The sequence below is a fragment of the Mycobacterium senriense genome (genome assembly GCF_019668465.1).
Classification (GTDB): domain Bacteria; phylum Actinomycetota; class Actinomycetes; order Mycobacteriales; family Mycobacteriaceae; genus Mycobacterium; species Mycobacterium senriense.
This window is the reverse complement of sequence record NZ_AP024828.1, coordinates 2,570,000-2,793,065: the sequence shown is the minus strand read 5'-3', so window position 1 is coordinate 2,793,065 and position 223,066 is coordinate 2,570,000. Positions and strand designations below refer to the sequence as shown.

Genomic DNA, 223,066 nt, shown 5'->3' with positions numbered 1-223,066 from the left:
CCGGATCGAACGTGGCTGGGTCCTCGAACCGGCGCGGATCACGGTTGGCGGCGGCCTGCAGGATCATCACCGTGGTGCCGGCGGGCAGGTCGACGCCGCCGACATTGACCGGCACCCGGTTCATCCGGAAGTCGCCCTTCACCGGGCTCTCGTGGCGCAGCGACTCTTCGATGAAGTTCGGGATCAGACTGCGATCCTTGCGCAACTGCGCCTGGATGTCGGGGCGCTCCCCCAGCGTCTGCAAAGACGCGCCCAGCAGCCGCACGGTGGTCTCCTGGCCCGCGGAGAAGACATTGCTGGCGACGCGGGCCACGTCCTCGACGTCGGGAACCGAGCCGTCGGGATACGTCGCGGTCGCGAGCCCGGTCAGGACGTCGTCGCGGGGTTCTCGGCGGCGGTCGCGGACGTAGTCGGAAAACAGCCCGTAGAGGAATTCCAGCGGGCTGTGAGCCAGGGATCCCTTGGTGCCGCCGACGCCGCCACCGGCGTGCTCAGCGATGCCCTTGACGAACTTGTCGCGGTCCTCAATCGGCACGCCCAGCAGGTCGGCGATGACGAGCAGCGTGAATGGCCCGGCGAAGCCCTTGATCCACTCGCCGCGTCCGGGCGCGAGAAAGTCGTCGAGCGCCTGGTCGGCGAGCGCCCACATGGCGTCCTCGTTCTCCTTGAGGCGCTTGGGGGTGATCAGCCGCATCATGAGGGAGCGGTGGTTGGTATGGGTCGGCGGATCGAGCGTGGGCAGCTGGTCGCTGAACGGCAGCTCGTCGCGATGTTGCTCGATCAGCTCGGTGATGTCGTCACCCTCGATAGGCACCGGGAAACCCGGGAAGGGGCCGGTGACCGAGATGCACGACGACCACGTCTCGGCGTCGTTGAGCACCGCGCACGCCTCTTCCCAACCGGTGATCATGGTGACCTCGTGATGGCTCTCCCGCGTGACGGGGCACCGCTCGCGCAGCGCCTCGTAGTAGGGGTACGGGTTCTCGATGAGCTCGCTGCCGCGGAAGAAGTCCAACTCGGAGAATTCGCTCGCCATCTCCTGCTCCTTGAATCTCGGCTAGTGAGAACGTGCCTCTCGCGGATGAGTATTACATTTTCACACGGCGTGGTGGTCGTCAACGACGGGACCCCCGCTCCGGCGTCAAAATGCGCGCGCATCGCTCGGGCCGGGTGGCTGCGCGGTTCCGGGCCGGGCCGGCTAGCGGGAGGGGACCAGATCGGCGGCGACCGAGGGCCACGCCAGCAGCCCGCTGCGGAAGGTCTCCACCTGACGGATCGGGGCGTGCGGTGCGGCCGCGGCCGCCAGCGCCTGGGCCTTGAACGTCTGGGCGGCCATGCTCAGCTCGTGTTGCACCAGGCCGACGCTCTCGTCGAGCTCGGAAGGCCAGTTCTCCCCCCACAACGTGACCTCGGTGACGCCGTGATCGAGGGCCTGCAGCACACCCCGGCGCACCCGCGCGTCGCAGCCGAACAGGTCCGCCGCGGCGGCCAGGGCCTGCGGACGGGGCCGCGATTGCACCGACGCCAGCGCCTCTTCAAGATCGAGCACCTGGGCGCCGATGATGTGTAGCGGCCGATCGTCCGGATGATCGGCGACCAGCACGGTCACGTCCCAGCCCGCCATCGAGCGGTCGAAGATCCAGCCGCCGGCGAATCTCACCACGTCGAGGACGGTGGTGGCGACGACGTCCAGCCGGTACCTCATGCCGTCTCGGGCTTCCTCGGGGGCGCGAAATCCCGCGCCAATGTCTCGGCGTACTGCTTGAACGCGTCGGCTAGCGGTATCGAAGGATCGAGTAACCATGTCGTTTCCATTCCGTGGACGAAGGCGAGGATTTCTACTGCCTTGACGGCGGGGTCCATGTCGTCGCGGTACCGACCCTCGGCCTGACCGCGACGGATGAGATCGGCGACGATGTCGGTCGCGGCCCGGTACCGAGACAGCATCCGGTCGTGCAGCGGCGCCTCGGGAAGGATGTTCTCGACCAGTAGCACCGTGAACGTGCCCACCAGTTCGGGCGCCCGGTGAATACGGTCCGCGACCGCGGCGATCTGGTCGAACAGGTCGCCGGTCCGGTCCGCGTGGGTGTCGTCATCGAGGTCGCGGGCATCGAGCACCGCGTGCAGCAGCTGCTCCTTCGATTCGAAGTGATGCAGCAGCCCCGCGGGAGTGACCCCGGCCTCCCCGGCGATCTGGGCGAGCGTCGTGCTGCGCCAGCCGTTGCGGGTGAGCAGGCGTTGCGCGACGTCGAGAATCCGCTGTTTGCGGTCTTCGCCCTTGGCGAGGAGCGTGTCGTATCGCCGTGCGACGGGCACCAGAACCCCCTCAACCCGCGTGGTAACGACGTCGGAAAACCAACCTAGTGAACACACAGTAGGTTAGTTTGGCCGCTGTGACAAGGGTCACGTGTGCATGGTTTTTCCCGCGGCGTCAGGCCGCCGCCGTCAGCTCACCAGCTCCACCAGCGTGGCGTTGGCGGTCCCACCGCCCTCGCACATGGTCTGCAGGCCGTAACGAATCCCGTTGTCGCGCATGTGATGCGCCATCCGTGTCATCAGCACCGCGCCGGATGCGCCAAGCGGATGCCCCAGCGCGATGGCGCCCCCCAGCGGATTCATCCGGGCCGGGTCCGCCCCGGTCTCCGCCAGCCACGCCAGCGGCACCGGCGCGAAGGCCTCGTTGACCTCGAAGACGCCGACGTCGGACAACGCGACGCCGGCCTTGGTCAGCACCTTCTCGGTGGCCGGGATGGGGCCGGTGAGCATCAGCACCGGGTCCGCCCCGGTCACCGCACCCGCCAGGTACCGCACGATCGGGGTCAGGCCCAGCTCGACCGCCATCTCGGCGGTGGTCACCAGCAGTGCCGCGGCGCCGTCGGAAATCTGGGAGGAGTTGCCCGCATGGATCACGCCATCTTCGGCGAAGGCCGGTTTGAGCGTGCCGAGCTTCTCGACGGTGCTGCCGCGCCGCACGCCTTCGTCGGCGGTGAAGACGTTGTTGTCGGCCCCGTCGACGAAGACCGGCACGATCTGGTCAGTGAATGCACCGCCATCCAGCGCCGCGGCGGCCCGCTCGTGGGATTCGACGGAGAATTCGTCGAGCCGGGTGCGCGAGAATCCCCACTTCTTGGCGATCATCTCCGCCGACAGGCCCTGGTTGAAGGAGAAATCGTCGTAGCGGGCAAGGACTTTCGGGCCATACGGCATACCGGTGGCCCGGGCCGAACCGAGCGGAACACGGCTCATGACCTCGACCCCACCGGCCACGACGACGTCCTGCTGGCCGGACATCACCGCCTGCACGGCGAAGTCCAGCGCCTGCTGGCTGGAACCGCAGGCGCGGTTGACGGTGGTGCCGGGGATGGTCTCGGGCCAACCGGCGGCCAGGATCGCGTAACGGCCGATGTTGCTGGACTGGTCGCCCACCTGGGACACGCAGCCCCAGATCACGTCGTCGATGATGTCGGGGCCGATGCCGGTGCGTTCGATGAGTTCGGTCAGGACGACCGCGGAGAGGTCGGCGGCATGCATGCCGGACAGCGCGCCGTTGCGTTTCCCTACCGGGGTACGCACGGCCTCGACGATGACTGTTTCACGCATAATCTCTACTCCGATTGCTTCTCGCCCGAACTGTTCCACATCAGATTCTGATAGGGCTCACCGACCAGTAAACGATGGCTCCCGCCGCTGCGCGAAAGCGGCATAGGCCGCGGCGGTAGCTGTCATTGCGAAATTGAAATCAGTAGCTTCTCGGCAACTTCAGGACGTTGGCTCCCAGGAAGTTCAGAATCATCTCCTGGCTGACCGGCGCGATCTTCATCAGCCGGGCCTCGCGGAAGTACCGCGTGATGTGGTACTCCTCGGCGTACCCCATGCCGCCGTGGGTTTGCAGCGCCCGGTCCGCGGCGGCGAAGCCGGCATCGGCGCACAGATACTTGGCCGTATTGGCCTCGCGCCCACAGGGTTTGCCGTTGTCGTAGAGCCAGGTGGCCTTGCGCAGCATCAGCTCGGCGGCATCGAGGCGGGCCAGTGAATCGGCGAGCGGGAACTGCAATCCCTGGTTCATCCCGATGGGTCGGCCGAAGACCTCGCGCTCGTTGCCGTATTTCACCGCCTTTTCCAGCGCCACCCGCCCGATGCCGAGAGCCTCGGCCGCGATCAGCATCCGCTCCGGGTTGAGGCCGTCGAGGATGTATTTAAAGCCCTTGCCCTCCTCACCGATTCGGTCCTCGACCGGCACCTCGAGGTTGTCGATGAACAATTCGTTGGAGCTGACGGCGTTGCGGCCCATCTTGCGGATCGGGCGGATGTCAATCCGGCTGCGGTCGAGATCGGTGAGGAACAGCGTCATCCCGTCGGTCTTCTTGGTGACCTCGTCATAGCTCTGCGTCCGGGTGAGCAACAGGATCTTGTCGGATTCCATCGCTTTGGAGATCCAGACCTTGCGACCGTTGACGATGTAGCGATCGCCGTCCCGCTTCGCGAACGTGGTGATACGCGAAGTGTCAAGCCCGGCACCGGGTTCGGTGACGCCGAAGCAGACGTGCACCTCACCGGTCGCGACGGCGGGCAACGTCCTGGCCTTGAGCTCATCGGAGCCGTGCACCACCACCGGCTGCATGCCGAAGATGGAAAGGTGAATCGAGCTGGCGGCGTTCATGGCGCCGCCGGACTTGGCGACTTCCTCGAGCAGGATCGTCGCCTCGGTGATGCCCAGTCCGTGACCGCCGTATTCGGTGGGGATGGTCATTCCGAGCCAGCCGCCATCGGCGATGGCGCGGTAGAACTCGGCCGGGAATTCGTGCGCCTGGTCTTTTTCCATCCAGTACTGGTCGTCGAACTTGCGCGCCAGCTCCGCGACGGACCGGCGTATCAGTTCCTGGTCATCGGTCAGCTCAAAGTTCATTCCAGCGCCGGGCACTGCTCATTCTCCTTCGATCGAAATGCAGCAGCTTTCGGTGCCGGCCCGCTGCGCCCGGCTCGCCGCACTTGCGACCGCCACCGGCGCACTTGCATTCCGGCGACCTGCTGTCTAGTCCTTATTGCCGCTCAGGGCTTTGGCGTTGGCCGCGAAATCCGCGAAGGACGAGCCGCCTCGGCTGTCCTTTTCGTGGCCCTTGGCCTTAATGGACACGTCGTGACCCTCGGCGGATTTGCGCAGCGCACCGACGGTCGCTTGTTCGCGCGAAATGTGCGTGAACGGGTCGAACGAGTACCAGCGCATGGCGTTCTCGTAGGTCATCTTGTTGATTTCGTCGTCGGGAACGTTGTTGATGGACAAGACATCCCAGAGCTCTTCCGGCGCGCCCGGCCACATCGAATCGCTGTGCGGGTAGTCGGCTTCCCAGCAGATGTTGTCGATGCCGATCTCGTTGCGCAGTGCCACGCCGACCTTGTCGCTGATGAAGCACGTCAGGAAGTGGTCGCGGAAAACCTCGCTGGGCAGCTTGCCCTTGAAGTCTTGGTGCGTCCAGGCGGAGTGCATCTCGAAGGTACGGTCGGCGCGCTCCAGGAAGTAGGGGATCCAGCCGGTTCCGCCCTCGGACAGCGCGATCTTGAGGTCCGGGTACTCCTTGATCGGCTTGGACCACAACAGGTCGGCGGCCGCCTGCACGATGTTCATCGGCTGCAACGTGATCATCACGTCCATCGGTGCATCCGGCGCGGTGATGGCCAGCCGTCCCGAGGAACCGATGTGCACGTTCATCACGGTGTTGGTGTCGCACAACGCCTTCCACAGTGGGGCCCAATAGTCGTCGTGGAAACTGGGGTAACCCATCGCGGCCGGGTTCTCGGTGAACGTCAGGGCATGCACGCCCTTCTTGGCGACCCGTCGCACCTCTGCCGCGCACGCCTCGGCGTCCCAGATCACCGGGATCGCCATCGGGATGAATCGCGCCGGGTAGGCGCCGCACCATTCGTCGATGTGCCAGTCGTTGTAAGCCTGCACCAGTGCGATCGAGAAGTCGTGGTCGTCGGTTGCGAAGAGGCGGCCCGCGAAACCCGGGAAGGAAGGGAAGCAGATCGAGGCCAGGATGCCGCCGGCGTTCATGTCTTTGACGCGCTCGTCCACGTTGTAACAACCCGGCCGGATCTCGTCGAGCCCCGTGGGCTCGATGCCGTACTCCTCTTTGGGCCGTCCGGCCACCGCGTTGAGCGCCACGTTGGGGATGACGGTGTCGCGGAACTTCCACATGTCCGAACCGTCGGCGTTGTGCACCAGCCGGGGAGCGTCGTCCTGATACTTCTTCGAGAGGTGGTTCTTGAACATCTCGGGCGGCTCGACGGTGTGGTCGTCGACGCTGATCAGGATCATGTCTTCTTTGTTCATGGCCGTCCCTTTCATCGGATCCACCGGATCGATTGCAGCCTCGGCGAATCACTCTCCCGTGCCAAGATCACTAAAATGAAAACTATCTTCTCGTCAGGCGAGAATCAACATCCATACTTTGCCGAGATGGTCCGTACCCGCCTGACCAGCGCCCGAACGCGGAGACGAATTACGAGGTCCCGGCGCGCCAATGCCGTGAGGTTAGGACCCGACTGGGCACATCGGCATGACGGCGCCGCCACATTTATGCGTACGACAGCTATCCCGGCGAGGTGAGCCAGGCCGTGACCGGACGCGTGCCGTCCGGCCACACGTCGGCATTGACCGGGCGCGCGTTTCGTGCCAGTCTGTTAGTTGCAAATGAGAATATGATTCTCTTTCACCGAGAGGACACTGCCAATGCGTTTGCAGCCGCTGCCCGCTGACCAGTGGGACGAGGCGACCCGGCAGGCACTCTCGGCCATGCGTGGCGCGGAGACCAACAACGCGCTGTCGACCTTCGCCCACCATCCGGCGCTGGCCAAGGCGTTTCTCCGATTCAACGTCCACCTTCTGATGTCGTCCACGCTGCCGCCACGCATCCGCGAGCTGGCCATCCTGCGGGTGGCACATCGCCGGCAGTGCGCCTACGAGTGGTCGCACCACGTGAGGATGGCCAAGGACGAAGGGATCACCGACGACCAGATCGCGGCCCTGCAACGAGGTGAGGCCGCCGATACGTTCGACCAAGCCGTGATCACCGGGGTCGACGAGCTCGACGAGAAATCGGAGCTGTCCGATCAAACCTGGGTGGCACTCGGCGAGCGCCTCGACGATCAGCAACGCATGGATTTCGTTTTCACGGTCGGCTGCTACGCGCTGCTGGCCATGGCCTTCAACACTTTTGGCATCCAGCTCGAACACGCCGAACAGCACTGATTAGAGGAGTAAGAACGTTGCCGCACTTCCCCAAGCCAGCCGCCGGCAGCTGGACAGAAAACTACCCGGACCTGGGCACCGAGCCGGTCGACTACACCGACTCCATCGATCCGGCGTTCTTCGAGGCCGAGCGCGAAGCCGTCTTCAAGAAGACCTGGCTCAACGTCGGCCGGGTCGAACGACTCCCCCGCACCGGCAGCTACTTCACCAGGGAACTGCCGTCGGCCGGCAAGGGCACGTCGGTGATCATCACCAAGACTAAGGACGGGACCGTCAAGGCGTACCACAACGTCTGCCGGCACCGCGGAAACAAGTTGGTGTGGAACGACTTTCCCCACGAGGAGACCTCCGGCACCTGCCGGCAGTTCACCTGCAAGTACCACGCGTGGCGCTACAACCTCGACGGTGACCTGACCTTCATCCAGCAGCCGGAGGAGTTCTTCAACGTCGACAAGAGCGACTACGGCCTGGCAGCCGTCCGCTGCGAGGTGTGGGAAGGCTTTATCTTCATCAACTTCGACGACAACGCCGCACCGCTCATCGACTACCTCGGGCCGCTGGCCAAGAGCATCGAGGGCTACCCCTTCGGTGAGATGACGGAGACCTACTCCTACCGGGCCGAAGTGGGCAGCAACTGGAAGCTGTTCATCGACGCGTTCGTCGAGTTCTACCACGCGCCGATCCTGCACCAGGGGCAGTACACCAAGGAAGAAGCAGCCAAGATCCAGAAGTTCGGCTACGAGGCGCTGCACTACGAGCTGGCCGGCCCGCACAACCTGCAGTCGACCTGGGGTGGTCAGGCGCCGCCTCCGGACATGTCCATGGTGAAGCCGATGGACCAGGTGCTGCGCAGCGGTCTGTTCGGCCCGTGGGACAAGCCGGAGATCATTGAGAACCTGGAGTTGCCGCCGGGTGTCAACGTGAAGCGGGTGCCGCAGTGGGGCATCGACTCGTGGCTGTTCTACCCGAACTTCATGCTGCTGATCTGGGAGCCGGGCTGGTATCTGACCTACCACTACTGGCCGACCGCGGTGGACAAGCACATCTTCGAGTCGTCGCTGTACTTCGTGCCGCCACGCAATGCGCGGGAACGCCTGGCCCAGGAGCTGGCCGCGGTGACGTTCAAGGAGTACGCGCTGCAGGACGCCAACACCCTGGAAGCGACCCAGACCATGATCGGCACCCGGGCCGTCAAGGAATTCCTGCTGTGCGACCAGGAAGTCTTGATCCGTCATCTGCACAAGACGACCGCTGACTACGTGAAGGAGCACCAGCGCAATGCCGTTACCGTCTGAATTCGCGGCCCTGGAGCCCTTTTTGGATTGGGATCTGGCCACCGAGCCCGAACGCTACGCCAAGCGTCTGGCCTCGACGATGCCCGAGATGCAGGCGTTCTATGACGTCGCGTTCCCGAAGCTGAACGACGCCATCGCGTACTGCGACAAGTTTCCGCTGGACGACCTGCCCGACGACGCGAAGACGCTCATGCACATCATGCAATCCTTGGTCATGGTGTCGTTCCCGATCGAGGCGTGGAAACAACCGCGCGTCCCGGACAGCGGCGCGGCGTGGGTCGAAGTGATCCGGGAACCGGTGATCTGACACGTGCTGACGCTCAAGGCCGCGGGGCTGCTCGACGTTGATGGCGGCGAGATCATTCGGCCCGGCATCCTGAAGGTCGAGGACGACCGGATCGTCGGCGTCGGGGGCTCGGGCCCGACGGGCCCAGAAGATAACGTCATCGACCTCGGCGACCAGATCTTGTTGCCGGGCCTGATGGACATGGAGGTCAACCTCCTGATGGGCGGACGCGGCGAGACGCCCGGGCTGTCCCAGGTTCAGGACGACCCGCCGACGCGAGTGCTGCGCGCGGTCGGCAATGCCCGACGCACGCTGCGCGCCGGATTCACCACGGTGCGCAACCTCGGGCTGTTCGTCAAGACGGGCGGCTACCTACTGGATGTCGCGCTGGGCAAGGCAATTGACGCCGGCTGGATCGACGGGCCACGAATCGTTCCCGCCGGCCACGCCATCACCCCCACCGGCGGGCACCTGGACCCGACGATGTTCGCCGCATTCATGCCAGGCGCACTCGAGCTCACGGTAGAAGAGGGCATCGCCAACGGAGTCGACGAGATCCGCAAGGCCGTGCGATACCAGATCAAGCACGGCGCCCAATTGATCAAGGTGTGCGTTTCCGGCGGCGTGATGTCGTTGACCGGCGAGGCTGGTGCACAACACTATTCGGACGAGGAACTGCGCGCGATCGTCGACGAGGCACACCGGCGCGGGCTGCGCGTCGCCGCGCACACGCACGGAGCGGAAGCGGTCAAGCACGCGGTCGCATGCGGCATCGACTGCATCGAACACGGATTCCTGATGGACGACGAGGCCATCCAGATGCTGGTCGACAACGACAGGTTCCTGGTGACCACCCGCAGGCTTGCCCAGGCAATGGATGTGTCTCGCGCCCCGAAAGCATTGCAGGACAAGGCGGCCGAGATGTTCCCTAAGGCCGAAACATCGATCAAGGCCGCCTACGAGGCGGGGGTGAAGATCGCCGTCGGCACCGATGCCCCGGCCATACCGCACGGCAAGAACGCCGACGAGCTCGTCACGCTGGTGGAATGGGGCATGCCGCCGCTGGCGGTGCTGCGGGCCGCCACCACGACCGCGGCCGAGCTGATCGACGTCACCGACAGGGGGCGCCTGGCGACGGGCCAGCTCGCCGACATCATTGCGGTGCCCGGAAACCCGTTGCAAGACATCACCGTTACCCGAGACGTCAGCTTCGTGATGAAAGGCGGCAAGGTCTATGTCGACAAATCAGCCAACCAGAACTGACGACCTGGTCGAGATTCAGCAGCTGCTCGGCCGCTACGCGGTCACCATCACCCAGGGGGACATCGAGGGTCTCGTCGCCGTGTTCACTCCCGACGGCACCTACAGCGCTTTCGGTGAAACCTACAGCCTGAGCCGATTCCCGGAATTGGTGGCCGCGGCCCCAAAGGGCTTGTTCCTCACCGGAACCGCAGTGGTCGACCTGGACGGGGACGCGGCCGGCGGCACCCAACCGCTGTGCTTCATCGATCACGCCACTCACGACATGCGCATCGGCTACTACCGCGACACCTATCTGCGCACCGCCGACGGGTGGCGGCTGAAGACCCGCGCCATGACCTTCATCCGTCGCAGCGGCGTGCACGATTCCGGACGCCCGCACGCCATCGGGCGTCCCGCCGGTGACTCCGCGGCCCAGGCAACGACTTAAGGAGCCGACTAATCGAAGTGAATGTCGAGCAGTTTCGGGCCGACCTGCACGCATGGCTCGACGACAACGATCTGACCCCCGAGCCCGACCACTCGCTGCAGGGACACATGCGGCAGTTCGCCCGGGTCAGCCGTGCGCTCTACGACGCCGATTGGATGCGGTTCGGCTGGCCGGTCGAGGTCGGCGGATTGGGCGGTCCCGCGGTGCTGCGCGCGATCGTCGGCGAAGAGGTGGTGGGCCGTCGGCTGGCCGAACCCGGCCCCTACTCGATGCTCGAGGTGCTCGCACCCACGATGATCGACTACGCACCGGCGGAGCTCGCCAAGGAAATGGTGCCACGCCTGCTGCGCGGCGAAGAGCAATGGTGCCAAGGCTTTTCCGAGCCGGGGTCGGGCAGCGACCTGGCATCTCTGACGACCCGGGCGGTCCAGGACGGCGACAACTGGATCGTCAACGGCCAAAAGGTCTGGACCAGCTTCGCGCAGTTCTCCACCCGGTGCGTCCTGCTCACCCGTACCGCCCCCGGGCACGACGGAATCACCGCGTTCTTCGTAGACCTCGATACGCCGGGCATCACCGTCCGCCCGTTGCGGACGATGCACGGTGTCGACGAATTCTGCGAGGTGTACTACGACGACGTGGTGATCCCGGCCAGCAGGATGCTGGGCAAGCCCGGCGACGGCTGGCGACTGGCCATGGACCTGCTGCCCTATGAGCGTTCCGCCTGTTTCTGGCAGCGAATCGCCTACCTCTATTCGCGTTTCGACGACCTGATCACCGCGGCGTCCGGAACCGGCGAGCCCGACGAATCCGCGCTGGGCGGAGCCTATCTGGCGCTGCACACATTGCGCTGCCGGTCGCGTGCCACCCAGCACCGGATGCGCGACGGGGCCCGACTGGGACCCGACACCTCCATCGACAAGGTGCTGTTGGCCTCCGCCGAGCAGCGGCTCTACGACACCGTCCGCGAGGTGTTGCCGGGGACGCTCGAGCTCGAAGACACGCCGTGGCGTTCGGAATACCTGTACTCGCGCGCGGCAACGATCTACGGCGGTACCGCGGAGATCCAGCGCAATATCATCGCCCGCCGGCTGCTCGACCTCGGGAAGGAGTGAACCGTGGCCCCTTCGGCAGACACCGAGTCAGACCCCGAATCGCTGCGCCTGCTGGCGGACTCGTTGCGGACGACGATGAGCGCCGCCTCGGGAGCCAAGCTTGACGCGGCGCTGACCGACCTCGGCTGGCGCGACATGCTCGACGAAATGCCGGACATCGCAATCCCTCTGGTGTTCAAGCTGCTCGGCGAGACCGGCGCGCACGCCCCCGCACTCAACGATGTGGTGCTGTGCGCGGCGGGTGACGCGCCGGGGGGCACGCTGCCGCTGCCGTTCGCCGGCGGCTCCTGGGTGCTGTGGGAGCGCGGCGACCACCCCGGCTCGGCGATCGACGAGCTGCTGCCGATACGCCCTGTGCCGCAAGAGGGTCCCTTGCCGTCGGCCGCACTGCAAGCGGGTTGGCGCGCCCTGGGTTGGTGGCTGGTGGGGACCAGCCACGCGATGCTGTCACTGGCCCGTCAGCACGCCGTGGACCGCGTTCAGTTCGGCCGGCACATCAGCTCGTTCCAGGCGATCCGGCACCGGCTGGCCGAAACACTCGTCGCGATCGAAGGTGCCGAGGCCACACTGCAGGCTGCCACGGAGTGCGACGACCCGCAGGGACTGGCTTCCCTGTTGGCGAAGGCCGCGGCCGGCCGGGCCGCGCTGACCGCCGCACGCCACTGCCAGCAGGTGCTGGGCGGTATCGGCTTCACCGCCGAGCATCCGCTGCACCACCACATCAAGCGGTCGCTGATTCTCGACGGACTACTGGGCAGCTCTCGCGAACTGACGCGTGCCGCCGGAAAAGCGGTGGTGGCGGCCGGATCTGCGCCACGGCTCGCGCAGCTGTAACGGGACGCCCCCGGAGGCCGCGCGTCGGCCGTCAGGCCGCGGTACACCCCATTTCTTGTCCCGCGGGCGCAGCTCGGAGCAGACTGGGCGCGGCGGCCAATTGGCGCCGGCCGTCAGCCCGAGGAGGTTGGGACGTAATGAGTCACCCCGACGCACCACAAAACCAGGTAGGCGTCGCCTCGGTGCTGCTGGGCCTGGTGGGACTCCTCACCTGCTGGTTGCTGCTCGGCGTGCCCTTCGGCATCGCGGCGGTGGTGACGGGCGACATCGCCCGCCGACGGGTTGGCCGCGGGGAGGCGAACAACCCCCGAACTGCCTTGGCCGGCATGGTTTTAGGGGCGATCGCGATAGTGGCGGGTCTGGTCGCCATCGGCTACTACGCCCAGCTTGACGCCCGAAATCACTGACGCGCAGCTCAATTGCGCGGCAGCCCGAGTACGCGTTCGGCGATGATGTTGCGCTGAATTTCCGACGTACCGCCGGCGATGGTCGCGGCGAAGGTGCGGGTGTACCGGTCGAACCAGCTGCCGTAGTGGCTGTCCAGGTTGAGCGGCGCGAACGGGGCCGTGACCGCGCGCAGTGGCAGTCCGTCGCCGTCTTTGGCGTTGAGGGCGTCCTCGCTGGCGCGTTGCATCGCCTCCGAACCGAGCAGCTTGAGCACCGACTGGGCGGGCACGTCCTCCTCGCCGCGCGCGGCTTTGGCCAGCGTCGCCGACCCCAGCAGCCGCATCGCGTAGAAATCCATCACCAGCGTCGCGTAGTGATCCCGCTGCACGGGCCCTGCGGGGCTGGACTCGACGGTCAACGCGCGCAACATGTCTGCGTAATCCAGCCACAGCATCGCGCGTTCGTGGCCGAGCGAACCGGTCGCGACGCGCCAGCCGGCGTTGAGCTCCCCCACCAAGTTCTCGGCCGGCACCCGCGCGTCGGTGAAGAAGACCTCGTTGAAGTCGACGTCTTCGATGTCGCCCACCGAAGCGAAGGGGCGACGCACTACGCCGGGGGTGTCGGTCGGAATCAGTAAAGCGCTGATGCCCTTGTGTTTTGGCGCGTCCGGGTCGGTGCGCACGAATGTCAGCAACACATCGGCTTGATGGGCGCCCGAGGTCCACACTTTCTGCCCATTGACGACGAAGTGGTCACCATCGCGCACCGCGCGCGTCTTCAGCGACGCGAGATCCGAGCCTGCACCGGGTTCGCTCATCCCCAGCGACGCGGTGATCTCCGCGCGCAAAATCGGCACCGCCCAACGCTGTTTCTGCTCGGGTGTGCCGAACGACAGCAATGACGCCGCGATGATGCCCACGCCCTGCGGATTGAAACTCTGATAGATGCGCCGGCGGGACAGCTCCTCCTGGTACACGTATTGCTGCAACAGCGTGGCGTTGCGCCCGCCGAACTCGGGCGGGTTGCCGGGCTGTAGCCATCCGCTGTCGAACAGCAGGCGTTGCCAGCGGCGGGCCCACTGCGGGATGTCCGAACTGGACCGCGGCCGCACCAGCGCCTCGGCTTCGGGAGGCAGATGCGCGTCGAGAAATGCCACGAATTCGGCTCGGAACGCCTCCACGTCGGCGTCAAACGTCAGCTGCACGACACTTCCCGGGATGAGTCTGAGCGCACCGAGCCGTCGGTAGATTCGGGTTTCCGCCGACGAAGGGGTTCACTCTTGCGATTACGCTTCCATACACACGTCTAAGAGAATAGTATTCTCGTGGTAAGAAAGTTACAATCTCCGACACGTGATCCGTGAGGGGGTCGAGCGCAGCGATGTCACGGCGTTCTCCGGTAGAGTCCAACCATGTTCTCCCCTCGCGGCAATCACCTGAGCCAGCCGTGACCAACCCCAGCGAAGAGCCGGCCTGGAAGCAGCGTGCCGTCGAGCGGTCCATCAAGACTGCGAAACTGCGCGCGGCGCAACGTGTTCAGCGCTTCCTCGACGCGGCCCAGGCCATCATCATCGAAAAGGGCAGCACGGACTTTACCGTGCAGGAGGTCGTGGACCGCTCCCGCCAATCGTTGCGCAGCTTCTACCTGCAATTCGACGGCAAGCACGAGTTGCTGCTGGCGCTCTTCGAGGACGCCCTGAGCCGATCGGCCGACCAGATCCGCGCCGCCACCGAGAGCCAAACCGATCCGCTGGAGCGGCTGCAGGTCGCCGTCCAACTCCTCTACGAGGCGTCCCGCCCGGACCCCACGGCCAAGCGTCCGCTGTTCACCGACTTTGCTCCAAGGTTGCTGGTGACGCATCCTGCGGAGGTCAAAGTCGCCCATGCGCCGCTCCTCGCGTTGCTGACGGAGCTGATGGACGCGGCCCACGACGCCGGAAAGCTGCGTACCACCATCAATCCCAAGCGGGTGGCCGCCATGACCATGCAGACCGTCATGTTCATCGCGCAATCCAGCGGCGGGCCCGACGACGCGACGATGCACCCCATCACCGCCGAAGAGGTATGGGACTTCTGCTCACGCGGATTCGTCGCGTAGTACACCCCGAGCACGCCGCACCCCCCTCGTCTCTCGATGAGCAAATAGCGCACGCCGTTTGCCGGTGAGAATGAGATTCTCTAATATCTAGAACCAGAAATAGCCGAAACGGATCCGTCATTGACACCCGTGATGGCCGAATGACAGAGTTCAAGGGCGGCAAGACCCGCGGTCCTGTAGAACGCGTTTGTTCCCCGCTGAGGCGTGCCGATCAGATCAAGTCAGGAGTTGAGGTAGCCATGACCGGACGTGTTGAGGGCAAAGTCGCTTTCGTCACCGGAGCGGCACGCGGTCAGGGCCGCAGCCATGCGGTGCGGTTGGCCCAGGAGGGTGCCGACATCATCGCCGTCGACATCTGTAAGCCCATCCGCGAGGGCGTGCTGGACACCGCGATCCCGGCGTCGACGCCCGAAGACCTCGCCGAGACCGCCGACCTGGTCAAGGGGCACAACCGCAGGATCTTCACGGCCGAGGTCGATGTCCGCAACTTCGACGCACTCAAGGCGGCGGTGGACAACGGCGTCGAGCAGCTCGGCCGGCTCGACATCATCGTGGCCAACGCCGGAATCGGCAACGGCGGCGAGACTTTGGACAAGACCAGTGAAGAAGACTGGACCGAGATGATCGACATCAACCTGGCCGGCGTGTGGAAGACGGTGAAAGCCGGTGTGCCGCACCTGATCGCGGGTGGCAACGGCGGTTCGATCATCCTGACCAGCTCGGTGGGCGGGCTCAAGGCCTACCCCCACACCGGCCACTACGTCGCGGCCAAGCACGGCGTCGTCGGGCTGATGCGCGCCTTCGGAGTTGAGCTGGGACAGCACATGATTCGCGTCAACTCCGTGCACCCGACCCACGTCAAGACGCCGATGCTGCACAATGACGGCACCTTCAAGATGTTCCGCCCGGACCTGGAAAACCCGGGTCCGGACGACATGGCGCCGATCTGCCAGCTTTTCCACACGCTGCCGATCCCCTGGGTTGAGCCGATCGATATCAGCAACGCGGTGCTGTTCTTCGCCTCCGATGAAGCTCGCTACATCACCGGTGTGACGCTGCCCGTCGACGCGGGCAGCTGCCTGAAGTAGCCGCTAGAAGGGGCTGCTGTTGGACTGCCATTCGGCCGATTCGGGTCGCGGCCCGTAGCGGGCGATGTAGTCCTCGTGCATCCGCGCCTGTTTCCGGCGGGCGACCACGTCGACCAGGTTCGGGTCCAGTCCATGGACCGCCAGCCGGTGGCGGCGCCAGACCTTGTTCAGGGCAAGCGTTATCAGCAGCGACCAGATGTAGAGCGGCGCGGTCATCTCCGTGTGCACGTAGAGCGAGGCCGGCAACAGCCAGAACGGAGCAAGCACCAGCAGGGGCGGGATCGCCCACCTGATCATGTGCCGGCGAACGGCTCCCTCCCCGGCCAGATCGCGGGCCACCCAGGTGCGCATCGAGTCGGGCAGTCGCCGGCCGTAGGAATAGCCGATCCGCTGCCACAGATTGGGTTTCGCGTCGGTCATGATGGCTCCTCGGGTTTCAGGATTGCAGTGCGCCGGCCGCGACGGCGGCGGCGTTGATACGGGTGAGGACCCGATGTAGGTTCTCGAGTTCGGCCAGCTCGACACCCAGACGCGCCACCACGGCGGGCGGAATCTCAAGTGCTCGCTCCCGCAAGGCGATTCCGCGCTGCGTCAGCATCACATCGGTGGTGCGCTCGTCGGCCGCGTTCTTGGCGCGGGTGATCAGCCCCTGCGCCTCCAGGCGCTTGAGCATCGGCGAAAGTGTGGCGGAATCCATCTGCAACGCGGCGGCAATCTGCTTGACCGACAACGGGAACTGGTCCGCCGCGGGAGCCTTGCGGTGATCCCACAGCGCCAGCATCACCAGGTATTGCGGATGCGTCAGGCCGAGCGGCTCCAACAGGGGCCGATACACCGCCAGGACCGCCCGGTTGGTCGTCGCCAGCGCGAAGCACACCTGGTGTTCGAGCGCCAGCGGATCGATGTCGCGCGCAGTCGGAGCGGCCATAGTTACATGGTGCCCTAATAGTTAGGGCCCAATCTACATGATGTCTCTCACACCGTTTCCCGGGCGAGTAATACGCTCGGAATCCATGGACGGTTTCGAGGGACGCGGGGCGGTCATCACCGGCGGTGCGAGTGGCATCGGTTTGGCCACCGCCACCGAATTCGCCCGACGCGGGGCCCGCCTGGTGCTGGCCGACGTCGACGGCTCCGCGCTGGAACGAGCCGTGGCGCAATTGAAGGCCGAGGGGTTCGACGCGCACGGGGTGACGTGCGATGTGCGGCATCTGGATCAAATGACTCACCTCGCGGACGAATCCTTTCGTCTGCTGGGTCAGGTCGATGTCGTGTTCAGCAATGCGGGCATAGTCGTCGCCGGTCCGCTCGCCGCGATGACGCACGAGGACTGGCGCTGGGTCATCGATATCGACTTGTGGGGTTCGATCCACGCCGTCGAGGCATTCGTGCCGAAGTTGATCGAGCAGGGCAGGGGTGGCCACATCGCATTCACCGCTTCCTTTGCCGGGCTGGTGCCCAACGCCGGCCTCGGGGCATACGGCGTTGCCAAGTACGGCGTCGTCGGGCTGGCCGAGACGCTGGCCCGCGAGGTCAGGGACAACGGCATCGGCGTCTCGGTGCTTTGCCCGATGGTCATCGAGACGGGGTTGGTCGCGAACTCGGAACGAATTCGCGGCGCGGATGACGGGCTCGCATCAGCGCCGGACCTGACGAGCGGCTTCGGACAGCTCCCGCCGACGCAGGATGACACGGTGTCGGTCGATGGCGTGGCACGGCTGACGGCCGACGCAATTCTGGCCAACCGCTTGTACATCCTGCCGCACGAGGCGGCCCGTGCGTCGGTCAAGCGCAGGTTCGAACGCATTGACCGCACCTTCGACGAACAGGCCGCCGAGGGCTGGACGCACTAGCTCGTCGGCCCCAACCGGTAGTCGCCGGTCCGCGGGTCGTGATACCAACCGCCGGAGGCCTGGGTGCCGCCGTCGACGTGGAGCGTCTGGCCGGTCAGGTAGCCCGACATGTCGGAGGCTAGAAACACCGCGGCACCGGCGATTTCGTCGACATGGCCGGGACGTCCCAGCGGCACGATGTTTCCCATGGCGGCGATCGCGGCACCGCCGCCAAGGTTCGCCAGCCCTTCGGTGAGCGTGATATCCGGCGCTATCGCGTTGACCCGGATGTTGTGCGGGGCCAGTTCCAGCGCCGCGGTTTTGGTGTAGTTGATGACACCGGCCTTGGCGGCGGCGTATGCCGCGTAGCCCGGTGCGGCCCGTACGCCCTCGATCGAGGTGAGCGAGATGATGCAGCCGGGCAGGCTCGCGGACACCATCTGCCGGGCGATCCGTTGGCTGCACAGCAGCACGTGGCGCAGGTTGGCACGATACAAGGCGTCCCAGCCGTTTTCGCTGGTTTCCAGCAACGGTGAGGAGAACACCCCGCCGGCGTTGTTGACCAGGATCGTGGGCGTGCCGAGTTCGGCGCTGGTGCGCTCAAGTGCGGCGTCCACCTGCTCACTGTCTCGGACATCGGCGACGATTCCCAGGGCACCAATGGATTCGGCTGCCTGCGCACAGGTTTCCGGGTCGCGTTCCCAGATCGCCACCCGGGCACCGAATGCCGCCATCCCGGCCGCGATGCCGCGCCCGATGCCGGCTCCCCCACCGGTCACCACCGCTACCCGACCGGTGAGCAGAATGTTCGACGGATCGATCGCCATGGTCGATCAGCTCCTCGCGCGCATGGCCGGCGCGCTGCCGATCACGCCGTCGGTTTCCAGGGCGGCGATCTCCGAACCGGACAGGCCCAGGCCGGACAGCAGTTCGTGGTTGTGCTGCCCCAACAGCGGCGCATGCTCGGTGTGGAACTTGTGGGGTCCGGCCGAGAACCTCATCGGCACGCTGCTGAGCCTAGCCGGGCCGTTGACCGGATGGTCGACCTCTTCGAAGAAATCCCGGAACGCCAACTGTTCCAGCTCGGGTTGGCGGTGCGGTTGCATGACTTTGGCGACGGGCACGCCGGCGTCCCACAGGGTTGCGACGATTTCGTCGCAGCTGCGGTACCGGCACCAGGCCGCGAGTTGCTCGTCGATGGCATTGTGGTGTGTGCGTCGGCCGGATTCGGTGGAGAGCCTGGGATCGGTTGCCCAGGGGGGTGATCCGAGCGCCCGGCACAGGCTGTCCCACTGATCGCCGGTGGCCACTGCGATGGCGACCCAGCTGTCGAGCCGGCCGAATTCGTCGATGTCGGCGCTGAGGTAGAGGTTCTGCGGTGCGGCGGTCGGTCCCCTGTTGCCGGCCCGCTCGAGCAGCGCCCCGTATGCCGTGTACTCGATGACCTGCTCGGCGGCGATGCTCAGGGCGGCATCGACCATCGCCGCCTCCACGAACACGCCCTCGCCGGTGCGGCGCCGGTGCTCGAGCGCGAGCAGTATCGCGTTGAGCGCGTGCACACCCGCGTTGGGGTCACCGATCGAATACGGGTCGTACGGCGTTCGATCCGGATAGCCGGTAAGCCAGCTCACGCCGGAGGCGGATTCGATGACGTAGGCGAAAGCGGGATTGTCCCGCCACGGGCCTTCGAGGCCGAAGCCGGGCATCCGCACCATCACGGTGTCCGGCCGAATCGATTGCACCGCGGCGAAATCCAGCCCGATCTGGTCCAGCACCCGCGGGGTGAAATTCTCCACCACGACGTCGCACGTGGCGATGAACTCACGCAGTAGCTCGCGCCCCCGCGGACTCTGCAGGTCCAGAGTCAGGCCCTTCTTGTTGGTGTTGAGGGCCTCGAAGATCGGTGACTTCTCCCACCACTGGTCCTCGGTGATCGGTATACCGGCGATCATCCGTGTGCCATCGGGACGGCTGGTCGACTCGATATGGATGACCTCGGCCCCGAGCAATGCCAGCGAATGGGTGCAGCATGGACCCGCCCAGAACGTCGTCATGTCCAACACCCGAATACCTTGCAGCGGCAGCGCTTTCGCCGCTCCGGTCGGCGCCGGCCGCGCCGGGAGAGCTGCTGCACGATAGCGCTCGGTGTGCTCGCCCAGCCGCGGCGCCGGCTGCGGGGCGCGCAATTGCGCAGGCCACATGCGATACGGGTGGCTCGGCTGCTGGAAGCCATCGCGCGGATTGCGCGCGAATGACTCGCGCTCCACGAACTGATCGAAGGAAGTGACGTTGGCGCCGTTCGCCACGCGCGCGTTGGGAATACGGAACGCCGAGGCCAGTTCCCGGATTTCGTCAACCGGGGTCTCCGCCAGCCAGGAAAAGAGCTCCTCGGCGTGGATGTTGGCCTGCTCGGTGATCGACAGCGGCGATTCCTCATCGATCCACTCCGGGTGGCCTACCATCGCGCACAGGTCGAACCACTGCTGCGCGGTCCCGCAGCCGAGATCCACCAGCCCGTCCTTAGCCTGGGCCACCCCAGGGATGGTCGGCCGTCGCATGTCTCGCCACGGCCGTCCGAGCACTTCGAAGTAGGACACCGGGTAATAGGTGAGGCACAGAATCTGTGTCTCGAGCATCGACAGGTCCAGCACTTCGCCTGCTCCGCCGTCGATTCGGCGCCAGCGCGACGTCAGGGTGGCCACGCTGGCGTAGACGCCGGCCAGGTACTCACCGACTTGACCACCGACGAAGACGGGCGCACGCTCCTGCTCGCCGCGGCCGAGCCCGACGATCCCGCCCGACCACGCCTGCAGGGTGAACTCGGTCGCGGCACGGTCTCGCCAGGGGCCTTCCAGCCCGAACGGTGTGATCGAGGTGACGGTGAGATGCGGGTGGCGGCGGTGGATGGCGTCCGGCGTAAAGTCCGGGTGCTCGGCCACTTTCGAGCCGGCCGACCACACCGCCGCGTCCGCGGACGCGAGCAGCCGGTTCACCAGCTCGGCGTCGGCGTCGTCGGCGAGATCGGCAACGACACCGTGTTTCGCCCCGGCCAGGAAGCTGAACAGGGCGCCGTCCCCGCCGGCCGGGATGGTGGCGTCCGATGCCGACCACCGGCGCAGCGAATCACCCTCGGGTGACTCGATTTTCACGACGTCGGCACCGCCGTCGGCGAGCAGCTTGGTGCAGTAGGCGCCGGCTATACCGGTGGACAGGTCGATCACCGTATAGCCGGCCAGCGGCGGTCCGACGCGGTGTGGCGTCACTGTTTCTTTCTTTTCGCTTTGGCGCCCTTGTCGGCACGCGCCTTCTTGCGCGCCTTCTTGCTCAGCCGCCATTCGGCGGGGAACTTGTCATCGTTGTCCTTGACCGCGTCGCCCAGACCCCGCTTCATCGCGTCGTCGAGCATCAGCTCGTCGCCGCCATCCGGGCGCACGCCGGCGCCCATCGACTCGAAGACGCCGCTGAGCATGCTGCCGAGGTATTCGCCCTGGAACTGCTTCATGATCTCGAAGAAGACCTTCTGCATGAACACCGTGTCGGTTGGGCGGTTACTCGCGCAGGCCAACGCGTATCTCTCCACCTCGGCCTCGAGTTCGTCCCGCGGTACCACACTGTTGAGGAAGTTGCAGTCATACATCTCGGCGGCGGTGAATGCCCTTCCGGTGAACACCATTTCCTGGAACTTGCGAATGCCCATGGTCTGCGCCCACCACCACATCCGGGGACCCCAGCCGTAATACCGGAACGACGGATGCCCGAACAGCGCATCGTCGCTGGAGATGACCAGATCGGCGTCGGCGGCCTGGTAGAAGTGCCAGCCGTAGCAGTAGCCCTTTGCCTCCAGGATGGAGATCTTCTTGAAGTCCTGCAGGCCGCGGATGCCCGAATTCGGGTTGGCGTACCACTGGCCCAGGGTGGCACCGTTGCGGAACGAACCCTGCGGCGGATACCGGATTTCGTCGGCGCCGATCCGGTATTCGGCAAGCCGCGGGCTCTGGTCCGCCGCATCACGCATCCGCATCACCTCGGTCAGGTCCGCGCCCGAACCAAGGTCGTCGCCGGCTCCGCGGACCACCAGAACCTTGACGTCGTCGTCAATGCTGGCCCGGTGCAACAAGTCCGCGTAGCGCAGGCGTGCGGCGACCGTCGGTGCGTTGAGATAGTCCGGTCGGTCGAACGTGATCGTGGCGATCCGCGTCACGGCGTCTTTGTGGTACCGGATGATCTCTTCGGCCTCCGGCTCCGGGGGCTCGGGCATGACTAGGGCTGCCAGAACGGGCTCGCGGTAAGCACTTCGGGGCCGTCGGCGGTGATCAGGACCGCTTCCCGCCCGAATACCGCGCCGACTCCTTCTTCCCACACGTAGCCCGTCACGGCCAGCACCATCCCGGGCTCCAGATGTTCGTCGGCCGCGGTGGTAGGCAGGTGCTTGGAGACGACGGGTGGGTCGAACCCCATGCCCAGGCCGCGGGCCACCGGCATCGGCGGCTCGGGCTCGTCCGCGGCCCGGTAGGCTTCGAGCAGTTCGCTCGCGCCCGCGCCGGGCCGACAGGCGGTAAACAGCTTGTTCCACAGTCGTTCCCACCGCCCATGTAGGGCGGCGGCGCCGCCGGGCGCGTGCCGGTTGTCGGCGGGCCAGGTCCGGCCGACTTCGCCGATGTAGCCTCCCGCCAGCACTCCGGCGGAGAACGCCACCAGGTCGCCGTCCTGAATGCGACCGTCGCCGTGGGCGCGCCGCCAGGGGTGCGTGCGCGATGTCACCCATGCGACATCTTGATTCGACGGCGTGCTCACACCGCCGGCCGAGGAGGCCTCGAGCAAGACACCGGCCAGCGCCTGTTCGGTTACGCCCGGCCGCAACTCCGAGACCGCGGCCGCCAGCGCAGACTCGGCCACCGCGACGGACTCGCGCAGCGCGGCGATTTCCTCGTCCGTCTTGATGCGGCGTGCCGCCCGCATGGCGAGCTCGCCGTCGACCAGCTGCGCGTTCGGAAACGCGGTCGGCAGGAGCTGCGCGAAAACCGGTGATAGCGCGTCGGTTCCGACGCGCCTGGCGGTTGCCGCACCGTCGATGCGTTGCAGGGCGGACATCGTGTTCATCGGGTTCCACGAGATGCCGTAGAGGTTCTCATGGGGGATGTCCTCGGGAACACCCTCGTCCCAGGTGCTCAGGAGGTGCACGGCACCGGTCTCACGCACCAGCACGCAGGTCGGCCCGAACGGCCGGGTGCCGGCGACCCACAGCTGCGGCGCCCCGGTGACGTAACGGACGTTGGCCTGCCGGCCGAGGACCAGGACGTCGAGATCGTGTGCCGCCATCTGAGCCAGCGCCCGCTGGCGGCGTCCCGAGCGCAGTGTGCGCTCGTCGGGCAGGACTTCAGTTGCCATAGGGGTCATAGGGGTAGTTGGTCAAACGGATCCAGCCTTCCTCGGTTATCACCAGGACCTCTTCGCTGCGGTAGCCGCCGGTGCCGTCTTCCCACACCACGGGCTCCAGCACCAGCACCATCCCGGCCTGCAGGACGAAGTTCTCGTCGAATTCCTGCCCGAGATCGGTTCCTATCATCGGCATTTCGGCGGCGTTGACCCCGATGCCGTGGCCCAGGTAGAAGTGCGGCAGCCACGGTTTGGTGCCGCCGTTCGCCTTGATAGCGGCCCGGCCCAGGTCCGCCGCGGTGGCGCCGGCCTTGGCGACGCCGAGAACCGAGCTCATGATCTCGAACCATTTGTCGAACTGCGCCCGCTGACGCGGCGACGGATCCCGCCCGACGATCCAGGTGCGCCCGAAGTCGGAGCAGTAGCCCTGATAGGTGATGCTGACGTCGGTCCACAGCACATCACCTTCGGCCAGCTCGCGTTCGGTGGTCAGTAGCGGCAGCGCCAAATCGCCGTGCGTGGTCCAGACTCCCTCGGCCTTACTCGGCGGCATCACCTGCCAGATCGGTTCGAGCATGCTGGCCGTTGCACCCAGCGCGAAGGCACGGCGCAAAAAGCTTGCCGACAAATCGATCTGACGGATACCGGGGGCCAGGCTCTTCTGGACCTCGACCATCGCCTCGTCGGTGATCCGGATCGCGGTGCGCATGCAGGACAATTCGTCCGGTGTCTTTACCGACTTGGCGGCGCTGACGATGGCCGCGGCGTCAACCGGTGCACCGCCGGGGAACAGTAGCTTCCCGGCGCGCGACATGGCGCCGGTGAACTCGTCGACCGCGACTACCGCTTTGGTCGGGATGAGGTCGGCCAGCTGACGCGCGAAATGCTGTACGCCCTCGTCGAATTCGAGGTAAACGGGCCCGTGCAAGTGGTCGGCGGGCAAGTCCGACTCCTGCGACGCCCCTTCGCGGAAGGGCAGGAACAGGTGCGGCCATTGGTCGTCGGTGAGCACCACGGCCACCGGCCGTTCAACGTAGGACAATCCGGCATCGCCGAGTGGCCAGCTGGCACCGGTGGCGTAAACCACCGCGTTGTTGCCCAGCAGGATCATCGCGTCGACCCCGCGCTCGGCCATCGCCGAACGCAGCCGGGCTCCCGTCTCGCGGCGCAGGCGAGCCAGGTCGGCTGTTTCCGGGATCACCAGTCCGTTGCCGGTGTTGGTATCCAGTTGCGCGAACGTCGTCACTACAGACCCAGGAACTTCGTGACGTTGCCGCTGACGATCTTCACCGCGTTGTCCGGACCCACCGCGTCCACAACGGATTTCAGAGATTTCTCCGAATAGCCGTAGGTGCTCTCGTTGTGCGGATAGTCGCTGGACCACATCACCTTGTCCACCCCGATCTGGTCGATCAGCTGCAGGCCCAGCGGGTCGACCATGAACGACGCGCTCATGTGGGTGTCCCAGTAGTAGCGTGGTTCGTGCTCGAGGGTCCGGTTGAACATGTGCTGGTATGACCCCATCAGGTGGTCGGCGTCCTGCAACGCCCAAGGCACCCAAGCGATCCCACCTTCGAACCAGCCGATTCGCAGCCCGGGATGATCATCGAGAATTCCGGTGAACAGGTATTTGGCGAACTGCTCGCGGAAGCCGTCAATGTTGATCATCATGCCGACCACCACGCTGTTGAACTGGCACGGGGTTTTCGGCGGCGTCTCTCCGATGTGGTGGGCCACCGGAAGACCGGCGGCCTCGATCTCGTCCCAGACCGGCTTCATTGCGGTGCTGCCGTAGTCGATGATGTTGCCGTCGTCGTCCTTGCCGGGGTTAAGCGGCAACAGGAAGGTCTTGATTCCCAATGACTTCAGCTCGGCCAGCGTCTTGCGGGCACCCTCCGGATCCCACCAGTTGATCAGCCCGGCGCCGTAGAAGTGACCGTTCGAGCGCTCCTGCAGCTCTGCGATGTATTCGTTGTAGATGCGGAAGGCGAGTTCGCGAAGCTGCTTGTCCGGGTAGTGAAACAGCGCCAGCACCGCGTTGGGGAACGCCAGTTCCTTTTCGACGCCGTCGTCGTGCAGCTCCTGGATCCGGGCCTCGATGTTGGTGCTCGCGGCCCCGGGCAGGTCGTCGTACTGCATCAGCACGGCGCTGAAGTCGCCCGGCAGAAACGACTGTCCTTTGCGGCCGACCTGGTAGGCGCCGTCCTCGTACCAGATTCGCGGTGCCTTATCCTTCAGGTCGTCCGGGAAGCGTTGGTAGAAGATGTCATCCGCCAGCGAGATGTGGTTGTCGGCCGAGAAGACCACGGTCCCCTGCGGCAGGCCGATGTCGCTGCCGGCGGCGTGGCCACGCCGATCCTTCGGAGCGCCATGACCTCCGGGCGGGTAGAGCGTGCTTGTTTGAGTCGTCATCGTTGACCCTCCATTCGGATCCGCAGTTTTGATGAGTAGCGAGCTGGGCTACCAGCTCACCGGCAGTTCGTAGACGCCGTAGGCGAGTCGGTCATCCTTGAACGGAACCTCCTCGATCGGAACGGCAAGTTGCAGCGTGGGAATGCGCCGGGCCAGCGTGTGGAACACGATCTGCAGCTCGGCGCGGGCAAGCTGTTGCCCCACGCACTGGTGCCGGCCGTAGCCGAAAGCGACGTTGCGGTCGGCACCCGAGCGATGCAGGTACAGCCGGTCCGGTTCGGCGAACGCGTCCGCGTCCCAGTTGGCCGGGGCCAAATCGATGATGATGCCCTCGCCGGCACGGATCGTCTCCCCGGCGATGTGGATGTCTTCGAGCGCGACGCGGCGCTGACCGTTCTGAATGATGCTGAGGTAGCGCAGGAGTTCTTCCACCGCGCTGGCGATGACCTTCGGATCTTCGGCATCGCGGATGACGGCCAGCTGGTCGGGATTTTCCAGCAAGGCGAGCACGCCGAGCCCGATCATGTTGGAGGTGGTTTCGTGCCCGGCGATCAGCAGGCCGGTGCCCAACTGGGCGGCCTCTTTCACGCTGAGCTCGCCGGCCGTGACCCGCTCGGCGAGGTCGGACACCGCGTCCTCGGCCGGATTCTCCATCTTGGCCTCGACCAGCTGGGCGAGGTACTTGTTCAGGCTCATCGCGCCTTTGACGGTGTCTTCACCGGTGGCGTAGCGCGCGAGGCCGACGTTGGCGTGGTGCTGGAACATGTCGGCGTCTTCGTAGGGAACGCCCAGCAACTGGCTGATCACCAGCGACGGCACCGGCAGCGCCAGCGCGGTGACGATGTCGGCGGGCTGGGGTCCGGCGAGGATCGCGTCGATGTGGTCGTCGGTGATCTGCTGGATGGTCGGGCGCAGGTTTTCGACCCGCTTGAACGTGAAGGGTTTCGACAGCATGCGCCGGAATCGGGTGTGCTCCTCACCGTCGGCGGTGAACACCGACCGCGGGCGCTTGTGCACCGTGGACAGCATGCCTTCGTTCCAGTGCGGAAATCCGGGCTGGCGGTCGTCGACGCTGACTCGTGAGTCCGAAAACAGTTCGCGCACTTGCTCGTAGCCCGTAATGAGCCAGGGTGTGCTGCCGTCCCAGATCCGGACCCGGGACAGCGGGCGGACTTCGGCGAGTGCCATGACGTCCGGTGGTGGCGCGAACGGGCAGCGCGGCTCCCTGGCCATCGGGTAATCCGGGATATCGGAGGTCTGCTCCGTAGCGGTACTCGTCAGTGTGTCTGACATGTCATTCCTCGATGTGGATGGCAAGCGCGGGGCAGGCCGCGGCCGCCCGCCGCGCGCCTTCGGCCTGTTCGGGCGTCGGATTGGGATTGAGCAGTTCGACGACACCGTCGTCGTCACGCTGGTCGAACACTTCGGGCGCATTCATCACGCAGTTCCCCGAAGAAGCGCAAACATTTTGGTCAACAGTCACTTTCATCTGCACGTCCTTACTCGTACGCCGTCACGGGCGCCAGCCACAGGCCCACGATCGCGTCGATGAGACCAGACGCCGCGGCCCGCCATGAACGATGAGACGTCACCGCGCCCGCGGCAAGCGCGCGTTCACGATCAGCACAGCTGTGCATCAACAGGTTTCGGGCCATGATGTTGCGTTCGAAGTGCACCTCGGCCGGCAGTTCGGGCAGGCAGCGGTTGATGCCCTCGACGACCTGGACCAGCGACCGGGAGCTGAGCGCGCCCTTGACGATGATGTTGTAGTAGGCCGGGTCGGTCATTGCCTGGGCCGCGAAACGCGCGTACCAGGTCGGGTTGCCCAACTCGTCCAGGTGATCGGTGAGCGGGCGTACCAAACACGCCACCCAGTTGCGCATTTCGGTCGAACCGCCCGTGTCGAGCAGTTCGGTCACCATCTGTTCGCGTAGCTGCTCGACGGGCCCGCGGTGCTTCTGCTCGATCGCCCGCACCAGGTCGGCCTTGGTGCCGAAGTGGTAACCGACGGCAGCGTTGTTGCCCTGGCCCGCGGCCTCGCTGACCTGCCGGTTGGACACCGCGAACATGCCATGCTCGGCGTACAGGCGCTCGGCCGCCGCCAGGATCGCCTCCTGGGTGGAACTGGCCCGTTCCGTGCGAACGGTCCGGCCGGCGGTGGTCATTTGCTCAGTCAACCCCGTGGCAGAGTTTAAGTCAAGTGATTGATTTAAGCTGACCGCTGCATGGCCGCGGGCCCCCAGTTTGGACGTGCGGATCGCGGGTACTGCAGCTTGGCACTGTTCTTCAGACCGCAGGAACGGTTCTGGTTCTCGATTGACGGGACAGTGCCGCCAGGTTGCGCGGCTGCCCCACTGTTTTAGGAAGAGGGCGAGTTGTTGCGCGTCGCTTCGGTGCCGGCGTCACACGTCTATGTTCGCCACCTCAGTGATTCGGACGTGGATTGTGTTGTGCGTCTGGATGATCCGGTTCCCGCGGACGGCCGTACCGTGCCGGGAGGCTGGTGGCCGCCGCTGATGCTGGAGCCGGGCTGGGTCAGCGACAATCACTCACGATTCGACGTGTTCCACATCCACTTCGGATTCGACGCCGTGGGTCCCGAGGTTTTGGCCGGAGTCGTCCAGGAGCTCAAGATGAACGACAAGCCCCTTGTCTACACGGTGCACGACTTGCGTAATCCGCACCACCCGGAGCCCGAAGCCCACACCGCGCAACAGGACGTCCTGATTTCCGCCGCCGATGAACTCATAACGCTGACACCGGGTGCCGCACAGCTGATTTGGGACAATTGGGGACGGCGGGCCAGGGTACTACCGCATCCTCATGTGCTCGAAAAGGAATGGATCGAGAAGGCGCGCAGCCGTAGCGAGCGATTCGTCGTCGGCCTCCACGCCAAGAGCCTGCGCGCCAACATGGACCCGTTGCCCATCGTCCACGCACTGACGGCGATCTTGGAGTCGCTGCCCGGCGCGATCCTGCAGGTCGATGTCCACGACGAGATCTTCGATCCCGATAATCACTGGTTCGCACCGGAGGCCGGCGCGGCGCTGCTGGCCTACGACTCACACGAGCACGTCCACGTCCGAGTGCACCCGTATTTCTCGGACGCCGAACTGTGGGAATACCTCGCGTCGCTGACGGTGTCTGTGCTGCCCTACCGGTTCGGCACCCATTCCGGATGGCTGGAAGCCAGCTACGATCTCGGAACCGCCGTAGTCGCGCCCAGCTGCGGCTTCTATCACCAGCAACGTCCCTGCGGTGTCTTCGGCTTCGGCGAGGAGGGCTTCGACGAAGCGTCGCTTTGCCGTGCGATCCACCAGGCATATGCCCGCTGGGCTACCGGCCGCCCCGCGCCGAGGGCCGGGTGGGCGGCGCGGCTCGCCGAACGACGAAAGCTGGCGTCCACGCATCGCACCATCTATCGCAGCATCTTGAGATGACTGGACGACCGCGCGTGGCGCTGATCGCCTCGACTCGCTACCCGATTCGGCAACCGTTCGCCGGGGGGCTCGAGGCACATGTCTGCCACCTGACCCGCGCGCTGGCATCTCGCGGTCATCGGGTTTCGCTGTTCGCGGCAGCCGGTTCGGATCCCGGCTTGAAATGTCGGAAGCTCGACGTGCGTCCGCTGGATTTGTCCGAGGCGGCGCGCCGCGACGTATCAATGCCCGCAGCGGCCTTCATGGCCGATCATCACGCGTACCTGTCGTTGATGTTGTGGCTCGCCGGGCCCGGCAGCCAAGAGTTCGACGTCATTCACAACCACAGCCTCCATTACCTGCCGGTGGCGATGGCGTCGGCCCTGTCCACCCCGATGCTGACCACGGTGCACACCCCGCCAACCCCGTGGCTCGAGTCGGCGATCGGCGCCTGCACTGGACAAGGCACCCGGTTTGCGGCCGTTTCCCAACACACCGCGGCGGCGTGGGAAAACCTCACCGGCGATATCACGGTGATTCCCAACGGCATCCACACTGGCCAGTGGCCCCTCGGCCCTGGCGGGGCTTCCCTGGTGTGGTTTGGCCGGATCACCCCGGAAAAGGCACCCCATCTGGCAATCGAAGCGGCCCGACGGGCTTGCAGGCCTTTGGTACTCGCCGGCCCGATCTCCGATCGCAAGTACTTCCTCGGCCATATCCAGCCTCATTTGCACGGTTGTGTTCGATATGCCGGCCATCTGGACCATGAGCGTCTGGCCCACTTGGTCGGTCATGCCGCCGCGGCGCTTGTCACCCCGACCTGGGACGAGCCTTACGGCCTTGTCGTCGCCGAAGCGATGTCGTGCGGCACCCCCGTTGTGGCGTTTGCCCTCGGGGGTATACCCGAGCTCATCAGCACCTCGTCGGGACGGCTCGTCGCTGCCGGTGACGTCACCGCGATGGCGGACGCCATTCCCGCCGCGATAACGCTGTCACGAAAGAAGGTGCGCGAACACGCTATTCGGCACTGCTCGGCGGACTCGATGGTGACCGCCTACACCGACATGTACCGACAAATGATGGACGACTTCGCGGGCAGGCAAGATGATCGGGTATTACATTCACCACCAGGGTTTCGGACATCTGGCGCGGGCCATCAGCATCTGCGGCCGGATGCGCCGCCCGGTGACAGCCCTCACGTCACTGGATGTTCCCGAGCCACACCCGTTTTCGATGGTCGTGAGGCTGCCGCGCGATGACGCGGGACCGCAGCGCGAGACGACCGCACACGGCGCGCTGCATTGGGCGCCCCATCACGACGCCGGGTTCAGTGCGCGGATGAATGAGATCGCCAGGTGGGTATCCGATGCGCGGCCCGAAGCCGTCGTGGTTGATGTCTCGGTGGAGGTGGCGGTATTCATTCGGCTGCTCGGCGTGCCGGTGATCGTCATGGCGTTGCCCGGCAACCGGGTGGATGCCCCGCACGTGCTGGTGCACCGGCTCGCCGATCACATCGTGGCGGCCTGGCCGCGAGCATTGTGTGTCCCGTCATGGCTGCGGCAATGGGACGAGAAAACGAGTTACGTCGGTGGGATCAGCCGTTTCGAGGGCCGCGACGGCTGTGACGCCGGATCCGGATCGTCGATACCAGCCAAGCCGTTGAAGGAGACCCGGGTACTCGTGTTGAGCGGAGCCAGCGACACGTTCGGCGCATCGCTACAAGACTGCGCCGCAGCACATTCGGTCCATTCATGGACGACGCTCGGCGGTAGCGGCGGATCATGGAAGCATGATCCGTGGCGCGAAATCCGCGAGGCGGATGTAGTGGTAACCCACGGGGGTCAGAGTTGTATTGCCGATGTCGCCGCCGCGAGACGGCCCGCAACAGTCTTCCCGCAACCCCGTCCCTTCGATGAGCAGCGGGCCACGGCCCGGGTGCTCAAGCGCCACCGGCTTACGGTGGTCGTCGAAGGCATACCTGATCCACGTGCGTGGCCCGCGTTGCTGACTGCCGCGACCGCGACCGATCCCCAGCGGTGGCGGCGCTGGGAAGTGGATGGGGCCGCCAACCGCGCCGCCGAAGCGATCGAGTCGACGGCCCGTCGTTGCAGGCCAGGCACATAGTGCGGACCGCCGTCATCACGGTTGTTCACCGCCGAGGCACCCACCTGCGCCGGCAGCTCGAAGGCCTGGCCTCCGGCACGCTGCGGCCGGACATGCACATTGTGGTCGCGCTCGATGACTCCACCGTCGCGGCCACCGTCGCTGAGCTTGGCGCGTCGGCGACGGTGGTTGACTACCCGGCCTCCCACCCGTTGCCGTTGGCGATGGGGCGCAACGTGGGCGCGACCACGGCGGTACGAAATGCCGCAGAGCTCTTGGTGTTTCTCGACGTCGACTGCATCCCCGGCACGGAGTTACTCGACCGCTACCACCGCGTCGCAGGCGAATCCGAGCACGAAGACGCGATCCTGAACGGGCCTGTCACCTATTTGCCACCCCCCGGCCCGGGCGGCTACGTGATCTCGAAGGTGCGGTCGAAACCCCGACCGCATCGCGCCCGGCCCGCGCCGCAAGACGGCGCCGTCGTTTCCACGACGGACTACGCACTGTTCTGGTCGCTGTCGTTCGCGGTGAAAGCCGCCACCTGGCAGCGAATCGGCGGATTCTGTGAGCTGTACCGCGGCTACGGCGCGGAGGACACCGACTTCGGGCAATGCGCGGCGGCGCGACGAGTTCCGATGCGGTGGGTTGGTGGGGCACACGCATTCCACCAGTACCACGCGGTCACCGACCCCCCCGTAGACCACCTGGACGACATATTGCGCAACGCCGCGATCTTCCATCGACGTTGGGGATGGTGGCCGATGGATGGCTGGCTGTCCGCCTTCGCGGACAAGGGCCTCATCAGCCGCAACGCCGACGGACGTCCGGTCCGCGCAGCGGCTCGAACGTGACCGCAGTGCCACTATCGAGCAGTTCGGTCATCCGTCGCGCTTCTTGGATCGAATCGGCTTGCCCGCCACGGTCCCACCGTCGACCGGCAGCACGGTGCCGGTGACATAGCGCGAGCGGTCGGTGGCGAAATACAGGGCCGCCTCGGCGACGTCGTCGGGCGTGCCCTCACGCTTGAGCGGCCGATCCTCCCGCATCGTCTCGCGGATCCGCGCCTCGAACTGCTTCAGTTGCTCGGGGTCCATGCCGGCCCCCGACTTCCCCAGGATCGGGGTGGGGATGTTGCCGGGGGCGATGGCGTTGACCCGAATCTCGTGTTGCGCCAACTCAATTGCGGCGGCCTTGGTGAATTGAATGACGGCCGCTTTGGATGCGCGGTAGATCATCACACCACCGCCGGCCTGAATGCCGCCGATCGAGGTGATGTTGATGATCGACCCGCCGCCGTGTTCGACCATGTGCCGCGCGGCATCTCGGGTACCCGCCATCACGCCCAGCACGTTGACTCCCATCACGCGGTGAAAATCGCTGAGGTCGTCGTCAAGCAGCATGCGCAGCGGGCTCGAGATGCCGGCGTTGTTTACCATGACGTGCAGACCGCCGAACTTCTCGACCGCACCGCCCACCAGGGCTGCCACCTGTTCGGGATCCGAGACGTCGGTCTGGCGGAAGACGGCGTTGACACCGAGCGATTTTGCCAGAGTCTCCCCTCGGTCGGTCTCGACGTCGGCGATGACCACCTTCGCGCCCTCGGCCACAAACCGCTCCGCAAGGCCGCGACCGAGGCCCGAGGACCCGCCGGTGACGATGGCGACCTTGCCATCCAATTCATTAACCACACGACGAGTTAATCGGCGCATGGCGCGTTAAGTCAAGCAACTGATTTAATGCGGCGGCAGACGGGTGTCCCGTATGCGGCATGACCGCGGATCTTCCGGGGTTCCCGCCCGCCGAGGTCTGCGCCATGCTTGGGAAGGCCAGTTCGTCGGGAAACGGGAAAGGCGTGATCATGAAGGTGTTGGTAATAGGTGGCAGCGGGCTGATCGGGTCACAGGTCGTCGCCAGGCTCACCGAGCTGGGACACGAGGCGGTCCCGGCGTCGCCGAGCACGGGCGTCAATGCCGTGACCGGTGAAGGTGTCGCCGACGCCGTCGCGGGAGTCCACACGGTCGTCGACGTGTCCAACTCGCCGTCCTGGGCCGACGACGATGTCCTGAACTTCTTCACCACGTCTTCCCGCAACCTGCTGGACGCGGAGCGGGCCGCGGGCGTACAGCATCACGTCGCCCTGTCGATCGTGGGCGCCGACCGGGCAGCTGAGAGTGGCTACATGCGAGCCAAGGTTGCACAGGAAAAAGTGATCGTGGAATCGGGACAGCCGTATTCGATCGTGCGGGCAACCCAGTTCTTCGAATTCGTTGACGGCATTGCTGATTCGTTCGCCCAGGGCGACACCGTCCGCGCCCCGCACGGGGCGTTCCAGCCGATCGCCGCTGCGGATGTTGCCCTGGCGGTCACCCGCGCGGCGACAAGCGATCCGGTCAACGCGGTGATCAACATCGCCGGTCCCGAAAAGCATGGGATGGACGACTTCATCCGCACGCGGTTTGCGGCCACCGGTGATGCGCGCACCGTGGTGACAGATAACGATGCCCGCTATTACGGTGCGGTGCTCGACGACCGCAGCATCGTTCCCACCGACGACGAAGAAGTGGCCGTCTACCCCACCACGTTCAGCGACTGGATGGCCGCGCAGGCAGCGAGCGGCGCCCAGTAGGTCCACAAGTGCGCGAGTGGCACCATCGAGTATCGCTCGCTGTCCCCAGATACGTTTACGCGGAATCACATTGAAGTGATTGCGTACTGTCACCGTCCCCGGGGGTATGCCTTCGCGCGATCATCGGAGGGTCTAGCGCTCGCGGTTGCGCTCCGCCTAGCATCCAAGCACGAGAACGTCAGCGTGAGCCAAAGACGAGGAGCACCGATCGCCCGTGCAGCCCATAAGCGGTGTCCCTGTCGACAGAACTCGGCTCACCAGACGCGGTTTCATGGCCGCAGGCATCGCCGGTGGATTGGCGCTGACGGCGTGCAGCCAATCCAAACCGGAGCCGACGGGCAATGCACGGTTGACCGCCGCCATCGCCGAAACCGAGGCCGCCCGTCCGCATAGCGGCCGCACCGTCACCGCCATGCTCACCCCCCAGCAAGTCGAGGTCGACCTGGGTGGGCCGGTCGTGCGCACGCTGGCCTACGGCAACAGCATCCCGGGCCCGGCGATCCGGGCCCGCATCGGTGACGAGGTCGAGGTGACTGTGGCGAACCGGCTCGATCATCCGACGTCGGTGCATTGGCACGGCATCGCGCTGCGCAACGATATGGACGGCGCCGAGCCCGCCACACCCAACATCGCGGCCGGCCACGACTTCACCTACCGGTTCTCCGTGCCGAATTCGGGCACCTACTGGGCGCACCCGCACACCGGCCTGGACGAGGACACCGGTCTCTATCTGCCGGTCATCGTCGACGACCCGACCGAGGGCAACTACGACGCCGAATGGATCGTCGTCCTTGACGATTGGACCGACGGCGTCGGGAAGAGCCCGCAGCAGCTCTACAGCGAACTGAGCAACCCGAACAAGCCTCCGCAGACCACGCCCGAAACGACGACCGAGACGACGTCGACAACCGAGACATCGTCCGAAACGACGTCGACCAGCCCGACCACCTCGACAAGCCCACCGCCGCCCGCGGCGGCTCGTGTCGGCACCAGCGACCTGCTCGGTGGCGACGCCGGAGATATCGCCTACCCGTACTATCTGATCAACGGGCGAATCCCCGCTTCCCCCACGACGTTTAATGCCAATCCGGGTCAACGCATCCGGATCCGCTTCATCAACACCGCCTCCGACACCGCCTTCCGGGTCGCACTCGGCGGCCACGCGATGACGGTGACTCACACCGACGGCTACCCCGTGGTGCCCACGCAAGTCGACGCGCTGCTCATCGGAATGGCCGAACGCTACGACGTCAGCGTGACCGCCTCGGACGGTGTCTTCCCACTGGTCGCCGTCGCCGAAGGCAAGAACGGCCTGGCCCGCGCATTGTTGTCGACGGCTTCGGGCAGCGCCCCCGACCCGCAATTCCAGCCGGGCGAACTCACCAAGCGGGTGGGCACCGTCGAGATGTTCACGGCCACAACGCCGGTCAACCTTGGACGCCCCGATCCCAGCCTCAATCTCCCCGTGGTCCTGGGCGGCAACATGATGCAATACAACTGGACGATCAACGGTGAGCCCTACGGCAAGACGAATCCGCTGCACGTCCAGCAGGGCCAACGGCCCACCATCACGTTCGACAACGCCACCATGATGTATCACCCAATTCACCTGCATGGTCACACTTTCCAGGTGATCAGGGCCGACGGAAGCCCGGGTCCTCGTAAGGACACCGTGGTGGTGCTGCCCAGGCAAAGGCTTCTCGCCGTCCTCGTTGCCGATAACCCCGGAACCTGGGTGATGCACTGCCACAACACCTATCACCAGGCGGCCGGAATGATGACCCGCCTGGATTACGTCTTCTGACGTTCAGAGTGCGCCCAAAAAATCCAGCAGCAAGTCGTTGACCACCGACGACTGCTCGATCTGGGGGCAGTGCCCAGCCCTGTCGACTACAACGGAGCGAGCCCCATCGATCTGCTTGGCGATCTCGGCGGCCCAGTCGGTCGGAAGGAGCTTATCCCCCGCCCCTTCGACGACAAGCGTTGGCACGCCGATGCGTTCGTAGGCTCGGCTGGTTGGAGGGGTTGCGGACGGTGTGGCGCCGGGGCGGCGGAACCTGGCCGCGGCGACGGCTTCCCATGCTCCCGGTGCGGTGCTCGACTCGTATCGGCGGCGCACATAGTCGTCGTCGGCGGGATAGCCGGAGTCGAAGAACAGCGCTTTGACGATGCGGCGCATCGCGGGCAACGTCGCGTCGTAGTTCTGCAGCGCCTCGAAATGCTCGTTCTGCTGGATCTCGCCACCGCCGCAGATGATCGCCAAGCTGCGCACCGGGAGTAGCGGTGTGTCCGACGTGGCGTCGGTCAGCAGATTGATGGCGCCCATCGAATTGCCCACGAAGTGCGCCGAGTCGACGCCGAGCAGTTCGCAAAAGCGCGCCACATGCCGGATCCGCATCCCGCGGCCGTCGACGAAGTCGATGACCTTGGCGGACTCCCCGAAGCCCAACTGGTCGGGCGCCAGGACTCGATACCGCCCGGCGAGCGCGGCGATGTTGCGTTCCCAGCCGAGTTCGGCGCCGGCGCCGAACTCACCCCCGTGCAGCAATACCACGGGTTGGCCGTCGCCGGCTTCCAGATAACTCGTCGCCAGGCCGTCAACCGACAGGGTTTTGCGCTGCATCATTTGATCGCGATCGGGTTCACCGGTGAGCCCACTGCCCCAACGAATCTCAGCGGTGGTGCGATGAGTTGAAACTCGTAGACGCCGTCGGCGGCGCAGTCGGCCGCCAGTGCGGTCAGATCCCAGTACTCACCCAGCATGAGCCCCATATCGCGCAAGCACAGCAGGTGCATGGGCAAAAATGCGCCCTCGACATCGATCACCAGGTCCTCGACCTGGAGATTGTCGGAGGCGACCGCCGCGACGTCATGGTCGTGCAGCCACGAGGCACAACGCCAGTGCAGACCGGAGAATGGCTCCGTCTTGTTGCCCGTCTGCAGGAACCTTGTCCACCAGCCGGTGCGGATCAGCACGATGTCGCCGCTCTCGATCGTCACGTCCTGCGCGCGCACGACGTCATCGAGTTCCTGCGGGGTGATCGGTTTACCCTGTTCGAGGAAGACTTCCGCGTTACGGTGGCGGACGAGGTCCAGCAGCACGCCTCGCGAAGTGATGCCTTTGACATCAACCTTGTCGATGCTGCAGTGGTAGGCGCCCATACTCGTCACGGAATTCGACGGGAAGCCGTTATAGAGTTTGCCTTCGTAGTAGACGTGCGACAGCGCATCCCACTGGGTGGCCGCCTGTAGCGGCATGATGATCATGTCCTCGTTGAACCGAAACAGGTTGTCGACGAAGTAGTTACCCAGCTGCGTTGCCGTCGGGTTCTGCGTCCACCCGGGACCGTACTGGGGAAGCGAGCTCGCATCCCCGCCGTCCACGGTCATAAGAAGCATGGGGTTGTGCCGAAAACCGAAGGCGCCCTGTGGCCCCGACGAACCGAAGTCCACTCCGAGCGGAAACACTTTGCCATGCCGGACCAGACTCGCGGCCTGACTGACCTTTTCCTCGGTGATGAAGTTCAGCGTGCCCAGTTCGTCGTCATCACCCCACCGGCCCCAGTTGCTGACTTCGCGAGCGACCCGGCGGAAGTCGGTCACAGTGGCCACGGAGCACGCCCTTCCTCGAGTTCGCGAGCGATCGCTGCGCCCACGTTTCCGCCGTCGACCCACAGAATCTGGCCCGAAATATAGCTGGCGGCATTGCTATTCAGGAAGAGCAGCACCGCGGCCTGCTCGGCGGGACCGGAGACGCGGCCCAGCGGCTTGGGAATGTCGTCGAGGAAGCCCTGTCCGTACGCCGTGCGCAGCTGGTCCAGGATCGGCGTCTCGGTGACCCCGGGTCCGGTGCAGTTGATGCGGATTCCGCGCGCGCCCAGCGGCGTTGCGCTGCGCATGGTGTACAGGATGATCGCTTCCTTGGACAGTTGGTAGCCGGTGCCCAGCGCATCGGGATGGCTTTCGCACCAATCGATGCCGTCCCGCATGCCGGCGGTGTCGAGCAACGGCGCCACCTGTTGCAGGTGCTCGCGGTACGCGGCCGCCGCAAGCGAGGACACGCTCACGATGGACGATCCCGCGGCCATCTGGGGGATGAGCGCTTCGGTGATGTGGCGCATGCCCAGGAAGTTGATGGTCACGACGAGTGGCGGATCGCCGATCCCGGACGATACGCCCGCAACGTTGAACAGTGCATCGACCTGACCCGTCACCGCGCCGACCGCCGACTCGATCGACGTTTGGTCGGCCAGGTCGACCTCATGGAACTCGTCCATCGCGAAGTCCGGTCGCCGTTTGTCCAACCCGATGACCTCGGCACCAAGCTCAATGAGCTGGCGCACCACGTGTTCGCCGATGCCGGAAGCACATCCGGTCACCACCGCCCGGCGGCCGTCGTAGCGCCACAGCTCGTCGATGTCTCCCAAGGCTCGCCTCGAAATTCTCCCGACTCAGATGCCGTCCGGCGCTACTTCTGCTGGTCCTTTGCGCGCTGCGCCGCCTGCACGCGACCCTCGTTGATCTCCGCCATGGCTTCGGGGATCTCGCTGGCGGTGAACTTACCGCCGCGACCGGTCGGGAGTCCACCAAACGAGTAATTCTCGTCGAATTGTGGTGCAGTCGATTTCGGGCGGCGCGCCTCCACCTTTTCGATGACAGGCTCCAGCCGTTTCGCCTTTTCCGTCACGGCCTTTGCGTCCCGCTCGATGAATTCGGGAAGCACCTCTTTGCCCATCAGCTCGATGGATTCCATGGTGCCCTCGTGACTGCGTGGGTTGAGCAGCAAGATGATTTCGTCGACGCCGCTTTCTTCGTAGCCGCGCAGGAACTCGCGCACCGTGGCCGGAGAGCCGATGGCACCCTGGCCGGGCCCGTACGCCAGCGTCGGATCCTTCTCCACCTCTTCCAGATAGCGCTTCCAGACTCCGGTGCGCCCCGGCGTGTGTACCCCGGTCATGTAGTAGTGCATGATGCCGAACGAGAAGAAGCCGCCACCCTGCCCGAGCCGCTGCAACGCCTGCTCGTCGGTCTTGGCCACCATCATGGACAGGTCCCCGCCGATGGCCAGGATGTTCGGGTTGATCCGGGGAGTGACCGGCACGCCGTTCTCCTCGAACTCCTTGTAGTAACCGTTGACCCGCTCGGTGAGGGGTCCTGGGCCGGTGTAGGCAAAACTCAATGCGCCGATCGCCTTTTGGGCGGCCATCTGCACGCTGGCCGGCCGCGTGCAGGCGACCCAGACCGGAGGGTGCGGCTTCTGCAGCGGCTTGGGAACGACGTTGCGGGCGGGCATCTGGACGTGTTCGCCGTTGAACCCGGTGAACGGCTCTTCGATCATGCAGCGGATCGAGACCTCGAGGGCTTCTTCCCACTGCGCGCGCTTGTCGGCGGGGTCGATGTTGAATCCGCCGAGTTCACCGACCGACGACGACTCGCCGGTACCGAATTCGACGCGGCCGTTGGACAGCAGGTCGAGGGTGGCGATGCGCTCGGCCACCCGGGCGGGGTGGTTGACCACCGGCGGCAGGTGCATGATGCCGAATCCCAGGCGAATGTTCTTGGTGCGCTGGCTGGCCGCGGCCAAGAAGATCTCCGGTGCCGTCGAGTGGCAGTACTCCTCGAGGAAGTGGTGCTCGGTCAGCCACACGGTGGAGAAGCCTGCCTTGTCGGCGGCCTCGACCTCGTTGAGACAGTCCTGCAGCATCACGTGTTCGTCGTCGGGCGCCCAGGGCCGCGGCAGTGCGAATTCGTAGAACAGCGAGATCTTCATCGTTACCTCCTATGAGTATTAATGGCTCGGTTGGCTGCTTGCGCCGCAACGTGTTTCGCCGCGACGTAGCCGAAGGTCATGGCTGGGCCGATGGTCGCTCCGGCACCGGCGTAGCTGCGGCCCATCACCGGGGCGGACGTGTTACCCACCGCGTACAGGCCGGGCACCGCGCTGCCGTCGGCCCGTAGCACGCGGGCGTGTTCGTCGGTCAGCAGACCGCCCGAGGTGCCGAGGTCCCCGAGAACGATCCGGAAGGCGTAGTACGGCGGATCACCAAGCGGATACAGGTTCGGGTTGGGCAGGGTGTGGTCGCCGTAGTAGTTGTCGTACACGCTGTCGCCGCGGTTGAAATCGTCGTCGTGGCCCTTGCGGGCGAGTTCGTTGAACCGGCGGGCGGTTTCGGCGAGCTGGTCCGCGGGCACGCCGATCTTGGCCGCCATTTCGTCCCAGGTCGTGGCCGCTTTGACGACGCCCGATTCCAGCCAGGCCGGCGGGATCTTGCGGCCGGTGGGCACCGGCGCCCCCGGGATCCTGGGTATCGGCAGGTGTCCCCCGACGACGTAGCGGTTGAACGATCGGTGGTCGGTGATCAGCCAGCACGGGATGTGCGTGACGCCGGATCGCTGGCCCTCGATCATGGCGTGACCGAGGTCCATGTAGGGAGCCGCCTCATTGATGAATCGCTTGCCGGCGCCGTTGACGATGAACTGCGCCGGCATCATCCGTTCGTTGAGCATGAATTGCATACGGCCGTCCGGCCACTGGATCGCCGGAAACCACCAGGCCTCGTCAAGCAGATCCGTTGCAGCGCCCACCTTTTGGCCGGCGCGGATGCCGTCACCCATCGCCGCGGGATTGCCGAAGCTCCAGTCCTGGTCCACCTCGGGCAGAAGCTCTTTGCGCCAGGCCAGGTCGTGGTCGAATCCGCCGGACGCCAGGATGACGCCCAGCCGCGCACCGATCCGCTGCTCCTTGCCCTCGCGCTCCACCACCGCGCCGGTGACCGACCCGTCGACGTCGGTGAGCAGCTGCACCATCGGCGAGTCCAGCCAGAGCGGGATGCCGCGTTCCCGCAATGCCAGCCGGAGCCGGGCCGCCAGTGACTGTCCGATCGCGGCCATCCGCTCCCCGAACACCCTCGCCCGGACCATTCGCGCAATCAACTTGAGCAGCACGCCCTTGCCCGCCCACGACTGCCTGATCCGATAGAACGTGCGCAGGTCCTTTGGTCCCAACCAGATTCCCTTCGGCGCCAGAGCCAGGGGCGCGAGCAGCTTCTGCTCGTCGGGACCCAACTTCCGCAAATCGATCGCGGGCACGTTGATCGTGCTGCCGAGCTCGGAGCCGCCGGGCAGTTCGGGGTAGTAGTCGGCGTAGCCGGGCTTCCAGACGAATTCGAACCATCCGGACAGCTGCTCCAAGAACTGCAGCATTTGCGGCGCGCTCTCGACGTATTGCCGCAGCCGGGCTTCGCTGACCAATCCGTCCGTGATCAGCTTGAGGTAGCCCACAACGGCTTCGGGCGAGGGCACATAGCCCTCCCGCCGCTGCGCGGGAGCCCCGGGCACCCAGATGCCGCCACCGGACAAAGCGGTGGAACCGCCGAAGTGGGACGACTTTTCGATCACCAGTGCGTCAAGCCCGGCGGCCTGCGCCGTCAGCGCGGCCGTCATGCCGCCACCGCCGGACCCGACGATGAGCACGTCGACAACGTGATCGAAACCGTCCAGTGCCGCCGTCATTTCGGAAGTGCCGTTCTGATGGCGAAACCGGCAATCAGTTCGGGTGCGGGCTTGTAGTAGCGCTCGATGGTCTCGTAGGGCCCGGCCGCTTCCAGCGCCCCGAATGCCGCCACCCAGGTGCGGATCTCCTGCGCGGAGCTGCCGCCCTCATGGGCGACAAAAGAATTCGACCACCCGTCCAATTCGCTCAGCCATCCTCCGTCGATGATCTCCAGGAATCGGTGGTCCCACGTCGGGTTGAGCGCCTGCAGCGCGCTGTCGCCGGCGGCGAAACTCTTGGCCGCGTCGATGACGGCGGCTTGCCGGGCCTGCCGCTGCTCGGACGTCATCGGCCGGCCCTGCACGATGCGCTCCAGCACCGACGCGGGCGCGGTCGCCAGGGTCGGCACCGGCGGGCTGTGCGAAAGCCCACCCGATCCCAGGATCAGAACTCGCTTGTCCAGGGTGGCCAGATAGCCGCCGACGGCCCTGCCGAGCGCACGGCAGCGATGCATCGGGCCCAGCGGAACGCCGATGGCGTTGACGAAGATCGGTATCACGGGACGGGCGGTGGCGTCACCGAAGAGCTTTTCCAGCGGCTGGACCGTGCCGTGGTCCACGTCCATGCTGGCCGACACCGCGACGTCGACGCCCGCGTCGAGGACCGCCTTCGCACATTCGGTCGCAAGCGTTTCCGGCACGTTCAGCGGGCCGGCATGGGTGCCGTAGTCGCCGACTCCGCAGGCGCTGGTGCCGATGCAGAAGGGTGGCATCACCTTGTAGAAGAAGCCGTTGTAATGATCCGGCGAGAAACTGACCACCAGTTCGGGGTCATACTTCTCGACGAAGCCGCGTGCTGCCGCGATCGCGCCTTCGATGTCGTCAAGCAGGTCCTGCGACGGCCCCGGAAGATTCAGGAGAGGGCTGTGCGACATACAGCACAGAGCCAGTGCCACTTTGCAAATCACCCCCTCGCGGCGTGAGTGTGAGTGCGTCGAGGAGTGCGGCGCTCAGGTCGGGTGCGCGCTGAGCGATGCAGGCACCAGCGATGCACCGGTCCGGGCGCAGGAACAGCACCGAGTCGGCGTGGGTGTCGAACCAGGATTTGAGGCCGCCGTGCCGGTCACCCACGACCACGACATCGGGGTCGTCGTGTCCGGTCCAGTGCAGTTGGGTCGCCGGCCGGAGTGCAAAGAACCGGGCGCCCACGGCTTTCCAGTTCGCGAACGCCACATCGCCGAGAATCTTGCGTGGGTTGTTGTTCCAGCACAGCACGGCGAACCAGGAACCGAGTACGTCGTCGAGCAACACGTTCTGCTGGTCCCGGGTGTCGACGCGGGGCTGGATGAACAGAGTTCCCACCGGCGAATCGGTGCTGCCCGGCGAGGCGTGTACGACGGCGCCGTGTTCATAGCGCGGCATCGGCTTGAACCGCATCTCCAGCACATATCGCTTGAGCGACGGGACAATTGACGCCGAGCGGACCAACAGATCACGCGCGGTCGCCACGCGGCGGTTGGTCGGCGAGATCACCCGGCCCACCATGGTGGACAGGTCGATCATCGCGCGAGCGTGCTTGCGGCGTTCCACGTCATAGGTGTCCAGCAGCTTGTCGTCGGCCCGCCCAGTCACCACCGCGGCGAGCTTCCAGCCCAGGTTCGCCGCGTCGCGGATCCCGCTGTTGTATCCCTGGCCCTGCCACACCGGCATCAGGTGGGCGGCATCGCCGGCCAGCAGCAGCCGGCCCTGGCGGAACGCCCCGGCGATCCGCGAGTGGTGGGTGTACACCCGGCGCCGGATCACGTCGACTCGCTCGGGGTGGGGCACCATCCGGGCCAGCATCTGCGTCAGGAACGCGGGATCTTCGGCCTGCTCATCGGTTTCGTCGGCGTGAATCATGAATTCGAAGCGGCGGATTCCATGGGCGATCGAGATCGAGGCATATGGGCGTTCGGGGTCGGCGCCCACCTCACTGTTCGGGTGCCCGAGCGGGTCGTTCGCGATGTCGACCACCAGCCACCGGGTCGGCGACGTGGTTCCGTCGAACGACACACCCATCACCCGGCGGGTCATGCTGCGGCCGCCGTCGCACCCGATCACGTAGCGGGCCCGCACGCGTGAGGTGTCACCGTCGTTGTCGGCGCCACCGAGTTCGACGCTCACCCCGTCGGCGCTTTCCTGGCATGCCGTCATCGGGCGTCCCCACCGCACCTGGACGTGTTCGAATCGCCCCAGCCCGGCCAGCAATTCGGCGTCCACGAGCGGTTGCACGAAGCCATTTCGCTTCGGCCACCCGAAACGTGCGTCCGGCGGCGCCATTTCGGCGAGCACGCGACGCTTGGCGTCGACGAACCGAAGAATCTGGTTGGGCACGGTGTGCGGCAGCACCCGCTCGGCCAGCCCGATCGACTGGAAGGTCCGCAGCGCCTCGTCATCCAGGCCGACTCCGCGGGGGTAGTCGATGAGGCTGTCCCGCTCGTCGACCACCATCGTCCGGATGCCCTGCAGGCCAAGGATGTTGGCGAGCGTCAAGCCGACCGGTCCCGCGCCCACCACGAGCACGTCGGTCTCGATGTCAGGTACCTCCTGCCCCGGGGCGACCATCACCGGCCCAACAGGAAGTCGAGATGCAACTGATTAAACGTCTTGGGGTCCTCGTACTGCGGCCAGTGGCCGCAACCGGGCATCACCTCGAAGCGCGCGCCCGGAATCATCGACGCCATGCGACGTCCCTCCGTCACGTCGGCGGTGGGGTCGTCACTGGTCCACAGCACCAGCGTCGGGGCGATGATCGACCCGTATTCGTCCGGTCCGAGGATGTTGCGCGCGCGGATCTCCGGATCCTGCAACGCCATGATGTCGCTCATCGCGGAGACGAATCCCGGTTGGCGATAAACCCGTTGGCGGCTGGCCACCAGGTCGTCGTAGTCCTTCGCCTTGTCGGCCATCAACCATTTGATGCGCGCTTGCACCGTCTCCCAGGTCGGGTTCTCGGCGGCGGCCATGGACAGCGTGATGATCCGTTGCATCACCACGGGATCGGCCTGTGAACCGCCGGCGGTGTTAAGCACCAACCGCTCAACCACATCGGGATGGTCGACCGCGGTACGGGCGGCCACCCAGCCCCCGAGCGACTCGCCGCTGATGCAGGCGCGGTCCACGCCCATGGTGCGCAGCACCGCCATCAGGTGCTCGACATAGTGCGCGACTTCCAGCGGATGACCCGGCTTGTCGGTGTATCCGTGGCCCAGCATGTCGATCGACCAGGTCCAGAAATGCTCGGCGTGCGCGCCCAAATTGCGGACGTAGGCCTCGGCGTGGCCACCGGACCCGTGCAGCAGCATCAGCACCGGCTTGCCCGGATCACCGGCACGCAGGTAGCGGGTCCGTATTCCTCCGGCGTCGAGGTAGCCCTGCTCAAACGCGACGCCCTGGAGATCGCTCCAGATGCTCTCGAACTCCGCCACGGTGCTGTCCGGCCTCCAGATCGGGGAAATCTCGTTCTCGTTTTCGGCTTACCTTGTGTGCTAATATCGCACACTAATGTGCGTTATATATAGAGCTTCGCTCTCGTGGGAAGGTCTGTCAAGGCTGTGACGGGGTCCGGTACCGGTTCGCAGACCCTGGCCAGGGGACTGAGCGCGCTGCAGATGGTGGCGGACTCCCCCGGCGGACTCACGGTGCAACAGCTCGCCGATCAGGTGGGGGTGCACCGCACTATCGCCTATCGGCTACTGACGACGTTGGCCGAGTTCCGGCTGGTGGCCAAGGGTGAGGACGGCCGCTACCGGCCGGCCGCGGGCCTGGCCGTGCTCGGTGCTTCGTTCGACCGCAACGTGCGGCAAGTGAGTCTGCCGACGCTGCGCGCGCTGGCCGATGAGCTCGGCACCACCGTGTCCCTGCTCATCGCCGAAGGCGACCAGCAGGTGGCGATCGCGGTCATCGTGCCCAGCCACGTCGCCTACCAGCTTTCCTTCCACGAAGGCAGCCGCTACCCGCTGGACCGCGGCGCCGCCGGGATCGCCCTGCTCGCTTGCATGCCTCCACGCCCGGGGGAACGAGAGCTGGTTTCCCGTGCGCGCGAACGTGGTTGGGTGACGACCTACGGTGAGATCGAACCTAATACCTACGGCCTGGCCGTGGGGGTGCGCCGGCCGGTGCCGTCCCCCCCAACGTGCATCAACCTCATCTCGCACCGGGAAGACGTCGTGATGCGCGGGAAAGATGCGGTCGTCAAGGCCGCCAAGCAGTTGTCGGAGCTACTGAGCTGAAGGGATTGCAGTCCATGTCATGGGACCACGAAGTCGACGTCGTCGTGCTCGGCAGTGGCGGCGCCGGCCTCACCGCCGCACTGACCGCGGCCGTCACGGGCGCCTCCGTTGAGGTCTACGAGAAGGCCCCAACGGTCGGCGGCACCACCGCCGTGTCCGGCGGCATCGTGTGGATCCCCGCCCATAACCGTTCTCCCGACGGCGAATTGACGCCCGCCGACGCGCTGCGGTACCTGCGTGCCCAGTCGCTCGGATCGATGGACGACGAGCTGGTGGAGACGTTCGTGCGCACCGGGCCGGCGATGCTCGATTTCATCGAGGCACACAGCGGTCTTCAGTTCGAGATCGCGACCGGATTCCCCGACTACCGTCCCGAATTGCCGGGAGGGCAGCCGGGCGGCGGCAGGTCGCTCAGCGCGGCCCCCTTCGACCTGGCCCAACTTGGCGAATGGTCAACGCAGATAACGTCTTTCCCAGCCGACTGGTCCAACGTCGGCTTCGACGCCGAGACCAGGGCGCGTTTGCACGCGGCGATCGACGAACGAACCAGCCATCTGTGCGTCGCCGGCACCGCGCTGATCGCGGGCCTGCTCAAGGGCCTGCTGGATGCCGGGGTGACCCCACACACCAACGCCCGGGCCGAAGGCCTCATCGCCGAAGACGGCGAAATCACCGGGGTGCGCGTGGCCTTGCCGGATCAGACGATCAGTGTTCGCGCCCGGCACGGGGTCATCCTGGGCACCGGCGGCTTCGAGTGGGATCCCGCTCTGACACAAGCCTTTCTGCGCGGCCCCATGCACGGCGCGGTCTCGCCGCCCAACAACACCGGCGACGGCTTGCGCATGGCGATGGAGCACGGGGCCGACCTGGCCAACATGGGCGAGGCCTGGTGGGTGCCGATCGTGCAAATCCCGGGCGACACAATCGAGGGCAAGCCGCGCAGCCGCAGCGTGCGGCTGGAGCGAACACGGCCGCGCAGCATCATCGTCAACTCGGCGGGCCGGCGCTTCGTCAACGAGGCATGCGATTACAACTCAATGGCCGGCGCCTTCCATTACCTCGATCCTCGCGGCGGCTACGTCAACGATCGCGGATGGATGGTGTTCGACTCGATTCATCTGCAGCGGTACGGGTTTCTTGGCATCGAACCGGGACAACCCGTCCCGGACTGGTTCTGCGAATCGGCGAGCCTCACCGAGTTGGCCGCCAAGACCGGTATCGAGGCCGACGGCCTGACCCGCACGGTCGAGAGCTGGAACCGTCACGTGGCCGTCGGCGCGGACCCCGACTTCGGCCGCGGGGCCAGCGCCTACGACGGCTACTGGGGCGATGACAGCGCGACCACACCGGCCGGTAAGACACTGGGCCCGATCGATACCGCCCCGTTCTACGCGGTGCCGGTGAGCATCGGTGCGATGGGCACCAAGGGCGGCCCGCGCACTGATCACGATGCCCGCGTTCTGCATGTCAGTGGCGAGCCGATACCGGGCCTGTTCGCCGCGGGCAATGCGATGGGTGGGGTGACCGGGCGGGCCTACGGGGGCGCTGGTGGAACGCTGGGCCCGGCAATGGTATTCGGTTACCGAGCGGGCCATGCGGCCGCCACCGGGAAGTCGGTCGACCTGACGTAGCCCGGTACGTACTGGCGCGACCGCACCCGACTGCGTCATCCTGAGTCGATGGTCGCCTACGACCGGATCGGCGCCACGTATCGCAGTACCCGCCGACCAGACCCGCGGATCGCCTCCCAGGTGCACGCCGCACTCACCGCGATGGACACCGTCGTCAACGTCGGGGCCGGCACGGGCTCCTATGAACCGGCCCAGACCGTCGCCGCAATCGAGCCGAGCATGGTGATGATCGCCCAGCGTTCATCGCAAGCTGCCCCGTGTGTCCAGGCCGTGGCGGAGGCATTGCCGCTGCGCGACAAGTGCGTTGACGCCGCCATGGCCTTGCTGACCGTCCATCACTGGAGCGATCTCCCCGCCGGGATCGGCGAGCTGCGCCGCGTCGCGCGGCGCCGAATCGTGGTTTTCACCTGGGATCAAGCGGTGATCGACGACTTCTGGTTGCTGCGTGAATATCTGCCCGACGCCGCTCAGATCAATAAGGCGCTGTACGTACCGATTGAACGACTTGTGGAGTTGCTGGGAGGAGCGCACGTGCAGACCGTGCCCGTACCGCATGACTGCACGGACGGATTCGGCGCCGCCTTTTGGCGCCGGCCCGAGGCATACCTTGACGCAACCGTCCGCGCCGGTATCTCCATGTTGGCCTATGCCGATGAAGGCGCCCTAGCCGAGGGACTGGGCCGCCTCGCGGGCGACCTGCGCTCCGGACGATGGCAACAGCGGCACGCGGAACTACTCGACCAACCGGCGTTCGACGCCGGCTACCGCCTACTCGTCAGCGATTGCGAGTAAGACGCTCGGCTTGGGTAGCCGTCAAGCCGGCTGTGTGCCCGACCAATAGGTGAGTCTCATATGTGATAGCGCCTGTGATAGCGCAAACCAAACTCACTTCATACCAGCCAAACTGGTACCTGCGTGACCCGTGTGACCACCAAAGGTCGACGATCGCGGAGCCGTCAGTCCTTGAGCGGCATTTCGACGCAAACGTGGGTGCCCACCGCAACGTCGAGAAACAACAGGGCTCCCCCGGCGGCCTCCACCCGGGCGCGATGCGACGCCAGACCGATGTGACCCTCCCCCAGGCGGCGCGCCACCGTCTCCTGGCCGAAACCCACGCCGTCGTCGACCACATGCAAAACGCAAGTCTGCTCGGTGATCCCGAGCATGACCGTCGCACTGCGGGCAGCAGCATGTTGCACGACGTTGGACAACAACTCGCGCACCACGCCGAACATGACGGGATCGATGTCACTGCGCGTCGAATACTCGATGTCGGTGGTGATGTCGATGCCGGACCGCTGTGCGGTGAACTCCGCGAGCTGCTGCACCGCGGCGCCCAGCCCGACCTGCTCGAGTACCGCCGGATGCAGCTCGAAAGTGGCCTGCCGCAACCGGTCCGACGCCATCTGCAGACCGGCCAGCGCCCGGGCGACACGCTCATCGCCGTCGAACGCCGCATCCAATTCGACGAGCTCTTGGCGCACGGCCAGGATGTCTTGCAGGGGTCCGTCGTGGATGAACTCCGAGATCTGGCGCGCCGCCTCGTCCGACGCGTTCATCGTCTGGGCGAGTAATTCCTCTCGCAGGGCGCTCAATCCGGCCACCGAGTGGGTATGACGCTCCTCGATGCGCACCACCAAGAAGGCCGCGCAACACAGGAATGCGTAGAGCAGGAACCGAAAACCCGCCTCCGGCAACTTGACTCCGCTCAACATCACCGGATCTTGCAGCACGGCAATGGCGAATCCGAGCATCGAGAAGATCAGCACCACCGCCGCCCGGCGCGAGGAGACGTCAAGCCCCAACAGGACCGGCAACATCGCCATGATCAGCAGCGGATAGACCCCGTTGGTGGACAACAGCTGGAAGACGGTAAGCGCGACGATGTCGATGACGGTGAAGACAAACGGCTCGAACCGGCCGATCGCAACCAGTCGGCCCATTCCGATCCATCGACGGAACGGAGCGAAAGCCAATCCCAGCGCGCTCAGCGCGACGAGCGCGTACACGACGATCAGCACGGTTTCCTGCGGCCACTCCGATCGGCTGGTGCCGATGATCATGGCCGCGACCATGAGGCCGACCACACCGATTCGCAGCACCGAGCCGATGCGGTACGAGCGCAACTGGTGAACCGTGCGCACCCGTTCCAGTTCCACGTCACCGGCGACCGCCACCCGATCACCGTACTCATCCGCGTCTGGCACACCGAAGCAAACCGGAAAATGACTCATCGTGCCGCCCAGAAAATGCGAACGCCGCTGTGGGGCAAACGGCTACACTCGTCGCCATGGTCGGCGCTGCTACCCCCGAAACTGTGCGGGTGGTTGTCGGAGACGATCACCCTCTTTTTCGCGAGGGCGTGGTGCGCGCGCTTTCGTCGAGCAGTTCGGTGAACGTCGTGGGTGAGGCGGAAGACGGTTCCGCGGCACTGGAATTGATCAAGTCGCACCTGCCCGACGTCGCGCTGCTCGACTACCGGATGCCCGGCATGGACGGCGCCCAGGTGGCGGCGGCGGTGCGAACGCAGGGATTGGCCACCCGGGTATTGCTGATCTCGGCGCACGACGAGTCGGCGATCGTGTACCAGGCGCTGCAGCAGGGCGCGGCCGGGTTCGTGCTGAAGGACTCGACGCGCAGCGAGATCGTCAAGGCCGTACTCGACTGCGCACAGGGGCACGACGTGGTGGCGCCCACGCTCGTCGGCGGCCTTGCCGCGGAGATCCGGCAGCGTGCGGAACCGTCGGCACCGGTGTTGAGTGCCCGCGAACGCGAGGTGCTCAACAGGATCGCCCGCGGTCAAAGCATTCCTGCGATGGCGGGTGAGCTCTTTGTGGCCCCGTCGACGGTGAAAACGCACGTGCAACGCCTCTACGAGAAGCTCGGCGTCAGCGATCGTGCCGCCGCGGTCGCCGAGGCCATGCGGCAGGGTCTGCTCAGCTAGCGGCCGACCAGGGCTTCGAATCTGGCACCGGCGGAATCAGCCGCGCCCGCACCAATGCTCTCGCCGACGCCATGGCCTCGGCCACCAGGTGGCGCGCCCCGCGTTCCACCTCGCAGAGGTGTTTGGGGTTGCCGCCGGCGGCGATCAGCTGCCGACTGGCGAAGACCAGCGGGTCGACGGCCGCGGGGTGATTCGTTTGGTAGGTGATCGCCTCGACCAGTGCGGGGCCGTCGCCGATGCTCGCCCGGCGCACCGCCTCGGCGACCGAGTCGGCCACCGCCACAACGTCCCTGCCGTCGACCGGAAACATGGGCATCGCGTCGGTTTCGTAGGCGCGTCGACGGGCGTTGGATCCACCGCGGACGTTCTCCACTATGAACACCACCGGTAGCCGCCAATGCACGGCGATCTTTGCAGCGGTGCTGAACTCGACGGAGTGCGTGTCGCGGCCACCGATGACACACAAACTGACCTCGCCCTCGCCGGTCAGACGCTGAGTGTTGGCGTCGCCCACCGCGAACAGGGTCGATTGGCCCAGAGCCGTCTCGTTAGCCAGTGAGCGTTTCCAGTCGGCGGCCCCGCCGCCGGCGCGGCGCTTGGGGCCGATCATTTCGGCGATGGCCGGTCCCAGCGGGAGGGCCAGGCCGACCTGCTGAGCGTGCCGGAACTGCGGGGTGCTGGCGTTGACCAGGTCGCCCGGCCTAAGCGCCGCAACCGTCCCGATGGCCACGGCCTCCTGCCCGAATTCCACTCGCGGGGCGTCGTCGATCAGGCCGTCGACGCGCAGGTCCTCCAGAGCCATGTCGAGCAGTCGCAGCACCCACATTCGGCGGTACAGCTCCAGCCGGTCGTCGCGGATCAGGGCCGCCGAAGTCTGGGGTGTGTGAGTCATGCCGGATCTCCTAACTCGCTGGCCGACGTGGCCGCCGAATTGAACACGCTCAACGTAGGGCGCTTGCGTGCGCCGCTACCTCCGCCAATCGGTCCGAAAAGGTGATGAATGCGCGTGTCCCCCGATCGGGGGACAGCGGGCCGTCAGTCCGATCCGGGCGACCCAGGTGAGAGCAGCTGATCAGCGGCCGTGTACGGGTCCTGATCGCCATCGACGACCGCCTGGGCCAACCGGTCCAGATCGGGCTGGGTCCGCAGCCGGGTTTGCGCCAGCGACAGGATCTGCGCTCGGGCGCGGGCCAGTCGGCGGGCGCGACTGTCGGTTCGGCGGTGGTCCTCGATGGCGGTCATCAGGTCTTCGATGCCCTCACCCCGGGCAGCGATCAGCGAAACGATGGGCGCGCTGGTTTCGGCCCGAAGATCCCGAACCGTCTGTTCGGCGCCGTCCCGGTCCGCCTTGTTGACCGCCACGATGTCGGCGACTTCCAGCACACCCGCCTTGGCGGCCTGAACCGCGTCGCCCGCACCGGGATTGAGGATGACGACGGTCGGATCGGCGACGGCGGCAATTTCGATCTCGGATTGCCCCACCCCCACCGTCTCCAGCAGGACCACGTCATAACCGATCGCGCCCAGCAGCCGGATGGCCGCCGGCACCGCGGCGGCCAGGCCGCCCAGGTGCCCACGGGTGGCCACCGAACGGATGAGTACGTCGGAGTCGTTGATATGCGCGGCCATTCGAATTCGGTCGCCCAGCAGGGCTCCGCCACTGAACGGGGACGACGGGTCCACCGCCAGCACTGCCACCCGGTTGCCGCGCTCGCGGTAGGCGGCGACCAGTGCGGCTACCGTCGTCGATTTTCCCGCGCCCGGCGGCCCGGTGATGCCGACGACCGGCCCCATGCTCTGCGGTGCGGGACCGATATTCTCCAGAACCTCGTCGCGCTGGTCGCCCTCGACCAGGCTGAGCAGCCGACCGGCCGCCCGGGGAGATCCATTGCGCGCGCGGGCAACCAGGTCGGCGATGATCATGTACGCATTATGGAGCCGGGACCTCGATCACGGTCGCCGAGCCCATTCCACCGCCCGCGCACATCGCCGCGACGCCGATGCCACCGCCGCGGCGGCGCAATTCGTGCACCAGGGTGACCAGCATCCGGGCTCCGGTCGCCGCGACGGGGTGCCCCAGCGAGCAGCCACTGCCGCTGACGTTGACCTTGTCGGGGTCGAGCTCGAGCAGTTTGACGGTGGCCACACACATCGCGGCGAAGGCTTCGTTGATCTCGAAGAGATCGACGTCGGAGGTCGAAAGTCCGGCCCGCTCAAGGGCTTTCGGTATCGCCTCCACCGGCGCCAGACCGGTGATCGCCGGGTCGACGCCGACGGATGCCCAGGACCGGATGGTGGCCAGCGCAGGCATGCCGAGCCGGTCGCTGGCGATGACGAGCGCAGCAGCACCGTCGTTGGCGCCGCACGCGTTGCCGGCGGTGATCGAAAAGCCCTCGATTTCGGGGTGCAGCGGCTTGAGTGCGGCCAGCTTCTCCATGGTGGTGTCGCGGCGCGGGTGCTCGTCGACCGAGAACAGGCCGTGCGGCGTCTCGATCGCGACGATCTCCTCCTTGAAGCGGCCCTCGTCGATGGCGGCGATGGCATTGCGGTGTGACCGCAGCGCCCAGGCGTCCATCTCCTCGCGACTCACGCCGGCCTTGACCGCGGCGTTCCAGCCCACGGTGATCGACATGTCCATGTTGGGCGCGTCGGGCCGGTCCGGGTGGGTCGGCGGGAACCAGTCGATCCACTCGCCGTCCACCTCGATGCGCGAACGCGGCGACGTCGACGCCGCATTGACGCCACCGGCGATGATCAGTTCGTCCATCCCGGCGCGCACGCTTGCCGCCGCGCTCTGCACCGCCGCCTGCCCCGCCGCACAATGCCGGTTGTTGGCCAAGCCGGGCACGTGGGACAGCCCGGCGGTGATGGCCGCGTGGCGAGCGATCACGCCGCCGCCGTAGAGGCCCTCACCCAGGATCACATCGTCGACCTGCGCGGGGTCGAGATCTCTGGCCGCTTCGGTCACCACGTGCTGCGCCAGATCGAACGCGCTGGTATCGCGCAGTGTGCCCTTTCGGGCGGTCCCGATGGGGGTGCGCAGGGCGGACACGATGACGGCTTCAGGCACGGTCTTCTCCAGTTCAACCAGCAGGTGCGGCGCTTGCGAGAGCCATCCGCACATTCATGAGAATCCTATTCTCACATTACGAGAGTGTCAGTCGCAACAAGCTTCAGGAATGCGGAGCGCGACGCAGCGGCAGGTCCACTAGCTGGTGCGGTTCGACCATCCCGGCGGGAGATGTTCGGGGCCGGTGTCGATGACGGTCTCGTCGTCAGTTCCGACGTATTCGAACAAGGTGATGCAGGCGAATTCCGGGACTTCGTAGATGGGGTAGGTCGGTCCCCGATCACGGTAGGCCCGCATCTCATCCAGGTGGTCGTTCTGGAAGCAGACAGTGCGTTCACCGTGCATGCGGATCCACTGTGGAAAGAAGATGACGCCGTGGATGCGGCGTTTGGCGGGCAGGACGTTGACAGCCACGCAGGTGCCGGTGGGTTCGGTCCAGGAAATTTTGAAACTGTCGTCGTCGAGTTGGACGAGGTTGACCTCCTGGCCTTTGACCCAGCGGCCTCCGACATGTCCGGAGTGGATGCGGTAGTCGATGGTGGCGGCGTTCTTGACGTACATTTCGTACTGCCACCCGTTGGCGTAGGTATAAATGAAGCGATATCCGACAATTCCCGAAAGATCTTGCGGCGGGATCGGATTCGTGACTGTGGTCATTGCCATTCCTCCCATTTGGACCGCAGCTTCGGCACCAAAGAAATTCTGCCAGGAACGCGACACTGCTGCGGCAGCCGCACCCCGCAACGTAGACCTTTCCTGCACAGTCCATGGACGATATCGGCCATGATGGTATGTCGGTACACGGATATGTGAGACTGACTCCGATGAGCCACCTGGACGAGGCCGCACGCCGCTCTCTGCTGCGGCGCGGATTTGCCCTGGAATACGCCACCCTGTCTTGGAACGTGGTCGGCATCGTTATCCTCGCGTCGGCCGCCATCGAGGCCGAATCGGTGGCGCTGGCCGGGTTTGGTTTGGACTCGCTGATCGAGATCGGCGCCTCGTTGGTGGTGATCTGGGAGCTCTCCGGAACCGGAGCAGCCCGTCGACGAAAAGCGTTGCTGCTCATCGGCGCCGCCTTCGGAGCGCTAGGTGTGTACCTGATGGTGCAATCAACGATGGTCCTCGTTGCCGGCTTTCATCCCGAGCCCTCGCCGATTGGCATCGCGTGGACGACGGTCACCGCGGCGACGATGTTCGCTCTTGCAGCCGGCAAGGCGCGAACCGGTGCCGCCCTGAGCAACCCCGTGCTCACCACTGAAGGCCGCGTCACCCTCATCGACGGCCTGCTGGCCGCCGCCGTGCTACTCGGCCTGCTGCTGAACAGCATCGCCGGCTGGTGGTGGGCGGACCCGCTGGCCGGCTACGTGCTCGTGTTCTACGCTCTGCGTGAGGTCAAAGAAATCTTCTTCACCGATAGTGAGTGAATGACTCAGGGAATGGTCGCGGTCCCGGGCGGCAACGTGTGGTTCAAGCGGACCGGTGGCGGCGCGGGTCGTCCGCTGCTCGTCATTCACGGCGGGCCGGGTCTGCCGCACAACTACTTGCGCGCACTGGGGCGGTTGGGCACGGAGCGCGAGGTCATCTTCTGGGATCAGCTCGGTTGCGGAAACTCCAAATGCCCACCCAACCGCGAGCTTTGGACGATGGAGCGCTCGGTGGCCGAGGTGGACGCCGTGGTGCGAGCCCTGGGTCTGGACCGCTTCCACCTGTTCGGCAACTCCTGGGGCGGGATGTTGGCCCAGCAGTATGTGCTCGACGCGGCGCCCGCCGGCGCCGCGAGCCTGACCATTTCCAACAGCATCGCGTCCATTCCGGAGTTCGCGAAGATGGTGGCGCGCTTGAAGTCCGAGCTGGACCCCGCCACCCATGCTGCCATCGATCGGCATGAGGCCGCCGGCAGCACACACGCGCCCGAGTATCAGGCCGCCATCCGGACCTGGAATGAGACCTACCTCTGCCGGGTACGCCCGTGGCCGCAAGAGCTCGAGGATGCGTTCCGGAACATTGGCGCCGAAGTCTTCGAGACCATGTTCGGCCCCAGCGACTTTCACATCGTGGGGACGATCCGGGACTGGGACGTGCTCGACCGGCTCAGCGAAATCGCGGTTCCGACACTGGTACTCGCGGGCCGATACGACGAATGCGTGCCCGAACACATGCGGGAAATGCACCAGCGGATACCGGGCTCACGGTTCGAGCTGTTCGAAGCCAGCGCGCACATGCCCTTCATCGAAGAGCCGGACAAGTTCGATACGGTGATGCGCGGCTTCCTGCGCCGGCATGATGCCTGAGGCCGCCGTGCGGCTACAACCTCAGTTCTTCTTGGCCGCGTTGAATTTCGCGACGTTGGCCCGGAAGTCCTCGGTCACGAACGACTGGCTCTCGGCCGACAGCGCATAGTCCAGACTGGCGAGCACGGCCCGCTCCAGATGAATGTTGAGCACCCGCTTGGTGCTCTCCACCGCCTGCTGCGGCAGCTCCAAGATCTTTTTGGCGCTGGAGATCGCCTCCGCAACCGGGTCCTCTGCAATGTGATTGGCCAAGCCGAGCTCGACGGCCCGCTGTGCGCTGATCCGGGTGCCGGTGAGGGCGAATTCCTTGGCCAGCAGCAGACTGATGTGCAGCGGCCAGGTCAGCGGTCCACCGTCGGCGGCTACCAGCCCCACCTGCACGTGCGGGTCGGCCAGATAGGCGCTTTCGGCGATGTAGACGATGTCGCTGAGCGCCACAAGGCTGCAGCCCAGCCCGACGGCGGGGCCGTTGACTGCCGCCACCACCGGAATTCGGCAGCGGGCCATGCCCAGCACGATCTCGCGCCCGTCCCGGATGGTTTTGGCGCGCAGCTCAGCATCGTTCGCCAGCTCCTCCAGGTACGTGAAATCGCCACCGGCCGAGAACGCCCGGCCGGCACCGGTGATCACCGCGGCGCGGGCGGTGGGGTCGTCGGTGAGTCGCTGCCAGAGCCGCGCGAGCCCGACGTGCAGGTTGTCGTTGACGGAGTTGAGCGAATCCGGGCGGTTGAGCGTGATGATGCGCAGGGCACCGTCGGCCTGAACGTCGATTTCGGTAGGCATGTCGTACACGTCAGACTCCCAATCCCAAGATTCGTGAAGCGATGATGTTCTTTTGAATTTGCGACGTCCCGCCCATGACGCTCTGCGCCCGGCTGTACAGGTAGGCGCTCAGCAGATCGGGATCGCGGGTGCCCGCGACGGCAAGGGCCGCATGCCCTACGGATTGTTCGACCCAGGTCATCAGCAGCTTGTCCAGCGAGCCTTCCGAGCCGTGCGATACCCCGTCGAGCTGTTCGGAGAGCCGCCGCCGGACGTGATGGGTCAGCATGTCCGACTGAACCGCCGCCCACGCCAGCTCCTCAGGAACCTCACCGTCGTTGCGCGACAACAACTCTCGGACGAGCTTGCCGTAGCGCGCCGCATAGCCGAGCGTGGACGGCTCGCGTTCGTGCCCGACGACCGTCATGGCCACGGCCCAGCCGTCACCGGGAGCGCCGACCATCCGGTCCGCCGGCACCGTCGCATCGTCGAAGAACACCTGACCGAATTCATTGGTGACCCCGTTGATCATCTGCAGCGGGCGCTGTTGCACGCCAGGCTGTTTCATGTCCAGAACGAAAGCGGACAGGCCGCGGTGGCGCTTGGCATCGGGGTCGGTGCGCGCCAGCAACAAACACCGGTCCGCCACATCGGAATAGCTGGTCCAGATCTTGTGCCCGTTCACCACATAGTTGTCGCCCTCGAGGCGAGCGGTGGTGGTCAGCGACGCCAGGTCCGAGCCGGCACCCGGTTCACTGAAGCCCTGGCACCAGCGCTCGGTGCCGTTGATGATGCCGGGCAGGAAGCGCTTTCGGAGTTCGTCGCTGGCGTGGGCGCCGATGCCGTACACCAGATAGCCGACGCTGGGGCGCGGCGGCGCACCGGCACGCACCAGTTCCTCGTCGACGATGACGTCGTAGACCGGCGCGAGGTCCTGGCCGCCCCAGTCGCGGGGCCAGGACAGGCCGAAAAAGCCGTTCTCGTACAAGGCACGGTGCCAGTCGGCCATGCGCACCCAGTATTCGTCGCCCGAGCCCGAGAACTCCTTGGCGTGTGCGGCAAGCCACGTGCGCAACCGCTCCCGGAAGGCGGCTTCATCGGGTGAGTCACGAAAGTCCAAGATTGATCTCCTTCAACGCGACCGGCCACAGCTCGGCCGATGTGAGAGCGCGGCGCAGGTAGACGTGCGCGACGCATTCCCAGGTGTTGCCGATACCGCCGTGCACTTGGATGGCCGTCTCGCAGACGGTGCGGGTGGCGCGCGCGCAGTAGACCTTTGCGATCTGGGCGGCCCGAATGGCCTCGGCGGGGGCCAGCTCGTCGACGCCCCACGCGGCATGCCGCAGGACGCTCACCGAACCCTCAATCAGCGCAAGGCTTTCGGCCAGCAAGTGCGCGATGGCCTGATACGACCCGATCTGCATGCCGTACTGTTCACGGATTTTCGCGTAGTCAGTCGCGACCGCGTGGGCGCCGCGGGCGATGCCCACCAGGTCCGCCGTCGTGGCGACCAGCGCGAGCGCCCGCCATTGTTCGGCGACCTCGGGTGACACCTCGCCCAACGTCTCCGCTGATCCCGCGACAGTGCCGTCGGCCCGCGTGAGGTCGACGCTCCGCGGAAAAACCTGCACATCGACGGCGCGGACCGTGCCGCCCGACAGCGACAGGGCGCGCCGGGCGCCGCGGGCATCGATCACTCGATCGTCGACCGCCACCGTCGCCGCCGATACGTCAGCGCCGACGTGGCGGCCCAGGTCGTCGGCGAGCACGGGACCCAGGAACGGTGTGTCGACCAGCTTGCGACCGAATTCCTCGGCCACGATGGCCACCTCCACACCGGAGGCACCGTCGGACCGCAGCGACCGCCAGCCGGTGTTCTCGATCTGCTTGTCCAGACGGGTGATTCGGCTCTGGTCGTCGAGATCGTGCACCGTCGGCGGCCCGAGATCGTCGGCGAGCTTGGCGGCGGCATCGCGCAATTGCTGTTGTTCAGCTGTCAGACGTACATCCATAACGCTCCTTCAGCACTCGGCGCAGCACCTTGCCGGAAGGCAGGCGAGGAATGTCGGGGACGAACACGACCCGGCTCAGATGTTTGTATGAAGCCAGTCTTTCGTCCACCCGGGCGGTCAATTCGGTGGCCACCGCCGCGGTGTCAACGGTTTCGGATGCGGCGATCGCGGCCACCACGGCTTCGCCGTTGAGTCCGTCCGGAATCCCGAACACCGCGCAGTCTTTGACGGCCGGATGACCGTGCAACACCGTCTCGATTTCGGCGGGGGCGACCTGGAAACCGCGCACTTTGATCATCTCTTTGAGGCGGTCGGTGATTCGCAGCCAACCGCCGGTGTCGAGCCAGCCGACATCCCCGGTGCGGTACCACCCGTCGCGGACCGCCTCGGAAGTCGCCTCGCCCGGGAGGTAGCCGGCCATGAGCGATGCCGACCGGGCCTGGATCTCACCGACCTCGCCCGCGCCGACCGGCTCACCGGTCTCCAGCGAAACGACCCGCACGTCGACGCCGGGCACCGCCCGCCCAACGGTGTCCAGGCGAGGGCCATCGATCGGATTGCACGCCACGACAGGCAATTCCGTGGTTCCGTAGGCCGGAAGCCACCCGACTCCGCTGCGCCGGGTCACCGTCTGCGCGACGTGGACGTTGACCGGGGTGGCACCCCACATGATGTAGCGCAGCGACGACAGGTCATAGGACTCTAGGTCGGGATGCGACGCGATGGCCAGTGCGATGGGGGCGACCGCCATTTCCACTGTGATGCGGTCACTTTCGATGTGGCGCAGCACCCGCTCGATGTCGAACCGGGGGTGCAGCCGCACGCAGGCGCCGGCCTTCAGGGCGGTCAGCAGGTTCAACAGCCCGAGGATGTGTGACGGCGGCGTCGCAACCTGGATCCGGTCGCGGTGGGTCAGTTGCAGCGCTTGGCGCCAGTGCCGCACCGCCTCATCCAGCGAGGCGTGGGTGTGCCGGACGGCCTTCGGCAGGCCGGTGGTGCCGGAACTGAACACCAGCGCCGCGTCGCTCGCAGGCGGCGGTGCACCGGCTGTCGGCTCCGCGGGCGCGACCGGCTCGTCCATGTGCAGCATCGGCATCAGACCGGCCAGCACCGGTTGGTCGCCGACGGCGTGCTCGGGGTTGGTAAGGGACAGCGCATGGTCCACCTCGTCACGCTTCCACGCGGGGCTGATGAGCACCGCCGTGGCGGCCAGTCGCCAGATCGCCAGCACGGCGGCGAGGAACTCGGGCCGGTTGGAGGCCATGACGGCGACGCGTTGACCTGCCGTGACCCCGTCTTTTGCCAGAGTCGCGGCCCATCCGTCGGCCAACGCGTCGAGTTCGGGCGCGCTAAATCGCCGTTCCTCGAACACGAGCGCCGCCGGCTCGGTCACGTCCCGTCCTTCCCTGACAGACCGGGCTGACCCGACATCCATACAGTCTTGAGAAGATGCTATCGCTTCGTGAGAATAGTATTCTCTATACTGAAGAATGCAAGTACGGGAGGGGGCGGTCTCAGTGACGGTCACCCGGATCATCGAGGAGACCCGACGGGTGGCAGATCCGGCGACAAACGGCGCCAGCGCCGGCACGGTGACGATTCATCTCGACCGCAAGAAGGTCTCGGTGCCCAAAGTGCCGGGCGAGACTTTGCTGGAGACCGCGCGGCGGGCCGGGCTGGAACCTCCGTTCAGCTGCGAGGCCGGCAACTGCGGTACCTGCATGGCCAAGCTCGAAGAGGGCCGTGCCACCATGCGGGTCAACGACGCTCTCGAAGAGGATGAGGTCGCCGAGGGTTACATTCTGACGTGCCAGGGCGTTCCGGATACGGACTCGGTCACGGTGCGCTACGAGTAGCAGTCAGAGAGAGGTGGCGACGATGGCCAAGGGCATCATCCTCGTGGAGAGTCGGCCCAGTTCGCCCGAGCGCGAACAGGAGTACAACACCTGGTACGACGAGGTGCACCTCGGTGAGCTCGTAGCGCTGGACGGATTCGTGTCGGCGCGCCGGCTGCGGCCCGTCGCCGCCGACGGACCCTACGTCGCCATCTACGAGATCGAGGGCGACGACCTGCAGGCGATTCTGGACAACATGATCGCCAACGCGGGGCAGCTGCACATGTCGGACGCCCTCCAACTGGACCCGGCGCCGATTCCACGACTGCTCGAAACCACCACGGAGTGCGGCGGCTGACCGAGTTCGGCTCGAGTCGCGGCGCGGGAGAGGACTGTTTGATGAAGGTCGATGACCTGATTTTGGTGAGCATTGACGACCACGTGGTCGAGCCGCCGGACATGTTCCTGCGGCACGTGCCCGCCAAGTACAGGGACGAGGCACCCGTCGTCGTCACCGACGACAAGGGCGTGGACCAGTGGATGTACCAGGGCAGGCCGCAGGGCGTCAGCGGACTCAACGCGGTGGTGTCGTGGCCGGCCGAGGAGTGGGGGCGCGATCCCGCCGGCTTCGCGGAGATGCGTCCCGGCGTCTACGACGTCCACGAACGCGTCCGCGACATGAACCGCAACGGCATCCTCGCGTCGATGTGCTTCCCGACGTTCACCGGCTTTTCCGCCCGGCACCTCAACATGACGCGCGAGGACGTCACCCTGGTGATGGTGTCGGCCTACAACGACTGGCACATCGACGAATGGGCCGGGTCCTACCCGGACCGCTTCATCCCGATCGCGATCCTGCCGACCTGGACACCCGAGGGCATGTGCGCCGAGATCCGCCGCGTCGCCGCGAAGGGTTGCCGGGCGGTCACCATGCCGGAATTGCCGCACCTGGAAGGACTTCCGAGCTACCACGACGAGGACTACTGGGGCCCGGTGTTCCGCACACTGTCCGAGCAGAACGTGGTGATGTGCCTGCACATCGGCACCGGCTTCGGGGCGATCAGCATGGCGCCCGAGGCGCCGATCGACAACATGATCATTCTGGCCACCCAGGTGTCGGCGATGTGCGCCCAGGACCTGCTGTGGGGCCCCGCGATGCGCAACTATCCCGACCTGAAATTCGCCTTCTCCGAAGGCGGTATCGGCTGGATTCCGTTCTACCTGGACCGCAGCGACCGCCACTACACCAACCAGAAGTGGCTGCGCCGCGACTTCGGCGACAAGCTGCCCAGTGATGTCTTTCGTGAGCATTCGCTGGCCTGCTACGTCACCGACAAGACGTCGTTGAAGCTGCGCCACGAGATCGGCATCGACATTATCGCCTGGGAGTGCGACTACCCGCACTCGGACTGCTTCTGGCCGGATGCCCCCGAACAGGTGCTCGCCGAGTTGAACGCCGCCGGCGCCGACGATTCCGACATCAACAAGATCACTTGGGAGAACTCGTGCAAGTTCTTCGGCTGGGACCCGTTCGCCCGGACATCTCGCGAGCAAGCGACCGTTAAAGCCCTGCGCACCAAGGCGACTGACGTGGACGTGGCTATCCGGTCACGCGCCGAGTGGGCACGGCTCTACCAGGAAAAGCAGTTGGCGTAGCTGACGTAGCGCGGCGGGTCAGGTCGGTCAGGTCGGCGTAATCCCCGCGAGTGTGCGGCCAGCCGCACCCCGAAGCCCGAACGTGCGGCTGGCCGCACACTCGGGCGACGACTAGGCCTGTGGCAGTTCCGGCGGTGGCCGGTACTCGGGCTGATACCCAGAGATATGGATCGGGCTTCCCACCAACCGGAAATCGCCTGCTGTCACGACCACTCCCGGGGTCGCCTCAAGCGCCTCGGGTAAGGCCCTGACGGCCGCCGCCGGCACCCCGAGCGGGCGCAGTCGTTGTTCCCATCCGGCGGCGCTGTCGGTGGCCAGCATCGCGGTGACGACGGTCAGCACTTCGTCGCGCCGGGCGACTCGCTCGGCCATTGTTTCGAACCCTCCGATGCCCGCTTCGGCGGCAAACGACTTCCAGAAGCCGTCATGCGTGATGAACAGCGCCAGATACCCGTCGGCGGTAGGAAAGAGCTGCGCCGGAACGTAATAGGAATGGGCGCCGTAAGGGCGGCGCTGCGGTTCGACGCCACTGTTGAGGTACGCCGACGCGTGGTAGTTCAGCTGGGAGAGCATGACGTCGCGCAGCGACACATCCACCTGGCCGCCGGTTCCGGAAATGATCTTGGCCAACAAGCCCAGGGCCGCGGTCATTCCGGTGGAGTTGTCCGCCGAGGAGTAGCCGGGCAGCGTCGGCGGCCCGTCCGGGTCACCGGTCAGGGCGGCGGTGCCGACGCCCGCCTGGACCACATAGTCGAAGGCGGGATCGTCGCCGCCATACAGGCCGAAGCCGGTGATCGCCACGCAGACGATCTTCTCGTTGTGCCGGCGCAACTCGTCGTAGGTCAGGCCCAGCCGGCGGATGGCGGATGGCTTCAGGTTCACCAGCAGCGCGTGCGAATCGGCGACCAGCTCGCCCAATCGCTGCTGTCCCGCATCGGAATTCAGGTCCAGCGTGATGCTGGATTTGTTGCGGTTGAGGCTGGCGAAGTAGGTGGCGCCGACGCTGCGGGAGATCTCGCCGCCGAGCGGTTCGATCTTGGTGACCTCGGCGCCGAGATCGGCGAGCAGCATGGTCGCGTACGGACCCGCCAGCATGGTGCCGACCTCGAGGATGCGTATCCCGGCCAGCGGTCCGGTGTTGTTTGCGCTCAACGCAATTCCGCGGCGAGTGAGGCGATCATTTCGCGGGTGCGCCGCTTTGACGCGACCAGCTCGTCGCGGTTGTCACCAATCGGCAGCAGCCGCACCGAAAGATCCGTCACACCGGCGTCGGCGAATCGGCGCATCCGGGCCAGGATCGCCTCCTCGTCACCGGCCGCACACAGATCACCGACATCGCGGGCGTCGCCGCGGTCGAGCAGGCGCTGGTAGTTGGGCGACACCTCGGCCTCGCCCAGGATGCGGTTGGCCCGCTCCTTGGCCTCATCGACTTGCCCAGGCCCACACAGGCATACCGGGATTCCCGCGACGATCCGCGGTGCGGGCCGCCCGGCGTCCGCGGCGGCCTTGGTGATCTTCGGCGCGATGTGATCGCCGATCGCGCGCTCGTCGGCCATCCACAGCACGGTACCGTCGGCGAGTTCACCGGCGATCTGCAGCATCACCGGTCCCAGCGCGGCGACGAGCACCGGCATCGGTGTATCGGCCCCGATCGCCAACGGATTGTGCACGGTAAACGAATTGTTTTCGACATCAACCGATCCCGGCCCGGCAACGGCGGCATTGAGCACCTGCAGGTAATCGCGGGTGTAGGCGGCCGGCTTCTCGTAGGGCAGGCCGAGCATGTCCCGGATGATCCAGTGGTGCGACGGCCCAACGCCAAGCGCCAGCCGTCCACCGGCCACCGCATGCGTCGAGAGCGCCTGGCGGGCAAGGGCGATCGGGTGCTGGGCCTGCAGCGGCACCACGGCGGTGCCCAACTCGATGCGCGAGCTGTGGGCGGCCATCAGCGACACCATGGTCAGGCAGTCGAAGTCGTTGGGCACCTGCGGCATCCACGCCGTGTCCAGGCCCGCGGATTCGGCCCATTCGATATCGGAGGCCAGTTTGTCCACCTTGCGGGCCATGTCGCCACGCTCGGCGCCGATCATTACTCCGACGCGCATGGTTCCTCCGTGACTGGATCGGGAGTCCCGGTCAGCGCGCGGATGTCGCGCACCAGGTCGTCCAACGGTGTCCCGGTGGGGAATACCGCGGCGGCGCCGGCGGAGAGCAGCTTGGGGACGTCGGCGTGCGGGATGGTGCCCCCGACGACGACGGCGATGTCGGCGGCATCGGCGGCGCGCAAGGCCTGCACGGTGCGCGCGGTGAGGGCCAGGTGGGCACCCGACAGGATGCTCAACCCCACCACCGCCACGTCCTCCTGGACGGCGATGGACGCAATGTCCTCGATGCGCTGGCGGATGCCGGTGTAGATGACCTCGAACCCGGCGTCACGCAGGGTGCGGGCGACGATCTTCGCGCCGCGGTCATGCCCGTCCAGGCCGGGTTTGGCAACGAGAACGCGGACGGCCATCTAGAACACCACCGGTTGCTGGAACTCGCCCCATACCGCCTTGAGCGCGGAGACCATTTCCCCGACCGTGCAGTACGCGTTGGCGCAGTCGATCAGCTTGTGCATCAGATTGTCGTCTCCCTCGGCTGACCGCGACAGCGCAGACAACGTGGATTTCACTGCGGTCGTATCCCTTTCGGCTTTTACCTTGGCCAGGCGCTTGAGCTGCAGATCACGTCCTTCGGCGTCGAGTTCGTAGGTGACGACATCGTGCGCCAGTTCCTCCGTCACAAACCGGTTGACCCCGACGACGGGCCGGGTGCCTGCTTCGACCTCTTGATGCATGTTGAAGGCTTCGTCGGCGATCAGGCCCTGCAGGTAACCGTCCTCGATGGCCTGCACCATTCCGCCGTGCCGCTCGAGGTCGGACATGATCTCGACGATGCGCTCCTCGGTCGCATCGGTCAGCGCCTCCACGAAGTAGGAGCCGCCGAGCGGGTCGGCGACGCTGGCGACGCCGGTTTCGTGCGCCAGGATCTGCTGTGTGCGCAGCGCCAGTGTGGTGGTTTCCTCGGTCGGCAGGGCGAACGGCTCGTCCCAGGCCGCCGTGAACATCGACTGCACACCGCCGAGCACCGCGGCCATCGCCTCGTAGGCCACCCTGACGATGTTGTTGTGGGCCTGCGGTGCGTACAGCGACGCGCCACCACAGACGCAACCGAAGCGGAACATCGCCGCCTTCGCCGTTCTCGCCCCGTAGCGCTCGTGCACGATGGTCGCCCAACGCCGGCGTCCCGCACGGTATTTGGCGATCTCCTCGAAGAAATCCCCGTGCGTGTAGAAAAAGAACGAGATCTGCGGCGCGAACTGGTCGATCGTCATGCGACCGCGTTCGACCACGGTGTCGCAGTAGGTCACCCCGTCGGCCAGGGTGAACGCCATCTCCTGCACCGCGTTGGCCCCCGCATCGCGGAAGTGCGCGCCGGCCACCGAAATCGCGTTGAACCGCGGAACCTCGGCCGCGCAGAATTCGATGGTGTCGGCGATCAGTCGCAGCGACGGCTCGGGCGGCCAGATCCAGGTACCGCGCGAGGCGTACTCCTTGAGGATGTCGTTCTGGATGGTCCCGGTGAGCTTGGCCCGCGGGATGCCCTTTTTCTCGGCGGCGGCGACGTAGAACGCCAGCAGGATCGCCGCCGTCCCGTTGATCGTCATGCTCGTGCTGAGCTTGTCCAACGGGATGCCGTCGAACAGGATCTCGAAGTCGGCCAGGGTGTCCACCGCGACGCCGACCCGGCCCACCTCCTCACCGAACTCGGGGTCGTCGGAGTCGTATCCGCACTGGGTGGGCAGGTCGAGCGCCACCGACAGCCCCGTCCCGCCCTGCTCCAGCAGGTAGCGATAACGGCGGTTGGATTCCTCGGCGGTGCCGAATCCCGAGTACTGGCGGAAGGTCCAGAGCTTGCCGCGATAGCCGGACGCGAAGTTACCCCGGGTGAAGGGGAACTCTCCCGGCTGCGGAGGCTCCGCGCTTACATCCGCCGGCCCGTAGACGGGCTGCAGCGGGATACCAGACGGAGTGTGGGCCATATTATCCATCGGTGAATAACGTACTTGCAAAAAAAGAGAATGCCAATACCACCTGCTTGACCAGGTAAAAGGAGGCTCCGTCCAACGGTTCGCTCGTCGATCGCACCGTCGTCATCCCGGTGGCGGCCGCGGAATCGGGCTCGCGATTCGGAATCGGTGCGGCCGGGCAGGGCGACAACGTGGTGCTCCCGGCCAAGACCGACACTTCGTCGGAGCCAAAAAACCTGTCCCGGTGCCGCGGCGGCGACCAACCGACTCCGGGCCTGTTTCTCGACTGAGGTCTATGCGCGACAGATGATTTCGCCGTGCGGGACCGCGATCCAGCCGTCCGGCGCGGCGGCCCATTCCCGCCACGCGGCGGAGACCTCCTCGAGTTGTGCGGTGGTCGCCAGATCGAGACTCACCAGGTCGCGCGCCACGGTGGAGTGCAGAATTCGGTCGGCCCACATTCCGCCCCACCAATCGCGCGTCGCGGGCGTGGCGTAGCACCACAGGCTGCCCGTGGGCGTGACGTCGCCGAATCCCGCCTGCTGCGCCCACGACAGCAGTCGCCGGCCCGCATCCGGCTCGCCGCGGTTGGCGCGCGCGACGCGCTGGTAAAGGTCTCGCCATAAGTCGAGCGCCGGCATTTCGGGGTACCAGACGAACCCCGAGTAGTCGGCGTCGCGGGCCGCCACAATGCCGCCCGGCGCGCACACTCGCCGCATCTCCCGCAAGGCCGCGACCGGATCGGCGACGTGCTGCAGCACCTGATGCGCATGGACGACATCAAAAGTGTCGTCAGGAAACTCGAGGTTCTGCACGTCGGCGGTCGCGAACGAGACGTTGGACAGATTGCGTCGCTCGATTTCGGCGCGGGCAACGCCGAGAACGTCGGCGACCTGGTCGACGGCGGTGACCGATCCGGGCGCAACAAGGGCGGCCAGGTCGGCAGTGATGGTGCCGGGTCCACACCCGACGTCAAGCACGGACAGCCCCGGCTTCAGATGCGGCAGCAGATAGGCCGCGGAGTCCTCGGCGGTGCGCCGCTGATGCGAGCGCAACACCGACTCGTGGTGTCCGTGCGTGTAGGTCGCTCGATGTTCGTCGCTCACTGTGGCCCCTTGCCTGCCCCGTCTCGTCTGGCAGCTTACGCGGTCAGGTCACATTATGAAATTCACGTCTCATACAATGAGACATCTAGTCGACGGGCACGTCGAGAATCGGTTGGTCGATACCGGCTCCCGGGCCGTCGAAATGCCACCACTCCCCCGAATACGCCTTCAGCCCGCCGTAGTTCATGGCGTTCCGCAGCGCTGCCCGGTTCGCCACGGCGTCAGCACTGATGCCCTGGGTGTTGAAAGCGGTTGCCCGAGAGGTGAAGTCGTCGAAGTCGGTGCCCATGTCGGCCAGGCAAAGTCCGCCCGCATGCAGCCCGGACGAGCAGGGCTGCTGCGCCGTGGTGAAGGTCACGTCGACCGAGCGCCCCGACTCGTGGCTGTGCGCATACGGGCCCGGGCGTGCCACCCATGCGGGATTGGGGACCAGGTTGAACATCTTGACCTGGACGTCGTGCGGCCGATAGCAGTCCCAGAACACCAGCAGGTGGCCCTGCGGGCGCAATGCCCCGGCCGCGGCTGCCAGCCCGGGGGCCATCGATTGGTGCACAAGGCATCTGGCGTCGGACGGATACAGCTGCGTGTGGGTGAAGTTGTTCGTGGTCGCGTAGCGCAGATCGAGCACGGCGTCGGGAACGACGGTGCGGATGTCCACGAAGCCGGCGGCACGCGCGGCGTCGCCGACCGGCGGCACGTCGGGGCCCGCCGAGGCCCACGGCATCCCGCTCACCGAGACCAGCGCCACCACGGCCGCCAGCCGCAGCACCCACGCGAGACGCATGGGGTCATTATCCCGGCCACTCGGTCCGGATCGGATGAAGCGCCGGGCGATGTCGCAGCCGACGTTGCCGCCCGAACTAGACTGCGCCGTCGGCGAGCCGAATCACCGAGTCATCGGCGTCAGGACCGAAAACACCAGTGGGCCGGTGCGAAGCAATCCGCACCAGCCCACCCTGAGGTATGTGAATTTATTAGACGGCCGTGACTCCTACTGCCTGGGGTCCTTTGGCTCCTTGCTCAACCTCGAACTGAACACGCTGGTTCTCCTCGAGCGAGCGATAGCCGTTTCCCTGGATCTCCGAGTAGTGGACGAAGAGGTCCTTCGCGCCGTCGTCAGGGGTGATGAAGCCGAAGCCCTTTTCACCGTTGAACCATTTCACAGTTCCCTGTGCCATTTACTTACTTCTCTCATTCAAATGCGGATGTACCAACACACCCATTGCGGGGTTAGAGTAGCACGAGTCTGTCACGACTTGAAAACGGTTGTCGCGCTGGCCAACTCCTTGCCCATTGTGGCGAATACGGTGGCCGTTCCGGCGGCCCGCGAAACCCGGGAGCCCAGGCTGCCCACGAAGCCGCGTCCCCGGTGCCCGAAGCGCGGCGGGCACCAGCTCACCGGTTACCGCATGCACCGCGTGAACTGCCTGTACAGTGGAGGATGAACCACGTTTCAGTGGTGATCGCCAATCGTGAACGCATCACGAATTAGATCTCCGTGCGATTCGATCGTCGTCCGACTACAGGCAATCGTGCGTAACGGCCGAACTCTTCATTCGGAAGGACAACCCATGGACCAATCCAACCTATTTTCCCACACCGAGGCACCAAAACAGGTCGTCTCGGACGAAACCTCCGGCAAACCGGTCGAGTACCCGACGTTTTCGGATCGGCCCGACGCCGACCCCCACAATTCCCCGACGCAACGGCGCTGATCGGCGTCGTCGTTTTCGGAGGTCAGGACGATTTGGCGTACCTGCGGACCAATTCGTCTTCTCCGAACGTACTGGTTCGCTGCTGGCCGTGATCGTCTCGGCTGAAGAAAGTCCACTGCCGCGGACCGCTCTGCGGACCACTGATCATCCTGACGGTCAGGCGCAATTCGGTGGGACGCCGCGTGCCGATGATGTCACCGACCCGGATCTGCGACGGATGGATCTCAACCGCGTCGCACCAGTTCTCCATTGCCATGTAATCCGTCCTCGCGTTGCCACCACCCTACCCGCAATCCCGGCTCACGGTGGCAGATGGTCGACATCGCCGCCTTATCCGTTGCAGTGCAAGGGAATTAGTGCATCACCCAACGCGGTGGGGCATGCACGTGCCGCGTTTACGCGCTTTCGCTGGTTACCCAACCGTCCGAGTGGCCGAGTGGTGGCGTAGCGTCAGCCGAGAGCCGTTCGTTGTCAGCGGTGGTCCACCGCGCGGCCGGCGCGGATGGCACCCCCGGGCAATGTGATTCTTCCGTTGGTCCCGCACCCGCGGGCCCGACGACGCCGAGCGCGAAGGAACCGCCCATGAGTTGCGCAAACCCGGCCATCACCGAATACCGGAAGACTCGGACAAATTCTGCGGATAACCGCACCTTCGTGAATAGGTGCGCGAATTGCCGACTGTGGTACCTCCGATGAGCTATGCGGTCAGGACCCGGCGCCAGGCCACTCCCATCCGGCTGTCCGTTGCTCGCCGCCTCGGCCGCGATATCGACGGCGCGTGGTGGCCGCGTGCAGATCGCATCACCAATGAATTACCCGAGCTCGTTGCGGTCCTGACTCCGTTGCTCGGGGATGTCACTTCCATAAACGTGAACTGGTCATCGCTGCAGCGACCACCCGATTTCAACTGGCCGGGGTGGGAAGGCAAACGCCAGCACGTCATGACGGTGAGCGGCGCGCATGGTTGCGCGAACCTGCTGATCGTCTCCTACGCGACCCACAGTGCGTTGGCCCTGATGGTGCTGCGCTGCGCGGCAGACCTGCCCGTCGAGGGTGCCGACCGCGCCAAGCCCGCATTCCTTGCCGCGGAGGCGATCCTGCGGGCCGCACAACAACAATGTGAACGGTCTTCCGGCTACTAGCCGACGAAAACGCTTTATTCCACGGTGCCGTTCCTGGCATCCGACGAATCGCGTTACATCACAGGCCTTCCGGTCACCGTCGACGCCGGGAGCATGCTGAAATAGCGGCAGGCGCCTGTTGCCGGCCCGCTCCAACACCGTGTTGCTCCGGAGCGCAACCCGGCGGCCACGGACAGTTCATAGCCGCGACATCTCCCGTCAGGTTCAGGCCTCATCAGTTCCGCTATTACGATCAGCCAATGCGCGCGGTCGAACGCGAGCTGGCCAGAGAACGCGAGGACAGGTCGATGACGACGAGCGAAGAACCCAAGGCCGCAACCGAGTCGCCCGAGGGCGAGCGGCCAAGCGCGCCCGAAGAAGACGATAAACCCAGACACCGCAGCGTCATCCAGGCTTTCACCGCACTCTGTGTCCGGTATGTCGAACGGCTGATGCCCGACCCCTACCTGTTCGCGGTCATCCTCACCGTCATCGTCGCCGTGCTGGTTGCGCTCTTGGTACGCGGCGCCTCGGCGGGCGGAATGCTCAAGGCGTGGTACGGGGGCGTGTGGGGATCGCAGAATATCTTCACTTTCGCGTTCCAGATGGTCTTGATCCTCGTGACCGGTTACACGCTCGCCGAGGCGCCGGTTCTCAAGCGGGCCATCGTCTACATCGCGGGCAAGCCGAGGAACCAGGTGCAGGGAGCCCTGCTCTGTTTCGGCTTGAGCTCCGCGCTCTCCCTGCTGAACTGGGGCCTCGGGTTGGTCGCAGGTGCGCTGATCGCGCGCCAGGTCGCGAAGCGCTTCACCGACGCACATTTCGGCTACCTCATCGCGGCTGCATTCATGGGCTTCATCGTTTGGACGCAGGGACTCTCGTCGTCGATCGCGCTGGCGAATACGGACGACGGCAGCCCAATCAATGTGATCCACAAGATGACTGGCGCCACGGTGCCGCTCAAGCTGACGATCTTTGAGCCCTACAGCTGGCTGTCGGTGATCGTCGTGCTGGCGCTGCTCGCGCTTGCGATCTGGCGCATGCAGCCGACGCAAGGCCTTCCGCCCGATCCCGCCGTGTTCGAGGACGAGGACCGTTCCGAGGCCAAGGCCGAGGGCAAGCGATCGTTCGCCGAATGGCTGGAAAATCAATGGATTCTCAACGTTCTCGTGTTCGCCGCGGGCATTGCCTACTTCTGCCTCAGCGGTTTCGCGCTGAACATCGCGTCGATGATCATGTTGTTCACGATCACGAGCGCGCTGCTGCACGGCACGCCGATCCGGTTCATCCGGGCATTTACCGGTGCCGCGAAGGTGTCTGGTCCGCTGCTGCTGCAGTACCCGCTCTACGGCGGTCTGGTTGCCCTGCTCGGCTATGCGCCCCCGCACGCCGGCGGCAAGGCCGTGCCCCTGCAGACGCTGGTGGCCCACGGGCTGGTGAGCGGCGCGACGCAGTACACGCTGCCGTTCCTGACCTTCATCGGCTCGTTGATCATCAGCTTGTTCGTGCCGTCCGGCGGCGGGCACTGGGCCGTGCAGGGCCCGATCGCGGTCGACTCGGCGCGCGCGGTCGGCCAGACCTCGCCGGCCTACCTCGGGTTGATGTCCATGACGGTCGCCGTCGGCGAAGGAGTCGCGAACATGATCCAGCCCTTCTGGCTGCTGCCCCTGCTTGCGATCGCGAAACTCAATGTCCGTCAGGTGATGGGCTTCACGATCGTGGCGTTCCTGATCGGGTTGGTGGTGTTGGGTGCCACCACTCTGATTGCGCCCTACATGGTTTGACCGGCGGGTTACACGAGACTCGCAGATCCTTGGTGGCCAGGGGCGGGATCGAACCGCCGACCTTCCGCTTTTCAGGCGGACGCTCGTACCGACTGAGCTACCTGGCCGGAGGGCAGCGATTGTCTCGCCGCGCTTGGCGACCCTGACGGGACTCGAACCCGCGACCTCCGCCGTGACAGGGCGGCGCGCTAACCAACTGCGCCACAGGGCCTTGCTGCTGCTCCGCGTCACCGCGTCGCGTACCCCCAACGGGATTCGAACCCGTGCTACCGCCGTGAAAGGGCGGCGTCCTAGGCCACTAGACGATGGGGGCCAGAACCGAATCACTCCGGGGTACTCGCAACGTGGTTTCGTTGGGAGCCACGTCAGCTTAGGTCACGGTGTGCCCAATCCTCAAACGAGCCTCGTTTTGCGTCCAAGTATCCTGAATCTCCGCGGCCCCTATAGCTCAGTTGGTAGAGCAGCTGTTATCTGCCCAAATCGAGCTGAGAGGGGGTGGACCTGCGCAAATGTCCGCGTGAACATGTTCACGCCGAGTGAGAAGGAGGGTGAGCGACCGCAGCAGATTGTTGGGTAGACTCCTTCGACAAGGGCCTTTAGCTCAATTGGCAGAGCAGCGGACTTCAATAGGAGCGCCACGGGGGAAACCCCATGGATGACACCACTCAAATTCGGGGAACCCTTCCTGGCTTCGGTCAGATGGCAATCCCGAGCCAAGCCGAGGTTAATCCTCGGAAGGTGTAGAGACCGGACGGGTGGCACCCTCGACGACAGTCAGGGTGAAGGGACGGTCCAGACCACGAACGCTATTCGTAGCGGCGGCGAAAGCCGAAGTGGCAAGTTAATCCGCGGGTTGTGGGTTCGATTCCCACAGGGCCCACTTCATCACTACAGCCGTGGAGGACATCCATATCTGTAGGTGTGTACTTGGCGGTCGCCAGTCCGGCTCATCCATCGGTTCTTGCGTCAGGTCTATTTCAGGGCTCTGCGATGCTGGCTGGCTCCCCGAGGATTCGCGCGATGACTGCTTTCTGCTGTGGTGTGAGCATGTCGGTGGTGTACCCGTCGACCGTGATCGCCCACCACACGGTCCGATTGACTGCGCAGTTGGAGCAGGTGCGTGGGCCGATGACGCCGAATACGCCCATTCGTGGTGGGTAGTCCCACCCCGCGTGATAGGCGGCCTCGGCGGTCAGAATTTCCTCGGTGCCGCAGACCTCGCAGATATGGCGCAAGCGCATGGCCTCACGGTAATGGCATGGGTGGCGGGTAGTTCGGTGCGTGAAGCGAGCGAGTCTTGTGCGATTGCCGGTCATTGGTGGTCACACGCCCGGTGTCATCCGCCGGCTGAGTTCGCCGGTAAGCCGTTCAATAGTCGCCTGTTGTTGGGCGATAACGCGTTTGTTCTCCTTAAGTGCGTCCAGCGCGTTGGCAAGTCGCCTTCGCAGGCTTGCTTCGGTGGACGTGGTTGATTGAGCGCGGATCAATCGGTCAGATTGTTCGGCGACGGCGGTCTGGATCTCCCGGAGGAGGTCGGGTTGGCCGTAGACGAAGTTGCGCGAAACTTGTGCGCGACTGGCTACCGCGCTCACTGTCATCCGGCTTCTTTCGCTTCGGAGGGACTTGAGGGCTGTCTCGACGGCCTGACGTTTTCTGTTGTGGCGCACAAGGTTTGCAGCGGCGAGTGTCTCGATTCTGGCTTCAAGACTCGACATTGCTGGCGCCCTCCACTGTTCGGATGATTCGGTTCAGGTTTTCCATGGGCCGCCGGTTGATTTCGGCGATCCGCAGGTGTCCTTCGAGTTCAGCTTTGCTGACAAAACGTGCGTGGGTGTCGCGTTGTTCGACCAGCACGGGAAGGAAGTCCTTGGTGGTCATGAAGTGATCGCAGTCGTCAAGACAGGCGTTGGCGTGTGGACAGGTCTGCTGAATTGGCAGCCCGCAGTAACCGTTCGGCAGCGGCTGGATGGCCCGACCGATGCGGTGAAGTAGCCATTCGGCGTCGGCTTCTGGGCCGGTTGGCAGGGCGATGACGTCTCCACGGACGTTGACAATCTGGGACTTTTCCCACTCTTGGCGGAGTCGCTTATCGGTGACCGTGGCATAGATCTGCGTGCTCGTGAGGTTTCGATGACCGAGCAGTTGGGAGACCACGTCGATAGGGACGCCTTTGTCGAGCATCTCGGTTGCGAAGGTGTGTCGAAACCGGTGCGGTGTCACCTTGACCGGTGATCCGTCAGATTCTTTGAGATTGAGTTCGGCCACCCAGCGGTTGATGGTGATGTTCAACTTCTCGGGTGCGAGTTGGTTGGTCTTATATGCCTTCGGGTTGTGGAAGAGCAGTTCTGGAGGGTGAGCGAGACGTTTGAGCTGCGCGGTCTGGAAGGTCTGAATTGCGGTAGCAACGGTGGGTGCAGCGGGCAGCATCATGTTGCGTTTGGACTTTGTGTCAATGAAGTTGAGCGCCCATTTGTCGGTGCTGTCACCGCTGTTGAGGTCGCGGAGGCAGTCGAACGGGAGGGCGCATGTATGGCCGGCGCGAAGACCGACATTCATCATGATCGTGATCGCTAATCGGTGGGCGGGGTCCTTGATGCGCTCCAGGTTCTGGGGCCGCCGGAGCGTCTCGATGACATGAGGTTCCAGGAACCGCGGCTGGGGAATGTCGCGTGTTGGCCTTTCGCCGCTGAGGTATCGCGCGTTGGCCGGCACCCGTTGGTCGAATTCGGTGCGAGTGACCTCGATGAACTGTTCCACCGTGGTGACGAACTTCGCCCGGTAGCTTGCGCTGATCGGCGATTCGGTCTTGTCGTTAGTGAGGATTCGGACATGGCCCAGCCAGTCGACGAGGAGGCTTCTTGTGAAGTCTGCGGGCGACGAAATGGGCTTGGCTGCACACCAGCTCGCGAATTGGACGAGCATCGCTTCTTGCTGTCCGATGTGTTGGGCTGACGCCGCCTCGGTGTTGAGTCGAAATTGGACCCATCGGGCCACCAGGTCCCGCAGCCAGGGCTGGGCGATCTCCTGGTGCCGCGAGAATCGTGACGAGCCGCCCCGGCGGGAACCGAGACGGAACCGCACATCGTTGTCGCCCCGGGCGATGCGGATCTCGCGAACAGTTTGATTCAGCAGTGACCGAGCTGACGTCCATCGCCCACCGCACGATGCTCTGACGCTATCTTGCTGCTCGTCGGTCAAGTCGAGGACGCTTTCGGCCGCCACGTTGTTCAATGCCGCCACAAGCTTGTTGAAGGCTTCCGGGAGTGCGGGCCCGCACGCGGTGTCAGGGACCGCCCGCCTGCTGAGCCCGTATGCGAGTTCAGCTCTAACGGTTGCGTTGGCTACCGAGCCGAAATCGAAGATGCCACAAACGGAAACGCCGGACCTGGATCTGTTCCTACCGAGGCTGCTGTCGCTGGATGTGCGGCGGAGGAAGGTGTCTAGGTCGGCGCCCGACTCGGTCAGCCCGGCGGCATGGACGCGGCACAGGCTCACGCTGAGGCTCTTCGCCATACGTGGGCACTGCCGTACGCGGCACGGCGGAAACGAGTAGATACCATGCGGATCTGGCCCAACTCGGTCAAGCAAAAACTTTTCGGGCACCAACCTGATGAGCCATCGCCGGTACGCTTGCGTGTCGTCGTCGCTTCTTCGTATCGGGACAACAGCAGTGCTCACGCGACGGTCTCCCAAGCGCCGGCACGGATGAGCTCGTTACGGAGATCTTCCACCGATAGGTGGCTGTAAATATCGACGGTGGTTTGCAGGTTGGCGTGCGTGACTAGGTTGCTGATCACGTCGATAGGAACACCGGCGCGGCGTTGCAGCGTGACGTAGGTATGCCGGAGGGTATGCGGGGTCCAGCCCTCGAGCCCCGTACGACGCTTGATGCTATCGACAGCGCTGTAGATCGTGCTGGCTGTCAGAGCCTCGCCAAGGTGCTTGCCGGACAATGAGACAAATACATAATCGCTGTCGATGTAGCCGTACTCCTCATGCATATAGGTCGTGTGGAGGCGTGCAACTTCACGGGTAATGGGCAATTGGTGGGGTCTCCGGGTCTTGGCTCGTGCACCGTTCTCATTGTCGTCACGTGGAACGATTTCCACGGTTCGCCGACGGGTGTCGATGTCAGAGTGGCGCAGGCCGAGGATTTGTCCGATGCGCATGCCGGTGGTGAACGCTAGCGTGAAGAAAAACCGGTACTGGTAGGTCGGGCATGCTTCCAAGATGCGGTGCACCTGCTGAACGCTGAGGATTGTCAGCTTCCCCTCGCTGGGCGCCAATCGAGGTCCGAGTCGTTGTCGCTCGCGGTGTTGGCGTGCATTGCCGACGTTGTCGAGAAGACCCATGTCGGCTCTCCGGAAGATCGAAGCAGAATCGCGGAGGCGTTGATATCCCCGATACCCCATAGCGTCCGGCTCGCCCGTTCCCAGATATCGGTAGAAGCTTGAGATGGCACACAATGCACGATTAGTCGTCGACCGAGCGCGAGCTGCGGACACATCGGATACAGCGACAACGTTGGCTTCCGGCGCGCGTAGCCAGCGGATGAACTGTCCCAGAACCTCGTTCGTCACGTCATCCAGCGAGAGCTGTCGGACATCGAGGAACGTCAGATAGGCCGCGAGGTCGTAGGCGTACGCACGTCGCGTCGTCGGAGGTGCTTCCACATTCGTGAGGTGGTTGAGGTAGCCAGCAGCCATCGGGTCGGGGAGCCCTTCGGCGTTGACGACGGTCCACTCATTCGGAACGCCGCGCGGCGTCCTGCCGATCACCTGTGCCCGCAAACGGCGCCTCCCATGTCGGAAATGACAACCAGCCGTCCTGATGTTCACACGGAACGTCGATCCGCTTACACAGACACGCCGACAACGCAAATGACAGCCAGATAGCCACACAGATAACTACGGACTTTTAATCCGCAGGTCCTAGGTTCGAGTCCTAGTGGGGGCACCACAACGCGCACGGCCCGGCGATGCGCGCCGCAACGACGGCTTATCGCCCGAGCACCGCGCTGCTGTAGGTGACATCGGCGAAGGCCGCCGCGACGTCGTCGTCGGCGTAGACAAACCCGTTGGCCGCATGCAGCTCCGCAATGGTCTGGGAGCTGGTCTGCCAGCCGCGCCGGTTCAGATGGTCGACGATGTGGCTGCGCTGGCCGTGGTAGACGAGATCGTTGAAGTCGATCTCGAACCCGAGTTCGCTCATCCGGTCGTGGTGCGCACGCCACCGCGGGTCCGCGAAAACGGCAGTGTCAGGCACGAATTCGAAGGCGAGACGGCTGCCGGGGGCACTCAGGGTCGTGATGTTGTCGAACAGCGCATCTTGAGCTTCGTCGGGCAGGTACACCACCAGGCCTTCGGCGCTCCACGCCGACGGGGCCTGCGGATCGAATCCGGCCGCCTGCAGGGCCGAGGCCCAATCGTCGCGCAGGTCGATGGCGACGGTGCGGCGCTCGGCGGTCGGCTCGGCTCCCAGGTCGCCCAGCGTCAGCGTCTTGAATTCGATCACTTCTGGCATGTCGACCTCGTAGACGACCGTCCCGGCCGGCCAGGGCAGTCTGTAGGCGCGGGAGTCGAGGCCCGAGGCGAGAATCACCACCTGGCCGATGCCGTTGCGGGTCGCGTCCAGAAAGAATTGGTCGTAGAACCGGGTTCGGCAGGCCATCCCCTGCGCCATCCGCTGCGGGTCGAACTCTGTGTTCCCGTCGGCCGCGATTTCGCCGTTGACCAGCCGGACGTAGACGTCGATCCCGACCGCGCGCACCAGCGGTGCGGCGTACGGGTCGTCGATCAACTTCGCGTCGGATGACAGCGCCCGCTGAGCGGCCACCATCGTCGCCGTTGCCCCGACACTCGTCGCCAGGTCCCAACGATCACGTTCGGCGCGCGCCATGGTGCCCCCTTAATCGGGTCAGAAAAAACATAGACGATCTAGTTAGTATCACAAGGTCGCAGCCCGGCCGGCGGGACTACTCTCCGAGTCATCTGCTCCCGTTCTACGCCGGAGGACCCATGACCGATTTCGCCCCGCGGACGATCGACCTGGCTCGCCGAAACGTGACCGAGGGTGGCCGCCCGTTCGCGACCGTCATCGTCCAGGACGGCGCGGTGCTGGCCGAGAGCCCCAACAAGGTGGCCCAGACGAACGATCCCACCGCCCACGCGGAAATCCTCGCGATCCGCGAGGCCTGCGTGAAGCTGAACACCGAGCACCTCGTCGACGCCACCATCTACGTGCTGGCCCATCCATGCCCGATGTGTCTGGGCTCGCTGTACTACTGCTCGCCCAAGGAGGTCGTCTTCCTGACCACCCGGGAAAGCTACGAGCCGTACTACCTGGATGACCGCAAGTACTTCGAGTTGTCCACGTTCTACGAAGAATTCGCGAAGGAATGGGACCAGCGACGCCTGCCCATGCGCTACGAGGCCAAAGACGACGCCGTGGAGGTCTACCGACTCTGGAACGAGCGCAACGGCGGCCGCCAGTCGACGGTGGTCCCGTCGGCGTGATCCGCGCCCTTGGCAGCGGGACCGGTTTTCGCTAATATCTGCGTATGCATGCAGGTAATGGCAAAGGCCGGTTGCCGGACGACCAGGCCAGCCTGGTGGTCGAGGTGTTCCGGATGCTGGCCGATGCCACTCGCGTGCAGGTGCTCTGGTCGTTGACCGACCACGAAATGTCGGTCAACGAACTCGCCGAGCACGTGGGCAAGCCGGCGCCGTCGGTTTCCCAGCACCTCGCGAAGTTGCGGATGGCACGCCTGGTCCGCACCCGCCGGGAGGGCACGACGATTTTCTACAGCCTGGAAAACGAGCACGTCCGTCAGCTCGTCATCGACGCCGTCTTCAACGCCGAGCACGCCGGGCCCGGGGTGCCCGGTCACCACCGCCGCGACAGCGGACTCAAGGCCGTCGCCGAGTCGTCCCGCCCGCCGAGCCGACAGCGCAGCGCCGGCTCCTGAGCAACCAATTGCCACAACGCAATTCACAAAGGAGAGATCAGCAATGAGCGAACAGCACACCCACGACGAGCCACACGCGCACGAGCACCAGCACGGCGATGTGACGCACGACCACGCGCACACGACCCACGAGCACGACCACGTCGAGCACGAACACTCGCACGCGCATGCGGACGGAACCGAACACACCCATCAGCACCTGCATCAGGCGGGCCTGGAAGAAGTTCACGGTCACACCCACCCATAGCGCGACCGGGGCCCGGCCGACTCAGGAAACCATCGGGCAGTAATGCTTGGGGTCGCCGCGCTCGTCTTCGGGCGGCAGGTTGCGCGCCGGTGTTTGCACCAGGGGCGTGTCGAGCGGGATACGGCCACTGGCGCGGTCCAAGCCGGCCCGGGCCCGCGGGTGCTTGCGGAATCTGGGCGGTACCAGGGCGAACACGGCGCGGACGAGGTCGCCGAAGCGGCGATGCAGCCACTCGTCACGGCGTGACCAGCGGTAGCCCATCAGCTTCCGCACCGGTGGGTCGTACAGGCCGACCGTCAGCCAGACGAAGAACGGCGCCAACAGTTTGCGTTGCGCGGCCCATAATGGGTCCGGAATCCATTGCGCGAACGGGGGTTTCGGCAGCTCGGTCAGATCGAGCACGGCCCGGGCCGCCCAGTTGTTCTCCAGCACGTTGCGACACATGTGGTCCCAGTAGACCTGGAATTCCTCCCAGGAAGCCGGCACCGGCCGCATGCTCATGCCGTACATCCGGTACCACTCCACGTGTTCGTCGAACAGCTGACGCTTCTGCTCCTCGGTGATCCCGCCGCAGAATCGCTCCGCCACATGGATGGTGCCCATAAAGAAGGTGGAGTGCGCCCAGTAGAAGACGTCGGGATTCAACGCGTGGTAGCGCCGGCCCTGTTCGTCGACGCCCTTGATGTCGGTGTGGTAGTCGCGGACCTCCGCACCCGTGCCCGGGGCGCGGTCCCCGTCGAACACGACTCCCCCGATGGGATACAACGAACGCAGTAGGCGTGGCCAGCGCTCGCGGAAGAAGGTGGAGTGATCGATGACGGCCGCCCCCAGCTGCGGGTGCATGTTCTGCATCGAACCCGCCCACGGACCCTGCAGCATGCCCCGCCAGTCCCCGAAGTATCGCCAGGTCAGCGAGTCGGGTCCCAGCGGTGCCGGCGGCGCGTCGTACCCCGCCGGCGACACCGGGCAGCCAGCCGCGACGCCGTCGGACGCGTCGGCCGGACCGGCCGAAACCGACTGCTCAGCGGCGCCGACGAGGTCCCCACGTGCTACGTCGCTGGTCAGAGGGCGCGATGCGGACGTATCTTGAGTCACTATTGGATCCCTATAGGTATCGTGAATTTTTGACTACAACCGTTGTCAATCTAGAGCTTAGGAGCGATGTGCAGACGGGTCAACGACGGGGACGCTGGACGGGCGTCCCCTTGGAGAGTCGCCTCGCGCTTCGTCGTGACAACCTCATCAGCGCCGGCGTGCAGCTACTCGGCAGTCCCGGCGGGCCGGCGCTGACCGTGCGCGCGGTCTGCCGTGAGGCCGCGCTGACCGAACGCTACTTCTACGAAAGCTTCGCCGACCGTGACGAATTCGTGCGCGCGGTCTACGACGACGTCTGCACGCGCGCGATGAACACCCTGACGTCGGCCGCGACCCCACGCGAGGCCGTCGAGCGGTTCGTCGAGCTGATGGTCGACGACCCGGTCCGCGGACGGGTCCTGTTGCTGGCGCCGGCGGTGGAGCCGGTGCTGACCCGCTCCGGCGCGGAGTGGATGCCCAATTTCATCGATCTCTTGCAGCGCAAGCTGTCGCGGATCGGCGACGCCGTACTGCAGAAGATGATCGCCACCAGCCTGATAGGCGGGCTCTCCAGCCTTTTCACCGCCTACCTGCACGGGCAGCTGGGCGCCACCCGCAAGCAGTTCATCGATTACTGCATCAACATGCTGTACATCACGGCCGCCCCGTACGTCCCGGCCGCCGAGCTCGGCAAGTCGCAGTAGCGCGCGTTTTCTTTTCCGCCGCATCGGCAAGCCGTACAACTGAACCTAAAACGCTTCGGTGGGCAACCGGCATCAAAACGTCACCTGGCGCGCCGGACGAGAAACTTGATGCTACTGAAGTTCACAGATATATTGACTGCTACCCATCGACACAGATAACTGGAGGCCGTATGTCAGCCAGGCTGACCGACTTACAGCTGCTGCACGAGCTCGAGCCGTTCGTCGAGACGTACCTGAATCGGCACGAGAGCATGCACAAGAACTGGAACCCGCACGACTACATCCCGTGGTCGGACGGCAAGAACTACTACGCACTCGGTGGGCAGGACTGGGAGCCCGGTCAGTCCCAGCTGTCTGACGTCGCCCAGGTGGCGATGGTGCAGAACCTGATGACCGAAGACAACTTGCCCTCATATCACCGCGAGATCGCGATGAACTTCGGCATGGACGGCGCCTGGGGCCAGTGGGTCAACCGCTGGACCGCCGAGGAGAACCGGCACGGTATCGCGCTGCGCGATTACCTGGTGGTGACCCGCGCGGTCGACCCGGTCGAGCTGGAGAAGCTGCGCATCGAGGTGGTGAACCGGGGCTTCAGCCCGGGCCAGAACCAGCAGATTCGGGCCGATCTGTTCGCCGAGAGCCTGTTCGACTCCGTCATCTATGTCACGTTCCAGGAGCTGGCGACCCGGATTTCGCACCGCAACACCGGTAAGGCCTGCAACGAGCCGATCGCCGACCAGCTGCTGGCCAAGATCTCCGCCGACGAGAACCTGCACATGATCTTCTACCGCGACGTCAGCGACGCCGGTTTCGCGGCCGCGCCCAATCAGGCGATGAGGTCGCTGCACAAGGTGCTGCGCAACTTCCAGATGCCGGGCTACCAGGTGCCCGAGTTCCGCCGCAAGGCCGTCGTCATCGCCGTGGGCGGCGTGTACGACCCGCGCATCCACCTCGACGACGTGGTCATGCCGGTGCTGAAGAAATGGCGCATCTTCGAGCGCGAGGACTTCACCGGTGAGGCGGCCGCGATGCGCGACGACCTTGCCCTGCTGATCAAAGAGCTCGAGCAGACCTGCGACAAGTTCGAGCTGTCCAAGCAGCGCCAACTCGACCGCGAAGCCCGCACGGGTAAGCGGACCACCGCGGCCGAACTGCACCAGACCGCGGGCACGCTGACCATGAGCCGGCGGTAACCAAGCGGTGCGCATCGGTTCCATCGCGCTCGCCAGCCCAGTGGTTCTGGCACCGATGGCGGGCGTGACAAACGTCGCATTCCGGACGTTGTGCCGCGAGCTCGAGTTAGCCAAGGTCGGCACCGTCAGCGGGCTCTACGTCTGCGAGATGGTAACGGCGCGTGCGCTTGTCGAGCGTCATCCGGCGACCATGCACATGACCACGTTCGCCGCCGACGAGTCGCCGCGCTCGCTGCAGCTCTACACCGTCGACCCGGCGACCACCTACGCGGCCGCCAAGATGATCGCCGACGAAGGCCTGGCCGATCACATCGACATGAATTTCGGCTGCCCGGTGCCCAAGGTGACCAAGCGCGGGGGCGGGTCGGCGCTGCCGTACAAGCGGCGGCTGTTCGGCCAGATCGTCGCCGCGGCGGTGCGCGGCACCGAGGGCACCCAGATACCGGTGACCGTCAAGTTCCGCATCGGCATCGACGACGAACACCACACGCACCTCGACGCCGGCCGCATCGCCGAATCCGAAGGGGCCGCCGCGGTCGCGCTCCATGCCCGCACGGCGGCGCAGCGCTACTCCGGCACCGCCGACTGGGAGGAGATCGCCCGGCTCAAGCAGCAGGTGCGGACGATCCCGGTGCTCGGCAACGGCGACATCTACGACGCCAGTGACGCGCTGACCATGATGGCCACCACGGGCTGCGACGGCGTCGTCATCGGCCGCGGCTGCCTGGGTCGGCCCTGGCTTTTCGCCGAGCTGTCGGCCGCGTTCACCGGCAGCCCCCCGCCCACACCGCCGACGCTGGGCGAGGTCGCCGACATCGTGCGACGGCACGGGCGGCTGCTTACCGCGCACTTCGGCGAGGACAAGGGCATGCGCGACATCCGCAAGCACATCGGCTGGTACCTGCACGGCTTTCCGGCCGGCTCCGAGCTGCGCCGGGCCCTGGCGATGGTCAAGACGCTCGACGAGCTGGACGCTCTGCTCGACCGGCTGGACGGCACCATGCCGTTTCCCGACGAGGCGACGGGCCCGCGCGGCCGGCAGGGTTCACCGGCCCGGGTCGTGCTGCCGGAGGGATGGCTGACCGATCCGGACGACTGCACCGTGCCGGCCGGGGCCGACGTCATGCACTCCGGCGGCTGAACCGACAACTCGAAATCGCGTCTGGACCAATAACTCAGTACGATGTGGGCTTTGTTGCATACGTCTGGGTGGCGGATGTGTTCCGGCCGCCGCACCAGGGCAACAAAAGTGGTTGGCACCAGCGGCAGCGCTCGCGCAATGCGAGGCCGCGCTAGACATTAGGCACGGACACGCTGACGCCTGCAGCAGAGCTTCGGAGGCCGGTACGACATGAGTGACGCCGAGAGCGACGCCACTCGCAATGGTCGGCGCGGCCCGGGCGGGGCACACGCCCACCCGATCGCGGCGAACCCGGCGCCGTTGGGCGCCGCTCCCTGGGAGCGATTCTTCGAGCCCCCCGCCGACGACAACCTGCACCGCTGGCAGCCCGAGTCCCCGCCCGAGCCCGTCGCACCGCGCCAGGAGGAACCCGAACAGGGCGGATCCCACACCGGCGGTGGTGTCAGCGTCGCCGATCTGATCGCCAAAATCGGTGCCCCCGCCCGGCCGGTCCATCATCGTGCCGCTCCGGAGGATCCGGAGGTCGAGCCGTTCGGCGCCCAGCCGGGCCTGCCGATCGAGCTGCAGAAAACGCAGGTGATCGACGACCTGGCCTATTCCATGGACGCCGTCGCCGAGCTCCGCGCCCTTGAAGCCGCCGAGTATCCGATCGACGACGACCCCGAGGATCCGGCCCAAGACACCAGCGCCGAGGAACCTAAACGCCGGCGCCGTCCGCTGCTGGTGGCCGCGCGGTCGACGGCCGCGCTGGCTGCGGTGCTGGCCCTGGCCATGACCGGCGGGGCGTGGCAGTGGAGTTCGTCGAAAAACGCCCGGCTGAACACGATCAGCGCGCTGGACCAGAACTCCAGCGACATCCGCGACCCGGGCGGACAGTACGGCGACGAGGACTTCTTGATCGTGGGCCTCGACTCGCGTTCGGGCGACAACGCCAACATGGGCGCCGGTACCACCGACGACGCCGACGGGGAACGCTCGGACACGGTCATGCTGGTCAACATTCCGGCCAACCGTAAGCGCGTGGTGGCGGTGTCGTTCCCCCGCGACCTGGCGATCACCCCGATGCAGTGCGAAGCGTGGAACCCCGAAACCGGCAAGTACGGGCCCCTCTACGACCCGAAGACCAAGACCTACGGCCCGAAGATGGTCTACACCGAGACCAAACTGAACTCGGCGTTCGCGTTCGGCGGCCCGAAATGCCTGGTGAAGGAAATCCAGAAGCTGTCCGGCTTGAACATCAACCGCTTCATCGCCGTCGACTTCTCCGGCTTCGCGAAGATGGTCGACGCGCTCGGCGGCGTCGAGGTCTGTTCGAGCACGCCGCTGCACGACTACGAGTTGGGCACGGTCCTCGAACACGGTGGGCGCCAGGTCCTCGACGGCTCCACCGCCTTGAACTACGTGCGGGCACGCCAGGTCACCACCGAGGTCAACGGCGATTACGGCCGGATCAAGCGCCAGCAGCTGTTCTTGTCGTCGTTGCTGCGGTCGTTGATCTCCGAAGACACGCTGCTGGACCCCAACAAGCTCAACAACGTCGTCAACATGTTCATCAGCGACACCGTCGTCGACAACGTGCGGTCGAAGGACCTGATCCAGCTCGGTCAGTCGTTGCAGGGCATGGCGGCCGGGCACGTGACGTTCGTCACCGTGCCGACCGGTGTGACCGACCAGAACGGCGACGAGCCGCCCCGGATGGCCGACATGCGGGCACTGTTCGATGCCGTCATCAACGACGATCCGCTGCCCGAGGAGAACGACCAGAACGCGCAGAATCTGAGTACGTCTCCGACCAAGGGCCCATCGAGGGCGCCGACCACCAAGAAAACTCCGGCACCGGCGCCGGAGGCGCAACACGAGCAGGTGACCACGACCTCGCCGAGCGGCGTTACGGTGCGGGTTTCCAACGCGACCACGCAAACCGGCCTGGCGGCCACCGCGACCACCCAGCTCAAGCAGGACGGGTTCAACGTGATGTCGCCCGACGACTATCCGAGCTCGGTGAACGCGACTACCGTGCTGTTCTCGCCCGGCAACGAAGAGGCCGCCGCCACCGTCGCATCCTCGTTCGCCAACGCGAAAGTGCAGCGGGTTTCGGGCTACGGGCAGGTCGTGCAGGTGGTCCTGGGCCCCGACTTCAAGTCGGTCGCCAGCCCGCAGCCCAGCGGATCGTCGATGAGCCTGCAGATCGAACGCGGTTCGAGCAACGCGCCGGCCAAGCTGCCCGAGGACCTGACCGTCACCAACGCGGCCGATACCACCTGCGAGTAACCGCTTTTGACGGCGTTCCGCTGCCCGTTTCGGCGGCGAGACCGTACGCTTGGTGCTATGCGGACCGCTTACCACGAGCAACTTTCGGGGTTGTCCGAGCGCCTCGGCGAGATGTGCGGCTTGGCAGGAATCGCCATGGAGCGGGCCACCCAGGCCCTGCTGCAGGCCGACTTGGTGCTGGCCGAGCAAGTCATCTCAGATCATGAAGCCATCGCCGCGCTGAGTGCGCAGGCCGAAGAAAGCGCCTTCGTACTACTGGCTTTGCAGGCACCGGTGGCCGGCGATCTGCGGGCCATCGTGAGTGCCATCCAGATGGTGGCCGACATCGACCGGATGGGCGCGCTGGCACTGCACGTCGCCAAGATCGCCCGTCGACGCCATCCCCAGCACGCGTTGCCCGAAGAGGTCAACGGCTACTTCGCCGAAATGGGTAGCATCGCAGTCGAATTGGGCAACAGCGCACAAGAGGTGGTGTTGTCGCGCGACCCGGAGAAGGCCGCCCGGATTCGCGAAGAAGACGACGCCATGGACGATCTGCACCGGCATCTGTTCTCGGTGCTGATGGACCGGGAATGGAAGCACGGCGTCGCGGCGGCCGTCGACGTGACGTTGCTGGGCCGGTTCTACGAGCGTTTCGCCGACCACGCCGTGGAGGTGGCCCGGCGGGTCATCTTCCAGGCGACCGGCAGACTTCCCGAGGAAGAAGCGAAATCCGCCTCGCAGTAAGCGACGCCCGGCTAGCCGAACCGGCCGGAGATGTAGTCCTCGGTGGCCTTCTGACTCGGGTTGGAGAAGATCTTCTCGGTGTCGTCGACTTCGATCAGCCGCCCCGGTTTTCCGACGGCCTCCAGGTTGAAGAACGCCGTGTAGTCGCTGACCCGGGCCGCCTGCTGCATGTTGTGCGTGACGATGACGATGGTGTAGTCCTGCTTCAGTTCGCTGATCAGCTCCTCGATCGCCATCGTCGAGATCGGGTCCAGGGCCGAACACGGCTCGTCCATCAGCAGCACATCGGGTTGCACGGCGATGGCCCGCGCGATGCACAGGCGCTGCTGCTGCCCGCCGGACAGTCCGCCGCCGGGCCGGTCCAACCGGCTCTTGACCTCGTCCCACAGGTTCGCCCCGCGCAGCGAATACTCGGCCGTCTCGTCGAGCAGCTTGCGGTTGCGCACACCCTGCAGCTTGAGGCCGGCGACGACGTTGTCACGAATTGACATGGCGGGGAATGGGTTCGGTCGCTGGAACACCATCCCGATGGCCCGGCGCACGCCAACCGGGTCGACGCCGGCGCCGTAGATGTCTTCGTCGTCGAGTAGCACGCTGCCCTCGACCCGCCCACCGGGCACCACCTCGTGCATCCGGTTCAGCGTGCGCAACACCGTCGTCTTGCCGCAACCCGACGGACCGATGAACGCCGTCACGCTGCGGGGCAGAACCGATAGCGTCACATCCGAGACCGCGTGAAACGATCCGTAATAGATGTTGACGGCCTTGAGGTCCAACCGTTTGGCCACTTAGTGCTCCTGCCTATGACTTTCTTGCGCCAAGGTATCGCGCTATCACTCGGGCCGCGACGTTGATGGTGGCGATCACCAGGATGAGGGTTAATGCGGCACCCCACAACCGATCCGTGGGGATGGGGTTGAGGCTCGCGCCGGCCGTCGTCTGGTTGAACATCATGCCGGGCAGCGTTCCCATGAACCCACTGAAGATATCGAAGTTCATCGCTTGTGCGTAACCGACGAGGATCAGCAGCGGCGCCGTCTCCCCCATCACCCGGGCCATGGCCAGCAGTATCCCGGTGACGATGCCGGACAGTCCGGTGGGGATGACCACCCGGGCAATGGTTTTCCATTTGGTGATGCCCAGCGCGTAACTGGCCTCGCGAAGGTCCATCGGGACGATCCGCAGCATCTCCTCCGTGGCGCGCACGATCACCGGCAGCATCAGCAGGACCAGCGCCAGCGATACCGCGAACTCGGACCGGGGAAGTCCCAGCGTTGCCACGCACAACGCATAGATGAACAGTGCCGCAACGATTGACGGCACACCGGTGAGAATGTCCACCATGAACGAGGCCAATCTGCCCAGCGCGGTGCCGCCGCCGTACTCGACCAGATAGATCGCGACCATCAGGCCGAGCGGGACGGAGATGACGGCGCATACCAATCCCTGCAGCACGGTGCCGACCAGCGCGTGGTAGGCGCCACCGCCGGTCACGAATGCCGTCATACCCGCTTGCGAGTGCGACCACCATGTGGTTGACGCCACCGCCTTGAAGCCCTTGGCGACCACCGACCAGAGCACCATCACCAGCGGGGTCACGGCGACCAGCAGCGAGAGCGAAACCAGCAGGGTCGCAACGTAATTCGTGATACGCCGGCGCCAGCCGACCGTCGAGAACGTCCGCGGCTTGAGTGGGCGGTCCAGCATCGAGGTCATCGGGCGCCCTTCCGCCCCGCTCCGGCGACGGCGCCCCGCGCCAGGGCGTCGACCAGGAAGGTGAGCACGAACAAGGTCAGCCCGGCGGCGATGTACGCGCCGGCCTTGTACCGGTCGTCGAATTCGGCCGCGGCGCCGGCGATCTTGGTCGCGAAGGTGGAACCGCCGTCGAACAGCGACCAGCCGAACGCCGACTGGGTGCCCCGCAGGATGATCAGCAGCGCCACGGTCTCGCCCAGGGCGCGGCCCAGCCCCAGCATCGAGCCGCTGACGTAGCCCGATCGCCCGAACGGAAGCGTGACCGTCTTGACCACTTCCCACCGCGTGGCACCGAGCGCCAGCATGGCCTCGATCTGGTCCTGCGGTGTCTGGACGAATACCTCGCGCGTGACCGCGGTGATGATCGGCAGGATCATCACCGCCAGGACGATGCCGCCGGTGAAGATGGTGCCCCCACCGGCCGGCGACGCGTTGCCGCTGGCGAACAGAAAACACCAGCCCAGCGAGCGGTTGAGCCAAACGGCGACGGGCCGCAGCAGCGGCGCCAGCACGTACAGGCCCCACGCTCCGTAGATGATCGAGGGCACCGCGGCCAGTAGGTCGACCGAGTAGGCCAGTGGTGTGGCGACCCGCCGCGGCGCGTACTGCGTGATGAAGATCGCCACGCCCAGCGCGACCGGCATGGCCAGGCTCAACGCGAACAGCGACACGAACACGGTGACCGGCACCAGGCTGGCGATGCCGAAGTGCATCGCGGAGGGGTTCGTGGTGACCCACACGCCGCCGTAGCTGAAGAAGTTCTCCCTGTTGCGGTGCAGCGCCGGTATCGCGCGTCCGAGCAGAAAGGCGGCGATCGCGGCGATGACAACGATGATGACCACGCCCGACGACTGCGCGAGCCGGCGGAAGATCCGGTCCGCCACATGCGGCCGCCCCTCTCCCCAGGGGCTGGTGGGAGTGACCTGCTTATCCGGATACGGCGCGGCCACAACCGCACCCGAACCCGCGTCGATGGGATTAGGCGTTGTCACTGTGATCCCGCCACAGTTCTGCTGTCGCTCCTTGAAACCCGGTTCACTTGGTTACTGCATCGCATTGATGGCGACGATCAGTCGCTCCCTGACCTTATCGGGCAGCGGGACGTAGCCGGCCTTGGCGAGTTCGCCCTGCGCGCTCGTGGCGGATACGGAGAGAAACGATTTGACGGCCGCGGCGGTCTGCGCGTCGTAGCCAGTTGAGCACACGATCTCGTAGGTGACCAGCAGCAACGGGTAGACGCCCGGTTCCTCCGAGCCGTACATGGCATTGAGGTCGAGCACCAGGTCATCGCCCTCGGCCAGGAATCGGGCCGCGTTGACGGCGTTCCCGGCCGTCTCGTTGGTCAGCGGAATCACGCCGCCGCGGGTGGCAATCTTGGCGTAGGGCACACCGGCCTGGTCGGCGAAGCCCTTCTCGACGTATCCGATGGCGCCCGGGGTGGCCCGCACCGCCTGGATGACGCCGGCAGACTTCGCGGCGCCTTCGCCGACGCCGCCCTGAAATTCCGTGCCAACCCCTTTGGACCAGCTCTGCGGCGCGGCCGCGGTCAGATACTTCTGGACGTTGTCGGTGGTTCCGGACGAGTCGGTCCGGTAGATCGGTGTGATCTTGGCGTCGGGCAGCGCCGTGCCCGGATTCAGGGCGGCCAGAATCGGGTCGTTCCAGCTGGTGATCCTTCCGGTGAAGATCTTGGCCAGCGCGTCGCTGTTGATCACCAGGGCCGGATCTCCGGGCAGGTTGTAGACGATCCCGATGGGGCCGAAGACCAGAGGCAGGTCCCACGCCGGGTTCCCGTCGCAGCGTTTGGCCGCGGGCCCGATCTGGTCGGCAACCAAGGGAGAGTCCGCACCCGCGAAATCGACATGTCCGGCGATGAATTGCTCGCGTCCGGCGCCCGATCCGGTCGGGTTGTAGGCCAGGCCCTTGCCCGGGCAGAACTGACCCCACACCTGGTTGAACACCGTGATCGCGTTTTCCTGAGCGGTCGAGCCCTCCGCCGTCAGCTTGTCCTTGCCGCCGCACCCCGCCGTTCCGGTGACGCCGGAGCTGGGCGCACTGGCCCCGCGGGGGTTCTCGTCGCTGCCGCAGGCGGTGAGCGTTCCGGCCCCGAGCGCCGCCGCCAACGCCACGGCGGCCAGCGCCCTGCCCTGCCTGTCGAGCCTCACCGATCTCGCTTTCCTGACGCGTTCCGGACGCATGTGGGCGCCGCTGGCCATCTGCCATGTGAGGTTGCCAAGCGCCGACGAAAATATGCGCCGACTTGGTCCACAGCAACGTCTCGGTGGCCAGGACCAGATTAACGATCTGGGTAGATGCGGCTCGTACCCGCGTCAGCCGGCCGCGGGTACGACCGCGTACGCGGTGTCGACGCTGTAGGCGCTGAAGCCCAGGCGCTGGTAGGTGCGCACCGCGGCGACGTTGTCCGACTCCACGTAGAGCATCACGGTGGGGTCCGGCGCGTCGGCCAGGACCCGGCCCAACCAGTCGATGCCGACGGCGGTCAACGCCTGCCCCAGACCGCGGCCCTGCGCCGACGGGTCGACGCCCACCACGTACACCTCGCCCAGCCCGGGCCGGTCGGGGTGCACCTTCGTCCAGTGAAAACCCAGCAGCGTGCCGGTCTGCTCGCTGCCCGAGTCGGCGAACGCGAGGAACAGGCCCGCCGGGTCGAACCACGGTTCGTTGCGGCGCTCCGCCAGCTCGGCATCCGTCCAGCCGCCCTGTTCGGGATGGTGGGCAAACGCGGCATTGTTCACCCGCAGCAGCTCGGCGTCGTCGGCGGTGCCCGCATAGGTGCGGATCTTGACCCCGGGCACCGACGGCACGGTCTCGGGCAGATCGCGCAGCGAGCGTCGCATCTGCATCAGTTCCCGCACGGGCGTCAGGCCCAGCGCCGCTGCTGTCGCGCGGGCCGGCTCGAGCGTGCCGTGCGCCCAGAACCGGTTTCCCGCACCGGTTTTGGCCAGCGCCGCGCGTGCCAGTGTGGACCCGATACCGCGGCGGCGCGCCTGCGGGTGCACCACGAGTTCGGCCATCCCGGTCTCGCCGTCGCGAGGCGGGCTGAGGTTGAGGTAACCGACGATCGCGTCGCCGGCCGCGACGGGATTCGTGATCAGCAGATGCTCGGTGCGGTCGTGGCCGAGCTCGCGCAGCACCTGCTCGCCAACCGGCGCGACGCCATCGGATTCGGTTGCCGCACTGACAAGTTCACGTACGCCCCGCTGCTCTTCGACCGTCAGCGTCCGGCGCCAGTCGGGCGCCGTCACTGCGTGTGTAACGGATCGACCAACGGATCTTGGACGTCCTGTGATTCGGATTCGGCCTCGGCCTCGTCGGCCTCGTCGGGCTCGGCGACCGGCGTGCGGCCCCGCGCCGGGCGGACGGCCTTGTAACCGACGTTGCGGACGGTGCCGATCAGCGCCTCGTACTCGGGACCGAGTTTGGCTCGCAACCGGCGCACGTGCACGTCCACGGTGCGGGTGCCGCCGAAGAAGTCGTATCCCCACACCTCGTGCAGCAGCTGTGCGCGGGTGAACACCCGCCCGGCATGCTGAGCAAGGTACTTGAGCAGCTCGAATTCTTTGTAGGTGAGATCCAGCGGGCGGCCCCGCAGCCGGGCGGTGTAGGTGCCTTCGTCGATCACCAACTCGCCCAGGCTGACCTTGCCGGCGCTCTCCTGGTCCGCGAGCCCGCCGCGACGGCCGATCACCAGCCGGAGCCGCGCGTCGACCTCGGCGGGCCCGGTGGTGGGCAGCAGGATCTCGTCCAGGCCCCAGTCCGAGCTGACGGCCACCAGACCGCCCTCGCTCACCACGGCCAGCACCGGGACCGATCGGCCGGCGGTGCTCAACAGGCGGCACAGTCCGCGCGCCGACGACAGGTCGGTGCGCGCGTCGACGATCACCGCATCCGCGGTCCCGGCCTCGAGCAACGACGAGGGTTCTGGCGGCGCCGTCCGGACGGCATGTGGAAGCAGGGACAGCGACGGCAGGACCGGGTCGGGATGAAGCTCCGAGGTCAGCAGTAGTAGCTCCAACTAGCCCCTCCAGCTCGGGGGAACGGCATCTCCCATTTTCACAACGCCATCAAACGTTAGTTACCAGGTCATCTAACGATAACGTGTCACCTGGCTTTTTCGCGTGGCAGACGAGCCGGTGTGAGCCCCGCCACGACCGATCCGGCGGCGACCGGCTCTCGGGTGTTACGCCACAATATGCGGGTGCGCAAGGTGCTGATCGCTGTGACCGCGACCGCGATCCTGGTTGCGGTGCTCGCCCTGGGCGCGACCGGCGTCGACTACGGGACCAGCATCTATGCCGAATACCGGCTGTCGTCCAGCGTCCGTAAAGCGGCCAGGCTGGGCACCGACCCCTTCGTGGCCATCGTGGCGTTTCCCTTCATTCCGCAGGCCATGCGTGGCAACTACAGCCAGGTGGAGATCAAGGCCAACGCCGTGGACCACGCGATGACCGGCAGGGCCACCCTGGAGGCCACGATGTACTCGGTGGACCTCGCCCAGGCGTCGTGGCTGATCGGCCCGGCCGCGAAGCTCGCGGTGGGCAAGCTGGAGAGCCGCATCATCGTCGACTCGACGCACCTGGGCCGGTTCATGGGCATCAGCGACCTGATGGTCGAGGCGCCGCCTAAGGAAACCAACACCTCCACCGGCGGCGTGACCGCATCGGGCATCTCGGACAGCCACGGGCTGGTGTTCACCGGCACACCCAAATCGGCGGGATTCGATCGCCGGGTCAGTGTCTCGGTCGACCTGTCCATCGCCCCCGATGACCCGGCGACGCTGGTGTTCACCCCGACCGGCGTGCTCACCGGATCGGACACCGCCAACCAGACCGTGCCGGCGGACAAACAGGCCGCCGTGCTGCACGCCTTCAGCGGAAGGCTGCCCAACCAGCGCCTGCCCTTCGGTGTCGCACCGACCACCGAGGGCGCTCGGGGATCCGACGTCATCATCGAGGGCATCGCCCATGGAGTAACCGTGACCCTCGACGGGTTTAAGCAGTCATGACCGTCATCGTCGTGGCCGTCGCGGTGCTCGCCGCGGCAACCCTGGCCGGGTGGTTGCTGACCCGGCGATCCGGACGCATCCGGGAAGTCGACACCAAGCCGGATCGGGATACCGACGCCGACATCGCGGCGCTGGGGCTGTCCCGCAGCGGGCCCACGGTGGTGCATTTCAGTGCACCGTGGTGCGGGCCGTGTGATCGGGTCCGCCGGGTCGTCGAGCAGGTCTGCGACGACCTGGGCGACGTGGCACACGTCGAGGTCGACCTGGACGCCGATCCGGAGACCGCACGCCGGTATTCGGTCCTGTCCCTGCCCACCACGTTGATCTTCGACGTCGACGGCAGGCAGCGATACCGCACGTCCGGAGTGCCCAGCAGTGCCGACCTGCGGTCCGCCCTGAAACCGCTGTTGGCTTGACCACCGTGTCATTGGGTAAGCTGACCGACGTGTCAGCCCGCCTCGAGCCCATGCTCACCCAGCGTCGCGCAGTTGAACTGTGCCGCACTGCGGGCTGTTGTTGTTGCTGTTGCTGCTGAGTAGCCGCGCTTCCGCGTAGCACTCGGAGCGGCCCGGGTTCCAGACCGTGGCACGTCTCCATTCGTCGTTTCCGTCAGCAACAGAGGTATCGAGGAGTAGTACCTTGCCAAGCAGCAACACCACCACGCAGCCCGACCTGGTCGACGTGCGTGGACCCCGATTCGCCGCTTGGGTCACCACCGCAGTCTTGCTGCTCGCGCTCGTCGTGTCCGCGGCAAGTCCGCAGGCCGCCGCTGTGATCCTGGCCGGCCAGGCCGTCATCTTCGCCATCGGCGCGGCCGGTGGGCCGCGCAAGCACCCGTACGGCCGGATCTTCGCCACCGTCGTCGCGCCGCGGCTGGGCCCGGTGCAGGATCGCGAGCCGACCCCACCGCTGAAGTTCGCCCAACTCGTCGGCTTGATCTTCGCGGTGCTCGGAACCGCCGGATTCGCCACCGGCGCCGTCCTGTTCGGCGTCATCGCCACCGCGGCCGCCCTCGCGGCCGCGTTTCTCAACGCGGCCTTCGGCATTTGCCTGGGCTGCCAGCTCTACCCGCTGGTGGCCCGTTTCCGACGTCCCGCGCGTCCCACCTGACCTGCTGTAACAAAAGCGATTGAAAGGATCCACCCCATGGCACGCTCCGACGTCCTGGTCTCCACCGACTGGGCTGAGAGCAATCTCGACGCCTCAGGCGTCGTCTTCGTCGAAGTCGACGAAGACACCAGCGCTTACGACGCCGGCCACATCCCCGGCGCGATCAAGCTGGACTGGCGCTCCGACTTGCAGGACCCGGTCAAACGCGACTTCGTCGACGCCCAGCAGTTCTCCAAACTGCTCAGCGAGCGGGGTATTTCCAACGACGACACCGTGATCCTGTACGGCGGCAACAACAACTGGTTCGCCGCCTACGCCTACTGGTACTTCAAGCTGTACGGCCACGAGAAGGTCAAGCTGCTCGACGGCGGCCGCAAGAAGTGGGAGCTCGACGGCCGGGCGCTGTCCAGCGACCCCGTCAGCCGGTCGGCGACCTCGTACACCGCCGCCGCGCCGGACAACAGCATCCGGGCGTTCCGCGACGACGTCATCGCCGCCATCAACGTCAAGAACCTGGTCGACGTGCGCTCCCCCGACGAGTTCTCCGGCAAGATCCTGGCGCCCGCGCACCTGCCGCAGGAGCAAAGCCAGCGGCCCGGCCACATCCCCGGCGCCATCAACGTGCCATGGAGCAGGGCCGCGAACGAGGACGGCACCTTCAAGTCCGACGAAGAGCTGGCCAAGCTCTACGCCGCCGCCGGCCTCGACGGCGAGAAGGAGACGATCGCCTACTGCCGCATCGGCGAGCGGTCGTCGCACACCTGGTTCGTTCTTTATGAATTGCTCGGGCATCGGAATGTGAAGAACTACGACGGCAGTTGGACGGAATACGGCTCCCTGGTGGGTGCCCCGATCGAGTTGGGAAGCTGATATGTGCTCTGCACCGAAACAAGGAATGACGTTGCCCGCCAGCGTCGACCTGGAGAAGGAAACGGTGATCACCGGTCGCGTCGTGGACGGCGAGGGCCAGGCAGTGGGGGGCGCGTTCGTCCGCTTGCTGGACTCCTCGGACGAGTTCACGGCCGAGGTGGTGGCGTCGGCCACCGGTGACTTCCGGTTCTTCGCCGCACCGGGTTCCTGGACCCTGCGTGCCCTGTCCAAGGCCGGCAACGGCGACGCCGTGGTGGCGCCGTCCGGTGCGGGCATCCACGAGGTCGACGTCAAGATCGCCTGACCCGCCAGCCGCCCCCGACGGGGACGCCGCGGGACGAATAGACTTGTCCCCGTGGTGCTGTTCTTCGAGATCATGCTGGTTGTGGCGGTCGTGGTGATTTCATGGTTCGCCCTGTACACCCTCTATCGGCTCATCACTGACGAGTCGTGAGTCCCGACGAACCGCTGAGTTCCGCCGGCTCTGCGGACCGGGCGGTGGCCGCCGCCGCTGAGCGCGCCAAGGTGACCGCCGGCCGCAACATCCCGTCCTACGATGACCTGCCCCTGCCCGCCGACACCGCGAACCTGCGCGAAGGCGCCAACCTGAGCGATGACCTGCTGGCGCTGCTGCCACTGGTGGGTGTCTGGCGTGGCGAAGGCGAAGGCCGTGGGCACGACGGCGACTACCGGTTCGGCCAGCAGATCGTGGTCTCGCACGACGGCGGCGACTATCTGAACTGGGAAGCCCGATCGTGGCGGCTCAGCGAGACGGGCGACTACGAAGAACGCGGCTTACGCGAGACCGGTTTCTGGCGCTTTGTCCCCGATCCCGACGACCCCGGCGAGTCTCACGCGATCGAACTGCTGCTGGCCCATTCGGCGGGCTACGTCGAACTGTTCTACGGCCGCCCGCTGACCCAGTCGTCGTGGGAGCTGGTCACCGATGCGCTGGCCCGCAGCAGGTCGGGCCTGCTGGTCGGCGGCGCCAAACGCCTCTACGGCATCGTCGAGGGTGGCGACCTCGCCTACGTCGAGGAGCGGGTGGACGCCGACGGCGGTCTGGTGCCGCATCTCTCGGCGCGGCTGTCCCGCTTCGCCGGCTGACGGCCGGGCCGCAGCGGGCAGCGACGACCGTCGCGGAAGGGCCTGCGGCACACCACCAGTGGTCGGTCCGTCAACCAAGGCCGGCAAGGTCGCCGCGAAGGTGAGCCGGTAACGGCCTGCAGACATGGAGCGGCCCCCGAGCCGCGTTCCTGGTTGGACAAAACCGGAAGCTCGGGGGCCGGGTGACTGCGGGGAATTCACTAGCGCACTCGTGACGCCAGCTCTTCCGAGCAGGTGCTGCTAGCGCGCAGCCACCTCACATGTCCATGAAGCTATCAATTTCGCGGACCACCTCCTTCCTTGTGTACGACCGACCGTACCGGCGGATCGGCCAGCCGACAACAGAATTCAGCGCTCAGCGATCACTGACGATGGCGGCGTCGATCAGTTCGGCGAAGTCTGCCGCCATCGGTGACGGCTGCAGTGGACGGCCATCGAGGGTGTGCACGCGTGCGGCCAAGGTCATGCTGGAGATCAACCAAACGCCTTGGGCGGCATGCAGATCCGCGACGCGCAGAGCCCGGTAGTCGCAGTCATAACCCTTGTCCCTGGCCACCTCGAACAAGGCCTGCTGGGTGGTGCCGCGCAGGATCGGATACCACGGCGGCGGTGTCAACAGGCACGGCGTCTCGGAGGCGGTGGCGATCACCACCGTCGAGCGTGGGCCTTCCAGGATGTAACCGTCCGTGCTGACGAAGATCACATCACCGGCGTCCTGACGGGCCGCATGGCGCAAGGCCGCCATATTGACCGCGTAGGACAGGGTCTTGGCGCCGGCCAGCAGCCACGGCATCGCATCGACACCGGTGGCGGGCAGTCCGCGATCGAGCGTGATCGCCGCCAGCCCACCCCGCCGGACCGCCGTCACCCGTTCGGGAACGGCGTTGACCATGACGAAGGCCGTCGGCACCGAACCGCCCTCGCGCCCGCGGCTGTAGATCAACCGCATCGCGCCCTCGTCGGCGCCGCCCGCGCACCACTGCCGGGTGGCTACTTCGATCGCGCTTCGCCACCGCGGCCGGTCCGGCTCGGGCAGATCGGTCAGCGCGGCCGACTGGGTCAGCCGCTGCAGATGCGACTCGATCAGACAGGCCCTGCCGTCGCGGACCAACAGCGTCTCGAAGACACCGTCGCCGCGGAGCGCGGCCAGGTCGTCCGCGTGCAGCAAGGGTGCGTCGGGCGAATGCATCTCGCCGTCCAGCGTGACGATCACACCCGGTGGGCCGGCCATGGTGCAGAAGCCTATCCAATGCCCCCCAGCCCGCGACCGCAAGCGCGGCGACGCCGGGCCGCAAGGCGCCGGCCGGTCCGTAGAGTTGACTCGTGACCCGCGCTGTTCCCGCACCCGAGACCGGACCCGACGCCGGTGCCGTCTGGCATTACGGCGACCCGCTCGGCGAGCAGCGTGCGGCCGACACCGAGGCGATACTGGTCGACCGCTCGCACCGCGGCGTGCTCACCCTGGCCGGAAACGACCGGCAGACCTGGTTGCACAGCATTTCGACGCAATTCGTCAGCGACCTCCCCGACGGCGCCAGCACGCAGAACCTCAGCCTCGACGGCCAGGGCCGCGTCGAGGATCACTGGATTCAGACGGAGCTGTCCGGCACCACCTACCTCGACACCGAGCCGTGGCGGGCCGAGCCGCTGCTGCAATACCTGCGCAAGATGGTGTTCTGGTCGGAGGTCACCCCGGCCGGCGCCGACCTGGCGGTGCTGTCGTTGCTCGGCCCGAAGCTGGCTGATCAGCCAGTTCTCGACGCGCTCGGGGTGGACGCGCTGCCCGCCGAGCTGACCGCGGTTGCCGTCGGCGACGGCTTCGTGCGGCGGATGCCGGGCACGCCGGGCGGCCAGATCGAGCTGGATCTGCTGGTTCCGCGCGCCGCGGTCGGCGACTGGCGAAATCGCCTGACACAGGTCGGGGTACGGCCCAGCGGGGTGTGGGCCTACGAAGCCCACCGCGTGGCGGCGGTGCGGCCCCGTCTCGGCGTCGACACCGATGAGCGCACGATCCCGCACGAGGTGGGATGGATCGGTGGCCCCGGCGCCGGGGCCGTCCATCTGGACAAGGGCTGTTACCGCGGGCAGGAGACCGTCGCGCGGGTGCACAACCTGGGCAGGCCGCCGCGCATGCTGGTGCTGCTGCACCTCGACGGTTCGGGGGACCGGCCGTCGACCGCGGATCCGGTGCTGGCCGGCGGCCGCACGGTCGGCCGCCTCGGCACCGTCGTCGACCACGTGGATCTCGGCCCCGTAGCGCTGGCACTGCTGAAGCGCGGGCTGCCCGCCGACACGGAATTGGCCACCGGAGCGGAGGCCTCGGTGGCTGCGGTGATCGATGCCGATTCCCTGCCGGAAACCGAACAGATCGGCGCCGGGCGGTTAGCTGTTGAGCGGTTGCGGGGCGGTGCGGGATAATGAACGGTAACGTCCGCCACAGCAAGCAGGGGGCGCCAACGCCCGGTGGCGGGGCACGGTAAACTGTCGGCAGGACAATACGACACACCAGGAGATCGGAGCCGCCTACTCGTTAGGCCGCTCCGTTATTGCGCGAGGGGGTTCCCCCATGGGCCGCGGCCGGGCTAAGGCAAAGCAGACCAAGGTTGCTCGAGAACTCAAATACAGTTCTCCGCAGACCGACTTCCAGCGGCTTCAGCAAGAGCTGTCCGGAACGGGTTCGGGCGAGTCCAACGAACTGGACAGCGACGGATCCGACGAATCCTGGGACGACCAGGACAGCTGGCGGCGGTAGAGCCAACAACCCGGCGCCGATGCGTAGTGCACCGGCGCCGCCTCAGTCGTACCGAAGTCCGAGCTCCTAGAATCGCGGGTGCTGACCGACCATCTTGGCCCGCGGACCCTCTTTCCCGCCTTTGCCGACGGTGCCCAGTACCCAGCAGTCCAAGTGCCGGGCGGTCAGGATGGCCAGAGCGCGGTCGGTGTCTTCGGGAGCCACCATGGCGATCATGCCGACGCCCATGTTGAACGTCTTCTCCATCTCCTCGCGCGTCACGCGGCCGCGCTGGGCGATCATGGCGAACACCGGCGCGGGCGTCCAGGTGCCGCGGTCCATCTCGGCGACCAGCCCGTGCGGGATGACGCGTTGCAGGTTGCCGGCCAGTCCGCCGCCGGTGACGTGGCAGAAGGTGCGGACGTGGGTTTCGGCCGCGAGCGCCAGGCAGTCCTTGGCGTAGATGCGGGTGGGTTCGAGCAGCTCTTCACCAAGGGTGCGGCCGAACTCCTCCACGTAGCCCTCGAGGTTCATCCGGTCGATCTCGAGCAGCACCGTGCGCGCCAGCGAATACCCGTTGGAGTGCAGGCCGGACGAGCCCATCGCGATGATGACGTCACCGGGTTTGACCCGGTCGGGCCCCAGCACGTCGTCGGCCTCGACGACACCGATGCCGGTGGCCGAGATGTCGTAGTGGTCCGGTTCCATCAGACCGGGGTGCTCGGCCGTCTCGCCGCCCAGCAGCGCGCAGCCGGCCCGCACACATCCCTCGGCGATGCCACTGACGATGGCACTCAGCCGTTCCGGCACCGTGCGGCCCACCGCGATGTAGTCCTGCAGGAACAGTGGTTCGGCGCCGCACACCACCAGGTCATCGACCACCATCGCGACCAGATCCAGCCCGACGGTGTCGTGCTTGTCCATCGCCTGGGCGACCGCCAGCTTGGTGCCGACGCCATCGGTGGACGCCGCGAGCAGCGGCTCGCGGTAGTCGCCGCGGAGCGCGAACAGGCCGGCGAATCCGCCCAGGCCGCCCCGAACCTCGGGTCGCGTGGCTTTCGTGGCCAGCGGCTTGAACAGTTCGACGGCGCGGTCGCCGGCTTCAATGTCCACCCCGGCCGACGCGTAGGTGATGCCTTGACTGCCGTGGTGGCGTCCGGGGCTCTTTCCGGGATCCGTCATCGCGATAAAGGCTACCGGGCGCCGCTGGTGGCCGGTATCAAACCTCGGTGAAGGTGTGCAACCGAGTTCCCTCAGTGCACGACGGGCACTTCGTCGGCCGCGAGATCGTCGAGGCCGGCGCCGCGCGCGGCATTGGCGAGCATGTGCTCGATGACGTTCTTGCCCAACGCGCTTTCCCCGGGCAGTTCGATCGGATACTGGCCGTCGAAGCACGCGGTGCACAGCCGCGAGGCCGGCTGCTCGGAGGCCGCGACCAGGCCGCGCAGCGAGATGTAGCCCAGCGAGTCGGCGCCGATGGCGTGCCGCACCGCCTCGAGCATCTCCTTTTTGTCTTCGACCGCGTTGGCGATCAGTTCGGCCGGTGACGGGAAGTCGATGCCGTAGAAGCAGGGCCATTTGACCGGGGGCGAGGCGATCCGCACGTGCACTTCGACGGCGCCGGCCTCGCGCAGCATCCGCAGCAGGGCGCGCTGGGTGTTGCCGCGCACGATCGAGTCGTCGACGACGATCAGTCGCTTACCCCGGATCACCTCACGAAGGGGGTTGAGCTTCAGCCGGATACCGAGCTGGCGGATGGTCTGCGACGGCTGGATGAAAGTGCGCCCGACGTAGGCGTTCTTCATCAACCCCTGGCCGTAGGGAATGCCCGACTCCTGGGCGTATCCGACCGCGGCGGGCGTGCCCGACTCGGGGACGCCGATCACCAGGTCGGCCTCGACGGGACGCTCCCGGGCCAATCGGCGACCGATCTCCACCCGCGTCGCATGGACGGACCGGCCGGCGATCGTGCTGTCCGGTCGCGCCAGGTAGACGTACTCGAAGATGCAGCCCTTGGGCGTGGGGTTGGCGAAACGCGTGGAGCGGACGCCGTCGGCGTCGATAGCCAGCAGTTCGCCCGGCTCGATGTCGCGCACGAACGAGGCGCCGACGATGTCGAGGGCCGCCGTCTCCGAGGCCACCACCCAGCCGCGGTCCAGCCGTCCCAGCGAAAGTGGCCGCACCCCATGCGGATCGCGGCACGCATACAGGGTGTTCTCGTCCATGAAGGTCAGGCAGAACGCGCCGCGCACGGTCGGCAGCAGGTCCAGCGCCGCCTGCTCCAGGGTGGCGTCCGCCGCGCCGTGGGCCAGCAGCGCCCCCAGGATGTCCGAATCCGTTGTCGCCGGCGCGGGGGCGCGTTTGGCGATCAGCCCCTCGTCGCGGGCGCGGGCGGCGAGCTCGGCGGTGTTGACCAGGTTCCCGTTGTGTCCCAACGCGACCCCGGTGCCGGCCGCGGTGTTGCGGAACACCGGCTGGGCGTTCTCCCAGGTCGTGTCGCCGGTGGTCGAGTAGCGGCAGTGCCCGATGGCGACGTGGCCCGGCATGGCCCCCAGCGTCTGCTCGTCGAACACCTGACTGACCAGGCCGAGGTCCTTGAAGACCAGCACCTGGGATCCATCGGCGACGGCGATGCCGGCGGCTTCCTGGCCGCGATGCTGCAACGCGTACAAGCCGTAATAGGTGAGTTTGGCGACGTCCTCGCCCGGGGCCCAGACCCCGAATACACCGCATTCTTCACGGGGTGCGCTGAAATCCTCTTCGGGCTCTTGGACGGTCACGATTAGGCAGCTCCCCGGGGAACGGTTGGTGACGTAACGGAGTCTACGGGCACAAAAGCCGCGCCGACGAATCCCCCGGGCGTGTTGAGCGACGAATTGCCGGCGAATATGCCTAAACCTGCAGTTCAGGGTTATATTCAGCCCACATCGAACAAGGGCAGGCAGTGTCCAATCTCACCGGCACGCGAGCCGAAAAGCCGCAGCGCACCGGTGCTCTGGGCCTCGGCGAACGACGACTTTCCGGTGGCCAGCAGCAGCCAGGTGCGCGGGTCGGTTTCCACCACATTGGGCGGTGTGCCCCGGGTGTGGGTGGGCCCGGCGATGCACTGCACGGCGACGAACGGCGGGATGCGCAGCTCGACGCTTCGCCCGGGCGCCACGGCGGCCAGGGTGCGGGCGGTCAGCCGCACGGCCGTCGCCAACTCCTGGCGGCCGGGCGCCGGATGAGATTCGTCGCGTAGCCAGTCCGCGACGGCCAACACGGCCTGCCGGGTCTGCGCCGGATCGGCTTTGTCGCGGGGGGCCATACTTTAGGGTCTCAAAATCATGGAGCCCCGGCGCTCGAGGGCGCGGCCGCCGTACAAGACCGCCGGCCTGGTGACGATCGCGGTCATCGGGCTGATCGGGTCGCTCCTGTACCTGCAATTTCGGGGTGCCCTCACGCCGAGCACAAAGCTGACGATGGTCGCCGCGCGAGCGGGATTGGTGATGGATCCCGGCTCCAAGGTCACCTACAACGGGGTGCAGATCGGCCGGGTGTCCAGCATCTCGGAAACCATGCATGATGGCAGGCCGGCCGCCAAGATAATCCTGGACATCAGCCCGAAATACGTCAAGCAGATCCCGGCCAACGTCGCGGCCGCGGTCAAGGCGACCACCGTGTTCGGCAACAAATATGTCGCCTTGAGCTCACCGAAACAGCCTGCGGTGCAATCGATCAGGCCGTCGATGGTGATCGATGCGACGTCGGTGACGACCGAGTTCAACACCCTTTTCGAGACGCTGACCTCGATCGCGGAGAAAGTCGATCCGGTCAAGGTGAATCTCACGCTCAGCGCCGCCGCCCAGGCGCTGGCCGGGCTGGGCGAGAGGTTCGGCGTCTCGTTGGTCAACGGCAACGCCGTCCTCGACGACCTGAACCCCCGGATCCCGGCCCTGCGCAACGACATTCGGCGGCTGGCGGCCCTAGGCGATACCTATGCGAACGCCTCACCCGACCTGTGGGACGCGCTCGACCACGCGGTGACGACCGCGCGCACACTCGATTCGCGGCAACGCGACCTCGATGCCGCACTGTTGGCGGCCGCCGGGCTGGGCAACACCGGCGCCGACGTCTTGGGCCGCAGCGGGCCATTCTTCGTCCGCGGCGCAGCCGACCTGGTTCCGAGTAGCCAGCTGCTCGACGAATACAGTCCCGAAATCTATTGCACGATCCACAATTTCGATGAAGTCGCCCCGAGAATCCACAACGCGTTGGGCGATAACGGCTACTCGTTGGGCGCCCACGCCTCGGGCGCCATCGCGGGCGCGCCCAATCCCTACATCTGGCCGGAGAACCTGCCGCGCACCAACGCCAGGGGCGGCCCGGGCGGACGGGCGGGCTGTTGGCAGAAGATCACCCGGGAACTGTGGCCCGCGCCGTTCCTGGTGATGGACACCGGCGCGAGCATGGCTCCCTACAACCACTTCGAAGTCGGCTCGCCGCTCGCGGTCGATTTCGTGTGGGGCCGCCAACTCGGCGACTACACCATCAACCCCTGACGATCAGCGGTTCGCCGACTGCACAGCCAGCACGGCGACCGCCCCGGCTTCATTGATGGCCAGGTGCGCCAGCATGGGCGCGGCCAGGCTGCCCGACCGGTCGGCCAGCCAACCGAAGAGCCAGCCCGCGATTCCGGTGACGAGCACGGTCCCGATCACCGGCTCACCCGTCGCGCGCGCATCGGCGATGTGCGAGAGGCCAAAAGCGCCGGCCTGCAACAACCGTCCGCCGCGGGCACCGAAAGCAGCCGAGCCGGCGGTGGCCAGTGCCCCGCGAAAGGCGGATTCCTCCGACCACACGGTGCCCACCGGTATCCGCAACAGCAGCCAGTCCGGCGCGGTCGCCGGCGGGTCGCGGTCGGCCATCGATCGGCGCACCGGCGGCAGCAGAGTGGTCGCGGCGACCCCGCTCGCCGTCGAGAAGGCGGCCAGTGAACCCAGCCGCAGCCCGGCCCATAGCCGGGGCGGGCCCAGACCCAGCGGCGCCCGCGTCAGCAACACGAGCAGGCCACCCGCACCCGCCTGCAACGCTGTCCGCCACGCTACCGGCAACCGAGGACTGACGAAGCTCCAGCCGACCAGGGCGGCGGCCAGAGACAATGCGCCAGCCCGACGGAAACACTTGTCAGACATCAGGTTTCGCTGCGGGAACTCAGCCGAACAGCCGCGGCAGCACCGCCTCGGAGGTCTCGCGCAGCTCGGCCAGCGAGACCGTGAACAGTCCCTGCACCTCCACCGCGTCGGACGCCTGGTCGACCACGCCGATGCGCACCGCCGGCAGCCCCCGAGCCTCACACATCGAACGGAACCGGCTCTCCTCGGTGCGCGGCACCGCCACCAACACACGGCCCGCCGACTCGGAGAACAACGTCACGAACGGATCGGCACCCTCGGAAAGCACGATGCGACAACCCGTTTCACCGGCCAGGGCGGCTTCGACGACGGCCTGCGCGAGGCCGCCTTCGGACAGGTCGTGCGCCGCGGACACCAGGCCGTCGCGCGACGCCGAACGCAGTACCTCGCCCAGCAGCTTCTCGCGGGCCAGGTCCACCTTGGGCGGCAGCCCGCCGAGATGGTCGGCGGTCACCTGCGCCCAGACCGAACCGTCGAACTCGTCGCGCGTATCCCCGAGCAGCATCAGGGTTTCCCCGGGCTCTGTGCCCAGCCCGGTGGGGATGCGCCGCGCGACATTGTCGATGACGCCGAGCACCCCTACCACCGGGGTGGGCAGGATCGCCGACGACCCCGTCTGGTTGTAGAAGCTGACGTTGCCGCCCGTCACCGGAATACCCAGGGCCACACAGCCGTCGGCCAGGCCGCGCACCGCCTGCGAGAACTGCCACATCACTCCGGGGTCTTCGGGCGAACCGAAATTCAGGCAGTTGGTCACCGCGACCGGGGCCGCCCCGGTGACCGCGACGTTGCGGTAGGCCTCGGCGAGGGCGAGCTGGGCGCCGGCATAGGGATCCAGCTTCGTGTAACGGCCCGACGCGTCGGTCGATAAGGCGATGCCGCGGCCGGTGGATTCGTCGACGCGCAGCACGCCGCCGTCGGCGTGCTCGGCCAGCACGGTATTGCCGCGCACGTAGCGGTCGTACTGCTCGGTGATGAACGCGCGGCTGCACAGATGCGGACTGCCCAGCAGCGCAAGCAAAGTCGCGCGCAGCTCGTCACCCGTGGCCGGCCGTGGCAGCCGTGTCGAGCTGTCGGCGTTCAGCGCGTCCTGCGTGTCGGGGCGGGCGACCGGACGCTGGTAGACCGGGCCTTCGTGGGCGACGGTGCGCGGCGGCACGTCGACCACCGTCTGGCCCTGCCAGGTGATTCGCAACCGGTCGCCGTCGGTGACCTCGCCGATCACCGTGGCCAGCACGTCCCACTTGCGGCACACCGCCATGAAGGCGTCGACGTTTTCCGGGGTGACGACCGCGCACATCCGCTCCTGGGACTCGCTACACAGGATCTCCGCGGGCGTCATCTGGTTGGTCCGCAGCGGCACGGTCTCGAGCCGGACCGCCATCCCGCCGTCGCCGGCCGAGGCCAATTCCGAAGTGGCGCATGACAATCCGGCGCCGCCCAGGTCCTGGATGCCGACCACCAGGTGACCGGCGTACAGCTCGAGGCAGCACTCGATGAGCACCTTCTCCATGAACGGGTCACCGACCTGAACCGAAGGCAGCTTCTTGCGGGAACCCTCGCTGTCGAAGGTGTCCGACGCCAGCACCGACACCCCGCCGATGCCGTCAAGCCCGGTGCGGGCACCGAACAGGATGATCTTGTTGCCGGTGCCGGAGGCGAAGGCCAGATGCAGGTCCTCCTGACGCAGCACACCGACGCACATGGCGTTCACCAACGGGTTGCCGGCGTAGCACGCATCGAAGATGGTCTCGCCGCCGATGTTGGGCAGGCCCAACGAGTTGCCGTAGCCGCCGATGCCGCGGACCACGCCGTCGACCACGCGGCGGGTATCCGGCGCATCCGCGGCGCCGAACCGAAGCTGATCCATCACCGCGACCGGTCGCGCGCCCATCGCCATGATGTCGCGGACGATCCCGCCGACTCCGGTGGCCGCACCCTGATAAGGCTCGACGTAGGACGGGTGGTTGTGCGACTCGACTTTGAAGGTGACCGCCCAGCCGTCGCCGATGTCGACGACGCCGGCGTTCTCGCCGATGCCGGCCAGCATGCCGGCCCGCATTTCGTCGGTCGTGGTCTCCCCGAAGTAGCGCAGGTGCACCTTGGACGACTTGTACGAGCAGTGCTCGCTCCACATCACCGAGTACATCGCCAGCTCGGTGTCGGTCGGGCGACGGCCGAGGATCTCGCGGATGCGCTGGTATTCGTCGTCTTTGAGACCCAGTTCGGCGAAGGGCTGCGGTTCGTCGGGAGTGGAGGCGGCGTGCTCGACGGTGTCGATGGCCTGAGTGCGCGCACTCGTCCCGGAGACAGTCACGCCAGACAGTCTAGGGCTGGACGCCCCCCGGTACCGACATGGCTGAGCCGCCGCCCGCCAACCGGGTCCGGCTACCCGACTGCGCAGGACCTATCCGCAGCGGAGCAGGTCCTCGCTTTCGGCGTCGGCGGGATAGAACAATTCGACGGCCAGTTCGGCGAGGGTCACGTCGAGGGGGGTGCCGAAGGTGGTCAGCGTCGTGAACATCGACAACCGCCGGCCCTCGCCGGCGTCGAGGACGAACGGAATGAGCAGTGACGCGCTGTCCGGGAGTGCGCCCCGCGCCTTGGCCGCCGCGACCCCCGGATAGCCGCGCACCTCCTCCTCGAGCGCCGCCAGCCCCGGGTCGCCGGTGAGCGCGGCCGTGCGCTTCAGCTGGTGCAGCAGGTAGCCCGCCCAGTCTGGGAAATTCAGGGTTCGCCCGGCCAGACCGTCTGGATGCAGGCACAACCGGTAGACATTGGCCGGCGGGCCCACCAGCTCCTCGGGCAGGCCGGCGGTCAGCGCGGAGGCTGCGGCGTTGGCCCCCACGATGTTCCAGCAGCGGTCGATGACGATGCCCGGGTAGGGGTCATGCGCATCGAGCAGGCGCTGCACCGCATCCCGGGCCGGTGAGAGTGCGGCATCCTCGAGCGGTCGCGATTGGTAGCGCGGCGCGAACCCGGCGGCCAGGAGCAGCGTGTTGCGTTCTCGCAGCGGTATATCGAGGCCGTCGGCGAGGGTAAGCACCATCTCGGGACTGGGGCGGGAGCGTCCCGTCTCGATGAAGCTCAGATGCCGCGCCGACACGCCGACACTGAGCGACAGGTCGAGCTGACTCACGCGTCGGCGCGTCCGCCACTCGCGCAACAAGGTGCCAACTGCAGCGTGACTCACCAACCAACGGTAACCACGCCGGTGCGTCGGCGGCGATGACCTCGGAGGTAATTGTGCCGCCGCACGGTATCCGCAGAGGCTGGATACGACGCGCTCGACCGGAGCGCGCGAGTCAAGGAGGAACGATGACCGACGTCCAATCCGCCCCGAAATTCAGCGCCGAGGTGTTCGCCGCGTATTGGGCGGCGCCCACCATGTCGCGCGGTTTCGACATCCTGGCCGACGACATCGTCGGCTACTGGCCGGGCGACCCCGAGCCGGTCCGAGGCATCGAGCCATACACGGCGAAGATAGCCGAATTGCTGGACGCTGCACCGGATTTGCGGCTCGAGGTGGTGGACAGCGCGACGGTTCCCGGCGCCGCCGAGAACGAGGAGCTGGTGTTCTTGCACTATGTGGGTCACGGCACCGGCCCGGACGGACCTTTCCAGATCCGGGGCCTGGACCGGGTTCGCACCCGTGACGGGATCGTCGTGGAGAACGTCATCCGCTACGACCCGGTCTTTGTGGGCCGGGACTGAGCAGCGGCCGCGAGCTACTGACGCACGACGCAGAACACGTTGCCCTCGGGGTCGGCCAGCACCACCCAGCGGAAGCTTTCGCCGAACTGGTGCCGGCCGATCTCGGTCGCTCCGCCCGCCGTCAGCCGCGACACCTCGGCGTCGACGTCGGCCGCACTCAAGTCGAGGTGCACGCGGTTCTTGCCGGGCGTGGGATCGGGCACCTTCTGGAATCCGAGCCGCAGCCCGTCGCCGAAGGTCACCGCGGTGAACTCGTCGGCGAGCACCTCGTGCGTCGTCCCGCCGAACTGCTCGGCCCACCAGCCGGCCAGCTTCGCGGGGTTGTCGCAGTCGAAGGTCAACATCTCCACGCTGAGCGCCATACCGGCAGACCCTATGCCGCTAGTCGGCGGAAAGGAACGCCTGCATCGCGGCCGAGTAGGCGGCAACGTCGTGCACGCCCATCAACTCGCGCGCGGAATGCATCGCCAGTTGAGCGGCGCCGACGTCGACGGTGGGGATGCCCGTGCGCGCGGAGGTCAGCGGCCCGATCGTCGACCCACACGGCAGGTCGGCCCGGTGTTCGTAGCGCTGCAGCTGCACCCCGGCCTGCCGACAGGCCAGCGCGAACGCCGCGGCGGTGCGGCTATCGGTGGCGTAACGCAGATTCGGGTGCACCTTGAGCACCGGCCCGGCGTTGACCGCGATCGGGTGACTGGGCTCGTGTCGCTCCGGGTAGTTGGGATGGGTGGCGTGCGCCATGTCCGCCGAGGCCAGCAGCGAGGCCGGCAGCCGGCGCAGGTAGTCCTCGCGGCTACCGCCGGCCGCCAGCACGATCCGCTCCAGCACGGTGCCCAGCAGGTCGGATTGCGCGCCGTGATCCGACGACGATCCGACCTCCTCGTGATCGAAGATCACCAACACGGGCAGCTGGGGCCCGGCCCGTTCCACGGCCAGCAGCGCCTCCAGCCCCGCGTAGCAACTGGCCTGATTGTCCAGCCGGGGCGCGCTCAGCAAGCTGGCGTCGGCCCCGATCACCGTGGCGGGAGTCAGGTCGTGAGTCATCAGGTCGGCGGCCAGCACGTCGGACGCCGCCAGGCCGGCGCGCTGGGCGACGTAATCGACGAATGACCGCGGCGTCTCCCCGACACCCCACACCGCGTTGACGTGTCGCTGCGGGTCCAGCGTCAGCGACTTGCGGTCCTCGGCCAGATGGATGGCCAGCTGTGGCACCCGAAGGATCGGCTCGTCGATACGCACCAGCCGGTGCGCGATCCCGCCGTCTTCACCGTCCGCCCGCACCGACAGGCGCCCACTGATGCCCAGATCGCGGTCCAGCCACGAGTTGAGCCACACGCCCCCATAGGGTTCCAGCGCCACCACCCGCCAGCCGGCGACCACCCGGTCGGGATGCTGCTTGACCCTGAGGTTAGGACTGTCGGTGTGCGCTCCCACGATTCGGAACGGCCCGTGGGCGCCCACCGAATTCCAGGCGACCAGCGAGCCCGCCCGCACGGTGAAGTAGCGCCCCGGCTCCGACGGCCAGTGTTTAGCCTCGCTCAGTTCGGTGTATCCGGCAGCGATCAGCCGGGCGGCCACCGTGGCGCACACGTGAAACGGCGACGGAGAGGCGTCGATGAAATCGCAGAGTCCTTGCGCACTCGCTGAGGACTTCGCCTGGTTTCGAGGCCCGCCGGACATGTTGAACATCATGGCTGTCCGCGCTCATGGAGTTTTCGCTGGGTTCGATTGCGCGCTCCTTACTCGCGCCGCTTCCGGCGCTCGCCGTCGCCACGCTAGGGTCCTCAGAGTGCCCCCCGTCCAGCCGCAGCCCATCCTCGCGCCGCTGACCCCCGCGGCGATCTTCCTGGTGGTGACCATCGACGACGGCGGCGAGGCGGCGGTGCACGACGCGCTGCCCGACATTCCCGGGCTGGTCCGCGCGATCGGCTTCCGCGAACCGCAGAAACGGTTGTCGGCGATCGCCTCGATCGGCTCCGACGCGTGGGATCGCCTGTTCTCCGGACCGCGGCCCGCCGAACTGCATCGTTTCCCCGAGTTGAAAGGACCGCGGCACAGCGCCCCCGCCACACCCGGCGATCTGTTGTTCCACATCCGGGCGGAGAGCTTGGACGTCTGCTTCGAGCTGGCCGACCGGATCCTCAAATCGATGGGCGGCGCGGTCACCGTGGTCGACGAGGTGCACGGTTTCCGCTACTTCGACAACCGCGACTTACTCGGATTCGTTGACGGCACCGAGAACCCGGACGGCGCGCTGGCCACCAGCGCCACCTCCGTCGGCGACGAGGACCCCGACTTCGCCGGCTCTTGCTATGTGCACGTGCAGAAGTACCTGCACGACATGTCGTCGTGGAGTTCGATCCCGGTCACCGAGCAGGAGCGCGTGATCGGTCGCACCAAGCTCGATGACATCGAGCTCGACGACGACGTCAAGCCGGGCAACGCCCACATCGCCCTCAACGTGATCACCGACGACGACGGCACCGAACTGAAGATCGTGCGGCACAACATGCCGTTCGGCGAGCTCGGCAAGAGCGAATACGGCACGTACTTCATCGGCTATTCGCGCACGCCGCAAGTCACCGAACGGATGCTGCGCAACATGTTCCTCGGCGACCCGCCCGGCAACACCGACCGCATCCTGGACTTCTCCACGGCCGTCACCGGCGGGTTGTTCTTCTCCCCCACCCTCGACTTTCTCGACGATCCACCACCGCTGCCAGCAGCGCCGGCGGCGGAAACGCCTGTTGCACAGAACGGCTCACTTTCGATCGGCAGCCTGAAAGGAACCACTTCATGAACAACCTCTATCGCGACCTGGCACCGGTCACCGAAGCCGCTTGGGAAGAAATCGAATTGGAGGCGACCCGCACCTTCAAACGCCACATCGCCGGGCGCCGGGTGGTCGACGTGAGCGAGCCCGGCGGCCCGGTCACCGCCGCGGTGAGCACCGGTCGGCTCGCGAACGTGGCGTCCCCCACCGACGGCGTGGAGGCCCACCTGCGGGAAAGCAAACCCCTTGTCCGACTGCGGGTTCCATTCACCCTGTCGCGCTATGAGATCGACAACGTCGAGCGCGGAGCCAACGACTCCGACTGGGACCCGGTCAAGGATGCCGCCAAGAAGCTGGCTTTCGTGGAAGACCGGGCCATCTTCGAGGGCTACGCCGCGGCAGCCATCGAAGGCATCCGTTCGGCCAGCTCGAACAAGTCGCTGACCCTGCCGGCGGATCCGCGCGAGATTCCCGACGTCGTCACCCAGGCGATCTCCGAACTCCGGCTGGCCGGTGTCGACGGCCCCTACTCGGTGCTGCTGTCCGCCGACGTCTACACGCGGGTCAGCGAGACGACCGAACACGGCTATCCGATTCTCGAACACATCGACCGGCTGGTCCCCGGAGACATCATCTGGGCGCCGGCCATCGACGGCGCCTTCGTGCTGACCACCCGCGGCGGCGACTTCGACCTGCAGCTCGGGACGGACGTGTCGATCGGGTACACCAGCCATGACGCCGACACCGTGCAGCTTTATCTCCAGGAGACAATGACCTTCCTGTGCTACACCGCGGAGGCCTCCGTCCCGCTCAGCCCGTAGGAATAATTGCCGGCAAGCCACTGCTTACCGTGAGAGAAAACGAACTTCTCTCCTGGAGGCAGGGTTTCGATGGCAACAACTTTGGCAGGGTCGACCGCATTGGTGACGGGCGCGACATCGGGGATCGGGCGGGAAATCGCACTGCAGCTCGCGAGTCGCGGCGCCGAAATCGTGGTGCAGGGCCGCAATGCCGAGCGGGGCGCAAAAACCGTTCGTGACATTGAAAATGCCGGCGGCAAGGCGCGTTTCGTCGCCGCCGGCCTCAACGTCGCCGATGATGTCCGGCGGTTGGCGGCCGAGGCGGGACCGGTGGACATCCTGATCAACAATGCCGGAATCTACGAATTCGGCCCCACGGCGGACGCCGACGACGCGACCTTCGACGAACACGTCAACGTGAACCTGCGCGCGCCGTACATCCTGGTGCAGCAGTTGGTGCCGGGCATGGCCGCTCGGGGCGCCGGCGCGGTGGTCAACGTGAGCACCCTGGCCGCATCGGTAGCAACACGCGGCGCGGGGATCTACGGGGCCACCAAAGCCGGCTTGGAGCAGTTGACCCGCGTGTGGGCCGATGAGTTCGGCGAGTCGGGTGTACGGGTGAACGCGGTCGCCGCGGGACCGACCGAAACGCCTGGGGCCGCCGCCCTTCCGGGTGTCCTCGACACGATCGCAACGATCACCACACTGCAGCGAGTCGCCGATTCCAGCGAAATCGCCAGCGCCGTGGTCTTTCTCGCCTCTCCGGACGCCAGCTATGTCAACGGCGCCATACTGCATGCGACCGGAGGCCAGCGAGCGATTGCCGCGTAAGCATTTTCGCTAGAGGTCCAGCACCACATCGGTTTCCGGGACCGCCGAGCAGATCAGGACCGACCCGTCAGCGGGCGGCTCCAACGGCTGCTGGACGTAAGTGGCCGAACCCGCGACCATCCCGGTGACGCACATGTGACATACCCCGCTTCGGCAGGAAAAACGGGTTGGCACGTCGCAGGCTTCGGCGAGATCGAGGATGCTTCGGTAACCGGGTGACCAGTTGACCGTTAATCCGCTGCGCGCGAACGTAATCGCCGGTCCGGTTCCCCGCTGTCCGATCGGCGGGTGCGGGGGCTTGCGCTCCCCGGTCTCGACAACACCCGGATTGATGGCGGGCAGCGCGCCGAACAGCTCGCTGCGAATGCGGGCGGGGTCGAATCCCATCCCCACTAGATCGTCGCGCATATCCGTCATGAATTGTGTAGGCCCGCAGAGGTAGACGGAGGCATCGGTGGGCAGTCCCAATGCGGCGATCGATTCTCGGCTCAAACGGCCCTGCTTTTCGGTGTAAAAGACCAGCTGCCTGGCGTGTGGCAACGACGCGATGAGTGCCGTGACTTCGGCTGCGAAGGACTGCGTTTCGCGATTGCGGGTGGTGTGCAACCACCAGATGTCGCGTTGACTCCCGGCCGCGGACAGCGCATGCAGCATCGCGAGGACCGGCGTCGCCCCGATACCGGCAGACAACAGGATGACCGGACCGCCGTCCTCGGCGAGGAAGAAGTCGCCGCGTGGGGCGGCCGCCGCTATCACCGACCCCGGCTGGATGTGGGCGTGCAGCCACCGGCTCACCACACCGTGGTCCTCGCGCTTGACGCTGATGCGGTAATGGCCGGCGGCGGAATCGTCCGACAGCGAGTAGCTGCGCAATGGTGCGGGCTCGCCGGCACCGGTGATCTTGACTGTCAGGTATTGACCCGGAAGCGCGGGCGGTAGCGGACCGTGGTCGTCGGCCTGGAGCCGGATCGACAGTACTTGCGGGCTCTCCCGGCATGTTTGGGTCACCCGCAAACTGCGAAAGCCCTTCCATCCCGGTTCAACTCCGATGGGCGGTGCCGCAGCGTCCGCGCCGTCGCGCGCTGCCAGCATGTCATGAAAAGACTGTTGCCACCCGGGACTGAGCGCCGTGACGTCGGTCGCCTCGCGCAGCCGTTCGAAGTTGCGGTCCGGCAGGTAGAGCAACGCGTCCACCTCAGCGACGCTGAGCTCGTGGCGGCCGCGGTGGATCCGCACGATGTCGTCGCCGGCGCGCACCCGGCCTTCGGTGATGACGCGGAAGTAGAAGCCGGGGCGATGTTGGGAGACGAGCAAATTGGGCATGTCGGGCTCGTTCAACCGCAGACCCACCCGAAAGCACGTGACACGCGGCTGAGTGACCTCGAATTCCGCGTCGCCGATGCGGTAGCGGTCACCGATGCAGACGTCGTCGTCGGCGAGCCCGGTGACGGTGAAGTTCTCGCCGAAGTGGCCTGGTCGCAGGTCGTCGCGATCCAGGTATGTTCTCCAAAAGTCGTAGGACTCACTCTGGTAGACCATGACGGCGCGTTGTTCCCCACCGTGGCCGGCGAGGTCGCCTTGTCCGTCGCCGTCAATGTTCAGCCGGCGCACCATCACCGGTCCCTCAACCGGAACCTTCCATATACCGGTGTAGACCGTTTTGTCCCGCCATTGGACGTTCTTAGGCATGCCCACGTTCACCGAAACAAGCCTGCCCACTGTGTCACCTCGAAGTAGCTCGCCATCGCACGAGTCGCCCAACTGGGATGGTTCGCCCAGAATATGGCAGCCAAATGCGCTCGGCAAGATATCCGGTTCACGCACTGTTGCGCGGTGCCGGTTTGATGCATAATGGGTTGCATAACCCAGAACGCCAGGACTGTGGTTTCAGATATCTGCCGTGGGTGCCCAGGTGGCGCTCGATGGCGAAATGCGTTGGGTCAGGAGGAACCTCATGCCTGCCGTTCATCATCGATACGCCGTCATCGACGGCCATCGGCTCTTCTACCGCGATGCCGGCGATCCGGCCGCTCCGGCGGTGATTCTGCTGCACGGGTTTCCCACCAGCTCGTACATGTTCCGCTACCTGATCCCGGCCCTCGCGGACCGCTACCACGTCATCGCGCCAGATCACCTGGGTTTCGGGCTGTCCGACGCCCCACCGGTCGAAAAGTTCGACTACACCTTCGATGCGCTGACCGACCTCACGGTGCGTCTGCTGCAGCACCTGGGCATCGACCGGTACGCCATGTACGTCCAGGATTACGGCGCGCCGATCGGCTGGCGGCTCGCGCTGCGAAACCCGGCCGCGATCACCGCGATCATCAGCCAGAACGGCAATGGCTATGACGCGGGATTCGTCGAGAGCTTCTGGAAGGTCGTGCAGGCGTACCAACGGGAACAGACGACAGACACCGAGGCGCCGGTGCGCCAGTTCCTCACGCTCGACGCCACCCGTTGGCAGTACCTGACCGGGGTGAGCGACGAGACGCTGGTCGATCCCGGGTCCTGGTACCACGACTTCGCGCTGCTCTCCCGGCCCGGCAACGACCTGGTACAGCTCAAACTATTTCGGGACTACGCCACCAATGCGCCCCTGTATCCACGCCTGCACGAGTACTTCCGCGCCAGCCGGGTGCCGCTCCTTGCGGTATGGGGTCGTGGCGACGAGATCTTCGGCCCGGCCGGTGCCGAAGCGTTCGCCGACGACCTGCCCGACGCCGAGATCCACCTGCTCGATGGCGGGCACTTCTTGTTGGAGTCGGCCGGCGACGAGGTCGCCCAGCTGACCCGGAGCTTCCTCGCCAAGCACCTCGCGGCCTGATCCCGTGTATGGGCTGGAGATCCCATAAATAGAGGCCCTGCCGGGTTAGCCTGACGCGATGGCCCATCCCGATGTTCACGACGAACAACGGTTGACCGCCAAGGGGCGCGCCACCCGCGACCGGATCGTGCAGGCCGCCGCCCAGCTGATCGTCACCGAGGGCCTGTCCGCGTCCAATCTGGAGAACGTGCGCCGCGCGGCCTCGGTCAGCGGCTCGCAGCTCGCCCACTATTTCGCCGATAAGGCGGCGCTGATTCGCGCGGTCATCCGGCGCCAGATCGGCGTGGTGCTGGACTTTCACCGCCAGCCCTCGCTTCGGGGCCTGGGTTCTTTTGAGGACTTCGAGCGATGGATCGACCTCAACATGCGCTACCTGCGGCGCATCGGCTATTTCGGCACCCCCACCTATCACGCGCTGACCGCCCAGCTGGCGAAGTCGGACGACACCACGCGCGACGCCCTGGCGTCGGGCTACCGGCAGTGGATCGAGTTGTTAGAGCAGGCAATTCAGCGAATGAAGGATGGCGGGCTGCTGGTTCGCGACGCCGACCCGCGGCGGCTGGCGTTGGTGATCATCGCCGCCCACCAGGGAGGTGGCGTGCTGACCTTCACCTATCAGGAGGAATGGCCGCACGCCGACGCGATTCGTTTCGCGGTGAACTACCTGCGCCTGTTCGCCACCGACAGCGCCGAACGAGTGCCCCGTCCACCGCGCCGGTCGCGCACGCGCCGGCCGGCGCGACGAGCAAGCTGAGGCTGTCCGAGGTGACGACGTGACTGAAGGACCCCCATCGCGGTTCACCCGCAAGGGACTGGCAACGCGTTCGCGGATCATCGAGGTCGCTGCCCGGCTGATGTTCGAGCGGGGCGTCGCCAACACGAGCGTCGACCAGGTGCGGCGCACCGCCGGGGTGGGCGGGTCCCAGATCTCGCACTACTTCACCGACAAGCGCGACCTGACCCGGCACGTCGTCGGGGCGCGCAGTAATGACGTGCGGGCCTTCCACACTCGGCCGCAATTCGCCGAACTCGACAGCTTCGACGCCCTGCAGGGATGGGCCGATGCCTGCGTGTCCGACATCGACGCCGTATACCTGGTCGGGGGTTGTGTGTATGGGTCCTTGGCAGGCGAACTGATCGAGGCCGACCGCGAACTACACGACGACCTCGCCGCGGGATACGACCAATGGATTGAGCTGTTTCGGGCCGGCCTCGAGTCGATGCGCGACCGCGGCGACCTGCGCCCCGACGCGGATCCGCGGCATCTGGCCGTCTCCCTGGTCACCGCCCATCAGGGCGGCGCGATGCTCACCCACGTCACCGGCGATCCGCAACCGTTGCAGGCCGCCGTCAACGCCGCCGTCGACTACGTGCGCTCCTTCGCAGCCCAAGGCCCGCCGAGTAAGGGTCGGTCCGCGTCGTCTCGCGGTCAGCGCAAACCGTGAGTAGCGACCTTTCGCTGGACATGGTCGATCTGGTCGGCGCATAATACTGGGTCAGTTGGCCCATTCTTATGCGGCCGCGCCAGCCGGCGTCGTCGCCCGCCAACGGTTATGAAAGAGGCGTCGATGTCCACAATCGAGTCACCTCAGTTGCCGACCGCCCCGGCGGTCGTACGCGAGCAATCCGGTGGGCCGACCATGCGGGCGATCGTCTTGGAAAAGTTCGGCGGTCTTGACAGCCTGGTCTACACCGACATCCCCAAGCCGCTGCCCAAAGACGGCGAAGTCGTAATTGCGGTAAAGGGTTTCGGCATCAATCACGCCGAAATCCACATGCGTCGCGGGGAATGGGCGGAGGCGGCGGAGGTCAGCGGGATCGAATGTGTGGGCGTCGTCGACTCGTGCCCAGGCGGCGAGTTCCCGGTCGGGGCCAAGGTCGCGGCGCTGATGGGTGGTCTTGGGCGCACCATCAACGGGAGCTACGCCGAATACACCCGCGTCCGCGCGGCCAATGTCGCGCCCATCGAATCCGACCTGCCGTGGTCGCAGCTGGCGGCGCTGCCGGAAACCTATGCGACGGCGTGGACGTGCCTGTACCGCAACCTGAATCTGACCGCGGGACAGACATTGGTGATCCGTGGGGCCACTTCGGCATTGGGGCAGGCCGCACTGAAGATGGCCGTGATTACCGGCGCCAAGGTCATTGCCACCACACGCAGCCGTGAACGCTACGGCATCCTGGAAGAAATGGGCGCGACCCGCGTCGAGGTGGAGCGCGGTGACCTTGCCGCCCACATCGCGGACGCCAAACGTATCGACGCCGTCCTCGACCTCGTCGGTAACAGCACCATCCTCGACTCACTGGACATGTTGCGCCGCGGCGGTACCGCCTGCCTCGCCGGATGGCTGGGTGGTCTGGCACCCATCCGCGATTTCAATCCACTCGCGCGAATGGCCAGCGGCGTGAGCTTCAGTTTCTTCGCCAGCCCCGTGTTTGGGAGTCCGGGCTTCCCGGTATCGGATGTGCCCTTCGGTGAAATCGCCCAGCAGATAGCCGACGGCAAGCTCGACGCGGCACCGGCGCGGATTTTCTCCTTCGACGAAGTCCGCGAAGCGCACCGTGTCGCTGAGGCGGGTGAAGCCGCGGGAAAGCTTGTCGTCGTGATGGAGTGATTCGGATCCGCTAGAACCAACACTGCGCGAACGGTTTTCAGGAGAGGACGGCCTTCACATGGGTCTGGCATGGCAGCAAGGTCCGCTCGCGGCGGGATCGCTTGGACACTTCCTCACCGGACAGCCGATGCCACCGCGGCTACTGTTCGCCGAGCCGTTGCGTCGCCGGATGCGGGTCCGCTTCGCGGACCGGTGGATCGCCGACAGCGAGGACGTGATCCTCTTACACGAACCGGGCCGCTATCCGGTCGCCTACTTCCCCCGCGGTGACATTGAAGAGAAGACGTTGCTCGCCGAGGATCGGGTGACGCAGCACCGCGACCTCGGGGCCACACAGTGGTACACCGTCAAGGCACCAGAACGCGAGACCAACCATGGCGCCTGGGAACACACCGGACTGCCCGCCCATGCGACCGTGCTTGATGGCAGGGTGGCGTTTGCCTGGCGTGCCATGGACGCCTTCTACGAAGAAGAGGAACGGATCGTCGGGCACGCCGCGGACGCTTATCATCGCATCGACATACGTTCTACTGCACGCCATCTCGCAGTCCGAGACGGCGAGCGGGTGATTGCCGATACACATCGCCCACTGGCGCTGTACGAATCCGGCTTTGCGCCCAGATGGTATGTGCCGCGTGAGGATATCGACGAGTCGGCTCTCAAACCCGTTGATATCCAGACGTTTTGCCCCTACAAAGGAATATGCTCCTACTACGACATCGGCGGCCACCAACACGCGGCGTGGTCCTACGTCGACGCTTGGACGGAAGTCGCACGGGTGCGCAATCTGGTGTCCTTCGAGCCGGACAAAATCGACGTGCACCTCGACGGCAAGCAGCTTCAACTCGAGCCCGGCCAGACCGTCATTCCACACGGCGTGGATCGCGGGCTCGACACAGAGGAGGTCTTAGGGAAGAGCCGGCCGGGAGCGCACCATGAGGATGTCCTTGGAAGTCGTGATCCTGCCCGTCGCGGATCCCGATCGGTCGTTGCGGTTCTATCGTGACCAGGTTGGCTTCAACCTCGAAGTCGATTACGCGCCCACACCCGGGTTCCGGGTCATCCAATTGACGCCCGAGGGATCAGGAACCTCAATACAATTCGGTGTGGGCCTGACCGATGCACCGATTGGCTCCGTGCGTGGCTTGTATCTTGTGGTCTCCGACATCGAGGCCTGCCGCGCCGAACTGACCGGTCGCGGCGTAAGCGTCAGCGAAATACGCCACAAGGACACCGATGGCGGCTGGAGCGGCACCTTCCTCGCGGGTACCGATCCGGATCGCGGTGACTATGCGAGCTTCGCCGACTTCCGCGATCCCGATGACAATGCTTGGGTGGTGCAGGAGCGGAACCATCAGCCTGCCTGAAAGCGGCTCAGGCGCATTGCGGAAGATCGGAAGGTAGCGGTGGCGGAACGAGACACCACGCCCGAGCGGGTGCGCGGGTTCTCCGACGGCGTCTTCGCGGTGCTCATCACCATCCTGGTGCTCGAGCTCAGGCCGCCCGGCGACCACGGATTCAGGGCCCTGCTCCCGCTATGGCCCACCGGACTGAGCTATGTGGTCAGCTACCTGTTCATCGCGATCGTCTGGGTCAACCATCATCACTTGTTCAACTACGCCCAGGTCGCCACGCCGCGACTGGTCTGGTCGAACTTCGCGCACCTGTTCTCGGTGTCGCTGATCCCGTTCACCACCGAGTGGATCGCCGACAGCAGGCTGGCCGCGGCACCGGTTGCCTTGTACGCCGCGGTCTTCGTCCTGGTCAACGTCACCTACCTCGCGCTGTGCTGGGAAGCGGTGGATCGACCCACCCATCAAGATGTTTCAACGCGAATGCGCAGGCTGCTGAGGATGAGGTCGTTCATCACGCTCGGGGTGTTCGTGACGGCGGCGCTGGTCGCCCTGCGGTGGCCCGCGGCGGCGATGGTGCTGATCGTGTTGTGTCTCGTGGGGTATCTACGACCGGACATACCTCCAAGGAAGAAGGTCGAGCACTAGCCATGGCTATACCGTCCGTCCTCGTTTTCGACGTCAACGAAACGTTGCTCGATATCGAGTCCCTCGCACCGCTTTTCGGCGAGCTGTTCGGTGACGAACTAATGCTGCGGGAATGGTTCGCTCAACTGGTTATGTACTCGATGACCATCACCCTGGCCGACAACTACGTGCCCTTCCCGGTGCTCGGCCAGGGGGTCCTGCGCATGCTGGGCGACATCTACCGGGTCGATGTCACCGACCGCGATACGGACCGCCTGAAGACCGCGCTGCTCACCATGCCGGCACACCCCGACGCCGCCGAAGGCCTTGCCGCGCTGCGTGACAACGGTTTTCGGCTGGTTACCCTGACCAACTCCCCGCCCAACCCGGATGGCCCGACGGCACTGCAAAACTCCGGGCTGGCCGGTTTTTTCGAACACCAGCTGAGCGTCGACGCTCGCCGCGTCTTCAAGCCGTCGCCCACCGTCTATCGGTATGCGTGCGAAACGCTCGGGGTGGCCCCCGCGGACTGCATGATGGTTGCCGCGCACGTGTGGGACACCATCGGTGCACAGCGCGTCGGCTTCAGCGGCGCTCTCATCACCCGGCGCGGCAATGCACCGCTGCGCGTCGACGGCATGCCGCAGCCGAACATCGTCGTCAGCGATGTCCGCCAGCTCGCCGCGCAACTCATCAACGGATCCGCTGAGCACTGAGTCATCGCCACCAAGCGAAAGGACCGTCGACCATGACATCAGCCAGCGAACGAGAGCCCGATGTCGTGGTGCTCGGCGCCGGGCCGATCGGCCAAAATGCCGCCGAACGCGCCCGCGCCGCAGGACTGCGCGTCGCTATGGTCGAGCGCGAACTCGTGGGCGGCGAATGCTCGTACTGGGCGTGCGTGCCGAGTAAAGCATTGCTACGCCCCGTCATTGCGCTTTCCGATGCCCGCCGGGTCGACGGCGCGCGGGAGGCCGTCACCGGCTCCATCAACGCCGACGGTGTCTTCGGTCGCCGCAACCGCTACGTCACCGACTGGGACGATAGCGGCCAGGCTGACTGGGTGGACGGCATCGGCGCCACCCTGATCCGCGGGCATGGACGATTGGACGGTCCGCGCCGAGTCATCGTCACCAACAGCGACGGCGAACAGGTGACGCTGACCGCGCGGCACGCCGTGGTCATCTGCACCGGAAGCCGCTCAGCCTTACCCGAGCTGCCCGGCATGGCCGAGGCGAGGCCATGGACCAATCGGCAAGCCACCGATAGCAGTGCGGTCCCGGAGCGGCTGGCGGTCGTGGGCGCCGGGGGCGTCGGCGTCGAAATGGCCACGGCCTGGCAGGGATTGGGCTCGCAAGTGACGCTGCTGGCGCGCGGATCGGGACTGCTGCCCCGAATGGAGCCCTTTGTGGGTGAATTGATCAGGCGCGGGCTCATCGCCGCCGGCGTCGACGTGCGGACCGGGGTATCGGTTCGCGCGCTGCACCGCCCGGACGATTCCACAGTTGTCCTGGACCTGGACGACGGCACCGAGTTGTCGGTCAGCCAAGTGCTTTTCGCCACCGGCCGTGCACCGCTGACCGACGACATCGGGCTGGAAACAGTCGGATTGACGCCGGGCAGCTGGCTCGAGGTGGACGACACCTGCCGTGTTCAGGGTGTCGAGGACGGCTGGCTCTACGCCGCGGGCGACGTCAATCACCGGGCGCTGCTTACCCACCAGGGCAAGTATCAGGGCCGCATCGCGGGTGCGGCGATCGGAGCCCGCGCGGCGGGCAAGCCGTTGGATACCGAACCGTGGGGCGCGCATGCGACGACCGCCGACCACCACGCGGTGCCGCAAGCCTTCTTCACCGACCCCGAAGCCGCCGCCGTCGGCCTGACGGCTCAACAAGCCGAGGACGCCGGACATCGGTTCCGCACAGTCGATATCGAAATCGGTGACGTGGTGATGGGAGCCAAGCTGTACGCGGACGGCTACACCGGCCGCGCGCGGATGGTGGTCGATGTGGACGGCGGCCACCTGCTCGGCGTCACGATGGTCGGTCCGGGCGTGACCGAACTGCTGCACTCGGCCACCATCGCCGTCGCCGGCCAGGTGCCGATTGACCGGTTGTGGCACGCCGTGCCGTGCTTCCCGACCATCAGCGAGCTGTGGCTTCGCCTGCTCGAGGCGTACCGGGATCAGTCGGACGATAATTGACCCATGGCCACCACAGACGGATTCCATCCAGACTTCGACGACACGGCGGCGCCCGCCGCGCGCAACCGGGTACACCACATCAAGGCATCGGAAATCAGCTCCGACACAGCACAATCGGAGGGGCTACGGCGCTTCGCCGCCCTGTCCGGCAGCTCGGTCGGCGCGGAGAAGCTCTGGATGGGCGAGACGCACGCGTCCCCGCAATCGGCTTCGGACAACCACCATCACGGTGACTCGGAGACCGCCATCTATGTACGAAGCGGGAACCCGGAATTCGTCTTTCATGACGGCACCGGAGAGGTTCGCATCGCCGCCGCGCCCGGCGATTACGTCTTCATCCCGCCGTACCTGCCGCACCGTGAGGAGAACCCCGACCCCGACACCGCCGCCGAGGTGGTGATCGCGCGCAGCAGCCAGGAGGCCATCGTGATCAATCTTCCGGCCCTGTATCCGCTGGCCGACCCTCAGTAGACGGCGATCTCGATCAGGTTGCCGTCGATGTCACGGCAGTAGTGCGAGGTCATCTCGCCCAGCGCCCCTGTCTTGGTGACCGGGCCGGAGATCACGTCCACGCCACATGCGGCGAGGTGGGCGCGAACGTCATCCGGGCTGGTGTGGGTGATGAAGCACAGGTCTTCGGAACCGGCGGCCTCGACCGCCCCGGTGAACCAGTCGGCATCGTCGGATAAGGCGCCGACCGGTCGCAGGTTGATCTTCTGATCCCCGAAGCACAGCGCCGTTCGCCGCGACGGCCCGAACGTCTCGCGCCGCATGCCCAGCACCCGCTCATACCACGCGGCGGTGGCCTCGACGTCGCGGCAATTCAGGACAATGTGGTCGAACCGTTCCACGGTGAGCGCCACCTTCGGTCCTCCTGACCCGCGCAAAGCTTCACCCGACTGTTCGCCGGGCTGCCAACGCGCGAAAAGCATTCGTTGCCAGAGTAATCCGGTCGTCTGTGCCGCCGGCACCGGGACGCATTGCTTTACGTCCCGCGCATAGAACGTTTTAATACATCTCGTGGCTTCCGATCAGCTGGACCTCGACGTTGCCGACCTCCGGATATCTCGTGGCAGCGTGCCGGCCAGCACCCAGCTCGCCGAAGCCCTCAAGGCGGCCATCGTCAAGCAGCGTCTGCCCCGTGGCGCGCGACTTCCGACCGAGCGAGAGCTCATCGATCGCACCCGCGTGAGCCGGGTGACCGTGCGCGCGGCGGTCGGGCTTCTCGAGCGTCAGGGGTGGCTGGTCCGAAAGCAGGGCCTGGGCACGTTCGTGGCCAACCCGGTCAAACAAGAACTCGGGCCCGGCGTGCGCACCATCACCGAGGTACTGGCCGGCTCCGGGATCACACCCAACGTCGACGTCCTGTCGCATCGCGTTGAAGACGCTCCGCAACGGGTTGCCGAAATACTGGGACTGCCCAAAGTCCTGTGTGTGCACCGGCGTTTTCGCGATGGCGACCAGCCGCTCGCCCTGATGATCGCCTACCTGCCACCGGGATTGGGCACGGCCGTGGAACCACTGCTGAAGAGCGCGACCGACGAGCAGACCGCGCAGGCGATGGAAAGCACCTACACGATGTGGGAGCGTCGGCTGGAAGTCCCGATCTCCCGAGCCTCCTATGAGATTCATGCGGCCGGGGCATCGCTGGAAGTCGCGGGCGCTCTGAACCTGCCGCTGGGGTCTCCCGTGCTGGTGCTCGAACGCACCAGCTACAGCCATGGCGACAAGCCCCTCGAGGTCGTGGAATTCCACTACCGCCCCGAGAGGTATAGGTTTTCGGTCACGCTGCCGCGCACCGTGCCCAGCCCGGGCGCCGGCATCGTGGAGCGGCGCGAGCGCAGCTGAGCGCGGGCTAAAACTCCTGCGAGCCGGCGCCCACTCAGCCAATTCTCAACAGATTCTTCGGTGCCGCTTCGCTCGGCTCCAAGCATTCCCAAAGCCGCGGGCCGCACCATCGAACTCATGATGAATGAGCAGCTGTGCGCGGGCCTGGTCGAACGTTACCTGCGCACCCGCGGGCGGCGATATTTTCGCGGCCACCACGACGGCGAATACTTCTTCGTCACCAACGCGCCGCGGCGCCTGCACGTTCACTTCGAGATCTCTCCCGCGCACGACGACGTGTTGATCATCCGCGTCACTCCAGGATGCTATTTCCCGGCGGCCGACCGCCCGTGGCTGACGTACTTCTGCGACCGGTGGAACCGCCTCGACCGCGAGGCCACCGCGATCGTGCACGGCTCGTCGGACCCGCAGCGCATCGGCGTGACCGCCCGCAAGTCGCAGTGGATCCGAAACGACGTCTCCTTCAACGATTTCGCGTCGTTCGTCGACCGGACCGTCGCGGACGCCACCGAGCTCTTCGATGAGCTGAGCCCCACCGTCGAATTGCCGTCCACGGAACGCCCGCAGCTGCGCGACGCCGGCTGACGTCTGGACCGCCTCCCTAGTTGGACGGAGCATCCGGGCGCGGTTCGCCCAGCCCGGCCCGGATCGCGCCCCACGGATCGGCGTAGCGTCCGGGCGTATTTCGGTAGGCCGCACGGCTTTTGAGGAACCGTCGGGCCAGCGGCGAGATCAACCGCATCGGGTAGCGCCGCCACCCGGCGGCCGCCCGCATCTCGGTGAGCATGTCCGGCCACGAGTGGCGCTGGAATTGCAGGACCTGCTGGGACCGAGCCGTATCCATCCAGTCTGTGACGAACCAGTCGTCGTCGCTGTCCGGATCGCCCGGCCGGCCACCGGGCAGGACGTCGACCAGACCGCGCGCGGCGGCCAGCGCCTTGCCGACCTCCCCCTGCCGAAGCAGGTGCGACTGGTCGCCGGCGATCAGCAGCGTCTCACCGGCGACATCGGCGGTGACCGCGGCGGCGAACGCGCGCGCGACATCGCGGACGTCGACGGTGTGAATGCGGCCATCGGCCGGCAGAGCGCTCTCGAAGAACAACGCGTCGAGGCTGAACGGCATGGCGTCCGGTTCGACGCTGATCACCCCGGCCAGGCGCAGGATGACCCACTCGAGATCCGACGCCCGCAGCTGCTGTTCCGCTTCGGCCTTGTGCGAGCCGTAGAGGTCGGCCGGGTTCATCGGGCTGTCCGGGCGCAACAGCTCGTGGTGCCGGTGCGGGTTGCGCGCGCCGTACACGGCGTTGCTCGACGCCTGGATGAACCGCACCGGGTGCGGGCTCGACTGGGCCGCGCGCAGCAGCGTGACGGTCGCGTCGACGTTGACGCGGCGCCCCAGCGTGGGCTGGCGATAGATCAGCGGCGGGATCACCGCGGCCAGGTGGACGATGGCGGCCGGCGACGTCTCGGCGAGCAGCCGATCAACCTGACCGGGGTCGGTCAGATCCGCCCAGTGCGCCTCGGCCCCGGCCGGCAGCGCCGCCGCGGCTTTGCGCTGGGCGGCGGTGCCCAGGTCGGTCGCGACGACGCGGTGGCCGTCGGCAACCAGCCGGCGCACCGTTTGCGAGCCGACGAGACCGAAACCCCCAGTGACCAGAACCTTTTCGGACATACACCCCCACCGTGCGCTCGCCCCCAGCAAACGGATATGACATTCTCTTAAATGGAGAGTAGCATATTCTGACCGGGAGCTCAGGTTTGAGACCGGCGTCACACCGGCAACAAATAGCAAAGAGCAGAACGGACGGCGGGGAGCCATGAAGGGCAACGGTGTGGACGCGGCACAGAACCACGAAACCGCGAAATGGGATCCGGCTTTCACCGAACAGGTGACGAAGGTGCTCGGACCGGCCATCAAGCGGTACTACCGGGCCGAGGTGCGAAACATCGACAACGTCCCGTCGTCGGGCGGAGCCCTGGTGGTCTCCAACCACTCGGGCGGCATGCTGACCCCGGACGTGCTGATCTTCTCCCCCGCCTTCTACAACAGGTTCGGCTACGACCGCCCGGTCTACACGCTGGCCCACTACGGGCTGTTCATCGGGCCGTTGGACGGCTGGCTGCGCCGCCTCGGGGTCATCGAGGCCAGCCGTGAAAACGCCGCCACCGCCCTGCATTCCGGCGCGGTGGTGCTGGTGTTCCCGGGCGGCGACTACGACTCCTACCGGCCCACCTTCAGCGCAAACACCATCGACTTCAACGGCCGCACGGGCTACGTGCGAACCGCCATCGAAGCCGGGGTGCCCATCGTCCCGACCGTGTCCATCGGCGCCCAGGAGACACAGTTGTTCCTGACCCGGGGCAACTGGCTGGCCCGCAAGCTCGGGCTAACCAAGGCACGGATGGACATCCTGCCGATCAGCATCGGATTCCCCTTCGGGCTGAGCGTCATCTTCCCGCCCAACGTGCCCCTGCCGGCAAAGGTCGTCACCGAGGTTCTCGAGCCGATCGACATCACCGCTCAGTTCGGTGCCGACCCCGACGTCGACGAGGTCGACGCCCACGTCCGCGCCGTCATGGAAGCCGCGCTGCAGCGGCTCGCCGGCCAGCGCCGGTTCCCGATCCTGGGCTGACGACGCCCGGGGCCGGTGGAGGTGGCGTGTGAAAAGACTCAACGGCATGGACGCGATGCTGCTCTACAGCGAGACGCCCAACCTGCACACGCACACGCTGAAGGTGGCCATCATCGACCCCGCCGACTTCGACGGGGAATTCGGTTTCGAGGTGTTCTGTCGCCACGTGCGTCGCCGGCTCCACCTACTAGAACCGTTGCGCTACAAGCTCGTTGACATTCCCTGGCGATTGCATCACCCCATGTGGCAGGAGAACTGCGACGTCGACCTGGACTATCACTTGCGGCGGGTGCAGGTGCCCGCGCCGGGTGGCCGGCGCGAGCTCGATCAGGTGATCGGCGAAGTGGCGTCCACTCCGCTGGACCGCAGTCGCCCGCTGTGGGAGTTCCATTTCGCCGAGGGGCTGGCCGGTGGCCGATTCGCCTTGATCGGCAAGGTTCACCATGCGCTGGCCGACGGTGTCGCATCGGTCAACCTGCTGGCCCGAGCGATGGATCTGCGCGACGGGCACGCCGACGAGCGCGACAACGACGGGGCCGGCGTCACCGCGTCCAATGCCGACCTGTTGCGCGCGGCGGCGCGCGACCACGTCCGGCAGATCGAGGAACTGCCCAGGCTGCTCAAGGATGCGGCCGTCGGCATGGCGCGGGTGCGCCGCCGCTCCAGAGAGCGCGGGTCCCACCCCGACCTGGCCGACGCGTTCGACGCGCCGCCGACGTTCCTCAACCATCTCGTCTCGCCGCGGCGCCGGTTCGCCAGCACCTCGTTGTCACTGCCGGAGGTCAAAGCGACCGCAAAGGCGTTGGGCATCACGGTGAACGATGTGGTGCTGGCCATGGCGACCGGCGGGCTGCGGACATTGTTGCTGGCTTATGACGGCGCGTCCGAGCGCCCGATCATCGCCTCGGTGCCGACGGCCACCGACAAATCGGACCGGATCACCGGCAATGAGATCAGCGGGCTGATGATCTCGCTGCCGGTCCATGTCGCCGACCCCAAGGAGCGGGCCCGGCTGGTCGCCCTGGCCACCAAGATCGCCAAGGAAGACCACGAGGTCCTCGGCCCGGAGCTCTACGGGAAAATGATGGCCTACCTTCCGGCCGCCTTCGCGCCCGCCGCATTTCGGTGGCTGGGCCTGCGCGACGCGCCGAACAAGCTGATGAACGTCGCGGTGTCCAGCGTGGTGGGCCCGCGCGAGCGCGGCCACTTCGGCGGCGCGGCCGTCAGCGAGATCTACTCCACCGGCGTGCTGTCGCCCGGCGCCCCGGTCAACATCACCGTGTGGAGTTACGTGGACCGGCTCGGCGTCGCGGTGCTCACCGACGACCAGACGTTCAACGACCCGCACGAGGCGACGGACGCCACCGCCGCGTCATTCGCCGAATTGCGCGATGCCGCAGGCGTTTCCGCTCAGCCGGCGAGCACGCCGTCCAGCACCGAATAGAACAGGCCCAGGCCGTCGTCGGAAGGCCCGGTCAGTGCCTCGATGGCGTGCTCGGGATGCGGCATCAACCCCACTACACGGCCGTTGGCGGAACTGACCCCGGCGATGTCGTGCAGCGACCCGTTGGCGTTCTCGTGGTACCGGAACACCACCCGACCCTCGCCCTCGAGCTCCTCGATCACCTCGGCCGGCGCCACGTAGCGCCCCTCGCCGGACTTCAGCGGGACCAGCAGATCGGCGTCGGGCTCGAATCGCGACGTCCACGCCGTCGAGGTCGAGGCCACCCGCAGCCACACGTCGCGGCAGATGAAGTGCAGGCCCACGTTGCGGGTCAGCGCCCCGGGCAGCAGGCCGGCCTCGCAGAGCACCTGAAAACCGTTGCAAATGCCCAACACTGGCATGCCGCGCCGGGCGGCCTCCACCACCTCGGTCATCACCGGGGCGAACCTGGCGATCGCACCGGCTCGCAGGTAGTCGCCGTAGGAGAAGCCGCCGGGCACCACCACAGCGTCCACACTCCGCAGATCGGCGTCGGCATGCCACAGGTTGACCGCCTCGGCACCGACCCGCCGCGCCGCGCGGGCGGCGTCCACGTCGTCGAGTGTGCCGGGGAAGGTGATGATCCCGATGCGTGCCGTCACTGCGTCTCCCGGCTGATCGTCCAGTCTTCGATCACGGTGTTCGCCAACAGTGATTCCGCGATCTCGGCGAGCGCCGAATCGTCGACACTGTCGTCCACTTCGAGCTCAAAGCGCTTGCCTTGCCGAACTTCTGAGATCCCCGGATGTCCGAGGCGACCCAGCGCGCCCACAATCGCTTGACCTTGCGGGTCGAGAATCTCCGCTTTGGGCATCACGCTCACGATCACCCGGGCCACCGGCGCTCCTCCTCAGTTGACGTTTTCGGCGCCAACTCTACCGGCGAACGCGCAGCTCGGGGTTACGGGCACGAGGCAATGTAGGCCTCGCACAGCGGTGCGCTCATGGCATTGAGCACCGGATCATCCACCATCGCCGGCCAGGCCGTCTGCGGCGGGGCCGTCGACCAGAGCGTGACCTCGCTGATCGTGCTGCTGGCCGGGTGGGCGAACAGATAGGTGTGCATCACCACCGGGCCGCTGATCACGGCGGCCATCCGCGTTGAGTCGTCGGTGGTCAGCGACGGTGACTCCTGCGGTGCACGCTGCTGGCATGCCCGCAGCGCGGCGACGGCGTTACTGAACGCCGTGGTCGCGATCGCGCCGCCGTGGGAGGTGTCACCGCGCCAGTGCAGGACCTGGGCCTGCAGTTGCCATTGCCCGTCGGGATGCTGCACCGTCACGTGGGCCGCCACGGCCGAGTCGCGGGGATCCTGGGGTATAGCCGCCGCGGCGCACAGTTCCTCGAACCGGAACCGCGGTCCTGGTGCCGAACCGGTCGTCTGGACGGCCTGGCCGGCCAGCGCGGGCCAGTGATACACGGCGTCCAGGGGGACCGCGTGCTGATCGATCCATGCGGTGTTCGGGATCCGGTCGCACAGCCCCGGGCAAGTCTCCGGGTCGGCGTGCGCAGGAACGACGACGATCAGAGCAACTGCGAAACCGCCGGCGACCAGCATCGTGGCCAGGATCACCCGCATCGGCAGCTTGTCCATCAAGGCACAATCGTAGATATGCAACTGACGCATTTCGGCCATTCGTGCCTACTTGCCGAGTTCGACCACACCCGCCTGCTCTTCGACCCCGGTACCTTCGCGCACGGATTCGAGGGAATCACCGGCTTGACGGCCATCTTGATCACCCATCAGCATCCCGACCATGTCGACGCCAAACGGCTGCCGGCATTGCTTGAGGGTAACCCGGATGCGGCGCTTTACGCCGATCCGCAGACCACCGCCCAACTTGGCGCGCCCTGTCGCGAAGTCCACGTCGGCGACCAGCTGCACATCGGTGAACTGACGGTTCGCGCGGTCGGCGGCAAACACGCGGTCATCCACCCGGAAATCCCTGTGATAGAGAACATTTCGTTTCTAGTGGGCGACGCCGACCATCGCGCCCGGCTGATGCATCCCGGTGACGCGCTCTTCGTGCCCGACGAGCCGGTGGACGTGTTGGCCACCCCCGCGGCCGCGCCGTGGATGAAGGTGTCCGAAGCGGTCGATTACCTGCGTGCCGTGGCTCCCCAGCGCGCCGTCCCCATCCACCAGGGGATCATCGCGCCGGATGCGCGGGGCATCTACTACGGACGCCTGACCGAGATGACCAGCACCGACTTCCAGGTGCTGCCCGAGGAAGACGCCGTCACGTTCTAGCGACCGGTTGGCCCCGCGCGACTAGGTGATGTCGTCGGCGGCGCCGCGTCCGGCGGCCCGGCCGGAGAAGATGCAGCCGCCCAGAAAGGTGCCCTCCAGGGCGCGGTAGCCGTGCACGCCACCGCCGCCGAACCCGGCCACCTCGCCGGCGGCGTACAGACCGCTCAGCGGCGTGCCGTCGGCCTTCAACACCCGTGAGGCAAGGTCGGTTTCGATCCCGCCCAACGTTTTTCTGGTCAGGATGTGCAGCTTCACCGCGATCATCGGCCCCGCCTTCGGATCGGTCAGCCGGTGCGGCGCCACCACCCGGCCCAGTCGGTCGCCCAGGTACCTGCGCGCGGCGTGGATCGCCGTGATCTGCCCGTCCTTGCTGAACTTGTTGGCCACCTCCCGATCCCGGGCGGTGACTTCGGCCTCCACCGTGGCGTAGTCCAGCGGCTGCACGTCGGGCAGCTTGTTCATCGCCGTCACCAGGTCGCGCAACGAGTTCGCACTGACGAAGTCCACACCCCGGTCGACGAACGCCTGCACCGGCCCCGGCGGCCCGGAACGCGCCCGGTTTCGCAGCAGCTCGCGAACACTCTGTCCGGTCAGGTCGGGATTCTGCTCCTGCCCGGACAGCGCGAACTCCTTCTCAATGATCTTGGCGTTCAACACAAACCACGTGTAGTCGAACCCGGATTTGGTGATGTGTTCCAAGGTGCCCAGCGTGTCGAAACCGGGGTAGAGCGGGACCGGCAGCCGCCTGCCGCTGGCATCCAGCCACAGCGACGACGGACCCGGAATGATCCGGATCCCGTGCAGCGGCCAGATCGGGTCGTAGTTGGTGATGCCCTCGGTGTAGTGCCACATCCGGTCGGGGTTGATCACCCGCCCGCCGGCCCGCTGCGAGATGGCGATCATCCGGCCGTCGACGTGGGCCGGCACCCCGCTCAGCAGCTGCTCGGGAACGCGGCCCATGCGCTTCGGCCAATTCTTGCGCACCAGTTCATGATTGGCGCCGATGCCGCCGCTCGTCACGATCACCGCATCCGCGCGAAATTCAAACTGCCCTAGCGATTTTCGCGATGAAGCGACTCCCCTGGGCGTAGCCGAGGGCTCCAGCACCGTCCCTCGGACGCCGGTCACCGCCTCGCCCTCGACGATCAGCTCGTCGACCTGGTGGCGGTGCGCAAACCGCACCGATGAGCGGTCGCGCAGTTGACGGGCGAAAATCTCGACCAGCGCGGGCCCGGTGCCCCAGGTGATGTGGAAGCGGGGAACCGAATTGCCGTGTCCCTGTGCGTCATAGCCACCACGCTCGGCCCAGCCCACCAGCGGGAAGAGCTTGAGCCCCCGCGACCGCAGCCAGCTGCGTTTCTCCCCGGCGGCGAAATCGACGTAGGCGTGCGCCCATTGGCGTGGCCAATAGTCCTCGGGACGGTCGAAGGCCGCGGTGCCGAGCCAGTCCTGCAGCGCGAGTTCATGGCTGTCGCGGATACCCAACCGGCGCTGCTCGGGGCTGTCGACGAAGAACAGGCCGCCGAAGGACCAGAAGGCCTGCCCGCCCAGGTTGGCGCTGTTCTCCTGATCGACGATGAGCACCCGTAAGCCGCGATCCACCAGTTCGCAGGCGGCGACCAGGCCGGCCAGGCCCGCCCCGACGACGATGGCATCAGCGTCGAACCCCGCAACCGAAGAATCGCTCATGTCGGACCAGGGTAGTGCCCCGACGAGCAGGCCAGACAGTCGCTGGGTCAGGCGGCGTCAAGCACCGCTTTGGCCGACTCCCAGCGATACACGGAGGGTGTGCAGGCGTGCATCAGGGCCAGGTCGACCGCGTCCACCATGGCCTGCAGCGGCCCGGGCTTGCGCAGGTGACGAGCCGCGACCGCAACCCGCACGACGCCGCCGCGGCGAGCGATCCGCTCGGCCGACAGCACCACCATTCGGCACCACCACGGCTCGGTGAGGAAGCCTTCACCGATTCCGAGGACGCGTGCGCGGACGGTGTTGTGGCGGACCAGGTCGGTGATCCCATGCAGATCGGCCAGCAAGCGGAATCCGTTGTCCGGCAATGCTTTGACAACGCCGGGTGACACCACCCAGCCGGGCGCGGCGAACAACCGGGTACGCAGCCCGAGGTGCTCGAGCACGCGGTCGGCGGCCATCAATCGCAGGTTGGCCTCGTGCGCCCGCAGGATCGCGAATTCGCCGCGGCGCTTCTTGGTGGCGGCGTCGTCGTAGCCGTGCAGCACGATCGCGTCGCCCCCGGCGCGGCGGGTGGTCAGCCATTCGACGGTTTGCGGGTCGTGGTCGAGCCGGTAGTCACCGGACAGGCGGGGAGCCACGAGCAATGACACCGGTACCTTGCGGGCATCCATTTTCGCGCAGAACGCCTCGACGTCGGGAAGGGTCCGTTCACCGATCCCCGAGACCGAGACGATCAATTTTCCAGACACACCAGCATTTTGCCGATCGCAAGTGTCGGAACGGTGAAGGACACGCAGACAGCAGGCGTATATGCACGCGCCCTAGCGCGATAACTGATTTCGGCGGCTGTCAGACTGGCCGGCCACAACCGCCGCGAGCGTCGGCCGATGTGATCAGTTCGATATGCTAAGCAACGCCATGGACGAGGCCTCGTACGCAGCGGCCAAAACGCCGCTGCCCCACGCCCCCACCGGGCAGCCGGGCGTCGAGGAACGGGATTATCCCGACAAGCTCGATGCCGCGCTGTTGCGGATCTCCGGTGTGTGCATTTTGGCCACCGTGATGGCGATCCTGGACGTCACGGTCGTCAGCGTCGCGCAGCGCACCTTCATCGACCAATTCGCGTCCTCACAGGCCGTCGTGGCCTGGACGATGACCGGCTACACCCTCGCACTTGCGACCGTGATCCCGATAACCGGGTGGGCGGCCGACCGGTTCGGCACCAAACGGCTCTTCATGGGTTCCGTGGTGGCGTTCATATTGGGATCGCTGCTGTGCGCGATCGCCGCAAACATCGTGCAGCTCATTGCTTTTCGCGTGGTGCAGGGAATCGGCGGTGGCATGCTGCTGCCGTTGGGATTCATGATCTTGACCCGCGAAGCGGGCCCGGGACGGCTCGGGCGCCTGATGTCGATCCTGAGCATCCCGATGCTGCTCGCCCCGATCGGCGGGCCGATCCTGGGCGGCTGGCTGATCGACACCTCGAGCTGGCGGTGGATCTTTCTGATCAACGTGCCGATCGGGTTTCTCACCATCGCGCTGGCCGCCATCATTTTCCCGCGGGATCACCCGGCCCGATCGGAGACCTTCGACGCCGTCGGCGTGCTGCTGCTCTCGCCCGGCCTGGCGATGTTTTTGTTCGCGGTGTCCTCCATCCCGGGCCGCGGCACCGTGGCCGACCGCCACGTGGTGATACCGGCGGTGATCGGGCTGGCCTTGATCGCAGGCTTCATCGCGCACGCGTGGCATCACGCCGACCATCCGCTGATAGACCTGCGGCTTTTCCGCAACCCCGTGCTCACACACGCCAACGTGACGATGCTGGTGTTCGCCGGCGCATTTTTCGGCGCAGGCCTGCTGCTCCCGAGCTATTTCCAGCAGGTGCTGCACCAAACGCCGATGCAGGCGGGCGTGCACATGATCCCCCAGGGGCTGGGCGCCATGCTGACCATGCGGCTCACCGGACCGCTGGTGGACAGGCAGGGCCCGGGCAAGATCGTGCTGGTCGGGATCGCGCTGATCACCGCCGGCCTGAGCGCCTTCGCCTTCGGGGTGGCCAGCCAGGCCCACTACCTGCCCATCCTGCTGGTCGGGCTGGCGATCATGGGCCTGGGCATGGGCTGCACGATGATGCCACTGTCGGTCGCCGCCGTGCAGGCGCTGGCACCCCATCAGATCGCCCGCGGAACGACGCTGATGAGCGTCAGCCACCAGGTGGGCGGCTCGATGGGAACCGCGGTGATGTCGATGATCCTGACGAACCAGTTCAATCGGAGCCCCAACATCGTCGCAGCAAACAAGCTCGCCGCCCTGCATCAGAAGGCGGCCGCCGACGGAGTGCCGGTCGATCCGTCGGCGATACCCCGGCAGTCGCTTGCCCCCGAATTTGCGAGCAATGTGGTGCACGATCTTTCGCACGCCTATACCGCGGTATTTGTGATTGCCGTCATACTGGTCGTGTGCACCTTCATTCCGGCGGCATTTTTGCCGAAAAGGCCGGCAAGCGAAACGGCCGGCGAATAACATAATCGCCCGATAACCGCGCGAGCAGGCCATTTGTCGGTTAAGCGACGGTGGCAAGACACAATCTCCGCGGTGCGAATTACACACCTGCGAATAAGCGAAAGAGTAAAAACCCTTCTGCCGGGGCAACCCGGTGGATATGCTCAGCGGCGCCATGCAGAAGACCCGCTCCGCAGCTTTCAGCGTCCCGTTGGCCACCGCCGGGGGATCGTCGCTGCGCTCCGACGAATACCCCGAGAAGCTGGACGCGGCGCTGTTCAGGATCGCCGGGGTGTGCGGCCTGGCCTGCATCATGGCGGTGCTGGACAGCACCGTCGTCGCCGTCGCACAGCGCACCTTCATCGCGCAGTTCGGGTCCACCCAGGCCGTCGTCTCGTGGACGATCGCCGGCTACATGCTCGCGTTCGCCACCGTGATCCCGATCACCGGATGGGCGGCGGATCGGTTCGGCACCAAACGCCTGTTCATGGGTTCGGTGCTGATCTTCACGCTGGGATCGCTGCTGTGCGCGATCGCGCCAAACATATTGCTGCTCATCCTGTTTCGGATAGTCCAGGGCATCGGCGGCGGCATGCTGTTGCCGCTGAGTTTCGTGATACTGACGCGCGAGGCGGGACCGAAGCGGGTCGGCCGCCTGATGGCGGTGGGCGGAATCCCGATTCTGCTGGGTCCCATCGGCGGCCCCATCCTCGGGGGCTGGCTGATCGGCGCCTACGGCTGGAAGTGGATCTTCCTGATCAACCTGCCGATCGGTCTGACCGCCTTCGCCCTCGCGGCGATCATGTTCCCCAAGGATCGTTCGGCCCCGTCGCAGGCGCTCGACATAACCGGCGCGCTGCTCCTGTCGCCTGGGGTGGCGATCTTTTTATGCGGGGTGTGTTCCATTCCGGGGCGGCACACGATCGCCGACCGCTACGTGTTGGTCCCGGCCCTGCTCGGCCTGGGCCTGATCGCCGCGTTCATCCTGCATGCCTGGTATCGCACCGACCACCCCCTGATCGACCTGCAATTGTTCCGGAATCCGGTGGTCACCCAGGTCAATGTGACCCTGCTGGTGTTCGGTGCCGCCTCGGTCGGCACCGGACTGCTGGTGCCTAGTTTCTTCCAGATCGTCGGCCACGAGACGCCGATGCAATCCGGTCTGCACATGCTGCCGATCGGGATCGGCGCGGTGCTGACCATGCCGCTCGGCGGAGCCTTCATGGACAAGCGCGGGCCCGGCAACGTCGTGCTGGTCGGACTGCCGCTCATGGCGGTGGGCTTGGGTGTCTTCACCTACGGTGTCGCCAGCCTAGCCGCGTATTCACCGGTTTTGGTGACCGGGCTGGCGATCATGGGCCTGGGGATCGGCCTCACCACCACGCCGCTCTCCGCGGCGCTCATGCAGGCGCTGGCCCCGCATCAGGTTGCCCGCGGGACGACGCTGATCAGCGTGAACCAGCAGGTTGGCGGGTCGGTTGGAGCCGCGCTCATGGCGGTGATCCTGACCAATCAGTTCAACCGCAACGAGGCCCTGATGGCGGCGAACGAAACGGGCGGGGTGCGCCCGGGCGCCGGCAAGCACAGCGTGGCGGCCGATCCGTCCGCCGTTCCGCGACAGCCGCTTGCCCCCGATCTGGCCAGCCACGTGTCGCACCACCTGGCGCACGCCTATACCGCGGTGTTCGTGCTTGCCGTCGTGCTGGTGGCGTTCACCATCATCCCGGCATCGTTTTTGCCGAAGAAGCCGCCGGCTCAGCCCGCCGGCGAATAGCGGTCGCCGTCGGCGGCCGCTAACAGCCACGCGTATTGGAAGGCGGCTTCCTCCCAGCCCTTGTAGCGACCACTGACGCCGCCGTGCCCGGCGTTCATCTGGGTCTTCAACAGGACCGGACTGCCGTCCCCGTTGGCGTGGCGCAGCGCCGCGACCCATTTGGCCGGCTCCACGTAGTAAACCCTCGTATCATTCAGCGACGTCATCGCCAAAATCGCCGGATACCGCTTGGGCTCGACATTCTCGTAGGGCGAATAGGACTTCATGTAGCAGTAGACATCCTTGTCCGCTAAGGGATTTCCCCATTCGTCCCACTCGGTGACGGTCAGCGGCAAGGAGGGATCCAAAATGGTGGTCAGCGGGTCGACGAACGGGACCTGCGCGAGGATTCCGGCGAAGAGCTCCGGCGCCAGGTTGGCCACCGCCCCCATCAGCAATCCGCCGGCACTGCCGCCCAGCGCCACCAGCTGACGCGGCCGGGTGACGCCGGAATCCACCAAATGCCGTGCCACCGCGACGAAGTCGGTAAACGTGTTCTTCTTCTCCAGCAGCTTGCCGTGCTCGTACCACAGCCGGCCCATCTCACCGCCGCCGCGCACGTGGGCGATGGCGAACACCATGCCGCGGTCCAGCAGCGACAATCGGGCGATGGAAAAGCTCGGGTCGGTGCACAGCTCGTAGGCGCCGTAGCCGTAAAGCAATGCGGGCGCCGGAAATTCGATGCCGGCGCGGTGCACGATGGACACCGGGATCCGGGTGCCGTCGTCGGCGATCGCCCAGTCACGCCGTTCCACATAGTCCTCGGGCCGATAGTCGCCGAGTACGGGCTGCTCGCGCAGCAAGGTGCGTTCGCCGGTGGCCAGGTCGATGTCGTAGACCCGGGCCGGAACGACCAGCGATCCCGCCCTGATCCGCAGCTTGGGCGCCTCCCAGTTGGGGTTGCCCGCCGGGCCGGCCGTCATCAGCTCGGAGTCGAACGAAATCTCTTCGGGCTGACCATAGCTGCCGTCGAGGTTGATGGGCCACAGCTGCATCCGTGGCAGCGCTTCGCGCCGGTAGCTGACGACCAGGAGACCGGCGAAAGCGTCGACCGCATCGAGCCGGACGTCGTCACGGTGCGCAATCAGGGTGCGCTGCTGTGCCGGATCGCTGACCGGCGCCTCGGTGAGGGTGAAGTTGACGGCGCCGTCGTTGTGCAGGATCAAGAACCGGTCCTGCCCGCCGATGACCGCGTGCTCGACCGCGTACTCGACACCCTCGCGGCGCGGCAGCACGACGGTGAACCGTGCCTGCGGGTCGGCGGCGTCGGCGTAGCGATACTCGGAGGTGATCGAGGATCCCGAGGCGATGAAGACGTAGGCCTGGCTGCGGGTGAGTCCCACACCGAGCCAATACTTTTCGTCCTCTTCGTGATAGACCAGCTCAGCCTCTTCGCCGGAGCCCACCCGATACCGCCACACTTTGTCGGGGCGGTGCGCGTCGTCCAGGGTCAGGTAGTACACGGTGCGGTTGTCGGCGGCCCACGTCGCACCCGCGCCGATATCGGCGATCTCGTCGGGAAACAGTTGGCCGGTGCGTAAGTCCTTGAACCGCAATGTGTAACGCTCGTCGCCGAGGGTGTCGACGGAGTACGCCAGCAGGTTCCCATCGAGGCTCACCGTCGCGGCACCCAGGGAGAAGAACTCGTGACCCTCGGCTTCGGCATTGGAATCGAGCAGGATCTGCTCACCGGGGATCTCGGTGTTCTCGTCCAGCTTCGGCGGGTCCCAGTCGTCGGGCCCGCTTATCGGACAACGGCATTGGACACGGTATTGTTTGCCCTCGTAGGTGCGCGCGTAGTACCACCACTCGCCCTGTCGGGTGGGCACCGAAAGATCCGTCTCCTTGGTGCGCGCCTTGATCTCGTCGAAAATCTGCTGTCGCAGCGGTTCGAGGTGGGCGGTCATCTGATCGACGTAGGCGTTCTCCGCCTCGAGGTAGGCGATGACCTCGGGGTTGGTCTTTTCGCGCAGCCACTCGTACGGGTCGACGAAGACGTCGCCGTGGTGCTCACGCCGGCTCTCCACCCGCTTGGCGACCGGGGGCACCGAGCCGTCCAGGTGCGTTTCGGTCATGCGCTGGGACCGATCCAGTCGTTGAAGCTGAGGCCGGAAATGCGTTCGTACGCATCGATGTAGCGGTCGCGGGTGGCGTCGATGATGTGCTCCGGCAGTGGCGGTGGAGGTTGTGAGCCGTGGCGGTCCCATCCGGAATCGGGCCCGGTCAACCAGTTGCGGACGAACTGCTTGTCGAAACTGTTCTGGACGACGCCAACCTGGTACTCGTCGGCCGGCCAGTACCGCGACGAATCCGGCGTGAAGATTTCGTCGGCGAGCAGCAGGTTGCCGGCGCGGTCGGTGCCGAACTCGAATTTGGTGTCCGCGATGATGATTCCCTTTCGTAGCGCGTGATCGGCGGCCTGCACGTAGGTCTGTAGGGTCCGGTCGCGCAGTTGGTTGGCGGGCACGGCACCGACCATCTCGATGACTCGGGCGAAGGGAATGTTCTCGTCGTGGTCACCCAGTGCGGCTTTCGTCGCGGGGGTGAACAGCGGCTCGGCGAACCTGCTGGCTTCGACCAGTCCCGGTGGCAGCGGGATGCCGCAGACCTTTCCGGTCGCCTGGTAGTCCAGCAACCCCGAGCCGGTCAGGTAGCCGCGCGCCACGCATTCCACCGGAAGCATCTGCAGCCGGCGCACCACCAGCGCGCGGCCCAGCACCTCGTCGGGAATGCGTGGGTCGTCGGGTGGCCCGGCCAGATGGTTTGGGGCGTCGACGAGGCCGAAGAAGAACACGCTCATCGCCGTGAGGATGCGGCCCTTGTCCGGGATGGTGCTGTCCAGGACGAAGTCGTACGCCGAGATCCGGTCGGTGGCGACGAGCAGCAGGTGTTCGTCGTCGACGCGATACAGCTCGCGGACCTTGCCGCTGGCCAGATGCTGGTAGTCGGACAGTGCAGGCATCCGGTCAGCCTATCGGGCACCTGCAAACGCGGTTTGTGCTGGGATCGGGGCTATGACACTGCGGTTTCTGCCCTACTCCACCAGGCCCGGCCGGCTGGCCGTCCAGCTGTTCAGCGACTTGGCCGTCGTCATCTGGACAGTGCTCTGGCTGCTCGTCGGGCTGGCCGTCTACGACGCCATCGCCACCATCGCCGACGCGGGTCGGCAGGTGGAGAGCGGCGCGAAGGGAATCGCCGGCAACCTCGAGTCCGCCGGCCACGGCGCCCAGCACATCCCGGTGGTGGGTGACACGGTCAGCAAGCCGCTCAACTCCGCCAGCCACGCCGCGCTGGACATCGCCGGCGCGGGCCACGATCTGGACAGCGCGGCAAGCTGGCTCGCGGTGCTGCTGGCGATGGCCGTCGTTGCGGTCCCGATCCTCATCGCGGCGCTGCCCTGGTTTTTTCTGCGACTGCGATTCTTTCGGCGCAAGTTGACGGTGACCGCACTGGCTGCGACCCCGGGTGGTGCGCAATTGCTTGCGCTACGCGCGCTGACGAACCGCCCGCCCCGGAAGTTGATCGCCGTCAGCGCGGATCCGGTCGGTGGGTGGCGCCGTGAGGATCCGGCCACCATCTGGGCACTGGTCGCGCTCGAACTACGGTCGGCCGGAATCGCGCTGCGCGGGAGCTAGCAGCAGCGCCCGCGCCACCAGCAGCAGGCCTGCGACGACCACAATGAGCCAGGCGGCCAACGCATCCCAGAAGAAGACCAGCGAAACGGTGAGCAGCGGATGCCGGCCGAGCTCGACCGCCATGGCGAAGCTGGCCGCGGAGTACATGCCCAGCGGAAACACGAACGCCCACCACACACCGGTGAATTGCAGCATGTTCGGATGACGCCTGATGCGGTGCAGCGCAAAGTAGATCAGCGGCGGTATCCACAGGGTGGCCGTCACCCAGGTCACGATGCTGAGCGCGCGCACCGGACCGGCCAGCCAGGCGGGAGCCACGGCGTGGATGTTGTCGCCGGCCAGCGTCGCAATCGCCATGCCGCCCATCAGGATCCCGGTGTCGGGTTCGAAGCCGTCGCGGTCCTGGCGTTCGTTGACGACACGCCAGAGGGTCAGCCACGTCATCAGGCCGTAGATGCACAGCGCCGCCACCCACCCGGCCACGGCCACCGCCAACCACCAGTGATGGCCGGTCTGTCGTGCCGCCCGGGCGATCACAATCGCCAAGCCGGAGGTGCCCACGCTGCCCAACTGCCAGGGGCCGTGGGCACGGTCGCGCAGCTCTGTCCAACGGTGCGCCAACATGTTTCGCGCGCTGAACAGGATCAGCACCAACCAGGACGCCAGGCCCACCGCACCGAGCACCCGCGCCACCCACACGTTGGATGACAAGCGGGTGTCGATTACCGCGCAGGCGGCGACGAAAGTGATCAGGCGCAGGGTGACGTCGGGATCGTTCAGATCCCACCCCAACTTCTGGCCGGGGATGGCGAGCTTCGCGACGACCAGGGCAGCCAGAAACAGAAGCCCGACAGTGGCGATGACACCCATCGTGTCGCTGATCATCCGGTACCCGTGATCGTGCGCGCCGATCGACAAGATTCCCGTCGCCATCACCGCGGCGAACACATCGGGTGAGGGCTCGACATCGGCGAACCTGATCGTCACGGTTGTTCGTGTAGCTCCACGACGAGGTGCCGAATGCCGGTGTGCCGATTGCTGCGGGCCCATTCGACCGGCCGGACGACTTGGACCCCGCCGAACCGGGACAGCAGCTCTTCGGACAAGACCCGTAGCTCCAGCCGGGCCAGGTTGGCGCCCAGGCAATAATGCACACCCTGGCCGAAGCCCAGATGCGGGTTGGGCTTTCGGACGATATCGAACTCGTCGGCGTTCTCGAACACGCCGGGGTCGCGATTCGCCGAGCCTTCCCAAATCTGTATCTTCTGTCCGGCCTCGATCGGCTGCCCGCCCAGCGTGGCGTCGCGGGTGGCGGTGCGGCGTTTGGATGGCGACGGCGACGTCCACCGCACCATCTCCTCGACGGCCGTGGGCAGCTCCTCGAGATCGCCACGCAGTGACCGCAATTGGTGCGGATGGTCGGCCAGCGCCAGCAGGCCGCCCGCGACGGCGTTGCGGGTGGTCTCCGCGCCCGCGCTGAACAACAGGCTGAAGAACAGGTACAGCTCGAGGTCGGACAGGGTCGATCCGTCGTCGCCACCAGAGCCGTCCAGCATCGCGTTCGCCACGACCGACAACATGTCGTCGGTCGGGTTCTCCCGCTTGGCCGCGATCAGCTGCTGACCGTACTCATACATCCGCGACCCGGCCTCTTCGACAGAGAGCTGCGACAGGGCCGCCTTGCGCGAGCCGCCGAAATCGAACTGCGGCTCGATCGCCTCGAACAGCCAATGCCGTTCGGATTCAGGAACTCCCAGCAGGATGCAGATCATCTGCATCGGCAATTCGGCCGCGATGTCGACCAGGAAGTCGAACGGCTCGCCCGGCACCACCGCGTCCAGCAGCCGGCGTGCCCTGGCCCGCAGGTCGTCCTCGACCAGCCGGATCATCCGCGGCGTCAGCCCGGAGCTGACCAGCCGCCGGATCTGCGAATGCCGCGGATCGTCCATCATGTTGAGCACCTGGCCCGCGATCGCCAGGTCCTGCAACAGCGTGCCGCCATACGGACGGGGGCCACCGGTCACCGATGAGTACGTCACCGGATCCTTGAGCACCTCAAGGGTTTCCGCGTAGGTGGCCACCGACCAGAACCCTTCGCCGTCCGGGGTGTTGTCGGTCGGTGCATGCCAGTAGACCGGCGCCTCACGGCGATGGATCGCGAACAGATCGTGCGGAAATCCGTTGGCGAAGTTGTCCAGATCGGTGAAGTCGATCTCCGCGAGTGCGCCGGCCAGCGTCACAGGATCGCACCCGGGGCGTACTTGGCCGCGTCCGGATAGCGGTTCACCAGCGCGTCCACCTGCGCCGCCACCTCGTCCACCTGGTCACCGGCGGCGCCGGTGAACGCCTTCTTGTCGGCGAGCGCGGCGTCCAGCGCCGCCCGGTCCAGCGGCAACCGCTCGTCGGCCGCCAGCCGCTCCAGCAGGTCGGGCTCGGCGCCGTGTTCGCGCATGGCCAGCGCGGTGGCCACCGCGTGTTCGCGAATCACGTGGTGCGCGGCCTCGCGCCCGACGCCGGCGCGCACCGCGGCGATCAACACCTTGGTGGTGGCCAGGAACGGCAGGTAGCGGTCCAGCTCGCGACCGATCACCGCCGGATAGGCGCCGAACTCGTCGAGCACCGTCAGGAACGTCTCGATCTGCCCGTCGATGGCAAAGAAGCTGTCGGGCAACGCGACTCGGCGCACCACCGAACAGAACACGTCGCCCTCGTTCCACTGCGCTCCCGCCAGTTCGGCGGCCATCGAGGCGTAACCGCGCAGCACAACCTGCAACCCGTTGACCCGTTCGCAGCTGCGCGTGTTCATCTTGTGCGGCATGGCAGAGGAGCCCACCTGTCCGGGCGCGAATCCCTCGGTGACCAGTTCATGCCCGGCCATCAGCCGGATGGTGTGTGCCAGCGACGACGGCCCGGCGCCCAGTTGCACCAGCGCCGAAAGCACGTCGTGGTCCAGCGAGCGCGGATACACCTGCCCGACGCTGGTCAATACCGTTGCGAATCCCAGGAATTCGGCGACGCGCCGCTCGAGATCGGCGAGCTTGGCCGCGTCACCGTCCAGCAGGTCGAGCATGTCCTGCGAGGTGCCCATCGGGCCTTTGATGCCGCGCAGCGGGTAGCGGTCGATCAGCTCCCGCAGCCTGGTCAACGCGATCAGCGTTTCCTGGGCCGCCGAGGCGAACCTCTTGCCCAAGGTGGTGGCCTGCGCGGCGACGTTGTGGCTGCGTCCGGCCATCACCAGGTCGCGGTAGGACACGGCCCGCTCGGCGAGTCGCGCGGCGACCGCGACACCGTGACCGAAGACCAGTTCGAGCGAGCGCCGGATCTGCAGTTGCTCGACGTTCTCGGTCAGGTCGCGACTGGTCATGCCCTTGTGCACGTGTTCGTGACCGGCCAGCGCGTTGAATTCCTCGATGCGGGCCTTGACGTCGTGGCGCAGCACCCGTTCGCGGTCCGCGATCGACGCCAGGTCGACGTCCTCGATCACCCGCTCGTAGTCGGCGATGGCTTCGGAAGGCACCGGTACGCCCAGTTCCGCCTGCGCGCGCAGCACCGCCAGCCACAGCCGCCGCTCGGCGACGACCTTGGCCTCCGGCGACCAGATCGCGACCATCTCGGGGCTGGCGTACCGGGTGGCCAGCACATTCGGAATGCTCACTTGGTCCTCACGAACACACAGCTTACGGTCGCGGTCATAGCCTGTGCGGATGTACTTCGCCGGCGTCGACCTCGCCTGGGCGGGCCGTAACCCGACCGGTGTCGCCGTCATCGACTCGGGTGGCGCTCTGGTGAGCACGTGCGCGGTCCGCGACGACGACGAGATCCTGGGCGCGTTGCGCCCCTATGTGCGGGGCGACTGCCTGGTCGCCTTCGATGCGCCCCTGGTGGTGACCAACCCGACCGGCCAGCGTCCCGCCGAGACCGCGCTCAACCGTGATTTCCGCAGGTACGAGGCGGGTGCCCACCCCTGCAACACCGGAAAGCCCGAGTTCGCCGAGGGCCCGCGGGCGGGTCGGCTGGCCGCGGCGCTGGGCCTGGATCTGGATCCGCGATCGCAGGCCGTCCGGCGCGCCATCGAGGTCTACCCGCACGCGGCGACCGTCGCGCTGTTCCGCCTGGAGCGGACCCTGAAATATAAGGCGAAGCCCGGGCGCACCGTGGACGGGCTCAAATCCGAGCTGTTGCTGCTGATGGACGGGGTCGAGCGGCTGGCGCAGGCCCCGGTGCCGCTTCGGGTAGCCGGGCACGCCGGCTGGGTCGCGCTGCGCCGGGCCGTCGCGGCCGCGCAGCGCAAAAGCGAGCTGCGCCGGGCGGAGGATCCGGTCGACGCCGTGGTCTGCGCTTATGTGGCGTTGTACGCGCAGCGCAGCCCCGCGAACGTGACGATCTACGGCGACCTGGACACCGGGTACATCGTGACGCCGTCACTTCCGGCGGAACCGGTCCGCGCGTAGCGGTCGGTCAGATCTGCACGGGCCGCTTGTCGATGGGGGCGAGCACCTCGATGAGGTCGACCACCGCACCTTGCGCCGCCGCGCGCGGATCCCGGCCCTCCACCAGGGCCGACACCACCGAACCGTCGACCGCGCAGATCAACGTGCACACCAGTTCGATGTGCACCGAGCGGCCCGAGCGCTCGATGGCCTCGGCGATCGCCTCGGCGCGCTGGCGCAGGCTGCGACGCATGGTCTCGCGCAGCGCGGGCAACCTGGTGCACGCGATGTGCCGCTCGTATCGCGAGATCAGCTGGTCGGTGCGGCCCGGGCCGGCCACGTCGCCCACGAGCAGATCGGCCAGCACCTCGGCGATGGTCTCCGGTCCCCGGCGCCGCCGCGACAAGCCGCTGACCCGCGACCGCAACTGCGCCACCTCGATCATCGCGATGTGTTCGACGGCGCGTGCGATCAGATCGTCCAGGGAGGAAAAGTAATAAGTGGTGGACGCCAGCGGCAATCCGGCCCGCCGGGCAACCGCCCGGTGCCGCACCGCTTCGAAGCCACCCTCGGACAGCAGCTCGGCGGCGGCGCTGACGAGCGCGTACCGTCGACGTTCTCCTTTTGGAGTAACCGCTGCCGTCACGAGTAGCCATCGTGCCAGCCAAAGTGGTACTGCATTGCCATTTCGGCCAAACGGCCAGGGCATAATGGCCCGCATGCCCGACTTGAGCCGACGCGCCCTGCTCGGCCTCGGCGCCAGCGCGGCCGTGGGGGCGGTGGGCGCCTACGGGCTCGACATCCTGTTAGAGCCCCGCACATCTCACGCGATGCCGGCATCGCCGGCCGCCACCCAGATGCCGTTGGCGCCGCCGCCCAGCCCACCTCGCGACCCGGCTCCCCCGGCGGCGGCCGCGCCGACGATGGTGACCGGTTCCTTCGTCTCCGCCGCGCGCGGCGGGGCGAACACGAACTGGGCCATCGCGCGTCCGCCGGGCCAGACGAAGCCGCTGCGACCCGTGATCGCGCTGCACGGCAAGGGCAGTGACGCGTCCACCGTGATGGCGGGCGGTGTCGAACAGGGTCTGGCGCAGGCCGTCGATGCCGGGCTGCCGCCGTTCGCGGTGGTCGCCGTCGACGGTGGCGGCGGCTATTGGCACAAGCGGGCGTCCGGTGAGGACAGCGGCGCCATGGTGCTCGACGAGCTCCTCCCGATGCTGGGCAACCAGAACCTGGACACCGCACGGGTGGCGTTCCTGGGCTGGTCGATGGGCGGCTACGGCGCATTGCTGCTGGGCGGCCGGCTGGGGCCGGCCCGCACCGCGGCGATCTGCGCGGTGAGCCCGGCACTGTGGACGTCCTCGGGTGCGGCCGCACCGGGAGCCTTCGACGGGCCGGACGACTTCGCGGCCAACTCGGTGTTCGGCATGGCCGCCCTGGCCTCGATCCCCATCCGGATCGATTGCGGCGACAGCGATCCGTTTTACGCCGCGACAAAGCAGTTCATCGCGCAACTGCCCAATCCACCGGCCGGTGGCTTCTCGCCCGGTGGGCACGACGGGGCATTTTGGAGCTCGCAGTTGCCCGCCGAGCTCACCTGGATGGCACCGCTGCTGACGGCCTGACGAGTTACGCTCGCGGAGGTGACCGCACCTTTCGACTGGAACCTCCCCTACGCCTGGCCACGCAAGCCCATCCTGGCGGAAAACGTTGTGTGCACATCGCAACCGCTCGCCGCCCAGGCGGGCCTGCGGATGCTCGCACAGGGCGGCAGCGCGGCGGACGCGGCCGTCGCCACCGCCATCACCCTGACGATCGTGGAGCCCGTGTCCAATGGCATCGGTTCGGACGCCTTCGCCATCGTGTGGGATGGCAAGCAACTGCACGGCCTGAACGCCTCGGGCCGCTCGCCCGCGGCGTGGACCCCGGAATACTTCGGCGGCAAGGGTGTTCCGGTCCTGGGCTGGAATTCGGTGACCGTGCCCGGCGCGGTATCGGCGTGGACCGAACTGCATGCCAAATTCGGCAAGCTGCCGTTCGATCGGCTCTTCGAACCCGCAATATCCTACGGCCGCAACGGCTTTCCGGTCTCGCCGACCGTCGCGGAGCAATGGTCGGCGCAGGTGCCGCTCTTTGAAAGCCAGCCCGGTTTCGCCCCGGCGTTCCTACCCGGCGGGCGGGCGCCGAAACCGGGTGAGCGTTTCAGCTTGCCGGATCATGCCGCGACGCTCGAGACGATAGCCGCGACCAACGGCGAGGCGTTCTACCGTGGGGAACTGGCGGCCAGGCTCGAGGCGCACGCGCTGGACAACGACGGCGCCATGCGGGCCAGCGACCTGGCGGCCCATCGTGCCGACTGGGTGGGCACGGTCGACGGCGGCTACCGCGGATACACGGTGCACGAGATCCCGCCCAACGGGCAGGGCATCGTCGCGCTGATCGCCCTGGGCATACTGCAGCAGTTCGACATGGCATCGCTGCCAGCGGATTCCGCTGACAGCGTGCATCTACAGATCGAAGCGGTGAAGCTGGCGTTCGCCGACGCCCGGGCCTATGTCGGGGACATCGAACACATGGCGCTGGGGCCGGAACGCCTGTTGGACAACGAATACCTGAAGCAGCGTGCGGGACTGATCGACCGCGGACGGGCCAAGCCCGCATCCGCCGGCGCCCCGGCGGGCGGAACCGTCTACCTCACCGCGGCCGACGCCGCGGGGATGATGGTGTCGATGATCCAGTCGAACTACATGGGGTTCGGTTCGGGCGTGGTGGTCCCGGGCACCGGGGTCTCCCTGCATAACCGGGGAGCGAATTTCGTTGCCAATCCTGGACATCCGAACACCGTGGCCCCGAACAAGCGTCCCTACCACACCATCATCCCGGGTTTTGTGACCAAAGACGGCGCATCGGTCATGAGCTTCGGGGTGATGGGCGGAATGATGCAGCCCCAGGGTCACGTGCAGCTGATGGTGCGCATCGCCGACCACCGGCAGAATCCGCAGGCGGCATGTGACGGCCCGCGGTTCCGGTGGGTCGAGGGTATGCAAGTCAGCTGCGAAAAGGGCTTCCCGGATTCGACGCTGGACGAATTGCGCCGCCGCGGACACGATCTGGTTGCCGTCGACGACTACAACCAATTCGGCAGCTGCCAGGCGATCTGGCGTCTCGAGGACGGCTACTTCGCGGCCAGCGATCCGCGCCGGGACGGTCAGGCCGCCGCCTTCTAGACGCGGATCTTCCCGTCGGCCGCCAGTTGCGCGATGTCGCTGCGGAAATGGCTGCCCGGCAGGCGAATTGAACGCACGACCTGATAGGCCCGGGCCCGGGCGGCCGTCAGGTCGGCGCCCATGCCCACCACCGACAGCACCCGCCCACCCGACGAGACGATCTCGCCGTCATCGCGCCGCGCCGTTCCGGCGTGCAGCACCCCGTCGGCTTCCGAGCCGACGATGACGTCTCCCACGCGCGGGCGTCCGGGGTAGCTCTCCGCCGCCAGCACCACCGTCACGGCCGCGCCGTCGTGCCAGCGCAGCTCGCCGAAGTCCGCCAACGTGCCGCTGGCCGCCGCGTACAACAGCTGGCCCAGCGGCGATTCCAGCAGCGCCAGCACCGCCTGCGTCTCGGGATCGCCGAAGCGGCAATTGAATTCGACCACCGCGGGCCCGTTCGCGGTGATCGCGAGTCCGGCATACAGCAGTCCACTGAACGAGCTGTCCCGCGCAACCATCTCGGCCGCAACGGGTTCGACGATGTTGCTGACCACGTCGCGATACACCTCGTCGGGAAGCCACGGGACCGGCGCGTAGGCGCCCATGCCGCCGGTGTTGGGCCCGCTGTCGCCGTCGCCGACGCGCTTGAAGTCCTGTGCCGGCAGCAGCGGCACCACGGTTGCGCCGTCGACGACGCAGAACAGCGACACCTCCGGGCCGTCCAGGTAGGACTCCAACAACACCGGGTGCCCCGCCTCGAGCAGCCCGGCGGCGTGCGCGCGTGCGACAGCGCGATCCGCGGTCACCACGACGCCCTTACCGGCGGCCAGGCGGTCGTCCTTCACCACCCAGGCCGCATTCCCCGCCGGCGGGCCGAACCGGTCCAGGGCGGCGTCTAAATGTGCGGGGCTATCGACGATTTCAGTGGTCGCGGTGCGCACGCCGGCCGCGGCCATGACCTCTTTGGCGAAAGCCTTGGAGCCTTCGATGCGGGCGGCGTCCTTGCTGGGCCCGAAGCAGGCGATGCCCGCGGCCCGCACCCCGTCGGCCACCCCGAGGACCAGCGGGACCTCGGGACCGATGACCACCAGGTCGGCGCGAACCTCGCGCGCCAGGGCGACGACGTCGTCGGTCGAGGTGACATCGACGTCGTGCTGGTCGGCCAGCCGCGCGGTGCCGGCGTTGCCGGGAGCGATCGCCAGCCCCGTGACCTCGGGGTCTTTGCGAAGCGCCAGCAGCAACGCATGTTCACGGGCACCGGAACCGATCACCAGGACGCGCACGACACGTCAGACTAGCCCGGTCAAACGGCCCACGCCCACCGTCCCCGGATTCAGACGATTTTCTCCAGCAGCGCCGTGAGGTCGTTGCGCTGCGCGACGGTGAGGCGGCCGAGGCGCTTGTCGAACTCGTCGGAGAGCAGGGTCAGGCCCTTCCTGGCGGCCTGGCGTCCGGCCGCGGTGAGCAGCAGCCGGTGCCGCCGCAGATCGCACGGGTCGATCTCGCGGCGCACGAACCCCGCGGCCTCGAGCCGCTTCAGGTACAGCGTCACCGTCGCTTTGGGCATGCTCAGCGTCGCGGCCAGTTCGGCCGGATAGGGATGCTCGTCGATCTCGGCGAGCAGAAACAGTTCCTTGGACTCGAGGCCCAGCGCGCAGATATCGGCCTCGGCGCACGCGATGACCGAGAGCAGCACCCGGTAGTTCAGTGACCAGATCTTGGCCGCGTCGACTGCAGACATTCGACTTGCCAGATCGTTCAGCTATGAACTAGTTTTGTTATGAACAAACTCATAGCCGAACAATCTACCAGGGAGTGGGCCTCATGCCGCTGGATCAATACGTGACACTCGGGCGATCCGGTCTGCGGGTCAGCCCCCTGTGCCTGGGCGCGATGACGTTCGGCGAAGACCTCGGCTGGGGCACCAGCGTGGAAGAGTCCCAGCAGATCATCGATCGATACCTCGAGCTCGGCGGTAACTTCATCGACACCGCCAACTTCTACACCCGGAGCCATTCCGAGAAGATCATCGGCGACCACATCGGGCGCCACCCCGCGCGCCGCGATCGCCTGGCGATCGCGACCAAGTTCAGCGGCAACCTGTATCCGGGTGATCCCAACGGCGGCGGGTCGGGCCGCAAGTCACTGATCAATGCCTGCGAAAACTCGTTGCGGCGCTTGCAAACCGACTACATCGACCTGTACTGGCTGCACATCTGGGACTCCAACACCCCCATCGAGGAGACCATGGCCGCGCTCGAGGACCTGGTGCGGGCCGGCAAGGTGCGCTACGTCGGCGTTTCGGACACCCCGGCGTGGAAGATCGCCCAGGCCAACCTCATCGCCGACTTCCGCGGCTGGTCGTCGTTCGTCGGGCTGCAGGTCGAGTACTCGCTGCTGGAACGCGCCATCGAACAGGACCTCGTGCCGATGGCCGCCGAATTCGGGCTCGGCATCACACCCTGGTCACCGTTGAAGAGCGGCGTCCTCAGCGGCAAGTACACCCGCTCCAACAGCGGCCGGCACACCGCCGACCGCGGCGCCATGGTCGATGCCTTCCTCAACGAGGAGACCTACGCCGTCATCGACGAACTCGAGGCCATCGCCAAGGCGCACGAAACCAACGTCGCCAGCGTGGCGCTGGCCTGGGTGCGCGCGCAGCGCGCCGTCTCGTCCGTCATCATCGGGGCGCGCCGGCTCTCCCAGCTCGAGGACAACGTACGGGCCGTCGACGTGAATCTGAGCGCCGACGAGCTGGCCCGGCTCGACGCGCTGACCAAACCGAAGTTCGGATTCCCGCATAACATGCTGGAACTGGCGCCCGGCATCATCAACGGCGGAACGACGATCAATGGGATCACCGGGCCGATCTCCGAGTACGTGATGCCCGAAGGCGTTCAGCCGTACTGAGATTGGTGGGTTATTCGCCCGAGTGCATCTTCAAAGCGGCGTCCACGTTGGCCTTCTTGTCCTCAGCGGAACCCTTTGCCGCGGCCTTCTTGCGCTTGGCGACGACGGCATCGACCGCGCCGTTGAGCGCCGAACCCAGCGGGAAGCCCAGGTAGTGGGTGAGGAAGACGGCCATCTCCTTCAGCTCGGTCTCGGTGAGCTCGCCGTTGAGAAGTGCGGCGTTGATTTGGATTTCGGCCAGGTCGCGGTTTCCGATCGCGGTCACCGCCGTCAGCGTCATGATGCGCTTGTCGCGCATCGATAATCCCGGTCGCGTCCAGATGCTGCCGAACAGGTGGTCGACGGTGAGGTCGAAGTACGCGTCGCCTTCGATGTTGGGCATCTCCCAGCCGTAGACCTCGTTCATCTTCGCGAGACCCTTGCTGCGCAGCTCGTCCATCACGCCTCTTTCTCTGTGTGCGGAACCCCGAGGCCGGCGGCCAACTTCTGGTAGGCCAGCTGGGCGAGCGGCAGGTCGACCGACACCGCGTCGCCGAGGGCCAGCGCCAGGCTCAAGTCCTTCTCCCCCAGGCCGCGGGCGTGCACGAAGGACTCGTACAAAAAGTTGTCCGGTTCAATGTCTTTCATGTTGTCTCGGACCATGATCGCCCCCGGGCCGCTGGTGAGCGCGTCGGTGTGGCGGACCACCCGGCCCAGGGTCTGCAGATCCAGCCCGGCCGCCTCGGCCAGCTTCATCGCCTCGCACGCCGCGGCGTACGAGGTGAACGTCAACATGTTGCGCGCCAGCTTCATCCGGGTACCCGCGCCCGGCTCGCCCGCGTGGACGACCATCGCCGCCCAGTGTTTGAACGCCGGCTTGATCTTCTCGTAGACCGCTCGCTCGGCACCCACCATGGTGGCGAGCTCGCCCTTCGCCGCCGCGGCGGCCCCGCCGCTGACGGGCGCGTCGACGATGTGGATGCCGCGCGGTTTGTGTTCGGCCGCGAGCTCGACCGCCGTGGTGTCGCTGATGGTCGAGTGGATCGCGATGACGGTGCCGGGCTTCGCGTGGGCCGCCAGCTCGCCGACAACTTCACGCACCTGGGCGTCGTTGAGCACGGTGATGTGGATGATATCGGCGGCGGCGACGTCGGCGACGCTGTCGGCCAGGCTGGCGCCTTTTTCGACCAGCGGGGTCATCGCCTCGGTGCGGATATCGTAAACCGTTACTCCGCCGGGCCATTCGGTCATCTTCGTGGCCATCGGCGCGCCCATGTTGCCCAGCCCGATGTAGCCGAGCTTCAGATCGTCAGTCATGATCGGATTATCTGCCCGCCGTCAACGTTGAAGATCTGTCCGGTGATCCACGACGCCTCGTCGGAGAGCAGGAACAAGCACATGCCGACCAGATCCGCAGGCGTTCCCATCCGCGACAGCGGCAGACCCTTGACGATGTCGTCGACCATCTCTTTGGGGGTGGTGGTCCGGTTGGCCTCGGTGTCGATGGGTCCGGGGGCGATCGCATTGATCCGGATATTCTGGCCACCCAGTTCGCGGGAGAGTTGTTGCGTCAGGCCGTTGAGCCCGACCTTGGCCAGGCCGTAGTAGTTCGCGTAAAGCCATGCGGCGGTGGATGACTGGTTGACGATCGCTCCGCCGCCACGCTTGGCCATCTTCTTGTACACCGCACGGGTGCACCACAGCGCGCCATCCAGGTTCACGCTCATGAACCTGCGGTAGTACTCCGGGTCGATGGTAAGCAGGAAGTCGAGCTTCATGCCGCCGAAGATTGCCGCGTTGTTGACCAGGTAGTCGATGCCCCCGAACTCGGCCAGCGTGCGGTCGGCCATCTCCTTGGCCGACGCAGGGTCGGACACGTCGACCGGGATGCTGATGGCGGTGCCGCCGTCGGCGACGATCTGCTTGGCGACCGCGTCGGCGGCCTCGGCGTTGATGTCGGCGACCACCACCGCCGCGCCCTCGCGGGCCAGCGCCTCGGCGTAGGCCTGCCCGATGCCGCCACCGGATCCGGTGACGATGCCGACTTTATCCTCGAATCGCATGGCTTCCTCTCGGTGGCCTAATTGGCGCGGTCACTGCACAGCCGTGGCGATGGTTTTGATTTCCAGGTACTCCTCGAAGCCGGCCACGCCCATTTCGCGCCCGTTGCCGGATTGCTTGTATCCGCCGAACGGCGCGTCGGCGGAGTACCAGACACCGCCGTTGACGTTGACGGTGCCCACCCGCATCCGCGCGGCGAAGTTGGCCGCACGCTCGGGGTCGGCACTGAACACGGTGCCCGACAACCCATATGGCGAGTCGTTGGCGATGCGCAGCGCGTCGCCTTCGCCGTCGTAGGCGATCACGGTGAGCACCGGCCCGAAGATCTCCTCACGGGCGGGCCGCGCGTCGTTCGTCAGGCCCGCGATGACGGTGGGCTCGATGAAGAAGCCGCGGTCTTTGTCCGCCGGGCGGCCGCCGCCACAGGCGAACGTCCCGCCCTCGGTGATCGCCAGATCGAGGTAGCTCTGCACCCGCTCCCGTTGCCGGGCGGAAATCACTGGCCCGCACACGGTTCCGGAGTCATTGGGGTCACCGGGCTTGATCGAGCCCATGGTGCCCGCAGCGATGGCGACGGCCTCGTCGTAGCGAGCCCGCGGCACCAGCAGCCGGGTCGTGATGGCGCAGCCCTGGCCGGCGTGCATGGCCGCGGTGAACGCCGACATCGAGCACGCGCCGCCCAGGTCGGCATCGTCGAGAACGACGAACGCCGACTTTCCGCCCAGCTCCAGGAACACCCGCTTGATGGTCGCGGCGGCATCGCCCATCACGCTGCGGCCGGTCGCGGTCGACCCGGTGAATGAAACCATGTCCACCCGAGGGTCTTTCGAGAGCAGCGCCCCCACCCGGTGGTCGTTCGACGTGATGATGTTGATCACGCCGGGCGGGAAATCGGTGTGTTCGGCAAGGATTTCGCCGAGCACCGCGGCGCACCAGGGGGTGTCCGGTGCCGGCTTGAGCACCACGGTGTTGCCGGCGGCCAGCGCGGGCCCCAGTTTGGCGAGGTTGATCTGATGCGGGAAGTTCCACGGGGTAATGGCGCCGACGACACCGACGGCTTCCCGCGCGATCGTGCGCCGGGTCGGGATGCCCATCGGCGATGCCTGACCGAGGTCGGAGTTCCACTCGTAGGACTCGGCGGTGTCGGCCGCGAAGCTCAGGTCGCCGACCGGTCCCTCCAACTGGGCGGCCGAGGTGAGCATCCGGGGGGCGCCGACCTCGGCGATGGTGATGTCGCGCAGTTCTTCGATGTGCTCGCGCATCGCGTCGCGCAGCTGTCGTATGCAGCGCACCCGCAATTCGGTGTTGCGGGACCAGTCCGTCTGGTCGAAAGCGCGCCGCGCGGCGTCGATGGCGCGGTCCATGTCGGTGGCGTCGGCGTTGGCGGCGACGCCCAGCACCTCCTCGGTCGCCGGGTTCACCGTGGGGAAGTTGCCGGCGCTGCCGGCCGACAGCTTGCCGTCGATGAAGAGTTCACTCACGCCGTCGGCCAACAAGGCCATCTCCCGCTCCCGTCCGCGCGCGGCCCACCCGGCACGCCAATCTGGTGGACAGTTGTCCGATATTGTCCGATCGAACCATAGTCGCCCGTTCGCCGACGGTGCAAGAGCCGATCTCGAACGTGGCCCAAAACGTCCCGCCAAATGGCTTTTAAACAGCACGTTTGTGCCGCGGGCTTGCTTCACGACGATTCAATCCACTAGCTTGGACATGTGTCCAGCGACGCACTGGTGACGACCACATCCGACAGCGACCGCCAGACCGGTCAGCCGGCGCGCAACCGTCGCCAGGAGGAGACCTTCCGCAAGGTGCTGGTGGCCGGCATCGAGACCTTGCGGGAGAAGTCGTACGCCGACCTGACCGTGCGCGCGGTCGCCGCCCGCGCCAGAGTCGCCCCGGCCACCGCGTACACCTACTTCTCGTCGAAGAACCACCTGATCGCCGAGGTCTACCTGGATTTGGTGCGGCAGGTGCCGTTCTTCACCGACGTAAACGACCCGATGCCGGTCCGAGTGGACAAGGTGTTGCGTCACCTGGCGCTGGTGGTCGCCGACGAGCCGGAGGTTGGCGCCGCGTGCACGACGGCATTGCTCGGCGGCGGCACCGATCCGGCGGTGGGTGCCGTGCGCGACCGCATCGGGGCGGAGATCCACCGGCGCATCGCGACGGCGATCGGGCCCGGCGCCGACCCGGACACGGTGGCCGCGCTCGAGATGATGTTCTTCGGCGCATTGGTGCAGGCCGCCAGTGGCCAGTTCACCTATCACCAGATCGCCGACCAATTGGCATATGTAGTGAATTTGATCCTGCCCGGCCCCGGGAACACAAGCCAGGAGACAAGAACTTAATGACCGTCCATGTGGGCGACCACGAACTGGTCCTCGATCCCTACGACTACGACTTCCACGAAGATCCGTACCCCTACTACCAGCGGCTCCGCGACGAGGCCCCGCTGTATCGCAACGACGAACTGAAGTTCTGGGCGCTGTCGCGGCACCAGGACGTGCTGCAGGGATTCCGCAACAGCACAACGCTTTCCAACAAGTTCGGTGTCTCGCTGGACCCGGCGTCCCGAGGCCCGCACGCCAGCAAGACGATGTCGTTCCTGGCGATGGACGATCCCGCGCACCTGCGGCTGCGGACGCTCGTCTCGAAAGGCTTCACCCCGCGCCGCATTCGCGAACTCGAGCCCCGCGTCACCGAGATCGCGACCCAGCATCTCGACGCGATGCTGGCCAAGGCCAAGGACGGTGCCGTCGACTACGTCGACGAATTCGCCGGCAAGCTGCCCATGGACGTCATCTCCGAGTTGATGGGCGTCCCCGAGCCGGATCGGGATCAAGTGCGGGCCTGGGCCGACGGGGTGATGCACCGCGAGGAGGGTGTCACCGACGTGCCGCCGGAGGCGGTGGAGGCTTCCCTCAACCTGATCGTCTACTACCAGGGCATGGTGGCCGAGCGGCGCGAGAAGCTGACCGACGATCTGACCTCGGCGTTGCTGGAGGCCGAGATCGACGGTGACCGGCTCACCGACGACGAGGTGCTCGGCTTCATGTTCCTGATGGTGATCGCCGGCAACGAGACCACCACCAAACTGCTTGCCAATGCCGCGTTTTGGGGTCACAGAAACCCGGATCAGCTGACGCCGGTCTACGAGGACCTGTCGCGGGTGCCGCTGTGGGTCGAGGAGACACTGCGCTACGACACCTCCAGCCAGATCCTGGCTCGCACCGTGGCCGGCGAGCTCACCCTCTACGACACAACCATTCCCGAGGGCGATGTCCTGCTGCTGTTGCCCGGGTCCGGCCATCGCGACGAGCGGGTCTTCGACAACCCCGACGACTACCTGATCGGGCGCGAAATCGGGCCCAAACTATTGAGTTTCGGTAGCGGCGCACACTTCTGCCTGGGCGCGCATCTGGCGCGGATGGAGGCCCGGGTTGCGCTCACCGAGTTGTTCAAGCGAATCCGCGGCTACGAGGTGGACGAGGCCAACGCCGTCCGCGTCCACTCGAGCAATGTCCGCGGATTCGCTCACCTACCAATGAGCGTGGAGGTCCGCTGAATGCCCCGGTTTGAACCCTTGCCCGAACGCCGGCCCGCCATCGTGGCCGGTGCGTCCTCCGGCATCGGAGAGGCAACCGCCATCGAACTCGCGGCGCACGGTTTCCCGGTCGCCCTGGGTGCCCGCCGGGTCGAGAAGCTCGACGACATCGTCGGCAAGATCAACGCCGACGGCGGCGAGGCGGTTGGATTCCACCTGGACGTCACCGACCCGAACTCGGTGAAATCGTTTGTCACACAGTCGACCGAGGCGCTCGGTGACATCGAGGTGCTGGTGGCCGGCGCGGGCGACACCTACTTCGGCAAGCTCGCCGAGATCACCACCGACGAGTTCGAGTCGCAGCTGCAGATCCATCTGGTCGGCGCCAACCGGCTGGCCGCCGCGGTGCTGCCCGGCATGCTCGACCGGCAACGCGGCGACCTGATCTTCGTGGGTTCGGATGTGGCCCTGCGCCAGCGCCCACACATGGGTGCCTACGGCGCGGCCAAGGCCGCGCTCGTCGCGATGGTCACCAACTTCCAGATGGAACTCGAGGGCACCGGCGTGCGGGCCTCGATCGTGCATCCCGGCCCGACGAAGACGTCGATGGGCTGGAGTCTGCCGGCCGAGAAGATCGGACCCGCACTGGCGGACTGGGCGAAGTGGGGCCAGGCCCGGCACGACTACTTCCTGCGCGCGGCGGATTTGGGACGCGCCATCACGTTCGTCGCCGAGACCCCGCGGGGTGGCTTCATCGCGAACATGGAGCTTCAGCCCGAAGCCCCGCTGGCCGACAACAAAGACCGCCAGAAACTCGCACTCGGCGAAGAGGGGATGCCAGGACAATGACGACCGCCATTGTGCCCCGGGTTTCCGGCGGCGAAGAGGAGCACGGCCACCTCGAGGAATTCCGTACCGACCCAATCGGTTTGATGAAGCGCGTCCGCGACGAATGCGGCGACGTCGGCTGGTTCCAGCTGGTCGACAAGCACGTCATCCTGCTGTCCGGCGCGGGTGCCAACGAGTTCTTCTTCCGGTCCGCCGACGAAGCTCTCGACCAGGCTGCGGCGTACCCGTTCATGGCGCCGATCTTCGGCAAGGGTGTGGTGTTCGACGCCAGCCCGGAGCGGCGCAAGGAGATGCTGCACAACTCGGCGCTGCGCGGCGAGCAGATGAAGGGCCACGCCGCGACCATCGAGGCGCAAGTGAAGGGGATGATCGCCGACTGGGGCGACGAGGGCGAGATCGAACTGCTCGACTTCTTCTCCGAGTTGACCATCTACACTTCGACCGCCTGCCTGATCGGCGTCAAGTTCCGCAACCAGCTCGACCACCGGTTCGCGGAGTACTACCACGAGCTGGAACGCGGCACCGACCCGCTGTGCTACGTCGACCCCTACCTGCCGATCGAGAGCTTCCGGCGCCGCGACGAGGCCCGCGTCAAACTCGTTGCGCTGGTGCAGGAAATCATGAACCAACGGCTGGCCGATCCGCCGAAGGACAAGGCCGACCGCGACATGCTCGACGTGCTCGTGTCGATCAAGGACGAGGACGGAAAGCCCCGCTTCTCGGCCGACGAGGTCACCGGGATGTTCATCTCGTTGATGTTCGCGGGCCACCACACCAGCTCGGGAACCTCGGCGTGGACCCTGATCGAGTTGATCCGGCATCCCGATGTGTACGCGGAGGTGCTGGCCGAGCTCGAGGAGCTCTACGCCGACGGCCAGGAGGTGAGTTTCCATGCGCTACGGTCGATTCCGAAGCTGGACAACGTGGTCAAGGAAACCCTGCGCCTACACCCGCCGCTGATCATCCTGATGCGGGTCGCCCAGGGCGAGTTCGAGGTCGAGGGCTTTCCGATTCACGACGGCGACTACGTCGCGGCGTCCCCCGCGATCTCGAACCGGATTCCCGAGGACTTTCCCGACCCGGATGCGTTCAAGCCGGACCGCTACAACAAGCCCGAGCAGGCCGACATCGTCAACCGGTGGACCTGGATTCCGTTCGGCGCGGGCCGGCACCGCTGCGTCGGCGCCGCATTCGCCCAGATGCAGATCAAGGCGATCTTCTCGGTCCTGTTGCGCGAGTATGACTTCGAGATGGCGCAGCCGGCGGACAGCTATCACAACGACCACTCCAAGATGGTCGTACAGCTTGCCCGGCCGGCCAAGGTCCGCTACCGCAAACGCAGTGTGTAAGGAGCAAGTCCGATGGGCGGATTCAGAATCGAAGCGGATCTGGATTTGTGTCAGGGCCACGCCATGTGCGAATTGGAGGCACCCGACTACTTCCGGGTGCCCAGGCGGGGCAAGGTCGAGATCCTCGACCCCGAACCACCCGAAGACGCCCGCGACGAAATCGAGCGCGCGGTCGATATGTGCCCAACGCAAGCACTTTTCATCAAAGAGAAAGAAGACTGACAATGGCGTCACACCCCCGTGAGCAACTCGAGGCATGGGTCGACCGCTGGCTGCAGGCCAACAAGGACTGCGAGAAGGCCGGTGACTGGCGACCGTTGGCGGACTTTTACACCCAAGACGCCACCTACGGCTGGAACATCGGCCCCAAGGAAGACGTGATGTGCGTGGGTGTCGACGAAATCCGCGACGTCGCCCTTGGCCTGGAGATGGAGGGCCTGGAGAACTGGGTGTACGAGTACCAGAAGGTGCTCATCGACGAAAAGCAGGGCGAGATCGTCGGCTTCTGGAAGCAGATCGTCAACAAGAACGACGGCACCCAGGACGAGATCTACGGCATCGGCGGCAGCTGGTTCCGGCTCAACGGCGACCAGCAGATCGAGTGGCAGCGCGACTTCTTCGACTTCGGTCACGTCGCGTACATGTTCGGCAAACTCATCGAGTCCGGCGACCTGAGCCAGGGCATGCAGAAGCGGATCGAGCGCAGCATCGCCGGCGAAAAGCTGCCCGGTTACTACCCGCTTGGCGAGGCCCCCGTCCCCATCTGGTGACAGCGGGCCAACCAAGCATTTGATTTGTTGCACGCGCTATGCTGACGCGACAAGGGTGCCTGTGGTACCCGTCACCTAGCTGCCCGGCATGAAGGGGCCGGTCAGCGCTGATCAATTCAAAGGCGAAATGGGGTCAGGACCATCGTGAAGACAAAAGGCGCACTGATCTGGGAGTTCAACCAGCCCTGGTCTATCGAGGAAATCGAGATCGGCGACCCGCAAGCGCATGAGGTCAAGATCCAGATGGAAGCGGCGGGCATGTGCCACTCCGACCATCACCTGGTCACCGGGGGCATCCCGATGGCCGGATTCCCGGTGCTGGGCGGCCACGAGGGCGCGGGCATCGTCACCGAGGTTGGTCCGGGCGTCGAAGACATCGCCCCGGGTGACCATGTCGTGCTGTCGTTCATCCCGTCCTGTGGGCAGTGTCCGACCTGTCAGGCGGGCTTGCGCAACCTGTGCGACCTGGGCGCCGGCCTGCTCGGCGGCGCCGCGGTGTCCGACGGCACCTTCCGCATCCAGGCCAAGGGCCAGAACGTCTACCCCATGACGCTCCTGGGCACATTCTCCCCGTACATGGTCGTGCACCGCAGCTCGGTGGTGAAGATCGACCCGTCCGTCCCGTTCGAGGTCGCCGCGCTGGTCGGCTGCGGCGTCACCACCGGCTACGGTTCGTCGGTCCGCACCGCTGATATCCGGCCGGGCCAGGACGTAGCCATCGTCGGCGTCGGCGGCGTCGGCATGGCAGCGCTGCAGGGAGCCGTGAACGCCGGCGCCCGCTACATCTTCGCGATCGACCCGGTCGAGTGGAAGCGCGACCAGGCGCTCAAGTTCGGCGCCACCCACGTCTACCCCGACATCATGGCCGCGATGGCGGGCATGGCCGAGGTCACCTACGGCCTGATGGCCCATAAGGTCGTGGTCACCGTGGGCGAGCTGCATGGCGCCGACGTCGACAATTACCTGAACATCACCCAGAAGGGCGGCACCTGCGTGCTGACCGCCATCGGCAGCCTGCTGGACACCAACGTCAACCTGAACCTGGCGATGCTGACCCTGATGCAGAAGAACCTGCAGGGCACCATCTTCGGCGGCGGCAACCCGCAGTACGACATCCCGCAGCTGCTGTCGATGTACAAGGCCGGCAAGCTGAACCTGGACGACATGATCACCCGCCAGTACAAGCTGGAGCAGATCAACGACGGCTACCAGGACATGCTGGACGGCAAGAACATTCGCGGCGTCATCCGGTTCACCGACGCCGACCGGTAACCACTCATCAGCCGCGTCCGCTCAGTGACCGGCTTCGGCCATCTCATGGCGCCGGGACGAATCGGCGCCATGAGCGTGCGCAACCGCCTGGTCATGTCTCCGATGGAGACGACGTACGGCACGCCGGACGGGCTGCCGTCGGAGCGCACCCGCGACTCCTTCGCGGCACGCGCCCGCGGCGGGGTCGGGCTGATCACGTTGGGCGCCACCGGGGTTGACCATCATCACCCCGAGACTCCCGGCGGCCTGCACCTGGCCACCGACGACGCGGTGAGCGCGCACCGGGCGCTGGTGGAGGTGGTGCGCGAGCACGGCGCCAAGATCCAGCCCCAGATCGTGCACGCCGGGCCCGACGGCCTGGGGCCGGAGATATTCGGTGTTGCGGTGGAAGGCGCGCGCGCCGCGTGCGCCATATGAGAAGACAGGAGAAACCAACGATGACCCAAACCGCCCAATCCCCCGCACTGACGGCGTCGCAATCGTCCTGGCGTTGCGCACAGGGCAAGGACCGCGAGGGCTGGCTCGCGCTGATGACCGACGACGTCGTCATCGAGGACCCGATCGGCCAGTCCGTCACCAACCCCGACGGCACCGGGGTGCGCGGCAAGGCAGCCGTCGGCGAATTCTTCGACAACAACATCGCGCAGAACCAGCTGACCATCACGTGCGAGGAGACCTTCCCCTCGAGCTCGCCCGACGAGATCGCTCATATTCTGGTGCTGCAGAGCAGGTTTGAAGGCGGAGTCACCAGCAAGGTGCGCGGCGTGTTCACCTACAAGGTCAACGAAGCCGGGCTGATCACCAACATGCGCGGGTACTGGAACCTCGACGTGATGGAGTTCGGCAAGGAGGACTGAGTCGGGGTCCCCGGATCGCCGCACCTATGCTGGGGCCCATGGCGTCGATCTTCACCAAGATCATCAACCGTGAACTTCCCGGCCGCTTCGTCTACGAGGACGACGACGTCGTCGCGTTCCTGACGATCGAGCCGATGACGCAGGGACACACGCTGGTCGTGCCGCGCGCCGAGATCGACAACTGGCAGGATGTCGACGGTGCGGCCTTCGCCCGGGTCATGGAGGTGAGCCGGTTGATCGGCAAGGCGGTGTGCAAGGCGTTCAGGACCGAGCGGTCCGGCCTGATCATCGCCGGGCTAGAGGTGCCGCACCTGCACGTGCACGTCTTTCCGGCCCGCAACCTCAGCGACTTCGGCTTCGCCAACGTCGACCGCAACCCGTCGGCGGAATCGCTGGACGAGGCGCAGGCCAAGATCAAGGCGGCGCTGGCTCAGTTGGCGTGAACCGGTTCGGACGCGGGCACGTCGCTGATGCGCGGCAGCGTCACCCTGAAGCGGCAGCCTTCGCCGGGTGCGGTGGTCACGGTGACGGCACCGCCGTGCGCGCGCACCAACGACTCGACGATGGATAGCCCCAGTCCGGTGCCGCCGCTGGCCCGTGCCCGCGACGAGTCGGTGCGATAGAACCGCTCGAAGACGCGCGAGGCGTCCTCCTGGTTCATGCCGGGCCCCTGGTCCGCCACTTCGAGCACCGCGTCGTCGCCGTCCGTGCCGACCCGCACGGTGACGTCGGCGCTTTCCGGGGTGTGCTGCAAGGCGTTGGCGACCAGGTTGCTCAACACCTGGCGGATCCGCGCCTCGTCACCGAGCACCTCCGGGGTGCCGGGACCGTCGAGGACCTCCATGGTGATGGTGCGCCCGGGGTCAATCGCCTGCCCGTCGTGCACGGCATCGCTGGCCAGCGCCAGCAGGTCCACCCGATGGTGCTCGAGGGGTCGTTGCACGTCGAGGCGGGCCAGCAGCAGCAGGTCGTCGACCAGCAGGCCCATCCGGGACGCCTCGCTCTCGATCCGCGACAACAGCATCGCGACGTCGCGTGCGGCGCCCTGGCGGTACAGCTCCGCGAAGCCGCGGATGGTGGTCAGCGGGGTGCGCAGTTCGTGGCTGGCGTCGGTGATGAACCTGCGCATCCGGTGTTCGGAGCCGCGCGCCTTCTCGGCGGAGGACTCCGAGGACGCCAGCGCCTGCTGAATCTGCGCGAGCATCCCGTTCAGCGCCTGGGACAGCCGGCCCACCTCGGTCCGCGGATCTCGTTCTGGCACACGGCGATCCAGCTGACCCGAGGCGATCGCCGCGGCCGTCCGCTCGACCTCCACCAGCGGCCGCAGGCTGCGCTGCACCACTGCGAAGCTGGCGATCCCGACCACGGCCAGCACCGCCACCCCGATGCCCATCTGCAGCCAGACCAGCCAGCTGACCGTGTGCTGCACGTCGGACAGGTCGATCGCGACCGTGGTCAGCCCGTGCGGACCGCGCACCGAGACGGCCCGCCACTGAATGTCGGAGCCGTTCACCGAGGGCAGCGTCCTCGGGTTGGGGCCCACGTCGTTGTCGGCCGGTAACGCCGGTTCGGCGTTGCGGTCGTTGATGGCGGTGAACGGAGTGCCGTCGATGCTGACGCCGCGCACATAGAACTTCGACGGCGGCCGGCCCGGGTCGGGCCCCTCGTAGGGCGGCGGCGGCGATTGCCGCCGCGGGGCCTGCGCCCAGCCGCGGGACGCGTCGAGCAGTGTGGAGTCGATGCGGCTGACCAGGCTGTGCCGCAGGATCGACGTCACCGCGATGCCGGACACGGCGAGGCCGCAGGCGACCAGGGCCAGGGTCGCGGCGACGAGCCCTATTCGAAGGGGCAATCCACGTCGAGGCTTGGTGTCCATTTGGCTACTTCTCGCTGCCGCCAGGTTCAGCGCGGTTCCCGCAGTACGTAACCCACTCCGCGCAGCGTGTGGAGCAGCCGCTTTTCCCCGGTGTCGATCTTGCGGCGCAGGTACGACACATAGGACTCGACGACATTGACGTCACCTCCGAAGTCGTAGCGCCACACGTGGTCGAGAATCTTGGGTTTGCTCAACACCGTGCCTGCATTGATCACAAAGTAACGCAGCAGCGTGAATTCGGTCGGCGACAGCGATACCGGCTGGCCGGCCTTCCACACTTCATGGGTTTCCTCGTCGAGCTCGATGTCGGCGAATGTGAGCCGCGCGCTGCGCGGTTCGGCGCCGCCTTTGCCGGCGCGGCGGAGGATGACCCGCAACCGGGCGACGACCTCTTCGAGGCTGAACGGCTTCGTCACGTAGTCGTCGCCGCCCAGCGTCAAGCCGGCGATCTTGTCCTGCAAGGAATCCCGCGCGGTCAAGAACAGTGCGGGGGCATCGATGCCGTCGGCGCGCAGCCGCCGCAGCACCCCGAACCCGTCCATGCCCGGCATCATCACGTCGAGGATCACCGCGTCGGGTCGCGCCTCGCGCGCCCGATCCAGGGCCTGGGCACCGTTGGTCGCCGTACAGACCTCGAACCCCTGGAATTTCAGACTCACCGAGAGCAGCTCGACGATGTTGGCTTCGTCATCGACGACGAGGACGCGGGCCTCCGGTTTCGTGTCATTGGGGGTTGTCGAAGTCATCAGATGTCATGTCCTTGCTTGAACGTTTGCTATGTAAAGGTTGTGTACTTCCTGAAAGCTCAGTGCCAACAGACTGATAATAGTCTGCCAGGAATCGTCGCATTGCCTTGGGACGTAAAGCCTTTTCCCGGCCTGCGTCGCGAATAGACTCGTGGGATGAACCTCGCCAGAAACATCGTGTCGGCTGCGACCGCACCCGCCCGGGTGGGGCTGGCCGCCGCGGATGCGGGCTTGGGCGTCGCGAGCGCGGCCGTCGGCGTCGCGAAGCGGGCGCTGGGTGAGGGCGGTGTCGGCGGCACCAATGCCATGACGTCCATGCTGGGGATCGACGACGCAATCGTCCGAGCCAACCGGCTGGCCAGGCTGCTCGACGACGATGCCCCGCTGGGTCGGGCCATCGCGGCGGACGGTCCGATCGACCGCTTACTGCGCCCGGGCGGGGTGGTCGACATGCTGACGGCGGAAGGCGGCCTGCTGGACCGGCTGACCGTCGAGGGCGGCGCTCTGCACCGCACGCTGCAGCCCGGCGGGCTGGCCGATCAGCTGGTCGCCGAGGAGGGTCTGATCGAGCGGCTGCTGGCCGAGGACGGGCTGGCAGACCGGCTGCTGGCCGAGGGTGGCCTGGTCGACAAGCTGACCGCCAAGAACGGGCCGCTGGATCAGCTCGCCGACGTCGCCGACACCCTGGCCCGGCTCACGCCCGGGATGGTGGCGCTCGAGCCCGCCATCGCCACGCTGCAGGACGCCGTCATCGCGCTGACCATGGTGGTCAACCCACTGAGCAACATCGCCGACCGGATTCCACTGCCGGGGCGCCGGCGTCCGTCATCGCGGGCGGTGCGCTCAGCGCGCGTGATCGACACCGACGACTGACCGATTAGGCTGGGTCCGGTTCAACCCCGCCTCCTTAGCTCAGTGGTAGAGCACTCGCCTTGTAAGCGAGCGGTCGTCAGTTCAATCCTGACAGGGGGCTCTGTCTTTCAGTTCCCGTCGGTGCTGGTAGAGGCGCTTTCGGCGGCGGGGCGCTCTCGATTCGCGTGCATGGTCGCGGGCCGCTGTCAGACCTGCTACTGGAGGCGGCTTGTTACTTGGGGCCCGGATTGCGCGCAATAGCCAGCTGCACGAAACCGATGTCGCCCACTGTCCTGGACTGGTGGTGTTGTCGGACTGCCTGGTCGCCGACCCGGGCATGATGCGCAACCTGCACAACCAGACCGTGGAGCGATCTAGCCGGCCAGCTCACGCGCTTCGGCCTCGGGCAATCCCTACTTCTCCAGGGTGAACTGGTTGACGTCGATGTAGCCGACCCGGAACAAATCGGCGCAGCCGGTCAGGTACTTCATGTAGCGCTCGTACATCTCGTGGGACTGAATTGCGATCGCCTCGTCCTTGTGCGCCTCGAGCGCCCCTGCCCATAGGTCGAGAGTCCTGGCGTAATGAGGCTGCAGCGACTGGCGGCGAGTCAACGTGAAACCCGCCTTCACAAAATGCTCCTCCACCATTTCGATCGACGGCGTCGCGCCGCCCGGGAAGATCTCGGTCAAGATGAACTTGAAGAACCGGACGAGCTCGGCTGTAATCGGCAAGCCGCAATCGAACATTTGCTGTGCCGTCAAGCTGGTGATGGTGTGCAGCAGCATCACGCCGCCGTCGGTGGGCAGGATTTTGTGGGCCAGCGAGAAGAAGTCGTCATACCGGTCAGGGCCAAAGTGCTCGAACGCACCGATCGACACGATCCGGTCGACGGGCTCGTCGAACTGTTCCCAGCCGTTCAGTAACACCCGCTTGCTGCGGGGGCTGTCGATCTCGTCGAACAATCTCTGTACATGGGCGGTCTGGTTTTTCGACAACGTCAGGCCGACGACGTTCACGTCGTACGTGTCGATCGCCCGCCGCATGGTCGCGCCCCAGCCGCAGCCAATATCGAGCAGCTTCATGCCCGGCTGCAGTCCCAGCTTGCCAAGCGCCAGGTCGATTTTGGCGATCTGGGCCTCTTCCAGCGTCATGTCGTCGCGTTCGAAGAATGCGCAACTGTAGGTCTGAGTCGGGTCCAGAAACAGACGGAAGAAGTCGTCCGACAAGTCGTAGTGCGCCTGCACATTCGCGAAGTGCGGCGTCAAGTTGCTGGCCATAATCTTGTGCGCCCTTCTGGGCCCAGGAGGACTGTGCCCCACCGCCGAGGTTACGCCGTAGCACAACCCATCAAGGGGCATCCAGCCCAGGCATTGGAGGCGAAGGCTCGCAGCCGAGGGGAGCTGGACCTTGCCTTCCGATGCGACGGAGGTGTCGGCCGGACGGCTTAGCGACGCTGGCTCGTCGGGTCGGACGACAAAAGCAGACGAGGTCGCAGGAATTCCGCTGTGATCTCGGCGCCATCAGCAAGGTAGTTGATCAGCACATCAGCAAAGCCGGCCAAACCCTCGGTGTCGATGGCGTACGGCGCCGGCACGTCATCGTGCGAAAGGCGGCCCGCCGCACGACGAAGCACCGTGATCGCGCCTTTGACGTTGCCGCGTTGGACGTGGGTGATGCCGACCGCGAGCTGAGCCAGTCCTTGCCAGAGCGTGCGCTCTTCGTCCGGCCCATTCTTCCATGCGGCCTCAAGCACCTCGTGGGCGTTGAAGGCTAGTCCGCGGTCCAGCAGATCCTGGGCGTAGGCGAGGGTTTCGACCGGCGGCAGCTCCAAGTCGTCCGGGATGCGTGCAACGCCTTCACCCCCTGGCGGAAGCGGGCGGCCCAGAGAGTCGCGCGGGCGCCTGCTTCGTGGTCTGCCGGACTCGTCGCGATCGCGATCGGCCATCCATCCATCATCGCAGGCGAACCCCAGAGGCTATGCGTGATCTTTGAGGCAACCGTCCAGCGCGACGGCTCGGCTGCCAACGATCATGTGGCTCGGCGGGATCTCACTTCGCGCCTCAGCTCGATCACCTCTTTTTCGAGGTCGATGACGCCCTTCGCGCACATAGCAGTGAGGCCGATGAGTTTCACGACGGCGGCCCAGAGAGGGTTCTTTCCGGTAAAGGACTGATCGAACTGGGCGAACCGGTTGCGGAGCTCCTTGCCCACGACGGATTCAGGGTCGAGCTCGATCTCTCTCATCTTGTGGAACGGCGAGAAGTCGGGGAGTGCCTCTGGTTCGGGTGCCATGGCAAAAAAGTTTAGGCCTGAAGTCCGCGCATTCTGAAGGGATCACGATTGATGTGATTTCGCAGCTGGTGGCCGGTTCGACGGTACGACCAGGATCAGTTCGACTGTTGAATCCTCCTTCCTGTCGTTTGCAAGAAAGTAAGCGGCCAGATTTAGGCGCTCAACGTTCCCGCCTGGTCCCTGCGTGGCCACATGTGTCATACCGTGCCGCCGGTGCAGCGTTTCAAATTGGTGCGGCACCAAAAACGGCAACCGAGGATCGTCCCGTTGGCTGTGCTGTTACTGGGCTCAGGAGAACGACAGCGTGAAGCTCCCCTGGAACTCCGACTCGTCGCTGATCAGCTCGTTAACCTTCTCCCGGATGGCTGCGGTTGATCCGGAGAGCCACTCGGGAGGGCTGCACTCCTGGCAGTGCATTCGCGTGTAGTCGTCGTCGCGCTCCCTCGGCCAGCGTTCCCGTGCCGCGTCGGGCCGTGAGATTTCGGTTGGCTGATGCGCTGCTTGCCTGATCAGCGTCGCCGCAACATGCCCCCGTGGGCAGAGCAAGGCAAGCGTCGCCAGGCCTGTGTCCGTCATTTGCCCAGCCTCTCCGACTCATCGGCCACAGTCATCGTCTTCACATGATCAATCGCTGCCAATGGACAGCGGCGTCACGAAGAAGTCAAGGTCGATATCGAGCACTCGCTGCACAAAGTCGACGTTACCGTTCAGCCCGCCGATTGGCCGAGCCACAGTCGGAGAGCATTTGGCTGTACCTGCGATCGGGTGGGTGCAAATTGCCCACAATTTCCCCACGGTTACACAGACATCTCGAGTCATCTCTAGTGACGAACTCTTGCTGTTAGCAAGGGTTTCCACCCTCCGCCGCTGGCCTGTCAGGCGGGTTCAATCCTGACAGGGGGCTCTGCATTTCAGTCCCGACGGTTCTTCAGCTTGGCAAACTTGCTGACAGGCGCGAACGTGTTGCCGCGTGGCTCGGTGTCGCGAGCGTGTCACAACCTTCTGCGAAGTGGTCGCCGCTGCCTTCGATCCATCGTCCTGGGCCTCGCCCGTGTCAGCCCGAAAGTTGGACAAGACCAAGGCGATCAGTCAACATTCGGCCGCGGCGATGGTGTCGTCCGCGCCGCGGGGACACGTAGAAGGGGTAGGGTGAACACACCGGTCAAGGCAGCGATGATGACTTGGGTCCGCGTTTTGTGCTGCCGTTGAAGACAAACTGGTCGGAACAACCATTGCGCCCTCATCGCACCCGGGTGCTAGATCCCGAGGGTGCCGCAATGCTCGACCACAGATCCAGAATCATTTCTGCAGAATCTCCAGGCTTGATGCCCGCCATCGAGGCCGAACTCCGCCAAGAGTTGCGCGACTACTCCGTCGAGTTACGGCAGCTCGCCTACACCGTGCCCGACGGGGTGGGCGAGCACGATTTTCTTCGATTGTCCGGCCGGATGCGCGACACTGCCGATCACGGGGACGTCAGCGGGAGCGTTGATGATGGCTGATCGCGTCATGCGAGGCAGTCGCCTCGGGTCCGTGAGCTACGAGACCGAGCGCAACCACGACCTGGCGCCACGCCAGATCGCGCGGTATCGGACCGAGAACGGCGAGGAGTTCGACATCCCCTTCGCCGACGACGCCGAGATCCCCGGCGCCTGGCTGTGCCGCAACGGCATGGAGGGCACCCTGGTCGATGGCAGTGGCCTGGCCGAACCCAAGAAGGGCAAGGTGCCGCGCACCCACTGGGACATGCTGCGGGAACGTCGCTCGATCGAGGAACTCGAGAAACTGCTCAAAGAACGTCTCGAGATCATCAACTCGCGCCGCCACGGCGGCTAGTTCGTCAGGGGTGGCCCGGTATGCCGTCCAGGCCGCCTTGGATGTCGTGCAGTTTCCCTTGGATGCCTTGCAGATTCCGTTCGATGTCCTGCAAGTCGGACAACGCGTTCTGATCGGACTGTGAGATCTGGTTCGACGCCGCGGGACGCGACTGAGGGCAGTACGCGACGATGGCGCCCGCCGTGACGGCGGTGCTTTGATTGGCGTCCCAGATCGAGTTCCGCTGCACGAACCCGACGGCGTCGGCGAAATTCGGTTGGTGCGCGAGGAAGTCGCAGACCGCGTGCCCTTGGTTCGTCACGTATTCCTGGCTGGGAACCGGCACGCCCTCCTGCTTCAACGCTCCGACGAAGGCCGAGTCGGCGACGTTGACTGGCGGGGCGGACGCCTTCGGCGCGACCGGTGTCGAGGGGGCTGCCGAGGGCGGCGGGGGGTCCTCCGGTTGCGCCGACGAATCGTTGCGGTGGAGCGCGAACATCACCACCACCGCGGAGACCACTGCCACCAGAGACAGCGGTAACGCCGCGAGCAGACCCAGCCGGCGTAGCGCGGCCACCTTCCGGCGCCGAGACGCGATGACAGCGGTGTTCCCGTCGCGCGACGGGGCGGCGGCCGCAACGTCGGTCTCCCAGTCATCGAACGCGCCCGACTCGGACCGCCCCGCGCCGTGGGCCAGGATCTCGTCGAGCAGCGCATCGGCCTCCAGGGACGACGGCCGACCGCCCTGCTCGCGGATCGCTTGGCGCCGCAGCGCGATGAGCCGCAACTCCGAGTCGATTTTCTCGCGGTCGCGCATATCAATCAGTTTGGGAGCACCAAGCGATTGTCACAACTGCCGGTGCATAAAAGATCGTCACCACATTGAAGTAACCCGGTCCGATGCGACAGACTCGCGATGAGCCAACCAACCGGAGCTGGGGGGATTCGAGGCAATGGACGGACGTGATCGCCGTGAGCCGTGACCGGCGCGCGGCGCCACTCGTCGGCACGATCGTGTTCGCGCTCGTCGGGTGTTCGGCGCCGCACCCGACGGCCGCAACAGCCCCGACCAGGTCCGCAGGCGTCGCCGCGCCGACGACACGCATGGTGCCCGCCGACGCGGGAACGCCCGCTGGCGCGCAGCCGCGGTTGGCGTCGGATCCCGCGCAGCTGGCCGACGACCTCGTCGCCGACGAGCGGGCGCTGCGCGATCCGGGGACAGCCGAGCCCGCGTTGACGGCGGCGGCGCATCGCGAGCAGGCGGCCTACCGCGTCATCGGACGCCACCCCGAATGGGACGCGACCACGCGCCCGCGCATCCCGCCGGAACTGGTCGATGTCTACGACCGCAACGTCGACGCCCGTCGCCAACTCACCGCGTTGACCCCGGTGCGAGACACCTTGCCGGCGTGGCGGATCGAGCCGCCGGCACCGGCCGACGAGCTGATGAACTACTACCACCAGGCGGAAGCGGAATCCGGCGTCAGCTGGAACTACCTGGCAGCGATCAACTTCGTCGAAAGCCGCTTCGGCAGCATCGTCGGCGCGAGCACCGCCGGCGCGCAGGGACCCATGCAGTTCCTGCCCTCGACCTTCGCCGGCTATGGCCAGGGCGGCGACATCCATTCGCCCCACGACAGCATCCTGGCGGCGGGCCGCTTCCTGGCCTCCAACGGCTTCGCGAACGACCGTGATCACGCCATCTACGGCTACAACCACGCGGGCGAATACGTGCGCGCGGTCGACCAGTACGCGGCGCTGATTGCCGCCGATCCCGCGACGTTCGGCGCGTTCTACCGGTGGGATGTCTACTGCCTGACGACGTCCGGCGACGTGCTGCTGCCCATCGGCTACGACGAGGCGTCACCGATCCCGGCCGCCGCGTACGTGGCCGCCCACCCGCAGTAGGCGCGTGCGCGCTCAGAGGTACTTGCGGGCGATGTCCTGCAGGTGCGAGCGCACGTCTTGACCGGTGGCCTTCTCGAGTCTGATCCCGAGCTCGCCCGCGAGATTGACGAAGCCCATCAGCAGCATCAGGTCGCCGTCGGGCTCGTCGAGCACGTTCTCGACCAGCCGGCTCCAGGTGAAATCAGGGCCGCCGTCGGACGACCAAGCCGTCATGACGTCGATGGCTCGGCGAACGTTCTCTCTCACGTCCATTCCCGGAGCCTGCCATGCCGGCGACCCCGCCGCAGGGCGCGACAAAGCGGCGGAAGACGCGTCAGCGGGCGCGCCGAGGAACGGCTGCGCCCGCTGACACTGGATCAACGATCAGTACAGCGGCACCCACACGCCGAAGAACCAGTAACCCCATCCCCCGTACTGCCAGTTGAAGACCGGAAGAACGGTGAAGGTGTTGTAGTTGAACGGCCCGAAGTCACGCCGTCCGGCATCCACGTCACGCGGCGGTCCATCCCACGGCCGGTTCCAGCCTCCCGGAGGCGGCGGACCGTCCCAGCCCCCCGGAGGAGGCGGACCCTCCCAGCCGGGCGGCGGGTGGTGCGGAGGCGGACCGTCGTTCCAGCCGTAGCCACGCTCGCGCGGCGGCGGCGGCGCACCGCGGCCGGGGATGCTGAATTGGACGTCCGGACCGGCGGGGCCACCGATCTGTGCGTTGGCGGTGACCACGTCGTGGCGCGGAATGTACGGCGGGTGCGGCGGCTGCGTGGCCGGCGGATTCAGCGACTCGTACCGCGGCCTGTTGTTCGGCGGCGGGTTCTGGTTCACCGGAGCATTGTTCTGTCCGCCCTGCACCGGCGGGTTTTGCCCATGCTCGTTGGGCGGGTTGTTCTGCCCGGTCTGCTGCGGGTACTGCCCATGCTCATTCGGCGGGTTGTTCTGCCCTGTCTGGGCCGGGTTCTGCCCGTGCTGGTTGGGCTCCGGGGTGTTCCCGCCACCCTGCGGGGGATTGTTCTGGCCACCCTGCGGGGGGTTGTTCTGGCCACCCTGCGGCGGGTTGTTCTGGCCACCCTGCGGCGGGTTGTTCTGGCCACCCTGCGGCGGGTTCGTCTGGCCACCCTGGGCCGGCGGACTGTTGTGCCCGCCCTGCGGCGGGTTGTTCTGCCCGCCCTGCGCCGGCGCCGGCGCAGTGTTACCGCCGCCCGGCTGACCACCTGGCTGCCCGCCCGGGCCGCCGGGGTTGCCCCCACCGCCACCACCGCCGTGGCAATTCGGGCATGGGGGCGGCGGGTCGAGCGGGGCGGAGTAGGCCGACCCTGCGTTCAGCGTCGCCGCGGAGATACTCAGCCCAGCGGCCAACGCGGCCGCGCTGACGACACGTTTCATAGACATAGCTGCGTCCCCTCTTGGGAGTTATCTCGCCTGCACTACGGGCAGGTGAGATCCAACTCGAATGGCTTGGTCACCTGCTGCGGTTGCTGCGGGTTGCTCATGTCGGTACCGGTAGCGGTGCCCTTGATCGCCCAGTCCTTGCCCTTGACCGCGGCCCCGGCACTGCCGCTTTGGTTGGGCGCGGCGTCAGAGAAGCCGAGTGCGACGCCGTTGACGGTGCCCAGCCCGACCGAATGCACCAGCGGCGGGTTGCCGTTGCTGACCACGGCACCGAGACCGGCGGTCGGGTCGCCGATGCCGATGGTGATGTTGTCACCCGCGGTGTTGCAGGTGACCTGCCCGCTGATGTTTTGATTCTGCCCGTCGACGGTGAGCACCGGACCCGCCGCGGCGGCCGCTGCTGACGACGAACCCGACGACCCGGTATTGGACTTGTTGCTCGAACATCCGGCGCTGGCCGCGACCACCAGGGCCACCCCGGCTACGCCGACCACGATCCCACGCTTCACTACTGCTTCCCTTCGTGTCGCTGGTTCCGCTGCCTCTTTACGTCGGCCGCGTCCCTAACTGGCCCCTCGGACCGGACGCGTTACGGCCGGTCCACCTGATACCCGGTACCCGAGAATTGCAAACGCTACGTTACGTGCCCCTGGTCGGGCTGATCACCGGCCCGCGAGCACCTTTCACGGAAGCACCCGAAGCCCCCACTTGCCCAGCAGCGGGTTGATGAGCATGAAGTAGGTCGTGTAGTCATCACCGTCGGGCGATGACATCAACAGGCCGACCGCGCTGACGGTGCCGTCCGGGTTCATCACGAAGCCGGGACTGCCGCTGTCGCCGTCCAGGCTGAACACGCTGGCTTCGACGACGTCACCGTTGATGCTTTTGATGGCGCCACACGTCTCACCGGTTACGGCGCCGATCTTGCAGAACGGCATGCCGACCTGAATCTGCTGGCGGCTCAACACATCCCGAACCTGATACCTGCCACCGACGTCACCCACCGGCATGCCGACGCTGGGCTCCAGTCGGATGATCGCGGCGTCGCGCTTATCGCCGTCGTGCTCGCTGGCGGAGATCCTGCCGAGCGGGGCGTCGTTGCCGTACGTCCATTCGGTGCCGTCGTGCGAGTCGCAGTGTCCGCTGGTCATCAGGTAGTAGCTGCCATCGGATCCCTGCGCCGCGAATCCGGCTGTGCACCTGCCGGATTCGTGATCGACGCCGATGCCCGGCGAGGGCGGGGGCGACGGTAGAGCCGGGGGCGGCGCTGCCAGAGCGGTTTTCGCCACGGCTGTCGCGGTCACCATCACCGTTCCCAACAGCCCCAACCCCCGCAACCACGGTATGGTCACGCCGTCCCCCTCCGCTTGCGCCCGGCAGATAGTAGCAGCGCTGCCGACCTGAAATGAGGTGGCGACCAATCCGTTCCGGGCATGTGGTTCACCCGGCGTCGACGTGCCGGGCAAGGAAGTCCAGCACAGCGCCGGCGAAGATGTCGTTGCGGTCGCCGGCCACCATGTGCCCGGCGCCGCGGACATCGGTGAATTCGACCTGCGGGAAACGCGCGAGGAATTCGTCTGCGCGCTCCTGGCTGACCAGGTCGCTCATCTGGCCGCGGACCAGCAGCATGGGCACCCCGCCGCGCAGGATCGCCTCGACGGCGGCATGCATCCGGTCGGGATCGGTGACCTCGAAAGGAGGGAAAGCCGCAGTGCCGCTGATGAATTGCGGATCCCAATGCCAGTACCAGCGACCGCCGCGGCGACGCAGGTTGGTGGTCAGGCCTTCCAGGTCGGTCGGTCGCGGCCGGTGCGGGTTGTATTCGGCGATCGCGTCGGCGACTTCGTCAAGTGAGCCGAAACCCGATTCCACCCGGTCGGCCATGAAGGCATGGATCCGGTTCGCCCCCGACTGGTCCATGTTCGGCACGATGTCCACCAACACGACCGCACTGGCGATGCCCGGGGACAGCTCCCCGGCGAGCAGCATGGACGTGAAGCCACCCAGCGAGGCACCGACCAACACCGGTTGCGAGGGCAGCGTGCGCAACACTTCTCGGACGTCGGCGGCGAAACTGACGACGCGGTAATCGCCGTCGTCCGACCAGTCCGATTCGCCGTGGCCGCGCAGGTCCACGGTGACGGCCTCCCAGCCATTCGCGGCGACGGCGGCCGCCGCCTTGCCCCAGGACCGGCGGGTCTGTCCGCCGCCGTGCAAGAAGACCACGGCGCGCGCCTGCGGATCCCCGAGGCGGTCAGCGACGATCTGCACCCCGCCGGGGCCCCGGATCGTGAACGGTTCGGCTGCCGTGGGCATCAGGTGATACTAGGGCGCCCCCACGAGAAGCTCGCGTTGGCTTAACGTCAACGGCATGCAGCGGCGTCAATTGAGAGGACGCCGGGCAAGCGCGCCCGGACCGGAACCAAGGAGAACGCATGCATCTTGACGAGTACATGTCGCTGGATGCTACCGCCCTGGCCGGGCTGGTCGAGGGCAAACAGATCACCCCGGCCGAGCTGTTGGCCCTGGCGCGGCAACGAGCGGACGCGGTGAATCCGCGGCTGAACGCCATCGTCTGCCGCCTCGACGACGTCGCCGACCGCCAGGCCGCCGACCCGAATCTGAGTGGGCCGTTCGCCGGGGTGCCGTTCCTGCTCAAGGACCTCGGCCAGGAATACCGCGGCTTCGCGACGTCGTGCGGGTCCCGCTCGCTGGCCCATGACGTGGCCGACCGGCACGCGCTGGTCACCCAGCGGTTCCTGGACGCGGGACTGGTGATCTTCGGGAAGACGAACACCCCGGAGTTCGGGGCCAAGGGTGTGACGGAATCCGACTACTGGGGCCCGGCCCGCAACCCGTGGAACACCGGGCACACGCCCGGCGGCTCCTCGGGCGGATCGGGGGCGGCCGTGGCGGCGGGCATCGTTCCCGCCGCCGGTGCGAACGACGGTGGCGGCTCGATCCGCATTCCCGCCGCATGCAACGGGCTGGTCGGTCTCAAGCCCAGCCGGGGTTTGGCACCCTACGGCCCGCAGACCGGTGAACTGCTGCTGGGCATGGCGACCCAGGGTGTGGTGTCGCGCACCGTGCGAGACAGTGCGGCTCTGCTCGACGCGATCGTCGGGCCCCACCCGGGCGCCGCCTATCGGGTTGCGCTGCCCGACAAGCCTTTTGGTGAACAGATCAAGCACCGTCCGGGCACCCTGAAAATCGGCTACTCGGCACGCTCGGCCATCAACGCCCGGCCGCACCGCGAGGCGGTCGCCGCGGTCGAAAAGGCCGCGGCGCTCCTTCGCGAGTTGGGCCATCAGGTCGATGAGGTCGCACCGCCCTACGACGACGCAGCGTTGGGCCGTGACTTTCTGACCATTTGGTTCGCCCAGCTGCACCAGCAGGTCGCCGACATCAAACAGCGAACCGGCGCGCGCGACAACGACTTTGAGGCCGATACCCTGGCCATCGCCGAACTCGGCCGCTCCGGCGGCGTGCTACCCGTCATATCCGCGCTGGAAAACCGGAACAACTACATCCAGTCCCTGGCCGCATTCCACGACAGCTACGACTTCTTTTTGACGCCGACGCTGGCCACCCCGCCCCTCGCGGTCGGTGCCACCACAACGTCGCCGATACTGCAGCGGGTGGCCCGGCTGGTCAGCAGGATGCGGGCCGGAAAGCTCATGGGGCTCAGCGGAATTCTCGATGACCTCATCCAGGAGAGTTTGGGCTGGGTGCCCTACACGCAGCTCGCCAACCTCACCGGCCGTCCGGCGATCAACGTGCCGCTGCACTGGACGGATGCCGGGCTTCCGCTGGGCGTGCAATTCGTCGGGAAGCCGGGCGCAGACGGCGACCTGCTGCAGTTGGCCGCGCAGCTCGAGGAGGCGCGCCCGTGGGCCGATCGCCATCCGGCACCCGCGGCACCGAACTAGCCTGTCGCTGAACGGTTTTACTCGACAGACCCGGTGCCCTCACCCCCGCGCCGGCCTCGCCACAGGCTGGCGAAGCGCCGGGCGATGTCACCCAGGCGACCGCCCGCGTGCTGCGAAGCCTTGATGCGGCCAAGGGTTTCCCGTCCCTCGTTCGCGTAGTCCTTGACGGATTCGTCGCCTTCTTCGGCTCGCATGTCTGCTCTCCAATCGTGATCGTTATTCCGGCGCTTGGCGCTCGGGTGGTTCTGAGGGCGTCAAGCGCTCGGGTGGTTCCGCCGGTGTGAGCCGTTCGGGCGTTTCCGCCGGCGTGAGCCGCTCAGGCGTCTCGCCGGGAGTGCCCGGCTCCGTGGGTTCCGAATTCTCCGGCCGCTCCGCCGGAAACGGCCTGAGGCGTGTGTCGATCATGCTCAGTCCTCTGCTCGACTCATGGCCGCGTACCCGTCGTACCCGGGCGGCCAAACGCCCACGGCGGGACCAGAGCCTCGCGCCGGCGATCCCTAGTGGCGGGTGGAGTCCTTGTGCGCCTTGATCGGCGTGGTGCTGGGCGGCAGCTTGAGCAGGTTGCCGCGCACGCTGCCCCGCGCGGTGCGGACCGTCACCAACAGCCACGTGAACAGCAGGCCCGCATAAGCGATGGCCGCCGCCACGCTGAACGATGGCAGGTGGGTGTGACGGGCCAGCTGGGAGGTCCCGGTGACGAAGGTTCCGACCGGGAAGGTCAGGCTCCACCACGTCAGCGCGAACGGCATTCCGCGGCGCAGCGTGCGCACCGTCAACGCGGTCGCGAGCGCGATCCACAACACCGCGAAACCCCACACCGGCACGCCGTAGAGGATCGCGAACGCATTGAGGTCCTCGGCCAGCTCGGGGTCGACGCCCAACGCCGCGTTGGCTCCCAAAAGCCCCGCGGCCGTGATGGATTGGCCTAGCGGACCCAACACGATCCACAACGTCGGCACCCGCGCCGAACCCGAGGTGCCGTACAGGGTCAGGCGGCTCCAGATCATCGCGATGATGTTCAGCGAGGCAAGCAGCGACAAACCGAACATCGCGTAGCAGCCGTACAGCATGGTGGTGCGCCCGGTGCCGGCCGCCATATGAGGGAGCAGCAGCGCCCCCGTCGCCGCGGTCACCATCGGCGGGACGACGGGCATCAGCCAGCCACCGAAGGCCGCGTCGGGTTCGACGTCGTGCTGGGTGAACATCAGGAACGGAATGCTGACGGCGGTGAACAGCCCGCCCAGCGTGCCGGCGGTCCACAGCACCCAGTCCAGATCGACGGCGATGCGCTCACCGAGCAGGTCGCGGCCGACCAGCACGGCACCCGCGCCGACCGTCATCAGCGCCATGGGGGCCGCGCCGTAGAAGTGCGCCATCTGCGGGTTGCGGGCGTGGGTGCGCGCCACGGTCGGATGACGCAGCCAATGGCCACCGACCACCGCGATCAGCGCCACCAGCAGCGCGGCCGCGATCACCCAGACCACCAGCGCGAATGTCCGCAGGCCCGCGACGTGGACCGGCAGGGCGGCGCCGGCCGTCGCGACGATCCCGGTGCCCATCACCGAGGCGAACCAGTTCGGCCCGATGTTGCCGAGTACCTCGCCCCGGATGTGCGCTGGGGATGCGTCGTGCGCGTTCGCAACTGCCACAGGTGAAGAACCTACTGCGCCGCGCGCTGAAGCCGCCGGATCTGCCGCTTACACTCCATCCGTGGTTAATCCGGCGCAGCCGACGTCGGCGGTGACCAGGGTCCCGCTGCTCATCGGCGTTGCCCTCGTCGTGCTGCTTGCCGTCCTCGCGGCGCCCATCAAGCAACGATGCGGTGCGCCGGGAGTTTCGTGCGCGACGGCGTTGGATAACGACGGCAACATGCACTTCTACTACGAGGTCGAACCCGTTGGGGTCTACCTCGCCGAAATCGCCACCGGCAGCAACATCACGCTTTTTTACAGCTCGGGTGAGGACCTGGTCAAAGCCCGCTAGCCGACGGTGGTGGTTTGCTGGCCCGGTCGGTGGCGCAACGGTCCACCGGGCCGTATCCGCTCGATAACAAGTTCGGCTCGATCCGGGCACCGATGTGGCCGGCCCGAGACCTTCCGGAGACCACCGCCGCCGCGGCCGGGCAGAAGGTGCAGGTAGAGCGGGTGCGACGAGCGCGAATCGCGCCTGGCCGGCCCGACGAACGCGCCTGCTCCGAGCGTGTGACGGGTGCTCTCGATTGGGGGCTTCATAGCAAGCTAACGCATACTTGTCACCATGCTTGAAGCGACATCGCCGCGGAGCACCGTTGCGGTGCCTGGTGATGTGCTGGGCGTGGGCAGAGGTTTGTGATGGCCCGCTCGGGCGGCGCCCATCGCCGTCATCGAGCCGTCCGTCAACCCTCCCGCGTACGCAAGGGGCTGACGCGCACCCTGGGCGCGCTCGTCTCCGTGGCGGCCGTGGGGCTCACCGGTGCGGGGTACTACGTGGCGCACGGCGCGTTGGGCGGCATCACCGTCTCGAACGCCCTGCAGCCCGACGATCCGCGGTCCAGCGGCGACAATATGAACATCCTGCTGATCGGGCTGGACTCGCGTAAGGATCAGGACGGCAACGACCTGCCGAACTCGATTTTGAAGCATCTGCACGCCGGCGACTCGGACGACGGCGGCTACAACACCAACACGATGATCCTGGTGCACGTCAGCGCCGACAACAAAGTCGTGGCCTTCTCGATCCCCCGCGACGACTGGGTGCCCTTCACCGGGGTCCCGGGATACAACCACATCAAGATCAAAGAGGCGTACGGGCTGACCAAACAGTACGTCGCCCAAAAGCTGGCCAACCAGGGCAACAGCACCCAGAAGGAACTCGAAACCAAGGGCCGCGAAGCCGGCCGGGCGGCCACGCTGCGCGCGGTGCGAAACCTGACCGGCGTCCCCATCGACTACTTCGCCGAGATCAATCTGGCCGGCTTCTTCGACCTGGCGCAGACCCTCGGCGGCGTCGACGTCTGCCTGAATCACCCCGTCTACGACTCGTACTCCGGCGCCGACTTCCCGGCCGGGCGACAGCGGCTGGACGCGTCCGAGGCGCTGTCGTTCGTCCGGCAGCGGCACGGACTGGAAAACGGCGACCTGGACCGCACGCACCGGCAACAGGCGTTCATCTCGTCGGTCATGCAGGAGCTGCAGGCCTCGGGCACCTTCACCAACATCGACAAGCTCAAGAACCTGATGGCGGTGGCGCGCAAAGACGTGGTGCTGTCGGGGGGCTGGAACGACGACATGATCCAACGGCTCGGCGGGCTGGCCGGTGGCAACGTCGAGTTCCGGACGCTGCCGGTGGTGCGCTACGACAACATCGACGGCCAGGACGTCAACATCGTCGACCCGGCGGCGATCAAGTCCGAGGTGGCGGCGGCGATCGGCACCGACACCTCGACGACGACAGCGCCGGCCACCACCGCCGCGAAACCCGACCCGTCCACGGTCGTCGACGTGGTCAACTCCGGCAGCATGAGCGGCCTGGCCAGCGAGGTGTCACGCGCGCTGAAAAAGAAGGGCTACACGCCTGGCCAGGTCCGCGACCGCGAATCGGGCGACCCGACCACCACCGCGGTGGAGTACGGGGTCGGTGCGCAGACCGACGCCCAGAACCTGGCCAGCCTGATCGGCGTGGACGCGCCCAAGCAGCCCAGCCCCAGCATCGCGGCCGGGCACATCCGGCTCACCGTGGACACGAATTTCTCAATGCCCACACCTGATGAGACCCAGATGGACGACTCGACGAGCACCAGCTCCAGCACGACGTCGACCAAGGCCAAGAGCTACTACTACAACGGCACGACCACGACGTATCCGACGCCCGATCAGGGAAAGCCGATCGACGGCGGCGGCGTGCCCTGCGTCAACTAGCTAGGCGTGCGTGCCGCCGTCCATCCGAATCTCGGTGCCGGTGATCCAGGCCCCGTCATCTGAGACCAGCATCGCGATCACACCGGCGACCGCTTCGGGTCCGGCCATCCCCGCGCCGCTGGATTCCGTCGTGGTCGGCAGGATCGGCATCAGCCGGGGAAACAGCGACCAGTCGGCGTCCTTGGGAATGTATCCCCCGGTGGCATCGGTGATGCCGGACTTGATGCTGCCCGGGGCGACGCAGGCCGCGCGCAGGCCGTCCTTGGCGTATTCCAGTGCCAGCGAATGAGTGAATGCCTGGATGCCGCCCTTGCTCGCGGCGTAAGCGGCCATATAGGGATGGGCGAAGGACGCCGACGTGGAGCTGAAGTTCACGATCGCGCTGCGGGGATTCGCCAGCAGGGACGGTAGCGCTTCCCGCACCACCAGGAAGGTTCCGGTCAGGTTGACGGCGATGATCCGATTCCACTGCTCGAGGGTGGTCTCGTGGGTGTGCCAGGCGCGCAGGATGCCCGCCGCGTTCACCAGCGAATCCAGTCCGCCCAGCTTCTCGACGGCCGAGCCCACGCCATCGATCACCGAGTCCTCGTTGCCGACGTCCATCGGCATCGTGGTGAGCCGGTCGGCGGTGCCGGCCTCCTCGGCATGGCCCTGCGTGCCGTTCAGACCGTCCGTCGAGACGTCGGCGGCCACCACGCCGGCGCCCTCGCTCAGTAGCCGCAGCGCGGTGGCCTGTCCGATGCCGGATGCGGCACCGGTGACCAGGATCCGTTTGCCCTCAAGCCTTTTCATTTGATCCTCCCGACTAGACCACTCCGCGTAGCGCGTCGGCGCCGAAGGCCGGTTCCAGCATCGCCGAGAAATCCGGGCCGCGACGCAACAGCACCCCCCCGTCGACGTTGATGATCTGGCCGGTCACGTAGCTGGACGCATCGCTGAGCAAAAACATCGCCACATTCGCGACGTCTTCGACCTCGCCCGGTCGGGGCAGCGGCGTAATGGCCCGGTAGTCCGCGCTCAGCTCGGGCGAATCGAGGATGGGGGCCACCAGCTCGGTGCGGATCAGGCCCGGGCGAATGCTGTTGACCCGCACCCACGACGCTCCGAGCTCGTCGGCGGCCAACTGCATCAGGTGGTCCAGCGCCGATTTGCCGACGCCGTAGGCGCCGAACCAGCGGTGGGTGTTGCTGGCCGCGATCGACGAGATGCCGACGAACGATCCGCCGCCACCGCGCACCAGTTCGCGCGCGGAGTGCTTGAGCACGTACATGGTTCCGTTGACATTGAGGTCGATGGTCTGCCGCCACAACTCCGAGTCGATCTGGGTGATCGGTCCGATGGTCTCCGATCCGCCGGCGCAGTGCACCACGCCGTGCAGCCGGCCATGCCAGGCCGTCACGGCGTCGACGGCGCGCGCCGCCTCGTCTTCGTTGGTGATGTCGGCGGGCTCGTAACGAATGGAGCCGTCGCCGGGGAGGGCTTCGATCTCCTCGACGGCCCCCGCGAGCCGATCGGCGTTACGGCCGATGATCATGACGGAGGCGCCGGCCGCGACCAGCCCGGCGGCCACGCCCTTGCCGATCCCGCTGCCGCCGCCGGTGATCAGATAGGTCCGGTCTTCGAACGAAAGCTGCACGCGAGGCCCTTTCAAACTGGAACAAGTTCTAGCTATCGAAGCATCTCCCCCCGGGGCGAATATCGCTACCCCCGGTCTCGTTACGCCTTTGCGCCGCGGCGCTAGGGCGTGTCGCGGCGCGCCACCTTCGTCGGCTTCGCGTCACGCCAATCCTCGACGTGCGGAGGCTGGCCAACCGGCCACCGGTTTTCGTTGAACGCCGCCCAGTGGGCATGCCCCAGCAGGTGCACGTGGAACGCGTGCCGCAGCGCCTCGGTGTAGCCCATCGCGTCGGACGCGGCATTGACCGAATCCTTGATGAGCAGCGAGGCCATCGTGGGCCGCTCGGCGATGCGTCGCGCGAATTCGAGTGTCTTGTCCTCTAATTCGTCGACCGGGAAAACCTTCGACACCATGCCCAGCCGGTGCGCCTCGTCCGCGTCGATCGAATCCCCGGTCAGCAGTAGTTCTTTGGCCTTACGCGGCCCGAATTCCCAAGGGTGGGCATAGTATTCGACACCCGGCATGCCCAACCGGACCGCGACGACGTCGCTGAACTTCGCATTGTCGGCCGCGACGATCAGGTCGCAGGCCCAGATCAGCATCAAGCCGGCCGAGATCGCGTTGCCCTGCACCTGAGCGATGGTGATCTTGCGCAGATCGCGCCAGCGGCAAGTGTTTTCGAAGAAATAGTGCCACTCCTGGTGGTACAGCTTCTCCATGATCGGCTCGAGCGTGGCCCCGCGCGAACGGAAGCTCGGATGCTGCCCAGGCCCCGGTGCGCGCTCGGCCAGCGCCTGCTCGGAGCCCAGGTCGTGGCCGGCGGAGAAGTTCCTGCCGCGGGCCGCGAGGATCACCACGCGAACCGTGTCGTCGGCCTCGGCCCGGCCGAACGCCTCGTCAAGCTGGACCAGCAGGCCGCGACTCTGCGCGTTGTGGGCTTCGGGCCGGTTCAGCCAGATCCGGGCGATGCGGCCCTCGTCGAGGGTTTCATAGGCCACCAGTTCCGGGGCGTTGGCTTCGGCCGCCCCGGCGTCGGCTTGCTCGGAGACTGTCATTCCGCCCACCTCGTTCGTCCGTTGAATTGGCCTTGTTTACAGATTACGGCCAGTGTGTAACCGCGCACGCGCTGGGGTGATCGCTGCCTGCGCCGCCGGCCATGCGTTCTCACCCGGCGGTCTCGGGCCGCCGGCCCAGCGCCAGCAGCCGATGGTCACGGGTGAACACCAGCCGGACGATGCCCATCGCGACGACCACGGTGGTGGCGGCGACCGAACCCAGGATCAAGAACATCACCACGGCCTGCACCAGCACGGCCTGCAACGGCGGCACCCCGGCGAGGATGAGGCCGGTCATGGCTCCCGGCAGGAACACCAGGCCGGTGGCCTTGGTGGTCTCGATCTGCGGAGATATCGCCGAGCGCAAGGCGATTCGCAGGTACGGTGCCGCGGCCTGCCTCGACGGTTGCCCCAGCGCGAGGCGTGCCTCGACCTCGTCGCGTTTGTCGCGCAGCTCGTCGACCAACCGCCGGGCCACCAGCACCATGGCGGTCATCGAATTGCCGATCATCATCCCGGCGACCGGCACGAGCGTGCGCCCCTGCAGCGGGAAAACCCGCAGGCCGAAGATCACTCCCAGCGTCACCACGGCCGCGCCGGCGAACGCGGCCACGGCCAGCGGCGCAAACCGCGGCACCTCCGGCGCCCTGCGCCGGGCTACATCCCCCGCGTAGGCCACCATTCCGGCGACCCACGCCCACGACCACCACAGCGACCGGCCCGGCTCGAACAGCAGCGTCAGCGCGCCGCCCACGAGCAGCAGCTGCACCAGCGCGCGGCCCGCGGCCCACAGCAGCTGCCGCTCCAAACCCAGCCGCCGCCACAGCGAGATCCCCGCCGCGAACGCCACCAGGATCAGCGACGTCGCCAGGCCCACCCAACCGACTTGACCGTTCATCACGCCACCGAGCCGTCGCCGGGCCTGGAGGCGACCCTGCCCAGGCCCAGGCTGCAGCCGGACTCCAGGCGCAGGACCCGGTCGGCCGCCCGTCCCACCTGCGCCGAGTTATGGGTGACCCACAGGGCGGGAATGCCGTCGGCGGCCAGTTCGCGCACCGCGCGCTCGATGACCTCGGCAGCCTCGGTGTCGACGGCGGAGGTGGGTTCGTCCAGCAGCAGCACCTGGGGTTGTGCCATCAGGGTGCGGGCCAGGCATACGCGTTGCGCCTCGCCACCCGAGAGGGCGGCCACGTCGCGGTCCAACCACGATCCGGTCAGCGCGACGCGGGCCAGCGTTTCGTGCATCCGCGCGTCGGACGCATCGGGATCGGCAGCCCGCAGGTTGTCGGCGACCGTGCCGGGAAATGGCGTCGGGCGCTGAAAACACATGCCCACCCGGCGCCGCAGCCACAGCGGGTCGAGCCCGGCGATGTCCGACCCGTAGAAAGCGACTCGTCCGCTCGTCGGCAGCTCCAGCCGGTTGCACAGCCGGAGCAGGGTCGATTTGCCCGAGCCCGACGGCCCGAACACCGCCGTGACACCGTGCCCCGGAACGGCGACGGTCAGCCCGTCCAGAGCGCGCACTCCCTGCCGTTCCACGACGACATCGACGAACTCGAACACCACGTCGTTACGGGCGTCCCGATCGGCCACCTGCTTATCCTGCATCACCGCGGCGACGGGCGATCGCGTCTTCGCGAGCGGCGCGGCGAATCCTTGCAAACCAGCCATAACTGCGGCGAGACCCCGTTAGCTGGTGAGACGGCCTGCGACCACTCGCAGGCGTCGCCTACAGTTAAGTCATGCCTACAAAATCTGATCCTGGCGAAATCGGCGACGTCGAGCCGGTGGCCGACGACACTGCGAGCCAGGCCAGGCGGGTCGTCGCGGCGTACGCCACCGACGCCGACGAGTGCCGGGTGTTTCTGTCCATGCTGGGCATCGGGCCGGCGAAACTCGACGCGTAAATGTCTCCCGGGGGAGGGCGAGGCTCGACGGCCGCCGGCTTCGGAAATTCCGACTTCGTCGTGGTTGCCAACCGGCTGCCGGTCGATCAGGAGCGCCTCCCCGATGGCACCACCGCGTGGAAACGCAGCCCGGGCGGACTGGTCACGGCCCTCGAGCCGCTGCTGCGTCGCCAGCGCGGGGCGTGGGTCGGCTGGCCCGGGACCGTCGACGAGGACACCGACCACGAGGACGATCCCATCGTTCAGGACGACCTGGAGCTCCGGCCGGTCAAGCTGAGCGCCGACGACGTCGCCGAGTACTACGAGGGTTTCTCGAACGCCACGCTGTGGCCGCTGTACCACGACGTCATCGTCAAGCCGATGTACCACCGCGAATGGTGGGAGCGCTACGTCGCCGTCAACCGCCGCTTCGCCGAAGCCACCTCCCGCGCCGCCGCAAAAGGCGCGACGGTCTGGGTGCAGGACTACCAGCTGCAGTTAGTCCCCAAGATGCTGCGCGAACTGCGGCCCGACCTGACCATCGGCTTCTTCCTGCACATCCCTTTCCCGCCGGTCGAGCTGTTCATGCAATTGCCGTGGCGCACCGAGATCGTCGAGGGCCTGCTCGGCGCCGACCTGGTCGGCTTCCATCTGGCCGGCGGCGCACAGAACTTCCTGTTCCTTGCCCGACGGCTGATCGGCGCCAACACCTCGCGCGGGGCGGTGGGAGTGCGGTCGCGGTACGGCGAGGTCGAGCTCCAGTCCCGCGTGGTTCGGGTGGGCGCCTTTCCCATCTCCATCGACTCCAGCTCGCTGGACCAGGCCGCCCGGCATCGCGACATCAAGCGCCGCGCCCGCGAGATCCGGGCCGAGCTGGGCAACCCGCGCAAGGTGCTGCTCGGCGTCGACCGGCTCGATTACACCAAGGGCATCGACGTTCGGCTGAAAGCGTTTTCGGAACTGCTCGCGGAGGGGCGGGTCAAACGCGACGACACGGTGCTGGTCCAGCTGGCGACACCCAGCCGCGAACGGGTGGACAGTTATCAGCAGCTGCGCAACGACATTGAACGCCAGGTCGGCCACATCAACGGCGAGTACGCCGAAGTCGGGCACGCGGTGGTGCACTACCTGCACCGGCCGGTCCCCCGCGACGAACTCATCGCGTTCTTCGTCGCCGCCGACGTCATGCTGGTCACCCCGCTGCGCGACGGGATGAACCTGGTCGCCAAGGAGTATGTCGCCTGCCGCAGCGATCTCGGCGGCGCGCTTGTCCTGTCCGAATTCACCGGCGCCGCCGCCGAACTCCGGCAGGCGTATCTGGTCAACCCGCACGACCTCGAAGGCGTCAAGGACACGATCGAGGCCGCGCTGAACCAATCCACCGAGGACGGACGGCGCCGGATGCGGTCACTGCGCCGCCAGGTCCTCGCGCACGACGTCGACCGCTGGGCCCGGTCGTTCCTCGATGCGCTCGCCGAATCGCGACCCGGTGACGCCGAATAGCTCACGCGGGCAAGACCCCATGGTGTTGACGCCCGAACGCTGTGATACTCAGGTGCAGCGTCGCACGCGAGGGAGGAGTATCAGATGAAGCTCCGTCACGGCATGGCCGCGGGCGCCGGCATCTGCACGGCCGTCGCGGTCGGAATCGCGCTGCAGTCCGGCGAACCGGCCAAGGCGCTCGGACCACCGGCCGACGGCACCTACAACTTCAACGAGGCGGGCGTGTCCGGGGTTACCTGGACCATCTCGGCGCTCTGTGATCAGCCCTCGGGCACCCGGAACATGAACGACTACAACGACCCGATCGTGTTCGCCATGAACTGCGCGTTGAACATCGTGAGTTCGACACCCGAGCAGATCAGCGCCGCGGACAAGCAGCAGAACTACAGCGGCCGGGCCCGGATGTCCAGCATGCTGTGGACCTTCAAAGTCGACAAGGCCGACGGTGTCGCCTGCCCGGGCGGCGGCACCGCACCCTCCACCGAAACCTTCGCCTTCAGCGACGAGACGATGAGCGGCACCCACACCACGCTGCACGGCGCCGTGTGCGGGATGCAGCCGGGGATGAAGAAGGAACCGTTCTCGCTGGCGATGATCGGTCCGCCACCCAGCCCGATCAACCGTTACCCGTTGTACTGCAACGGCATTGCGATGTGCTACTGAACGTCGACCGGCGCGATCAGATCGGCGTGATGTAGGCGATCAGCCACTGCTTGCCGACCTTCTTGAAGTCGACCCGCAACCGGCTGCCGTCATACAGCGGCTGGCGTGACTTGTCCGTCACGGTCCGGTTCATGAAGACCATCACCGACGCCGATTCCCGCTTGGCCGACATCACCCCCACGCCAACGACATTGGCCTGCACGACCACTTCGCGCTTTTTGGCCTCGGGGATGATCTGGTTGTTGGCGCTCTTCTGGAACTCGGCGCGATAGTCGGGGGTCAACAACGGGTACGCCGCCGACAGGCTCCGCTCGACGGTTTGGTAGTCGTACGCGAAGACCTCGGGAATCTCCTTAGCCGCCAACCCGGGCAGCACCGCACGCGCCGCCTGCTCGCCACGGGTCTGCACCCGGTCCCAGTACATCCAGCCGGCCACCGCGGACAACGCGACGAACGCCACGGTAACGAGGCAACCCGCGACGACCAGCAGCCAACGCCGCCATCGCATCAATTACCCCCGTCTGGATATTTCAGGTCGTAGCCGGTCATCTTCCCGGCGTCGTCTTCGTGCACGATGACGCGCAACCGATAAGGCATGGACGGCTTGTTGACCCCGTCGATATCGGCGACGGTGACGCGAACCGAGACCAAGACCGACGCGTTATCGCTAACGGCGTCAATGCCTTCCAGTGCGGCGCCGTTGATGACGGCTTCCGATGTCGCATTCGTGGAGCGGAACAGGCCTTTGAGGTTCTCGACGTTGTTGTTGGCGCCGAGCATGCCGCGCAGCGGACCGCTGGTGCCGTTGACGAAGCGGTTCACGCTCTCGTCGATGTTGTCCTGCTTGTAGCTGAACATGTTGACCACCGTCTGCGTGGCGGTGTCCACGAAACGCTGATCGCGCGCCTGCGCCGCGGTCGCGTGACGCTGCTGGATGAGCAGCGCGGCCACACAACCGGCCACCGCCCCGACCGCCAACAGTGCCGCGGCGAAGGAAATCCACGCGACCAGGGCGCGGTGCGGCCGCCGTCGTGGTGGCGGCTTGATCGACTTGAAGGCCTTGACGGGTTTCGCCGGCGGCTTGGGCGCGCCCGGCGCCTCGGTCTCGACCGTGACGTCCCGGGCCGGGTCACCCTTGGCCGGGCCCGCCGCACGCGAAGCTCGTCGACGAACCCGCGGCGTGGTCTTTGGTTCGTCTGCCACGGCAGGGTCCATTACATCGGCCTTGGATCAAGCATGAGGTCCACCCAGTTCTCGGCGCCGGAGGTACCGGTGGCGCCGGCCGCGAAGATACCAGTGCCACCGGCCGGATCGACAAACGCGCCGGTCTTTTGGTCGTAGGTCGCATACGCCGGCGGGCCGCTGGCCTGCGGCTGCCCTCCGGGCGGCGGACCCCACGGCTTCTCCGGACCCGGGCCCGCAGGCGGCGGGTTGATGCCCTCCGGCGGTGCCGGCGGGGGCAGCCACTTCGGATACGGGAGCTGAGGCGGCACCGGGGGTACCCCGGGCGGCTGCCACGACGTGAACGGCGGCGGCGGCCCGTTGTCGTTGGGCGGCGGCGGGTCGAAGGCCGGCTGCTTGTTGGGCAACGGGCCCGGCCCAGGCACCACGCCCGGGGGCGGCGGCCCGACCATGGCTGTGCCCGGATCCGGCTCGGCGCCCGGCGGGATATATGGAAACTTGTTGGGCGGCAAGGTGTTCAACCCATTGGTGACCGGGGTGTCGTACGGCACCGGCGGGCCACGCCACGGGTTGCGCCCGACCGGGACGTAGCCCTTCGGGTCGCGGCACAGCTGGACCGTCGGGGCGCGCTTGCCGGGGAACTCCTGGCACGGGTAGTTGCGGGCGCCGCGCACGGTACTCGGATCGTTCTGCGCGGTCTTGCAGTACATGTCCTTCGGCAGCTCGCGCACCGTCTCGTCGGCCGGGGTCCGCATCAATGGCGGCGGCAGGAAGCCGACGGCGCACGGCGGCGGGTCGTTGAGGTCGAGCTTGAAGTCCAGCTTGGCGCCCTCATCCTGGGGCCCACCGCCCGCGGCGGTGGTGATGGCGGCGAACAGCGCCGGCAGGACGACCAGCAGCTGCTCGATCGACTTGTGGTAGATCACGCCGACCCGGCCGAGGTTGGCCAGGCTGGCGGCCAGGGCCGGGAACGAGGGGCGGATGCCGGAGAACGCCGTACTGGCCTCGTCGGTGGCGCCCGGGGCCGTGGCCAGCGTGTCGCGAAGCTGCGGGTCCGCCTGACGCACCTCCGAGGTGAACCGCGCCAGCCCGTCGGACAGCGACTTGATGTCGCCGCCGGCGCGAATCTGGGCCTGCAGGAACGGGCCCGCCTGGTCGATCAATTGCGAGACTTGCGGATAGTTGGCGTTGGCCTCGTCCACCAGCAGCCGGGCGGACTCGTAGAGCCGGGCCATCTCCGGGCCGGAACCGTTTGCCGCGATGAAGGTCTCGTGCAGCAGCTCGCGCAGCCGGGTGTCACCGAGGCTGTTGACCAAGGTTTCCGAGCGCTTCAACAGGTCGGCGACGTCCTGGCCGATCCGGGTGTTCTGCCGCTGGATGCGGGATCCGTTGGTCAACTTCGTCGATGCCGGCGAGCTCGGGGGCACGAGGTCGATGTACTGCTCGCCGACCGCCGACACACTCTTGACGGTGGCGGTGACGTTCGACGGGATGGCGGTGCCGCTGTTCAGCCGCATGTCGGCGATGACGCCGTTCGGGCTCAGGCCCACCGACTCGACGCGGCCCACGGCGACGCCGCGGTAGGTGACGTTGGCGTTCTTGTACAGGCCCCCGCCGGCGACGAAATCGGCGCTGACGCCGTAGGTTCCGATACCGAACGTCGCGGGCAGCCGCAGATAGAAGATCCCCATCACGGTCAGGGTGATGGCCGTGATCACGGCGAAGATCGCCAGCTGGATCTTGGTCAGTCTGTCGTGCATCTGCGCCCGCCCCCTACTGTCCTGAAGCCGTGCCGGGCGGGATCTTGAACGGATCGGCCGCCTGTCCGGACAGGTTGGCCATCTCGCCGGTCAAGAAGTCGGGCGGGTTGAGGATCTCGTTCATGTGGGCCATATTCGGGTCGAAATACGCCGTGGTGAAGAACGTTTCACCAAGGCGGCGCAGGGTGAGGTCGAAGGTGGTGAACACGTTGAGGTAGTCGCCACGCACGGCCTGCTTGATACCGAAGTTGGGGAACGGGAACGTCAGCAACAGCTGCAGCGAGGTGACGAAGTTTCTCCGGTTGTCGTTCAGCGCCTTGACGACCGAATACAGGTCCTTCATGTCGGCGGCGAAGTCAACCTTGGTTTTTGCCAGGATGTTCGAGGTGACATTCGCCAGTTTGTGCAGCGCGCCGAAGGCCTCGACGATGTGGCCGCGGTTCTTGTTGAGCACGCCAATCGCTTCGGGCAGCGTGTCCAACGCCCGGCCCAAATTGTCCTTGTCGTGGGCCAAGGTCGCCGAGAATCGGTTCAATCCATCAACCGCATCGATGATGTCGTTGACCTGACGGTTGAGTCCCGAGGTCAGTTCCGCGAGCCTGGGGATCAGGTCGACGAACTGGTCCTGCCGGCCGGCGACGGCCCGGTAGGTCTCGTCGGTGATCTCTTCCAGGGCACCGACATTGCCCTTGTTCACCACCACGCCGAGCGCCGAAAGCACCTCTTCGGTGGTGGGATAGCGGCCGGTGTTGGCCTCCGCGATTTTCGACCCGTCCTTCAGCTTGCCAACGGCCGGCTTGTTCTTCGGGCGAGCCAAGTCGACGTGCATCGAACCGAGCAGCGATGTCTGGGCGACCGTCGCGGTCGAGTTGGCGGGCAGCACGACGTTCTTGTCGAGCGCCAATTTCACTGCGGCATAAAATGATCCGTCGGATCGTTGTTCGGCCGCGATTCCGGCGACACTGCCGACGGTGACGTCGTCCACCATGACCGGAGAGTTCTGCGGCAGGGTCGCCACGTTCGGCAGTTCGACGGTGATCGAGTAGGCGCCGCTGCCGTGACCTGCGGTGCCGGGCATCACCAGCGAGTTCAGCCCGCTGAATTGGCAGCCGGCCAGCAGCATGCTGCCCGTCGCCAATCCGCCGGCGCGCAACCACATCCGGTTCATCCGCCACCGCCCAAGTCGGCCGCCGGCCCGTTGGGCGCCTGACCGGCAGGCGGACCCGGCAGTGGACCGAACGCGCTTCCGGGGGCGGGGCCGGGGGCGGGGGCAGCGCCGGCGGGAGCCGGGCCCGGTGCGGGACCGGCCTGCGGGGCCGTCGGGACCAGCAGGGCCTGCAGGTCCGCCGGATTCTGAGGGGCCGGCTGTGTCTGGGCGCCCTTGGCCGGGACCCAGGTCAACTGCGGCACCGGGGTCGCCGACTTGGCCTGCGTCTCCGGGGTGTCGTAGATGATCTGGCCCTTGTATGCCGTAATCATGTTGAGCGGGTGGAACATCACCGGCGGGTAGTTCACGGTGAGCCGGCGCAGCACCGGTCCCAGCCGCTCACGGCAGAGTTCGGCGCGCTTGAAGTAGTCCGGCGCCCTGGGGCCGCCTGCGGTTTCGAAGGAGCCGCCGCAGATGAACTGCACGGGGTTGGCGAATTCCGGTATCGACAACAGGCCGTTGAGCGTGCCCTGCGCGGGATCATAGATGTTGTAGAAGTTGGAGATACCCGGACCCGCCACGTGCAGCACCTGCTCGATGTTGTCGCTCTGGTCGCTCAACGTCTTCGCGAAATCGTTGAGGTTGTTGACCGTATCGACGATCGTCGAGTTGTTTTCGTGCAGGAACCCGCGGATGTCCGACAGCGCTTTGTTGAGGGTCCCCAGCGTGGTGTCGAGGTGGCGCGAGCTGTCGGCGAGCACTTGCGACACCGAGGCGACGTTTCCGGCGAACTGGACGATCTGCTCGTTGCTGGACGAGAGCGCGTTGACCAATACCTGCAGGTTTTTCACCGTGCCGAAGATGTCGCCGCGCGAATCCCCCAGCCGCCCAGCGGCTTGCGAGAGCTCGCGCAAGGCGTTGTGGAACGACTCGCCCCTGCCGTCGAAGGTGTCCGCGGCCTGGTTGATCGCCGCGCCCAACGGTCCCTGCATCGATCCGGCCGTGGGTCCGAGCTGCACGGCGAGCTGGGTCAGCGATTCCTTGACCTCGTCCCATTCCACCGGGACGGCGGTATGGCCCAGGCCGATGCTGGCGCCGTCGGCCATCGCCGGCCCACCGGTGTACGCCGGCGTCAACTGGATGAACCTGGCCGCCACCAGGTTTGGCGACATGATGATGGCCTTGGCGTCCTTCGGGATCTTCACGTCCTTGCTCACCGACATGGTGATCTTGACGTCGGAGGGCCGCGGGTCGATCGTGTCGATGGTGCCGATCGGGACACCGAGGATGCGGACCTGGTCACCGGGATACAGGCCGACCGCAGAGGTGAAGTAGCCGACGATCTTGCGGTTATTCGCTTGCGACGACAGCACATACACGCCACCCACCAGCACCGCGACCAGCGCGATGATGGTGGCGTAGCGCAGCCCCCTGCTGCCGGTGATCCGCTGCATCACGGTGACTTCGGCCTGATGATCCAGCGTTCCTGAATCAAGCCGCGCAGGTAGTCGGCGAGGCTGGCTGGCATCTTTCCGGGCTGGTAGAAGAAGTCGAACATGGTGGCGAGCAGCGGCGCCGGGATCACACCGTAGACGTTGACGTTGAATCCGGGACCCGAACCAACCACCTCGCCCAGCTCGGTGGCGTACGTGGGCAGGCGCTTGAGGGCCTCGGTGATGTAGTCGCGGCGCTCATTGAGGTTGGACAGCACGTCGTTGAGCTTGTTCAGTGCCGGACCAAATTCCTTGCGGTTATCGGCGACGAAGCCGGAGATCTGCGTCGAGAGATCGCCGATCCCCGAGATCAGCTGGGCCAGTGCGCCGCGCCGTTCGTCGAGGGCGGCGAACAGCTCGTTACCGTCATCGACCAGTTTGTTGACTTGTTCGGCGCGCTGCGACAACACGCCGGTGACCGACTTTGCATGCGCCAGTAGGCTTTGCAGCGCCTCGTCGCGGCGGTCCAGGGTGCGCGACAGCGACGTCACGCCGTCCAGCGCACCGCGCAGCTGCGGGTTGGCGTCGTGCAGCGTGTCGGTCAGCACGTTCAGCGCCTTCTCGAACTGAGGCTTGTCCAGGTTGTTGGCGTTCTGACCCAAATCCTCGAGCGCGCCGGCGAGCGTATACGGCGTCGTCGTACGGCTGAGCGGGATGGTGGTTGCCTTGCCGCCACCGGCCGGGGTCACCGAAATCGAGCGCTCACCGAGGATGGTGTCGGTGCGGATCGCGGCCAGTGACTGGTCACCGACGGCGACGTGGCGGTCGACGCTGAAGCTGATCTTGGCGCTGTCGCCGGCCAGACCCACGGAGGTCACCTTGCCGACCTTGAAGCCCGACACGTAAACGGAATTGCCGGGATTGATGCCGCCCGCGTCGGTGAAGTAGGCGTCATAGATCTTGCCCTGCGGCCAGAACGGTAATCCGGCGTAGCCGAACGCAATGAGCACGACACAGACCACCAGCACCAGGCCGAAGATGCCGGTGCGCAGCGGATCGCGCTCGCGCTTTGCGTTACTTGACAAAAGAGCACCTCCCCTTGCTGGGATCCACTTGGCCGCCAAGCGGTAGCAGGATGTCGCTACCGGCCGGGCCGTTGAGCTTGATCGTCACGGAGCAGAAGTAGATGTTGAAGAACGACCCGTAGGCGCCGAGGGCGGACAGCCGCAGATAGTCCTCGCCCAGCTGCTCGACGTCGTTGTTCACCTCGGCCTTGCGGTCGTCCAGCTCGGTGGCCAGCGGGCGGGTGTTCTCCAGGATGCCCTGCAGCGGGCGGCGCGAATTCTTCAGCAGCTGCGTCAAATCCGTTGTCGTCGACGCCAGCGGCGGTATGGCACCCGCGATGTCGTCCTTGTGCTCGGCCAGCCCGGTGATCAGCTGCTGCAACTGGTCGACGCTGGTCGAGAACTGTGCGCTGCGTTGGTCCACCGTCGTCAGCACCGTGTTGAGGTTGTTGATCACGTCGCCGATGAGCTGGTCACGCTGGCCCAGCGCCGAGGAGAACGCGCTGGTGTCGGCCAGCACGTTCGACAACGCCCCACCCTGGCCCTGCAGCAACTGGATGACGGCGCTGCTGATGGTGTTGACCTTGTCGGCGTCCAGACCTTTGAGTACCGGTCGCAGTCCGCCCAGCAGCGCATCGAGATCCAGTGCGGGCTGGGTGTGCTGGCTGTTGATCGTCCCGCCGCCCGGCAGCTTTCGCAGCTCCCCGGGCCCCGACGTGATCTCCAGGTACCGGTCACCGACCAGGTTTTCGTAACGGATCACCGCGCGTGTGGACGAGTAGAGCGTGTAGCGCTTGTCGACTCCGAACTTGACGTCGATGGTGTTGTCGGGGTTGAGCTTGATCCCCGACACCGCACCGACCGGCACCCCGGCGATGCGCACCTTCTGGCCGGATTTCAGCCGCGATACGTCGGTAAACGTTGCGTGATAGGTGTTTTCGGGACCGAACCGGAAGTCACCGAACACCACGATCAGCCCCGCGGACACCAAAAGCATGGCCACCGCGAAGATGCTGACCTTGATGATCATCTCGCGGTGCGACGGCATTCCCGAGCTGGCCGCCATCAGAAGTCGTCACGTTCCGCGAAGGTGCCGTGGAACAAGAACTGCAGCGTGGAAGGTGCGTCGAACTGCAGCTCGGTGAACGGCTCGTACGGGATATTGGCGTTGTCGGTCACCAGGAATTTCGACCGGTAGAACGATCCGCCGGTCTGCTTGGTCGGGATGTGGGGCAATCCGCGGCAGTTCGGGCCGCCGGAGGCGTTCACGATGGGCAGCGATTCCGGATAGGTATATGCCGGCGCACCCAAGATGAAGCTAGACGAGGTGAACAGGCCCGCCTTGCGGACACCGAGCAGCGGGGCGAATTCCTTGATGCCGCGCTCGATTCCGGAGAACAGGCAGCCGAATTCCGGGGAGTAGTCGCCGGCCACCTTGAGCGGCGCCCGTAGCCGATTGATGGCGTCGATGAAGTCTTGTTCGGCGGGCGCCAACGTTTCATACGCGTTGTTCGACAGGCCGATCGTGGCCAACAGCGTGCTGTCCAGGTTCTTCTGCTGGTCCACGACCGTCTTGTCGATGGTCGGCAGGTTGTCGATCACGGTGGTCAGGTCCGGCGCCGCGTCGGCGTAGACGTTGGCCACCGCTGCGGTCTTGCGGAAGTCCTCCTGCAGCGCGGGCAGCTTCGGGTTCGCCTGGCGCGTCAGCGTATTCAGGCCGGTCAGGATGCCACCCAGGTCGTCGCCGTGGCCGCGCAGGCCTTCCGCGAATGCGCTCAGCGTGCCGTTGAGTTCGACGGGGTCGATCTTGTGCAGTAGGTCCATCAACGACTGGAACAAGGTGTTGACTTCCAGCTGCACCGAAGAGGCGGCCACGTGCGCGTCCGGGCGCAGCGACGTCGGTGAGGGAGCCTGCGGCGGAATGAATTCCACCGCCTTGGCACCGAAAATGGTGTTACCGGCGATGTGCACCGTCGCGTTGGACGGGATGAAATGCATGTCGTCGCTGTTGATGCCCAGCGTCAGCCGCGCCTGGTCACCGGAATAGTCGATGGTGTCGACCTTGCCGATCTGGATGCCGCGGTATTTGACCTTGGCGCCCTTCTCCATCACCAGCCCGGCGCGGGGCGCCGACACCGTGACGGTGTCGATCGACGCGAAGGCCGCTGTGTAGGAAAGGTAGGTCAGCACAGCGAAAGCCACCATCAGGCTGGCCAGCACTGCTGCTGCCAGCCGGACGGTTGTGCGTCGCGTGTCTGTTTCTGCCATGTCCCTTTTAAGCGGTCCTCTTATCCGGAGAGGTTGAAGTTACCGGACGCCCCATACACCGCGAGCGAGATGAACAATGTGATGACGACCACGACGATCAGCGAAGTCCGCACGGCCTGGCCGACCGCGATCCCGACTCCGACCGGCCCGCCGTGGGCGTTATAGCCGTAATAGGTATGGACGAGCATCACCGCGATCGACATCACGATCGCCTGCAGGAACGACCACAAGAGGTCCGACGGAATAAGGAAGGTATTGAAGTAGTGGTCGTAGAGGCCCTTTGACTGTCCGTTGATGTACACCGTGGTGAAACGGGCGGCGAAGAACGCGGCCAGCACCGACAGCGAGTACAGCGGGATGATCGCGACGAGGCCGGCGATCAGGCGGGTCGATACCAGGTAGGACACCGAATGCACCGCCATGCATTCGACGGCGTCGATCTCCTCGGACACCCTCATTGCGCCCAGTTGGGCGGTGGCGCCGGCGCCGATGGTGGCGGCCAGCGCGATACCGGCGATCACCGGCGCGACGACCCGGACGTTCAGGAATGCCGAGAGGAATCCCGTCAGCGCCTCGATGCCGATGTTGCCCAGCGACGAATACCCCTGCACGGCAATGACACCGCCGGAGGCCAGGGTCAGGAAGGCAGCGACACCGACCGTGCCGCCGATCATGACGAGCGCTCCCGCGCCCATCGTCATCTCGGCGATCAGCCGCACGGTCTCCTTGTGGTAGCGGGTGAGCGCATTGGGGACGTACCGCATGGTCTGCCCGTAGAACAACGCCTGCTCGCCGAAGTCGTCGACCGGCTCCTGCAGCCGGGCGAAGATGCGGCGGAACCGCAGTGTGGCGTCGTAACTCATGGCGTGCGCACCCGTCCCATCACTTTGCCGAGATCCGCACGCCGATGGCGGTCATCACCACGTTGATCACGAACAGACAGATAAAGGCGTAGACCACGGTTTCGTTGACCGCGTTGCCGACGCCCTTGGGCCCACCCTTGACCGTCAGGCCGCGGTAGCAGCCCACCATGCCGGCCATCACGCCGAACAGCAGCGCCTTGACTTCGGCCAGCACCAGCTCGCGCAGGCCGGTCAGCACCGTCAACCCGTTGATGAACGCGCCGGGGTTGACGCCCTGCAAAAAGACGGAGAACACATAGCCACCGGAAAGGCCGATGGCGCACACCAATCCGTTGAGCAGCAGGGCCACCACCGTGGAGGCCAGCACGCGGGGCACGACCAGCCGCTGGATCGGGTCGATGCCGAGCACCCGCATCGCGTCGATCTCTTCGCGGATGGTGCGGGCGCCGAGGTCAGCGCAGATCGCGGTGGCACCGGCGCCGGCCACGACGAGCACGGTCACCACCGGCCCCAGCTGCGTGACGGTGCCGAATGCCGTCCCGGCGCCGGACAGGTCGGCGGCGCCGATCTCGCGCAGCAGGATGTTGAGCGTGAAGGCCACCAACACGGTGAACGGGATGGACACCAGCAGCGTGGGGACCAGCGACACGCGCGCGATCATCCACGTCTGGTCGAGGAACTCACCGAATTGAAAAGGCCGGCGAAACGCTGCCCGGCCGGTATCCAACATCATTTCGAAAAATCCGCCGACGGCGCGGGCGGGAACCGCAAGTTGTTCCCTCAACGCGGTTCCCCCCTTGGTTTGGTCTCGGCGAAGTCTATGTGTGGCCTTTGCGTCGTCTACGGTCGCATGTGGCTCGGTGTGAGCCGGATCATATTAACTCAGAACAAGTTCGCCATGTCAATGAAAAGCACTTCTTATCCGAACCGTTAATTCGCCAGGTCAGGCCCACTTGTCACGTGTCAAACTGACACATGTTCTACCTGGCGATTCCCCCCGATCAACCAGCCTTTTACGGCTATTGCTCCATCAGCGCGCCGGCCGAGAAATTGTGCTCAGGATCACGGCCAGCAAAGTAATCCTGGAGCGTCGAACTCAGCTGAGCGGGGTCCCAGGCGACGCCGTCGGCGCTGAATTTCCGCTCCACGGTCGGCGCGGCGACCAATGTCACCTGTGGACCGTAGACGATGAACACCTGTCCGTTCACCTCGGCGGCCGCCGGGGACGACAGGAACTTCACCAGACTGACCACGTGCTCGGGCGACAACGGGTCGACGCCGCCCGCTTCCACCTCGGGTGCGTCGCCGAACACGTCGGCGGTCATCGCGGTGCGCGCGCGGGGGCAGATGGCGTTGGCACACACCCCGTAGCGGCCCAGCGCCCGTGCGGCCGTGAGGGTGAGCGAGATGATGCCCGCCTTGGCGGCGCCGTAGTTCGCCTGCCCGACCGGTCCGACCAGGCCGGCTTCCGACGCGGTGTTGACGATGCGCCCGAAGACCTGGCCGCCGGCGTCCTTGGCCTTGGCGCGCCAGTAGGTCGCCGCGTTGCGGGTCAGCAGGAAGTGCCCACGCAGGTGCACGGCAATGACCAGATCCCACTCCTCGTCGGACATGTTGAACAGCATCCGGTCGCGGGTGATCCCGGCGTTGTTGACCACGATGTCGAGGCCACCCAGCGAGTCGGCCTGAGCAACCAGTTCGTCGGCGGTGGCGCGTTCGCTGATGTCGCCGGCCACCGCGACGGCCTTCGAACCGGCGGAGTTGATTTCGTCGATGACGTCGGAGGCGTCCAACGCCGCGGCGATGTCGTTGACGACGACGGTCGCGCCCTGGCGTGCCAGGCCGAGCGCCTCGGCGCGTCCCAGGCCCGCGGCCGCACCGGTCACCACCGCGACCTTTCCGGAGAGATCGGTCGCGTTCGCGCTGCTAGTCAATTTATGAATACCTCTAGTTTCGGATTTACGCGCTCTGGGCTCGGATTAGTCGCCGCGCTGAAGTGCCGCGCGCGGGCATTCGGCGATCGCCTGCTCGGCCAGTTGCTCCTGATCGGCGGGAATCGGGTCGAGCTTCACCACGGCGTAGTCCTCGTCGTCCAGGTCGAAGATATCTGGCGCAATTCCCAAGCACACCGCGTTACCTTCGCACCGGTCACGGTCCACGATCACCCGCACAGCACCCTCCTTGAACCTGGCCTTCACCGCAGGACACGCCTCATCAGTATGTAGGTCCACCATAGGGCCCCGACACCTCTGGCGAAACGGTCGCTGGATTCCCAGACTAGAACGTGTTACAACCGGGGAGGCGAACGGGTAGCCGTTGGTCGAGCTGCAGCCTGTGACGAGGCTTGTTACTCCGAACGTAACCTCAAGGACGGCCGAAATGCGTATCAGTTACACCCCGGAACAAGAGGAGCTGCGTCGCGAGCTGCGGTCGTACTTCACCGAGCTGATGACCCCCGAGCGCCGGGAGGCGCTGACGTCGACGCAGGGCGAGGTCGGCACCGGCACCGCATACCGCGACACCGTCGCGCAGATGGGCAAGGACGGGTGGCTCACCCTGAACTGGCCCAAGGAGTACGGCGGCCAGGACCGCTCCCCGATGGACTCGCTGATCTTCACCGACGAGGCCGCCATCGCCGGCGTGCCGGTGCCGTTCCTGACCATCAACAGCGTGGCGCCGACGATCATGGCGTTCGGCACCGAGGAACAGAAGAAGTTCTTCCTGCCCAAGATCGCCGCCGGTGAACTGCACTTCTCCATCGGCTACTCCGAGCCTGGCGCCGGCACCGACCTGGCCAACCTGCGCACCACGGCGGTGCGCGACGGTGACGACTACGTCATCAACGGCCAGAAGATGTGGACCAGCCTGATCGCCTATGCGGACTGGGTGTGGCTGGCGGTGCGTACCAACCCCGAGGCCAAGAAGCACCGTGGCATTTCGATGCTGACCGTGCCCACGACCGCCGAAGGATTCTCCTGGACGCCGGTGCACACCATGGCCGGCGTGGACACCAGCGCCACCTACTACTCCGATGTCCGCGTCCCGGTGACCAACCTGGTCGGCGAGGAGAACGGCGGCTGGAAACTGGTGACCAACCAGCTCAACCACGAGCGGGTCGCGCTGGTCTCGCCGCAACCGATCTTCCTGGCCCTGCGCGAGGTTCGCGAATGGGCGCAGAACACCAAGGACGCCGGCGGCGCCCGGCTGATCGACTCGGAATGGGTGCAGATCAACCTGGCCCGCGTGCACGCCAAGGCCGAAGTGCTCAAGCTGATCAACTGGGAACTCGCCTCGGCGGCAGACGAAGCGCTGTCGCCCGCCGACGCGTCGGCGGCCAAGGTATACGGCACCGAGCTCGCCACCGAGGCCTACCGGCTGCTGATGGAGGTGCTGGGGACCGCCGCGACGGTGCGCCAGAACTCGCCGGGTTCGAAGCTGTCAGGCCGGGTCGAACGGATGCACCGGGCCTGCCTGATCCTGACCTTCGGCGGCGGCACCAACGAAGTGCAGCGCGACATCATCGGCATGGTCGCCCTCGGCCTGCCCCGGAACCGCTGAGCCGCTACGGAATAGAAGGACGGACGTTCATGGATTTCACCACCACCGAAGCGGCGAACGACCTCGGCAACCTGGTCGACACCATCGTGGACTCGATATGCACCCCCGGACACCAGCGTGAGCTCGACGGGCTCGATCAGCGGTTCGACCGCGACCTGTGGCGCAAGCTGATCGACGCCGGCATCCTGTCCAGCGCCTCGGCTTCATCGCTGGGCGGCGACGGCTTCGGCGCGCTCGAGCAGATCGCGATCCTGGTTGCGCTGGGCCACCAGCTGGCCGCGGTGCCCTACCTGGAGTCGGTGGTGCTGGGCGCCGGGGCGCTGGCCCGATTCGGCTCCGAAGAGCTGCAACAAAGCTGGGGCGTGCCCGCGGTCAACGGTGAGAAGACGCTCGCCGTCGCCCTCGACGGCGAGATGGGCGACGGCCCCGTGCAGGCGACCAGCGCCGGCGGCGGCTACCGACTGACCGGCACCCGCACCCAGGTCGGCTTCGGCCCGGTTGCCGACGCGTTCCTTGTGCCCGCCGAAACAGACTCCGGCACTGCGGTTTTCCTGGTCGCGGCCGACGACCCCGGCGTCACGGTGACCGCACTGGAAACCACCGGCCTGGGCAGCGTCGGACACCTGGTCCTGGACGGGACCGAGGTGGACGGGGGCCGCAAGGTCGGCGGCGCCGAGGTCGCGACGTGGCTCGGCACGCTGGGCACGTTGGGCCGCAGCGCTTTCCAGCTCGGGGTGCTCGAGCGGGGCCTGCAGATGACGGCCGAATACGCGCGCGAGCGTGAGCAGTTCGACCGTCCGATCGGCAGCTTCCAGGCGGTGTCGCAGCGACTGGCCGACGGCTACATCGACGTGAAGGGGCTGCGGCTCACGCTCACGCAGGCGGCCTGGCGGGTGTCGGAGGACATTCCGGCCGAGATCGATGTCGCCAGTGCGGCGTTCTGGGCGGCGGACGCCGGTCATCGGGTGGCGCACACCATCGTGCACGTGCACGGCGGCGTCGGCGTCGACACCGATCACCCCGCGCACCGCTACTTCCTGGCCGCCAAGGAGATCGAGTTCGCCCTGGGCGGTGCCACCGGGCAGCTGCGCCGGATCGGCCGGGAGCTGGCCGAGACGCCCGCTTAGGCGCAATGGATCTCACCGATGACCTGACGGTCACCAAGCTGCTGGCGCCGCTGACCGAGATCGACGACCGGGGTATCTACTTCGAGGACTCGTTCACCAGCTGGCGCGATCACCTGCAGCATGGTGCCGCCATTGCCGCGGCGTTACGTGCGCGGCTCGACCCGGGCCGGCCGCCGCATGTCGGCGTGCTGCTGGAGAACACTCCGTTCTTCTCGGCGGTGCTGGCGGCGGCGGGTATGTCGGGGATCGTGCCGGTGGGGCTCAACCCGGTGCGCCGCGGCGAGGCGCTGCAACGCGACATCGCAAGGGCCGACTGCCAACTGGTGCTGGCCGACTCGAAGTCGGCTGAGACGCTGGGCGACATCGAGCATCTGAACGCCGATTCGCCCGAGTGGGCCGACGAGATCGCCGCGCATCGCGACGCGCCGATCTCTTTTCAGAACGCCTCGCCGGCGGACCTGTTCATGTTGATCTTCACGTCGGGCACCAGCGGTGAGCCCAAGGCGGTCAAGTGCAGCCACGGCAAGGTCGCGATCGCGGGCGTGACGATGTCGCAGCGCTTCGACCTGGGCCGTGACGACGTCTGCTATGTGTCGATGCCCCTGTTTCATTCCAACGCGGTGCTGGTCGGCTGGGCGGTCGCGGCCGCCTGCGAGGGCTCGATGGCGTTGCGGCGCAAGTTCTCCGCCTCGAACTTCATCGTCGATGTGCGCCGCTACGGCGCCACCTACGCCAATTACGTGGGCAAGCCGCTGTCGTATGTGCTCGCCACGCCCGAGCGCCCCGACGATGCGGACAACCCGCTGCGCGCCGTCTACGGCAACGAGGGCGTGCCCGATGACATCGAGCGCTTCGGGCGCAGATTCGGGTGCGTGGTGCAGGACGGATTCGGTTCCACCGAAGGCGGCGTGGCCATCGCGCGCACGCCCGAGACGCCGGTGGGTTCACTGGGCCCGCTTCCCGACGGCATCGACATCATCGACCCCGACACCGGCGAGTCATGCCCGCCGGGCGTGGTCGGCGAACTGGTCAACACCGCGGGGCCGGGCCGTTTCGAGGGTTACTACAACGACGAGGCGGCCGAGGCCGAGCGGATGGCCGGCGGGGTCTACCACAGCGGTGATCTCGCCTACCGCGACGACGCCGGCTACGCATACTTCGCTGGGCGGCTGGGCGATTGGATGCGGGTCGACGGCGAAAACCTCGGTGCGGCCCCGATCGAACGGGTGCTGCTGCGCCACCCCGACATCACCGAGGTCGCGGTGTATCCGGTGCCAGACGCGATAGTCGGCGACCAGGTGATGGCCGCGGTGGTGATGGCGCCGGGCACCGAGTTCGACGACGGGAAGTTCCGCGCCTTCCTGGCCGAGCAGCCGGACCTGGGACCCAAACAGTGGCCGTCGTACGTGCGGATCAGCGCCGAACTCCCTCGGACGGTGACGTTCAAAGTGCTGAAGCGGCAGCTGGCCGCACAGGGCGTCGACTGCGGCGACCCGGTGTGGAAGATCCAGCGGTAGCGCCCCCGGACCGGGCGTTACCGCCTGATGCGTGGTCCTGGCAGTAAACTCAGCGGTTGATGAAAATCCGTGAAGTGATCGCAGGCTCGATCCTGGTCGGGACGCTGGGCGCCGCCGCGCTCGGGCTGGGTGCCGGTTTCGCCACGGCGGATCCGCCCCCGCCTCCCCCGGTGCCGCCCCCGCCGCCGCTGGTGTGGTCACCGCAGACGCCCGACCCCGAACATTGGGAAGCTCCTCCCCCGCAGGAGCCAGGGCTGCCGCTGCCACCGCTCCCGCCACCGGCGGGCTGACGACCGTTGCCCCGCATGCGCCGCAGATGACCGCGGGGCCGCACTGAAAATGCCGCAAGGACAAGGAGACGCGATGGTGGATGCGCCGGTCGCCCACCTCGCCGTTACGCGCGCGGATAGCGAAATCAGCGCATGACCGCACGGCCTCTCGAACTCGCGCTGGAAGCCAGCTTCGAACAGCTCTCCGCCGCGGCGCCGGCGAACGTCGGCGTCGCGATCGCCCGGTCGGACAGAACGTTTTCCCTGGGCAGCTGGTGGTCGGGCGTGGCATGGTCGACCATCAAGGTGCCCCTGGCGATCGCGGCGCTGCGCAGGGATTGGCTGGGCTCGCGCGAGCTGGTGGTGAAGGCGATCACCGAATCCGATAATCGCGCCTCCGAACAGTTGTGGTCGCAACTGGGCGGGCCGACGGACGCGGCGCGGCGGGTCCAGGGCGTGGTGGCCGAAGGCGGTGACACCGCGACGGTGGTCGAATCGCGGCGACTTCGCCGTGGCTTCACCGCTTTCGGCCAAACCCAGTGGAGCCTGCAGCGCCAGGCGCGGTTCGCCGCGGAGCTGTCGACCATCCGCGACGCCGCGGAAGTCATCGACCTGATGCAACGGCTGGTCGCCGGCGACCGGTGGGGGCTCGCCGCCAAAGGCCATGCCGCGAAGGGCGGTTGGGGCCCGGGCGTGCATGGCGGGTATCTGGTCCGCCAGTTCGGCATCGTTCCGACGCCGTCCGGCCAGTGGGGTGTGGCGCTGGCGGCGGACGCGGAGGACGGCGCGTTTGAAACGGGCGTCGACGTCGTCAATACGATGACGGACTGGCTGCTGAGCCGGCTGCCGACCCTAGCCCGTTATTGACGGCACCACGGCGTCGATCAGGTGCGGCCCGGGTTCGGCGAAGGCGTCGCGCAGCGCGTCGGCCAATTCCTCGGCGGTGGTGACGCGCCGCGCGGGTACACCCATGCCCTCGCTGAGCTTCACGAAATCTATTGTGGGGTCTGATAAATCGAGCAGCGCGAGCGCTTCGGGCCCGGGCGCGGACCCGGCGCCGACGCGTTGCAGCTCGATTCGGAGGATGTCGTAGGCGCTGTTGTTGTACAGCACGGTGGTCACGTTGAGGTTCTCGCGGGCTTGGGTCCACAATCCCGAAATCGTGTACATCGCCGAACCATCGGATTCCAGACACAGCACCGGACGGTGCGGGGCGGCCACCGCGGCGCCCACGGCGGCCGGGATGCCGTAGCCGATCGCCCCGCCGGTCAGGGTCAGCCAGTCGTGCGCCGGCGCACCGGCGGTCGCGCCCGAAAGCAACACACCGGAGGTGTTCGACTCGTCGACCACGATCGCGGCTTCGGGCAGCAGGGCCCCGATCGCGTCGGCGGCCGACGCGGAGGTCAGCGGGCCCGTCGGCAGCTGGGGACGCGATGCGGGCGCCACCGGCGCTTCGGTGCCCGGTGCCAGCTGATCGGCGAGTGCGATCAAAGCGTCTGCCGCGCCGCTGTATTCGGCGAGCACATGCACCTCGCAGCCGGCGGGTACCAGATCGCTGGGCATGCCCGGGTAGGCGAAGAACGAGACCGGCGGCTTGGCGCCGGCCAGCACCAGGTGCTTGGCGCCGTCCAGCTGGGCCGTCGCGGCCTCGGCGAAATACGCCAGTCGGTCGACCGCGGGGACGCCGGCGCCGCGTTCCAGCCGGGTCGGGAAGGTCTCGCACAGCACGCGGGCACCCGTGGCCGCCGCGATCCGGGTAGCCGCCGCCAGGCCGGCGTGGCGGGTGGCGTCACCGCCCACCATGATCACCGTCGGCTCCCCGGAGCCAAGCACCTCGAGCACCTCGGGCGCCAGCAGCGGATCGGCGCCCGTCGGCTGTGCCTCCAGGTTGGAGAACAGTTGGGCGCCGTCGGACCACGACACGTCGGCGGGCAGGATCAGCGTTGAGATCTGGCAACCCCACCGGCTGGCCGCGATGCCCTCGACGGCGTCGGCCGACACCTGGGAGGCGTCACTGGTTCGGCGCACCCACCCCGAGACACTGCCGGCAAGCGCGTCGATGTCGGATTCCAGTGGGGCGTCGTACTTCTTGTGATAGGTGGCGTGGTCGCCGACGACGACCATCATCGGCACCCGCGCGCGACGGGCGTTGTGCAGGTTGGCCAGGCCGTTGCCCAGTCCGGGGCCCAAGTGCAGCAGGACCGCGGCCGGGCGATCGGCGATGCGGGCATAACCGTCGGCCGCGCCGGTGGCGACCCCCTCGAACAACGCCAGCACGCCGCGCATCCGCGGCACGGCGTCCAGTGCGGCGACGAAGTGCATCTCCGAGGTGCCCGGGTTGGCAAAACACACGTCGACGCCGCCGTCGACCAGGGTGTTGATCAGGGCCTGGGCACCGTTCACTTCATTGCCTCCAGTCGGAAAACTCGTTCGGCGTTGCCGCGCAGGAAGTCTCGGCGAGCCTCGTCGGACAGCCCGAGTTCGTCCAGTCCGGCCAGCGCGTGCTCGTGGGTGATCATCGGATAATTGGTGCCGAACAACACTTTTCGCTGTCCGGTTCCGGTCTTCATGAACCGGACGAGTTCGTCCGGCAACCGCTTGATCGTGTACGCCGAGGTGTCGATGTAGACGTTTTCGTGCTTGCGGGCCACCGCGACCATCTCCTCGGTCCACGGGTAGCCGACGTGGCCGCAGACAATCACCAGCTCCGGGAAGTCCAGCGCCACCTGGTCGATGTAGGGAATCGGCCGGCCGGTCTCCGACGGACGCAGCGGGCCGGTGTGGCCGACCTGGGTGCAGAACGGTACGCCGGATTCCACGCACTGGGCGAACAGCGGGTAGTAGCGACGGTCGGTGGGCGGGGCGTTCCACAACCACGGCACCACCCGTAGCCCCACGAATCCCCCGTCGGCTATCCGGCGCCGCAACTCCCGGACGGCGTCCATCGGGCGGTCCAGGTCGACGGTGGCCAGGCCGGCGAGCCGGTTCGGGTGCGCGGCAATCCATTGCGCCACCTCGTCGTTGGAGACGAGGTCCGCGCCGCCGGGCCCGCGCCAGGCGCTGAGCACCCCCAGTTCGACGCCGGCGGCGTCCATCGACGCCAGGGTCGTCTCGATCGGGATGTCGGTGTCGGGGATCGTCCCGCCCGTCCACCGCCGCAGGGATGCCAGCATGTCGCTGCGCAGGAACCGCGCAGTCGGATGCTGCATCCAGACATCGATCGTCATGCGATCCGACTCTAGACCGGGGCCCGCCTCGGACCGGGCTCAGATGGTCAGCGCCGCGCGGGCGCAGGTGTGCGTCTGTTGCGCGTACCCGCCGCCGAACAGCACGACGTGCGCCAGCAGCGGGAAGAGCTGGTGCAGCCCGGTGCGGTCGCGCCAGCCGGGCCGTAGCGGTCGCACCTCCTGGTAGCCGGCGATCACGGCGTCGTAGTGCGGACAGCCGAACAGCGCGAGCATTGCCAGGTCGGTCTCGCGGTGACCGGCGTGCGCGGCGGGGTCGATGAGCACCACGCCGTCGGGCGTCCACATCACGTTGCCGCTCCACAGATCGCCGTGCAGCCGGGCCGGCCGGCCGCCGTCGTCGAAATCGCCCGCGCGGCAACGCGCCGCGACGGAGTCGACGGCCTCGCGGGTGCCGGCATCGAGCCGCGGGGCCGCGAGTTCGGCCATCGGGGCAAGTCGCTCCTCGGCGTAGAACTCGCCCCAGTCGCGGTGCGCTCGCAGCGACATCGGCAGCGGCTGCGAGAGCGGGCCGAAAAAGCCCGGCCCGTCCCAGCCGTCCGGCCCGGTCCCGAACGCCGGGGCGCCGGCGTCGTGCGTGATGGCCAGCCGACCGCCGAACGTACGCGCGGCCTCGCGGGTCGGGCCCACCGATTCCAGCCGCCGCAAGGTCAGGCTCGTGTCGTCCGCGGAGACGACCTGCGCGCACGGCACGCCGCCGTCGACGGCCGAAAGCCATTGCAGCCCCGCTGCTTCGGCCGCGAAGAAACCTTTCGGTGCGGCCGGATTACGTTTGACGAAGTCGGTCACGCAGTGGCGTGAGCGGCGTGCACGTCATCGGCCGGGCGGGCCTCGGTCTGCTCCTTGGCCCAGCGGTAGTCGGGTTTACCCGCGGGCGAGCGCTTGACCTCGTCGACCAGCCACAAGCTGCGCGGCACCTTGTAGCCCGCGATCTCGGAGCGCACGAAGCTGTCCAGCTCCGACAACGCGGGCCGGGTGCCCGGTCGCGGCTGTACGACGGCGGCGACGTGCTGCCCGTACCGGGGGTCGGGCACGCCGACCACCAGGGCGTCGAAGACGTCGGGGTGGCCCTTGAGCGCGGCCTCGACCTCCTCGGGGTAGATCTTCTCGCCGCCGCTGTTGATCGACACCGAGCCGCGGCCCAGCATCGTGACGGTGCCGTCGGCCTCGACCTCGGCGAAGTCGCCGGGGATGGCGTAGCGCACGCCGTTGAACGTCTTGAACGTTTCGGCGGTCTTCTTCTCGTCCTTGTAGTAACCGACGGGAATGTTGCCCTTCTTCGCGATGAAGCCGCGCACGCCGGAGCCGGGCTTGACCTCGTTGCCCTCCTCGTCGAGGACGACGGTGCGGTGGTCGATCGTCACGCGCGGGCCACCGGCGTGCGGCGCGTCCTTGGCGACGATGCTGGTGCCGCCGAATCCGGTCTCCGACGATCCGATGGAGTCGGTGATGACGCGGTTGGGCAGCAGCTCGAGGAACTTCTCCTTGATGCTCGGCGAGAACAGCGCGGCGGTGGAGGCGAGCAGGAACAACGACGACAGGTCGTACTCGTTGCCCTTGTCCTGGTGGGCCAGCAGCGCGTCCAGCAGCGGCCGGGCCATCGCGTCGCCGGTGAAGAACAGCAGGTTCACCTTGTGCTCGTGAATCGTGCGCCAGACCTCGTCGGCGTTGAATTCCGGTGCCAGCACGGTTGTTTGGCCCGAGAACAACGACATCCAGGTGGCCGACTGGGTGGCGCCGTGGATCATCGGCGGAATCGGGTGGCGGATCATCGGCGGGTTGGCCGCGGCCGCCTTCGCCAGGTCGTATTCATCCTTGACGAATTCGCCTGTGGCGAAGTCGGTTCCACCGAACAGCACCCGGTAGATGTCCTCGTGGCGCCACATCACGCCCTTCGGGAAGCCGGTGGTGCCGCCGGTGTAGAGCAGATAGATGTCGTCGGCGCTGCGCTCACCGAAATCGCGCTCGGGCGAGCTGTTCGCGATCGCGGAGTAGAACTCCACGCCGCCGTAGCTTGTGTAGTCGTTGTCGCTGCCGTCCTCGACGACCAGGACCGTCTTGACGTCGGGGGTCTCGGGCAGCACGTTGGCCACCCGGTCGGAGTACTGGCGCTCGTGGACCAGCGCGACCATGTCGGAGTTCTCGAACAGGTAGCGCAGCTCGCCCTCGACGTAGCGGAAGTTGATGTTCACCAGGATGGCGCCGGCCTTCACGATGCCGAGCATCGCGATGACGATCTCGATGCGGTTGCGGCAGTACAGTCCGACCTTGTCGTCCTTTTTCACCCCCTGCTCCAACAGGTAGTGAGCCAGGCGGTTGGCCTTCTCCTCAAGCTGGGCATAGGTCAACTTCTCGTCGCCGCAGATCAGGGCGACACGGTCGGGCACAGCGTCAATGGCGTGCTCTGCAAGGTCGGCAATATTCAAGGCCACGGCCACCAAATTAGAACGTGTTACATTTCGAGGCAAGCTCGTGCCCATTGTCGAGGGAAAGGCGGTAGCCGTGTCCGTGGAGAATGCCGGAACCCCAGCAAACACAGAAAACGGGGAGACCGGGCCCGACGCGCTGGTGGAACAGCGTGGTCACACCCTCATCGTGACCATGAATCGGCCACACCGCCGCAACGCCTTGAGCACGGAAATGATGGAAATCATGGTCCAGGCCTGGGACCGCGTCGACAACGACGACGACATCCGCTGCTGCATCCTGACCGGCGCCGGTGGCTACTTCTGCGCGGGCATGGACCTCAAGGCAGCAACCCAGAAGCCGCCGGGTGAGTCGTTCAAGGACGGCAGCTACGACCCGTCGCGAATCGACGCGTTGCTCAAAGGGCGTCGGCTGAAAAAGCCACTGATCGCCGCCGTCGAGGGCCCGGCCATCGCCGGGGGCACCGAGATCCTGCAGGGCACCGACATCCGGGTCGCCGGCGAGAGCGCCAAATTCGGCATCTCCGAGGCCAAGTGGAGCCTGTACCCGATGGGCGGCTCGGCGGTCCGCCTGGTGCGCCAGATCCCCTACACCGTGGCCTGCGACCTGCTGCTGACCGGACGGCACATCACCGCCACCGAAGCCAAGGAGATGGGCCTGATCGGGCACGTCGTTCCCGACGGGCAGGCGCTGACCAAGGCGCTCGAGATCGCCGAGGTCATCGAGAACAACGGGCCCCTGGCCGTGCAGGCGATCCTCAAGACGATCCGCGAGACCGAGGGCATGCACGAGGAGGAGGCCTTCAAGCCCGACACCGCCAATGGCATCCCGGTGTTCCTTTCCGAGGACTCCAAGGAAGGCCCGCGGGCGTTCGCCGAGAAGCGCAAGCCCAACTTCAAAAACCGCTAGGCGCTGGACGCGCCGAACGTGCACTCAGCGCGAAGATTCGGCCAAGACTTCGCAGTGAGTGCACGTTTCGGCGCAGCGAATCAGCCCAGCAGCGGCGCGCTCGGGGTGAACACCACCGGCATCGCTTCCAGGCCGCTGACGAAGTTCGCCGGCCGCAGCGGCAGGGTCGAATCGTCCTCGGCCAGCCGGAGATCCGGCAGCCGCTTGAGCACCCGCTCGGTCATCATCGACAGTTCCAGGCGGGCCAGCTGGTTCCCGAGGCAGAAGTGCGTGCCGAAACCGAAAGCCATGTGGCTGTTGGGGTTACGCCGGATGTCGAAGTTGTCCGGATCCTCGAACATCGACTCGTCGAAGTTGCCCGACTCGAACAGCAGCATGATCTTCTCGCCCTCACGCAGTGGGGTGCCGTGGAATTCGGTGTCGGCGGTCAGGATCCGGCACATGTTCTTCACCGGCGAGGTCCAGCGCAGCATCTCCTCGATGGCGCCGGGCAGCAGCGAGGGATCGCGCACCAGGGCATCCCACTGGTCGCGGTGACGCACCAGCTGCTCTGTCCCCCCGCTCAACGTGTGCCTCGTGGTCTCGTCGCCGCCGATGAGGATCAGCAGTGTCTCCATGACGATCTCGTCGTCGGACATCCGCTGACCCTCCACCTCGGCGTTCACCAAGATGGAGAACAGGTCGTCGGTGGGGTCGGCGCGCCGCTTGTTGATGATGTCCATGGTGAACGCGGTGTAGGCGGCGAAGGCGTTCATCACGCTTTGGGCGACCGCCGATTCCGGGTCGATGTGCGAGCTCAGCCCGCACACCAGGTCGTCGGACCACTTCAACAGCATGCCGCGTTCCTGGGGCAGCACGCCCAGCATGTCGCCGATCACCGCCATCGGCAGCGGGGCGGCGATGTCGCGGACGAAGTCACACTCGCCGCGTTCACACACCGCGTCGATCAGGGTGTCGCACAGCTTGGCGATGGACGGCTCCTTTTCCTTGACCCGCTTACGGGTGAAGCCGGCGTTGACCAGCTTGCGCCGCAACAGGTGTGCCGGATCGTCCATGTCGATCATGTAGGGCATGCCGGGTTGATCGGGACGGATGCCGCCCGTGCTGGAGAACAGTTCCGGATTGCGCTCGGCATCGAGGATGGCTTGATACGTGGTAGCACCGGCCAGTCCGTTGCGATCACGAAACACCGGCTGGTTGGCCCGCATCCAGCGATAGGCCTCGCGCGACGTGTGACGGTCGGCGTAGAAGTTGCCGTCGGTCAGGTCGATGTTCGAGATAGCTTCGGGGATGGTCGAAGTCATTCACAGCCTCCAAATATTGACGAGCGGATTACAGTAACCGGCATGCCTGAGTCACAACACGTAGTTGCGGGGACAGTCCTCACCATGCCGGTGCGGATACGAAAAGCGGACGTACACACCGCGATGTTTTCGGTGGATGCGCAAGCGGCACAACGCCTTATCGACTACAGCGGGCTGCAGGTCTGCCAGCCCCGCCCCGGCCGGGCGGTGGTGAACCTGATGCTGGCGCGCTACATCGACGGCGATTTGGGGCAGTACCACGAATTCGGTACCTGCGTCATGGTCAACCCGCCCGGCTCGACGGCGCGCGGCTGGCGGGCCCTGGGCGATGCGGCGGCGTTCATCCACCATCTGCCCGTCGACCAGAGCTTCACCCTGGAAGCCGGGCGCTCGATCTGGGGATTCCCGAAGATCATGGCGGACTTCACCGTTCGCGAGCACGGCCGGTTCGGATTCGACGTCAGCGCCGATGGCGCGCACATCGCCGGCATTGACTTCAGCCGCGGAGCGCCGGTGCCCTCGATGTTCACGTCGCGTCCGCAGGTGCTCAAGACCTACACCTTCGCCGACGGCACCACCCGGGAAGTGCCGTGGGAGATGCGGGTGCGCGGATTGCGCGGTCGGCTCGGGGGGGCGAAGTTGCGACTGGGCGATCACGCCTACGCCGAGGAGCTGGCGTCGCTGGGCCTGCCAAAGCGGGCGATGGTCTCTGGATCGGTCGGCCACGTCGAGATGACATTCGGCGACGCCCACCCGCTCGGCTGACCGGCCGGACGGACTTCGATTGCCCTGCTCCTCCACATCGCGCTGCGCGCTCAGCATCGTCGTCGGGCGTGTCATCCGGACAATCTAGAACGCGTTCTAAGCCCCTGGCAAGAAAATTAGAACGTGTTCTACTTTGTCGTGGGCGCGCGTCAGATCAGCGTCGCCAGCTCGCGGACCTGCTCCGTACTGCGGCCGGACACCACCATCATGGTGACGCCGGCGGCCTCCCAGGCCTTGATCTGCTTACGCACGTAGTCCAGGTCGCCGACGATTGCGGCGTCGTCGATCACCTCGTCGGGGATGATTTCCGCGGCCTTGTCCTTCTGGTTGCTGCGGAATAGCTTCGTCACGTCGTCGACCACCTCGGAGTAGCCCATCCGGCGGTAGACGTCGGCGTGAAAGTTGGTGTCCTCCGCGCCCATCCCGCCCATGTAGAGCGCGATGTAGGGCTTCATGGCCGCGAAGGCGGCGCTGCGGTCCTCGGTGATGACGATGTTGGCCGTCGCACAGATCTCGAAGTTCTCACGGCTGCGGCGTGCGCCCGGCCGGGCGAACCCCTCGTCCAGCCATTCGTTGTAGGTGTCGGCCATGCGCGGCGTGTAGAAGATCGGCAGCCAGCCGTCGCAGATCTCGGCGGCCAGCGCGACGTTCTTCGGTCCCTCGGCGCCCAGCATGATCGGGATGTCGGCCCGCAGCGGATGGGTGATGGGCTTGAGCGGCTTGCCCAGACCCGAAGCGCGCTCGCCGGTCAGCGGCAGCGGGTAGTGCGGCCCGGCGCTGGTCACCGGGGCCTCGCGCGCCCACACCTGCCGGATGATGTCGATGTATTCACGGGTGCGGGCCAGCGGCTTGGGGAACGACTGGCCGTACCAGCCCTCGACCACCTGCGGGCCGGAGACGCCGAGGCCGAGAACGTGGCGCCCACCGGACAGGTGGTCGAGCGTCAGGGCCGCCATGGCGCAGGCCGTCGGGGTGCGGGCGGACAGCTGGACCACCGAGGTGCCCAGCCGCACCCGCGACGTCGACGAACCCAGCCAGGCCAGCGGTGTGTAGGCGTCCGAACCCCAAGCCTCGGCGGTGAAGACGGCGTCGTATCCGGCCTCCTCGGCCGCGGCGACGAGCTCGCCATGGTTCTGCGGCGGCTGAGCGCCCCAATATCCCAGCTGCAATCCCAGCTTCATCGTCTTCGCCCTTCCGTCGCAGACCCGATGTTGAATCCGTTCTTAGAACCTGTTCTACTCGATGGCGTGACAGCCAGCTCGAGTAGCCCGCCCCTGATGGATCACCCTGAGCCACCGCTCGCCGCGCCACTGACATTGTCCTTCGACTACACCCGTTCGGTCGGCCCCACGCTGAGCAAGTTCTTCACCGCGCTGCGCGACCGGCACGTCCTGGGTGTGCGCGGATCGGATGGCCGGGTGCACGTGCCGCCGGCGGAATATGACCCGGTCACCTACGAGCCGCTGGGCGAGATGGTACCGGTGTCCAGCGTCGGCACCGTGGTCTCGTGGACCTGGCAGCCCGAGCCGATCGAGGGCCAGCCACTGGACCGGCCGTTCGCCTGGGCGCTGATCAAGCTGGACGGCGCCGACACCCCGCTGATCCACGCGGTGGACGCGGGCGAGCCGAAGGCCATCAAGACCGGCACCCGGGTGCATGTGCACTGGGTGGACGAGCCGGTCGGCGCCATCACCGACATCGCCTATTTCGCGCTCGGCGACGAAGCCGAGGCCGCGACCGAGCGGTCGGACGGCGCCAAAGACCCGGTGACCATGATCGTCACGCCCGTCTCACTGACCATCCAGCACAGCGCCTCCCACGAGGAGAGCGCCTACCTGCGGGCCATCGCGCAGGGCAAGCTGCTCGGCGCGAAGACGGGCGAGAACGGGAAGGTCTATTTCCCGCCGCACGGCGCCGACCCGGCCACCGGTCAGCCGACGACCGAGTTCGTGGAGCTGCCGGACAAGGGCACCGTCACGACGTTCGCGATCATCAACATCCCGTTCCAGGGCCAGCGCATCAAGCCGCCCTACGTGGCGGCCTACGTGCTGCTCGACGGGTCCGACATCCCGTTTTTGCATCTGGTCGCCGACATCGACGCCCACGAGGTACGGATGGGCATGCGCGTCGAGGCGGTGTGGAAACCCCGCGAGGAGTGGGGATTCGGCATCGACAACATCGAGTACTTCCGGCCGACCGGGGAACCCGACGCCGAGTACGACACCTACAAGCACCACCTGTAAAGGGCTTACCTGCACATGAGCGCTCGCAACGTTGCGGTCGTCGGCTTTGCCCACGCCCCACACGTCCGCCGCACCGACGGCACCACCAACGGTGTCGAGATGTTGATTCCGTGCTTCGCCCAGCTGTACGAAGAGCTGGGCATCAGCAGGACCGACATCGGCTTCTGGTGTTCCGGATCATCCGATTACCTTGCCGGACGGGCATTTTCGTTCATCTCGGCGATCGACTCGATCGGTGCCGTCCCGCCGATCAACGAATCGCATGTCGAAATGGACGCGGCCTGGGCACTTTACGAGGCCTACATCAAGATCCTGACCGGCGAGGTCGACACCGCGCTGGTGTACGGCTTCGGTAAGTCCTCGGCCGGCGTCCTGCGTCAGATCCTGACGCGGCAGACCGACCCGTACACCGTCGCGCCGTTATGGCCCGATTCGATATCGATAGCCGGGCTGCAGGCGCGCATCGGGCTCGACAGCCGCAAGTGGACCGAGGAGCATATGGCCCGCGTTGCCTTCGAGTCCTTTACCAACGCGCGCCGGGTGGACAATGTGGAGGGGGCCATCAGCGTGGGCGAACTGCTCGAGCGGCCGTTCTTCGCCGACCCACTGCGGCGTCACGACATCGCCCCGATCACCGACGGTGCCGCGGCCATCGTGCTCGCGGCCGGCGACCGGGCGCGCGAACTGCGCGAAAACCCCGCGTGGATAACCGGAATCGAGCATCGCATCGAAACCCCGTCGCTGGGGGCGCGGGATCTCACCGAGTCCCCGTCGACCAGGGCCGCGGCCCACGTGGCCACCGGTGGCAGGACCGACAACCTCGATGTGGCCGAGATCTGCGCACCGTTCACCCACCAGCACCTGATCATCGCGGACGCCATCTGGATACCGGGACGGACCAAGGTCAACCCGTCCGGCGGCGCGCTGGCGGCCAATCCCATGTTCGTCGCCGGTCTCGAACGCATCGGCTTCGCGGCACAACATATCTGGAACGGTTCGGCTGAGCGGGTGCTGGCGCACGCCACCAGCGGGCCTGCGCTACAACAGAACCTGGTCGCGGTGATGGAAGGGAAGAACTGATGGCCGGTGCAGGGCCAAACGTTGCTGCGGTACTAGGTACCGGACAAACGAAGTACGTCGCCAAACGCCAAGACGTTTCGATGAACGGCCTGGTGCGCGAGGCGATCGACCGGGCGCTGGCCGACTCCGGCAGCACCTTCGACGACATCGACGCCGTCGTTGTCGGCAAGGCGCCGGACTTCTTCGAGGGCGTCATGATGCCCGAGCTGTTCATGGCCGACGCCATGGGCGCCACCGGCAAGCCGCTGATCCGTGTGCACACCGCGGGATCGGTGGGCGGGTCCACCGGGGTGGTGGCCGCCAGCCTGGTGCAGTCCGGCAAGTACCGGCGGGTGCTCGCGATGGCATGGGAGAAGCAGTCGGAGTCAAATGCCATGTGGGCGTTGTCGATTCCGATCCCCTTCATCAAGCCGGTGGGTGCCGGCGCGGGCGGCTACTTCGCCCCGCACGTGCGCTCGTACATCCGCCGGTCCGGCGCGCCGACGAACATCGGTGCCATTGTCGCGGTCAAGGACCGGCTCAACGGCAGCAAGAACCCGCTGGCGCACCTGCAGCAGTCCGACATCACGGTCGAGAAGGTGATGTCGTCGCCGATGCTGTGGGACCCGATCCGTTACGACGAGACCTGCCCGTCGTCCGACGGTGCCGCCGCCGTGGTGATCGGCAACGAGGAGGCCGCCGAAGCCCGCCTGGCGCAAGGACATCCGGTGGCCTGGATTCACGCCACCGCGTTGCGCACCGAGCCGCTGCAGTTCTCCGGGCGCGACCAGGTCAGCCCGCAGGCCGGCCGCGACGCGGCCGCGGCGCTGTGGACCGCCGCCGGCATCGAGAGTCCGATCGACGAGATCGACGCCGCGGAGATCTACGTGCCGTTCTCCTGGTTCGAGCCGATGTGGTTGGAAAACCTCGGGTTTGCCGCCGAGGGCGAAGGCTGGAAACTCACCGAAGCCGGCGAAACCAAGATCGGCGGCCGGCTGCCGGTGAACCCGTCGGGCGGCGTGCTGTCGTCGAACCCGATCGGCGCCTCCGGCCTGATTCGCTTCGCCGAAGCGGCCATTCAGGTGATGGGCAAGGGTGGCGACCACCAGGTGCCCAACGTGCGAAAGGCCCTGGGGCACGCCTACGGCGGTGGCTCGCAGTACTACTCGATGTGGGTGGTGGGCGCCGATAAGCCGGCGGCCCAGAAGGTCGATGCGTGAGCGGGCATCCGGCGCACGAGGCAGGCCGCCGCTCCCGCGAGGCGGTGGCGGCCCGGGACAAGGACGCCTGGCTGGCGGTGTTCGCCGACGACGCCATCGTCGAGGACCCGATCGGGCCTTCGGTATTCGACCCCGAAGGCAGGGGGCACCGCGGTCGCGACGCGATCTCGGCCTTCTGGGACAAGGCCATCGCCCCCACCACCAAGATCGAGTTCTTCTTCCGCGACACGTATCAGTGCGGCAACGAGGAAGCCAACGTGGGGCACATCCTCATCACGACCGGTGAGTACCAGACGACCGCCGACGGCGTCTTCACCTACCGAGTCAACGCCGAGGGCAAGATGGTGGCCCTGCGCGCCTACTGGGAGATGGAGCGCGCGGCGGCCAACACCAAGAAGGTGTCCGGCTAGCGCCGAGCGTGAAATGCACGCCGCGATGCGCCGGTTCAGCGTCGCAGACTTCATCCGGCGGCGGGATGTCCATGTCATCCTTGGTCCGTGTCCGACAAGCACCTCGTGCTCATCCATGGCTCGTGGAGCCGTGGCGACCAGTGGGCGCCCGCACGCCGCGCTTTCATGGAACGTGGCTTCACGGTTCACACCCCAACGTTGCGACATCATGAGTTGCCTTTGCTCGAGGGCGCACCGAAAATCGCAAGGCTGAGTATTCGCGACTATGTCGACGACCTCGTAGCCCTCGTTTCGTCGCTGGATCCCCCGCCACTTCTGGTCGGACACTCAATGGGCGGACTGCTGGTCCAGCTTGTCGCCGCTCGAACCGCGCATGCCGGCATGATTGCCGCCTGCCCGTCCGTGGTGGGTCCCTCCGGTATCAACCCGACGACACTGGGAATTGCGCTGAGGCACGCTCTCATACCGCGGCCATGGGCTAAGCCGGTCTATCCCCCTACGTGGCGGCAGTTTTCACGCGGAGTCGCCGGCGCCCAGACCGAGGAGATTGCTCGCGAAACGTTCAACGACCTGGTCTGCGAATCCGGGCGAGTGCTGTTCTTCGAACTCGCCATGCCGTGGCTGGACCGAACCAAGGCCGCACGAGTTAACTACGACGCGATTTCCGGGCCGGTGCTCATCATCGGCGGCGGTCAAGACCGCATCGTGCCCCCGCGCCTGGCACTCCGGACCGCGGCCCGCTATGCGAACGCCAGCTACGCCGAAATTCCAGGGTCCGACCACATGGTGTTCGGCGGTAAGGCACTACCCATCACGATGAGCCACTTCGACGACTGGGTCGCGAGCCAGGACACCTTCTCAGCCGGACCCTAAATCGGTTCCAGCCCGGCCAGATGCCGCAGGGCGAGGTCGCGGTAGGCCTGCGGGTTCACCTTCACCCACATCTCGGCGCCCGTCCCGGCGACCGGTCCCTTGATCTGAGCCGGCGCGCCGACGGCCAGCATCCCGGGTGGAATCTGGGTGCCGGCCGTCACCAGTGAGTGCGCGGCGACCAGGCTGCGCGCGCCGATCACCGCACCGTCCAGAACGGTGGCGTGGTTGGCGATCAACGCCTCCTGCCCGACGTGAACCCCGTGAATGACGCACAGATGCGCCACCGTCGCGCCGGGACCGATGTCGACCGGGATACCGGGCGGCGCGTGCAAAACCGACCCGTCTTGGACGTTGGCGCCCTCGCGCACCACGATGGGTCCGTAGTCGCCCCGCAATACGGCGTTGAACCAGACCGAGGCACCCGCCTCCACCACGACGTCGCCGATCAGAGTGGCCGTCGGGGCCACGAAAGCGGTGGGATCGACCCGTGGCGCGCGGCCCTCGAACGCAAATAGCGGCATCGTTTACATATACCCCAGTGCGCATACGTCGCGGAAAACCCCAGCCAGGCGCGCCGTCGTTGCGCGCCCCCGCCGCAAAACTGTAACGTGTTCTAGTTAGAGGCCCAGCGAGTTGGAGGTAACAGGTGAGTACCGACACCAAGGCGGTCGGCATCCGGGAAATCGATCCCGGCGCCTTGCCGACCAGATACGCCCGCGGCTGGCACTGCCTGGGCGTTGCAAAGGACTTCCAGGACGGTAAGCCGCATTCGATTGAGGCGTTCGGCACCAAGCTTGTGGTGTTCGCCGACTCGCACGGGGACATCAAGATCCTCGACGGGTACTGCCGCCACATGGGCGGGGACCTGTCCGAGGGCACCATCAAGGGCGACGAGATCGCCTGCCCGTTCCACGACTGGCGCTGGGGCGGCGACGGCCGCTGCGAGCTCGTCCCCTACGCCAAGCGCACGCCCAAGACCGCGCGGACCCGGTCGTGGACGACCGACGTGCGCGCGGGCCTGCTGTTCGTCTGGCACGACCACGAGAACAACCCGCCGGAGCCCGCCGTGCGCATTCCGGACATCCCGGAATCCCACAGCGACGAGTGGACCGAGTGGCGGTGGAACCGCATCCTCATCGAGGGGTCCAACTGCCGCGACATCATCGACAACGTCACCGACATGGCGCACTTCTTCTACATCCATTTCGGGTTGCCGACGTACTTCAAGAACGTCTTCGAGGGCCACATCGCGTCGCAGTACCTGCACAACGTGGGCCGGCCCGACGTCAACGACCTCGGCACCTCGTACGGTGAGGCGCACCTGGATTCGGAGGCCTCCTACTTCGGGCCGTCGTTCATGATCAACTGGCTGCACAACAGCTACGGCGGCTACAAGGCCGAGTCGATCCTGATCAACTGCCACTACCCGGTGACGCAGAACTCGTTCGTGCTGCAGTGGGGTGTCATCGTCGAAAAACCCAAGGGCATGGACGAAAAGATGACCGACAAGCTGTCGAAGGTGTTCACCGAGGGCGTGAGCAAGGGCTTCCTGCAAGACGTCGAGATCTGGAAGCACAAGACCCGCATCGACAATCCACTCCTGGTCGAGGAGGACGGTGCGGTCTATCAGCTGCGCCGCTGGTACCAGCAGTTCTACGTCGACGTCGCCGACATCGAGCCGGAAATGGTGGAGCGCTTCGAGATCGAGGTGGACACCACCCGCGCCAACGAGTACTGGAATGTCGAGGTCGAGGAGAACCTCAAGGCCAAGGACTCCGAGGCCGACGAGACGGTCACCGGCGACGTGCCGGCCGAGCAACACTAGGAATCATGAGCGACGATCAGCCGGCGGTACCTGACGTCGATCAGCTTGCGCGATCGATGTTGTTGCTGCATGGCGATCATCACGACCATGACGACCATCCGGCCGGCCCCGAGCGCAAGGGCGGAACCTGGTCCAAATCAAGGGATTTCGCCAACGACCCACAAGGCGCGGCGGTAGTTGCCGAAGCCAGTCGCGCCGACCGCGAGCGATACCTGAACTCGGGTCTGCTGCCGGTGGACTGCCGGTTCTGCCACGTGCGGGTCACCGTTCGCAGGCTCGGACCTGGACACACCGCGGTGCAGTGGAACACCGAAGCGTGGCAACGCTGCGCGCACTTCACCGAGGTACGCGAGTCCGGAGGCGACACCGCGCGCACCAGGTCGTGCCCGAAACTCACTGACAGCATTGAACATGCGGTGGCCGAGGGTTATCTCGACGACGAGCCGGACGACGACTGAGCGAACCTCGCGCCCGCATTGCGGCCGCTCTCGCCAACTGCAACCCTCGCGGCGCCGGTGACTACAGGCCCGCGAACCGCTCCTTGACCGTCTCGGTGCTCAGGCCGTAGTCGGCAAGCGAGTAGGTGTGCTTGGGCGCCCGTGGGCCGGACTGGCTGTCGGCGTGGGTCTTTTCCATGGCGGCCTTGGCCTCTTCGGTCAACGTCAAGCCGAAGTGCCGGTAGATGTCGGCAACCGTGCCCATCGGGTCGGCGATCAACTCCTTGTAGTCCACGTCGTAGAACTGCGACGGGCTGTATTTGGCCCGTGCGGTGTTGAACCGCTCCAGGCCCCGCGACCACGTTTCCATCGCGTCAGCGCCGATTTGGGCGCCGGTGAACGAGGACGACCATCCCTCTGCGGTGTGCTGCGCCAGCGAGCACATCGAGGCCATGATCGTTTCGACCGGACGATGAGTCTGGATCACCAACGCGTCGGGATAGGTCGCCATCAACGCGTCCAGCGCGAACAGGTGGCTGGGATTCTTCAGCACCCACCGCTTGTCGGCGTCGTTGAGCCCGATCAGCTGAAGGTTGCGGCGGTGCCGCTGATATGACGGCGTCCAGTCCTGTTGGGACAGCCATTGCGAGTAGGTGGGCAGGTGCGCCAGGGTTTCGTAGGACGCCGAGTGCAGCGACTGCCGCAGCAGCTGCCAGCACTCCTCCAGCTCGTACGCCGCCATGAAGTGCAGACCCGTGTAGTCCGGGTTTTCGGCATGATGCTTCTCGAACTGTGCATTCAGCTGGCTGTAAAACGGGTTGGATTCCCAGGTTTCACGAGGCGGACGGGGCTGCGGAAATTCGGCCAACCACAGATGCAGGCCCTGGTGCGCGGGATCGGCGCCAAGCAGCCGATGCAAGGCGGTGGTGCCGGTGCGCACCAGCCCGGTGACGAAGATCGGCCGCTCGATGACGACGTCCGCATGCTGCGGGTACTGCTTCCAGGCAGCTTCGGAAAGCAGCCTGGCCACCAGCGCACCGCGCAGAAAAAACCGATTCATCTTGCTGCCCAACGGCGTCAAGTCGGCGTCGCGCCGGTAGGAGTCCAGCAGCACTTCCAGCGCTTCGAGGTAGTTGTCGTCGTTGGTACCGAAATCGTCCAGCCCGATCATCTTGCTGGCCGACGCCTTCAGGTCCTCGACGGTGCCGACATCGGTGCGTTGCGCCATCAGGTGTGGTACTCCCCGCAATTGACGTCCAGCGTCTGTCCGGTGATGCCGCTGGACAGGTCGCTGGCCATGAACAGGATCGCCGAGGCCACCTCGTCCTCGGTCGGCAGCCGCTTCAGGTCGGAGTCGGCCGCGGTGGCCTGGTAGATCTGCTCGGCCGTGGTGCCGTACTTGCCGGCCTGGTGGTTGAAGTAGCCCTGCAGTGTCTCGCCCCAGATATAGCCGGGCGCAACGGAATTGACCCGGATACCCTGCTCGCCGAGCTCGGTGGCCAACGAATGCGACATGGACAGCAGCGCGGACTTGGCCATCTTGTAGGCGCCGTACTTCGCCTGCGAGTGCCGCAGCACCATGGAGTTGACGTTGACGATCGAGCCCTTCGACTCGGCCAGCGCCGGCGTGAACCCCTGGATGAGCCGCAGCGCGCCGAGCGCACTGAGTTCGATCGCGTCGCGGATATGCTGAAAACTGGTGCCCGAGAACGGTTTCAGCGACGGCACCCGGAACGCGTTGTTGATCAGCACGTCGACCTTGCCGTACGCCTCCAAGGTGGCATCGACCAGGTTGCTCACCTGGTCGTCCTCGGTGATGTCGGCGCGCACCGTTGTCGCACGGCCTCCGAGGTCGGCGATCTGCTTGGCGACGTTGTCCAGGCGTTCCGGCGTGCGGGCCGCCAGCACCAGGTCGGCGCCTTCCCGCGTGCATCGGTGCGCCAGCGTCGTGCCCAGACCCGGACCGACGCCGCTGATCACCACCACCTTGCCGTCCAGTAACTTGGTCATCCCAGCATCCTCGCCTGAATCTGTTGGTGGCGCAGCGCAATTCGGGCGCGCCAGTCGTCCTCTGAAATCTTGTTGTGTTCGAAGTACGGCAACGCGGCCGGAACCTTGTCGATGTCGACCACCTCCACGGTCGGACCGTCGGCGTCGGTGAGCTCACGCGACACCCGCTGCCAGCGGAACTGCAGGAAGCCTCGCCGGTGGCCGACCGTCTCGGCCCAGTTCGTCACTCCCGGGTTCTGCTCGGCGACGACGATGCGGACCTTGCCGTCCGGATCCGCCTGTGCCTGAGTGTTGTTCAGCGAGGTCTGGTGGTTGATGTAGTCCAGCGAGATGTACCAGAGGCTGCCCAGCTGAAAGCCGAGGTAGGGCGCGTCGGAGACCGGGATGGTGATGACCATCGCCTGATCCGGTCGCAGGTCGAAGTGCCCGACCGACGAGTACTGCGTGGACAGCCCGCCCGGAGTCAGCCGCGGCGGCACCATGGTGTTGACCGGCAAATCGAGATAAAACCACTGCGGGAATTGCAGCCAGGTCTTCACCCGCTGGACAAGCTGCTTTCCCGCTGTGGCGTAACGCTTTTCGATGAGCTCACGGGTCAACGGCGGCGGCGCGGTGCCCGCCGTGTCGAGCCGGGAGATGGCCAGCGTGCCGCGCTGTGCCGACCAGTCGCCGTACACCTCGCGGATCACCAGTTGCCCGGCACTCGTCGGCCGCACCCGCCATTCGAAGCTGCCGTCGGGCGCGATCTCGAGCTCGCGGTCGTCGAAGGCGGCCTGGCTGACGGGCACGAAGTCGTCCGTGTACTCGCCGCCGAGTAGCTGGAAACTCAGATCGGTGGTCGTCCCGCGCCTGCCGGTGACCACGTAGTCGTGGTTGGCGTGCACCCGGGTACCGAAGTAAAGGGTGTCGGGGTTGTCCAGGCCCATCTTGGTGAACGGCCCGGTGCCCGACTGCAGGAAGGGATGGTTGCGGTCGTAGTCCACGGCCAGGTGGATGCAGCCCGAGATACAGCCGGCCAGGTACTGCAACCCTTCCAGCAGGTCGGCTTCGGTCTCGATGAAGGGTGCGTCGGCCACCAACTGCTCGGCCTCGGCGATCGCTTTCGTGAGGGAATCAGAGAACACGCCTAGACGCTAGAACGTGTTCTACTTTTTCGTCAATGGCGAACGTTCCCGCGCGTCGGCCGCAGCGTTCAACGACGACGCCGACTCACTACGGTGGGCAGGAGTGGGACAGGTCGATCAGGTGCTGGCGGACGTCGGGATGCCGATTGAGATAGTCGATGACGTTGCCGTTACCGCCCTCGGCCTGCGACCTGGCCTGCAGCTGCTGGTGGAGGTCCGGGTGCTTCTCCAGGTACGAGTTGATGGATGAACCCACGTCCTGATTGCATTGCGGATCCGCGTTGGCTATGCCTGCCACGGGCAGCGCGATCACCGTTGCGGCGGTAGCAGTCATCAACCCCCCGGCGAGCAGGCCGTACAGCCCGCGGCGACGGGCGCCGACTGTCTTGGATGTGCTCATGGGCGCCAGGCTACTCGCGATACCTATGCGCCGCCTGTGCGTGCCGCCGCGAAGCCGGCTGGTCAACGCGAGGGGGCGGCGCCGCTGTCCTTCTCGCGCTTGATCTCCAGCGCGATGTCGATGAGCTGGTCTTCCTGGCCGCCGATGAGTTTGCGCTGGCCCGCGCGGTGCAGCAGCTCATGCGGCGGGACGCCGTAGCGCTCACCTTGGCGGATGGCGTGCTTGAGGAAGCTCGAATACACGCCCGAGTACCCCATGATCAGGGCGTTGCGGTCGAGCAGGCACTCGGCGGGCATGGCGGGGGCCACCACCTCTTCGGCCGCGTCGGCGATGTCGAAGAAGTCGATCCCGGTCTTCACGCCGATCTTGTCGAACACCCCGATCAGCGCCTCGACGGGCGCGTTACCGGCCCCGGCGCCGAACCGGCGGCAGGAGCCGTCGATCTGCTTGGCGCCCGCCCGGACGGCCTCGACGCTGTTGGCGACGCCGAGCCCGAGGTTCTCGTGGCCGTGGAAGCCGACCTGGGCGTCGTCGCCGAGCTCGGCGACCAGCGCGGCGACCCGGTCGCGCACGCCCTCGAGGACCAGCGCGCCGGCCGAATCGACCACGTAGACGCACTGGCAACCCGCGTCGGCCATGATGCGGGCCTGCGCGGCCAGCTTCTCGGGCGAGATGGTGTGGCTCATCATCAGGAACCCGACGGTT

The 223,066-nt window shown here is 66.5% G+C and carries 235 protein-coding genes, 4 tRNA genes and 2 pseudogenes (2 of these 241 cut by a window edge); 110 read left to right on the top strand and 131 right to left on the bottom strand.

The annotated features are described in order from the left end of the window. The 6 genes from MTY59_RS13445 to MTY59_RS13420 form a co-directional block, all read right to left on the bottom strand. Positions 1-1,036 carry the 5' portion of a cytochrome P450 gene (locus MTY59_RS13445; protein WP_221046065.1) on the bottom strand. It extends 236 nt beyond the left edge of the window, so 1,036 of the gene's 1,272 nt are visible here — the first part of the coding sequence; the start codon lies at positions 1,034-1,036; the stop codon falls past the left edge of the window. 162 nt (positions 1,037-1,198) lie between these two features. Continuing rightward, positions 1,199-1,705: a hypothetical protein gene (locus MTY59_RS13440; RefSeq protein WP_221046064.1), complete on the bottom strand. Its 507-nt coding sequence runs from the start codon at positions 1,703-1,705 to the stop codon at positions 1,199-1,201. Then, positions 1,702-2,316, bottom strand: a complete 615-nt coding sequence (locus MTY59_RS13435) for a TetR/AcrR family transcriptional regulator (RefSeq protein WP_221046063.1) — start codon at positions 2,314-2,316, stop codon at positions 1,702-1,704. Before MTY59_RS13435 ends, MTY59_RS13440 begins: the two co-directional genes overlap by 4 nt. 129 nt (positions 2,317-2,445) lie before the next feature. After that, positions 2,446-3,600, bottom strand: a complete 1,155-nt coding sequence (locus MTY59_RS13430; RefSeq protein WP_221046062.1) for a thiolase family protein — start codon at positions 3,598-3,600, stop codon at positions 2,446-2,448. A gap of 139 nt (positions 3,601-3,739) precedes the next feature. Then, positions 3,740-4,906: an acyl-CoA dehydrogenase family protein gene (locus MTY59_RS13425; protein ID WP_221046430.1), complete on the bottom strand. Its 1,167-nt coding sequence runs from the start codon at positions 4,904-4,906 to the stop codon at positions 3,740-3,742. 126 nt (positions 4,907-5,032) lie between these two features. Beyond that, a complete protein-coding gene (locus tag MTY59_RS13420) occupies positions 5,033-6,331 on the bottom strand; it encodes an amidohydrolase family protein (protein ID WP_221046061.1) in 1,299 nt (432 codons plus the stop codon). Positions 6,332-6,730: 399 nt separating this feature from the next. On the opposite strand from MTY59_RS13420, the gene MTY59_RS13415 reads away from it, so the two are divergent. From MTY59_RS13415 to MTY59_RS13380, 8 genes are all read left to right on the top strand, one after another. Further along, a complete protein-coding gene (locus tag MTY59_RS13415; RefSeq protein ID WP_221046060.1) occupies positions 6,731-7,249 on the top strand; it encodes a carboxymuconolactone decarboxylase family protein in 519 nt (172 codons plus the stop codon). 17 nt (positions 7,250-7,266) lie between these two features. Then, a complete protein-coding gene (locus MTY59_RS13410; RefSeq protein ID WP_221046059.1) occupies positions 7,267-8,544 on the top strand; it encodes an aromatic ring-hydroxylating oxygenase subunit alpha in 1,278 nt (425 codons plus the stop codon). Further along, the gene (locus MTY59_RS13405; RefSeq protein WP_221046058.1) at positions 8,528-8,851 is read left to right on the top strand and encodes a hypothetical protein; all 324 of its coding nucleotides are present in this window, start codon (positions 8,528-8,530) and stop codon (positions 8,849-8,851) included. Before MTY59_RS13410 ends, MTY59_RS13405 begins: the two co-directional genes overlap by 17 nt. A 3-nt stretch (positions 8,852-8,854) precedes the next feature. Then, positions 8,855-10,093, top strand: coding sequence for a metal-dependent hydrolase family protein (locus MTY59_RS13400; protein WP_221046057.1), 1,239 nt, complete (start codon positions 8,855-8,857; stop codon positions 10,091-10,093). Further along, positions 10,065-10,520 carry a nuclear transport factor 2 family protein gene (locus MTY59_RS13395; protein WP_221046056.1) on the top strand — a complete coding sequence of 152 codons (456 nt, stop codon included), beginning with the start codon at positions 10,065-10,067 and terminating at the stop codon, positions 10,518-10,520. Before MTY59_RS13400 ends, MTY59_RS13395 begins: the two co-directional genes overlap by 29 nt. A gap of 17 nt (positions 10,521-10,537) precedes the next feature. After that, positions 10,538-11,635: an acyl-CoA dehydrogenase family protein gene (locus tag MTY59_RS13390; RefSeq protein WP_221046055.1), complete on the top strand. Its 1,098-nt coding sequence runs from the start codon at positions 10,538-10,540 to the stop codon at positions 11,633-11,635. Between the two features lie 3 nt (positions 11,636-11,638). Further along, positions 11,639-12,469: an acyl-CoA dehydrogenase family protein gene (locus tag MTY59_RS13385; protein ID WP_221046054.1), complete on the top strand. Its 831-nt coding sequence runs from the start codon at positions 11,639-11,641 to the stop codon at positions 12,467-12,469. A 137-nt stretch (positions 12,470-12,606) separates the two neighbouring features. Next, a complete protein-coding gene (locus tag MTY59_RS13380; RefSeq protein ID WP_221046053.1) occupies positions 12,607-12,876 on the top strand; it encodes a DUF4190 domain-containing protein in 270 nt (89 codons plus the stop codon). An 8-nt stretch (positions 12,877-12,884) separates the two neighbouring features. Here the strand turns inward: MTY59_RS13380 and MTY59_RS13375 are convergent, their stop codons facing one another. Next, positions 12,885-14,060: an acyl-CoA dehydrogenase family protein gene (locus MTY59_RS13375; protein ID WP_221046052.1), complete on the bottom strand. Its 1,176-nt coding sequence runs from the start codon at positions 14,058-14,060 to the stop codon at positions 12,885-12,887. Between the two features lie 242 nt (positions 14,061-14,302). Between MTY59_RS13375 and MTY59_RS13370 the strand changes: the two genes are divergently transcribed. Together MTY59_RS13370 and MTY59_RS13365 are read left to right on the top strand one after the other, a co-directional pair. After that, the gene (locus MTY59_RS13370; protein ID WP_221046051.1) at positions 14,303-14,953 is read left to right on the top strand and encodes a TetR/AcrR family transcriptional regulator; all 651 of its coding nucleotides are present in this window, start codon (positions 14,303-14,305) and stop codon (positions 14,951-14,953) included. A gap of 239 nt (positions 14,954-15,192) precedes the next feature. Continuing rightward, positions 15,193-16,041, top strand: coding sequence for a mycofactocin-coupled SDR family oxidoreductase (locus MTY59_RS13365; protein WP_221046050.1), 849 nt, complete (start codon positions 15,193-15,195; stop codon positions 16,039-16,041). Between the two features lie 3 nt (positions 16,042-16,044). Here MTY59_RS13365 and MTY59_RS13360 read toward each other — a convergent pair whose 3' ends face one another. Next, positions 16,045-16,461, bottom strand: a complete 417-nt coding sequence (locus MTY59_RS13360; protein ID WP_221046049.1) for a DUF5313 domain-containing protein — start codon at positions 16,459-16,461, stop codon at positions 16,045-16,047. A 16-nt stretch (positions 16,462-16,477) separates the two neighbouring features. Next, positions 16,478-16,969 carry a MarR family winged helix-turn-helix transcriptional regulator gene (locus MTY59_RS13355; protein ID WP_221046048.1) on the bottom strand — a complete coding sequence of 164 codons (492 nt, stop codon included), beginning with the start codon at positions 16,967-16,969 and terminating at the stop codon, positions 16,478-16,480. Between the two features lie 85 nt (positions 16,970-17,054). Between MTY59_RS13355 and MTY59_RS13350 the strand changes: the two genes are divergently transcribed. Then, positions 17,055-17,894, top strand: a complete 840-nt coding sequence (locus MTY59_RS13350; protein WP_221046047.1) for an SDR family NAD(P)-dependent oxidoreductase — start codon at positions 17,055-17,057, stop codon at positions 17,892-17,894. On the opposite strand, the gene MTY59_RS13345 is transcribed toward MTY59_RS13350, so the two are convergent. From MTY59_RS13345 to MTY59_RS13305, 9 genes are all read right to left on the bottom strand, one after another. Further along, a complete protein-coding gene (locus tag MTY59_RS13345; RefSeq protein ID WP_221046046.1) occupies positions 17,891-18,700 on the bottom strand; it encodes an SDR family NAD(P)-dependent oxidoreductase in 810 nt (269 codons plus the stop codon). The two genes, MTY59_RS13350 and MTY59_RS13345, sit on opposite strands and share 4 nt — an antisense overlap. 6 nt (positions 18,701-18,706) lie before the next feature. Beyond that, positions 18,707-21,136, bottom strand: a complete 2,430-nt coding sequence (locus MTY59_RS13340; protein ID WP_221046045.1) for a CaiB/BaiF CoA-transferase family protein — start codon at positions 21,134-21,136, stop codon at positions 18,707-18,709. Further along, positions 21,133-22,131 (bottom strand): enoyl-CoA hydratase/isomerase family protein, encoded by a 999-nt coding sequence (locus MTY59_RS13335; RefSeq protein WP_221046044.1) that lies wholly within the window; start codon positions 22,129-22,131, stop codon positions 21,133-21,135. The genes MTY59_RS13340 and MTY59_RS13335 overlap by 4 nt, the downstream gene beginning before the upstream one ends. Positions 22,132-22,133: 2 nt before the next feature. Beyond that, positions 22,134-23,261, bottom strand: a complete 1,128-nt coding sequence (locus MTY59_RS13330; RefSeq protein WP_221046043.1) for a M24 family metallopeptidase — start codon at positions 23,259-23,261, stop codon at positions 22,134-22,136. Then, positions 23,251-24,495: a M24 family metallopeptidase gene (locus MTY59_RS13325; RefSeq protein WP_221046042.1), complete on the bottom strand. Its 1,245-nt coding sequence runs from the start codon at positions 24,493-24,495 to the stop codon at positions 23,251-23,253. The genes MTY59_RS13330 and MTY59_RS13325 overlap by 11 nt, the downstream gene beginning before the upstream one ends. Then, positions 24,495-25,556 (bottom strand): amidohydrolase family protein, encoded by a 1,062-nt coding sequence (locus MTY59_RS13320; RefSeq protein WP_221046429.1) that lies wholly within the window; start codon positions 25,554-25,556, stop codon positions 24,495-24,497. Before MTY59_RS13320 ends, MTY59_RS13325 begins: the two co-directional genes overlap by 1 nt. A 153-nt stretch (positions 25,557-25,709) precedes the next feature. Next, positions 25,710-26,954, bottom strand: coding sequence for a cytochrome P450 (locus MTY59_RS13315; RefSeq protein ID WP_221046041.1), 1,245 nt, complete (start codon positions 26,952-26,954; stop codon positions 25,710-25,712). 1 nt (position 26,955) lies between these two features. After that, entirely contained in the window at positions 26,956-27,150 is a 195-nt protein-coding gene (locus MTY59_RS13310; protein WP_221046428.1) for a ferredoxin, read from the bottom strand. Positions 27,151-27,160: 10 nt separating this feature from the next. Further along, positions 27,161-27,826 (bottom strand): TetR/AcrR family transcriptional regulator, encoded by a 666-nt coding sequence (locus MTY59_RS13305; protein ID WP_221046040.1) that lies wholly within the window; start codon positions 27,824-27,826, stop codon positions 27,161-27,163. A gap of 228 nt (positions 27,827-28,054) precedes the next feature. On the opposite strand from MTY59_RS13305, the gene MTY59_RS13300 reads away from it, so the two are divergent. Genes MTY59_RS13300 through MTY59_RS13285 form a run of 4 tightly spaced genes read left to right on the top strand, consistent with a single transcriptional unit; the run spans position 28,055 to position 32,037 of the window. After that, complete coding sequence (locus MTY59_RS13300) at positions 28,055-29,101, top strand: glycosyltransferase family protein (RefSeq protein WP_221046427.1); 1,047 nt, start codon at positions 28,055-28,057, stop codon at positions 29,099-29,101. After that, the gene (locus MTY59_RS13295; protein WP_221046039.1) at positions 29,098-30,339 is read left to right on the top strand and encodes a glycosyltransferase family 4 protein; all 1,242 of its coding nucleotides are present in this window, start codon (positions 29,098-29,100) and stop codon (positions 30,337-30,339) included. The genes MTY59_RS13300 and MTY59_RS13295 overlap by 4 nt, the downstream gene beginning before the upstream one ends. Further along, complete coding sequence (locus MTY59_RS13290) at positions 30,320-31,204, top strand: glycosyltransferase (protein WP_221046426.1); 885 nt, start codon at positions 30,320-30,322, stop codon at positions 31,202-31,204. Before MTY59_RS13295 ends, MTY59_RS13290 begins: the two co-directional genes overlap by 20 nt. Continuing rightward, the gene (locus tag MTY59_RS13285) at positions 31,204-32,037 is read left to right on the top strand and encodes a glycosyltransferase family 2 protein (protein ID WP_221046038.1); all 834 of its coding nucleotides are present in this window, start codon (positions 31,204-31,206) and stop codon (positions 32,035-32,037) included. The genes MTY59_RS13290 and MTY59_RS13285 overlap by 1 nt, the downstream gene beginning before the upstream one ends. Before the next feature lie 27 nt (positions 32,038-32,064). Here the strand turns inward: MTY59_RS13285 and MTY59_RS13280 are convergent, their stop codons facing one another. Further along, positions 32,065-32,874, bottom strand: coding sequence for an SDR family NAD(P)-dependent oxidoreductase (locus tag MTY59_RS13280; protein WP_221046037.1), 810 nt, complete (start codon positions 32,872-32,874; stop codon positions 32,065-32,067). 170 nt (positions 32,875-33,044) lie between these two features. Between MTY59_RS13280 and MTY59_RS13275 the strand changes: the two genes are divergently transcribed. Continuing rightward, on the top strand, positions 33,045-33,812 hold the full coding sequence (locus tag MTY59_RS13275) for an SDR family oxidoreductase (RefSeq protein WP_221046425.1): 768 nt from the start codon (positions 33,045-33,047) through the stop codon (positions 33,810-33,812). 271 nt (positions 33,813-34,083) lie between these two features. Next, complete coding sequence (locus MTY59_RS13270; protein WP_250160822.1) at positions 34,084-35,616, top strand: multicopper oxidase family protein; 1,533 nt, start codon at positions 34,084-34,086, stop codon at positions 35,614-35,616. A gap of 3 nt (positions 35,617-35,619) precedes the next feature. On the opposite strand, the gene MTY59_RS13265 is transcribed toward MTY59_RS13270, so the two are convergent. The 8 genes from MTY59_RS13265 to MTY59_RS13230 are packed head-to-tail and all read right to left on the bottom strand — an operon-like array spanning position 35,620 to position 44,770. Next, positions 35,620-36,438 carry an alpha/beta fold hydrolase gene (locus MTY59_RS13265; protein WP_221046035.1) on the bottom strand — a complete coding sequence of 273 codons (819 nt, stop codon included), beginning with the start codon at positions 36,436-36,438 and terminating at the stop codon, positions 35,620-35,622. Next, positions 36,435-37,424, bottom strand: coding sequence for a cyclase family protein (locus MTY59_RS13260; RefSeq protein ID WP_221046034.1), 990 nt, complete (start codon positions 37,422-37,424; stop codon positions 36,435-36,437). The genes MTY59_RS13265 and MTY59_RS13260 overlap by 4 nt, the downstream gene beginning before the upstream one ends. After that, the gene (locus MTY59_RS13255) at positions 37,412-38,239 is read right to left on the bottom strand and encodes a coniferyl-alcohol dehydrogenase (RefSeq protein WP_221046033.1); all 828 of its coding nucleotides are present in this window, start codon (positions 38,237-38,239) and stop codon (positions 37,412-37,414) included. Before MTY59_RS13255 ends, MTY59_RS13260 begins: the two co-directional genes overlap by 13 nt. Positions 38,240-38,280: 41 nt before the next feature. Next, positions 38,281-39,582, bottom strand: a complete 1,302-nt coding sequence (locus MTY59_RS13250; protein WP_221046032.1) for an LLM class flavin-dependent oxidoreductase — start codon at positions 39,580-39,582, stop codon at positions 38,281-38,283. Between the two features lie 2 nt (positions 39,583-39,584). Further along, positions 39,585-41,312, bottom strand: coding sequence for an FAD-binding protein (locus tag MTY59_RS13245; protein ID WP_221046424.1), 1,728 nt, complete (start codon positions 41,310-41,312; stop codon positions 39,585-39,587). 8 nt (positions 41,313-41,320) lie between these two features. After that, positions 41,321-42,238: a 3-carboxyethylcatechol 2,3-dioxygenase gene (locus tag MTY59_RS13240; protein WP_250160821.1), complete on the bottom strand. Its 918-nt coding sequence runs from the start codon at positions 42,236-42,238 to the stop codon at positions 41,321-41,323. Further along, complete coding sequence (locus MTY59_RS13235; RefSeq protein WP_221046423.1) at positions 42,186-43,907, bottom strand: bifunctional 3-(3-hydroxy-phenyl)propionate/3-hydroxycinnamic acid hydroxylase; 1,722 nt, start codon at positions 43,905-43,907, stop codon at positions 42,186-42,188. Before MTY59_RS13235 ends, MTY59_RS13240 begins: the two co-directional genes overlap by 53 nt. Continuing rightward, positions 43,907-44,770, bottom strand: coding sequence for an alpha/beta fold hydrolase (locus MTY59_RS13230; protein WP_221046030.1), 864 nt, complete (start codon positions 44,768-44,770; stop codon positions 43,907-43,909). Before MTY59_RS13230 ends, MTY59_RS13235 begins: the two co-directional genes overlap by 1 nt. 126 nt (positions 44,771-44,896) lie before the next feature. Here MTY59_RS13230 and MTY59_RS13225 point away from each other — a divergent pair, with 126 nt between their 5' ends. From MTY59_RS13225 to MTY59_RS13215, 3 genes are read left to right on the top strand one after another with little or no spacing between them, the layout of a single operon-like run. Continuing rightward, complete coding sequence (locus MTY59_RS13225) at positions 44,897-45,574, top strand: IclR family transcriptional regulator (RefSeq protein ID WP_221046029.1); 678 nt, start codon at positions 44,897-44,899, stop codon at positions 45,572-45,574. A 14-nt stretch (positions 45,575-45,588) separates the two neighbouring features. Then, a complete protein-coding gene (locus tag MTY59_RS13220) occupies positions 45,589-47,205 on the top strand; it encodes an FAD-dependent oxidoreductase (protein WP_221046028.1) in 1,617 nt (538 codons plus the stop codon). Positions 47,206-47,253: 48 nt separating this feature from the next. After that, positions 47,254-47,997, top strand: coding sequence for a class I SAM-dependent methyltransferase (locus MTY59_RS13215; protein WP_221046027.1), 744 nt, complete (start codon positions 47,254-47,256; stop codon positions 47,995-47,997). A gap of 164 nt (positions 47,998-48,161) precedes the next feature. Here the strand turns inward: MTY59_RS13215 and MTY59_RS13210 are convergent, their stop codons facing one another. Beyond that, on the bottom strand, positions 48,162-49,382 hold the full coding sequence (locus MTY59_RS13210; RefSeq protein WP_221046026.1) for a sensor histidine kinase: 1,221 nt from the start codon (positions 49,380-49,382) through the stop codon (positions 48,162-48,164). Between the two features lie 113 nt (positions 49,383-49,495). Here MTY59_RS13210 and MTY59_RS13205 point away from each other — a divergent pair, with 113 nt between their 5' ends. Next, positions 49,496-50,149, top strand: coding sequence for a response regulator (locus MTY59_RS13205; protein ID WP_221046025.1), 654 nt, complete (start codon positions 49,496-49,498; stop codon positions 50,147-50,149). On the opposite strand, the gene MTY59_RS13200 is transcribed toward MTY59_RS13205, so the two are convergent. The 4 genes from MTY59_RS13200 to MTY59_RS13185 form a co-directional block, all read right to left on the bottom strand. Then, a complete protein-coding gene (locus MTY59_RS13200) occupies positions 50,142-51,041 on the bottom strand; it encodes a thiamine pyrophosphate-dependent enzyme (RefSeq protein ID WP_221046024.1) in 900 nt (299 codons plus the stop codon). The two genes, MTY59_RS13205 and MTY59_RS13200, sit on opposite strands and share 8 nt — an antisense overlap. Positions 51,042-51,184: 143 nt before the next feature. Further along, the gene (meaB, locus tag MTY59_RS13195; RefSeq protein WP_221046023.1) at positions 51,185-52,072 is read right to left on the bottom strand and encodes a methylmalonyl Co-A mutase-associated GTPase MeaB; all 888 of its coding nucleotides are present in this window, start codon (positions 52,070-52,072) and stop codon (positions 51,185-51,187) included. A 7-nt stretch (positions 52,073-52,079) separates the two neighbouring features. Continuing rightward, the gene (locus tag MTY59_RS13190) at positions 52,080-53,219 is read right to left on the bottom strand and encodes a thiolase family protein (protein ID WP_221046422.1); all 1,140 of its coding nucleotides are present in this window, start codon (positions 53,217-53,219) and stop codon (positions 52,080-52,082) included. A gap of 138 nt (positions 53,220-53,357) precedes the next feature. Beyond that, the gene (locus MTY59_RS13185) at positions 53,358-53,876 is read right to left on the bottom strand and encodes a phenolic acid decarboxylase (RefSeq protein WP_221046022.1); all 519 of its coding nucleotides are present in this window, start codon (positions 53,874-53,876) and stop codon (positions 53,358-53,360) included. Positions 53,877-53,986: 110 nt separating this feature from the next. On the opposite strand from MTY59_RS13185, the gene MTY59_RS13180 reads away from it, so the two are divergent. Both MTY59_RS13180 and MTY59_RS13175 read left to right on the top strand, forming a co-directional pair. Next, positions 53,987-54,646: a cation efflux transmembrane domain-containing protein gene (locus MTY59_RS13180; protein WP_221046021.1), complete on the top strand. Its 660-nt coding sequence runs from the start codon at positions 53,987-53,989 to the stop codon at positions 54,644-54,646. 12 nt (positions 54,647-54,658) lie between these two features. After that, positions 54,659-55,513 carry a proline iminopeptidase-family hydrolase gene (locus tag MTY59_RS13175; RefSeq protein WP_221046421.1) on the top strand — a complete coding sequence of 285 codons (855 nt, stop codon included), beginning with the start codon at positions 54,659-54,661 and terminating at the stop codon, positions 55,511-55,513. A 21-nt stretch (positions 55,514-55,534) separates the two neighbouring features. On the opposite strand, the gene MTY59_RS13170 is transcribed toward MTY59_RS13175, so the two are convergent. From MTY59_RS13170 to MTY59_RS13155, 4 genes are read right to left on the bottom strand one after another with little or no spacing between them, the layout of a single operon-like run. Continuing rightward, positions 55,535-56,305, bottom strand: a complete 771-nt coding sequence (locus tag MTY59_RS13170; RefSeq protein ID WP_221046020.1) for an enoyl-CoA hydratase/isomerase family protein — start codon at positions 56,303-56,305, stop codon at positions 55,535-55,537. A 1-nt stretch (position 56,306) separates the two neighbouring features. Further along, a complete protein-coding gene (locus tag MTY59_RS13165; RefSeq protein WP_221046019.1) occupies positions 56,307-57,395 on the bottom strand; it encodes an acyl-CoA dehydrogenase family protein in 1,089 nt (362 codons plus the stop codon). After that, positions 57,382-58,287 (bottom strand): acyl-CoA dehydrogenase family protein, encoded by a 906-nt coding sequence (locus MTY59_RS13160; RefSeq protein ID WP_221046018.1) that lies wholly within the window; start codon positions 58,285-58,287, stop codon positions 57,382-57,384. Before MTY59_RS13160 ends, MTY59_RS13165 begins: the two co-directional genes overlap by 14 nt. Next, the gene (locus tag MTY59_RS13155) at positions 58,265-59,680 is read right to left on the bottom strand and encodes a class I adenylate-forming enzyme family protein (protein WP_221046017.1); all 1,416 of its coding nucleotides are present in this window, start codon (positions 59,678-59,680) and stop codon (positions 58,265-58,267) included. The genes MTY59_RS13160 and MTY59_RS13155 overlap by 23 nt, the downstream gene beginning before the upstream one ends. Positions 59,681-59,804: 124 nt before the next feature. On the opposite strand from MTY59_RS13155, the gene MTY59_RS13150 reads away from it, so the two are divergent. From MTY59_RS13150 to MTY59_RS13140, 3 genes are read left to right on the top strand one after another with little or no spacing between them, the layout of a single operon-like run. After that, positions 59,805-60,143: a 2Fe-2S iron-sulfur cluster-binding protein gene (locus MTY59_RS13150; RefSeq protein WP_221046016.1), complete on the top strand. Its 339-nt coding sequence runs from the start codon at positions 59,805-59,807 to the stop codon at positions 60,141-60,143. A 22-nt stretch (positions 60,144-60,165) separates the two neighbouring features. After that, complete coding sequence (locus MTY59_RS13145; protein WP_085289013.1) at positions 60,166-60,480, top strand: DUF4286 family protein; 315 nt, start codon at positions 60,166-60,168, stop codon at positions 60,478-60,480. A 41-nt stretch (positions 60,481-60,521) separates the two neighbouring features. Further along, positions 60,522-61,778, top strand: coding sequence for an amidohydrolase family protein (locus MTY59_RS13140; RefSeq protein WP_221046015.1), 1,257 nt, complete (start codon positions 60,522-60,524; stop codon positions 61,776-61,778). 111 nt (positions 61,779-61,889) lie between these two features. On the opposite strand, the gene MTY59_RS13135 is transcribed toward MTY59_RS13140, so the two are convergent. From MTY59_RS13135 to MTY59_RS13120, 4 genes are read right to left on the bottom strand one after another with little or no spacing between them, the layout of a single operon-like run. After that, positions 61,890-62,930 carry a CaiB/BaiF CoA transferase family protein gene (locus tag MTY59_RS13135; RefSeq protein WP_221046014.1) on the bottom strand — a complete coding sequence of 347 codons (1,041 nt, stop codon included), beginning with the start codon at positions 62,928-62,930 and terminating at the stop codon, positions 61,890-61,892. Then, complete coding sequence (locus MTY59_RS13130) at positions 62,927-63,883, bottom strand: LLM class F420-dependent oxidoreductase (protein ID WP_221046013.1); 957 nt, start codon at positions 63,881-63,883, stop codon at positions 62,927-62,929. Before MTY59_RS13130 ends, MTY59_RS13135 begins: the two co-directional genes overlap by 4 nt. Beyond that, entirely contained in the window at positions 63,868-64,293 is a 426-nt protein-coding gene (locus tag MTY59_RS13125; RefSeq protein ID WP_221046012.1) for a cobalamin B12-binding domain-containing protein, read from the bottom strand. Before MTY59_RS13125 ends, MTY59_RS13130 begins: the two co-directional genes overlap by 16 nt. Then, entirely contained in the window at positions 64,294-65,871 is a 1,578-nt protein-coding gene (locus MTY59_RS13120) for a methylmalonyl-CoA mutase family protein (RefSeq protein ID WP_221046011.1), read from the bottom strand. A gap of 104 nt (positions 65,872-65,975) precedes the next feature. Between MTY59_RS13120 and MTY59_RS27945 the strand changes: the two are divergent. Beyond that, a pseudogene (locus MTY59_RS27945) lies at positions 65,976-66,068 on the top strand (SDR family oxidoreductase); the annotation flags it as partial. A 75-nt stretch (positions 66,069-66,143) separates the two neighbouring features. On the opposite strand, the gene MTY59_RS13115 reads toward MTY59_RS27945, so the two are convergent. The 3 genes from MTY59_RS13115 to cspE all read right to left on the bottom strand — a co-directional run bounded on the left by MTY59_RS13115 (position 66,144) and on the right by cspE (position 68,134). Continuing rightward, on the bottom strand, positions 66,144-66,956 hold the full coding sequence (locus MTY59_RS13115) for a methyltransferase domain-containing protein (protein WP_221046010.1): 813 nt from the start codon (positions 66,954-66,956) through the stop codon (positions 66,144-66,146). A gap of 85 nt (positions 66,957-67,041) precedes the next feature. Next, positions 67,042-67,680 carry a M15 family metallopeptidase gene (locus tag MTY59_RS13110; RefSeq protein ID WP_250160864.1) on the bottom strand — a complete coding sequence of 213 codons (639 nt, stop codon included), beginning with the start codon at positions 67,678-67,680 and terminating at the stop codon, positions 67,042-67,044. 250 nt (positions 67,681-67,930) lie between these two features. Beyond that, entirely contained in the window at positions 67,931-68,134 is a 204-nt protein-coding gene (gene cspE / locus MTY59_RS13105) for a transcription antiterminator/RNA stability regulator CspE (protein ID WP_221046008.1), read from the bottom strand. Positions 68,135-68,527: 393 nt separating this feature from the next. Here cspE and MTY59_RS13100 point away from each other — a divergent pair, with 393 nt between their 5' ends. Next, positions 68,528-68,671 carry a hypothetical protein gene (locus tag MTY59_RS13100; protein WP_221046007.1) on the top strand — a complete coding sequence of 48 codons (144 nt, stop codon included), beginning with the start codon at positions 68,528-68,530 and terminating at the stop codon, positions 68,669-68,671. 22 nt (positions 68,672-68,693) lie between these two features. On the opposite strand, the gene MTY59_RS13095 is transcribed toward MTY59_RS13100, so the two are convergent. Then, complete coding sequence (locus MTY59_RS13095; RefSeq protein WP_221046006.1) at positions 68,694-68,927, bottom strand: hypothetical protein; 234 nt, start codon at positions 68,925-68,927, stop codon at positions 68,694-68,696. A gap of 436 nt (positions 68,928-69,363) precedes the next feature. Between MTY59_RS13095 and MTY59_RS13090 the strand changes: the two genes are divergently transcribed. The 3 genes and pseudogenes from MTY59_RS13090 to MTY59_RS13080 all read left to right on the top strand — a co-directional run bounded on the left by MTY59_RS13090 (position 69,364) and on the right by MTY59_RS13080 (position 71,576). Then, positions 69,364-69,813, top strand: a complete 450-nt coding sequence (locus MTY59_RS13090; protein ID WP_221046420.1) for a DUF5994 family protein — start codon at positions 69,364-69,366, stop codon at positions 69,811-69,813. A gap of 18 nt (positions 69,814-69,831) precedes the next feature. Then, positions 69,832-69,918: pseudogene (locus MTY59_RS13085) on the top strand (SDR family mycofactocin-dependent oxidoreductase); the annotation flags it as partial. 281 nt (positions 69,919-70,199) lie between these two features. Next, on the top strand, positions 70,200-71,576 hold the full coding sequence (locus MTY59_RS13080; protein ID WP_221046419.1) for a TIGR00366 family protein: 1,377 nt from the start codon (positions 70,200-70,202) through the stop codon (positions 71,574-71,576). Positions 71,577-71,606: 30 nt separating this feature from the next. On the opposite strand, the gene MTY59_RS13075 is transcribed toward MTY59_RS13080, so the two are convergent. The 8 genes from MTY59_RS13075 to MTY59_RS13040 form a co-directional block, all read right to left on the bottom strand. After that, positions 71,607-71,683: transfer RNA gene (locus MTY59_RS13075), tRNA-Phe, on the bottom strand. A gap of 27 nt (positions 71,684-71,710) precedes the next feature. Further along, positions 71,711-71,787 (bottom strand) — tRNA-Asp (locus MTY59_RS13070). A 29-nt stretch (positions 71,788-71,816) separates the two neighbouring features. Beyond that, positions 71,817-71,889, bottom strand: a tRNA-Glu gene (locus tag MTY59_RS13065). A 664-nt stretch (positions 71,890-72,553) separates the two neighbouring features. Then, the gene (locus MTY59_RS13060; RefSeq protein WP_221046005.1) at positions 72,554-72,817 is read right to left on the bottom strand and encodes a hypothetical protein; all 264 of its coding nucleotides are present in this window, start codon (positions 72,815-72,817) and stop codon (positions 72,554-72,556) included. Between the two features lie 81 nt (positions 72,818-72,898). Next, positions 72,899-73,291 carry a DUF6262 family protein gene (locus MTY59_RS13055; protein WP_221046004.1) on the bottom strand — a complete coding sequence of 131 codons (393 nt, stop codon included), beginning with the start codon at positions 73,289-73,291 and terminating at the stop codon, positions 72,899-72,901. After that, positions 73,278-75,089 carry a tyrosine-type recombinase/integrase gene (locus tag MTY59_RS13050; RefSeq protein WP_221046003.1) on the bottom strand — a complete coding sequence of 604 codons (1,812 nt, stop codon included), beginning with the start codon at positions 75,087-75,089 and terminating at the stop codon, positions 73,278-73,280. Before MTY59_RS13050 ends, MTY59_RS13055 begins: the two co-directional genes overlap by 14 nt. A gap of 161 nt (positions 75,090-75,250) precedes the next feature. Then, positions 75,251-76,366 carry a tyrosine-type recombinase/integrase gene (locus tag MTY59_RS13045; RefSeq protein WP_221046002.1) on the bottom strand — a complete coding sequence of 372 codons (1,116 nt, stop codon included), beginning with the start codon at positions 76,364-76,366 and terminating at the stop codon, positions 75,251-75,253. A gap of 208 nt (positions 76,367-76,574) precedes the next feature. Beyond that, positions 76,575-77,474 carry a class I SAM-dependent methyltransferase gene (locus MTY59_RS13040; RefSeq protein WP_221046001.1) on the bottom strand — a complete coding sequence of 300 codons (900 nt, stop codon included), beginning with the start codon at positions 77,472-77,474 and terminating at the stop codon, positions 76,575-76,577. A gap of 119 nt (positions 77,475-77,593) precedes the next feature. Between MTY59_RS13040 and MTY59_RS13035 the strand changes: the two genes are divergently transcribed. From MTY59_RS13035 to MTY59_RS13025, 3 genes are read left to right on the top strand one after another with little or no spacing between them, the layout of a single operon-like run. Then, positions 77,594-78,091, top strand: a complete 498-nt coding sequence (locus MTY59_RS13035; RefSeq protein ID WP_221046000.1) for a nucleoside deaminase — start codon at positions 77,594-77,596, stop codon at positions 78,089-78,091. 44 nt (positions 78,092-78,135) lie between these two features. Beyond that, positions 78,136-78,543 (top strand): ArsR/SmtB family transcription factor, encoded by a 408-nt coding sequence (locus MTY59_RS13030; RefSeq protein ID WP_221045999.1) that lies wholly within the window; start codon positions 78,136-78,138, stop codon positions 78,541-78,543. A gap of 43 nt (positions 78,544-78,586) precedes the next feature. Next, positions 78,587-78,790, top strand: a complete 204-nt coding sequence (locus MTY59_RS13025) for a zinc transporter Slc39a7 (protein WP_221045998.1) — start codon at positions 78,587-78,589, stop codon at positions 78,788-78,790. A gap of 21 nt (positions 78,791-78,811) precedes the next feature. Here the strand turns inward: MTY59_RS13025 and MTY59_RS13020 are convergent, their stop codons facing one another. Next, positions 78,812-79,753, bottom strand: coding sequence for an oxygenase MpaB family protein (locus tag MTY59_RS13020; protein ID WP_431190740.1), 942 nt, complete (start codon positions 79,751-79,753; stop codon positions 78,812-78,814). Between the two features lie 200 nt (positions 79,754-79,953). Here MTY59_RS13020 and MTY59_RS13015 point away from each other — a divergent pair, with 200 nt between their 5' ends. From MTY59_RS13015 to phoU, 5 genes are all read left to right on the top strand, one after another. Beyond that, positions 79,954-80,568, top strand: coding sequence for a TetR/AcrR family transcriptional regulator (locus MTY59_RS13015; RefSeq protein ID WP_221045996.1), 615 nt, complete (start codon positions 79,954-79,956; stop codon positions 80,566-80,568). Between the two features lie 170 nt (positions 80,569-80,738). Further along, a complete protein-coding gene (locus tag MTY59_RS13010) occupies positions 80,739-81,761 on the top strand; it encodes an acyl-ACP desaturase (protein ID WP_221045995.1) in 1,023 nt (340 codons plus the stop codon). 7 nt (positions 81,762-81,768) lie between these two features. Beyond that, a complete protein-coding gene (gene dusB, locus MTY59_RS13005) occupies positions 81,769-82,902 on the top strand; it encodes a tRNA dihydrouridine synthase DusB (protein WP_221045994.1) in 1,134 nt (377 codons plus the stop codon). 210 nt (positions 82,903-83,112) lie between these two features. Further along, complete coding sequence (locus MTY59_RS13000; RefSeq protein ID WP_250160819.1) at positions 83,113-85,173, top strand: LCP family protein; 2,061 nt, start codon at positions 83,113-83,115, stop codon at positions 85,171-85,173. A 57-nt stretch (positions 85,174-85,230) separates the two neighbouring features. Beyond that, positions 85,231-85,899 (top strand): phosphate signaling complex protein PhoU, encoded by a 669-nt coding sequence (gene phoU / locus MTY59_RS12995; protein ID WP_221045993.1) that lies wholly within the window; start codon positions 85,231-85,233, stop codon positions 85,897-85,899. Positions 85,900-85,910: 11 nt separating this feature from the next. Here phoU and pstB read toward each other — a convergent pair whose 3' ends face one another. The 6 genes from pstB to MTY59_RS12965 form a co-directional block, all read right to left on the bottom strand. Further along, positions 85,911-86,687, bottom strand: coding sequence for a phosphate ABC transporter ATP-binding protein PstB (pstB, locus tag MTY59_RS12990; RefSeq protein WP_221045992.1), 777 nt, complete (start codon positions 86,685-86,687; stop codon positions 85,911-85,913). Positions 86,688-86,700: 13 nt separating this feature from the next. After that, entirely contained in the window at positions 86,701-87,615 is a 915-nt protein-coding gene (pstA, locus tag MTY59_RS12985; protein WP_221045991.1) for a phosphate ABC transporter permease PstA, read from the bottom strand. Next, positions 87,612-88,646, bottom strand: a complete 1,035-nt coding sequence (pstC, locus tag MTY59_RS12980) for a phosphate ABC transporter permease subunit PstC (protein ID WP_415822448.1) — start codon at positions 88,644-88,646, stop codon at positions 87,612-87,614. The genes pstA and pstC overlap by 4 nt, the downstream gene beginning before the upstream one ends. Before the next feature lie 51 nt (positions 88,647-88,697). Further along, on the bottom strand, positions 88,698-89,819 hold the full coding sequence (gene pstS / locus MTY59_RS12975; RefSeq protein WP_221045990.1) for a phosphate ABC transporter substrate-binding protein PstS: 1,122 nt from the start codon (positions 89,817-89,819) through the stop codon (positions 88,698-88,700). A 165-nt stretch (positions 89,820-89,984) separates the two neighbouring features. Then, positions 89,985-90,920, bottom strand: a complete 936-nt coding sequence (mshD, locus tag MTY59_RS12970) for a mycothiol synthase (RefSeq protein WP_221045989.1) — start codon at positions 90,918-90,920, stop codon at positions 89,985-89,987. Then, positions 90,917-91,690, bottom strand: a complete 774-nt coding sequence (locus tag MTY59_RS12965; RefSeq protein ID WP_221045988.1) for a winged helix-turn-helix transcriptional regulator — start codon at positions 91,688-91,690, stop codon at positions 90,917-90,919. Before MTY59_RS12965 ends, mshD begins: the two co-directional genes overlap by 4 nt. A gap of 177 nt (positions 91,691-91,867) precedes the next feature. On the opposite strand from MTY59_RS12965, the gene lmeA reads away from it, so the two are divergent. From lmeA to MTY59_RS12935, 7 genes are all read left to right on the top strand, one after another. Beyond that, a complete protein-coding gene (gene lmeA, locus MTY59_RS12960) occupies positions 91,868-92,680 on the top strand; it encodes a mannan chain length control protein LmeA (RefSeq protein ID WP_221046416.1) in 813 nt (270 codons plus the stop codon). Beyond that, the gene (locus tag MTY59_RS12955) at positions 92,677-93,096 is read left to right on the top strand and encodes a thioredoxin family protein (RefSeq protein WP_221045987.1); all 420 of its coding nucleotides are present in this window, start codon (positions 92,677-92,679) and stop codon (positions 93,094-93,096) included. The genes lmeA and MTY59_RS12955 overlap by 4 nt, the downstream gene beginning before the upstream one ends. 5 nt (positions 93,097-93,101) lie before the next feature. Continuing rightward, the gene (locus MTY59_RS27940; protein ID WP_372494582.1) at positions 93,102-93,215 is read left to right on the top strand and encodes a putative leader peptide; all 114 of its coding nucleotides are present in this window, start codon (positions 93,102-93,104) and stop codon (positions 93,213-93,215) included. A 104-nt stretch (positions 93,216-93,319) separates the two neighbouring features. Then, positions 93,320-93,790: a DUF4395 domain-containing protein gene (locus tag MTY59_RS12950; protein WP_221045986.1), complete on the top strand. Its 471-nt coding sequence runs from the start codon at positions 93,320-93,322 to the stop codon at positions 93,788-93,790. A 36-nt stretch (positions 93,791-93,826) separates the two neighbouring features. Beyond that, positions 93,827-94,660, top strand: coding sequence for a sulfurtransferase (locus tag MTY59_RS12945; protein WP_221045985.1), 834 nt, complete (start codon positions 93,827-93,829; stop codon positions 94,658-94,660). A 1-nt stretch (position 94,661) separates the two neighbouring features. Further along, positions 94,662-94,964 carry a DUF1416 domain-containing protein gene (locus tag MTY59_RS12940; protein ID WP_221045984.1) on the top strand — a complete coding sequence of 101 codons (303 nt, stop codon included), beginning with the start codon at positions 94,662-94,664 and terminating at the stop codon, positions 94,962-94,964. Positions 94,965-95,110: 146 nt separating this feature from the next. After that, positions 95,111-95,767, top strand: coding sequence for a heme-binding beta-barrel domain-containing protein (locus MTY59_RS12935; RefSeq protein ID WP_221045983.1), 657 nt, complete (start codon positions 95,111-95,113; stop codon positions 95,765-95,767). 355 nt (positions 95,768-96,122) lie between these two features. Here MTY59_RS12935 and MTY59_RS12930 read toward each other — a convergent pair whose 3' ends face one another. Further along, positions 96,123-96,980 (bottom strand): aminodeoxychorismate lyase, encoded by an 858-nt coding sequence (locus tag MTY59_RS12930; RefSeq protein WP_221046415.1) that lies wholly within the window; start codon positions 96,978-96,980, stop codon positions 96,123-96,125. A 110-nt stretch (positions 96,981-97,090) separates the two neighbouring features. Between MTY59_RS12930 and ygfZ the strand changes: the two genes are divergently transcribed. Further along, the gene (gene ygfZ, locus MTY59_RS12925) at positions 97,091-98,185 is read left to right on the top strand and encodes a CAF17-like 4Fe-4S cluster assembly/insertion protein YgfZ (RefSeq protein ID WP_221045982.1); all 1,095 of its coding nucleotides are present in this window, start codon (positions 97,091-97,093) and stop codon (positions 98,183-98,185) included. A 148-nt stretch (positions 98,186-98,333) separates the two neighbouring features. Further along, positions 98,334-98,519 carry a DUF3073 domain-containing protein gene (locus tag MTY59_RS12920; RefSeq protein WP_221045981.1) on the top strand — a complete coding sequence of 62 codons (186 nt, stop codon included), beginning with the start codon at positions 98,334-98,336 and terminating at the stop codon, positions 98,517-98,519. Positions 98,520-98,585: 66 nt separating this feature from the next. Here MTY59_RS12920 and purM read toward each other — a convergent pair whose 3' ends face one another. The 3 genes from purM to MTY59_RS12905 form a co-directional block, all read right to left on the bottom strand. Further along, positions 98,586-99,680, bottom strand: a complete 1,095-nt coding sequence (gene purM / locus MTY59_RS12915) for a phosphoribosylformylglycinamidine cyclo-ligase (RefSeq protein ID WP_221045980.1) — start codon at positions 99,678-99,680, stop codon at positions 98,586-98,588. Positions 99,681-99,751: 71 nt separating this feature from the next. Then, the gene (purF, locus tag MTY59_RS12910; protein ID WP_221045979.1) at positions 99,752-101,278 is read right to left on the bottom strand and encodes an amidophosphoribosyltransferase; all 1,527 of its coding nucleotides are present in this window, start codon (positions 101,276-101,278) and stop codon (positions 99,752-99,754) included. Between the two features lie 137 nt (positions 101,279-101,415). Further along, positions 101,416-101,805, bottom strand: coding sequence for a sterol carrier family protein (locus MTY59_RS12905; protein WP_221045978.1), 390 nt, complete (start codon positions 101,803-101,805; stop codon positions 101,416-101,418). A 19-nt stretch (positions 101,806-101,824) separates the two neighbouring features. On the opposite strand from MTY59_RS12905, the gene MTY59_RS12900 reads away from it, so the two are divergent. Continuing rightward, positions 101,825-103,039 (top strand): MCE family protein, encoded by a 1,215-nt coding sequence (locus MTY59_RS12900; RefSeq protein ID WP_221045977.1) that lies wholly within the window; start codon positions 101,825-101,827, stop codon positions 103,037-103,039. A 3-nt stretch (positions 103,040-103,042) separates the two neighbouring features. Here MTY59_RS12900 and MTY59_RS12895 read toward each other — a convergent pair whose 3' ends face one another. From MTY59_RS12895 to MTY59_RS12885, 3 genes are all read right to left on the bottom strand, one after another. After that, complete coding sequence (locus MTY59_RS12895) at positions 103,043-103,672, bottom strand: Rv0804 family intramembrane glutamic endopeptidase (protein WP_221045976.1); 630 nt, start codon at positions 103,670-103,672, stop codon at positions 103,043-103,045. A gap of 19 nt (positions 103,673-103,691) precedes the next feature. Further along, positions 103,692-105,989 carry a phosphoribosylformylglycinamidine synthase subunit PurL gene (gene purL / locus MTY59_RS12890; protein WP_221045975.1) on the bottom strand — a complete coding sequence of 766 codons (2,298 nt, stop codon included), beginning with the start codon at positions 105,987-105,989 and terminating at the stop codon, positions 103,692-103,694. A gap of 90 nt (positions 105,990-106,079) precedes the next feature. Then, the gene (locus MTY59_RS12885) at positions 106,080-106,865 is read right to left on the bottom strand and encodes a helix-turn-helix domain-containing protein (RefSeq protein ID WP_221045974.1); all 786 of its coding nucleotides are present in this window, start codon (positions 106,863-106,865) and stop codon (positions 106,080-106,082) included. A gap of 125 nt (positions 106,866-106,990) precedes the next feature. Here MTY59_RS12885 and MTY59_RS12880 point away from each other — a divergent pair, with 125 nt between their 5' ends. After that, a complete protein-coding gene (locus tag MTY59_RS12880) occupies positions 106,991-107,386 on the top strand; it encodes a nuclear transport factor 2 family protein (protein ID WP_221045973.1) in 396 nt (131 codons plus the stop codon). 14 nt (positions 107,387-107,400) lie between these two features. Here MTY59_RS12880 and MTY59_RS12875 read toward each other — a convergent pair whose 3' ends face one another. Continuing rightward, a complete protein-coding gene (locus tag MTY59_RS12875; RefSeq protein WP_221045972.1) occupies positions 107,401-107,748 on the bottom strand; it encodes a VOC family protein in 348 nt (115 codons plus the stop codon). 19 nt (positions 107,749-107,767) lie between these two features. Then, positions 107,768-109,075 carry a M18 family aminopeptidase gene (locus MTY59_RS12870; RefSeq protein WP_221046414.1) on the bottom strand — a complete coding sequence of 436 codons (1,308 nt, stop codon included), beginning with the start codon at positions 109,073-109,075 and terminating at the stop codon, positions 107,768-107,770. 100 nt (positions 109,076-109,175) lie between these two features. Here MTY59_RS12870 and MTY59_RS12865 point away from each other — a divergent pair, with 100 nt between their 5' ends. The 3 genes from MTY59_RS12865 to MTY59_RS12855 all read left to right on the top strand — a co-directional run bounded on the left by MTY59_RS12865 (position 109,176) and on the right by MTY59_RS12855 (position 111,790). Further along, positions 109,176-110,186 (top strand): Dyp-type peroxidase, encoded by a 1,011-nt coding sequence (locus MTY59_RS12865; RefSeq protein WP_221045971.1) that lies wholly within the window; start codon positions 109,176-109,178, stop codon positions 110,184-110,186. Next, positions 110,183-110,980, top strand: coding sequence for a family 1 encapsulin nanocompartment shell protein (locus tag MTY59_RS12860; protein ID WP_221045970.1), 798 nt, complete (start codon positions 110,183-110,185; stop codon positions 110,978-110,980). Before MTY59_RS12865 ends, MTY59_RS12860 begins: the two co-directional genes overlap by 4 nt. A 69-nt stretch (positions 110,981-111,049) precedes the next feature. Continuing rightward, complete coding sequence (locus MTY59_RS12855) at positions 111,050-111,790, top strand: SDR family NAD(P)-dependent oxidoreductase (protein WP_221045969.1); 741 nt, start codon at positions 111,050-111,052, stop codon at positions 111,788-111,790. Positions 111,791-111,799: 9 nt separating this feature from the next. On the opposite strand, the gene MTY59_RS12850 is transcribed toward MTY59_RS12855, so the two are convergent. Further along, positions 111,800-113,509, bottom strand: a complete 1,710-nt coding sequence (locus MTY59_RS12850; RefSeq protein ID WP_221045968.1) for an MOSC and FAD-binding oxidoreductase domain-containing protein — start codon at positions 113,507-113,509, stop codon at positions 111,800-111,802. Between the two features lie 235 nt (positions 113,510-113,744). Between MTY59_RS12850 and MTY59_RS12845 the strand changes: the two genes are divergently transcribed. From MTY59_RS12845 to MTY59_RS12800, 10 genes are all read left to right on the top strand, one after another. Continuing rightward, a complete protein-coding gene (locus MTY59_RS12845) occupies positions 113,745-114,614 on the top strand; it encodes an alpha/beta fold hydrolase (RefSeq protein WP_221045967.1) in 870 nt (289 codons plus the stop codon). 58 nt (positions 114,615-114,672) lie between these two features. Beyond that, positions 114,673-115,368: a TetR/AcrR family transcriptional regulator gene (locus MTY59_RS12840; protein WP_221045966.1), complete on the top strand. Its 696-nt coding sequence runs from the start codon at positions 114,673-114,675 to the stop codon at positions 115,366-115,368. A 19-nt stretch (positions 115,369-115,387) separates the two neighbouring features. Beyond that, entirely contained in the window at positions 115,388-116,059 is a 672-nt protein-coding gene (locus tag MTY59_RS12835; protein ID WP_250160818.1) for a TetR/AcrR family transcriptional regulator, read from the top strand. A gap of 123 nt (positions 116,060-116,182) precedes the next feature. Continuing rightward, positions 116,183-117,229 carry a zinc-binding dehydrogenase gene (locus MTY59_RS12830; protein WP_221045965.1) on the top strand — a complete coding sequence of 349 codons (1,047 nt, stop codon included), beginning with the start codon at positions 116,183-116,185 and terminating at the stop codon, positions 117,227-117,229. Positions 117,230-117,287: 58 nt separating this feature from the next. Beyond that, the gene (locus MTY59_RS12825; RefSeq protein WP_250160817.1) at positions 117,288-118,235 is read left to right on the top strand and encodes a DUF427 domain-containing protein; all 948 of its coding nucleotides are present in this window, start codon (positions 117,288-117,290) and stop codon (positions 118,233-118,235) included. Beyond that, positions 118,171-118,596, top strand: a complete 426-nt coding sequence (locus MTY59_RS12820; RefSeq protein ID WP_221045964.1) for a VOC family protein — start codon at positions 118,171-118,173, stop codon at positions 118,594-118,596. The genes MTY59_RS12825 and MTY59_RS12820 overlap by 65 nt, the downstream gene beginning before the upstream one ends. 39 nt (positions 118,597-118,635) lie before the next feature. After that, the gene (locus MTY59_RS12815) at positions 118,636-119,229 is read left to right on the top strand and encodes a TMEM175 family protein (RefSeq protein ID WP_250160816.1); all 594 of its coding nucleotides are present in this window, start codon (positions 118,636-118,638) and stop codon (positions 119,227-119,229) included. Between the two features lie 2 nt (positions 119,230-119,231). Further along, complete coding sequence (locus MTY59_RS12810) at positions 119,232-119,924, top strand: haloacid dehalogenase type II (protein WP_221045963.1); 693 nt, start codon at positions 119,232-119,234, stop codon at positions 119,922-119,924. Between the two features lie 32 nt (positions 119,925-119,956). Then, positions 119,957-121,411, top strand: coding sequence for a dihydrolipoyl dehydrogenase family protein (locus tag MTY59_RS12805; RefSeq protein ID WP_221045962.1), 1,455 nt, complete (start codon positions 119,957-119,959; stop codon positions 121,409-121,411). A gap of 3 nt (positions 121,412-121,414) precedes the next feature. Then, the gene (locus MTY59_RS12800) at positions 121,415-121,882 is read left to right on the top strand and encodes a cupin domain-containing protein (protein ID WP_221045961.1); all 468 of its coding nucleotides are present in this window, start codon (positions 121,415-121,417) and stop codon (positions 121,880-121,882) included. On the opposite strand, the gene MTY59_RS12795 is transcribed toward MTY59_RS12800, so the two are convergent. After that, positions 121,876-122,274 carry a VOC family protein gene (locus MTY59_RS12795; protein WP_221045960.1) on the bottom strand — a complete coding sequence of 133 codons (399 nt, stop codon included), beginning with the start codon at positions 122,272-122,274 and terminating at the stop codon, positions 121,876-121,878. The genes MTY59_RS12800 and MTY59_RS12795 overlap by 7 nt on opposite strands. Before the next feature lie 157 nt (positions 122,275-122,431). On the opposite strand from MTY59_RS12795, the gene MTY59_RS12790 reads away from it, so the two are divergent. Continuing rightward, complete coding sequence (locus MTY59_RS12790; RefSeq protein ID WP_221045959.1) at positions 122,432-123,259, top strand: Rv0792c family HTH-type transcriptional regulator; 828 nt, start codon at positions 122,432-122,434, stop codon at positions 123,257-123,259. Between the two features lie 117 nt (positions 123,260-123,376). Beyond that, entirely contained in the window at positions 123,377-123,844 is a 468-nt protein-coding gene (locus tag MTY59_RS12785; protein ID WP_221045958.1) for a hypothetical protein, read from the top strand. 16 nt (positions 123,845-123,860) lie between these two features. Here the strand turns inward: MTY59_RS12785 and MTY59_RS12780 are convergent, their stop codons facing one another. Beyond that, complete coding sequence (locus MTY59_RS12780; protein ID WP_221045957.1) at positions 123,861-124,931, bottom strand: NAD-dependent epimerase/dehydratase family protein; 1,071 nt, start codon at positions 124,929-124,931, stop codon at positions 123,861-123,863. A 145-nt stretch (positions 124,932-125,076) separates the two neighbouring features. On the opposite strand from MTY59_RS12780, the gene MTY59_RS12775 reads away from it, so the two are divergent. Both MTY59_RS12775 and MTY59_RS12770 read left to right on the top strand, forming a co-directional pair. Beyond that, the gene (locus MTY59_RS12775) at positions 125,077-125,892 is read left to right on the top strand and encodes a lysophospholipid acyltransferase family protein (RefSeq protein ID WP_221045956.1); all 816 of its coding nucleotides are present in this window, start codon (positions 125,077-125,079) and stop codon (positions 125,890-125,892) included. A gap of 28 nt (positions 125,893-125,920) precedes the next feature. Then, a complete protein-coding gene (locus tag MTY59_RS12770) occupies positions 125,921-127,336 on the top strand; it encodes a WS/DGAT/MGAT family O-acyltransferase (protein ID WP_221045955.1) in 1,416 nt (471 codons plus the stop codon). Here the strand turns inward: MTY59_RS12770 and purQ are convergent. The 3 genes from purQ to MTY59_RS12755 all read right to left on the bottom strand — a co-directional run bounded on the left by purQ (position 127,303) and on the right by MTY59_RS12755 (position 129,010). Then, positions 127,303-127,977 (bottom strand): phosphoribosylformylglycinamidine synthase subunit PurQ, encoded by a 675-nt coding sequence (purQ, locus tag MTY59_RS12765; RefSeq protein WP_221045954.1) that lies wholly within the window; start codon positions 127,975-127,977, stop codon positions 127,303-127,305. The two genes, MTY59_RS12770 and purQ, sit on opposite strands and share 34 nt — an antisense overlap. Then, a complete protein-coding gene (gene purS, locus MTY59_RS12760) occupies positions 127,974-128,213 on the bottom strand; it encodes a phosphoribosylformylglycinamidine synthase subunit PurS (protein WP_044487430.1) in 240 nt (79 codons plus the stop codon). Before purS ends, purQ begins: the two co-directional genes overlap by 4 nt. 62 nt (positions 128,214-128,275) lie before the next feature. Then, entirely contained in the window at positions 128,276-129,010 is a 735-nt protein-coding gene (locus MTY59_RS12755; protein WP_221045953.1) for an ATPase, read from the bottom strand. Between MTY59_RS12755 and MTY59_RS12750 the strand changes: the two genes are divergently transcribed. Next, positions 128,987-129,625 carry an MBL fold metallo-hydrolase gene (locus MTY59_RS12750; RefSeq protein WP_221045952.1) on the top strand — a complete coding sequence of 213 codons (639 nt, stop codon included), beginning with the start codon at positions 128,987-128,989 and terminating at the stop codon, positions 129,623-129,625. The two genes, MTY59_RS12755 and MTY59_RS12750, sit on opposite strands and share 24 nt — an antisense overlap. Before the next feature lie 21 nt (positions 129,626-129,646). On the opposite strand, the gene MTY59_RS12745 is transcribed toward MTY59_RS12750, so the two are convergent. Then, complete coding sequence (locus tag MTY59_RS12745) at positions 129,647-131,314, bottom strand: FAD-binding dehydrogenase (protein ID WP_221045951.1); 1,668 nt, start codon at positions 131,312-131,314, stop codon at positions 129,647-129,649. Between the two features lie 47 nt (positions 131,315-131,361). Then, positions 131,362-132,066 (bottom strand): DUF2334 domain-containing protein, encoded by a 705-nt coding sequence (locus MTY59_RS12740; protein ID WP_221045950.1) that lies wholly within the window; start codon positions 132,064-132,066, stop codon positions 131,362-131,364. Positions 132,067-132,220: 154 nt separating this feature from the next. On the opposite strand from MTY59_RS12740, the gene MTY59_RS12735 reads away from it, so the two are divergent. Both MTY59_RS12735 and MTY59_RS12730 read left to right on the top strand, forming a co-directional pair. Continuing rightward, a complete protein-coding gene (locus tag MTY59_RS12735; RefSeq protein ID WP_250160815.1) occupies positions 132,221-133,840 on the top strand; it encodes a DHA2 family efflux MFS transporter permease subunit in 1,620 nt (539 codons plus the stop codon). A gap of 139 nt (positions 133,841-133,979) precedes the next feature. Beyond that, positions 133,980-135,593 carry a DHA2 family efflux MFS transporter permease subunit gene (locus tag MTY59_RS12730; RefSeq protein WP_221046411.1) on the top strand — a complete coding sequence of 538 codons (1,614 nt, stop codon included), beginning with the start codon at positions 133,980-133,982 and terminating at the stop codon, positions 135,591-135,593. Here the strand turns inward: MTY59_RS12730 and MTY59_RS12725 are convergent. Both MTY59_RS12725 and MTY59_RS12720 read right to left on the bottom strand, forming a co-directional pair. Beyond that, positions 135,575-137,707, bottom strand: a complete 2,133-nt coding sequence (locus MTY59_RS12725; RefSeq protein WP_221045948.1) for a S9 family peptidase — start codon at positions 137,705-137,707, stop codon at positions 135,575-135,577. The genes MTY59_RS12730 and MTY59_RS12725 overlap by 19 nt on opposite strands. Further along, the gene (locus MTY59_RS12720; RefSeq protein WP_221045947.1) at positions 137,704-138,594 is read right to left on the bottom strand and encodes a phosphoribosylaminoimidazolesuccinocarboxamide synthase; all 891 of its coding nucleotides are present in this window, start codon (positions 138,592-138,594) and stop codon (positions 137,704-137,706) included. The genes MTY59_RS12725 and MTY59_RS12720 overlap by 4 nt, the downstream gene beginning before the upstream one ends. Before the next feature lie 52 nt (positions 138,595-138,646). Between MTY59_RS12720 and MTY59_RS12715 the strand changes: the two genes are divergently transcribed. Continuing rightward, positions 138,647-139,267: a hypothetical protein gene (locus tag MTY59_RS12715; RefSeq protein WP_221045946.1), complete on the top strand. Its 621-nt coding sequence runs from the start codon at positions 138,647-138,649 to the stop codon at positions 139,265-139,267. Here MTY59_RS12715 and MTY59_RS12710 read toward each other — a convergent pair. Genes MTY59_RS12710 through purB form a run of 3 tightly spaced genes read right to left on the bottom strand, consistent with a single transcriptional unit; the run spans position 139,232 to position 142,922 of the window. Beyond that, positions 139,232-140,254: a tellurite resistance/C4-dicarboxylate transporter family protein gene (locus MTY59_RS12710; protein WP_221045945.1), complete on the bottom strand. Its 1,023-nt coding sequence runs from the start codon at positions 140,252-140,254 to the stop codon at positions 139,232-139,234. The two genes, MTY59_RS12715 and MTY59_RS12710, sit on opposite strands and share 36 nt — an antisense overlap. After that, positions 140,251-141,507 carry a cytochrome P450 gene (locus MTY59_RS12705; protein ID WP_221045944.1) on the bottom strand — a complete coding sequence of 419 codons (1,257 nt, stop codon included), beginning with the start codon at positions 141,505-141,507 and terminating at the stop codon, positions 140,251-140,253. Before MTY59_RS12705 ends, MTY59_RS12710 begins: the two co-directional genes overlap by 4 nt. Beyond that, positions 141,504-142,922, bottom strand: a complete 1,419-nt coding sequence (purB, locus tag MTY59_RS12700; protein ID WP_221045943.1) for an adenylosuccinate lyase — start codon at positions 142,920-142,922, stop codon at positions 141,504-141,506. The genes MTY59_RS12705 and purB overlap by 4 nt, the downstream gene beginning before the upstream one ends. A 49-nt stretch (positions 142,923-142,971) precedes the next feature. On the opposite strand from purB, the gene MTY59_RS12695 reads away from it, so the two are divergent. Then, complete coding sequence (locus MTY59_RS12695; protein WP_221045942.1) at positions 142,972-143,718, top strand: DUF429 domain-containing protein; 747 nt, start codon at positions 142,972-142,974, stop codon at positions 143,716-143,718. Positions 143,719-143,725: 7 nt separating this feature from the next. On the opposite strand, the gene MTY59_RS12690 is transcribed toward MTY59_RS12695, so the two are convergent. After that, the gene (locus MTY59_RS12690) at positions 143,726-144,343 is read right to left on the bottom strand and encodes a TetR/AcrR family transcriptional regulator (protein WP_415822476.1); all 618 of its coding nucleotides are present in this window, start codon (positions 144,341-144,343) and stop codon (positions 143,726-143,728) included. A gap of 61 nt (positions 144,344-144,404) precedes the next feature. Here MTY59_RS12690 and MTY59_RS12685 point away from each other — a divergent pair, with 61 nt between their 5' ends. Together MTY59_RS12685 and MTY59_RS12680 are read left to right on the top strand one after the other, a co-directional pair. Next, entirely contained in the window at positions 144,405-145,322 is a 918-nt protein-coding gene (locus MTY59_RS12685; protein ID WP_221046410.1) for an alpha/beta hydrolase-fold protein, read from the top strand. An 18-nt stretch (positions 145,323-145,340) separates the two neighbouring features. Further along, positions 145,341-146,924 (top strand): gamma-glutamyltransferase family protein, encoded by a 1,584-nt coding sequence (locus MTY59_RS12680; RefSeq protein WP_221045940.1) that lies wholly within the window; start codon positions 145,341-145,343, stop codon positions 146,922-146,924. Here the strand turns inward: MTY59_RS12680 and purD are convergent. Both purD and MTY59_RS12670 read right to left on the bottom strand, forming a co-directional pair. Continuing rightward, positions 146,921-148,189, bottom strand: a complete 1,269-nt coding sequence (gene purD / locus MTY59_RS12675) for a phosphoribosylamine--glycine ligase (RefSeq protein ID WP_221045939.1) — start codon at positions 148,187-148,189, stop codon at positions 146,921-146,923. The genes MTY59_RS12680 and purD overlap by 4 nt on opposite strands. Positions 148,190-148,239: 50 nt before the next feature. Then, positions 148,240-148,647 (bottom strand): MarR family winged helix-turn-helix transcriptional regulator, encoded by a 408-nt coding sequence (locus tag MTY59_RS12670; RefSeq protein WP_221045938.1) that lies wholly within the window; start codon positions 148,645-148,647, stop codon positions 148,240-148,242. A gap of 74 nt (positions 148,648-148,721) precedes the next feature. On the opposite strand from MTY59_RS12670, the gene MTY59_RS12665 reads away from it, so the two are divergent. After that, the gene (locus MTY59_RS12665; protein ID WP_221045937.1) at positions 148,722-149,816 is read left to right on the top strand and encodes an aldo/keto reductase; all 1,095 of its coding nucleotides are present in this window, start codon (positions 148,722-148,724) and stop codon (positions 149,814-149,816) included. A gap of 10 nt (positions 149,817-149,826) precedes the next feature. On the opposite strand, the gene MTY59_RS12660 is transcribed toward MTY59_RS12665, so the two are convergent. The 4 genes from MTY59_RS12660 to MTY59_RS12645 are packed head-to-tail and all read right to left on the bottom strand — an operon-like array spanning position 149,827 to position 153,358. Then, positions 149,827-150,255 (bottom strand): carboxymuconolactone decarboxylase family protein, encoded by a 429-nt coding sequence (locus tag MTY59_RS12660; RefSeq protein ID WP_221045936.1) that lies wholly within the window; start codon positions 150,253-150,255, stop codon positions 149,827-149,829. Beyond that, on the bottom strand, positions 150,255-151,112 hold the full coding sequence (locus MTY59_RS12655) for an NAD(P)-dependent oxidoreductase (RefSeq protein WP_221045935.1): 858 nt from the start codon (positions 151,110-151,112) through the stop codon (positions 150,255-150,257). The genes MTY59_RS12660 and MTY59_RS12655 overlap by 1 nt, the downstream gene beginning before the upstream one ends. After that, positions 151,109-151,858 (bottom strand): SDR family oxidoreductase, encoded by a 750-nt coding sequence (locus MTY59_RS12650; RefSeq protein WP_221045934.1) that lies wholly within the window; start codon positions 151,856-151,858, stop codon positions 151,109-151,111. Before MTY59_RS12650 ends, MTY59_RS12655 begins: the two co-directional genes overlap by 4 nt. 30 nt (positions 151,859-151,888) lie before the next feature. Further along, positions 151,889-153,358 (bottom strand): aldehyde dehydrogenase, encoded by a 1,470-nt coding sequence (locus tag MTY59_RS12645; RefSeq protein ID WP_221045933.1) that lies wholly within the window; start codon positions 153,356-153,358, stop codon positions 151,889-151,891. Positions 153,359-153,568: 210 nt separating this feature from the next. On the opposite strand from MTY59_RS12645, the gene MTY59_RS12640 reads away from it, so the two are divergent. From MTY59_RS12640 to MTY59_RS12595, 10 genes are all read left to right on the top strand, one after another. Beyond that, positions 153,569-154,204 carry a TetR family transcriptional regulator gene (locus tag MTY59_RS12640; RefSeq protein ID WP_221045932.1) on the top strand — a complete coding sequence of 212 codons (636 nt, stop codon included), beginning with the start codon at positions 153,569-153,571 and terminating at the stop codon, positions 154,202-154,204. Continuing rightward, entirely contained in the window at positions 154,204-155,421 is a 1,218-nt protein-coding gene (locus MTY59_RS12635; protein ID WP_221045931.1) for a cytochrome P450, read from the top strand. The genes MTY59_RS12640 and MTY59_RS12635 overlap by 1 nt, the downstream gene beginning before the upstream one ends. Then, complete coding sequence (locus tag MTY59_RS12630; RefSeq protein WP_221045930.1) at positions 155,422-156,249, top strand: SDR family oxidoreductase; 828 nt, start codon at positions 155,422-155,424, stop codon at positions 156,247-156,249. Then, positions 156,246-157,598, top strand: coding sequence for a cytochrome P450 (locus MTY59_RS12625; RefSeq protein WP_221045929.1), 1,353 nt, complete (start codon positions 156,246-156,248; stop codon positions 157,596-157,598). The genes MTY59_RS12630 and MTY59_RS12625 overlap by 4 nt, the downstream gene beginning before the upstream one ends. A 12-nt stretch (positions 157,599-157,610) precedes the next feature. Further along, complete coding sequence (locus tag MTY59_RS12620) at positions 157,611-157,820, top strand: ferredoxin (RefSeq protein WP_221045928.1); 210 nt, start codon at positions 157,611-157,613, stop codon at positions 157,818-157,820. 2 nt (positions 157,821-157,822) lie between these two features. Then, positions 157,823-158,368 carry a nuclear transport factor 2 family protein gene (locus MTY59_RS12615; RefSeq protein ID WP_221045927.1) on the top strand — a complete coding sequence of 182 codons (546 nt, stop codon included), beginning with the start codon at positions 157,823-157,825 and terminating at the stop codon, positions 158,366-158,368. A 144-nt stretch (positions 158,369-158,512) separates the two neighbouring features. Then, a complete protein-coding gene (locus MTY59_RS12610; protein ID WP_221045926.1) occupies positions 158,513-159,640 on the top strand; it encodes an NDMA-dependent alcohol dehydrogenase in 1,128 nt (375 codons plus the stop codon). Between the two features lie 45 nt (positions 159,641-159,685). After that, positions 159,686-160,057: an oxidoreductase gene (locus tag MTY59_RS12605; RefSeq protein ID WP_284145698.1), complete on the top strand. Its 372-nt coding sequence runs from the start codon at positions 159,686-159,688 to the stop codon at positions 160,055-160,057. A 20-nt stretch (positions 160,058-160,077) separates the two neighbouring features. After that, positions 160,078-160,497, top strand: a complete 420-nt coding sequence (locus MTY59_RS12600; protein ID WP_221045925.1) for a ketosteroid isomerase family protein — start codon at positions 160,078-160,080, stop codon at positions 160,495-160,497. 38 nt (positions 160,498-160,535) lie between these two features. After that, positions 160,536-160,940, top strand: a complete 405-nt coding sequence (locus tag MTY59_RS12595) for an HIT family protein (protein WP_221045924.1) — start codon at positions 160,536-160,538, stop codon at positions 160,938-160,940. On the opposite strand, the gene MTY59_RS12590 is transcribed toward MTY59_RS12595, so the two are convergent. Together MTY59_RS12590 and phoP are read right to left on the bottom strand one after the other, a co-directional pair. Next, entirely contained in the window at positions 160,928-162,373 is a 1,446-nt protein-coding gene (locus MTY59_RS12590; protein ID WP_221045923.1) for a sensor histidine kinase, read from the bottom strand. The two genes, MTY59_RS12595 and MTY59_RS12590, sit on opposite strands and share 13 nt — an antisense overlap. Before the next feature lie 26 nt (positions 162,374-162,399). Continuing rightward, entirely contained in the window at positions 162,400-163,119 is a 720-nt protein-coding gene (phoP, locus tag MTY59_RS12585) for a two-component system response regulator PhoP (RefSeq protein WP_065028494.1), read from the bottom strand. 156 nt (positions 163,120-163,275) lie between these two features. Here phoP and MTY59_RS12580 point away from each other — a divergent pair, with 156 nt between their 5' ends. Beyond that, positions 163,276-163,992: a hypothetical protein gene (locus tag MTY59_RS12580; RefSeq protein ID WP_221045922.1), complete on the top strand. Its 717-nt coding sequence runs from the start codon at positions 163,276-163,278 to the stop codon at positions 163,990-163,992. A 28-nt stretch (positions 163,993-164,020) separates the two neighbouring features. Next, a tRNA-Thr gene (locus MTY59_RS12575) sits at positions 164,021-164,092 on the top strand. Between the two features lie 292 nt (positions 164,093-164,384). Here MTY59_RS12575 and mmaA2 read toward each other — a convergent pair. The 4 genes from mmaA2 to MTY59_RS12555 form a co-directional block, all read right to left on the bottom strand. Next, positions 164,385-165,251 (bottom strand): cyclopropane mycolic acid synthase MmaA2, encoded by an 867-nt coding sequence (gene mmaA2, locus MTY59_RS12570; protein ID WP_221045921.1) that lies wholly within the window; start codon positions 165,249-165,251, stop codon positions 164,385-164,387. 167 nt (positions 165,252-165,418) lie between these two features. Continuing rightward, a complete protein-coding gene (locus MTY59_RS12565; protein WP_221045920.1) occupies positions 165,419-165,919 on the bottom strand; it encodes a DUF309 domain-containing protein in 501 nt (166 codons plus the stop codon). A gap of 83 nt (positions 165,920-166,002) precedes the next feature. After that, entirely contained in the window at positions 166,003-166,266 is a 264-nt protein-coding gene (locus tag MTY59_RS12560) for a hypothetical protein (protein ID WP_221045919.1), read from the bottom strand. Between the two features lie 288 nt (positions 166,267-166,554). Further along, positions 166,555-166,842: a hypothetical protein gene (locus MTY59_RS12555; protein WP_221045918.1), complete on the bottom strand. Its 288-nt coding sequence runs from the start codon at positions 166,840-166,842 to the stop codon at positions 166,555-166,557. 749 nt (positions 166,843-167,591) lie between these two features. Here MTY59_RS12555 and MTY59_RS12550 point away from each other — a divergent pair. Both MTY59_RS12550 and MTY59_RS12545 read left to right on the top strand, forming a co-directional pair. Then, the gene (locus MTY59_RS12550; RefSeq protein WP_221045917.1) at positions 167,592-167,768 is read left to right on the top strand and encodes a hypothetical protein; all 177 of its coding nucleotides are present in this window, start codon (positions 167,592-167,594) and stop codon (positions 167,766-167,768) included. Beyond that, positions 167,761-168,102: an RNA polymerase-binding protein RbpA gene (locus tag MTY59_RS12545; RefSeq protein ID WP_221046409.1), complete on the top strand. Its 342-nt coding sequence runs from the start codon at positions 167,761-167,763 to the stop codon at positions 168,100-168,102. The genes MTY59_RS12550 and MTY59_RS12545 overlap by 8 nt, the downstream gene beginning before the upstream one ends. Positions 168,103-168,106: 4 nt before the next feature. On the opposite strand, the gene MTY59_RS12540 is transcribed toward MTY59_RS12545, so the two are convergent. Continuing rightward, a complete protein-coding gene (locus MTY59_RS12540) occupies positions 168,107-168,898 on the bottom strand; it encodes a DUF732 domain-containing protein (RefSeq protein ID WP_221045916.1) in 792 nt (263 codons plus the stop codon). A 155-nt stretch (positions 168,899-169,053) separates the two neighbouring features. Here MTY59_RS12540 and MTY59_RS12535 point away from each other — a divergent pair, with 155 nt between their 5' ends. Further along, positions 169,054-169,989 (top strand): lytic transglycosylase domain-containing protein, encoded by a 936-nt coding sequence (locus MTY59_RS12535; protein WP_221045915.1) that lies wholly within the window; start codon positions 169,054-169,056, stop codon positions 169,987-169,989. Between the two features lie 12 nt (positions 169,990-170,001). Here MTY59_RS12535 and MTY59_RS12530 read toward each other — a convergent pair whose 3' ends face one another. From MTY59_RS12530 to MTY59_RS12510, 5 genes are all read right to left on the bottom strand, one after another. After that, positions 170,002-170,241, bottom strand: coding sequence for a hypothetical protein (locus tag MTY59_RS12530; RefSeq protein WP_007772536.1), 240 nt, complete (start codon positions 170,239-170,241; stop codon positions 170,002-170,004). Positions 170,242-170,352: 111 nt separating this feature from the next. Continuing rightward, entirely contained in the window at positions 170,353-171,366 is a 1,014-nt protein-coding gene (locus tag MTY59_RS12525; protein WP_221046408.1) for an MAP_0585 family protein, read from the bottom strand. A gap of 41 nt (positions 171,367-171,407) precedes the next feature. Next, positions 171,408-171,881, bottom strand: coding sequence for a lipoprotein LpqH (locus MTY59_RS12520; RefSeq protein ID WP_221045914.1), 474 nt, complete (start codon positions 171,879-171,881; stop codon positions 171,408-171,410). Between the two features lie 174 nt (positions 171,882-172,055). Then, positions 172,056-172,724 carry a S1 family peptidase gene (locus tag MTY59_RS12515; RefSeq protein WP_221045913.1) on the bottom strand — a complete coding sequence of 223 codons (669 nt, stop codon included), beginning with the start codon at positions 172,722-172,724 and terminating at the stop codon, positions 172,056-172,058. An 88-nt stretch (positions 172,725-172,812) separates the two neighbouring features. After that, positions 172,813-173,688, bottom strand: a complete 876-nt coding sequence (locus MTY59_RS12510; protein WP_221045912.1) for an alpha/beta fold hydrolase — start codon at positions 173,686-173,688, stop codon at positions 172,813-172,815. Between the two features lie 119 nt (positions 173,689-173,807). Here MTY59_RS12510 and MTY59_RS12505 point away from each other — a divergent pair, with 119 nt between their 5' ends. Then, the gene (locus tag MTY59_RS12505; protein ID WP_221045911.1) at positions 173,808-175,301 is read left to right on the top strand and encodes an amidase; all 1,494 of its coding nucleotides are present in this window, start codon (positions 173,808-173,810) and stop codon (positions 175,299-175,301) included. A 17-nt stretch (positions 175,302-175,318) separates the two neighbouring features. Here the strand turns inward: MTY59_RS12505 and MTY59_RS12500 are convergent, their stop codons facing one another. Then, a complete protein-coding gene (locus tag MTY59_RS12500; RefSeq protein WP_221045910.1) occupies positions 175,319-175,495 on the bottom strand; it encodes a hypothetical protein in 177 nt (58 codons plus the stop codon). A gap of 303 nt (positions 175,496-175,798) precedes the next feature. Beyond that, positions 175,799-176,950, bottom strand: coding sequence for a TDT family transporter (locus MTY59_RS12495; protein ID WP_221045909.1), 1,152 nt, complete (start codon positions 176,948-176,950; stop codon positions 175,799-175,801). A 91-nt stretch (positions 176,951-177,041) separates the two neighbouring features. Here MTY59_RS12495 and MTY59_RS12490 point away from each other — a divergent pair, with 91 nt between their 5' ends. Both MTY59_RS12490 and MTY59_RS12485 read left to right on the top strand, forming a co-directional pair. Beyond that, the gene (locus MTY59_RS12490; RefSeq protein WP_221046407.1) at positions 177,042-177,284 is read left to right on the top strand and encodes a hypothetical protein; all 243 of its coding nucleotides are present in this window, start codon (positions 177,042-177,044) and stop codon (positions 177,282-177,284) included. Positions 177,285-177,631: 347 nt separating this feature from the next. Beyond that, positions 177,632-179,197, top strand: a complete 1,566-nt coding sequence (locus MTY59_RS12485; RefSeq protein ID WP_221045908.1) for an LCP family protein — start codon at positions 177,632-177,634, stop codon at positions 179,195-179,197. On the opposite strand, the gene MTY59_RS12480 is transcribed toward MTY59_RS12485, so the two are convergent. From MTY59_RS12480 to MTY59_RS12460, 5 genes are all read right to left on the bottom strand, one after another. After that, a complete protein-coding gene (locus MTY59_RS12480; protein WP_221045907.1) occupies positions 179,198-179,989 on the bottom strand; it encodes an SDR family NAD(P)-dependent oxidoreductase in 792 nt (263 codons plus the stop codon). Between the two features lie 13 nt (positions 179,990-180,002). Beyond that, positions 180,003-180,833, bottom strand: coding sequence for an SDR family oxidoreductase (locus tag MTY59_RS12475; RefSeq protein WP_221045906.1), 831 nt, complete (start codon positions 180,831-180,833; stop codon positions 180,003-180,005). 101 nt (positions 180,834-180,934) lie between these two features. Beyond that, the gene (locus tag MTY59_RS12470) at positions 180,935-181,870 is read right to left on the bottom strand and encodes an enoyl-CoA hydratase (protein WP_221045905.1); all 936 of its coding nucleotides are present in this window, start codon (positions 181,868-181,870) and stop codon (positions 180,935-180,937) included. A 109-nt stretch (positions 181,871-181,979) separates the two neighbouring features. Beyond that, entirely contained in the window at positions 181,980-182,768 is a 789-nt protein-coding gene (locus tag MTY59_RS12465) for an ABC transporter permease (RefSeq protein WP_221045904.1), read from the bottom strand. Continuing rightward, the gene (locus MTY59_RS12460) at positions 182,768-183,532 is read right to left on the bottom strand and encodes an ABC transporter ATP-binding protein (RefSeq protein WP_221046406.1); all 765 of its coding nucleotides are present in this window, start codon (positions 183,530-183,532) and stop codon (positions 182,768-182,770) included. Before MTY59_RS12460 ends, MTY59_RS12465 begins: the two co-directional genes overlap by 1 nt. An 80-nt stretch (positions 183,533-183,612) precedes the next feature. On the opposite strand from MTY59_RS12460, the gene MTY59_RS12455 reads away from it, so the two are divergent. From MTY59_RS12455 to MTY59_RS12445, 3 genes are all read left to right on the top strand, one after another. After that, the gene (locus MTY59_RS12455; RefSeq protein ID WP_155764345.1) at positions 183,613-183,777 is read left to right on the top strand and encodes a hypothetical protein; all 165 of its coding nucleotides are present in this window, start codon (positions 183,613-183,615) and stop codon (positions 183,775-183,777) included. Next, entirely contained in the window at positions 183,778-185,259 is a 1,482-nt protein-coding gene (locus MTY59_RS12450) for an alpha,alpha-trehalose-phosphate synthase (UDP-forming) (protein WP_221045903.1), read from the top strand. Positions 185,260-185,343: 84 nt separating this feature from the next. Continuing rightward, positions 185,344-185,922, top strand: coding sequence for a hypothetical protein (locus MTY59_RS12445; RefSeq protein WP_221045902.1), 579 nt, complete (start codon positions 185,344-185,346; stop codon positions 185,920-185,922). A 16-nt stretch (positions 185,923-185,938) separates the two neighbouring features. Here MTY59_RS12445 and MTY59_RS12440 read toward each other — a convergent pair whose 3' ends face one another. From MTY59_RS12440 to MTY59_RS12385, 12 genes are all read right to left on the bottom strand, one after another. Beyond that, positions 185,939-186,430 carry a mammalian cell entry protein gene (locus tag MTY59_RS12440; protein WP_221045901.1) on the bottom strand — a complete coding sequence of 164 codons (492 nt, stop codon included), beginning with the start codon at positions 186,428-186,430 and terminating at the stop codon, positions 185,939-185,941. Further along, a complete protein-coding gene (locus tag MTY59_RS12435; protein WP_221045900.1) occupies positions 186,430-187,137 on the bottom strand; it encodes a mammalian cell entry protein in 708 nt (235 codons plus the stop codon). The genes MTY59_RS12440 and MTY59_RS12435 overlap by 1 nt, the downstream gene beginning before the upstream one ends. Next, the gene (locus MTY59_RS12430; protein ID WP_221045899.1) at positions 187,137-188,864 is read right to left on the bottom strand and encodes a virulence factor Mce family protein; all 1,728 of its coding nucleotides are present in this window, start codon (positions 188,862-188,864) and stop codon (positions 187,137-187,139) included. The genes MTY59_RS12435 and MTY59_RS12430 overlap by 1 nt, the downstream gene beginning before the upstream one ends. 13 nt (positions 188,865-188,877) lie before the next feature. Continuing rightward, entirely contained in the window at positions 188,878-190,032 is a 1,155-nt protein-coding gene (locus tag MTY59_RS12425) for an MCE family protein (RefSeq protein ID WP_221045898.1), read from the bottom strand. Next, a complete protein-coding gene (locus MTY59_RS12420) occupies positions 190,029-191,465 on the bottom strand; it encodes a virulence factor Mce family protein (protein WP_415823257.1) in 1,437 nt (478 codons plus the stop codon). Before MTY59_RS12420 ends, MTY59_RS12425 begins: the two co-directional genes overlap by 4 nt. Beyond that, positions 191,465-192,529 carry a virulence factor Mce family protein gene (locus tag MTY59_RS12415; protein WP_250160812.1) on the bottom strand — a complete coding sequence of 355 codons (1,065 nt, stop codon included), beginning with the start codon at positions 192,527-192,529 and terminating at the stop codon, positions 191,465-191,467. The genes MTY59_RS12420 and MTY59_RS12415 overlap by 1 nt, the downstream gene beginning before the upstream one ends. After that, positions 192,519-193,574, bottom strand: a complete 1,056-nt coding sequence (locus MTY59_RS12410) for a virulence factor Mce family protein (RefSeq protein WP_221045896.1) — start codon at positions 193,572-193,574, stop codon at positions 192,519-192,521. The genes MTY59_RS12415 and MTY59_RS12410 overlap by 11 nt, the downstream gene beginning before the upstream one ends. Further along, positions 193,574-194,776, bottom strand: coding sequence for an MCE family protein (locus MTY59_RS12405; RefSeq protein ID WP_221045895.1), 1,203 nt, complete (start codon positions 194,774-194,776; stop codon positions 193,574-193,576). The genes MTY59_RS12410 and MTY59_RS12405 overlap by 1 nt, the downstream gene beginning before the upstream one ends. A 20-nt stretch (positions 194,777-194,796) precedes the next feature. After that, positions 194,797-195,639, bottom strand: coding sequence for an MlaE family ABC transporter permease (locus MTY59_RS12400; protein ID WP_221045894.1), 843 nt, complete (start codon positions 195,637-195,639; stop codon positions 194,797-194,799). A 19-nt stretch (positions 195,640-195,658) separates the two neighbouring features. Further along, positions 195,659-196,423 (bottom strand): MlaE family ABC transporter permease, encoded by a 765-nt coding sequence (locus MTY59_RS12395; protein WP_221045893.1) that lies wholly within the window; start codon positions 196,421-196,423, stop codon positions 195,659-195,661. A gap of 235 nt (positions 196,424-196,658) precedes the next feature. Continuing rightward, complete coding sequence (locus MTY59_RS12390; RefSeq protein WP_221045892.1) at positions 196,659-197,573, bottom strand: 3-oxoacyl-ACP reductase; 915 nt, start codon at positions 197,571-197,573, stop codon at positions 196,659-196,661. Positions 197,574-197,618: 45 nt separating this feature from the next. Beyond that, on the bottom strand, positions 197,619-197,810 hold the full coding sequence (locus MTY59_RS12385) for a ferredoxin (protein ID WP_007772497.1): 192 nt from the start codon (positions 197,808-197,810) through the stop codon (positions 197,619-197,621). A gap of 208 nt (positions 197,811-198,018) precedes the next feature. Here MTY59_RS12385 and MTY59_RS12380 point away from each other — a divergent pair, with 208 nt between their 5' ends. The 5 genes from MTY59_RS12380 (at position 198,019) to MTY59_RS12360 (ending at position 202,977) form a co-directional block, all read left to right on the top strand. Continuing rightward, positions 198,019-199,197 carry an acyl-CoA dehydrogenase gene (locus tag MTY59_RS12380; protein WP_221045891.1) on the top strand — a complete coding sequence of 393 codons (1,179 nt, stop codon included), beginning with the start codon at positions 198,019-198,021 and terminating at the stop codon, positions 199,195-199,197. Between the two features lie 29 nt (positions 199,198-199,226). Continuing rightward, a complete protein-coding gene (locus MTY59_RS12375; protein WP_221045890.1) occupies positions 199,227-200,324 on the top strand; it encodes an acyl-CoA dehydrogenase family protein in 1,098 nt (365 codons plus the stop codon). Positions 200,325-200,329: 5 nt separating this feature from the next. After that, positions 200,330-201,841, top strand: coding sequence for a long-chain-fatty-acid--CoA ligase FadD17 (fadD17, locus tag MTY59_RS12370; protein ID WP_221045889.1), 1,512 nt, complete (start codon positions 200,330-200,332; stop codon positions 201,839-201,841). Between the two features lie 59 nt (positions 201,842-201,900). Further along, on the top strand, positions 201,901-202,131 hold the full coding sequence (locus MTY59_RS12365; RefSeq protein WP_221045888.1) for a hypothetical protein: 231 nt from the start codon (positions 201,901-201,903) through the stop codon (positions 202,129-202,131). Positions 202,132-202,263: 132 nt separating this feature from the next. Then, the gene (locus tag MTY59_RS12360; RefSeq protein WP_221045887.1) at positions 202,264-202,977 is read left to right on the top strand and encodes a serine hydrolase; all 714 of its coding nucleotides are present in this window, start codon (positions 202,264-202,266) and stop codon (positions 202,975-202,977) included. Here the strand turns inward: MTY59_RS12360 and MTY59_RS12355 are convergent. Genes MTY59_RS12355 through MTY59_RS12340 form a run of 4 tightly spaced genes read right to left on the bottom strand, consistent with a single transcriptional unit; the run spans position 202,963 to position 207,793 of the window. Then, positions 202,963-204,513, bottom strand: coding sequence for an acetolactate synthase large subunit (locus tag MTY59_RS12355; protein WP_221045886.1), 1,551 nt, complete (start codon positions 204,511-204,513; stop codon positions 202,963-202,965). The two genes, MTY59_RS12360 and MTY59_RS12355, sit on opposite strands and share 15 nt — an antisense overlap. Next, on the bottom strand, positions 204,510-205,337 hold the full coding sequence (locus MTY59_RS12350; protein WP_221045885.1) for an amidohydrolase family protein: 828 nt from the start codon (positions 205,335-205,337) through the stop codon (positions 204,510-204,512). The genes MTY59_RS12355 and MTY59_RS12350 overlap by 4 nt, the downstream gene beginning before the upstream one ends. A gap of 39 nt (positions 205,338-205,376) precedes the next feature. Beyond that, positions 205,377-206,144 (bottom strand): fructosamine kinase family protein, encoded by a 768-nt coding sequence (locus MTY59_RS12345; RefSeq protein WP_221045884.1) that lies wholly within the window; start codon positions 206,142-206,144, stop codon positions 205,377-205,379. Continuing rightward, positions 206,141-207,793 carry an acyl-CoA synthetase gene (locus MTY59_RS12340; protein WP_221045883.1) on the bottom strand — a complete coding sequence of 551 codons (1,653 nt, stop codon included), beginning with the start codon at positions 207,791-207,793 and terminating at the stop codon, positions 206,141-206,143. The genes MTY59_RS12345 and MTY59_RS12340 overlap by 4 nt, the downstream gene beginning before the upstream one ends. Positions 207,794-207,827: 34 nt before the next feature. Between MTY59_RS12340 and MTY59_RS12335 the strand changes: the two genes are divergently transcribed. Next, positions 207,828-208,691, top strand: a complete 864-nt coding sequence (locus MTY59_RS12335) for a crotonase/enoyl-CoA hydratase family protein (RefSeq protein ID WP_415822869.1) — start codon at positions 207,828-207,830, stop codon at positions 208,689-208,691. A gap of 80 nt (positions 208,692-208,771) precedes the next feature. Here the strand turns inward: MTY59_RS12335 and MTY59_RS12330 are convergent, their stop codons facing one another. Beyond that, on the bottom strand, positions 208,772-209,995 hold the full coding sequence (locus tag MTY59_RS12330; RefSeq protein ID WP_415822870.1) for a cytochrome P450: 1,224 nt from the start codon (positions 209,993-209,995) through the stop codon (positions 208,772-208,774). A 42-nt stretch (positions 209,996-210,037) separates the two neighbouring features. On the opposite strand from MTY59_RS12330, the gene MTY59_RS12325 reads away from it, so the two are divergent. After that, complete coding sequence (locus MTY59_RS12325) at positions 210,038-210,760, top strand: acetoacetate decarboxylase family protein (protein WP_221045882.1); 723 nt, start codon at positions 210,038-210,040, stop codon at positions 210,758-210,760. 149 nt (positions 210,761-210,909) lie between these two features. Here MTY59_RS12325 and MTY59_RS12320 read toward each other — a convergent pair whose 3' ends face one another. Then, the gene (locus MTY59_RS12320; protein ID WP_221045881.1) at positions 210,910-211,941 is read right to left on the bottom strand and encodes an LLM class F420-dependent oxidoreductase; all 1,032 of its coding nucleotides are present in this window, start codon (positions 211,939-211,941) and stop codon (positions 210,910-210,912) included. A 66-nt stretch (positions 211,942-212,007) separates the two neighbouring features. On the opposite strand from MTY59_RS12320, the gene MTY59_RS12315 reads away from it, so the two are divergent. From MTY59_RS12315 to MTY59_RS12295, 5 genes are all read left to right on the top strand, one after another. Further along, complete coding sequence (locus MTY59_RS12315; RefSeq protein ID WP_221045880.1) at positions 212,008-213,003, top strand: Zn-ribbon domain-containing OB-fold protein; 996 nt, start codon at positions 212,008-212,010, stop codon at positions 213,001-213,003. 15 nt (positions 213,004-213,018) lie between these two features. Next, on the top strand, positions 213,019-214,083 hold the full coding sequence (locus MTY59_RS12310; protein ID WP_221045879.1) for a thiolase domain-containing protein: 1,065 nt from the start codon (positions 213,019-213,021) through the stop codon (positions 214,081-214,083). Further along, the gene (locus MTY59_RS12305; RefSeq protein WP_221045878.1) at positions 214,083-215,282 is read left to right on the top strand and encodes a thiolase domain-containing protein; all 1,200 of its coding nucleotides are present in this window, start codon (positions 214,083-214,085) and stop codon (positions 215,280-215,282) included. The genes MTY59_RS12310 and MTY59_RS12305 overlap by 1 nt, the downstream gene beginning before the upstream one ends. After that, positions 215,279-215,692 (top strand): nuclear transport factor 2 family protein, encoded by a 414-nt coding sequence (locus MTY59_RS12300; RefSeq protein ID WP_221045877.1) that lies wholly within the window; start codon positions 215,279-215,281, stop codon positions 215,690-215,692. Before MTY59_RS12305 ends, MTY59_RS12300 begins: the two co-directional genes overlap by 4 nt. A gap of 87 nt (positions 215,693-215,779) precedes the next feature. Further along, the gene (locus MTY59_RS12295) at positions 215,780-216,565 is read left to right on the top strand and encodes an alpha/beta hydrolase (protein WP_221045876.1); all 786 of its coding nucleotides are present in this window, start codon (positions 215,780-215,782) and stop codon (positions 216,563-216,565) included. On the opposite strand, the gene MTY59_RS12290 is transcribed toward MTY59_RS12295, so the two are convergent. Next, entirely contained in the window at positions 216,562-217,086 is a 525-nt protein-coding gene (locus MTY59_RS12290) for a gamma carbonic anhydrase family protein (RefSeq protein ID WP_221045875.1), read from the bottom strand. The two genes, MTY59_RS12295 and MTY59_RS12290, sit on opposite strands and share 4 nt — an antisense overlap. Positions 217,087-217,211: 125 nt before the next feature. Here MTY59_RS12290 and MTY59_RS12285 point away from each other — a divergent pair, with 125 nt between their 5' ends. Together MTY59_RS12285 and MTY59_RS12280 are read left to right on the top strand one after the other, a co-directional pair. Continuing rightward, positions 217,212-218,390, top strand: a complete 1,179-nt coding sequence (locus MTY59_RS12285) for a 3-ketosteroid-9-alpha-monooxygenase, oxygenase component (RefSeq protein ID WP_221045874.1) — start codon at positions 217,212-217,214, stop codon at positions 218,388-218,390. A gap of 5 nt (positions 218,391-218,395) precedes the next feature. Next, complete coding sequence (locus MTY59_RS12280; RefSeq protein ID WP_221045873.1) at positions 218,396-218,848, top strand: hypothetical protein; 453 nt, start codon at positions 218,396-218,398, stop codon at positions 218,846-218,848. Positions 218,849-218,909: 61 nt separating this feature from the next. On the opposite strand, the gene MTY59_RS12275 is transcribed toward MTY59_RS12280, so the two are convergent. The 5 genes from MTY59_RS12275 to dmpG all read right to left on the bottom strand — a co-directional run. Continuing rightward, positions 218,910-220,055 (bottom strand): sulfotransferase family protein, encoded by a 1,146-nt coding sequence (locus MTY59_RS12275; protein ID WP_221045872.1) that lies wholly within the window; start codon positions 220,053-220,055, stop codon positions 218,910-218,912. Continuing rightward, positions 220,055-220,837, bottom strand: coding sequence for an SDR family oxidoreductase (locus MTY59_RS12270; protein WP_221045871.1), 783 nt, complete (start codon positions 220,835-220,837; stop codon positions 220,055-220,057). Before MTY59_RS12270 ends, MTY59_RS12275 begins: the two co-directional genes overlap by 1 nt. After that, entirely contained in the window at positions 220,834-221,961 is a 1,128-nt protein-coding gene (locus tag MTY59_RS12265; protein ID WP_221045870.1) for a hypothetical protein, read from the bottom strand. Before MTY59_RS12265 ends, MTY59_RS12270 begins: the two co-directional genes overlap by 4 nt. 88 nt (positions 221,962-222,049) lie before the next feature. After that, positions 222,050-222,361 carry a heme-binding protein gene (locus tag MTY59_RS12260; RefSeq protein WP_221045869.1) on the bottom strand — a complete coding sequence of 104 codons (312 nt, stop codon included), beginning with the start codon at positions 222,359-222,361 and terminating at the stop codon, positions 222,050-222,052. A gap of 62 nt (positions 222,362-222,423) precedes the next feature. Next, a protein-coding gene (gene dmpG / locus MTY59_RS12255) for a 4-hydroxy-2-oxovalerate aldolase (protein WP_221045868.1) crosses the window boundary here: on the bottom strand, positions 222,424-223,066 show its 3' portion. 416 nt of this gene lie beyond the right edge of the window; the window shows 643 of its 1,059 coding nt (coding positions 417-1,059); its start codon lies off the right edge, out of view; its stop codon occupies positions 222,424-222,426.

What these genes read in the sequence shown, in the direction of transcription:
- MTY59_RS13440 (WP_221046064.1), bottom strand. Translation starts at nt 1,705, where the DNA reads ATGAGGTACCGGCTGGACGTCGTCGCCACCACCGTCCTCGACGTGGTG.
- MTY59_RS13430 (WP_221046062.1), bottom strand. Translation starts at nt 3,600, where the DNA reads ATGCGTGAAACAGTCATCGTCGAGGCCGTGCGTACCCCGGTAGGGAAA.
- MTY59_RS13425 (WP_221046430.1), bottom strand. Translation starts at nt 4,906, where the DNA reads ATGAACTTTGAGCTGACCGATGACCAGGAACTGATACGCCGGTCCGTC.
- MTY59_RS13420 (WP_221046061.1), bottom strand. Translation starts at nt 6,331, where the DNA reads ATGAACAAAGAAGACATGATCCTGATCAGCGTCGACGACCACACCGTC.
- MTY59_RS13415 (WP_221046060.1), top strand. Translation starts at nt 6,731, where the DNA reads ATGCGTTTGCAGCCGCTGCCCGCTGACCAGTGGGACGAGGCGACCCGG.
- MTY59_RS13405 (WP_221046058.1), top strand. Translation starts at nt 8,528, where the DNA reads ATGCCGTTACCGTCTGAATTCGCGGCCCTGGAGCCCTTTTTGGATTGG.
- MTY59_RS13395 (WP_221046056.1), top strand. Translation starts at nt 10,065, where the DNA reads ATGTCGACAAATCAGCCAACCAGAACTGACGACCTGGTCGAGATTCAG.
- MTY59_RS13380 (WP_221046053.1), top strand. Translation starts at nt 12,607, where the DNA reads ATGAGTCACCCCGACGCACCACAAAACCAGGTAGGCGTCGCCTCGGTG.
- MTY59_RS13365 (WP_221046050.1), top strand. Translation starts at nt 15,193, where the DNA reads ATGACCGGACGTGTTGAGGGCAAAGTCGCTTTCGTCACCGGAGCGGCA.
- MTY59_RS13360 (WP_221046049.1), bottom strand. Translation starts at nt 16,461, where the DNA reads ATGACCGACGCGAAACCCAATCTGTGGCAGCGGATCGGCTATTCCTAC.
- MTY59_RS13355 (WP_221046048.1), bottom strand. Translation starts at nt 16,969, where the DNA reads ATGGCCGCTCCGACTGCGCGCGACATCGATCCGCTGGCGCTCGAACAC.
- MTY59_RS13350 (WP_221046047.1), top strand. Translation starts at nt 17,055, where the DNA reads ATGGACGGTTTCGAGGGACGCGGGGCGGTCATCACCGGCGGTGCGAGT.
- MTY59_RS13345 (WP_221046046.1), bottom strand. Translation starts at nt 18,700, where the DNA reads ATGGCGATCGATCCGTCGAACATTCTGCTCACCGGTCGGGTAGCGGTG.
- MTY59_RS13335 (WP_221046044.1), bottom strand. Translation starts at nt 22,131, where the DNA reads ATGCCCGAGCCCCCGGAGCCGGAGGCCGAAGAGATCATCCGGTACCAC.
- MTY59_RS13330 (WP_221046043.1), bottom strand. Translation starts at nt 23,261, where the DNA reads ATGGCAACTGAAGTCCTGCCCGACGAGCGCACACTGCGCTCGGGACGC.
- MTY59_RS13315 (WP_221046041.1), bottom strand. Translation starts at nt 26,954, where the DNA reads ATGTCAGACACACTGACGAGTACCGCTACGGAGCAGACCTCCGATATC.
- MTY59_RS13310 (WP_221046428.1), bottom strand. Translation starts at nt 27,150, where the DNA reads ATGAAAGTGACTGTTGACCAAAATGTTTGCGCTTCTTCGGGGAACTGC.
- MTY59_RS13305 (WP_221046040.1), bottom strand. Translation starts at nt 27,826, where the DNA reads ATGACCACCGCCGGCCGGACCGTTCGCACGGAACGGGCCAGTTCCACC.
- MTY59_RS13295 (WP_221046039.1), top strand. Translation starts at nt 29,098, where the DNA reads ATGACTGGACGACCGCGCGTGGCGCTGATCGCCTCGACTCGCTACCCG.
- MTY59_RS13275 (WP_221046425.1), top strand. Translation starts at nt 33,045, where the DNA reads ATGAAGGTGTTGGTAATAGGTGGCAGCGGGCTGATCGGGTCACAGGTC.
- MTY59_RS13270 (WP_250160822.1), top strand. Translation starts at nt 34,084, where the DNA reads ATGGCCGCAGGCATCGCCGGTGGATTGGCGCTGACGGCGTGCAGCCAA.
- MTY59_RS13265 (WP_221046035.1), bottom strand. Translation starts at nt 36,438, where the DNA reads ATGATGCAGCGCAAAACCCTGTCGGTTGACGGCCTGGCGACGAGTTAT.
- MTY59_RS13250 (WP_221046032.1), bottom strand. Translation starts at nt 39,582, where the DNA reads ATGAAGATCTCGCTGTTCTACGAATTCGCACTGCCGCGGCCCTGGGCG.
- MTY59_RS13240 (WP_250160821.1), bottom strand. Translation starts at nt 42,238, where the DNA reads ATGTCGCACAGCCCTCTCCTGAATCTTCCGGGGCCGTCGCAGGACCTG.
- MTY59_RS13235 (WP_221046423.1), bottom strand. Translation starts at nt 43,907, where the DNA reads ATGGTCGCCCCGGGGCAGGAGGTACCTGACATCGAGACCGACGTGCTC.
- MTY59_RS13220 (WP_221046028.1), top strand. Translation starts at nt 45,589, where the DNA reads ATGTCATGGGACCACGAAGTCGACGTCGTCGTGCTCGGCAGTGGCGGC.
- MTY59_RS13215 (WP_221046027.1), top strand. Translation starts at nt 47,254, where the DNA reads ATGGTCGCCTACGACCGGATCGGCGCCACGTATCGCAGTACCCGCCGA.
- MTY59_RS13205 (WP_221046025.1), top strand. Translation starts at nt 49,496, where the DNA reads ATGGTCGGCGCTGCTACCCCCGAAACTGTGCGGGTGGTTGTCGGAGAC.
- MTY59_RS13200 (WP_221046024.1), bottom strand. Translation starts at nt 51,041, where the DNA reads ATGACTCACACACCCCAGACTTCGGCGGCCCTGATCCGCGACGACCGG.
- meaB (WP_221046023.1), bottom strand. Translation starts at nt 52,072, where the DNA reads ATGATCATCGCCGACCTGGTTGCCCGCGCGCGCAATGGATCTCCCCGG.
- MTY59_RS13185 (WP_221046022.1), bottom strand. Translation starts at nt 53,876, where the DNA reads ATGACCACAGTCACGAATCCGATCCCGCCGCAAGATCTTTCGGGAATT.
- MTY59_RS13180 (WP_221046021.1), top strand. Translation starts at nt 53,987, where the DNA reads ATGGACGATATCGGCCATGATGGTATGTCGGTACACGGATATGTGAGA.
- MTY59_RS13175 (WP_221046421.1), top strand. Translation starts at nt 54,659, where the DNA reads ATGGTCGCGGTCCCGGGCGGCAACGTGTGGTTCAAGCGGACCGGTGGC.
- MTY59_RS13160 (WP_221046018.1), bottom strand. Translation starts at nt 58,287, where the DNA reads ATGGATGTACGTCTGACAGCTGAACAACAGCAATTGCGCGATGCCGCC.
- MTY59_RS13145 (WP_085289013.1), top strand. Translation starts at nt 60,166, where the DNA reads ATGGCCAAGGGCATCATCCTCGTGGAGAGTCGGCCCAGTTCGCCCGAG.
- MTY59_RS13140 (WP_221046015.1), top strand. Translation starts at nt 60,522, where the DNA reads ATGAAGGTCGATGACCTGATTTTGGTGAGCATTGACGACCACGTGGTC.
- MTY59_RS13130 (WP_221046013.1), bottom strand. Translation starts at nt 63,883, where the DNA reads ATGCGCGTCGGAGTAATGATCGGCGCCGAGCGTGGCGACATGGCCCGC.
- MTY59_RS13125 (WP_221046012.1), bottom strand. Translation starts at nt 64,293, where the DNA reads ATGGCCGTCCGCGTTCTCGTTGCCAAACCCGGCCTGGACGGGCATGAC.
- MTY59_RS13120 (WP_221046011.1), bottom strand. Translation starts at nt 65,871, where the DNA reads ATGGATAATATGGCCCACACTCCGTCTGGTATCCCGCTGCAGCCCGTC.
- MTY59_RS13110 (WP_250160864.1), bottom strand. Translation starts at nt 67,680, where the DNA reads ATGCCGTGGGCCTCGGCGGGCCCCGACGTGCCGCCGGTCGGCGACGCC.
- cspE (WP_221046008.1), bottom strand. Translation starts at nt 68,134, where the DNA reads ATGGCACAGGGAACTGTGAAATGGTTCAACGGTGAAAAGGGCTTCGGC.
- MTY59_RS13100 (WP_221046007.1), top strand. Translation starts at nt 68,528, where the DNA reads ATGGACCAATCCAACCTATTTTCCCACACCGAGGCACCAAAACAGGTC.
- MTY59_RS13095 (WP_221046006.1), bottom strand. Translation starts at nt 68,927, where the DNA reads ATGGCAATGGAGAACTGGTGCGACGCGGTTGAGATCCATCCGTCGCAG.
- MTY59_RS13090 (WP_221046420.1), top strand. Translation starts at nt 69,364, where the DNA reads ATGAGCTATGCGGTCAGGACCCGGCGCCAGGCCACTCCCATCCGGCTG.
- MTY59_RS13060 (WP_221046005.1), bottom strand. Translation starts at nt 72,817, where the DNA reads ATGCGCTTGCGCCATATCTGCGAGGTCTGCGGCACCGAGGAAATTCTG.
- MTY59_RS13055 (WP_221046004.1), bottom strand. Translation starts at nt 73,291, where the DNA reads ATGTCGAGTCTTGAAGCCAGAATCGAGACACTCGCCGCTGCAAACCTT.
- MTY59_RS13050 (WP_221046003.1), bottom strand. Translation starts at nt 75,089, where the DNA reads ATGGCGAAGAGCCTCAGCGTGAGCCTGTGCCGCGTCCATGCCGCCGGG.
- MTY59_RS13040 (WP_221046001.1), bottom strand. Translation starts at nt 77,474, where the DNA reads ATGGCGCGCGCCGAACGTGATCGTTGGGACCTGGCGACGAGTGTCGGG.
- MTY59_RS13035 (WP_221046000.1), top strand. Translation starts at nt 77,594, where the DNA reads ATGACCGATTTCGCCCCGCGGACGATCGACCTGGCTCGCCGAAACGTG.
- MTY59_RS13030 (WP_221045999.1), top strand. Translation starts at nt 78,136, where the DNA reads ATGCATGCAGGTAATGGCAAAGGCCGGTTGCCGGACGACCAGGCCAGC.
- MTY59_RS13025 (WP_221045998.1), top strand. Translation starts at nt 78,587, where the DNA reads ATGAGCGAACAGCACACCCACGACGAGCCACACGCGCACGAGCACCAG.
- MTY59_RS13010 (WP_221045995.1), top strand. Translation starts at nt 80,739, where the DNA reads ATGTCAGCCAGGCTGACCGACTTACAGCTGCTGCACGAGCTCGAGCCG.
- MTY59_RS13000 (WP_250160819.1), top strand. Translation starts at nt 83,113, where the DNA reads ATGAGTGACGCCGAGAGCGACGCCACTCGCAATGGTCGGCGCGGCCCG.
- phoU (WP_221045993.1), top strand. Translation starts at nt 85,231, where the DNA reads ATGCGGACCGCTTACCACGAGCAACTTTCGGGGTTGTCCGAGCGCCTC.
- pstA (WP_221045991.1), bottom strand. Translation starts at nt 87,615, where the DNA reads ATGACCTCGATGCTGGACCGCCCACTCAAGCCGCGGACGTTCTCGACG.
- lmeA (WP_221046416.1), top strand. Translation starts at nt 91,868, where the DNA reads ATGCGGGTGCGCAAGGTGCTGATCGCTGTGACCGCGACCGCGATCCTG.
- MTY59_RS12955 (WP_221045987.1), top strand. Translation starts at nt 92,677, where the DNA reads ATGACCGTCATCGTCGTGGCCGTCGCGGTGCTCGCCGCGGCAACCCTG.
- MTY59_RS12945 (WP_221045985.1), top strand. Translation starts at nt 93,827, where the DNA reads ATGGCACGCTCCGACGTCCTGGTCTCCACCGACTGGGCTGAGAGCAAT.
- MTY59_RS12940 (WP_221045984.1), top strand. Translation starts at nt 94,662, where the DNA reads ATGTGCTCTGCACCGAAACAAGGAATGACGTTGCCCGCCAGCGTCGAC.
- MTY59_RS12920 (WP_221045981.1), top strand. Translation starts at nt 98,334, where the DNA reads ATGGGCCGCGGCCGGGCTAAGGCAAAGCAGACCAAGGTTGCTCGAGAA.
- purM (WP_221045980.1), bottom strand. Translation starts at nt 99,680, where the DNA reads ATGACGGATCCCGGAAAGAGCCCCGGACGCCACCACGGCAGTCAAGGC.
- MTY59_RS12905 (WP_221045978.1), bottom strand. Translation starts at nt 101,805, where the DNA reads ATGGCCCCCCGCGACAAAGCCGATCCGGCGCAGACCCGGCAGGCCGTG.
- MTY59_RS12900 (WP_221045977.1), top strand. Translation starts at nt 101,825, where the DNA reads ATGGAGCCCCGGCGCTCGAGGGCGCGGCCGCCGTACAAGACCGCCGGC.
- MTY59_RS12895 (WP_221045976.1), bottom strand. Translation starts at nt 103,672, where the DNA reads ATGTCTGACAAGTGTTTCCGTCGGGCTGGCGCATTGTCTCTGGCCGCC.
- MTY59_RS12880 (WP_221045973.1), top strand. Translation starts at nt 106,991, where the DNA reads ATGACCGACGTCCAATCCGCCCCGAAATTCAGCGCCGAGGTGTTCGCC.
- MTY59_RS12875 (WP_221045972.1), bottom strand. Translation starts at nt 107,748, where the DNA reads ATGGCGCTCAGCGTGGAGATGTTGACCTTCGACTGCGACAACCCCGCG.
- MTY59_RS12870 (WP_221046414.1), bottom strand. Translation starts at nt 109,075, where the DNA reads ATGTTCAACATGTCCGGCGGGCCTCGAAACCAGGCGAAGTCCTCAGCG.
- MTY59_RS12860 (WP_221045970.1), top strand. Translation starts at nt 110,183, where the DNA reads ATGAACAACCTCTATCGCGACCTGGCACCGGTCACCGAAGCCGCTTGG.
- MTY59_RS12855 (WP_221045969.1), top strand. Translation starts at nt 111,050, where the DNA reads ATGGCAACAACTTTGGCAGGGTCGACCGCATTGGTGACGGGCGCGACA.
- MTY59_RS12845 (WP_221045967.1), top strand. Translation starts at nt 113,745, where the DNA reads ATGCCTGCCGTTCATCATCGATACGCCGTCATCGACGGCCATCGGCTC.
- MTY59_RS12840 (WP_221045966.1), top strand. Translation starts at nt 114,673, where the DNA reads ATGGCCCATCCCGATGTTCACGACGAACAACGGTTGACCGCCAAGGGG.
- MTY59_RS12830 (WP_221045965.1), top strand. Translation starts at nt 116,183, where the DNA reads ATGTCCACAATCGAGTCACCTCAGTTGCCGACCGCCCCGGCGGTCGTA.
- MTY59_RS12825 (WP_250160817.1), top strand. Translation starts at nt 117,288, where the DNA reads ATGGGTCTGGCATGGCAGCAAGGTCCGCTCGCGGCGGGATCGCTTGGA.
- MTY59_RS12820 (WP_221045964.1), top strand. Translation starts at nt 118,171, where the DNA reads ATGTCCTTGGAAGTCGTGATCCTGCCCGTCGCGGATCCCGATCGGTCG.
- MTY59_RS12810 (WP_221045963.1), top strand. Translation starts at nt 119,232, where the DNA reads ATGGCTATACCGTCCGTCCTCGTTTTCGACGTCAACGAAACGTTGCTC.
- MTY59_RS12805 (WP_221045962.1), top strand. Translation starts at nt 119,957, where the DNA reads ATGACATCAGCCAGCGAACGAGAGCCCGATGTCGTGGTGCTCGGCGCC.
- MTY59_RS12800 (WP_221045961.1), top strand. Translation starts at nt 121,415, where the DNA reads ATGGCCACCACAGACGGATTCCATCCAGACTTCGACGACACGGCGGCG.
- MTY59_RS12785 (WP_221045958.1), top strand. Translation starts at nt 123,377, where the DNA reads ATGATGAATGAGCAGCTGTGCGCGGGCCTGGTCGAACGTTACCTGCGC.
- MTY59_RS12780 (WP_221045957.1), bottom strand. Translation starts at nt 124,931, where the DNA reads ATGTCCGAAAAGGTTCTGGTCACTGGGGGTTTCGGTCTCGTCGGCTCG.
- MTY59_RS12775 (WP_221045956.1), top strand. Translation starts at nt 125,077, where the DNA reads ATGAAGGGCAACGGTGTGGACGCGGCACAGAACCACGAAACCGCGAAA.
- MTY59_RS12750 (WP_221045952.1), top strand. Translation starts at nt 128,987, where the DNA reads ATGCAACTGACGCATTTCGGCCATTCGTGCCTACTTGCCGAGTTCGAC.
- MTY59_RS12755 (WP_221045953.1), bottom strand. Translation starts at nt 129,010, where the DNA reads ATGGCCGAAATGCGTCAGTTGCATATCTACGATTGTGCCTTGATGGAC.
- MTY59_RS12745 (WP_221045951.1), bottom strand. Translation starts at nt 131,314, where the DNA reads ATGAGCGATTCTTCGGTTGCGGGGTTCGACGCTGATGCCATCGTCGTC.
- MTY59_RS12735 (WP_250160815.1), top strand. Translation starts at nt 132,221, where the DNA reads ATGCTAAGCAACGCCATGGACGAGGCCTCGTACGCAGCGGCCAAAACG.
- MTY59_RS12730 (WP_221046411.1), top strand. Translation starts at nt 133,980, where the DNA reads ATGCTCAGCGGCGCCATGCAGAAGACCCGCTCCGCAGCTTTCAGCGTC.
- MTY59_RS12725 (WP_221045948.1), bottom strand. Translation starts at nt 137,707, where the DNA reads ATGACCGAAACGCACCTGGACGGCTCGGTGCCCCCGGTCGCCAAGCGG.
- MTY59_RS12720 (WP_221045947.1), bottom strand. Translation starts at nt 138,594, where the DNA reads ATGCCTGCACTGTCCGACTACCAGCATCTGGCCAGCGGCAAGGTCCGC.
- MTY59_RS12715 (WP_221045946.1), top strand. Translation starts at nt 138,647, where the DNA reads ATGACACTGCGGTTTCTGCCCTACTCCACCAGGCCCGGCCGGCTGGCC.
- MTY59_RS12695 (WP_221045942.1), top strand. Translation starts at nt 142,972, where the DNA reads ATGTACTTCGCCGGCGTCGACCTCGCCTGGGCGGGCCGTAACCCGACC.
- MTY59_RS12670 (WP_221045938.1), bottom strand. Translation starts at nt 148,647, where the DNA reads ATGTCTGCAGTCGACGCGGCCAAGATCTGGTCACTGAACTACCGGGTG.
- MTY59_RS12660 (WP_221045936.1), bottom strand. Translation starts at nt 150,255, where the DNA reads ATGGACGAGCTGCGCAGCAAGGGTCTCGCGAAGATGAACGAGGTCTAC.
- MTY59_RS12655 (WP_221045935.1), bottom strand. Translation starts at nt 151,112, where the DNA reads ATGACTGACGATCTGAAGCTCGGCTACATCGGGCTGGGCAACATGGGC.
- MTY59_RS12650 (WP_221045934.1), bottom strand. Translation starts at nt 151,858, where the DNA reads ATGCGATTCGAGGATAAAGTCGGCATCGTCACCGGATCCGGTGGCGGC.
- MTY59_RS12645 (WP_221045933.1), bottom strand. Translation starts at nt 153,358, where the DNA reads ATGGCCTTGTTGGCCGACGGCGTGAGTGAACTCTTCATCGACGGCAAG.
- MTY59_RS12635 (WP_221045931.1), top strand. Translation starts at nt 154,204, where the DNA reads ATGACCGTCCATGTGGGCGACCACGAACTGGTCCTCGATCCCTACGAC.
- MTY59_RS12630 (WP_221045930.1), top strand. Translation starts at nt 155,422, where the DNA reads ATGCCCCGGTTTGAACCCTTGCCCGAACGCCGGCCCGCCATCGTGGCC.
- MTY59_RS12625 (WP_221045929.1), top strand. Translation starts at nt 156,246, where the DNA reads ATGACGACCGCCATTGTGCCCCGGGTTTCCGGCGGCGAAGAGGAGCAC.
- MTY59_RS12620 (WP_221045928.1), top strand. Translation starts at nt 157,611, where the DNA reads ATGGGCGGATTCAGAATCGAAGCGGATCTGGATTTGTGTCAGGGCCAC.
- MTY59_RS12615 (WP_221045927.1), top strand. Translation starts at nt 157,823, where the DNA reads ATGGCGTCACACCCCCGTGAGCAACTCGAGGCATGGGTCGACCGCTGG.
- MTY59_RS12605 (WP_284145698.1), top strand. Translation starts at nt 159,686, where the DNA reads ATGGCGCCGGGACGAATCGGCGCCATGAGCGTGCGCAACCGCCTGGTC.
- MTY59_RS12600 (WP_221045925.1), top strand. Translation starts at nt 160,078, where the DNA reads ATGACCCAAACCGCCCAATCCCCCGCACTGACGGCGTCGCAATCGTCC.
- MTY59_RS12595 (WP_221045924.1), top strand. Translation starts at nt 160,536, where the DNA reads ATGGCGTCGATCTTCACCAAGATCATCAACCGTGAACTTCCCGGCCGC.
- MTY59_RS12590 (WP_221045923.1), bottom strand. Translation starts at nt 162,373, where the DNA reads ATGGACACCAAGCCTCGACGTGGATTGCCCCTTCGAATAGGGCTCGTC.
- phoP (WP_065028494.1), bottom strand. Translation starts at nt 163,119, where the DNA reads ATGACTTCGACAACCCCCAATGACACGAAACCGGAGGCCCGCGTCCTC.
- MTY59_RS12580 (WP_221045922.1), top strand. Translation starts at nt 163,276, where the DNA reads ATGAACCTCGCCAGAAACATCGTGTCGGCTGCGACCGCACCCGCCCGG.
- mmaA2 (WP_221045921.1), bottom strand. Translation starts at nt 165,251, where the DNA reads ATGGCCAGCAACTTGACGCCGCACTTCGCGAATGTGCAGGCGCACTAC.
- MTY59_RS12565 (WP_221045920.1), bottom strand. Translation starts at nt 165,919, where the DNA reads ATGGCCGATCGCGATCGCGACGAGTCCGGCAGACCACGAAGCAGGCGC.
- MTY59_RS12560 (WP_221045919.1), bottom strand. Translation starts at nt 166,266, where the DNA reads ATGGCACCCGAACCAGAGGCACTCCCCGACTTCTCGCCGTTCCACAAG.
- MTY59_RS12555 (WP_221045918.1), bottom strand. Translation starts at nt 166,842, where the DNA reads ATGACGGACACAGGCCTGGCGACGCTTGCCTTGCTCTGCCCACGGGGG.
- MTY59_RS12550 (WP_221045917.1), top strand. Translation starts at nt 167,592, where the DNA reads ATGCCCGCCATCGAGGCCGAACTCCGCCAAGAGTTGCGCGACTACTCC.
- MTY59_RS12545 (WP_221046409.1), top strand. Translation starts at nt 167,761, where the DNA reads ATGGCTGATCGCGTCATGCGAGGCAGTCGCCTCGGGTCCGTGAGCTAC.
- MTY59_RS12540 (WP_221045916.1), bottom strand. Translation starts at nt 168,898, where the DNA reads ATGCGCGACCGCGAGAAAATCGACTCGGAGTTGCGGCTCATCGCGCTG.
- MTY59_RS12530 (WP_007772536.1), bottom strand. Translation starts at nt 170,241, where the DNA reads ATGGACGTGAGAGAGAACGTTCGCCGAGCCATCGACGTCATGACGGCT.
- MTY59_RS12525 (WP_221046408.1), bottom strand. Translation starts at nt 171,366, where the DNA reads ATGAAACGTGTCGTCAGCGCGGCCGCGTTGGCCGCTGGGCTGAGTATC.
- MTY59_RS12510 (WP_221045912.1), bottom strand. Translation starts at nt 173,688, where the DNA reads ATGCCCACGGCAGCCGAACCGTTCACGATCCGGGGCCCCGGCGGGGTG.
- MTY59_RS12505 (WP_221045911.1), top strand. Translation starts at nt 173,808, where the DNA reads ATGCATCTTGACGAGTACATGTCGCTGGATGCTACCGCCCTGGCCGGG.
- MTY59_RS12500 (WP_221045910.1), bottom strand. Translation starts at nt 175,495, where the DNA reads ATGCGAGCCGAAGAAGGCGACGAATCCGTCAAGGACTACGCGAACGAG.
- MTY59_RS12485 (WP_221045908.1), top strand. Translation starts at nt 177,632, where the DNA reads ATGGCCCGCTCGGGCGGCGCCCATCGCCGTCATCGAGCCGTCCGTCAA.
- MTY59_RS12480 (WP_221045907.1), bottom strand. Translation starts at nt 179,989, where the DNA reads ATGAAAAGGCTTGAGGGCAAACGGATCCTGGTCACCGGTGCCGCATCC.
- MTY59_RS12470 (WP_221045905.1), bottom strand. Translation starts at nt 181,870, where the DNA reads ATGACAGTCTCCGAGCAAGCCGACGCCGGGGCGGCCGAAGCCAACGCC.
- MTY59_RS12465 (WP_221045904.1), bottom strand. Translation starts at nt 182,768, where the DNA reads ATGAACGGTCAAGTCGGTTGGGTGGGCCTGGCGACGTCGCTGATCCTG.
- MTY59_RS12455 (WP_155764345.1), top strand. Translation starts at nt 183,613, where the DNA reads ATGCCTACAAAATCTGATCCTGGCGAAATCGGCGACGTCGAGCCGGTG.
- MTY59_RS12450 (WP_221045903.1), top strand. Translation starts at nt 183,778, where the DNA reads ATGTCTCCCGGGGGAGGGCGAGGCTCGACGGCCGCCGGCTTCGGAAAT.
- MTY59_RS12445 (WP_221045902.1), top strand. Translation starts at nt 185,344, where the DNA reads ATGAAGCTCCGTCACGGCATGGCCGCGGGCGCCGGCATCTGCACGGCC.
- MTY59_RS12440 (WP_221045901.1), bottom strand. Translation starts at nt 186,430, where the DNA reads ATGCGATGGCGGCGTTGGCTGCTGGTCGTCGCGGGTTGCCTCGTTACC.
- MTY59_RS12435 (WP_221045900.1), bottom strand. Translation starts at nt 187,137, where the DNA reads ATGGACCCTGCCGTGGCAGACGAACCAAAGACCACGCCGCGGGTTCGT.
- MTY59_RS12430 (WP_221045899.1), bottom strand. Translation starts at nt 188,864, where the DNA reads ATGCACGACAGACTGACCAAGATCCAGCTGGCGATCTTCGCCGTGATC.
- MTY59_RS12425 (WP_221045898.1), bottom strand. Translation starts at nt 190,032, where the DNA reads ATGAACCGGATGTGGTTGCGCGCCGGCGGATTGGCGACGGGCAGCATG.
- MTY59_RS12420 (WP_415823257.1), bottom strand. Translation starts at nt 191,465, where the DNA reads ATGCAGCGGATCACCGGCAGCAGGGGGCTGCGCTACGCCACCATCATC.
- MTY59_RS12410 (WP_221045896.1), bottom strand. Translation starts at nt 193,574, where the DNA reads ATGGCGGCCAGCTCGGGAATGCCGTCGCACCGCGAGATGATCATCAAG.
- MTY59_RS12405 (WP_221045895.1), bottom strand. Translation starts at nt 194,776, where the DNA reads ATGGCAGAAACAGACACGCGACGCACAACCGTCCGGCTGGCAGCAGCA.
- MTY59_RS12400 (WP_221045894.1), bottom strand. Translation starts at nt 195,639, where the DNA reads ATGAGTTACGACGCCACACTGCGGTTCCGCCGCATCTTCGCCCGGCTG.
- MTY59_RS12380 (WP_221045891.1), top strand. Translation starts at nt 198,019, where the DNA reads ATGCGTATCAGTTACACCCCGGAACAAGAGGAGCTGCGTCGCGAGCTG.
- MTY59_RS12375 (WP_221045890.1), top strand. Translation starts at nt 199,227, where the DNA reads ATGGATTTCACCACCACCGAAGCGGCGAACGACCTCGGCAACCTGGTC.
- fadD17 (WP_221045889.1), top strand. Translation starts at nt 200,330, where the DNA reads ATGGATCTCACCGATGACCTGACGGTCACCAAGCTGCTGGCGCCGCTG.
- MTY59_RS12365 (WP_221045888.1), top strand. Translation starts at nt 201,901, where the DNA reads ATGAAAATCCGTGAAGTGATCGCAGGCTCGATCCTGGTCGGGACGCTG.
- MTY59_RS12360 (WP_221045887.1), top strand. Translation starts at nt 202,264, where the DNA reads ATGACCGCACGGCCTCTCGAACTCGCGCTGGAAGCCAGCTTCGAACAG.
- MTY59_RS12350 (WP_221045885.1), bottom strand. Translation starts at nt 205,337, where the DNA reads ATGACGATCGATGTCTGGATGCAGCATCCGACTGCGCGGTTCCTGCGC.
- MTY59_RS12330 (WP_415822870.1), bottom strand. Translation starts at nt 209,995, where the DNA reads ATGACTTCGACCATCCCCGAAGCTATCTCGAACATCGACCTGACCGAC.
- MTY59_RS12325 (WP_221045882.1), top strand. Translation starts at nt 210,038, where the DNA reads ATGCCTGAGTCACAACACGTAGTTGCGGGGACAGTCCTCACCATGCCG.
- MTY59_RS12320 (WP_221045881.1), bottom strand. Translation starts at nt 211,941, where the DNA reads ATGAAGCTGGGATTGCAGCTGGGATATTGGGGCGCTCAGCCGCCGCAG.
- MTY59_RS12310 (WP_221045879.1), top strand. Translation starts at nt 213,019, where the DNA reads ATGAGCGCTCGCAACGTTGCGGTCGTCGGCTTTGCCCACGCCCCACAC.
- MTY59_RS12305 (WP_221045878.1), top strand. Translation starts at nt 214,083, where the DNA reads ATGGCCGGTGCAGGGCCAAACGTTGCTGCGGTACTAGGTACCGGACAA.
- MTY59_RS12290 (WP_221045875.1), bottom strand. Translation starts at nt 217,086, where the DNA reads ATGCCGCTATTTGCGTTCGAGGGCCGCGCGCCACGGGTCGATCCCACC.
- MTY59_RS12280 (WP_221045873.1), top strand. Translation starts at nt 218,396, where the DNA reads ATGAGCGACGATCAGCCGGCGGTACCTGACGTCGATCAGCTTGCGCGA.
- MTY59_RS12275 (WP_221045872.1), bottom strand. Translation starts at nt 220,055, where the DNA reads ATGGCGCAACGCACCGATGTCGGCACCGTCGAGGACCTGAAGGCGTCG.
- MTY59_RS12270 (WP_221045871.1), bottom strand. Translation starts at nt 220,837, where the DNA reads ATGACCAAGTTACTGGACGGCAAGGTGGTGGTGATCAGCGGCGTCGGT.
- MTY59_RS12260 (WP_221045869.1), bottom strand. Translation starts at nt 222,361, where the DNA reads ATGAGCACATCCAAGACAGTCGGCGCCCGTCGCCGCGGGCTGTACGGC.